Genomic DNA, 228,762 nt, shown 5'->3' on the forward strand with positions numbered 1-228,762 from the left:
CCGGCCGGCTCAAGGCGGACGAGACGACGGGCACGAGCGGGATCAAGGACCTGAAGGGTCTGCCGGACCGCCAGGTCATGCTGATCAACAGCGCCCAGCAGGCGCACCTCCTCGGCCGTCAGGTCCTCGGCGGGTACCTGGAGCTGACCGCTCCGGCGCCCGGCGACGGCCGCCCCGAGATGATCGCGGCCCCGGACGACGACTCCATCGGCCCCCACATGGCGTACGCCGTCCAGTGGTGGCTCTTCGCCGCCGGGGTCCCGGTCGGCTGGGTCGTCCTCGCGCGCCGCGAGAAGCGCGACCTCGACCAGGCCGCAAGGGACCGCGGGGCCGCGGAGCAGCCGGAGCCCGCGACCGCCTGACGGCACCGTTGTCTGCCTGTTCACACCGGTTTCGCTGCTTAGCGGAGCCCAGGTCCGGGAAGACGCCAGAGCGTGACTCCACGTATCGAGGACTATGCCGTCATCGGCGATCTCCAGACGGCCGCCCTGGTGGGCAGGAACGGTTCTGTCGACTGGCTGTGCCTGCCCCGCTTCGACTCGGGTGCCTGCTTCGCCGCACTGCTCGGCGACGAGGACAACGGCCACTGGCGGATCGCCCCGCAGGGCGCCGACAGCGGCGAGACCTGCACCCGGCGCGCCTACGTGGACGACTCCCTGGTCCTGGAGACCTACTGGGAGACCAGGACCGGGACCGTCAAGGTCATCGACTTCATGCCCCAGCGCGACAAGGCGCCCGACGTGATGCGCATCGTCGAAGGCGTCAGCGGCAGCGTCGACATGAGCTCCGTCCTGCGCCTGCGGTTCGACTTCGGCTCGGTGGTGCCGTGGATGCGGCGCTCGCACGGCCACCGGGTCGCCGTGGCCGGTCCCGACTCGGTCTGGCTGCGCAGCGAGCCGCCGGTCAAGACCTGGGGGCAGCAGTTCAGCACCTGCTCGTCCTTCACCGTCTCCGAGGGCGAGTCCGTGGCGTTCGTCCTGACGTGGCACCCCTCGCACTCCCCCCGCCCCAAGCTGATCGACCCTCACAAGGCCCTGAGGCACACCCTCACGGACTGGGCGAAGTGGTCGGACCGGTGCACGTACGAGGGCCCGCACCGCAAGGCGGTGCTCCGCTCGCTGATCACCCTCAAGGCCCTCACCTACGCGCCGACCGGCGGGATCGTGGCGGCCCTCACCACCTCGCTGCCCGAGGAGATCGGCGGCGTACGCAACTGGGACTACCGCTTCTGCTGGCTGCGGGACTCCACCCTCACCCTCGGCGCCATGATCGCGTGCGGATACGTGGAGGAGGCGGCGGCCTGGCGGGACTGGCTGCTGCGCGCCGTCGCGGGCGACCCGGCGGACCTGCAGATCATGTACGGGCTCTCGGGCGAACGCAGGCTCCCGGAGACGGAGCTGCCCTGGCTGGCCGGCTACGAGGGCTCGCTGCCGGTCCGCGCGGGCAACGCGGCCGTGCGGCAGAGGCAGCTCGACGTCTACGGCGAGGTCATCGACTCGCTGCGGGTGGCCCGCGAGGCGGGGCTCGACGACAAGTCGCACGCCTGGAACCTGCAGCTCAGCCTGCTGGGCTTCCTGGAGTCCACCTGGCGCGAGCCGGACGAGGGCCTGTGGGAGGTCCGCGGACAGCGCCGCCACTTCGTGCACTCCAAGGTGATGGCGTGGGTCGCGGCAGACCGCGCGGTGCGCACCCTGGAGGAGAACCCGGAACTGCCCGGCGACGCCGACCGCTGGCGCGCGATGCGGGACGCCGTGCACGCGGAGGTCTGCGAGAAGGGCTACGACCCCGTGCGCAACACCTTCACGCAGTCCTACGGCTCCCAGGAGCTGGACGCCGCGACGCTGCTCATCGTGCGCGCGGGCTTCCTGCCACCCGAGGACCCGCGGGTGACCGGGACGGTCGACGCGGTGCGCGACGAGCTCGCCCACGACGGCCTGATCCGCCGCTACAGCACCCGGGGCGCCTCCGTGGACGGACTTCCGGGCGACGAGGGGGCGTTCCTCGCCTGCTCGTTCTGGCTGGTCGACGCCCTGGTCAGGACGGGCCGCCGGGAGGAGGGCGAGGCCCTCTTCGAGCGGCTGCTCGAACTGCGCAACGACGTGGGGCTGCTGGCCGAGGAGTACGACCCGGTGGCGGGACGGCAGCTCGGCAACTACCCGCAGGCCTTCAGCCACATCGGCCTGGTGAACAGTGCGGTCGACCTCGCGCGTGACGACGCGGCAGGATAGGGCCATGGATCTTGGACTGAAGGACCGCGTCTACATCGTCACCGGCGCGACACGCGGGCTGGGCAACGCCACCGCACAGGCGCTGGCCGCCGACGGCGCGAAGGTCGTCCTCTCCGGCCGGGAGGAGAAGAGCGTCGCCGAGGCCGCCGCCGCACTGGGCCCCGACGCGGTCGGGGTGGTCGCGGACAACGCCGAACCGGACGCGGCACGGCGCCTGGTGGACACCGCGAAGGAACGCTTCGGCAGGCTGGACGGCATACTCATCAGCGTCGGCGGACCCGCGCCCGGCTTCGTCGCCGACAACACGGACGACCAGTGGCAGACCGCCTTCGAGGCCGTCTTCCTCGGTGCCGTACGCCTGGCGCGCACCGCGGCCGAGGCACTCGGCGAGGGCGGCGTCATCGGCTTCGTCCTGTCGGGATCGGTGCACGAGCCGATCGCCGGCCTGACCATCTCGAACGGGCTGCGCCCCGGCCTCGCCGGATTCGCCAAGTCCCTGGCCGACGAGCTCGGTCCGCGCGGCATCCGGGTCGTCGGTGTGCTGCCGTCCCGGATCGACACGGACCGGGTGCGCGAGCTCGACGCCCTGTCGGGCGACGCGGAGGCCGCCCGCACGGCCAACGAGGCGCGCATCCCGCTGCGCCGCTACGGCACCCCGGAGGAGTTCGGGAGGACCGCGGCCTTCCTGCTCTCACCCGCCGCCTCCTACCTGACGGGCATCATGGTCCCGGTCGACGGCGGCGCCCGGCACGGCTTCTGACGCGGGCCGCGCGGGCCCGGCACCCGCCGTACCCGCGCGGCGGCGGGTCAGTTGACCCGCTCCGCACGGTGCTTGACGGCCTTGAGCCGGACCTCGGCCGGAAGCTCGCCGAGGCCGGCCGAGGCCCGGGCGTGGGCGAGGGCCCCCTCGGAGACGTCCCGCAGCGTCGGCCCGGGGGCCGCATGCGGCTCCAGCAGCAGCCGGAGCCGGGCCCGCGGGGCGGTCCGCCGGCCGGTCAGCGTCACCTTGGCGTCGGACACTCCGTCCAGCGAGGCCGCCTCGCCGCCCAGGACGCCTTCCAGCGCTCTGCCGCGCAGCAGCGCGCCCTCGCCGTCGCCGCTGTCCACGAGGATCTCGGCGAGGCGTCCGCGGCGCAGCTGGGCCAGCAGCCACCACAGGGCGAGGAGCACCAGGACGGCGAGGACCGCGATCACGGTCGGCCACCACCACCCCTCGTCCCGCCACCGGTAGCGGTCCCCCCGGCTCAGCAGTACGTCGTTCCTGCCGTCGTACGGCCACCAGGACGGCAGCGAGAGGCCGAGCCCCGCGACGAGGACACCCCCGCCGACGACGACGAGGACGAGTCCGGCCAGGCCGGTCAGGACGCGGTTGGTCTTTCCGATCACGCGCTTCACCCCTTCTTCGCGGGCCGGCGGACACGGACGGACAGACCGGGCTCGCGGGACAGGCCGAGGTCATGGACGGCCCGGCCCAGGACGGTGTCCAGGTCGGCCCTGACGTCGTCGAGTTCGCGGAAGTGCGACAGCGCCCGCACGGTCGCCTTGCGGCGCTTCATCCTCACCCGCACGGACTGGACACCCGACACCTCCACGGCCCGGTCCCGCAGCACCAGGGCGGCGGCCTTCCGGTCGAGCCCGGCCCGCACCCCCTCGTGCTCGCGGCGCATCGGCAGCAGGCCGCGCAGACCGGGGGTGAGGGCCAGGAGGAGCAGCCAGAGCCCCAGGGCGGCCGCGAGTGCGGAGCCCGCCAGCACCCATACGTCGTCGAGATGACGGCTCGCCAGGTCGTCGGCCACCGTGCGCCGCCACTGCATGGCCGGATGGCCGGCCCGTACGGCCGCGATGTCGTAGAGCAGGATTCCGGCGCCTCCGAGGACGACCAGCGCCACGAGGACGGCGGGTACCCTGCGCTGGGCCCAGAAGCGGCCCGCCCGGCCGCCCTGCCGTCCGGATCCGGCGGCGGGTTCGTAGGACGAGCCGGAGGAGGACTGGTCCATGGCGATGACGCCGCCGTCCCTCCCCTGCTCGACCGTGGGCAGGCGCTGCGTGCTGTTCTCCGGGTCCTGGGGCTCGCTCATCGGGTACTCCCCTCCGGTGCGGTGCCCGCTCCCTGCAGGTGCAGCCGCTCGACCTGCACCGCCACCTCGGGCACCTCCATTCCCGCCAGTGCTCGTACCCGCTCGGCCACCCGCCGACGCACCGCGCCGCACTGACGGCCGATGTCGCACGGGTAACCGAGGTCGAGGCTCACGCGTACCCGGGCGGTGTCGCGGTGCACCGTGACGGTCGCGCGCGGCGCGGCGGCACCCGTGGGCCGTACGTCGACGGCCTCCTTCGCCGCCTGCGCGGCGATCTTCGCGACGACCCGGTCGGCGATCCGGGTCTCTCCCCGCCCGGCGGCGGCGACCCGGCCCGTCACCGCCGTCACCGTCGCCGGTCGCCGCGATCGCGACTCCGGAAGAAGTCGCCGGGTTCCAGGTCGCCGTCCGCGAAGCGACCGGCGATGAAGCCGATCGCGCCGAGGGCGGCCACCAGCAGGAATGCCCCGAACCCGCCGAAGTACCCGGCGAATCCGAGAGCCATGCCGGCCAGGAGGCCGGCCACAGCCATGCTCATCGTGTGCTCCTCAACTGCCGCGCGGGAGGTCTACTGGAGTCGTGGCTCGGGCTCGTCCTCGTCCTCCTCGTCCGGCAGCTTGACGTCGCTGACGGCGATGTTGACCTCGACGACCTCCAGACCGGTCATGCGCTCGACCGCCGCGATGACGTTCTCCCGCACCTCGCGGGCCACGTCGCTGATCGACACGCCGTAGTCGACGACGATCTCCAGGTCGAGCGCGGTCTGGGACTCCCCGACCTCGGCCTTCACGCCTCGGGTGACCGACTTGCCGCCGCCGGGGACGCGGTCGCGCATGGCGCCGAACGTGCGGGAGAGGCCGCTGCCCATCGCGTGGACGCCGACCACGTCCCGCGCCGCGAGTCCGGCGATCTTCTCGACCACACCGTCGGCGATCGTGGTGCGGCCCCGGGTGGCCGGGGCCCCTCCGCCGCGCTTGGCGAACTGGCTCTGCCCTCCCTCGTCCCCGCCGGACGTGCTGCCGGGGCTGTCGGGCCGGTTCCGCTGTGGGGTCTCGGTCATCGCCGCTCTTCCCTTCGGGACGGGGGGTGAACTTCCGTGGCCCACAGTAAGTGCGCTTACTCCGTCCCGCGCCGTGGATGGGGCAGGGTGGAGCAATGACAACGGCTGACAGCCCCCGAAGGGCCGAAGGATGGACCGCCGCGGTACGCCAGCGGCTCGGCCTGGGCCGGTTGCTCCCTCTGGGCGGGCCCGCCGACGGCTCGTGGATCGCCGAGCGCGCCGCGGCGGCGGTGCTCCGGGACGCCTCGTCCGGTTCGGGAGCGGTCCTGGGGGTGCTCAGGATCGACTCCGCCGACGCGGACGCCCCGCCCGGCCCGGCCCCGGTGCCCGGTCCGCCCGGCGCGCTGCCGCACGGCCCGCTGCGGATCGAGGCCGGGTTCTCCGCCACCGCCGGACGACCGCTCACCGCCACGGCGGACACGTTGCGCGAGGCGCTGCTGTCGGCCGCCGCCCGGCGCCTCGGGCTCGCCGTCGACGAGGTGGACCTGCGGGTGACCGATCTGCTGGAGGAGGAGCCGGGGCCGGCGGCCGTGCCCCCCGTCGATCTGCACGCGGCAGAGCCGGAGGGGGCCGCGGGGAAGGCCGCGGCCGGGGTCCCCGGGGTCGTCGCGCTGACGCGGGTCCTGGGCTCCCCGGTACAGACCGGCTCCGGGCACGTCCGCGTGGAGCTGGCGACGGCGGGTGAACACCGGGCGCTGGACGTGGCCCGGGAGGTGCGCGGCGCGGTGGCCGCGGCTGTCGAGGGCGGACCGACCGTGTCCGTACTGGTCACCGCGGTCGTCGAGGAGAAGTGAGCGTGTCCCGGCCCGGGCGGTCCGCCCTCGGCCGGGACACGCCACCGGTTCAGTCCGAGAGGCCGGCGAGGTCGCGCAGCCTGCGGCCCTGGGCGGCGCGTTCGGCGACGCGCTGCTCCTCGTAGGTCCGCGTGACGGCGCCGCTCAGCAGCGCCTTGGTCTCGACGACCGCGTCGCGCGGCGCTCCGAGCAGTGCCGCGGCGAGCTCATGGGCGGCGGCCTCGAGCTGGTCGGCCGGCACCACGAGGTTCGCGAGGCCGATGCGCTCGGCCTCCGCGGCGTGGACGAAGCGCCCCGTCGCGCAGATCTCGAGCGCGCGGGCGTATCCCACGAGGTGTACCAGGGGGTGCGAGCCCGCGAGGTCGGGAACGAGTCCCAGGCTGGTCTCGCGCATGGCGAACTGCACGTCCTCGGCGACGATCCGCAGATCGCAGGCGAGGGCGAGCTGGAAGCCGGCACCGATGGAGTGCCCCTGCACGGCCGCGATCGACACGACGTCGTTGCGGCGCCACCAGGTGAACGCCTCCTGGTACTCGGCGATGGTCGCGTCGAGTACCGCCTCCGGGCCCCGCGCCATGTCGAGGAAGGACGGCTCACCGTCGAAGCCCTCGGGCGTGAACGCCTGCCGGTCGAGGCCCGCGGAGAAGGACTTGCCCTCGCCGCGGAGCACCACGACCCGCACATTGCCGGGGAGCGCTCGTCCGGCCTCTGTCAACGCCCGCCACAGAGCGGGAGACTGAGCGTTGCGCTTGGCCGGGTTGGTGAGCGTCACGGTGGCAACCGCGTCATCGACGGTGAGCCGTACGCCGTCCTTGTCGAACACAGGGTCGAGCGAGGTCATGGAGGCCTCCGGATCGGGTGCAGTCAGCACTTACTGGCAAGTAACTGAACAGTAACCACCCGGGCCGGCCTGGTGGCCGGCCGGGTGGTCACCCGATGTTCCGGTGGGCTCCGGGGCGGGCGCGACCCACCCCGAACGCCGCGGCCCGTCAGGCCGAAGCGGCCTTCTTGCCCCGTGTCGCTCCGCCGCGTCCCCGCAGCGTCACGCCGGACTCGCTGAGCATCCGGTGGACGAACCCGTAGGAGCGGCCGGTTTCCTCGGCCAGCGCCCTGATGCTCGCACCGGAGTCGTACTTCTTCTTCAGGTCTGCCGCGAGCTTGTCACGCGCGGCGCCGGTTACCCGGCTGCCCTTCTTCAGAGTCTCGGCCACCCGTGCCTCCTCAAGGAAGTGCGCTCTGGACTTCTCATGATCACCCCTCCCGGGCTTCCTGGCCACCCATTCGGCAAGGTCCGTGCGCGGGATTACGCGCCCGGGAGCGCGTGATCACAAGCGGATTTCGACATTCCAGAGGGGTTCGCACTCGGCCGCGACCGGGAATCCCGGAAACGGGCAGGTCAGGGCCGCACAGGGTGAATGGCCGAAAATCAGTGCGCCCGGCAGCTATCTACCGGGCGCCGCGCCGGGGTATGAGACGCGCTCACCCAGATGATGGATCACCGATGGGCCGAATGATCGATACGCGGGGGATCACCGGGCGCCGAGGGGGATCCGGCGTCGTTCGGAGTGGTCAGGCGAGGGCGACCAGGTCCCGGTAGTCGGCGCCCCAGAGGTCCTCGACACCGTCGGGCAGCAGGATGATCCGCTCCGGCTGGAGCGCCTCGACCGCGCCCTCGTCGTGGGTGACGAGGACGACGGCGCCCTTGTAGGTGCGCAGGGCCCCGAGGATCTCCTCGCGGCTGGCCGGGTCGAGGTTGTTCGTGGGCTCGTCGAGCAGCAGCACGTTGGCGGACGAGACGACCAGCGTCGCCAGGGCGAGCCGGGTCTTCTCGCCGCCGGAGAGCACGCCGGCGGGCTTGTCGACGTCGTCACCCGAGAACAGGAACGAACCGAGGGTCTTGCGGACCGCGACGAGGTCGAGGTCGGGCGCGGCTGACCGCATGTTCTCCAGGACGGTGCGCTCCGGGTCGAGGGTCTCGTGCTCCTGCGCGTAGTAGCCGAGCTTGAGGCCGTGCCCCTGGATGATCTCGCCGGTGTCGGGCGCCTCGGCGCCGCCGAGGAGCCGGAGCAGGGTGGTCTTCCCCGCACCGTTGAGGCCGAGGATGACGACCCGGGAGCCCTTGTCGATGGCGAGGTCCACATCGGTGAAGATCTCGAGCGACCCGTAGGACTTGGACAGGCCCTCCGCCATCAGCGGGGTCTTGCCGCAGGGCGAGGGGTCGGGGAAGCGCAGCTTGGCGACCTTGTCCGAGACCCGGACGGCCTCCAGACCGGAGAGCAGGCGGTCGGCGCGCTTGGCCATGTTCTGCGCGGCGACGGTCTTGGTCGCCTTCGCGCGCATCTTGTCGGCCTGTGCGTTGAGGGTCGCGGCCTTCTTCTCGGCGTTCTGGCGCTCGCGCTTGCGGCGCTTCTCGTCGGCCTCGCGCTGCTGCTGGTAGAGCTTCCAGCCCATGTTGTAGATGTCGATCTGGGCGCGGTTGGCGTCCAGGTAGAACACCTTGTTGACCACCGTCTCGACGAGCTCGACGTCGTGGGAGATCACGATGAAGCCGCCGCGGTAGGTCTTGAGGTAGTCGCGCAGCCAGACGATCGAGTCGGCGTCCAGGTGGTTGGTGGGCTCGTCGAGGAGCAGGGTGTCGGCGTCCGAGAAGAGGATGCGGGCGAGCTCGACACGGCGGCGCTGACCGCCGGACAGGGTGTGCAGGGGCTGGCCGAGCACCCGGTCGGGCAGGCTGAGCGCGGCGGCGATGGTGGCGGCCTCGGCCTCGGCGGCGTATCCGCCCTTGGTGAGGAACTCCGTCTCCAGGCGCTCGTACCGCTTCATGGCCTTCTCGCGGGTGGCGCCCTTGCCGTTGGCCATCCGCTCCTCGTTCTCCCGCATCTTGCGGAGGATCTCGTCGAGCCCGCGGGCCGAGAGGATGCGGTCGCGGGCCAGGACGTCGAGGTCGCCGGTGCGGGGGTCCTGCGGGAGGTAGCCGACCTCGCCGCCCCTGGTGATGGTGCCGCCGGCCGGTGTCCCCTCCCCCGCCAGGCACTTGGTCAGGGTGGTCTTGCCCGCACCGTTGCGGCCGACGAGGCCGATGCGGTCGCCCTTGGCGATGCGGAAGGAGGCGGACTCGATGAGGATGCGGGCGCCGGCGCGCAGCTCGATGCCGGAGGCGGTGATCACGGAAATACTCCAGGGCGGTATGGACGGCGGAGGGACAGCGGGCTCACGACTCGACGCCGTCTAATGCACATGGAGAATTGCCATGGAACTCAGTCTACTGGCGGTGCCGGCCTGCTCCTCCGCATGCTCCCGGCCCCGCACGGCTCCGCGACCACGGCCACCACGTGCAGGAGCGGCCGGGCACGACGGGCAGGGCGCAGGACGCAGGACGGCGGCGGGGCGCCGGCAGCGACGCCGTGAAGGTGGAGCTGCGGGCCGGCCGCTGCGCCGGGGTCCGGGCGAACCACGCGACGAGCGCGCCTACCGGGTCGGGGCGGCCCCGGACCACGGAGCCGACCGGGGCGGACGTCCGGGACGGCCCGGACGCGGCCTCGGCGGTCGGGGACGACCGGATCCAGGACAGGTTCCGGGGCGGCGTGGACCCGGAGTCCTGGACGCACGGGTCGTCGGCCCGGCGGCGGCAGTGGATCACCACCGGTTTCCGCACCGGGGACCCGGGCCGGTGCGACACCTTCGGCCGCGCTGCGGCCCGCCGGCGTCCGGTTGTCGGTCCCGGATGGAAGACTGAGACGCAGATCACACCGGAACGGTGCGGGCGAGCAGGAGGAGGGCGAGCGCCATGGCACGCACGGACGGCGTCCCCACGGTTTATCCGACGATTCTCTACGACGACGCGAAGGCCGCGATCGAGGTGCTCACCAGGGCGCTGGGATTCACGGCGGAGGCGGTGTACGAGGGCGAGGACGGCAGCGTGGTCCACGCCGAGCTGTCCTGCGGCAACGGCAGGGTGATGCTCGGTTCCAAGGGACGGGAGGGCGTCTTCGCCTCGGCGCTGGCGGGCGCCGGCCCCGCCGGGGTGTACGTCGTGCTGGACGAGGTCGACGAACACCACGCGCGGGCGGTGGAGCACGGCGTGGAGATCCTGATGCCGCCCACCGACCAGGACTACGGCTCGCGGGACTACATGGCCCGGGACCCGGAGGGCAACGTCTGGAGCTTCGGCACCTACGCCCCGGGGCAGGCCGGCTGACCGCCCCGGGGTCCGGGGTCCGCCGTCACGCCCCGCCGGTGTGCACCTGGAACGCCGCGCGGCGCACGGCCTTGGCGAGGGCGGGGTCCGGATGGGCGGCCGCCAGGGCGACCAGCACCTGGACGGTGCGCGGGTGCCCCACGGCCCGCACCTCGTCGAGCAGCGCCGGGACCGTGCCCTGCACGGCGGAGTCGAGGTGGCGGACGAGCAGCCCCGTCTCGCCGTGGTCGGCCACGGCGGCGGCGGTGTCGACCCAGAGCCAGGTGGCCTCCTCGCGGCTCAGGACGTCCTGGGCGTCGTCGGGGTCGCAGCCCTCGTACTCGGCGAGCCACAGCAGCGCGTAGGGGCGCAGCGGCGCCTCGGTGACGACGGAGCGCACGACGGGCTCGGCCGGGGCTCCCACGACGCGCAGCGCCTCGAAGGCGAGACCGCGCAGCAGGGCGTCCTCGCCCCGGGCGACGGCCAGGAGTTCGGTGACGGCGCTGCCGACCGTCCGCGCGGCGAGCCAGGCCCTGTATTCGGCGCGGGCAGGTCCCGGGGTGAGCCGCGCGCAGCCGAGCAGCATGTCGGCGGCGGACTGTTCGATGTTGCCGGCCGGGCTCTGGGCGGCGACGCAGATCTGCTCCAGCTTGACCCAGACCGCCCAGTTGCCCAGGGGGGTCAGGGTCGCGTGTCCGGCGCCGAGGGTGAGGGCGCCGACGGAGGCGAGCCCTTCCAGGGCCCAGTCGAGCAGCAGCGCGTTCAGTTCGGTCGGGCTCCCGTCGGCGGGAGCGGGCTGCTCCGGCGGGCCGGACGGCACCTCGCACCGTTCGTCGTGGAGTTCGGCGACGCGCTGGCCCAGCAGGTCGAGGAGCGCGGGCACGGTGACGGGGCCGGCCGAGAGCTGGAGGAGCGAGAGCACCTGGGGCACGGCCTCGACGGCCTCCGCGACGGCGGTGGCCTCGATGCCGTCCGGCGAGGCGTGGACGAGCGACCAGGCGTCGAAGAGCGCGACCCAGCCGCGGAGCACGGCGGAGTCGTCGCGGTCCCACGCCCGCAGCCGCCAGCCGGGGCGCGCGGTGTCGCCGTGGAGCTCGATGAGTCCGGCGAGCCTGGCGCGGTCCCAGCCGGCCCGCACGTGGTCCGGGGAGAGCTCCAGAGCGGCCGAGGCCCGTTCGAGGTCGCCCGCGGCGAGCGGGGCGGCTCCGGGGCCGGCGCCGCCGGCCGCCCACAGGGCGATCCGTACGGCGTCGGCGAGCACGGCTCGGGCCTGCCGCGCCAGTTCCGCCGGGGGCGGCGTGCCCTCGGGTGGGCGGGGGGCCGGCCTGGTGCGCCGGGTCGTCACGGCCTTGCGGGCGGTGGCCTGGGGTCGCGGGCGGACAAGTCGCAGCCTGGAGTCGCGCGGGGTACGGGACGTCACGGGGAGCAGTCTTGCCTCTGACGGGCCGAAAGCCCAAACGGAAGCCGCACGACCGGGGTTCGGGGCGCCTTGTGACGGGGTCACCAACCGGGCCGTTCCGGCCCATCAGCTCACATCAGGGGCGTGAGGAAGCGCCGGAGCGCCTCCTCGTAACCGTCCGGGTCCGCGTTCCACATCGCCGCATGCGGAGCCTGCGCCACGGAGTGCAGGGTCACCAGGTCGGGGCGTCGGGCGGCGAGCTCCCGCGACGGGCCCCAGGGGGCGAGGGTGTCGTCGGGGCCGTGGAACACGAGGGTGGGGCAGTGCAGGGCGGAGGGGACCGAGGTCTCCAGCAGCGGGGCTCCGCGGAGCCCGGTCTGGCCCTGGGCCGCCCGGACGGCGAGCGGCAGCAGCGCGGCCGGGACGCCCCGGGCGGTCGCGAGGGCGCGCAGGGTGGTCCGCCAGTCCAGCACCGGGGAGTCGAGGACGAGCCCGCCGATGCGGTCGCGGAGGGCCGAGTCGACGGCCGCGTGCAGGGCCATCGAGGCGCCCGAGGACCAGCCGTGCAGGATGACGCTCTCGGCGCCGTAGCGCACGGCGTAGCGGATGGCCGCGTCGAGGTCGCGCCACTCGGACTCGCCGAGGTGCGCGAGGCCGTCGGGTGAGCGCGGGGCTCCGGGGTCGCCCCGGTAGGCGAGGTCGAGCACGGGGAGTTGCTGGGCCTGGAGGAAGTCCAGCACGTTCAGCGGGTGCTCCCGCGTGGTGCCGAGGCCGTGGACGGTGATGACCCAGGTGTCGCGGGCACCGGGGACGAACCAGGCCGGCAGGGCGCCGAGCTCTCCGGGGACCTCGACCTCCTTGTAGGCGAGGCCCAGGGCGGCGAGCGGGTCGCCGCGGTGGATCTCGGGGGTGAGGCGGACCCGGGCGCCCGGTTTGAGGCTGCCGAGGTTCACCCGTTCGAGCCGCCGTACGACGGTGTCCGCCGAGCCGTCGGCCGGCCGGCCGACGACCGGGCCCACGACGGCGTGGACGTCGCGTGCGGTCAGGCCGTAGACGCCGGGGCGCAGCGCCGCGAAGGACCGGGTCAGTGTCACCTGCCCCGCGGCCGTGGCGTGCACGGTCATACGGCGGTCGGCGGGGAACGGACGCGGCTGCGACGGGGCCCCGAGGGCGGTGTCGCTCGCGTACCGGCCGGCGGCGACCGCTGCCGCGCCGACTCCGAGGATCGTGGTGGCGGCCGCTGCCGCTGCTGTTGCCGGGCGCACGGCTTCAGTGTCCCGGCCCGGCGGGCGGGCTGCCAGTGGGCGGCGTCCGTACGGTGCTCGGTCCGGGTCAGCCCTGCTGGCCGTATCCCTCCAGGGCGGTGCGCACGTCGTCCAGCTGGGCGGGGGTGAGCAGGCTCGGGTTCCGGCCGGGAACGGAGCTCGCGGTGAGCCAGAGCCTGCACATCCATTCGAGCTGGGCGGTGCGGTCGTAAGCCTGGTCCAGGGTGTCCCCGTACGTCACGGTCCCGTGGTTGCGGAGCAGGCAGCCCGTGCGGCCGCGCAGGGCGTCGAGCATGTGGCCGGCCAGTTCCGGCGTGCCGTAGCGCGCGTACGGGGCGGTGCGGACCGGCCCGCCGAGCATGGCCGCGGCGTAGTGGGCCAGGGGCACCTCGTCGACGAGCGTGGAGACGGCGGTCGCGTGCACGGCGTGGGTGTGGACGACGGCGGCCGCGGAGGTCTCGCGGTACACGGCGAGGTGCAGGGGGAGTTCGCTGGTCGGGACGAGGTCCCCCAGCACCTGGCGCCCCGCGAGGTCGACCCCGACCGTGTCCCCCGGTCCCAGCCGGTCGTAGGGCACCCCGCTGGGGGTGACCAGCACGAGGTCGCCGACCCGGGCCGAGACGTTGCCCGAGGTGCCGACGACCAGCCCTTCGGCGGCCGTCCTGCGCGCCGTCGCGACGAGGCTCTCCCACGCCTGTCCGATCGTGTCCCGGTGCCCGTCGTCCATGCGCAGATCCTAGGGCCGCCACGGCGCGCGTGACCGATGTCTCCTCTTCGGGCAAATAGGGTGTTACGGGACCCTCCGGGCCGACCGGAGGCCATGCGCCGCACCGGCCGCGACCGTCCGCCCCACCCCGTCCGCATACAAGCGGAACCGCCACGAACGTTTGGGGTCACCATGCCGCCCTGCCCAGTTCACCTTCCGTTCACCAAGGTTGCTTACGTTCCACGTGCCAATGACGTCGAACGATTGCCTGGGTAAATGGAACACATCACGCTGCTGCTCGCGATTGTGATCGTGACAGCTCTCGTGTTCGATTTCACGAACGGTTTCCACGACACCGCCAACGCGATGGCCACGACCATCTCGACCGGCGCCCTCAAGCCCAAGACAGCGGTGGCCATGTCCGCCGTTCTCAATCTCGTCGGCGCGTTCCTCTCGGTGGAGGTCGCCAAGACCATCTCCGGCGGGATCGTCAGCGAGGACGGCCTCAGAACCGAGGTCATCTTCGCCGCGCTCGTCGGCGCGATCCTGTGGAATCTGCTGACCTGGCTGGTCGGCCTGCCCTCCAGTTCCTCCCACGCACTCTTCGGCGGCCTCATCGGCGCCGCGGTGACGTCGGCCGGCTGGTCCTCGATCAACGGCGGAACCGTCGTCACGAAGGTCCTGCTGCCCGCGGTCGCCGCGCCGCTCGTCGCCGGTATCGCCGCACTGCTGGCGACGAAGCTGACGTACCGCCTCAACCGGAAGATCACCGACGAGGCGCAGCTGAAGTCGACCGCCAAGGGCTACCGCGCCGGGCAGATCGCCTCCGCCGGTCTGGTCTCGCTCGCCCACGGCACCAACGACGCGCAGAAGACCATGGGCATCATCACCCTGGCCCTGGTCACCGGCGGCGTCCTCGCCCCCGGTTCCAACCCCCCGGTCTGGGTCATCACCGCGGCCGGCGTCGCCATCGCCCTCGGCACCTACCTCGGCGGCTGGCGCATCATCCGCACCATGGGCAGCGGACTCACCCAGCTCCGTCCGCCCCAGGGCTTCGCCGCCCAGACCAGCGCCGCCACGGTCATCCTGGCCTCCTCGCACCTCGGGTTCTCCCTCTCCACCACGCAGTCCGTCTCCGGTGCGGTCATGGGCGCCGGGCTCGGACGCAAGGGGGGCGTGGTCCGCTGGTCCACCGCCACCCGGATGTTCGTCGCCTGGGGCCTGACCCTGCCGGCCGCCGGTCTCGTCGGCGCGGGCGCCGAGCTGCTGACCAAGCAGGGCTCCTGGGGAGTCGCCGTGACGGCCGCCCTGCTGGTCGCGGGCTCCGGCGCGATCTGGATGCTCTCGCGGCGCAAGCCGGTCGACCACACCAACGTCAACGCGGCCGACGGGGCCGCCGAGGAGCCCGCCGGTGTCGTCACGACGGCCATCGCGGCCGTCACCCCGCCGCCCGCGGGTGTGCCCGTCCCGGAACTCAAGACCACCATCCCCGCCCCGGACACCCAGGCCGACCCGGCCCGGCCGGCCACGGTGTAAGGACGCATCCGCATGAAAATCGACTGGGCGGCTCTCGCCTCCGTCTTCGGGATCAGCCTCGTGGTCACCGTCGCGCTCGTCGGCCTCTTCACCCTCGGCATCACCGGCCTGGCCAAGCAGGTGCGGACGGGCCAGGGCGGCGCCGGTTCCCACGCCCTGGCGCGCACCGGCGCCTACGCCTGCTTCGCCGTGTGCGCGGCGGCGGTCGCGTACGGGATCTACCTGATCGTCGCCTGACCCCCTCGGGCACCCCTCCGGGCCGGACACACCGTGCGTGTGTCCGGCCCGGTGTGCGTCCGGCCACACCGAAGCCTCGCAGGTCAACGGCAGGTTGACGGGCCTTCACGGGGCGTGGTGGACTGCCGGAGCCATTTACGGCGACAGGAGAGGAAGCCGGTGCGAATCCGGCGCGGTCCCGCCACTGTCACCGGGGAGCAGTCCTCCACACGGAAGTCACGGCCCGCCACCGCGGGCTGGAAGGCCGGAGGACCCGCGGATCCGGAAGCCAGGAGACTCTCGTCGCCGGTCACGTCGAACCAGGGCGCGGACCCTGAGTGAGGACATCTGCCATGCCCGGCCGCCGTGCGTCCCTGCCCGCACCACCCGTGACGACGTCCCTGCGAGGCGCGACGGACCTCTGATCCGTGCGAGCCGACCGCATCTTCGCGTACGGCGCCGCCGCCGGTCTGATCGGCGACCTGCTGCTCGGTGACCCCCGGCGCGGCCACCCCGTCGCCGCCTTCGGGCGGGCCGCCGCGGGCGCCGAGAGCCGCCTGTGGCACGACCACCGGGGCTGGGGCGCCCTGCACACGCTCGTCTGCGCGGGCGGGGCCACGGCCGCCGCCGGGCTGGCGGCCCGCGCCGTGCGGAACCGTCCCACGGCCGCCGTGGCACTGACCGCCGCCGCCACCTGGGCCGTCGTCGGGGGCACGTCGCTGGGCCGCGAGGCCCGGGCCATCGGCGGTGCCCTGGAGGCCGGGGACGTCGAGCTCGCCAGGGAGCGGCTGCCGCACCTGTGCGGGCGCGACCCGCAGGCGCTCGACGGGCCGCGGATCGCCCGGGCCGTCGTCGAGTCCGTCGCCGAGAACACCTCCGACGCCGTCGTGGGCGCCCTGGTGTGGGGCGCGCTCGGCGGGGTGCCGGGACTGGTCGGCTTCCGGGCCGTGAACACCCTCGACGCGATGGTGGGGCACAAGTCGCCCCGCTACGGGCGCTACGGCTGGGCGTCGGCCCGGCTCGACGACCTCGCGGGCTGGCCCGGGGCCCGGCTCACCGCCGCGCTCGCCGTGGCCGCGGGCGGCCGTCCCCGCCAGGCCGTCCGCGCCTGGCGCTCGGACGCCGGGAAGCACCCGAGCCCCAACGCGGGCCCGGTGGAGGCCGCGTTCGCGGGGGCGCTCGGCGTTCGTCTGGGCGGGACCCTGGCCTACGGCGGGCGGGTCGAGCACCGGCCGGTGCTCAACGGGGAGGCGGGCCGGGACGTGCGGGTCGCCGACATCGAACGCGCGGTGCGGCTGTCGCGCCGGGTGAGTGTGCTGGCCCTCGGCGTCTGTGCGGCGGGGCGGCTGGCCTGGGGACGGAGGGGCAGATGAGCGGCGGACTGCTGGTGGCCGGGACCACCTCGGACGCGGGCAAGAGCGTCGTCACGGCCGGGATCTGCCGGTGGCTGGTGCGCCGGGGGGTGAAGGTCGCGCCGTTCAAGGCGCAGAACATGTCGCTGAACTCCTTCGTCACCCGGGAGGGGGCGGAGATCGGCCGTGCCCAGGCGATGCAGGCGCAGGCCGCCCGGGTGGAGCCGTCGGCCCTGATGAACCCGGTGCTGCTGAAACCGGGCGGCGACCGTTCCAGCCAGGTGGTCCTGATGGGCCGGCCGGTCGGCGAGATGAGCGCCCGCGGCTACCACGGCGGTCGGCAGGAAGCCCTGCTGGGCACCGTCGTGGACTGCCTGGAGCAGCTGCGGAGCTCGTACGACGCCGTGATCTGCGAGGGGGCGGGCAGCCCCGCCGAGATCAACCTGCGGCGCACGGACATCGTCAACATGGGCATCGCGCGGGCCGCGCGCTTTCCGGTGGTGGTGGTCGGGGACATCGACCGGGGTGGTGTGTTCGCCTCGTTCTTCGGTACGACGGCGCTCCTGAGCGCCGAGGACCAGTCGCTGGTCGCCGGTTACCTCGTGAACAAGTTCCGCGGTGACGTGTCGCTGCTGGAGCCCGGTCTCGACATGCTGCACGGGCTCACGGGGCGGCGGACCTTCGGCGTGCTGCCGTACGCCCACGGGCTGGGCATCGACGAGGAGGACGGGCTGCGGGTCTCGATGCGCGGCACCGTGCGCGAGTCGGTCGTGGCGCCGCCGCACGGTGAGGACGTGCTGCGGGTGGCGGTGTGCGCCGTACCGCTGATGTCGAACTTCACCGACGTGGACGCGCTCGCGGCCGAGCCCGGTGTGGTCGTGCGGTTCGTGGACCGCGCGGAGGAGCTCGCCGACGCGGACCTCGTGATCGTGCCCGGCACACGGGGCACCGTGAAGGCGCTGGCGTGGCTGCGGGAGCGCGGACTGGCGGACGCGTTGCTGCGACGGGCCGCCGAGGGGCGGCCCGTGCTGGGGATCTGCGGCGGGTTCCAGGTGCTGGGCGAGCGCATCGAGGACGACGTGGAGTCGCGGGCCGGCGTGGTGGACGGGCTCGGGCTGCTGCCGGTGCGGGTCCGCTTCGGCCGGGAGAAGGTGCTGGGCAGGCCGTCCGGGTCGGCGCTGGGCGAGCCCGTGGAGGGGTACGAGATCCATCACGGGGTCGCCGACGTGCGCGGCGGCGAGCCCTTCCTGGACGGCTGCCGGGTGGGGTCGGTGTGGGGGACGCACTGGCACGGCTCGCTGGAGAGCGACGCCTTCCGGCGCGCGTTCCTGGGTGAGGTCGCCCGGGCGGCCGGGCGGCGGTTCACCGCGGCCCCGGACACGAGTTTCGCGGCGCTGCGGGAGGAGCAGCTCGACCGGCTGGGGGATCTGATCGAGGAGCACGCGGACACGGACGCCCTGTGGCGGCTGATCGAGGAGGGGGCACCGGCCGGGCTGCCCTTCGTGCCGCCGGGAGCGCCCGCGCCGGTGCCCGCCCGCACCCCGGCGACCGGGCCGGACGTCCGCGAGGGCGCACCGGCCGTGCCGGAAGCAACGACCGAAGTACACGCGACCGAGGAGGCCCTGTGAGTACGCCGTACCCCTTCACCGCCATCGTCGGGCAGGACGATCTACGGATCGGGCTGCTGCTCAACGCCGTGAGTCCCGCCGTGGGCGGGGTGCTCGTCCGGGGTGAGAAGGGCACCGCGAAGTCGACGGCCGTGCGCGCGCTCGCCGCGCTCATGCCCGAGGTCCCGGTGGTCGCCGGGTGCCGGTTCTCGTGCGACCCGGGGGCGCCCGACCCGGCGTGTCCCGACGGCCCGCACGGCGCGGAGGCCGGTGCGGCGCGTGCGGCGCGGACCGTGGAGCTGCCCGTCGGCGCGTCGGAGGACCGCCTCGTCGGGGCGCTCGACATCGAACGGGCCCTGTCCGAGGGCGTGAAGGCCTTCGAGCCGGGCCTGCTCGCCGACGCGCACCGCGGGATCCTGTACGTGGACGAGGTCAACCTCCTCCACGACCACCTGGTGGACCTGCTGCTCGACGCGGCGGCCATGGGCGCCTCGTACGTCGAGCGCGAGGGCGTGTCCGTGCGGCACGCGGCGCGCTTCCTGCTGGTCGGCACGATGAACCCCGAGGAGGGCGAACTCCGGCCGCAGCTCCTCGACCGCTTCGGGCTCACCGTCGAGGTGGCCGCGTCCCGCGAGACGGACGTGCGCGTCGAGGTCGTGCGCAGGCGGCTGGCGTACGACGACGACCCGGCGGGCTTCGCCGAGCGGTGGGCCGGCGAGGAGAACGCCCTGCGGGAGCGGATCGTCGCCGCGCGCGCCCTGCTTCCCCGGGTGGTGCTCGGGGACGGCGCACTGCGTCAGATCGCGGCGACGTGCGCGGCGTTCGAGGTGGACGGGATGCGCGCCGACATCGTCATGGCCCGTACGGCGACCGCGCTGGCGGCGTGGGCCGGCCGCGAGGAGGTCGTGGCCGACGACGTGCGTCAGGCCGCGCTGCTGGCGCTCCCCCACCGGCGGCGGCGCAATCCGTTCGACGCGCCGGGACTGGACGAGGACAAGCTGGACGACGCCCTCGAGGACGCGAAGGACGACCGGGGCGGGAGCGACGACGAGCCGGACCCGGACGGTCCCGGCGGCGGGGTGCCTCCGCAGGGCGGCGGTCCCGACGGCTCCGGCCCGGACGACGGGGGCGCCGACCGCGGCTCCGACCCCTCCGACGCGCCCGGCCCGGAGCAGGCGGGGAGCGGCGACGCGCCCGCGCCCGCGCCCGCCGGCGGTGCCGGGGAGCAGCGGCCGGTGCGGTCGGGCGAGCCGTTCCGCACGAAGATGCTGAGCGTTCCCGGACTGGGCGAGGGCGCGGCCGGGCGGCGTTCCCGGGCGCGCACCGAGCACGGGCGGACCACGGGGTCGCGACGGCCCGAAGGCGCGCTGACGAAACTGCACCTGGCGGCGACCGTGCAGGCGGCCGCCCCGCACCAGCGGGCGCGGGGCCGCTCGGGGCGCGGTCTCGTCGTACGGCGGGACGATCTGCGGCAGGCGACGCGGGAGGGCCGGGAGGGCAATCTCGTCCTCTTCGTCGTGGACGCCTCCGGATCGATGGCGGCCCGGCAGCGGATGGGCGCCGTGAAGGGCGCGGTGATGTCGCTGCTGCTGGACGCCTACCAGCGCCGGGACAAGGTCGGCCTGGTCACCTTCCGGGGCAGGGACGCCGAGGTGGCGCTGCCGCCGACCTCGTCGGTGGACGCGGCGGCCGCGCGGCTGGAGTCGCTGCCGACCGGCGGGCGCACCCCGCTGGCCGCCGGTCTGCTCAAGGCGCACGACGTGCTGCGGGTGGAGCGGCTGCGCGACCCGTCGCGGCGGCCGCTGCTCGTCGTGGTCACGGACGGCCGGGCGACCGGCGGCGTCGACCCGCTGGGACTGGCGGCGCGGGCCGGAAGACTGCACGCCTCCGAGGGCACCGCGTCGGTCGTCGTGGACTGCGAGTCGGGGTTCGTGCGCCTCGGTCTCGCCGCACAGCTCGCCCGGGATCTGGGAGGCAGCGCGGTCACGCTCGACGAGCTGCGGGCCGACTCGATCGCCGGGCTGGTCAAGGACATCACTGCTGCCGGGAGGGCCGCGTAATGCCACAGGGACAGCCGGTATCGGTACCGGACGACGGACTGACGACTCGTCAGCGGCGCAACCGCCCGCTGCTGTTCGTCCACACGGGCGTCGGCAAGGGCAAGTCGACCGCCGCCTTCGGGCTGGCGCTGCGGGCGTGGAACCAGGGCTGGCCGATCGGGGTGTTCCAGTTCGTGAAGTCGGCGAAGTGGAAGGTCGGCGAGGAGAACGCGCTGAAGGTGCTCGGGGCGAGCGGCGAGGGCGGCAGCGTCGACTGGCACAAGATGGGCGAGGGCTGGTCGTGGGTCCAGCGGGACAATCAGCTGGACAACGAGGAGAAGGCCCGCGAGGGCTGGGAGCAGGTCAAGCGCGACCTGGCCGCCGAGACGTACAAGCTGTACGTGCTCGACGAGTTCGCCTACCCGATGCACTGGGGCTGGATCGACACCGACGAGGTCGTCGAGGTGATGCGCGACCGTCCGGGGACGCAGCACGTGGTCATCACCGGGCGCAACGCCCCGCAGAAGCTGATCGAGGCCGCCGACCTGGTGACCGACATGTCGAAGGTCAAGCACCCGATGGACGCCGGCCAGAAGGGCCAGAGAGGCATCGAGTGGTGAGTGTTCCTCGTCTGGTCATAGCCGCGCCCGCTTCGGGCAGCGGCAAGACCACGGTCGCCACGGGCCTGATGGCCGCCTTCGCGGAGCGCGGTCTCGCCGTGTCCCCGCACAAGGTGGGGCCCGACTACATCGATCCCGGCTACCACGCGCTGGCGACCGGCCGCCCGGGGCGCAACCTCGACGCCTACATGTGCGGACCGGATCTGATCGGCCCGCTGTTCGCCCACGGGGCGAGCGGCTGCGACCTGGCCGTGGTCGAAGGCGTGATGGGGCTGTACGACGGGGCGTCCGGGCAGGGCGAGCTGGCCTCGACCGCCCAGGTGTCCAAACTCCTGCGGGCACCCGTCGTCCTGGTCGTCGACGCGTCCTCGCAGTCCCGCTCCGTCGCCGCCCTGGTCCACGGTTTCGCCTCCTGGGACCCGGAGGTGCGGATCGGCGGGGTGATCCTCAACAAGGTGGCGTCCGACCGTCACGAGGCGCTGCTGCGCGAGGCGCTCGACGAGTCGGGGCTGCCGGTGCTCGGAGTACTGCGGCGGGCTCCGCAGGTGGCGACGCCGTCCCGCCACCTGGGGCTCGTCCCGGTGGCCGAGCGCCGGACCGACGCGCTCGACGCCGTACGGGCGATGGGCGAGCGGGTGCGCGAGGGCTGCGACCTGGACGCCCTGATGGCGCTGGCCCGTACGGCGCCCGCGCTGCCCGGCGGGGCGTGGGAGCCCGAACGGCATCCGGTGCCGCCCGTCCGGCCCGTGGTGGCCGTCGCGGGCGGGGCGGCGTTCACGTTCGCCTACGCGGAGCACGCCGAACTGCTCGATGCCGCCGGTGCCGACGTCGTCGTCTTCGATCCCCTGCACGACGAGAAGCTGCCCGCGGGCACGGCGGGGCTGGTCGTCGGGGGCGGCTTCCCCGAGATGTACGCACCGGAGCTGTCGGCCAACGAGCCGCTGCGCCGGGCGGTCACCGCGCTCGCCGCGTCCGGCGCCCCCGTGGCCGCCGAGTGCGCGGGCCTGCTCTATCTCGCCCGGGAACTGGACGGGCGCCCGATGTGCGGGGTGCTGGACGCCTCGGCCCGGATGTCCGAGCGGCTCACGCTCGGCTACCGGCAGGCGGTCGCGGTGTCCGACAGCGTGCTGGCCGCAGCCGGAACCCGGATGCGGGGCCACGAGTTCCACCGGACGGTGTTGGAGCCCGGGTCCGGGGAGACCCCGGCCTGGGGGCTGCTCCAGCCGGAGCGGCGCGTCGAGGGCTTCGTGCAGGGCGGCGTGCACGCGAGCTACCTCCACACGCACTGGGCGGCGGAGCCCGCCGTGGCCCGGCGTTTCGTGGAGCGGTGCGGGGGGTGAGCCCGGCGCGGTCACGCCAGGGAGCGGTGCGGGGGGTGAGCCCCGCGCGGTCACGCCGGGGAGCGGTCGTGGCTGCGCGGCGGCGGGCGGGGTCACTCCGCGATGCCGACCACCAGCCAGATGAAGCCCACTCCCGCCACGGTGCACAGCAGCGTGGAGCGCGCCGGGTGGTCGTGGTGCGCCTCGGGAAGGATCTCGGCCGCGGCGAGGTAGAGGAGCACTCCGCCGAAGAAGCCGAGATAACAGCCGAGCAGTTCCGCCGGAAGGGTGAACAGCAAGGTGGTCGCGGCCCCCAGGATCGGGGCCGCGGCGTCCGCGAACAGCATCACGAGGGCCTTGCGGCGGGCGTTCCCGTAGAGGCTGGTGATCGTGTACGTGTTGAATCCGTCGGCGAAGTCGTGGGTGATGACCGCGAGTGCGACGGCCGCCCCGATCCCCCCGCCGATCTGGAAGGCGGCGCCGAGCGCGATGCCGTCCATCAGGCTGTGGCCCACCAGCGCGGCGGCCGCCGTGAGGCCCACCTGCGGCACGCGATGCTCGCTCGCCCCGTGTGCCGCCTGGCGTACGGCCAGGGACCGCTCGACCACATGGGCCGTCAGGAAGCCGCCCACGAAGAGCAGGAGCGCGGCGGGGACCCCGAAGACGTGCTCCCCCGCGGCCTCGATCGCCTCGGGCAGCAGATCGAGTCCCACGACGCCCAGCATCAGCCCGCCCGCGAATCCGAGCACGAGGTGCCGGCGGTCGCTGACGCGCTGCGCGACCCAGCCGCCCACCAGGGTCATGAGGAACGCGCCGAGCGCGACGAATACCGCCATGGGCCCTTGCTAGCGGATCGACCCCGCCCTCCGCACCTCAGGCTGCCCTCACCCGTGTCTCCCGGGAAGGACACCCTCCGATGACCCGGTCCGCGCTCGTCGTGGGTGTCGGTGCCCGCAGGGGCGCTCCCGCGGACGAGGTGATCGGGCTGATCCGCCGGACGCTGGAGGCGGCCGGTCTCGCGGCCGAGGACGTGGTCGAGCTGGCGACGCTGGACTCCAGAGCCGCCGACGCGGGCATCGCCGGAGCGGCGGCGCGGCTGGGGGTGCCGCTGCGGTCGTACACGGCCCGTGAGCTGGCCGCGGTCGTGGTGCCCAACCCCTCGGCCGTACCGCGCTCCGCCGTGGCCACCGCGTCGGTCGCCGAGGCCGCGGCCCTCATGACGGCCGGTGAACTGCTCGTCCCGAAGCGGAAGTCGGCGTCGGTGACCTGTGCGGTGGCCCGCCGGAACCCGATGTCCGGAACCCGGGCATCGACGAATGGCGCCCGGCCGTCCACCATGGCTGCCATGCTCCCCCCCACGAAGCACGTCGAGAACACCGGGCCCGACCTGAGGCACCACGGTGACGCGGAGATACGCGGCCTGGATCTGACCGACCTGGCCGTGAACGTACGGACCGGCACGCCCCCCGACTGGCTGCGCGAACGCATCGCCGCGTCGCTGGGCGATCTGGCCGCCTATCCGGACGGGCGGCAGGCCCGTGCGGCGGTCGCCGCGCGCCACGGTCTGCCCGAGGAGCGGGTCCTGCTCACCGCGGGGGCCGCCGAGGCGTTCGTGCTGATCGCCCGGGCCCTGCCGGCCCGCCGGCCGGTCGTGGTGCACCCGCAGTTCACGGAGCCCGAGGCGGCCCTGCGCGCGGCGGGTCACGAGGTGGGGCGGGTGCTGCTGCGCCCGGAGGACGGCTTCCGGCTCGATCCGGCGGACGTGCCCGAGGAAGCGGACCTGGTGGTGATCGGCAATCCGACGAACCCGACCTCCGTGCTCCATCCCGCCGCCGTGCTCGAGGAACTGGCGCGGCCCGGGCGGACGCTGGTGGTCGACGAGGCGTTCATGGACGTCGTGCCGGGTGAGCGGGAGGCCCTGTGCGCGCGTCAGGACGTCCCCGGCCTCGTCGTGCTGCGAAGCCTCACCAAGACGTGGGGCCTGGCGGGTCTGCGGATCGGTTACGTGCTGGCGGATCCCGCGACGACGGCGCTGCTGCAGGAGGCCCAGCCGCTGTGGCCGGTCTCCTCGCCGGCGCTGGCCGCCGCGGAGGCGTGCATGGACCCGCGCGCCCTGGTCGAGGCGGCGGACGCGGCGGACCGGATCACGGTGGACCGGGCGCATCTGCTGGCCGGGCTGGCGGAGTTCGGCGAGGTGACGGTCGTGGAACCGGCCGCCGGGCCCTTCGTGCTGCTGCGGCTGGAGCGCGCGGACGAGGTGCGTGAGCTGCTGCGCTCGCGGGGCTTCGCCGCGCGGCGCGGGGACACGTTCCCCGGACTGGGCAGCGAGTGGCTGCGCCTCGCCGTACGCGACCGCGTGACGACCAACCGGTTCCTTCAGGCCCTCGACCTGGCCCTGCAGGGCCTGCCGCGAAGAGCCGCGGGCTGACGGCCGCCCCGCGGGAGAGAGCGGTGTTCCGTCACGCGGACACCGCTCTCCCCCGGGGACCGGTCAGCCCTGGGTACGCCTGCGCGCGATCACGGTGGCACCGGCCCCGACGGCCAGCAGGACGGCGGCACCGCCCGCGATGTACGGAGTCGAGGAACTGGAGCCGGTCTCCGCGAGGTCGCCGGTGCCGCCCGCCCGGGCCGGGCCGGTGCCGGTCTGCGGCTTCACGTCGACCGGGTCCGCCTTGCCGCCCGTGCCGTTCCCTCCCGTGCCACCGGTGTCACCCGCGCCCTCCGTGTCACCCGAGCCGCCGTCGCCGCCCGTGGAGCCGCCCGTCGAGCCGCTCGTGGAGCCGCTGGTCGAGCCATCCGTCGATCCGCCCGTCGAACCGGCGGTGCCGCCGGATCCTCCGTCCTCACCCCCGTCGCCTCCGCCGTTCCCCGAGCCTCCGTCCTCGGAACCTCCGTTGCCGGAACCCCCGTTGTGCTGTCCCCCGTTGTGCTGTCCCCCGCCGTGCGACCCGCCGCCCCTGGGCGTCTCGCACGTCGCCTCGGCGAGCGTGACCTCCCCCTCGACCTCGGCGACGTTCAGCTTCATCGGGTTCACCGAGACCCGCAGGCTCAGCGCGGTCGCGGCCGCCGTCCGGGAGGTGGTCGTGGTCTTCGACAGGTCGAGCGTCACCTTGCCGACCCCCGGCACCGCGACCTCCGTGGTGCCTCCCGAGGTGAGCCGGATCCGCTTGCCGAGCACGGAGACGTGCCCGAGGACGTTGGACTCCGCGACCGGCTTCCCGCCCGCCTTGCAGGTCGCCTCCGAGGTGACCTTCTCGACCTCGATCAGCGACAGCAGCGGCAGCCCGGGCAGATGGACACGGGCCTTGGCGATGTTCGCGGACCCCTGGGCCCCGCGCCGGTCCACCGTGGCGTCCGCCGTGGCCACGTCCGCCTTCAGCAGGTGGATGGGGCGGCCCCTCTCCGCACCGTCGAGCTCCACGCTGAGCGCCGTCCTCCCGGCGCTCGCCGGTGCGTGCACCTCGTTGAGGGAGGTCCGCAGCGGTACGTGGACCTTGTTCACGAGCGAGACGTCCAGCCCGGCGCGCAGCACGACCGCGCTCGCCTTTCCGTGGCCGCCTCCCGGTGTGGCCGGGGCGGTCGCGGTGGCTGCGTGCGCGGGGACGGCGACGAGCAGGGCGACGGGAGCCGCGGCGACGGCCAGGGCGGCCAGGCGGAAGGTGTTGCTGTTCAAGATGGTGGAACCCCCACATGAGACATGGAGCCGCCGGCGCCGTCCAATGGGGGACATCGCGGGCACCGGTGGCCTCGACTCCGTGAATCTTTACGCACGGAGAGTGAACTGGCGGATACCTAAAGCCCGTTCACTCCAAAGGGGGGTTTCCGCGTGCGCATTCGAATCCAGCGGCACAGAAGTTCCCTGCCGTCACCCTTCCGACGGCCCGGGCGGCCCGCCACCCCACCCGCGGACCACGAGAAACAGGTGACTCAACGAGCAGCGGGACCGGGGGTCACTGCTGGTCAACACGGCGCCCCGCTCGGGGTCAACGCGCGTCAGCCCGTCACCCTGCCATTGAGCACCACCCGGCGGGGGGCCGCCAGCACCCGCACGTCCTGCCTCGGATCCTCGTCGTACAGCACCAGGTCGGCGGGGGCGCCCTCCTCCAGCACCGGGCGCCCGAGCCACCGCCGTGCGCCCCACGCCGTGGCGGACAGGGCGTCCACGGGCGGGATGCCGGCCTTCACCAGCTCGGCGATCTCGTCCGCGATCAGCCCGTGGGCCAGCGAGCCGCCGGCGTCCGTACCCGCGAACACCGGGATGCCCGCGTCGTACGCCGCGCGCACGGTCTCGTAGCGGTTCGCGTGGAGCCGGCGCATGTGCGCGGACCAGCGCGGGAACTTGGCCTCACCGCCTGCCGCGAGATCCGGGAACGTGGCGATGTTGACCAGCGTGGGGACGATCGCCACACCCCGCTCGGCGAAGAGCGGCACGGTGTCCTCGGTCAGCCCGGTCGCGTGCTCGATGCAGTCGATGCCGGCCTCCACCAGATCGCGCAGGGCCGCCTCGGCGAAGCAGTGCGCGGTGACCCTGGCACCGAGCCGGTGCGCTTCGGCGATCGCGGCCTCGACCTCCCCGCGGGGCCAGCACGCCGTCAGGTCCCCGGCGTCCCGGTCGATCCAGTCGCCCACGAGTTTCACCCAGCCGTCGCCGCGCCGCGCCTCCCGGGCGACGTAGGCGACCAGATCGCCCGGCTCGATCTCGTGGGCGAAGTTGCGGATGTAGCGGCGGGTCCTGGCGATGTGCCGGCCCGCCCGGATGATCTTCGGGAGGTCCTCGCGCTCGTCCACCCACCGGGTGTCGGAGGGCGACCCCGCGTCCCGGATGAGCAGCGTGCCGGCCTCCCGGTCGGTGAGGGCCTGCTTCTCGCTGGTCGCCGCGTCGACCGGCCCCTGGTGGTCGAGGCCGACGTGGCAGTGCGCGTCGACCAGTCCGGGAAGCGCCCACCCGGTGAGGGTCACGGCGTCGTCCGCGCCGGGCGGCCGCTCGTAGGTGACGCGCCCGTCGACGGCCCAGAGCCCGTCCCTCACCTCGTCGGGCCCGACGAGCACCCGCCCCTCGATCCGCAGCACCGGCGCCACCTCGTGATCACTCATGCACAGCACTGTACGAGGCGGTCCCGACGGGGCCCGGGGAGGTGCTGGGTACCCTCGACGCAGGCGCCCACCGCGCACCGGCCGACCCGAAGAGAGCACCACCGTGACGCACCCGTTCCTCGACCTCGCCCCGCTCACCGCCTCACGTTTCGCGGAGATCGAGCGGCGGGTGGCCGGCCTCCTCGACACCGAGCAGGACGTCGTCATCATGCAGGGCGAGGCACTGCTGCCCCTCGAGGGCTGCATCCGGGGCGGCGCCCGTCCCGGCTCGACCGCGCTGAACGTCGTCACGGGTCCGTACGGCCAGACCTTCGGCAACTGGCTGCGCGACTGCGGGGCCGAGGTCGTCGACCTCGCGGTCCCCTTCCACTCCGCGGTCACCGCGGAGCAGGTCGAGCGGGCGCTGGCAGAGCACCCGGAGATCGACTTCGTGTCGCTGGTGCACGCCGAGGCGGCGACCGGGAACACCAATCCGGTCGCCGAGATCGGTGAGGCCGTCCGCGCGCACGGCGCGCTGTTCATGCTGGACGCCGTCGCGTCGGTCGGCGCCGAGCCGCTGCTGCCGGACGCCTGGGGCGTGGACCTGTGCGTCATCGGCGCGCAGAAGGCGATGGGCGGGCCGGCCGGCGTCTCCGCCGTGTCCGTGAGCGCTCGGGCCTGGGAGCGGATGGCCGCGAACCCGCGGGCTCCGCGTCAGTCCTACCTCTCGCTGCTCGACTGGAAGGCGCGCTGGATCGACGGCGGCCGCACGGCGCTGCCGCACGCCCCCGCGCAGCTGGAGATGCTCGCGCTGGAGGCCTGTCTGGAGCGGATCGAGGCGGAGGGTCTGGACACCGTGACCGCCCGGCACGCCTCCGCGGCGGCGGCGACCCGCGCGGGCGCCACGGCGCTCGGCGGCGGGCTGGAGCCCTACGTCCATGACGCCCGGGACGCGGCGCCGGTGGCCACGACCCTGCGCACCCCGGCGGGGGTGGACGCCTCGGCGCTGGTCGCCCGGGCCCTGGCGGCCGACCCGTCGCTGCCTCTGATCGCGGGCGGCGGGGCCCTGGCCAAGGAGATGGTCCGGGTCAATCACTACGGCGCGGAGGCGACCCGCGACGCGGTGGTGTCCTCGCTGGCCGCCCTGGGCGACGCGCTGGCGGACGCGGGCCGGAAGACCGACCTGGATGCTGCCCGCGAAGCCGTGAAGGAAACCTGGCCCGGCGAATGAATTGCACCGGGTCACCCGTTCGGCCCAATTGACCCAGATGAAAGGGGAGCTGCTTTTTCCGGAGCAGCTCCCCGCATTCGTCTTCCCGCTCCTCGCATTCCTAAACGCGGGAGTTCGTACAGGGTGGAACCATGCGATCCGGCCGCGTGTCATGGGGGTTACAACGATGTGACCGACCCCACACCAGTTCCGTTATGACCGATAAATTTAGGACAAATGCATTCAAATTTTCACCCAATCCACGGCGGTCCGCGCCTGGGTGATAACACAGCCTCCCTGCTGACCCAACCCCTTCCGGCGATGCAATTTTGATTTTTGCTGGGTAAATTCAATTCGCATGACCGCCGCACCAGCAGATTTTGCCCGTGCCCGAAGCGAATTCCTCAGAATCGACACCCCACGAGTGGAGGACGGAGCCGCGATCTGGCGCATCGCCCGCGACTCCGAGGTTCTCGACCTGAACTCCTCGTACAGCTACCTGCTGTGGTGCCGTGACTTCGCGGCGACCTCCGTGGTCGCCCGCGACGAGAACGGCGACCCGATCGCCTTCGTGACCGGGTACATCCGTCCCGACCGCCCCGAGACGCTCGTCGTCTGGCAGGTGGCCGTCGACAGCGCCCACCGCGGCAAGGGACTGGCGGCGACGCTGCTGGACGCGCTGACCGCCCGGGTGGCCTCCGAGCAGGGTCTCGCCTCGGTCGAGACGACCATCACGCCGGACAACGCCGCCTCCGACCGGCTGTTCACCTCCTTCGCCCAGCGGCACGACGTGCCCGTGGAGCACGAGGTGCTCTTCGACGGCACGCTGTTCCCCGAGGGAACGCACCTGCCGGAAGTGCTGTACCGCATCGGCCCCTTCTAGGGCGTCCGTACGCCCCTCCGCGCCCCGCCCGGGCGCGGCTTCCCGGGGCATGCCCGACCCGCCGCCCGTCACAACCCCCCTCGAGCAGGAGATCCGCTGTGACCATCACCCCGCCCGCACTGAGTGTCTTCGAGAGCCTTGAGTCGGAAGTACGCAGTTACTGCCGCAGCTGGCCCGCGGTCTTCGACCGCGCGCAGGGCGCCCGGCTCACGGACGAGGACGGCCACTCCTACCTGGACTTCTTCGCCGGTGCAGGATCGCTCAACTACGGCCACAACAACCCGGTGCTGAAACGCGCGCTGATCGACTACATCGAGCGCGACGGCATCACCCACGGCCTGGACATGGCGACGACGGCCAAACGGGCCTTCCTGGAGACGTTCGAGAACGTCATCCTGCGCCCCCGCGACCTGCCCTACAAGGTGATGTTCCCCGGCCCGACCGGCACGAACGCCGTCGAGTCGGCGCTGAAGCTCGCCCGCAAGGTCAAGGGCCGCGAGTCCGTCGTGTCCTTCACCAACGCCTTCCACGGCATGTCGCTCGGTTCGCTCGCCGTGACCGGCAACGCCTTCAAGCGCGCCGGGGCCGGCATCCCGCTGGTCCACGGCACCCCGATGCCGTTCGACAACTACTTCGACGGCCAGGTGCCCGACTTCCTCTGGTTCGAGCGTCTTCTGGAGGACCAGGGTTCCGGGCTGAACAAGCCCGCCGCCGTGATCGTGGAGACCGTGCAGGGCGAGGGCGGCATCAACGTCGCCCGCGCCGAGTGGCTCCGCGCGCTCCAGGACCTCTGCCACCGCCAGGACATGCTCCTGATCGTCGACGACATCCAGATGGGCTGCGGCCGGACCGGCGGCTTCTTCTCCTTCGAGGAGGCCGGCATCGTCCCGGACATCGTCACGCTCTCGAAGTCGATCAGCGGCTACGGCCTTCCCATGTCGCTCTGCCTCTTCAAGGGCGAGCTGGACATCTGGGAGCCGGGCGAGCACAACGGCACGTTCCGCGGCAACAACCCGGCCTTCGTCACCGCCGCCGCCACGCTCGACGCCTACTGGGCCGACGGGCAGATGGAGAAGCAGACCCTGGCCCGTGGCCAGCAGGTGGAGCAGACGCTGCTCGCCATCTGCGGCGAGGACGAGACCGCGCAGTTCCGCGGCCGCGGCCTGGTCTGGGGCCTGGAGTTCACCGACCCCGCGCGTGCCTCCGCCGTATGCGGCCGCGCGTTCGAGCTGGGCCTGCTGCTGGAGACGTCCGGCCCGCAGTCCGAGGTCGTGAAGCTGCTGCCGCCGCTCACCATCACCCCCGAGGAGCTGGACGAGGGCCTGCGCACACTGGCCCGGTCCGTCCGTGAGACCGCCTGAGCGGGGTACACGCCCCAGCGGAAGGCACCCACTGAGCAGGACAGAAGAGAAAGGCACCATCCCACCGTGATCGTCCGATCTTTCAGCGACATCGAGAACACCGACCGGCACATCAAGTCCGCCTCCGGCACCTGGGAGAGCAAGCGCATCGTGCTCGCCAAGGAGAAGGTCGGCTTCTCGCTGCACGAGACCGTGCTGTACGCCGGCACGGAGACGTCGATGTGGTACGCGAACCACATCGAGGCCGTTCTGTGCACCGAGGGCGAGGCCGAGCTCACCAACGAGGAGACCGGCGAGACGCACTGGATCTCCCCCGGGACGATGTACCTGCTGGACGGACACGAGCGCCACACGCTGCGGCCCAAGACCGACTTCCGCTGCGTGTGCGTCTTCAACCCGCCCGTCACGGGACGGGAGGACCACGACGAGAACGGTGTATACCCGCTGCTGACAGAGGAGGGCTGAACCATGACCACCGACGTACGCACCGACCTGTACCCCTCGCGGGGCGCCGCCGAGATGACCACTCCCCGCCAGGACCCGGTCATCTGGTCCGCGCCGGGCGCGCCGGGGCCCGTCTCCGCCAAGGACCTCCAGGGCTTCGAGGAGAACGGGTTCCTCACCGTCGACCAGATCGTCACCCCCGGAGAACTGGGCGTCTACCAGGCGGAGCTGGAGCGTCTCATCTCCGACCCGGCGGTCCGCGCCGACGAGCGCTCGATCATCGAGCCGAAGTCGCAGAGCGTGCGGTCGGTGTTCGAGGTGCACAAGCTCAGCGAGGTCTTCGCGAAGCTCGTCAGTGATGAGCGCGTGGTGGGCCGGGCCCGTCAGATCCTCGGTTCCGACGTGTACGTCCACCAGTCGCGGATCAACGTCAAGCCGGGCTTCGGGGCGTCGGGCTTCTACTGGCACTCGGACTTCGAGACCTGGCACGCCGAGGACGGCCTGCCGAACATGCGGACCGTGTCCGTCTCGATCGCGCTGACCGAGAACTTCGACACCAACGGCGGGCTGATGATCATGCCCGGCTCCCACAAGTCGTTCGTCGGCTGTGCGGGCGAGACGCCGAAGGACAACTACAAGAAGTCCCTGCAGATGCAGGACGCCGGTATCCCGTCCGACGAATCGCTGACGAAGCTGGCCGACCGGCACGGCATCAAGCTCTTCACGGGCAAGGCCGGTTCGGCGACCTGGTTCGACTGCAACTGCATGCACGGTTCGGGGGACAACATCACCCCGTACGCCCGCAGCAACGTCTTCATCGTGTTCAACAGCGTGGAGAACACCGCGCAGGAGCCGTTCGCGGCTCCGATCCGCCGGCCCGAGTTCATCGGGGCGCGCGACTTCACCCCGGTGAGGTAGACGGCAGGACGCTCCGGAGGGGCGGGACGCACCGTATGCGTCCCGCCCCTCCGCCGTGCGTCCCGCCCCGACGGCGCCCGCCGGCCCTCCGGGTCGCGGCGCGTTCAACTCGCTGGACCGGGGCGCCCGGTGCCGGAGAGGGTGGGCCCATGACCTCACTCGTACAGCACATCACCGTCGACTGTGCCGACGCCTACAAGCTCGCCGGTTTCTGGGCCACGGTGCTCGGTTCCTCCGTGTCCGACGACGACGAGCCCGGAGACCCCGAGGCGCTCGTCGAGACGCCGGGGGCCGCACTGCTGTTCATCACGGTGCCCGAGCCGAAGAGCACGAAGAACCGCGTCCACCTCGATCTGCGCCCCGAGGGCCGGACCCGCGACGAGGAGGTCGAACGGCTTCTGGCGCTGGGGGCCACGCTCGTGGGCGACCATCGCAGGCCCGACGGCAGGGGCTGGGCGACACTGGCCGACCCGGAGGGCAACGAGTTCTGTGTGGAGCTCGGTGCGCCGGAACGCGCCGCGCTGACGGGAGCCCGGCCGCCGGTCACCGCCGACGACGTGACGCTGGCGGTGCGGCTGGCGGCCGACACCCTCGCTCTGTCCCCCGCGGACGACTGGCGCGTTCCGGCGGGAACGCTGGAGTGGGACTGCTGGGAGACCGTGGAGCATCTGAGCGACGACCTGTTCGCGTACGCCGTCCAACTGGGCGGGCGCACGCCTCCGCAGGACCGCGAAGTGCCCTACCGCTACGGGTCCGTGCGCGACGGCGGTCCCAGGAACTCGGTGTTCGCGAACCCGGAGGCGGGCACCGCCGGGCTGCTCGCGACGCTGGAGGCGAGCGGCGCGCTGCTCAGCGCGATGGTGCGGACGACCCCGTCCGACGTGCGCTCCCACCACGTGTTCGGGCTCTCCGACCCGGAGGGCTTCGCCGCGATGGGCGTCGTCGAGACGCTGGTGCACACCCACGACGTCGCCGCAGGTCTGTCGCTCGCCTGGTCCCCGCCCCTGGACCTCTGCGACCGGGTGCTCGCCCGGCTCTTCCCCGACGCCCCGGACGACGGGGACCGGTGGGCCGTGCTGCTCTGGTCCACCGGCCGCGCCGACCTGCCGGGCCGCGACCGTGTCACCTCGTGGAGGTGGCACGGCGCACCCCTGTAGCAGTCGGCGTCGGCGGGGGCGGGGGAACCCGCCCGGCGGACCGTCTCAGTCGACCCGCCGGGCCAGCACCTGGCCCGGCCAGGTGCCGGACAGGAAGGTGTCGGTGGGCTCGAAGCCGTTGCGTTCGTAGTAAGCGACCAGCCCGCCTCCGCCGCCCGCCCAGCAGTCGACGCGCAGCAGGCCGACACCGGCCCGCCGGGCCTCCTCCACGGCGTGGGCCAGCAGGGCCGCCCCGATGCCCAGACCCGCGTGCCGCCGGTCGGTGACCAGGAGGCGTACGTACCGCTCGGGCTCCCCGGCGGCCGCGATGGGCATCTGCGGGCTCGGTCCGGAGTCCAGCACCAGGGCTCCGGCGGGTACGCCGTCCAGTTCGGCGACGTACGGCTGGTTCAGGGTGGTGTAGCGCTCGACGCGCTCGGTGCCGCCGGGAATCCGCGAGTACGGGGTCGTGCCCCACTGCTCGGTGTTGCCGCGGGCGTTCATCCAGGCCACGGCGGAGTCGAGCATGTCCAGGATGGCCGGCGCGTCCGCCGGGCCGCCCGGCCTGATCCGTATGCCGTCCGTCGTACCTCGCGTCGCGCCCCGCGTCGTGTCGTCGTCCACGGCGGCAGTCTGCCACGGGGTCTTTACGGCTATCCCGGCCGGCCGGTCCCGCGCCGCACGACCGTGGGGACGGCCCCCACCGCACCGCCGTGGGGACGGCCCGGCACGCGGGCCGTCCCGCCGCGCCCCGAGGGCTTCCCCCCGGGGCGGCTCCCGTCAGACCGTGTGCAGCGCGGGGTAGTCGGTGTAGCCCTTGGCGTCGCCCCCGAAGAACGTGGACGGGTCGGGGGTGTTGAAGGGCCCGCCGGACCGCAGCCTGGCCGGCAGGTCCGGGTTGGCGAGGAACAGGGCGCCGTACGAGATGAGATCGGCGACCCCGTCGTCGATCACCGTGTGGTGCCCGGGTCCGGTCGGTCCGCCGGAGAACACGTTGATGACGAGCGTGCCGGTGTAGCGCTTGCGCAGCGTGAGTGTCAGTTCGCGGATGTCGATCTGCTCCAGCAGGTGGAGATAGGCGAGTCCGAGCGGTTCGAGTTCGGCGACGAGCGCGGTGTAGAGGGCGTCGGGCTCGGGCTCCTCGATGCCGTTGTAGGGGTTTCCCGGGGAGATGCGCAGCGCGGTGCGCCCGGCCCCGATCTCGGCGGCGACCGCCTTGACGACCTCGACGGCGAAACGCAGGCGTGCCTCCTCGGACCCGCCCCACTCGTCGGTGCGCAGGTTCGTGTTGGGAGCCAGGAACTGGTGGATCAGGTAGCCGTTGGCGCCGTGCAGCTCCACCCCGTCGAAGCCCGCCTCGATGGCGTTGCGCGAGGCGGTGACGAAGTCGCCGATGGTGGCGCGGATCTCGGCGCCGGTCAGCTCGTGCGGCTCCACGAAGTCCTTCGGGCCGTGCTGCGTGTGAAGCTGACCGGGCGCGGTCACCGGGGAGGGGCCGACGGGCGTCAGCCCGTCCGGCAGCAGTACGGGGTGTCCGATACGGCCCGCGTGCATGATCTGGGCGAAGATCCGGCCGCCCGCGGCGTGCACGGAGTCGGTCACCTTGCGCCACGAGGCGACCTGCTCGGCGCTGTGCAGGCCGGGGGTCGCCGGGTAGCCCTGGCCCACCGCGGAGGGCTGGATGCCCTCGGTGATGAGGAGGCCCGCGGAGGCCCGCTGGGTGTAGTAGTCGGTGGTGAGGTCGGTCGCCGTGCCGCCCGCACCGGCCCTGCTCCGGGTCATCGGGGCGAGCGCGATCCGGTTGGACAGCTGGATGCCGGACAGGTCGACGGGGTCGAAGACGGTGGTCATGGAAGCCTCCGGGGAATTTATATGGTCGGCCAAGTAATCGACCGTGCGCCACTGTAGCCGATTGATTGGCCGACCAAGGTAAAGTTCACGCAGATGCCACAGGACCGGCATGGAGCCGGTGGCGGCACCCTCAGGAGGAGTCCCGATGACGGCCGAACGCACAGCCCCCGCCGACCCCGCGTGTACCGCCGGGCTGCCGGGCGCGGCCCACGGCGGCCCGGTCAGCCACGCGGTCTCGCGCATCGCCCGGCTGCACCGGATGACGGCGGGCAGGCTGCTCAGGGGGCTCGGCCTCTACCCGGGGCAGGAGTTCGTGATGATGCACCTGTGGGACCACGGCGCGGTCCGCCAGTCCGAGCTGATCAAAGCCGTGGATCTCGACCCGTCGACCGTCACGAAGATGCTCCAGCGCCTGGAACAGGCGGGGCACGTGCGCCGCCGCCCCGACCCGGACGACCGGCGGGCCGTGCTGGTAGAGGCGACGGACGAGAGCTGCGGGCTGCACGACGCGGTGCGCGACGCCTGGTCGGACCTGGAGGACCACACCCTCGCCGGGCTCGGCACGGGCGAGCGCGACGAGCTGATCAGGCTGCTCGCCAAGGTGGAGGCGAACCTCTGCAAGGACGGCGGGGACTGCCGGACTCCGTGACTCCGCCCCGGCTCAGCCGGTGAGCACGTCCAGCGCGCGGTCGACGTCGGCCTCCGTGTTGTAGAGGTGGAACGAGGCCCGCAGATTCCCCGCCCGGGCGGAGATCATGACCCCCGCCGCGGCGAGCTCGGGTTCACGGTGCCCCAGGCCCGGCACCGCCACGACCGCGGAGTCGCCGGGCACCGCCTCGTGTCCGATCGACGCCAGCCCTTCGCGGAACCGCGCGGCGAGCCCGGTCGCACGGGCGTACAGCGCGTCCGGCCCGATCTCGTGCAGGAGGCCCAGCGACTGCTCGGCCCCGTGGTACGCGAAGAACGCCACCGCCGCGTCGAAACGCCGTGCGTCGACGGCGAGCCGCCCGACCGGCCCGTACGTGCTGTTCCAGCGGTCCTCGGCCGCGACCCAGCCCGCGTAGAGCGACGGGAGGGCGGGCTGCGCCTCCTCGGTCACGGTCAGGAACGACGTGCCCCGGGGGCACAGCAGGTACTTGAAGCCGCCGGTGACGGTGTAGTCGTACGCCGCCGCGTCCAGCGGCAGCCAGCCCGCCGACTGGCTCGCGTCGAGGAGCGTCCGGGCCCCGTGCGCGGCGGCAGCGGCGCGGACCGCGTCCAGATCGGCGATCCGGCCGTCGGCCGACTGGACGGACGAGAAGGCGACGAGCGCGGTCCCGGGGCGCACCGCTTCGGCCAGCTCCTCCAGCGGGACGTAGCGCATCTTCAGGTCGCCGCGCACCGCGAACGGGCTGACGACGGAGCTGAACTCCCCTTCCGGCGCCAGGACTTCCGCACCCGAGGGCAGCGAGGCCGCGACGATCCCCACGTGGGCTGCGACGGAACCGCCGACGGCGACCCGGTCCGGGCCGACACCGGCAAGCCGGGCGAACCCGGACCTGGCCGCGTCCACGGCCTCGAAACTGCCCGCACCGGCCGGCCGGCCGGCCGCGTTGTCCTCGGCCAGCGCCAGGACGGCCGCGACGGTCCGGCGCGGCAGGATGCCGCAGCTGGAGGTGTTGAGATAGGTGGTCTCGGGGGCGAACTCTGCGGCTGTGACCTGGTCGATCGCGGGAGTCTCCATGCCTCCAGCCTGACCGCCGCCCAATCCGGCGTCAATCACGTCGGGTTGAGCGGCGGTTCCGGGGAGTGCTCACACCTGGGCGCCGCTACCGGGGACCTCGCAGGCACCGTCCGTGTCGCAGACGACGCCGTCCTCACCGAGCGGGACGAGGGCGCTGACCTCGCGGTCCTTCCACGCCTGCTCCAGCGCCTGCGCGAAGACCTCGGACGGCTGGCCGCCGGAGATCCCGTAGCGGCGGTCGAGCACGAAGAAGGGCACGGCGTTGGCGCCGAACTCGGCCGCCTCACGCTCGTCCGCGCGCACGTCGTCGGCATACGCCTCGGGGTCGGCCAGCACGGCACGCACCTCCTCGGCGTCCAGACCCGCCTCGACACCGAGGTCGGCCAGCACCGAGTCGTCGAAGACCGAGCGCTCCTCGGCGAAGTTCGCCCGGTAGGCGAGGCTCAGCAGCTCGTCCTGGCGCCCCCGCGCCTTGGCGAAGTGCAGCAGCCGGTGGATGTCGAAGGTGTTGCCGTGGTCACGGCCCTCGGTGCGGTAGCCGAGCCCTTCGGCCTGCGCGTTGGCGGCGACGTTGGCCTCCATGCCCCGGGCCTCCTCGGGGGTGCGCCCGTACTTCTGGGCCAGCATGTCGATCACCTGCTCGGTGTCGCCCTTGGCTCGGCCGGGGTCGAGCTCGAAGGAACGGTGCACCACCTCGACCTCGTCGCGGTGGGCGAACCCGGCCAGGCCCTTCTCGAAGCGGGCCTTGCCGATGTAGCACCACGGGCAGGCTATGTCGCTCCAGATCTCGACGCGCATGACTCTTCTACTCTCCAGCTCTGCTGTGACCGCTGCGGAGGCCGCCTCCGCCGCCGGTCCAACGTCTGCCCCGGCCCGCTGATTCCCCGGCACGGCCGGGTGACCTGCGCGGCCTCGCGGCAACCGGCGCGACGCCCCCCGGTGCGGCACCGCAATCAGGACGGATTCCGGCCTGATCGCCTCCTACGCTCCCGCCATGACTCCAGAGACCAAGGGCATCCTCCAGGCACTGCGCGAGGCACGGCGGCTCCTGCTCATCACCGTGCTGGACGCCACCGACGCCCAGCTCACCGAGCGGTCCACGGTGAGCGGGCTGACGCTGGGCGGCATCCTGAACCACCTCACCCGGGCCGAACTGGTCTGGACGCACATCCTCACCGGGGCGCCCGGTACCCCGGACGGCATGTGGGACACGGGGCAGTACCAGGCGCCGGCAGGCGCCACGGCCACCGCTCTGCGCAAGGCCTACGAGCAGGCGGCGGGCGCCACCGACGAGGCGGCCGTGCGAACGGCCCCGGACCAGGAGGTCCCGCTGCCGGAGACGCCCTGGGAACCCGGTGTCGTACGCCACTGGCCGGTGCGGAGGGTGCTGTTGCACCTCCTCCAGGAGACGGCCCAGCACACCGGCCACGCGGACATCGTCCGGGAGGCGATCGACGGCGCGAACAGCACGGCACGGCGATAGGCGGGGCGGTCAGACGGGCGCGGGCGGGCGCACGGCCTACGGGACGATCTCGCCCCACACGGTCTTCCCGGACGGTGGGAAGGGCCGCACGCCCCAGTCCGCCGTCAGAGCGTCCACCACCACCAGCCCGAGGCCATCCTCCGAACGGACGGGCAGGCACTCCCCGCGCGGATCGGTGACCTCGACCCTGAGTCCCCCTCCCGGCAGCCGCACGAGCGCGAGCCGGAAGCCACGCCCCTCCAGGCGCCCGTGCCGTACGGCGTTGGACGCCAGCTCCGCGACCACGAGGGCAGCGGCGCGGGTGGCATCGCCGTCACGGAACCACCCCCAGGCAACGAGCTGTTCCACCGTCAGCAGACGCCCGAGCCGGGCACCTCGCCGGGTGGCGCTGAGCAACTGCGTGAACTGCGGGGCCTGAACCACTGTCCGGTGCATACCGGGGTGTACGGATTCACTCTTCACACCACTCAGCGTGGCCCCCGTGACCGTACGCTTACCAGGGGTGATCGCGGTAAGGTGACGAGCGTGTACCGGTACCCACGGCGACGGGTACCGGTGGTACCGGTGGTTCTGGAGAGCACGGTTCGCGACGACGGACCGGACGAGGCGGCGTCGGACCTGTTCCGGGTCGTCGGCCGCCAGCTCCGGCTGCTCAGGGAGCGGGCGGACCTCACCCAGCGGGAACTGGGCGAGCGGCTCGAATACAGCGAGGACCTGATCCGCTCCCTGGAGCGGGGCCGGCGCACGGCGCAGCCGGAGTTCCTGGACGCGGCGGACGAGTTGCTCGGAGCGGGCGGACTGCTGCGCGCGGCCAAGGAGGACGTCACCCGGGCGAAGGCACGGGCGCGGGTGAAGCATCCGGCGTGGTTCCGGGACTACGCGCGCCTGGAGGCGGACGCGGTGGAGGTCAGTTTCTTCAGCACGCTGACCTACCCCGGCCTCCTCCAGACGGAGGAGTACGCGCGCACCACGTTCATGTCACGCCAGCCCTTGCTGGACGAGGCGACGATCGAACAGCGCGTGAGCGCGCGGATGGCTCGCCAGGAAACGCTGACCGGGTGGCCTTCGCCGATGGTCAGCGCGGTCATCGACGAATCCGTACTGCGCAGGTCGGTCGGCGGGCGCAAGGTACGCACCGGTCAGCTCGAACACATGCGGCACCTCGCCACTCTTCGCAGCACGACGATCCAGGTGCTGCCCATGGGCTGCGAGGACCATCCCGCCCTGGAGGGGCCGTTCGTCCTGCTCACACCGAAGGGAGGGCAGCAGCTCGCCTATCTGGAGGTGCAGAGCGCGAACAGACTGGTCACCGACACGGAGGAGGTACGTATTCTGGCCGCACGGTACGGGAGTATTCGCGCCCAGGCCCTGAGCCCCGGCGAATCCCTGGCGCTGATCGAAGAGTTGGCGGGAGAGAGATGAACGGCGAACCCGAGACGACCACCGATCCTGTCTGGTCCAGGAGCAGTTACAGCGCCGGCGACGGAGGCGAGTGCGCCGAGGTCGCCGCCACCCCGCACGCCGTCCTCGTCCGTGACTCCAAGGACGTCACCCGCCCCCACCTGACCGTCTCCCCCGCCCGCTGGGCGCAGTTCGTGCGGTACGCGGCCCGCTGACGAGGCGGCGCTGAGCGGCGGCCTGGGCCGGTGACTGCTGTTCAGCCTCCGTCGAAGGGGCTGATCGCGGTCCGTCGCCAGACTGCTCCGGAAACGTTCAAGTCGCTGCGGCCCGGGCCCGTGGACCGGCATCATGACGCCATGCCGGTGAACGAAGCCACCAAGGCGGAGAGGCATCAGGGCTGGCGCGGCCGACAGGACCTGCTGCGCGTAGACCAGGCGCCGGCACGAGGTGTCCAACGACCGCACTGAAAGCGGCGGCGTGGAGGGGTGTGGCAGCACACCCATCCTGCCCCTGACCTGTGCCACAGGTGTCCCTCCTGTTTGTTGCGCATGCCGGACCGCAGGGAAGGACGGAGCGATCGTGTCGAACAGAGGTGACGGCTCCCCCGCCATAAGCCTGACCAAGGTCATGGAACGCGCGCCTGATCTGGTGAGCTTGTACAAGGCCGCGGGCGGGAGTGTCCGCGCGCATGGGCTCGAAGGTGTGCGGGCCGCGGTCTATCTGGTGCTGGACCGCTCAGGGTCCATGCGGCCCTACTACACGGACGGCACCATGCAGCATCTGGCCGAACAGGTGCTGTCCCTTTCGGCGCATCTCGATGATGACGGCATCGTCCCGGTCGTGTTCTTCTCCACCGATGTCGACGGTTCGACCGACCTGACGCTAGGACGGCACCAGGGCCGGATCGACAAACTCCACGCGAACCTCGGCCATATGGGACGGACGAACTACCACTGGGCGATGGACGAGGTAATCGACCACTACACGGCATCGGGCAGCGAAGCCCCGGCGCTGGTCATTTTCCAGACCGACGGCGGGCCCACCAGCAAGCTCGCTGCCGAACGTTACATCTGCAAAGCAGCCAGGCTCCCCCTGTTCTGGCAATTCATCGGATTTGGCGATCCCCGCGACAACGAATTCGCGTTCCTGCGCAAACTCGACACCCTCGCAGTCCCAACTCACCGCGTTGTCGATAATGCAGGGTTCTTCCATGCCGGTCGCTCTCCATACGCTGTCAACAACGACGAGCTCTACAACCAGCTCCTACAGGAATTCCCTCAGTGGCTCACAGCTGCCAGAACCGCCGGTGTCCTGGCATGATCGCGCCCAGCGCCAGGGGGCCAACCGATCTGGCAGGTCAGGGGCGGTCTCGCGGTTGACGCCCCGGATGTCCCCCTGATCGCGCCCGCCGCCGCAAGCTCCACCCGCGACCACACGGTGGAGTCGCTCTGCGGACCGCGCCGTCCCGACGGCCAAGGCCCGATCCAGTCGGCACGACATCGGCACGGACCGCTATCTGGCAGTTCGCCGTGTCCCCGGCGTCTCTCCCTCACCAGGGCCTAATCCACCTCGATGCCGTACTCCTGGACCAGCTCTTCCAGGCCGCCTCGGTATCCTTTGCCGCCCGTGACGAACTCCCAGTCGCCGTTGGAACGGCGCCGGAAGGACCCGAGGACGAGGGCGGTCTCGTGTACGCGGCCATCCGATACTTCCAGTTGGTCGAGTGAAGTCCCCTCGGAGTCGAGCAGCCGAATGCCGGCATCGGCGAATCCGCTCAGGTCGGCGGCGGGGTTGACTTCTGGATCAACGGCGGCGATCACAACGAGCCGGTCTGCTTGCGTCGGCAGGGCGTCAAAGGTGACCTGGATGGCGGCTCTGTCCGGTGCGACCGGGGTGAGCATGCGAACCGTGCCGTCCGGTGTCCGTGGATTGTTGAAGAAGACGAAGTGGTCGTCGCTGAGAACGCGGTTGCCGTGGCAGATGAGCGCGCACACGTCCAGCGCGACATCGCCCGACCAGTACATGCCCAACATGTTGTGGTCGGTGGTGGTGCTGGTCTCGCTGTCCGGCGCGGTCCGCTGAGCCGGCACGTTGCGCTCGCCGTTGCCCAGTCGCCCCCGTAGCCCATGACGGTGCAGCAGATCGACGAGTTCGGTGCCCGCCACCAGTTCAAGCGGCTTGCCGTTCGCGAAGGTGTGCGCACCGGGACCGAAGCCCGACGTCGTGACCAGGACCCCCTTGTTGGCGCCGGCGTCCTGGACTGTCCCGTACAGGTCCCGGACCGCTGTGGGTGGCACGGTGTTGCGGTAGCGCTTGACCTGTACAACGATCTTGCCTCCGCGGATCGGAGTCGGGTCCAGGGCATCGACGTCCACACCCCCGTCGTTCGAGCGCTGTGTGGTCACAGCCTGCATGCCCATGGCTCGGAACAAGTCAGCGACCAGCCCTTCGAAGGCGATGGGATCCATTTCATACAGATCCGGGTCTTCACCGCCCCCGTGGGTGACCACGCCGTTGCCTACGTCCTCAGGCACACGACCGGGCCGTACCACCGCGTACTGATCGGGGCGCGATGACAGCTGCCCTCGCAACGCGTCCACCAGACAGCTGACGGCGTTCACCTGGTCCAGGTGCAGTTCGGCGAAGCTCGAGCGCGAGGCCATGACAGTGCCGAGGAACATCGGTGCCCGCCTGCCGGTCGTCGGATCGTGATCGTCCACGAACCCGTTCAGAGCAACCGATTCCAACGCTCCGAACTCGTCGGCTTCGAAGAGGTCGCGCAGGACGAGCAGAAGACATTGCGCGAGCACATCCCGATAGAGGGCACGACGCTGCGCGACCGGCCGGGGAGATTCCTTCTCCTGATCGGCGTTGATCATGTATCGCACCGACTTGGCTTCCGGGACGATGTCGTACCGCGGCAACTCCCAGTTCAGTACCAACTGCCGCGCTCCGGCGTCGTAGGCAGCCGATACCTGGCGCGGCAGGTCTTCAGGCCATCCGGTCGACGCGTAGAGAGCAGCGGAGAAGTACTCCACCGCGGCCTCCTCGTCACCGTTACGGAGGCCCGTCGTCATCTCCGCGATTCCGGCATTGTGCCGACGGATCTCCGCCAGTTGTGCGTCCGCCCACTGTCGATACTGACGCTGGTAGGAATCCAACTGCTGCTGGCACTGGGCCTCAGCGGACTGCGCGGCCTGCCAGTCGCGCTCGAACCGCGACCGGGCCTCCGCCTGAGCCTGGGCACGCCGTGTGGCGGTCCATCCGCCCTGCGGCTGATACTGGTTCGGATCCGGCATGGGCACGGGGTTGCCGAGCTGTCCTGGGGAGAAGGCTTCGACCTGCTCCGCCCGGACCAACAGGCCGGCTCTGAACGCGGGTGCTCGACACCCCGCCGCCAACAGGCCCTGCAACGCGACGACCTTCGCATCCAGTTCCTGCGTACGCCGCCGAGCCTCTGCCTCACGCTGCTCCCGGTACGCAGCCTTCTGCTCACGGTAGCTTCGTGCGGCGTCTCGGTGGAGGGCTCGCTGTTGCCTCTCCTGATCCTGTTGGTATCTGGCTTGCGCTGCATGCTGACGCTGCTGCTGACGCTGCACTTCAGCCCAGACACCGACCAAACCATTGGAGCGACGACTCATCCCCAGGCCTCCCCACCAGCTCTCGGCGTGCATGCACCACCAAGCCCTGGCCCCTAACCAGCAGTGACGAGAAGACTTTACTGCGCAACCAACAGCCAGGTCATCGCCATGCCGCGATTGGCTCACGCCTACTGAGACAACGTGACCGGGACAGGGCTGGGAGACCCGGGTGCCGAAGATGACCGAGGAGCGACCCACTTCGCGCTCGTCGTGCCTGGAGTACCGCCATGCCCCAGCGTGCCTCTGATGCGTCGTCGTGGCCGAGCGGCCTACGGGACTTCGCCGAGTACTGCGCCGCGCGGCCTGTGTGCCCGAGCCTGCGGCCCGCCACGTTCCGAACGTGGCTTCCGGCTTCGCTTCGGGGCTTGCGGGGCCTTCAGGGCCTTCAGGGCCTTCGGCGAGGCGTCCGTGTCCCCAGCGGGCGCCGTCGCGGACGAGGGCGACAAGCTGGGCTGCGGAGACCGCGCCAGCGGGCCTGGGCGGATTCGGCGAGATTGGACACCATCGCCGGGGCCGCGGCCGGCCCGGGTCCCGAAGCCCCCGCGGACTCCGGGACCCGGCCGCACGCCGTACCGCGGGTCAGCTGCCGTCGCGCTGACCGGCCGGGCCGGTGGGCCGGTAGGCGATCCGGTCGAACGACACCGCGCAGCCGTCGCCCGTGGGCGACTGGGCGAGGAAGCCGATGCGTGCCGTGGCCCGCTCCTGCTCGGTACCCAGGGTGAAGACGCGGACGAAGGTCCAGTGTTCGCCGTCGTCGGAGGCGTGGAACGCGAACGAGCCGCCGGTGCGGCTGAGCCGCAGCCAGTGCGTGTCCCCGTCCACGAAGGCGGAGTTGACGTCGTCGGACTGGCCGCGGGTGACCACGGTGCAGACCGTGGGGCGCTCCGGCGAGAGTTCGAGGCAGAGCTTCGCCCACTCGCGCTCGCCGACGTGGAGGTAGAGCACGCCCGCGTCGAACGCCGCGGCGAAGCCGACGCGCACCCGCGCGATGAGCTGGAAGTCGCCCTCCGGTACCGCGCCCAGGAGGCGCGGCGCGTCGGATGCGGATTCCAGGGTCCCGCCGCCCGGCGGGACGAAACGGTCCTGCTTCGGGCCCGCGGTGCCGTTCAGCACGCCGTTCTCGTACGTCCAGCCGCCGTCGGGGCCGTAGGGCTCCAGGCCGAAGGGCAGTTCGGGGATCTCGATGACCGTCATGCGCTCCGCCCGTCCACCCGGCGGGGCAGGCCCAGCGGGTTGTCCTCCCGCAGCTCCGGCGGCAGCAGGGCCTCGGGCGTCGACTGGTAGCTGACCGGGCGCAGCCAGCGCTCGATCGCGGTGGCGCCGACCGAGGTGGAGGTGGAGGTGGTGGCCGGGTAGGGGCCGCCGTGGTGCTGGGCGGGGGCGACAGCGACGCCGGTCGGCCAGCCGTTGACCAGGACGCGCCCGGCCAGCGGGGTGAGCTCGGCCAGCAGTCCGGCGGCGCTTTCGTCGGTCTCCTCCGTGGCGATGTGGAGGGTGGCCGTGAGGTTGCCGGGGAGACGGGAGAGCACGGTGGTGATCTCCTCGGCCGAGTCGTAGCGCGCGACGACGGTGACCGGGCCGAAGCACTCCTCCAGCAGGGCGTCGTGCGGGCCCTCCTGGGCGAGCCGCTGCGCCGGGACGGTGAGGAAGCCCGGGGAGACGGTGTGTTCGCCGCCCGCGCCTGGGGTGACCGGGGCTTCGACGTCCGGGAGGGCGGCCCGCTCGGCCACACCCTGGACGAAGGCGTCGCGCATCCGGTGGTCGAGCATGACTCCGGCGCCGGTGCCGCTGACGGCCTCGGTCAGGGACTTGAGCAGCTGGTCGCCCGCAGCGCCGGAGGGCGCGAACACGAAGCCGGGCTTGGTGCAGAACTGTCCGACGCCCATGGTCATGGAGCCGCCGAGCCCGGCGCCGATCTGCTCCGCGCGTTCGGCGGCGGCGGCCTCGGTGACGACGACGGGGTTGAGGGAGCCGAGTTCCCCGTGGAAGGGGATCGGCGCGGGCCGGGCGGCTGCCGCGTCGAAGAGGGCCCGGCCGCCGCGGATGGAGCCGGTGAAGCCGGCGGCCGAGACGAGCGGGTGCCTGACGAGCTCGACGCCCGCGTCGAAGCCGTGCACCACGGTCAGGACGTCCTCGGGCAGACCGTGCCGCGCCGCCGCCCGGCGCAGGATCGAGGCGCAGAGTTCGGAGGTCGCCGGGTGGTCGGGGTGCGCCTTGACGACGACCGGGCAGCCCGCGGCGAGTGCGCTCGCGGTGTCGCCGCCGGGGACGGAGAAGGCGAGCGGGAAGTTGCTGGCCGCGTAGACGGCGACGACGCCGAGCGGGATCTTGTAGCGGCGCAGGTCCGGCCAGGGCGGGGTCCTGCTGCCGTCCTCGTGGTCGATGTGGATGTCGAGGAAGGCGCCTTCGTCGACGACCTCCGCGAAGGCGCGCAGCTGGGCTGCGGTGCGGGCGAGTTCGCCGGTGAGCCGGGCCGGGCCGAGTGCGGTCTCCGCGTCGGCGGCCTCGACGACGTGCTCCTGGGCCTCCGTGAGGAGGTCCGCGGCGGTGCGCAGGAAGGCGGCGCGCACGGTGCGGTCGGCCAGCGCGCCGCGCACGGCGTGCGCCGCCCGGACGGCACGGTCGACCTCCTCCGCTGTAGCCTCCACCGCGACCTGCTCACGCGGGTTCCCCGTACGGGGGTCGACGCTCCAGACTGGTGCTGCTGCCACCGTGTTTCCTTCCGGTCCACTGCCATACGAGGGAAGTTGTTCGGTATTCTGAACAGCGTTCCTCATCGTGAATACACGGGAACTCTATTTCCGGGTCTTCGGTGTTGGCAAGAAGTCGCGGGGTCGCACGAGCGGGGCCGTACAGGACGGCTGGAAGGGGCATGAGGCATGTCGGTTGCCGAGTCTGGTGGAGCACAGGTCAAGTCCGCGGTTCGGACGGTGGAGCTCCTCGAATACTTCGCAGGGCGCCCCGGTATGCATTCGCTGGCCGCCGTGCAGGAGGCCGTGGGCTATCCCAAGTCCAGCCTCTACATGCTCCTGCGCACGCTGGTGGAGCTCGGCTGGGTGGAGACCGACGCGACGGGCACGCGGTACGGCATCGGCGTGCGCGCCCTGCTCGTGGGGACCTCGTACATCGACGGTGACGAGGTCGTCGCCGCGGCCCGCCCCACCCTGGACCGGCTCTCCGACGACACCACGGAGACGATCCACCTGGCCCGGCTGGACGGCACGAACGTGGTCTACCTCGCCACCCGGCAGTCCCAGCACTACCTGCGCCCCTTCACCCGCGTCGGCCGCCGACTGCCCGCCCACTCCACCTCGCTGGGCAAGGCGCTGCTGGCCACCCACAGCGACGAGCAGGTCCGCAAGATGCTCCCGGAGACGCTGCCGGCCCTGACCGAGAACACCCTCACCGACCGCGAGAAGCTGATCGAGGAACTGCACGCGGTCCGCGAGCAGGGCTACGCGGTGGACCGCGAGGAGAACACCCTGGGGCTGCGCTGCTTCGGCGTCGCGATCCCCTACCGCACCCCCGCGCGCGACGCGATCAGCTGTTCGGTGCCGGTCGCCCGGCTCACCCCCGCACACGAGCAGATGGTCAAGGACGCCCTGTTCGACGCCCGTGACCGGCTCACCCTTGCGACCCGGAGGCTTTGAGGACATGGATGTCACCCTGCGCGAGGTACGGGACGGCGACCTGCCCCTGTTCTTCGAGTTCACCAGCGACCCGGAGGCGGTCCGGATGGCCGCCTTCACCAGTGCCGACCCGTCGGACCGGGCGATGTTCAACGCCCACTGGCAGCGCATCCGGTCCGCCGACACGGTGACCATACGCACCGTGCTCGCCGACGGAGCCGTGGTGGGCAGCGTGGGCGTGTACGGGCCGCCGGACGAGCGCGAGGTCACCTTCTGGATCGACCGGGCGCACTGGGGTCGCGGGCTGGCGACCGCCGCGCTGCGGGCGCTGCTCGATGCCGTACCGGAGCGTCCGCTGCACGCGCGGGCCGCGGCCGACAACGCGGGTTCCCTGCGGGTCCTGCAGAAGTGCGGGTTCGTCGTGACCGGTACGGACCAGGGGTACGCCGAGGCCAGGGGCGAGGACACCGACGAGGCGGTCCTGCGGCTCGACGCCTGAGCTGGGGCGCCTGCGGGCCCTGGGACCGGAACGTGAAAAACCGGTGAGAAGGGACACGAACGGGAACGGCTCCGACGGTCCCGTTCGTCCCTCACCGGGATGAACAAGACGATCAGGCGCGCTTCGGTCTTCTGCCTGCTCATGGTTCTCGCACTGCTCGTGCGGGCGACCTGGGTACAGGGGTACGAGGCCAAGGCGCTCGCAGACGACGACCACAACCGGCGGAACACGATCGCGCAGTACGCGCAGCCGCTCGGGGACATCATCGTGGCCGGCTCCCCGGTCACCGGTTCGAAGGAGACCAGCGGCGACGACCTCCGCTACAAGCGCACCTACGACGGCGGCGGGCTGTACGCGTCGGTCACCGGCTACAGCTCGCAGGCGTACGGCGCGACGCAGCTGGAGGGCATCTACAGCCATGTGCTCGACGGCACCGACGACCGGCTCAAGAACCCCACCGACCTGATCACCGGGAAGCAGACGTCCCCGGGCGACGTGCTGACCACCATCGACCCGGACGTGCAGAAGGCCGCCGCGAAGGCGCTGGGCGACGACCGGGGCGCGGCCGTCGCGATGGACCCGGAGTCCGGCCGGATCCTCGGGATGGTCTCCTCGCCGTCGTACGACCCCTCCGACATCAGCGGCACGTCGGACGGCGACGCCTGGCAGAAGCTGCTGGACGACAAGGACAAGCCCCTGGTCAACCGGGCACTGCGGCAACCGCTGGCCCCCGGCTCGACGTTCAAGCTGGTGGTGGCCTCGGCGGCACTGGAGAACGGCCTGTACGACTCCGTGGACCAGCCGACGGACAGCCCGAACCCCTACACCCTGCCGGGCACGTCCACGGTCCTGAGGAACGAGAGCGCCTCGGCCCCCTGCGAGAACGCCACGCTGCGGACGGCTCTGCAGTACTCCTGCAACAACGTCTTCGCGAAGGCGGCGGCCGACCTCGGCCAGGACAAGGTGAAGGCGATGGCGGACGCCTTCGGCTTCGACACCGAGAAGCTGGACGTGCCGGTGCGGGCGGCGCGGAGTGTGTACCCGACCGGCATGGACAAGGCGCAGACGGCGCTGACCGGCATCGGTCAGTTCGAGGTGACCGCGACCCCGATGCAGATGGCGATGGTCTCGGCGGCCCTCGCCAACGGCGGCGAGCTGGCCGCCCCGCACATGGTCTCCAAGGTCACGGACTCGGACGGCTCCACCCTGGAGGACTTCCCGGACGGCGACACCGAGCGGGTCGTGAAGGCCTCGACGGCCGAGCAGCTCCGCAGCGCCATGGTCACCGTCGTGGAGAAGGGCACCGGCACCAACGCCCGCATCCCCGGCGCCGAGGTGGGCGGCAAGACCGGAACCGCGCAGAACGGCGTGGACAACAGCAACACCCCGTACGCCTGGTTCACCTCCTACGCGAAGGACCGTTCCACCGGCAGGCAGGTCGCCGTGGCGGTGGTCGTCGAGGACTCCGGCTCGGCCCGCTCGGAGGTCAGCGGCAACGGCCTGGCCGCGCCGATCGCGCAGAAGATGATGAAGGCCGCCCTGAAGGACTGACCCGGGCCCCTCCCCCCGCCGGCCGCCGGACGGCCGGCGGGAGGGGCGCCTACTTCACGCCGAGCAGCTGCTCGACGGGGTCGATGGCGAAGTAGACGACGAACATCGCCGACGCTCCCCACAGCAGCCAGTGGACCTTCGCGGCCTTGCCGACGACCGCCTGGATCACGACGTACGCGAGGAAGCCGGCCCCGATGCCGTTGGTGATCGAGTAGGTGAAGGGCATCACGGCGATGGTGAGGAAGGCCGGGACGGCGATCTCGTACCTCTCCCAGTCGATGTGCCGCACCTGGGCCATCAGCAGGAAGCCGACGGCGATCAGCGCGGGAGCCGCCGCCTGGGCGGGGACGACCGTGACCAGCGGGGTGAGGAACAGGGCCAGGGCGAAGAGACCGCCCGTGACCAGGGACGCGAAGCCGGTGCGGGCGCCCTCGCCGACGCCGGCGGTCGACTCGACGTAGGACGTGCTGGAGGAGGCGGACGCCGCCCCGCCCGCGACGGCCGCCGCGCCGTCGATGAGCAGGACCCGGCCGAGGTGGGGGACCTTGCCGTCCTCGTCGAGGAGTCCGGCCTCGCTGGAGACGCCGACGACCGTGCCCATGGTGTCGAAGAAGTCGCTGAGCAGCAGGGTGAAGACGAGCAGCACGATCGTGACGGCCCCGACCTGTTCGAACGCCCCGAAGAGGCTGAACGAGCCGAGCAGCCCGAAGTCCGGTGCGGCCACCAGGTCACCGGGGACGGCGGGCACGGTCAGGCCCCAGGCGGTGGGTGCGATGTCGGCGAACTCGTTGATGAGGACGGCCACGACGGTCATCGCGACGATGCTGATGAGGATCGCGCCCTTCACCCCGCGGGCCAGCAGCGCGACGGTCAGCAGCACCCCGAGACAGAAGACGAGGACGGGCCAGCCGGAGAGCTGTCCGGTGAGGCCGAGCTGGACCGGCACGGAGCCCGTCTCGCCGGGGATGCGGGTGGCGAACCCGGCGTCGACGAAACCGATGAAGGCGACGAACAGTCCGATGCCGACGCTGATGGCGTGCTTGAGCGCCGGCGGGATGGCCTCCATGACCGCCTCGCGCAGCCCGGTGACCACGAGGACGCAGATCAGCAGGCCCTCCAGGACGATCAGGCCCATCGCGTCGGGCCAGCTCATCAGCGGCGCGAGCTGGAAGGCCACGACGGCGTTGAGCCCGAGGCCGGCGGCGAGGGCGAGCGGAAGGTTGCCGGCGAGCCCCATGACGATCGTCATCACGGCGGCCACCAGGGCGGTGGCGGTGACGAGTTGGGGCCCGGAGAGGTGGTTGCCGAACTTGTCCTCGGCCGACCCGAGGATGATCGGATTGAGCACGAGGATGTAGGCCATCGTGAAGAAGGTCGCGAAGCCGCCACGTATCTCGCGCCCGAAGCTCGAACCCCGGGCGCTGACGGAGAAGTAGCGGTCGACGGCGTTCCGCTTCTCCCCGCCCGGCTGGGCCGCGGCGGGCGGCGGCTCCGGTGCGGGGTCACTCGCGTGCACCGTGGATTCGGCTCTGTCCGGCATGGTTCTCCTCGTGGTGTGACGGTCCCGACGGGTAGCTGGATTGTTCACCTGTCGCGGGGGGGTTCAGGTTTTCGCCGTGTTACGCCTTACTGGGAGCCGCACCCGCGACGCGGCGCCTTTGGGGTGCGTGCCGGTACGGCTCCCACCCCGCGTGCTGGTACGGCTCCCGCCCCGGGTGCCGGTACGGCTCCCGCCCCGCAGACGGGCCCGGGACCGTACACAGCCCGTTTCGAGCGCCCCAGGCTCCCGTACAGGAAGAGGTGACCCCTGTGAGTACGGTCGCCGACGATGCGGCTTCCGCCGCGTTCCAGGCGTTCTTCGAGGCGCACTATGCCGAACTCACGCGCTTCGCACACCTGTTGACCGGTGAGGCCGACACCGCGGACGACCTGGCCGCCGACGCCCTGACGGCGCTCTGGCAGCGCTGGGACCGTGTCGCGGGCGCCGAGCATCCGGTGGCCTATGCCAGAGGGGTCGTCGCCAACCTGGCCCGCTCCCGCATCCGCGGCGCGGTGCGGGAACGGCGGCGGATCGCCCTGTTCTGGGCCCCGCGCGGGGCGGGTGGCTGCCCTGCCGCGGACGGGCCCGACGTCCCGGCCGTCGTGGACGTGCGGGAGGCGCTGCGCCGGCTGCCGTTCCGGAAGCGGGCGTGCGTGGTCCTGCGCCACGCCTTCGACCTGTCCGAACGGGACACCTCGCTCGTCCTCGGTGTCTCGCTCGGCACGGTCAAGAGCCAGACCTCCAGGGGTGCGGCGGAACTCCAGCGCCTGCTCGGCGGTGAGTTCGCGGCGGCAGCGGGGCGGGACTGAAGGGTCGGCTACCCGGCGCGGAGCCAGGTGTCCAGCCATGCGTGGACCGCGTGCTGCATGGCCCGGGTGAAGGTGTGACCGGTGTCCGGCCACACCGTGGTGGTGAGCCGGTCGCCCGCCCCCTGGGACTCCCAGACCGTGCGCAGCTTCGCGTACGCCGCGGCCACCCCGGCGGCCGGGAACAGGGCGTCCAGGGCGCCGGAGTGGAAGAGCGCGGGCTTGGGGGCGGCGAGTGAGGCGACGTCCGGGATGTCGAGGTGCCGGTGCAGACCGGGGTGGAGCATGAAGTACGCCGACTGCCCGCGCAGCGTGTTGTTCCCCGGGACCATCATGTCCTTGAGCCCCGTCATCCAGCAGACCGCCGCCGCCGCTCTCACCCCGTCGGACAGGGCGGACAGCTGCCAGGCCCGGTAGGCGCCCATGGAGAAGCCCAGGGCGCCGACCCGGCGTTCGTCCACCTCCGGGAGCGAGGCGAGGAAGGCGGCGGCACGCATGTCCTCGTGGGCGGTGAGCCCGGCGAGGGAGGTCCCCAGCTGGAACAGGTTGGCCGCCAGCGCCTGCTGGTCCTCGTGGGCGAGCGGGCCCCTGTCGCCCCAGCCGAGGGTGTCCACGGCGAGCACGGCGTAGCCCCGGGCGGCCAGGTCGTCGCCGATGAACCTGCCGTCGTAGTACCGCTCCACCCAGGCGTTGGCCCGGGCCAGGCGCTCCGGGCGGGAGCGCGGCCGCACGGTCTTCTCCCGGCCGATCGCGAACTCCGCCCCGTGGTCGTGCAGGAGCAGCACGGCCGGGAAGGGCCCCGCCCCGTGCGGCACCAACAGCGAGCCGCGGGCCCGTGCGTGGCGGCTGAGGGCGAACTCCACGGTACGCCCGGTGTACGAGCGGGCGGAGTACGCGTCGTACGTCACCGGGTCGAACGGGGTGGTTCCCGGGCCGGGCGGCTCCAGCAGCGCCTCCCCTGCCCTGGCGCGGGCCGCCGCGCGCCAGGCGGCGAAGTCGTCGGTCCCCGCCCTCTCCCAGGACAGGGGGAAGGTCAGTTCGTCCTTGAGCCGCCCGTGGAAGGCGGGGAGCACCCGGTGGGCGATTCCGGGGATCACGCGGTCAGGGGCTGGGGTCTGCCGGGCACGGCTGAGCTCCTCGCGTCGGGGTGCGGGCCGGAGCGGCGCCTTCCGGGGTGGTGGAAGGGTGCGGTGCCGCTCCGGCCGGCCGGGGTGGCGTCAGCGGCCCAGGGGCTTGCCGGCTCCCGCGCCGAGGCCCACCAGCACGGGGACGACGAGCGGGTGGTCGGTCCTCGTGCGGAGCGTCGGCGTCCAGCCGGCACCCTCGGTGAGCTGCTCGGCGGGCACGCCCGCGTTGTGCACGGCGATCAGGTCGGTGCGGCGGCCGTTGACGTAGTTGTCGCCCGCGGTCAGCGAGGACTCGGACCACTTCTTGAGGATCGTCGCCTTGTCCAGACCGGCGGGCACGGTGAAGGCGTTGTGTTCCGCGACGAGCTTCGACTCCGCGCCGATGCCGTAGGAGTAGCCGTAGGCGGCGCCCCTGCTCACGACGAAGTGGTTGTTGTACGAGTCGACCCGGCCGAACCGGACGCGGGGCGCGCGCTCCTTCACGTCCTTGAAGAGGTTGTGGTGCAGGGTGACGCGGAGCCTGCCCCGGTCGGTGGCCCCGGCACCGTCGCTGTTGCCGATGAGCATGGTCTTGTCGTGGTCCTTGAGGACGTTCCAGGACACGGTGACCAGGTCGGCGCCGCGCACGATGTCGAAGAGTCCGTCGTGCTGCTGGAAGACCTGCCCGAAGTAGTGGGGCTGGCCGGCGTCGGGGCGGTCGCCGTCGCCGAAGGTGTTGTGGTCCACCCAGACGTGGCGCGAGCCGTACACGACGAGGTTGTCGTACTCGCTGTTCCAGGCGCCGTGGTCCCCGTCGGTGGGATCCCACTGGGGGAAGCAGTCGTAGGTGTCCTCGAAGGTGATGTTGCGGATGATCACGTTGGAGACGTTCTTCACCTGGAGACTGGCTCCGACGATCGTGGCGCCCCTGCCGACGCCGACGAGCGTGGTGTTGGAGGGGACCTCGACGTCGACCGCGGCGGCCTGCAGCTTCGCGGAGGCGGCTCGGGCGTCCTCCAGCGGGCCCGCCGGGACCTCGTCGGTGCCCCACACCGCGGGGTCGTAGGCGGCGAGGTACTTCTCCAGGGTGTAGCCGTCCTGCTGGTAGGCCTCGCAGCCGATCGGGGTGCCGTCGGCGTCGGAGTTGCCGTGGACGGTGCCGGCGATCCTGACGATCTTGGGCGCGTCCCCGGCGTCCTCGAAGGCGGCGACGAGCTCCGCCCGGTCGGTCACGGTGTAGACGTGTTCGGGGGTGGCCTGCGAGCCGCCCGTCGTGGAGCCCTCGGCGGCGGCCCAGCCGTCGCCGGCGGGGAGGACGGCTCGCTCGATTCCCTTGTGGGAGTCGGCCTGGGCGGGGACGGTGACGGCGAGGGCGAGCGACGCGGCGCCCATCGCGACGGCGATGGCTCGGACGTGTCTCCTGCGTGCGGGCATGGCGGATCCTTCACTGTCGTAGGGGGAGGAGGAACGCGCGGAAAGGGGACCGGCGGAGGCGGGTGGCCCGGGCCGGCGCCGGTCCCCCGGTCGCCGGGGTGCCGGGCGGAGGGGCCGTGGCTCAGCCTTCGCCCCGCTCCTTCCACTCCTTCTGGGCGGCGTTCAGCTCGTCGGCCATCGTGTCCAGGAACGCCTTGGCCGTGATCTTGCCGAGGAGCAGCTTCTGGAACTCCGGCTCGTTGTCGGCCTTGCTGATGTTGTTCCAGTCCGGGAGGTAGTAGGGCAGGTCGACGATGGTGGTGGAACCGTCGGTGAGGGCCTTCGCGGCGAGCGCCGTCGGTTCGGCCTCGGAGATCCACGGGTCCTTCGCCGCGTCGGTGTTGGCGGGGATGGCGCCGGCGGACTCGTTCCACGTGCTGTTCGCCTCGTGCGACGCGGCGAACTCGATGAACTTCCAGGCCGCGTTCTTGTTCTTGCCCGACCGGAACAGGCCGAGCCCGTCGACGGGGTTGGACACCTGGACGCGCTTGCCGCCGTCCCCGACGGGTGCGGGTATCCCGGCGAACTTGCCCTCGCCGAGCGCCTTCAGGTGGTCCTGGTAGGAGCCGAGGTTGTGGCTGAGCATGCCGATGGTGCCGGTGTCCCACTGCGCGACCATCTTGGTGAAGTCGTTGTTGACGTCGGCCGAGGGTGTGGTCCTCTTGAACAGCGCGGCGTACTTCTCCAGGGCGGCGATGTTCTTCGGGTCGTTCAGGGTGGTGGTGTCGCCGTCCCAGAAGTCCGTGATGCCGGTCTGCCCGTAGATCGCGTCCAGGGCCTGGGCGATGGAGCCCGCGCCGCCGCGGATGGTGTAGCCGAACTTGTTGTTCTTCGCGTCGGTGAGCTTGTCGGCGGCCTCGTAGAACCTGGGCCAGGTGGTGGGCGCCTCCAGACCCGCCTGTTCGAAGAGGTCGGTGCGGTACCACAGGGCGCCGTTGTTCGCGGAGGTCGGCACGGAGTACAGGTCGTCGCCCCGCCCGGCCGCGTTCCTGACGCTCTCGGTCATCCCCTCGACGAGCTTGCCCTTCAGCGGTGACTTCTCCAGCCGGTCGCCGATCGGCTCCAGGGCGTCCTGCGAAACGATGTTGGCGAGGTAGGCGGTGCTGACGCCGCCCACGTCGGGCAGCCCGCCGCCGGCGATGGCCGTGTCGTACTTCGACTGGACGTCGGCGATCGGGATGGGGACGTACTTCACCTCGATGTCCGGGTTCTTCTTCTCGAACTCCTTGATGATCTCGGTCCAGACGGCGGTACGGGGACCGCCGTTGTTGTCCCAGAAGGTGATCTCACCCTTTCCGCTGCCCTCCGTGCCCGAGTTGCTTCCGTCGTCGCCGCAGCCGGTGGCCGCGAGGGCGAGCACCGCCGTGAGGGAGACCGCGGTCGCGGTACGCCCCCGGAGCGTCTTCGAGATGGTCATGTCGGCTCTTCTCTCTCGGATCTCTCGGAATGTGTGCCGGTGCGTGGGGGGATACCGGTAGCACGTGCGGTACGGCGCGGCACGGGGCTGTCCGCCCGGCGCCGCGTCCCGGTCGCGGCCCCCGTCACGTCGGTCGCCGGATCCGGTGGGCGGGGGGATGGGCGGCCGCGCCTCCCCGTGCGGCGGGCAGGGGACGGAGGCCGGCGGCGTCGAAGGCCGCGAACGGTGGTCTCGCTCCGGTGCGCTCGGTACGGAGATGCGTCATTGCGGCTCCTCTACGGCGGTGCGGGTCAGAAGGTGCGAGGTCTTCCGGTGGTGTGAGGCCCTCCGGTGGTACGCGGGCCCCCGGTGGTGCGGAACGTGGTGAAGCCGGCCGTTCCCGACGGCCCCGTGCCGGCCGGTGCCGTGGCGAAGAGGCCCAGCAGCGCGCCGACCCATCGCCAGGGCGTGGCGGCGAAGACCTGGCCGGACGGCCGGAATCCGGCCCCGTCGCCGGTGTCGGCGGCGAAGCGGCAGCGCGCGCCCCGGGACACCTCGATGCGGACCTGGACCGAGCCGCCGGGTGCGGGGCGGGGGTGCTCGGCGTCCCGTTCGTGCTCGGCGACGGATTCGGCGTAGCGGTGCACGAGCCGCGCCGTCCCGTCGGGCCCCGCCTCCAGGCCGATCCAGGAGAAGGCGTCGCCGAGCACGGCGAGTCCGGCCTTGGCGCCCGGCTCGCGGGTGTTCAGGGTGATGCCCGTCGTGACGGTGAACTCCTCGGCGGGCAGGCGCTGCACCAGGACGTTGGGCAGGGCCCGCAGGTCGTGCGCGTAGGCGGTGCGTACGCAGCTGAGGCGCAGCCCGTCACCGGAATGGCCGACGGTCCAGCCGGGGCGGGGGTTGGCGGTCCACTGCCACTGGCGGCCGTACCGCCCGCCGGGGAAGTCGTCGCCGGAGGCCGGGGCGTCGACGGCCTGCTCGGGCGCCTCGGGCTTGGGGTGGGTGTGCACGGGTTCGCCGTCGCGGCCGATGACCGGCCACCCGTCCCGGTCCCAGCGCATCGGCTGGAGGTGGACGACGCGGCCGTACGCGCCGCGGGACTGGAAGTGCAGGAACCAGTCCTCGCCCGCGGCGGTCCTCACCCAGCCTCCCTGGTGCGGCCCGTTGATCCCGGTGCCGCCCTGCGCGAGGACGACCCGTTCCTCGTACGGGCCGGTGAACGAGCGGCTGCGGAAGGCGCCCTGCCAGCCGGTCTCCACTCCCCCGGCGGGCGCCAGGATCCAGAAGTGACCGTCGTGGCGGTAGAGCTTGGGGCCCTCCAGGGTGAACCAGCCCGGGATCGTGTCGGCGTCGACGAGGGTGGTGCCCTCGTCGAGGAGTTCGCGTCCGTCGGGGCTCATCCGGTGCCCGGTGAGCCGGTTCTTGACGCCGGAGCGGGACTTGGCCCAGGCGTGGACGAGATAGGCCTCGCCGGTCTCCTCGTCCCACAGGGGGCAGGCGTCGATGAGGCCCTTGCCCGCCTTGATGACGTGCGGGGTGGTCCACGGGCCCCGGACGTGTTCGGCGTTGATCTGCTGGATGCCGTGGTCGGGATCTCCCCAGAAGATCCAGAAGCGGCCGGCGTGGTGGCGCAGCGCGGGTGCCCACACCCCGCGGTCGTGACGGGGCACCGCGAAGTCGGCCTCGGGTTCGAGCCGTTCCAGGGCGTGCCCGACGAGGCTCCAGTTGACCAGGTCGCGGGAGTGGAGCAGGGGCAGCCCGGGGACGCGGCCGAAGCTGGACGCCGTGAGGTAGAAGTCGTCCCCGACGCGCACGACGTCGGGGTCGGACCAGTCGGCGTTCAGGACCGGGTTGCGGTAGGTGCCGTCCCCGAGGTCCGCCGTCCAGGGTCTGCTCATGCCGTCGTCGCCGCCTTGCGTACGAGGGCGGCCGCGGCGTCCCGGTCGAGACGGCCGTCGGCGACGACGGTGACGACCCGGCGTACGACGGTGGCCCCGGCGGCGACGGGGAGGCGGCGGTGGGCGGCGAGGGAGGAGCCGACCCCGGGGTACTGGGCGGTCCGCACGAACCACGGGTCGCGCCGGGTCTCCTCGGTCACGCCCGCGAAGACGAGCGTCCAGCCGTCCCCCGCGAGGGCCAGCCAGTCGGCGGTGCTGCCGTGCACGGCCTCCTCGCCGTCGAGCGTTCCGCTGAACACGGCGGGTGGCTCGGCCTCCTTGGGGGCGCGCCAGAAGAATCCGCCGTATCCGGCGCCGGGGCGGCCGTTGGTCGCGGGGCTGCCGAGGGAGAGGCCGGTGCCGCTCCGGTTGGTGAGCGAGAAGGAGAGGTCGAGCGCCCAGGCGGTGGCGGAGAGTGCGCTCACGGAGACCGTGCGGTGCTCGCGCAGGAGTTCGGCGCCGTCGGCCTCCCAGCCGAGTTCCTGCACGAAGCCGTCCGGGTCGCGCAGCTTCCACCCGAGGTGGCGCTGCACCCCGTGGTTGTCGAGCTCGGTGGGCCCCCGGTCCCGGACGAAGGTGCGCCCGCCCCAGAAGTTGTACCCGGCCACGTCGGGGACGGCGACGGAGGCGCCCAGGTGGTGGAGGTGGTCGGCCGGGCGCACCTCGGTGACGGGGGTTCCGGCGAGGGTGGTGACGGGGTGGAGGTACGGGCGGCTTTCCGGTCCGGGCCCGTAGCCGTAGCCGTAGCGGCCGACGGTGCGTCCGGCGCAGTGCAGCAGTGTGGTGGTCATGGGGTGCTCACCTGACCGGTCCGCGCCCAGGGGGCGCCTAGTTCGGAGAAGAGGGCGAGGGTGTCGGCGGCGGTGGCGACCGCCTGGTCGACGCCGTGCACGACGCGCCGTACGCCGTCGCCGGTCCCGGAGGGTTCGGCGCGCCAGGCGTCGGAGGGCAGGGCGGCCGGCTCGGGCGCGGTGCGCACCGCCTCGAGGACCCGCATGAACGCGCCGGCGCGCTCGGGCGGCACGAGGAGCGGGGTGTCCCGGGCCAGGTGGTCGACGAGGTTCTCCAGGAGGTCGGTCCGGCCGTGCACGGCCTCCTCGGGGCCGTGTCCGGCGCGCTGTACGAGGACCCGGTCCTGCTTGTACCAGAAGGTGATGCGGCCCCGGTCGCCGTGGACGATGACGTACGGTTCCCCGGCCTCCTCGGCGCACAGGGTCACCGCGACGGTCACCGGCAGCCCTTCGGCCGTGGTGACGCGGACGCAGCTGGTGTCGTCGGACTCGATGTCGTGGGCCCGGAACAACTCGGTCTCGATGGAGGCCACGTCCTCGGCGGCACCCGCGCCCGCGAGTTCGAGCGCGGTGGCGACGGCGTGCGCGAGCGGGTTGGTGAGGGCCCCGTCGACGACATCGGTGCCGCCCATCCTGCGCCGTCCGGCCCAGGGAGCTCGCCGGAAGTAGGCGTCGTCGCGCACCCAGGCGCCGGCCGCGCCGATGCCGCGGACGGTGCCGATCGCCCCGGACCGTACGAGCTCCTTGACGGCGGGCACGGCGTGCGAGCCGAGGGACTGGAAGCCGACCTGGCAGGCGATGCCGGCCTCGCGCACGCCGTCGGTCATGCGCGCGTGGTCGGCCCAGGTCGCGGCGGGCGGCTTCTCCAGGAGGAGGTGGACGCCCCGGCCGGCCGCGGTCAGGGCCAGTGCGATGTGGGTGGGGATGGGGGTGCAGATGACGGCGGCGGCGGCCCCGGTGGAGTCGAGGAGCGCTGCGAAGTCGGAGGACTGCTCGGGCATCTCGCCCGCGAACGCGTCGAGTTCGGCGTCGGTGAGCGGGCTCAGTTCGCAGATCCCGGCCAGCCTGACCAGGCCCTGGTGCTGGAGCCTGCGGATGTTGGCGAGGTGCCGGCGGCCGTGGCCACGGGCTCCGGCCAGGACCACGGAGAGCGGTGTCGTCGTGCTCATCGTGCGCCCTCCCTGCTCCGGTACGGCTTCGAGGTCATGTGCGTCATCCCTTCACGGCGCCGGCGCTGAATCCGGTGATGAGCCACTTCTGGATGAAGGCGAAGACGATCACCACGGGCACCGCCGCGATGACACCGCCCGCGGCCAGCGCGCCCAGGTCGACGCTGTCGGCACCGATCAGGGTGTTGAGGCCGACCGGGATCGTCTGCTTGTCCTGCTCGCTGAGGAACATCAGGGCGAACAGGAAGTGGTTCCAGCTGTGGACGAAGGCGAACGAGCCGACGGCGATGAGCCCGGGGCGCAGCAGCGGCAGGACGACCGCGCGGAACGCCTTGAAGCGGGAGCAGCCGTCCACCCAGGCGGCCTCCTCCAGGGAGACCGGCACGTTCTTGATGAACCCGCTGATCAGGATGATCGAGAGGGGGAGCTGGAAGACGGTCTCCGCGATGACGACGCTGCCGAGGGAGTTGATCATCCGGAGGTTCTTGAAGATCTCGAAGAGCGGCACGAGCATCAGGGCGCCCGGGATGAACTGCGAGCAGAGCAGGGCCAGCATGAAGGCGCCCTTGATCCTGAAGTCGAACCGCGCCAGGGCGTAGCCGCCGGCCAGGGCGACGAGGGTCGTGGCGATCAGGGTCGCGACCCCGACGATCATGCTGTTCTGGAAGAAGACGGCGAAGCTGCGCTCGTTCCAGACCTTGGAGAAGTGGTCCCCCGTCATCGGCCAGGGCACCAGCGAGGTGGAGCCGGCGGGCCGTACGGCGAAGAGGAGCATCCAGTAGAACGGGACGAGCGTGAAGAGCAGGTAGACAACGAGCGGCAGGTAGATCTGCCAGCGCGGTACGTCGTCGAAGGCGCGCTCGCGCCGGGTGCGGCGGTTCGACGCGGGCGGCGGGGCGTCGTCCCCGGTGGCCGGTCCGGGGGTGCGGGTGCGGTTCTTCTCCGCGAGTGCGGCGGTCACTTGTGGTCGCCTCCGAACTTGCTCAGGCGCAGGTAGACGATCGAGCAGAAGAGGAGGATCACGAAGGCGACGGTGGTCAGCGCGGAGGCGTATCCGAAGTCGTGGCCCTCGATGCCGGTGTTGGCGACGTAGAGCGGCAGGGTGGTGGTCTCGCCGGCGGGTCCGCCGCCCGTGAGCGTGTAGAGGAGGTCGACGTTGTTGAACTCCCACACGCCGCGCAGCAGGGTGGCGAGGATGATCGCGTCGCGCAGGTGGGGAAGCGTGATGTGGAGGAACTGCCGCAGCCGGCCCGCGCCGTCGACGGACGCCGCCTCGTACAGCTCCTTGGAGACGGACTGCAGGTCGGCGAGGATGAGGATGGCGAAGAAGGGCACCCCGCGCCAGAGTTCGGAGACGGTGGCCGCCCAGAAGACGGTGCCGGTGTCGGAGAGCACGGAGGTGCCGTACTCGCCTATCCCGGCGTCCGCGAGGTAGCGGCTGAAGCCCGTCGAGGAGTTGTAGAGCAGGATCCAGATGGTGCTGGTCAGAACGCCGGACACGGCCCAGGGCGAGAAGACCATGGCGCGGGAGATGCCGCGGCCGACGAAGCTCTGGTTGACGATCAGGGCGAGCGCGAGGCCGAGGGCGAGTTGCAGGGTGACCTGGGTGACGACCCACTGGGCGCTGAAGCCGAGCGCCGGCCAGAACTGGTCGTCCTCGGTGAGGATGCGGGTGAAGTTGTCGAAGCCGGCGAAGCCGTTCCGCCACGGTTTGGTGACGTTGTAGTTCTGCAGGCTGTAGTAGAAGACGCTGATCACCGGGTAGGCGATGAAGCCCAGCATGAGCAGGCCGGCGGGCGCGATCAGCAGGTACGGAAGGCGGCGCGGGCTCACCGGGCGGCGCCTGGGCCCCTTCGCCCTGGGGGGCGGTGTGGCCACGGCTGCGGATGGGGCCATGACGCGTCTCCGATCTGTGGGAAGTGCTGGATGTGCCGTGCGTTCGGTGCATGGTGCAAGCGCTTGCCGCATGGCGTTCGGTATCCCGGACGAGCGCGGTGCGCGGAGTACTCTGCGGACGGTTCAGCCGGCGTACGGGTCGGGCACGTCTCCCGGCCGGGCCAGGAACGCGAAGTCGCAGCCGGTGTCGGCCTGGGTGATCTGGTCCTGGTACAGCGCCCCGTAACCGCGGCCGTAGCGGGCGGGCGGTTCGGTCCACTCGGACCTGCGTCGTGCCAGTTCCCCGTCGGAGACGTCGAGGTGGAGCAGCCGCGCGTCGACGTCCAGGGTGATGAGGTCACCGGTGCGGACCAGGGCGAGCGGCCCGCCGACGAAGGACTCGGGCGCGATGTGCAGGACACAGGCCCCGTAGCTGGTGCCGCTCATGCGGGCGTCGGAGAGCCGCACCATGTCCCGCACCCCCTGCTTCAGCAGGTAGTCCGGGATCGGCAGCATGCCGTACTCGGGCATGCCGGGGCCGCCCTTCGGTCCGGCGTTGCGGAGCACCAGCACGTGGTCCGGGGTGAGGGCCAGGGCCGGGTCGTTGATGGTGCGCTGCATCTCGCGGTAGTCGTCGAAGACGACCGCGGGTCCGGTGTGGCGCAGCAGGTGCGGTTCGGCGGCGATGTGCTTGATGACGGCGCCGTCCGGGCAGAGGTTGCCGCGCAGGACGGCGACTCCCCCCTCCTCGGCCAGCGGGTTGTCGCGCTCGCGGATGACGTCGGCGTCGTGCACCAGCGCCCCGGCCAGCTGCTCGCGCAGGGTGGCGTGCGTGACGGTCGGCCGGTCCAGGTGGAGCACGTCGGTGAGCCTGGCCAGGAATCCGGGCAGGCCCCCGGCGAAGTGGAAGTCCTCCATGAGGTACTTCCCGCCGGGACGGAGGTTCGCGAGGACGGGGACGGTACGGGCGATGCGGTCGAAGTCGTCCAGGGTGAGCTTCACCCCGGAGCGGCCGGCCATCGCGATCAGGTGGATGACGGCGTTGGTGGAGCCGCCGAGTGCCAGGACGGTGGCGACGGCGTCCTCGTAGGCGTCCGCGGTCAGGATCTTCGACAACGTGAGCTGCTGCCACACCAGTTCGACGATCCGGAGGCCGGAGCGTGCGGCCATGCGGTCGTGACCGGAGTCCACGGCCGGGATGGACGAGGCACCCGGCACCGTGACGCCGAGCGCCTCGGCGGCGGCCGTCAGGGTCGAGGCGGTGCCCATCGTCATGCAGTGGCCGGGCGACCGGGCGAGCCCGCTCTCCAGTTCGGCCATCTCGCAGTCGCCGATGAGCCCGGCCCGCTTGTCGTCCCAGTACTTCCACATGTCCGTGCCGGAGCCGAGGACCTCGTTGCGCCAGTGGCCCGGCAGCATCGGGCCCGCGGGCACGAACACGGTCGGCAGGTCGACGGACGCGGCGCCCATGAGCAGCGCCGGGGTGGACTTGTCGCAGCCGCCCAGCAGCACGGCCCCGTCGACGGGGTAGGAACGCAGCAGCTCCTCGGTCTCCATCGCCAGCATGTTGCGGTAGAGCATCGGGGTCGGCTTCTGGAAGGTCTCGGAGAGCGTGGAGACCGGGAACTCCAGGGGGAATCCGCCCGCCTGCCAGACGCCCCGCTTCACCGCCTGGGCGCGCTCGCGCAGGTGCACGTGGCAGGGGTTGATGTCGGACCAGGTGTTCAGGATCGCGATGACCGGCTTGCCCAGGTGCTCCTCGGGGAGGTAACCGAGCTGCCGGGTGCGGGCGCGGTGGCTGAACGAGCGCAGCCCGTCCGTGCCGTACCACTGGTGGCTGCGCAGCTCCTCGGGGGCGATCCGGCCGCCCGGCACGCCGGTGCCGGTCATATCGCCCACCCGGCGACCAGGCCGGCGACCTCGGCGCGCCGGTCTTCGGGCAGGACCCTGCTGGGGGCGCGGACGTCGCGGCGGCAGAGTCCGAGGGACGCCAGGGCCTCCTTGACGACGGTCACGTTGTCGGCGGACTGCCGGTCGGCGCGCAGGTCCTCGAAGCGGCGGATCCGCTCCCAGACCTTCATGGCCGCGAGGTAGTCGCCCGCGCGCAGTGCCTCCAGCATCGCCAGCGAGACGCCGGGCGCGACGTTGACGAGCCCGGAGGTGAACCCGGCCGCGCCGGTGGCGAAGTAGGAGGGCGCGTACAGCTCCGCGAGCCCGGCGATCCAGACGAACCGTTCCAGGCCGGCGTCGCGCGCGAAGGCCCCGAACCGGGCCGCGTCGGGGACGGCGTACTTGACGCCGATGACGTTGGGGCAGCTGTCGGCGAGCTCGGCGAGCCGTTCACCCGCGAGGAGCGGGTTGCGGATGTAGGGCACGACCCCGAGTTCCGGTACGGCCTCGGCGACGGCCCGGTGGTAGTCGACCCAGCCGTCCTGCGAGACGTACGGGTGGACCGGCTGGTGCACCATCACCATCTCCGCCCCGGTGTCCCGGGCGTGCCGGGCGGCGGCGACCGCCGTGGGCACGTCGTGGCCGACGCCCACCAGGACGGTGGCGCGGCCGGCGGTCTCCTCGGCGGTGAGCTCGGTGACGGTGCGCCGCTCGTCGGGGGTGAGCGCGTAGAACTCACCGGTGTTGCCGTTCGGGGTGACGATGCGGACGCCGCCGTCGAGGAGCCGTCGCAGCAGCGCGCGGTGCGCCGCGACGTCGATGGTCCCGTCCTCGGCGAACGGGGTCACCGGGATCGCCACGACGTCTGCGAGGGCCGCCTTCATCGGGGAGAAGTCCATGCGGACCGGCCTTTCGTCGAGGTGCTGGGGTGTCTCGTCCGGCTGGTGGTTCACGCCACGTCGCCCCCGTCCTCGTCGTCGGGGAAGGCGCGGCGGACGAACGAGGCGATGTGGTCGTGCAGCGCGCCGGCCGCGGCCTGCGCGTCGTCGGCGAGGGCGAGCCGGAGGATCTCCCGGTGCTCGGCCGCCTCCCGCTCCCAGGTCGGGATGGCCGACCAGGCCACGGTCGACACCAGGGCGGCCTGGTCGCGGATCTCGTCGAGCATGCGGCCGAGCAGCGGATTGCCGCAGGGCAGGTACAGGGCCCGGTGGAAGTCCCGGTTGGCCAGGGACCTGTCGGCCTTGTCGATCGCCGAGTCGGCGCGCTCCAGCGCCTCCTGGGCGGCGTCCAGCGACGCCTTGCGGCTGATGGTGCGGCGCAGCGCCTCGGGCTCCAGCAGCAGGCGTACGTCGTAGACCTCACGGGCCATGGCCGCGTCCACGAGCCGCACGGTGGCACCCTTGTACTGGCTCATGACGACGAGCCCGGTGCCCGCGAGCGTCTTGAGGGCCTCGCGCACGGGAGTCTTCGACACCCCGAACCGGGCGGCGAGTTCGGTCTCCACGAGCGCCTGTCCTGGGCTCAGCTGCGCGGTGAGGATCGCGTGCTTGATCGCCTCGAGCACGTACTGGGTCCTGGACGGAATCGGGGCGGGCGCAAAGGTCATGGGCAAGGAGCTCTCACATCTCGCGTATCGCGTCTCATATATGACGTACGAAGTACGACGCGATGAAGCTAGAGCGGTGGGAATGTTTCGTCAACGCTTCTGACAGAAGAAGTTGCGCGAGGACCTGTGCGGGCGGGTTCCCGGATCTCCCGGGCCGCCCGGAGAACGGCACGGCGCAGGACCCGGCCGCTCGCCGGGTCCTGCGCCTGGGGTGGGTGTGCCGGAAGGGGATCAGCTGCCGCGGATCACCGACAGGGCTCCGGTCACGGCCGCGAGGTCCGGGCCGGAGGCCAGGCCCGCGTGGTAGAGGCGCAGTTCGGTCGCGCCGAGCGAGGCCGCGTGGGCGGCGTCGGCGGCCAGCGTGCCGGGGCTGCCGCCCATGCCCGTGACCACGTTGAAGTTCGCCGCCAGCACACCGGACAGCCCCTTGAAGGGCCCGAGACCCGCTTCGCGGACCACGTCCGCACCGGTGCAGGGCAGCACGACACCGTCCGCCGTGGACAGGAGGTGCGAGGGTTCCACGCCGACGTTGGCGCCGGTGCGGTGGGGCGCGGGGTCGGCGTGCAGCAGCACCTGGAAGCCGGGGCCGGCGGCAGCGCTCCGCACCGCCCGGACGGCGGTCTCCTGGAGGCTGCGGGCGACCTGGCCGCGCCACCGGAGCGTGGCGTCCGCGAGGGCGGGACCGAGCAGTTCCCCGACCGCCGCCCAGCCGGACCCGCCGGAGCCCGCGCCGGCCCAGACGGGTTCCATGGCCCGTCGCACGGCGGCGCGCAGCTCGTCGGCGTCCGCCCCGGCGGAGCCGTATCCGGTCCGGCAGTCGTCGCAGAAGCAGAGGGACATCAGGTACTGCGCGGCGTCCCCGAGGCCCACTCCGGCGGTCTTGTCGTGGGCGTGCAGGTGCGCGAAGCCGTACCAGCCGCAGGACTCGAGCTCGGTGCCCGACGTGCCGGGGCGGACGGCGGCCTCGGCCGCCAGCTCGACCAGGTAGTCGCGGACGGCGGGCCGGGCGATGCAGGGGGCCCAGGGGTACCGGTCCCCGTAGGCGTTGACGACGGACGTGCCGGGGTGCTCGGCCCCCAGCCGCGAGTTGTGGGCGAGGACCACCCAGGAGTGCACCCGCAGCCCCGCGTCGGCCAGGGCTTCGGCCGCCTCGGCGTACGGGTCCTCCCCCGGCACCCAGGTCTGCGGGTACGGGCGCAGTGCGCGTCCCGCCCAGCGCGCCGCGTCGGGCGGGTAGAGCACCGCCGCGTGTCCGGCCGTGACGATCCTCCGGCCGGGGTGCCGGGGCGTCAGGGCCCGGGTGGAGTGGTAGGCGGAGGCGAGTGTCACCTGCTCGATCCCGAGCGCGGCGAGCCGGCCGGCCGCACCCGGGTCCCCGACGACGTCCCAGGGGTACACGAAGGCGGAGGTCCTCACCTCGCCTCCCGCGCGGAGTACTTCTCCAGCAGGGCACGGCCGTTCGCGATGATCACGCCCAGCTCCTCGACGTGCGCGGCCGGAGGCTCGGTCAGCGGGGTGCGCACGGGGCCGACGTCCAGGCCCTCCAGCCGGACCCCGGCCTTCACGAGGGAGACCGCGTAACCGTGGCCCTTGCCGCGCAGTTCGACCAGCGGCCGGTAGAAGTGGTCGAGCAGCGCGCCGGCCAGGTCGTCGTCCCCGGACTCCAGTGCCCGGTAGAAGGCGAGCGCGATGTCGGGGGCGAAGGCGAAGACGGCGGAGGAGTAGAGGGTGACGCCGATGCCCCGGTAGGCGGGTCCGGTCAGCTCGGCGGTGGGCAGGCCGTTGAAGTACAGGAAGTCCTCGCCCGGCAGTCCCGTGCGTACGGCGCTGACGATGCGCTGCATGAGGTCGAGGTCGCCGTACCCGTCCTTGAGGCCGATGATCCCGGGGGTCGCGGCCAGGGCGACGACGGTCTCCGGGGTGAAGACCGCGTTGTCCCGCTGGTAGACGATCGTCTCCAGGGATGTGGCTGCCGCGAGCGCGGTGTAGTGCGCCAGCAACCCCTCCTGGCCGGCGACGACGAGGTAGGGGGGCATGGCGAGGAGCCCGTCGGCGCCGGCCTCCTCGGCGAGGCGCGCGTACCGGGCCGCGAGCGCCGTTCCGTAGCCGGCTCCCGCGACCACGGGCACCCGCCCGGCGGTCTCCTCCACGGCCGCCGCGACGACGAGCCGGAACTCCTCGGGGTCCAGCGCGTGGAACTCGCCCGTGCCGCAGCAGGCGAAGACGGCCGCCGCACCCGCGTCGACACCCTTGCGGACGTGGGCGCGGAACACGTCGAGGTCGACGGAGCCGTCCGGCGCGTACGCGGTGACGGGGAAGAAGAGCGGCCCGGCGGCGTCGGTGAGCCGGGCGGCGAGGGGGGCTGAGGTCACGGGCGCTCCCTGAGCAGATTCAGGCGTGCACAATTATGATCGATGTCCATATTTCTGAACGCTGCCACGCTAAGGCAGTCGCGCGGGGCGGGTCAAGACGAGAACACCCAACCCCGGGGCGGAGCAGCGGAGTCGGCGCGACACTTGACGTGATCGGCCGGAACTTCCTAGCGTGTCCACGCATGTGAATGCCGTCCATGGACCGGACACTTCGCGCGGTCGCACTCGTGTCCGCACACCACGGCGTGCCCCGCTCCCCGTACGCCCGGCGGCACAGGTCCGCGCCCCGTCCGCCCGCGCGCAACCGCGCCCGCACCGAGGAGAAGCCCGTATGCCCGCTCCCCGCACCGTCCTGCTCACCGGCGCCGCCGGCGGCCTCGGCACCCTGATGCGCGGGCTCCTCCCCGCGTACGGCTACGACCTCCGGCTCTTCGACCTCGTGCCGATCGAGGGCGAACCCGGCGCCGTCACCGCCGGTCTCGGCGACAGGGACGCGCTCCGGGAGGCCGTGCGGGGCGTCGACGCGGTCATCCATCTGGCGGGCATCTCCCTCGAGGCGTCGTTCGACAGGATTCTGCACGCGAACATCGAGGGGACCTACAACCTCTACGAGGCGGCGCGCGAGGAGGGCGTCCGGCGCATCGTGTTCGCCTCGTCCAACCACGCGATCGGGTACACCCCGCGCCCCGCCCCCGGTGATCCGCTGATCCCCGTCGGGACCCCGCGCCGCCCCGACACGTTCTACGGCCTCTCGAAGTCCTTCGGCGAGGACCTCGCCCAGTTCTACTGGGACAAGCACGGCGTGGAGACCGTGTCGGTGCGCATCGGTTCCTGCTTCATGGAACCGACCTCGGTGCGGATGCTGTCGGTGTGGATGAGCCCGGGCGACGGGGCACGCCTCTTCCACGCCGCCCTGACCGCCGAGGACGTGGGGCACACCGTGGTCTACGGCTCGTCGGCCAACACCCGCCTCTGGTGGGACCTGTCGACGGCCCGCGCCCTCGGCTACGACCCGCAGGACGACTCCGAGCAGTACGCCGCCGGCCTCGTCGCCGAGCACGGCGAGCTGGATGAGGAGAACCCCGAGCACGCCCGCGTCGGCGGCCACTTCGTGACGAATCCTCCGCTCTGGCCCCACTGAGCCGCGTTCCCGGTGGGTGCGGCGAGAGCGCCGGGCCACGCCGCACCTCCGGACGCGCGGGCGTACAACCCGATCAAGGTCTCGGCAGTCTGTTCCGGTGCCAGTTGTCAGGCACCGAAAGGAACTCCTCCCTGTGAGACCTCGTTACCCGCTTCACGCCGTCGGCGTGGCGGGCCTCGTCTGTGCTGTCACGAGCGCGCTGCTCAGCACTGCGACCCCGGCCGCGGCGGCGGCCGTCACCTGCACCTCGCCCGTCTGGAAGGCACAGTTCTACTCCAACACCACGTTCAAGGGCACCCCGAAGCTGACGTCATGCGACAGCACGATCAGCGAGAACTACGGCACGGGCGACCCGGCGGGCGTGACCCTGCCCCGCGACAACTTCGCCGTGCGCTGGAGCGTCAGCCGCGACTTCGGTTCGGGCGGCCCGTTCACGTTCTCGGCCGCGGCGCAGGACGGCGTCCGCGTGTACGTCGACAACGTCCGCAGGATCGATCTGTGGAAGAACGTCTCCAGCACCCGGAGCAGGACGGTGAACCTCACCATCCCCTCCGGCAGCCACACCCTGCGCGTCGACTTCGTCGCCTGGACCGGGTCCGCGAACGTCAAGTTCTCCTACACGCCCCGCACCACGGCCGCCGTCGACAAGGTCCGGCCCCTCGCACCCGCCAAGGTGACCGGCAGGCTCGACAACGCCACCGCCAAGGCCGTGGTGTCCTGGGCGCGCAACAAGGAGATGGACCTCGCCGACTACCGCGTGTACCGGCGTACGGCGGGCAGCACGGCGTGGGCCTATATCGGACGGACCGCCGGTACCACGTTCGCCCATCTGCCCGGCGACCCCCGCCTCACCTACTACTACGAGGTACGGGCGTACGACAAGGCCGGTAACGCCTCTTCGGGCAGCGCCGACGTGCCGGTGACCGGCATCGCCGTGGCCCCGCCGGCGGAACTGGCCGCGCAGGGACTGGACTCCGGCAACAAGCTGAGCTGGCGTGCGGTGCCGGGCGCGGTGAAGTACTCGGTCGAGCGGCGGGCCACGGACGGCAGCATCGTCTTCCTCGGCGCGACGAACGCCACCGGTTACACCGACAGCGCGGCCCCGCGGTCCGAGCTTCGGACGTACCTGGTGAGGTCCATCGACGGAGCCGGCCGGTACTCCGGCTACGCCGCGGCGGAAGCCTCCCGTCCCGTGGCGGCGCCGCACGAGGTGACGGCCCGGGCCGACGCCAACCGGGCGGCGCTGACCTGGAAGATCGACCCGGCGACGGACGGCGACCACTACGGGTTCCACGTCTACCGCTCCACCTCCCTGCCGGTGGACACCTCCGGCGAGCCGGTGCGGTGCGACTACCGCTCCACCAGGCTGCCCGACGGCCGGAAGCAGTACAGCTGCACCGACAGCACCACAGCCTCCAGGACCACGTACCACTACGTGGTGAAGGGCTACGACAACGGCGGGAAGGAGTCGGTCGCCTCCGACACGGCGACCGTCACCACGCTCGTGTCCGACCGGGACGAGACCCCGCCGACTGCCGTCGCGGGCTTCGTCGCCGAAGCGAGGGACTACGGGATCGTGCTCGACTGGAAGGCCAACACCGAGCCCGACCTCGCCAAGTACGCCGTCTACATCGGGCGGGTCCTGCGCGACGAGGACAGCGGCGAGGCCGTGTGCAGCGGCTCGCTGTACACCTATGTGGACAAGTCGACCACGCACTACGTGCACCCGGCGGCTCCCGACGGTGCGGAGCGCTGCTTCTGGCTCGACGCCGTGGACACCAGCGGCAACTCCCACTGGCAGTGGACCAGGGAGGCAGAAGCCAGGATCGTGGTCATGCCCGACCTGACCCCGACCGTCCCCACCCCTCCGGGCTCGCCCGTGCACCTGAGTGCGGGGACGGGCGCGCAGGGAGCGGTGACCCTCGCGTGGAACGCGGTCGAGGGCGCGACGGGCTACCGCGTGTACCGCTGGGACCGGGTCGCAGGGCAGTACGCGCCGCTGACCGGTGACGACCCGTACGCCTCCACGTCGTACACCGACACGACGGCGTCGCCCGGCACGACCCACTTCTACTGGGTGAAGGCCGTCCTTCCGGACGGCACCGAGACCGGCCCCGGCGCGGTCTCGGTCGCGCTGCCGCCGACGGCGGGCTGACGGTCCGAGGTGTTCCAGGGCGGGGCGGGGGGGCGACAGGTTCTCCGCCCCGCCCGTCCGACGCGGGCCGGCAGGGGCGCCACCGGGGCTCGTAAAACGACGCGACGGGCCGTGGCCCGGGCGGGCACCATACGGCCATGCCGAAACCTTCCGGATTCCAGTACGAGCAGCACGGTGACGCGAGCGTCACCATCACCCACCACGGACGCCCGGCGGGCACCCTGCGGGACGGGCGGGCGCAGAAGTTCCTGGCCGAAGTGGCCTCGGGGGACGCCCAACTGGTCATGGCGCGCTGGACGGGCGCGTACAAGCACGGCAACGAACGCACCGCCCGCAACCACCCGCGCAACCGTGCCCGCGGCGGCCGCTGAGCCGTACGGAGCAAACGGCCGAAGGTAAGGGAACGGCAAAGCCGGGTCGTTCGTTACCTCGGTCATGACCGCAATGACCCCCGGCTCGAACATCCCTCTCTCCGCCGTCCGCGTGGCGGTGGACGTCGCCGCCCCCGCGCGGCTCGACGTCTCGGGCCTGCTGCTCACCGCCGACGGCAAGGTGCGCTCCGACGACGACTTCATCTTCTACAACCAGCCCTCGGGCCCCGGTGTGACCTACCGCTCCGGCGGGGGTTCGGCACCGGACGCGATCGTGGTGGACACCACGGCGGTCCCCCCGGGCATCGAGAAGATCGTCGTGACGGCGAGCCCCGACGCGGCGGGCCAGACCTTCCGGGGCGTGGAGCCCACGGCCACCGTGCGCAACGCCGACGACGGCAGTGTGATCGCGACCTTCACCCCGCCGCAGCTGGGCGACGAGACGGCGCTGGTGGTCATCGAGGTCTACCTGCGCAACGGCGCCTGGAAGGCCCGCGCGGTCGGCCAGGGGTACGCGAACGGCCTGGCCGGCATCGCCACGGACTTCGGCGTCACGGTGGAGGAGCCCGCGGCCGCGGCGCCGCCCGCCCCGGTGGCGGCGCCCCCGGCACCGCCGACGGCCGCCCCCCTGGACCCCCGGATCGCTCCCCCGGTACCCCCGGCGCCGTCCGCGCCGCCCGCGCCCGCGGCCTCCGGCAGGATCAACCTGGACAAGGGCCGGATCAGCCTCCAGAAGAACCAGACGGTGTCCCTGGTCAAGGGCGGGAAGCCGCTGCTGTCGCAGGTCAAGATGGGCCTCGGCTGGGAGCCCGCGTTCCGCGGCAAGGACATCGACCTCGACGCCTCGGTGATCGCCTTCGGCCCCGACCGCAAGCACCTGGACAGCTGCTACTTCGGCAAGCTCTCCATCCTGAACGGCGCGATCAAGCACTCCGGCGACAACCTCACGGGCGAGGGCGCGGGGGACGACGAGGTGATCGTCGTGGACCTCGGCCGGATCCCCGCCGATGCGACCGGCCTGGTCTTCACGGTCAACTCGTTCACCGGGCAGAAGTTCAGCGAGGTCGCGAAGGCCTACTGCAGGCTGATCGACGCGGCCACCGACGAGGAGCTGGTCCGCTTCGACCTGACCGGCGCGGAGCCGCAGACCGGCGTGATGATGGCCAAGCTGATCAAGCAGTTCTCCGGTGAGTGGGAGATGACCGCCATGGGCGAGTTCGTGAAGTCGCGGACCGTCCGGGGCATGGTCAAGCCGGCGGCCAAGGCCCTCTGACCCGTCGGCGCCGCGGACGGCGCCCGGGTGCCCCGGAAACGGCTTCCGGGGCACCCGACGGGTTTCCCCTCAGGTGCCCCGGATCCGGAGAGTCTCCGGTCGGACGCGTTGCGTGCTCGTCCTCCTCCTCAGAGCTTGGTCAGCTTGGAGTACGGGCTCAGGATCCTCCCCTGTCGCCCCGAGAAGTCGATGAGCACTGCGTCGTTGTCGCCCTCGACAGCGAGGACTCGTCCGAGTCCGAACTGGTCGTGCGACACCCTGTCGCCCACATCGAAGCATTCGACCGGTGGGGCCGCCTGGGCCGGGCGGTTGAAGGGACTGGAAGGCAGGTGACGCCGGGAACCGGCTGACTGTTTCATTACGGTCGAGTATGCGCCCTGTAAGCTCCCGACGCCATGCCCGACCGCTCCGGAGCGTTCAGTAGTGCCGGATTCGTAATCAGCGGTTCCGGGCCGGACCCCGGTCCTGGCGGCCTGCCGTGGGGGGAGCGCGCGGAACGCCGCACCGCAATGCCCCCCGAAGGTGTGGCTGCTCACGCCCGCCGCCGGGCCGCCCCGGCCACCTCGCGGCCTGCGGACGCACCGGCGCACGGGTCCCGCCCCTGAGGCTCCGGATGAACTCGAACGGCCGGTCGCACCGCCACCCGCCCGGCCCCGTCGCGCGGCCCCTCCCCCGCCGGTCCGACCGGTCCGGCTGGTCCGGCTGGTCCGCCCGGTCCGTGCAGCCGGCCGGCCCGTCCGGCCTGCCGACCCGCCGACCGACCGGCCGGGAAGGGAACACCTGCCCGGCGCGCGGGGAGCCCCCTCACGCGCCGCACACGACCGGGAGCGTGTCAGTGCTTGCCGGGCTGCCGCTTCCACGGCCCGGTGATCGCCAGCATGATGCCGGGCGTCTGGATGTTGGCGAACAGCGTCTTTCCGTCCGGCGAGAAGGTGACCCCGGTGAACTCGCTGTACGACGGCTCCTCCGCCGTGCCGGCGTTCAGCTCGTTGCGCGCGATCGGGTAGGTGCGGCCGCTCTCGGTCGCGCCGAAGAGGTGCTGGACGCCCTCCCCGTCCTCGGCGATGACGAGACCGCCGTAGGGCGACACCGTGATGTTGTCCGGACCGTCGAGTGCGCCGTCCTTCGACGGGTCCGCGTTCACGCCGAGGAGGACCTTCAGGGTCAGCGTGCGGCGCTTGGGATCGTAGAACCAGACCTGGCCGTCATGCGCGACCGGGCTCTCGCCGCGGGCGAAGGAGGAGACGAGGTAGGCGCCGCCGTCGCCCCACCACATGCCCTCCAGCTTGCGGGCACGGGTGACCTGGCCCTCCGCGAACTGCTTGCGCACGGAGACGGTCTTCGCGTCACGGTCCGGTACGTCGACCCAGTCCACGCCGTACACCGTGCCGGTCTTCGTGGCGCGGGACAGGTCGTCGACGAACGTGCCGTTCTTGTCGAAGCAGCGGGTCGCCTGCAGGACACCCGCGTCGTCGGCGAGGGTGCGCAGCTTGCCGCGGCCGTGCGTGAAGCCGCGCGGCGGCACCCAGCGGTAGAGCAGTCCGTTGGGGCCCGACGCGTCCTCGGTGAGGTAGGCGTGCCCGAGCTTGGGGTCGATGACGACGGCCTCGTGGGCGTATCGGCCGAAGGCCTTGACGGGACGCGGGTCCCGGTTGGCCCGCTTGTCGTACGGGTCGACCTCGAAGACGTATCCGTGGTCCTTGAGCAGGCCGTTCTTCCCGGCCTTGTCCTCGGTCTCCTCGCAGGTCAGCCAGGTGCCCCACGGCGTGCTGCCTCCGGCGCAGTTGGTCGACGTGCCCGCGATGCCGACCCACTCGGCGGTGCGGCCGTCACGGCGCGTCTCCACGACCGTGCAGCCGCCGGCGGCGACCGGGTCGTAGACGAGGCCCTCGGTGAGCGGCACGGGGTGTTCCCAGCCGGCCCGGGTGCCGCTCAGCTCGTGGTTGTTGACCAGCAGGGTGACACCGCGGGCACCTTCGAAGGCGGCGGTGCCGTCGTGGTTGGAGGGGGTCGTCTCACCCGTCTCCAGCTTCGTGACACCGCTGTGGGTGACGACGCGGTACGAGAATCCGGCGGGCAGCGCGAGGATGCCCTTCGGGTCGGGGAGCAGCGGGCCGTAACCGAGCTTCCCGCCGTGGCCGTGACCGTCGTGATCGTGATCGTGACCGCCGTGCCCGTGGCCGTGGCCGTCATGACCGTGGCGCGCGTCCTCGGCCGCCAGGGCGCCGGGAGCCGTGGCCAGCGCGCCCACTGCCCCGGTCAGGGCGATACCGGCGCCGGTCAGAGCGGACTGTCTGGTGAATTCCCTGCGGGTGAACGACATCGACGACTCCTGTTGCACGACCGGGTGAGCTGGCGCGTACACGCTCCACCCGTCGCACCAACAGGAGTTGAACAACGCACGACGCCGGGCGGACCTGTACACCAAGGCGAACGGCCATTGCGCACAAACCGGTTGGACCCGCCCGGCCCGAACTCGACCCGGACGATCAGCCCTTGCCGCGCGAACGGGCCTTGAAGGCCGCCTTACGGGCGTCCTTCGCGCTCTTGCGGTCGCGGTGCAGCCGCCCCATCGCCTCCAGTACCTCGGCGGTGGCGGGGTGGTCCACCCGCCACGCCTCGTCGAAGAACCCGCTGTGCTGGCCGGAGAGACCCTCGACGAGTTCCTGGAGCTCGTCCATGTCGCCCTCGGCGTCCAGCTGCGCGGCGATCGTGTCCACGGCGAGCCAGAAGATCATCGATTCCGGGGGCGCGGGCACGTCGGCCGCTCCGCGTTCCGCGAGCCAGACCCGCGCGAGCCCGCCGAGTTCGGGGTCGTCGAGCACCGCCCGGACGGCGGGCTCCGCCTCGGCCCCGGCGAGGGCGAGCGCCTGCTGGCAGTGCAGCCTGCGCAGCGGGGCGCGCCGGTCGGCGCCGCGTGCCGCGTCGAGGAGTTCGGCCGCGGCGGCCTGCGCCCCGTCGGCTCCGCGCCCACCGAGCCAGAGGCCGATCTCGGTGCGCGCGGCGTCCTCGGGGTAGTGGGCGATGCCGTCGAGGAGCGCGTCGGCACCCTTGTCCGCGAGGTCGCCGACCGCCGGGGCGTCCACTCCGGCCTCCAGCATCCGCTCGCGGATGCCGTAGAGGCCGAGCGGAGTCAGCTTCACCATGCCGTAGCGGGTGACGTCCTCGTCGTCGACGGGCGGCGACGCCTCCTCCCCCTCCTCGGTCAGCAGCGTCTCGTCCACCGGCACGTACTCGACGATCCCGACGGGTTCCAGGACCCGGAACTGGTCGTCCAGCCGCATCATGGCCTCGGACACCTGCTCCAGGACGTCGTCGGTGGGCTCGTCCATGTCGTCGGGCACCACCACGGAGGCGGCGAGGGCGGGCAGCGGTACGGGGGCGTCGGCGGGCCCCGCCTCCGAGAGGGTCAGCAGGTAGAGGTTGCCGAGCACCCCGTCGAGGAGGTCGGCCTCGGCCTCCGGGTCCCAGTCGAGGGCGTCGAAGTCGACGCTGCCGTCCTCACCGATGAGGTCCGCGAAGTCGTCGAAGGCCGGGGCGGTGGCGTCCGCGTGGACGGCGTCCAGGGCGTCGAGCCAGATCGCGAGGACGTCCTGCGGGGATCCGGAGGTCAGCAGGGCCAGGTTCTCTCCGGCGGTGACCGTGCCCTGCGCCGTCCCGTCCTCCTCCTCGTCCTGCGGGTCCTCCACGTCCACGAGTCCCGTGTCGACGGCGAGGCGCCACGCCTCGCTGGCGTAGGCGGCGCCGTCCTCGTCGGCGGTGAGACCGAGGTGCTCGGCCGCCTCGGGCAGCTGCGCGTCGACGAGTTCGCCGCCCGCGCCCACGCGGGTCGCGGGTCCCGCCCAGCGGGCGAGCCGGACGGCGCGGACGAGCAGCGGAGCGGCCAGCGCGTCCCGTGCCAGCTCGGCCTCGGTGTGCAGCCGCACCGGCGGCAGGGAGGGGCGCTCTGCGGACATCTTGGGGGTTCTCCTCGGGGCGTGCGCGGGCTGTGTGCGGGGCGGAGTCCCGGGCGATCGGGTCCGGGCCGCGGCCCCAGCGTAGACGCATTTCGTCCCGTGCCGCCCGGATGTGCGGAGGGGCCTCCTCGTCACCGGGCGGTGCCGTCCGACCGCGATTCGTGACGCCCTGCGGGCCCGGGCGGGCCGGCGCCCGCCACCACCACGGGTGTGCGACGCCCTCCGCCCCCACCGCGCGGTCCCGAGAGGGCCGGTACGCCCCGTGCGGTCCGGCTGCCGCACGGTCGAGAACCCCGTCGCCTCGCGGCCCGCCTCGGACGGGAGGGCGCCGCGCCGGCTCCGCTTCCTCCGCTTCGGCGGCGGTACGGCCGTCAGCCGGTGCTCTCCCTCCGCCAGGCGGTGGTGTTCAACTCGTCCATCAGGCGCACGTCGTGGCCCTCCAGCCGGTGGACCCGCGCGCCGGTGTCCGGGGCGGCGGAGAGTTCCAGGGCGTCCGCCTCGATGAGGTCGCCGCCCTCCTTGGTGGAGACCCAGGCCAGGGTGGACCGGACGCTGCCGCCGGGCCGCAGCGTGATCTCCTCGGGCCCCTCGTCGTCGCCGAACATCGAGCCGCCCGGGTTCACGGGGACGGGAAGCCGCTCGCCGTGCCCGTCCAGGACGCGGACGGACGGATAGCCGTGGACGCGGTAGGGCCGGTCGCCGCAGTTGGTGAGGGTGAGGACCACGGCGCGGTGGAACATCGCCGTCTCGACCGGCCCCATGTCCACGACCGCGCCGGAGGCGGGACAGCCCGCCACCGGCGCCCCGGGACCCGGCCGATCCTGTGCGGGCACATCCGCCGAGGCCGCGGGGCCCGGCGCCTCCGAGGTCCGGTGCGACGCTGCGGCGGGGCTCCGTACCGCAGCCGGCTCTCCCTCGCCGGCCGGGACGAGGAACCCGGCGCAGCCGGACAGTGCCGTCGCGGCAGCCGTGAGCAGGACAGCCGAGATCGTGTTCCTCACGCCCATGACCGCGTCCCCCCTGGAACGGTTCTCCGGTGTCCTGTGACACCTGACCTGGCCCGTTTCCCATCGAAGCCGGACCCTGACCGTTGGTGCCGCGGGGGTTCAGTCGAGGATCGTGTACGAACGGTCAACGGGGGCAACCAATGCCTGTAGACGGGCGCCTGCGGACGGACCGGCGCCACCGGTCCGGCTCTGAGTCACTTCGAAGGGCTCGAAGCCGAGACCGCTGACCCGCATCACGACCTCGTAGGTGTGCCCTTCATCCGACGCTGTGAGGGTAGAGGTGAGGACCTCGGCGGTCGCTCGGACGCCGATGGCTTCGAGGCGTCGGGTTCCCGCGCGGTTGCGGCTGGCCAGACGCCACAGCGCGACACCCCCGGGAACGCTTGCAGCTGTGGCGAGCGTTCCGACGAGCAGAACGATCCAGTGACGATCCAGAAGCAGCACCGCGACAGCGAGTACGGCCGGCCCGCAGGGGACGACCAGAGCCGCCACCCCCTTCATGAGCACCGCACCGACACCACCGAGGGTCGAGACCTGCACAGGTTGGGCCCGGCTGCTGGTGACCATCCCCGTAAGTTAGCCTCGTTGTCCGGGTCGTGGCCACAGGGCGGGAGCTTGAGGGCCGACAGCTCGATCCGGGCCCTTCGAGGACAGCCCGGTACGGCCCGTCGCCCGGCCCCCGTGTCTTCCGAGTGCTCCAGCATCGCTGACAATCCGTCCAGGTCCGATGTCGGCAGACAGGCGCCACCACATTCGATCCTGCCGGACGCGCCGTCCCGCTCCCGGACCGTTCAGCGCTCCTTGGCCGTCACCCCAAGCAGAACTAAGTGGACCCGTAGGGAGCGTGCGCCGAGACTGCGGAGATGACATCCCACACGGCAGGACCTTTCGGCCGCACCCTCTGCGCCATGATCACGCCGTTCACCGACGCCGGTGGCCTGGACCTGGACGCCGCCCGCCGTCACGCCTCCGGCCTGGTCGCGGACGGCTGCGACGGACTCGTCCTCAGCGGCACCACAGGCGAGTCCCCGACCACGACGGACGAGGAGAAGGGGGCGCTGCTGCGGGCGGTCCGGGAGGCGGTCGGCGCGTCCGTCCCGCTGGTGGCGGGGGTCGGCGGTCCTGACACCCGGCACGTGGTGCGTCTGGCCCGGGAGGCCGAGGCGGCGGGAGCGGACGGGCTGCTCGTGGTGACCCCGTACTACAGCCGGCCCCCTCAGGAGGCGGTCGAGGCGTACTTCCTCAGGGTCGCGGAGTCCACCGGCCTGCCGTTGATGCTGTACGACATCCCCGGCCGCACCGGCACGAGGATCGAACCGGCGACCCTGCTGCGCCTGGCGGAACACCCGCGCGTCGTGGCGGTCAAGGACTGTTCCTACGACCTGCTCGCGGCGACGAAGCTCATGGCGCGGACCTCACTGGCGTACTACTCGGGCTGCGAGGAGCTGAACCTCCCGCTCTACGCCCTGGGCGGCGCCGGCTACGTCAGTACGGTCGCCAACGTGGCGCCGCGCCAGTTGCGGGCCGTCCTGGACGCGTTCGACGCCGGTGACACGGCGGAGGCCGCCCGCCTCAACGGGCTCACCATCGCCCTGGTCGAGGCGATGATGGCCTCCGGCCTGCCGGGCGCGGTCACGGCGAAGGCGCTGCTGGACGCCGGGCCGGTCCGGGAACCGCTGCAGCCCGCCGGTCGCGGGGCGACGGACGGGCTGCGCGGGGTCCACGGCGAACTGGTGGCAGCTTCCGCCTAGTTGTGACTGTGCAGCACGTCGTTGAGCCCGCCCCACACCGCGTTGTTCGGGCGGGCCTCGACGGCGCCGGACACCGAGTTGCGGCGGAAGAGGATGTTCGAGGCGCCGGAGAGCTCGCGGGCCTTGACGACCTGTCCGTCCGGCATCGTGACCCGGGTCCCGGCCGTGACGTAGAGCCCGGCCTCGACGACGCACTCGTCGCCGAGCGCGATCCCGACTCCGGCCTCCGCGCCGATGAGGCAGCGCTGCCCGATGACGATGCGCTCCTTGCCGCCGCCGGAGAGCGTGCCCATGGTGGACGCGCCGCCGCCGATGTCGGAGCCGTCGCCGACGACGACGCCCGCGGAGATGCGGCCCTCGACCATGGAGGTGCCGAGGGTGCCCGCGTTGAAGTTGACGAAGCCCTCGTGCATCACGGTCGTCCCGGCGGCCAGGTGCGCCCCGAGGCGCACCCGGTCGGCGTCGGCGATCCGCACGCCCTTGGGGGCGACGTAGTCCGTCATCCGGGGGAACTTGTCGACCGAGGTGACCTGGAGGTGCAGGCCCTCCGCCCGGGCGTTGAGGCGGACCTTCTCCAGGTCGTCGACGGCGACCGGGCCCAGCGAGGTCCAGGCGACGTTGGCGAGGAAGCCGAAGATGCCGTCGAGGTTCTGCCCGTGGGGCTGCACGAGGCGGTGCGAGAGCAGGTGCAGCCGCAGGTAGGTGTCGTGGGCGTCGAGCGGCTTGTCGTCGAGCGAGGAGATGACCGTGGACACGGCGACGATCTCCACCCCGCGGCGGGCGTCCACCCCGATGGCCTTGGCCGCCCCCTCGCCGAGGCGGTTCACCGCCTCCTCGGGGCTCAGCCGCTGCGTGCCGGCCGGCCCGGGCTCGGCGGTGAGCTCGGGTGCGGGGAACCAGGTGTCGAGGACGGTGCCGTCACCGGCGATGGTGGCGAGGCCGGCGGCGACGGCGCCGGTGGTGCGGGCGGAGCCCTGGGAAGTCGTGTCGGTCATGACCGAAACCTAGCCGCCCGGGGCCCGCGCGGGCGAACCGGTCCCATCGTCCGGGAGGGTTCACGCAGACGGCGCGCGGCCAGTACGGCGACGCCCGCGCCGCACCCGAGAGCCGCGCACAGGGGCCAGAGCAGGGCGGGCGAGGCGGTGTACAGCGCGCCGCCGAGGGGCGGTGCGAGGACCTGCCCGCTGATGGAGGCCCCGGCGTAGAGGCTCTGGAAGCGGCCCTGGGCCCGGTCGGGTGCCTGGTCGGCGACGTAGGCCGTGGCCGTCGTCTTGTAGAGGACCTCGCCCATCGTCAGGGACACCATCATCGTCACGGCGGACGGCGCTCCCGCCCCGGGTATCAGCAGCGCGTACCCGAGCCCCACGAGCAGGAGGCCGGTGCCGACGACGGTGAGGGGTGCCCGCCGGCGCAACAGGTGGGCGGCGGGGAGTTCGAGGCAGAGGATGACGCCTCCGTTGACGGCGATCAGCCATCCGTACAACTGGGTGCTGTGCCCGTGGTCGGCGAGGAAGACGGGGAGCGTGGAGTACTGCTGGCGGTAGACGAGGTCGACGCAGACGATCGCGGCGAGCAGTACGAGCACCGCGGGGCGGGCCCGGAGTTCGCTCCACAGCCCGGGGGCCCGCGGGCCGTGCGCCGGGTGCGCGTGCTCGGTCCCCCGCGCGGGCAGGACGGCTGCGGCGTAGGCCGCGAAGAGCAGGGTGCCCAGACCGTCGGCCAGGAACAGCCAGTCGTAGGAGTACCGGCCGGCGACCAGGGCGCCGATCGGCGGTCCGACGACGAAGCCGCCGTTGGACGCGAACCGGGTGAGGGCGAAGCTCTGGCGGCGGGCGCCGGCCGGGACGGAGACCGCGACGAGTGCCGCGTTCGCCGCGCGGACGACCCCGGAGGCGTACTGCGCGAGGGGCAGCACCGCGTAGAGGGCCGGGAGGGGCAGCGCGGGGAGGACGACGAGTGCGGCGCCGCTCACGCAGGCTCCGGTCAGGAGCATCCGCCGGTGGCCGTACCGGTCGCCGAACCAGCCGCCGGTGAAGTTCCCCGCGACCAGGCCGACTCCGCCGACCCCGCTGATCACCCCCGCCTCGGCGACGGACAGCCCCCGCGGCCCGGTGAGGTAGACGAAGAGATAGACGAAGGTGAAGCTGACGAGGGCGTTGAGGAAGACGCCGAACGCAAGGAGCCGTACGGTCCCCGGTACGTCGCGCAGCATGCCCATCCCGTGCCCCCCGGCAGCGAGTTCCTTTTGGGAACGGACTATGGCAGTGTCACTCCCCGCAGGTCAACCGAGAAGAAGGGCGGACTCCCGTGCCGCAGCGCACCAGCCTGACCGACGCCGACTGCGCGATCGCCCAGGCGCTCGACGTCGTGGGCGACTGGTGGACCCTGCTGATCGTGCGCGACGCCGCGCGCGGCGTGCACCGCTTCGACGCGCTCCAGCGGGAACTGGGCGTGTCACGCAAGGTGCTGACCGAGCGGCTGCGCCTGCTGACGGATGCCGGCGTGTTGTCCCGGCAGCCCTACCAGGACCGCCCGGTCCGCCATGAATACCGGCTGACCCCGCGCGGTCGCGCCCTGCTGCCGGTGCTGATCGCACTCCAGGACTGGGGCGACGCCTGGGTGCTGGGCGAGGGGGAGACGATGGCGACGGCCGAGCAGGACTCCGGCGAGGCGGCGCGCGTGCGGGCTCTGGTGGGCACCCGGCTGCCCGCGCTCGAACTGCTCGACGACCGGGGCGCGTCGCGCGATCCCGTCGCCGCCACCCCGTACACCGTCCTGTACTGCTTTCCGAGCGCGTACGCCCGGCGGGACGCCTATCCCCCGGGGTGGGGCGGGATTCCGGGGGCGAGCGGCTGCACCCTGGAGTCGTGCACCTACCGCGACCAGCTGGCCGACTTCACCGCGGCGGGGGCGACGGTGCACGGCGTGTCCACCCAGCGCCCCGACGAGCAGCGGGCGTTCGCGGAGAAGGAGGGGCTGCGTTTCCCGCTGCTCTCCGACGCCGGGATGGAGCTGACGGCGGCGTTGCGGCTCCCGACGTTCCGCGTGGCGGGCGTGAGCCGTCTGAAGCGGCTGACGCTGGTCGTGGACCGGGACCGCACCGTCGTCGAGGCGCTCTACCCGATCACCGACATCGAACAGAGCGTGCGGACCGCGCTGGAGGCGGTACGGCGGGGCTCCGCCTGAGCGCCGCTCAGCGGCCGGGCGCCCCGGCGGCGACCCGCGACAGCATCTCCCTGGTGTACGCCGCGTCGAAGTCGCCCCCGGTGAGCAGGACCTGGAGGCTGATGCCGTCGAGCAGGGCGACGAGCGCCCGCGCGGTGGCGTCGTCGGTGCGCCGGGCGACGACCTCGGCGAGTCCGTCGGCCCACTCCGCGGCGACCGGCCGCAGTGCGGGCCGGCGCAGGGCGGCGAGGTAGAGCTCGTACTCCAGCTCCATCGGTCCGCGCCCGCCCGCGAACCACTCCTCCAGCAGCCGTGTCAGCTCGTCGGCGAGCGGGACCTCCGGGTCGCGGAGGTACGCGCTCTCGCGCACGGTCCGGGCGAAGTTCTCGTTGCACCGGCGCAGGGCCGCCACCAGCAGCTCGTCGAGCGAGGCGAAGTGATAGGTCGTCGAGCCCAGCGGCACGTCGGCCTCGGCCGCGACCGTGCGGTGGCTGAGCCCCGCGATGCCGCGGGCCGCGACGACGCGGATGGCTGCCTCGATGATGCGCTCGCGCCGCTCGGGGTCGTACCGGCGGGCCATCAGTGCGCCCCTCCGAGATTGAGGACCACGACCCCCGCGATCACCAGCGCGATGCCCGCCAGTTTGAGGAGGCTCGCGGACTCGCCCATCCAGAGGATGCCGATGAGGGCGATCACCGCGGTGCCCGTGCCCGCCCAGATGGCATAGGCGGTGCCGATGGACAGGGTCTTGAGCGTCTGGGCGAGCAGGGCGAAGGCCAGCACGTATCCCACGACCGTCACGAGCGAGGGCCAGAGGCGGGTGAAGCCCTCGCTGTACTTCATGGCCGTCGTCCCGGCCACCTCCGCCGCGATGGCCGCGGCCAGCAGTCCGTATCCCATGCGTACCAGCGTACACAACGTTGCGTACGGCCGTACGCAACTCCCGCACACCCCTGCGGTGACCGGCTGGGACGGGTTTCCCCGACACCCCGGGACGCTACGGTGTCCGCACCGGTACGACCGGATGATGATCGGACCACGACAACACAACGGAGTAGCAGTGGCGCAGGACGCAGGGTGGGGCGGCGGCGCATACGGGGGCGCACCGTACGGCGGAAGTCCGTACGGGGGACCTCCGGGATGGGGCGGCTGGGTGCCGCCACCGAAGCCGGGGGTGATACCGCTCGCCCCTCTGAAGCTGGGGGACGTCCTGAACGGGGCGTTCTCGACGATGGGCAGGTACTGGAAGCAACTGTTCGGCATGGCGGGCGCGTTGTACGGGGGCGCGGCGCTGGTGATGGCGGCGGCGGTGGCGGTGGCCTACTCGGCCGTCTCGAACCACGTCGACGAACTGGTCTCGCTCGGCTACGGGGAGGACCCCGCGTCGGCGGACGTCGTGCCGCTGCTGATCGCGGGCGGTGTCCTGGTGCTGCTGGGCATCGTGGTCATGTCGGTGGTCTCGGGTCTGATGTACGCGGCGGTGCCCGCTGTGCTCCAGGAGGCGGTCCTCGGCCGCCCCGTCGTGTTCGCGACGGTGTGGCGCCGGGCCTGGGCCCACGTCGCACCGGTGATCGGCGCGCTGGTGCTCACGGCCCTGATCGTGATCGTGCCGATGGTGCTGATCGCGGTCGCCTTCATCGGGGTGATCATCAGCCTGGTCGCCATGGACGGCGGCGGCAGCGGCGGGTCCGCCACGGCTATCACGCTGGGCGTCATCGGCGCCCTGGCGACCGGTCCGGTGGCCACCTGGCTCTGGATAAAGTTCTGTCTGGCGCCCGCGGTCGTGGTCTTCGAGGGGCAGCGTCCCGTCGCCGCGCTGCGCCGCTCCTCCCAGCTGGTCCACGGTGACTGGTGGCGGATCTTCGGCATCACACTCCTGGCCGCCCTGATGGCGTCCGCGGCCGGCTACATGATCCAGATGCCGTTCTCCGTCCTGGGCGTCTTCCCCGGCATGATCGGCACCGCGTCGCTGGACGACGACCCGAGCGCGACGGCGGTGATCATCGCTGTGAGCGGCTACCTGGTCGCGACGCTGCTCGGCCAACTGGTCAGCCAGATCATCTCGACGACGTTCCCGCAGTTGGTGACCGGCCTGCTGTACGTCGACCGGCGCATGCGGACGGAGGACCTCGGCCCGGTCCTCGCCCAGGCCGCCGGAGCCCAGGCCGCCGGAGCCCGAGCAACCGGAGCCACGCCGCCGCCGCCCCCACCCCACGCGGGCGACGCCCCGCCGCCCCCGCCCCACCCGGGTGGCGCCCCGCAGGAGTGACCTGCCGCCCGAGGCCCCGCCCCGCGTCCGTCGCGGGGCGCGGCCTCGGGCGGTCAGTCCAGCAGCGTCTTCTTCGGCCGGAGCACGCAGAACTCGTTGCCCTCGGGATCCGCCAGCACCACCCACGTGACGTCGTCGCCCTGACCGACGTCCAGCCGCCGGGCTCCGAGCGCGATGATGCGCTCGACCTCGGTGGCCAGGTCGTCGGGGGAAAGGTCGATGTGCAGCCGGTTCTTGACGGTCTTCCCCTCGGGCACGGGGACGAAGCACATACCGGGCAGAGCCGTCTCGTCGGCCCCGATGACGATCTCGCCCTCGTCCTCGAAGAGGATCCGCCAGTCCAGCACCCCGCACCAGAAGCGGGCGAGGGACGGCAGGTCGTGGGTGTCGACGGTGAGTTGGTACAAGCGAACGGCCATGCCCGCCAGTCTGCTGGGGGTTCCCCCGGCTCGCAAGAGATGGGGGCGGGCACGGCCGCTGTCCTGCAACACCGCGCGAGCGGGATCAGCCGGTCAGTTCCCCACGCCGAACCAGGTGGCGCGGGACTTCTTCCACTCGGCGTGGTCCAGGTCCTTGGCCTCCGTGCCGTCCCCGTACAGGTCCGCGGCGCCCGCGTCCGTGATCACCTGCGCCCGCGCACCCGCGACCGTCAGGTCCGGCACCGAGACGACGGCCTCCCAGCCGCCCGGGTCGGTGGTGGGCAGCGCCGCCCGCCGGACCGGTGCGTGGCCCGCGACGCCGTCCCAGCTGTAGAGGGCGTACGGGTCGGAGTTGTCGTCCGCCTCCCAGGAGCCGGCCACGATCAGGTACTGGTCGGCGGCGTTCTTCCGGATGTCGCGGATGGTCAGTCCGCCGAGGTCCAGCTCGATCGGCGTGCCGAAGACGGCCTTCGCGCCGCTCCCGGTCACCTTGTCGAAGTTGGTCACGGGCACGATCAGGGCCTTGCCGCCGGACTTCGGCGGGACGAGCGGTGCGCGGAAGCCGATGTACGCCGTGGTCGTCGACCCGGGCGCGAACTCCAGCCCCTCCACGTTGAATCCGTCGATCTGCTTCGGCGCCTCGCCATCCTCGGTGCCCGCCGCGAAGCCGAACCGGTCGCCGTTGGCCTCGTCCCAGGCCACGAGGTCGTCGCGCAGCTTCTTGTACGACCGGCCGACCGTCAGCTGCGTCGAGGCGCCGGAGCCGGTGACCGTGGTGGTGAAGACGGTGTTGCGGTCGGCCTTGTACTCGCCGTCCTTGTTGTTGCCGAGCGAGCCGGTCCAGTAGACGGTGTTGCCGACCCGGGCCGCGCCCTCGATGTCGATCTCCTTGCTCACCCCGAGCTTCGACGCGACGTCCCAGGTCCGCACGGGCGCGCCGGACGCCGCGAGGTCGTACAGGCGCAGGGTGTTGGACTCGTCGTCGGCCACCACCGCGTACCCGCCGCCGACGTCGACGGCCGCCGAGGCGTCGGACGAGCCCGTGAGGTAGCGGGTGTCGGCGGAGTTCTGCACGGCGGCCGACGCGGCGTAGTGGAGCACCTTGGTGGCCGTCTTGCCGCCGAGACCGGTGACCTTGACGGTGAGGTCCGTGTACCCCCGGGCGCGCGGGGCGACGGAGACCTGGCGGGTGGCGCCGGTGCCCGCGACCGTCACGTCGGCGGTCCCCGCGACGGAGGACCGGGAGCTCGCCGAGGCGGCCACGGTGAGCGCGCCGGCGTCGGCGCCGCTCTGCGCGACGGTCACGGTGACCACGGGGTCGCCCGTCGCGCCCACGGCACCGGACAGGTAGGAGGACGCGAGGGTGATCGTCGGGGTGCCGTAACTCGCGGCGTGCGCGGGCACGTTGCCACCCAGTGCGGCGAGTGCGAGGGCCCCGGCCGCGGCGAGGGCCGCCCGGCGGTTCTGGAAGGGAAGCTGATGCAGCACTGCGTGCCTCTCGTCGGCGTGGTGTCGACGAGCAGGCTCGGGCTCCGGTACGAACGGCGTGCACACGTCATGCGTACGGGGCACGAACAACGCACGACGGCCCCCGGCATCATGCCGGGGGCCGTCCGTGACGTCGTGGATCAGACGTTGAAGCCGAGCGCGCGAAGCTGCTCGCGGCCGTCGTCGGTGATCTTGTCCGGTCCCCACGGCGGCATCCAGACCCAGTTGATCCGCAGCTCGTTGACGATGCCGTCCGTCGCGGACTTCGCCTGGTCCTCGATGACGTCGGTCAGCGGGCAGGCCGCCGACGTCAGCGTCATGTCGAGCGTGGCGATGTTGGCGTCGTCGATGTGGATGCCGTAGATCAGGCCCAGGTTGACGACGTCGATCCCCAGCTCGGGGTCGACCACGTCGTACAGGGCCTCGCGGACCTCCTCCTCGGAGGCCGGCTTGGTGGTGAGAGTCTCGTTGTCGCTCATGCCGTCTTCCCTTCGGACAGCGCCTGCGCCGTCGCGTCCTTCCACGCCATCCAGCTCAGCAGCGCGCACTTGACCCGGGCCGGGTACTTGGAGACACCGGCGAACGCGACGGCGTCCTCCAGCACCTCCTCCATCGCGTCGTCCGGCTCCAGCTGACCCTTGGACTGCATCAGTTCCAGGAAGGTCTCCTGGATCCTCCGCGCGTCGCCGAGCTCCTTGCCCACGAGCAGCTCGTTGAGCACGGAGGCGCTGGCCTGGCTGATGGAGCAGCCCTGACCCTCGTAACTGACGTCGGCGATGGTCTCGCCGTCGTACTTCACGCGAAGCGTGATCTCGTCGCCGCACGTCGGGTTGACGTGGTGCACCTCGGCGTCGCCGTCCCGCAGGCCACGCCCGTGGGGGTGCTTGTAGTGGTCCAGGATCACTTCCTGGTACATGGAATCAAGCTTCACCAGTCAACCCTCAGCCGCTCTGCCATCTAACCGAAAAAGTTCCGCACGTGCTCGAGTCCGTCCACCAGGGCGTCGACCTCGGCGGGCGTGGAGTACAGATAGAACGACGCTCGCGTCGTCGCAGGAATTCCGTACCGCAGGCAGACCGGGCGGGCGCAGTGGTGTCCGACCCGGACGGCGATGCCCTGCTCGTCGAGCACCTGCCCCACGTCGTGGGGATGGATGTCTCCGAGCGTGAAGGAGATCGTCGCGCCCCGGTCCTCGGCCGTCGACGGTCCGATGATCCGGAGGTCCGGGACCTCCAGGAGACGCCGGACCGCGTACTCGGTGATCGCCTGCTCGTGGCGGTGGATGTTCTCCATGCCGATCGAGGTGAGGTAGTCCACGGCCGCGCCGAGGCCGACGGCCTGCGCGATCGGGGGCGTGCCCGCCTCGAACTTGTGCGGAGCCGGCGCGTACGTCGACGAGTGCATCGACACGGTCTCGATCATCTCGCCGCCGCCGAGGAACGGCGGCAGGTCCTCGAGGAGCTCCTGCCGTCCCCACAGGACGCCGATGCCGGTCGGACCGACCATCTTGTGACCGGTGAAGGCCACGAAGTCGGCCTGCAGCGCCTGCACGTCGAGCACCATGTGCGGGGCCGCCTGCGAGGCGTCGATGCAGACCAGCGCGCCGACCTGCTGGGCACGCCGGATGATCCTCTCGACCGGGTTGACCGTACCCATGATGTTGGAGACCAGCGTGAAGGAGACGATCTTCGTCTTCTCCGTGATGATCTCGTCGATGTTCGACAGGTCGAGCCGGCCGTTGTCCGTGATGCCGAACCACTTGAGCTTCGCGCCGGTGCGCTGCGAGAGCAGCTGCCACGGCACGATGTTGGAGTGGTGCTCCATCTCGGTGGTGACGATCTCGGTGTCGCTGTCGACCCGGTAGGGCTCATCCGCCCAGCCGAGCATGTTGGCGACGAGGTTCAGCGACTCCGAGGCGTTCTTGGTGAAGATCACCTCGTTGCGGCTGGGTGCGTTGATGAAGGCCGCGACCTTGTCACGAGCACCCTCGTACAGCGCGGTGGCCTCCTCCGCGATGGTGTACACACCGCGGTGGACGTTGGCGTTGTGCCGCTCGTAGTACTCGCTGAGAGCGTCGAGGACCTGGCGCGGCTTCTGCGAGGTCGCCGCGCTGTCCAGGTACACGATCTTCTTGCCGTCGTGGACCGTGCGGTCCAGGATCGGGAAGTCCTTGCGGATCGCCTCGGTGTCGAGGAGGCCGGAGAGCCCCTGTCGGGCGTCAGTCACGCGGAAGCGCCACCCTTCACATATGCCTCGTAGCCCTCGTTCTCCAGCTTGTCGGCGAGCTCGGCGCCACCGGACTCGGCGATGCGGCCGTTGGCGAAGACGTGCACGAAGTCGGGCTTGATGTAGCGGAGGATCCGCGTGTAGTGCGTGATCAGCAGCGTGCCGACCTCGCCACGCTCGCGCACCCGGTTGACGCCCTCGGAGACGACACGCAGGGCGTCGACGTCGAGGCCGGAGTCGGTCTCGTCGAGGATGGCGATCTTCGGCTTGAGGAGCTCCAGCTGAAGGATCTCGTGGCGCTTCTTCTCACCGCCGGAGAAGCCCTCGTTGACGTTGCGCTCGGCGAAGGACGGGTCCATCTGGAGCTCGGCCATCGTCTCCTTGACCTCCTTGACCCACGTCCGCAGCTTGGGGGCCTCGCCGCGGACGGCGGTGGCGGAGGTGCGCAGGAAGTTGGAGACCGAGACCCCGGGGATCTCGACCGGGTACTGCATGGCGAGGAACAGGCCGGCGCGGGCCCGCTCGTCCACGGACATCTCCAGGACGTCCTCGCCGTCCAGGGTCACCGTGCCACTCGTGATCGTGTACTTGGGGTGACCCGCGAGCGAGTAGGCGAGGGTGGACTTGCCGGACCCGTTCGGGCCCATGATGGCGTGCGTCTCGCCCTGCTTCACGGTCAGGTCGACGCCCTTGAGGATCTCCTTCGTGGCGTTGTCGGCCTCGACGGAGACGTGCAGGTCGCGGATTTCAAGCGTTGCCATGGGTGACTCAGGACTCCTGGGTGACGGAGACGAGCACATCGTCCCCTTCGATCTTGACGGGGTATACGGGGACGGGGCGCGTCGCGGGAAGACCGGACGGCTTGCCGGTGCGGAGGTCGAAGCTCGATCCGTGCAGCCAGCACTCGATCGCGCAGTCCTCCACCTCGCCCTCGGACAGCGAGACGTTCGCGTGCGAGCAGATGTCGTTGATCGCGAACACCTCGCCCTCGGTCCGGACGACGGAGACCGGCGTGCCGTCGAGCTCCACCCGCTTGGGGGTGTCGTCCTCCAGCTCGCTCAGCGCACACACTTTGACGAAGGCCATGTCAGACCGACGCCTTCAGCTCGGCCTCGATCTTGTCGAGGAGCCGCTCCTCGACGTCGGGGAGACCGATCTGCTGGACCAGCTCGGCGAAGAAGCCGCGCACGACGAGCCGGCGGGCCTCCTCGGCCGGGATGCCCCGGGACTGCAGGTAGAACAGCTGCTCGTCGTCGAAGCGGCCGGTCGCCGAGGCGTGGCCGGCACCGACGATCTCGCCGGTCTCGATCTCCAGATTCGGCACGGAGTCGACCCGGGCACCGTCGGTCAGAACCAGGTTGCGGTTCATCTCGTAGGTGTCGGTGCCCTCTGCGGCCGCCTGGATGAGCACGTCACCGATCCACACCGCGTGTGCGCCGTCGCCCTGCAGAGCGCCCTTGTAGGCGACGTTGGACTTGCAGTGCGGGGCGTTGTGGTCGACGAGGAGGCGGTGCTCCTGGTGCTGGCCCTTGTCGGTGAAGTACAGCCCGAACAGTTCGGCCTCGCCGCCGGGGGCCGCGTAGGCGATCCGGGGGTGCAGGCGGACCAGGTCGCCGCCGAAGGTGACGACGATCGACTTGAAGGAGGCGTCGCGGCCGACCAGCGTGTTGTGCTGGGCGACGTGGACGGCCTTCTCGTCCCAATCCTGGACGGAGACGACGGTCAGCTTCGCCCCGTCGCCCAGGATGTAGTCGACGTTGGCCGCGAGCACGGCGTCACCGGTGTGGTCGATGACGACGACGGCCTCGGCGAAGGCACCCAGCTCGATGACCTGGTGGCCGTAGGCCACACCGCCCTCGCCGTGCACGGCGATCCGGATCGGCTCGCTGAGCACGGCCTCCTTGGCGACGGTGACGACCGAGGCGTGCTGGAAGGACGAGTACGCCTGGGCGGCGACCCGGTCCACCGGGATTCCGGCCCTGCCGAGCCGCTCGTCGTCGCGGCCGACGGTCTCGACCGTGACGCCGGAGGGCGCCTCGATGACGACCTTGACGCCGTCACCGGTGGCGACGGCGGTGCCGTCGTGCAGTCCGCGCAGCCGGTCCAGCGGCGTGAAGCGCCATTCCTCCTCGCGGCCGTGCGGGACGGGGAAGTCCGCGACGTCGAAGGACGGAGGGGCGCTCATGCGCGTGGCGACGGTGGACTCGGCCGCCACCGCGATGGACCCGGCGGTGGTGGAGCCCGCCGGAATGTTCTGAGCCTCAGCCATGGCTGTCGTAGTGCTCGCTTTCTCAGTCAAGAACTCTCGGGGACGGACGGCGGACGGCGGAGCCGTCCTAGCCGACCGAGCCCTCCATCTGCAGCTCGATCAGCCGGTTGAGCTCGAGGGCGTACTCCATCGGCAGCTCCTTGGCGATCGGCTCGACGAAGCCGCGCACGATCATGGCCATGGCCTCGAACTCGGTCATGCCTCGGCTCATGAGGTAGAAGAGCTGGTCCTCGGAGACCTTGGAGACCGTCGCCTCGTGCCCCATCGACACGTCGTCCTCGCGGACGTCGACGTAGGGGTAGGTGTCGGAGCGGGAGATGGTGTCCACGAGCAGCGCGTCGCACAGCACGTTGGACTTGGCGCCGGGCGCGCCCTCGCCGATCTCGATCAGACCGCGGTAGGAGGTACGGCCGCCGCCTCGCGCCACCGACTTGGAGACGATGTTGGAGGAGGTGTTCGGCGCCATGTGCACCATCTTCGCGCCGGCGTCCTGGTGCTGGCCCTCGCCCGCGAAGGCGATGGACAGGGTCTCACCCTTGGCGTGCTCGCCCATCAGGTAGACGGCCGGGTACTTCATGGTGACCTTGGAGCCGATGTTGCCGTCGACCCACTCCATGGTCGCGCCCTCGTACGCCACGGCGCGCTTGGTGACCAGGTTGTAGACGTTGTTCGACCAGTTCTGGATGGTCGTGTAGCGGCAGCGGCCGCCCTTCTTCACGATGATCTCGACGACCGCGGAGTGCAGCGAGTCGGAGGAGTAGATCGGCGCGGTGCAGCCCTCGACGTAGTGGACGTAGGCGTCCTCGTCGACGATGATCAGCGTCCGCTCGAACTGGCCCATGTTCTCCGTGTTGATACGGAAGTAGGCCTGGAGCGGGATCTCGACGTGCACGCCCTTCGGCACGTAGATGAAGGAGCCGCCGGACCACACGGCGGAGTTCAGCGAGGCGAACTTGTTGTCACCGACGGGGATGACGGTGCCGAAGTACTCCTTGAAGAGCTCCGGGTGCTCCTTGAGCGCGGTGTCGGTGTCCATGAAGATGACACCCTGCGCCTCGAGCTCCTCGTTGATCTGGTGGTAGACCACCTCGGACTCGTACTGCGCGGCGACACCGGCGACCAGGCGCTGCTTCTCCGCCTCGGGGATGCCGAGCTTGTCGTACGTGTTCTTGATGTCCTCGGGCAGGTCCTCCCAGGACTCCGCCTGCTTCTCCGTGGACCGCACGAAGTACTTGATGTTGTCGAAGTCGATCCCCGACAGGTCCGAGCCCCAGTTCGGCATGGGCTTCTTGCCGAACAGCTTCAGGCCCTTGAGCCGGAGGTTGAGCATCCACTCCGGCTCGTTCTTCTTCTCCGAGATGTCGCGGACGACAGCTTCGGACAGGCCGCGCTTCGCCGCCGCGCCTGCCGCGTCGGAGTCGGCCCAGCCGAATTCGTACGTGCCCAGGCCATCGAGCTCAGGGTGGGCAGTCTCCGTGGGGAGCGTCATGCGGGGTTCCTCCCGGCCGTGCTTGCAGATGCTGAATGGGTGGTCTGTGAAGTCTGTGATGCTGTGGGGCTGCTGCGCGGAACGAACGTCGTGCACACCCCGTCGCCGTGGGCGAGGGTGGCGAGGCGCTGTACGTGGGTCCCGAGCAGGCTGGAGAAGAATTCCGTCTCCGCCTCGCACAGCTGCGGGAACTGCTCGGCGACGTGCGCGACCGGGCAGTGGTGCTGGCACAACTGCTCGCCCTGCTGGGGCCCCGGCGCGCTGCGCGCCGTAGCAGCGTACCCGTCGGCCGACAACGCCTTGGCCAGGGCCTCGGTGCGCGATTCGGGGGCGGCGGCCTCGACGACGGCGCGGTACGTCTCGTACTGGGCGGCCATCCTGGCGCGGGCGAAGGCGACGAGCGCCTCGTCCCCGGCGGTGTCGGCGATCCAGCGGAGCGCGTCGGCGGCGAGCTTGTCGTACGACTGGTCGAAGGCGTCCCGGCCGCAGTCGGTGAGGGCGAAGACCTTGGCCGGACGGCCGCGGGTCCGCGTCCCGTACACCCGCTGCTCGCGGGCCTCGACCACGTCGTCGTTCACGAGGGCGTCGAGGTGCCTGCGCACGGCGGCCTGGGTGAGCCCGACGCGCTTGGCCAGGTCGGCGACCGTGGACGGGCCGTGGTCCAGGATGGAGCGCGCGACCCGGTTGCGCGTCGAGCGCTCACCGGTCGCGAGTTCCTCCTGAGGAGCCTCGCCAACGTATTTCACAACGCCATTGTTGCGTAATTCCTCCGGGCGTGACAACCCACTCCCCGGCCGGGGGCGGTGCCCTTCATCACTTAGGCGTACCTAAGTTGACCTGCGGAAACAGCTGATCACCGCAGCTCCGCGCAGGTGGGGGCGCTCCCGGCCGGCCGGCCGCGCCGCGGTCCGGAACGTCCGGGAGGTCCGGCGGAACCCGGCGCGCCGGACGCCCGGACGGCCCGCCTAGACTTGCCCGCCATGAGCAGCGAGTCCGTCGTACAGGCCAGGGGCCTCGTCAAGCGGTACGGCACGAAGACGGCGGTGGACGGCCTCGACCTGGAGATCGCGGCGGGCACGGTGACCGCGGTCCTCGGCCCCAACGGCGCCGGCAAGACCACCACCATCGAGACCTGCGAGGGTTACCGGCGGCCCGACGCGGGGACCGTGCGGGTCCTCGGCCTCGACCCCGTCGCCGACGCGGCCGCGCTCCGCCCCCGCATCGGGGTGATGCTGCAGTCCGGCGGCATCTACCCGGGAGCGCGCGCCGACGAGATGCTCCGCCACACGGCCAGGCTCCACGCCCACCCGCTGGACGTCGACGCGCTCGTCGAACGCCTCGGGCTCGGCGGCTGCGGCCGTACCGTCTACCGGCGGCTCTCCGGCGGGCAGCAGCAGCGCCTCGCCCTCGCGATGGCCGTGGTCGGCCGCCCCGAGCTGGTCTTCCTGGACGAGCCGACGGCGGGCCTCGACCCGCAGGCCCGGCGCTCCACCTGGGACCTGGTCCGGGAGCTGCGGGCCGACGGGGTGTCCGTCGTCCTGACCACGCACTTCATGGACGAGGCCGAGACGCTCGCCGACGATGTCGCCGTCATCGACGCCGGACGGGTCATCGCCCAGGGCAGCCCCGAGCAGCTGTGCCGCGGCGGCGCCGAGAACACCCTGCGCTTCACCGGCCGGCCGGGCCTGGACCTCGCCTCGCTGCTGAAGGCGCTGCCCGACGGCAGCGAGGCGGCGGAGCTCACGGCCGGCGCCTACCGCATCACCGGGACGATCGATCCCGAGCTGCTGGCGACCGTCACCACGTGGTGCGCCCAGAACGGCGTGATGCCGGACGGCATCGCGGTGGAGCGGCACACCCTCGAGGACGTCTTCCTCGAACTGACCGGCAAGGAGCTGCGCGCATGAGCGCCGGTACGTACACCCCGCGCCCCGGCGGCGCACCGCTGCCGCGCATGATCGCCGCGCAGGCGGCCCTGGAGACGCGGATGCTCCTGCGCAACGGTGAGCAGCTGCTGCTCACCGTGGTCATCCCCGCGCTGCTGCTCGTCCTGTTCAGCACGGTCGACGTCGTCGACACCGGTGCGGGCGAGCCGGTCGACTTCCTCGCCCCCGGCGTCCTCGCGCTCGCCGTGATGTCCACGGCCTTCACGGGCCAGGCGATCGCGACCGGTTTCGAGCGGCGCTACGGGGTGCTCAAGCGGCTGGGCGTGTCGCCGCTCCCCCGCTGGGGCCTGATGACGGCGAAGACGCTCTCGGTATTGGTCACGGAGGTCCTTCAGGTCGTCCTGCTGACGGTCATCGCCTTCGCGCTGGGCTGGTCGCCCCAGGGCAGCCCGTTCGCCGTGGTGCTGCTCCTGCTGCTGGGCACCGTGGCCTTCTCCGGGCTGGGCCTGCTGATGGCGGGGACGCTGAAGGCGGAGGCCACGCTGGCCGCCGCCAACCTGGTCTTCCTGCTGCTCCTGGTCGGCGGCGGGGTCGTCGTGCCGCTGGAGAGGTTCCCGGACGCGGCGCAGTCGGTGCTCGGGCTGCTGCCGATCTCGGCGCTCTCCGGCGGCCTCAGGGACGTCCTGCTGGACGGCGCGTCGATGCCCTGGGGCGACGCTGCGGTCCTGGCCGTGTGGGCGGTGCTGGGGCTGGGAGCCGCGGCGCGGTTCTTCCGCTGGGAGTGAGCCCGGCGCCACGGAGATGTCCGGGCCCGCCCGGGAATGCCCACCCCTCGTGAAAACATGCACAAGCCGTTCCCTACGATGGTGCGCGTGGAAACCCCCCTCTCCTTCATCGCCAAGCGCTGGACGCCGTCGGTGAGGACGGCCAGACGCGCCGCGCTCGCCGCGGTGGTGATGAGCGTCTTCATCATCATCACGGGCGGCGCGGTCCGGCTGACCGGTTCCGGCCTGGGCTGCGACACCTGGCCCAAGTGCACCGACGACAGCCTCTTCGCCACTCCCGAACAGGGCCTGCACGGCGCCATCGAGTTCGGCAACCGGATGCTGACCTACGTCCTGTGTGCCGCCGTCGGATGGGCGATCATCGCCGCACGCTCCGTGAAGCCCCGGCGGCGGGGTCTCACCCGGCTGGCCTGGTCGCAGTTCTGGCTGGTGATGGGCAACGCCGTCATCGGCGGGATCACGGTCTGGGCGGGTCTGAACCCCTGGTCGGTGGCGGGGCACTTCCTGCTCGCCAACTGCCTGCTCACGGTCACCGTCATCACGTGGGTCCGGATGGGTGAGGGCGACACGGCTCCGCGCCCGCGCGCCCCGCTCCCGGTGCGCCGGCTGGCCTGGGCCGTCGTCGCCGTGACGGTCGTCCTGATCGCGCTGGGCACCACCGTGACCGGTTCCGGCAAGCACGCGGGGGACAGCAGCGACGTGCCGCGCATGCCGTGGGACTGGAGCGACGCCGCACACGTGCACGCCGTCGCGGCCTGGGTGGTCTGCCTCCTGGCCGTCGCGATGTGGTTCGCCCTGCGCGTCGTGGACGCCCCCGCGGACACCCGCGCCCGCGCCCGCGACCTGCTGATCGTGCTGCTCGCACAGGGCGGGATCGGCTACGTGCAGTACTTCAACGACGTGCCCGAGGTCCTGGTCGGCCTCCACATGCTCGGCTCGTCCCTCATGTGGATCGCCGTGCTGCGCCTGCTGCTGTCGCTGCGCGAGCGTCCCGCCGCCGGGCCGGGCGTCCCCGCGCCTGCGACGGGAGACCTGCCGGAGCCCGCCGCCGCGCACTGACCGGCCGCTCCCCCACCGCACGGCGAAGGCCCCCGTCCGCTCTCACGCGGACGGGGGCCTTCGCGTACCGGCGGGAAGCCGGCCGGGCACTCAGCCCTTGCTGTTCGACGGTCCGCCGACCTGGATCCCGGCCATCCGGGACCACTCGTACGGGCCGGTGCGGACCTTCGCGGCGAAGTCGCCGTCGAAGTCCTCGTGCACCGTGATGCCGGCCTTCCGCGTGGCGCTCTCGGCCACCGCGTAGGAGGGGGCGACCAGGTCGCCCCAGCCGCCGTCCTCGCCGACGAGCACGATGCGGGTGCCCGCCTGGCCGAGGTGGGCGAGCTGCCCCTCGGCGCCGCCATGCGCCCGGGCGAAGGCGCCGATCTGCTTCGCGAGCCTGGCCGCCCTGCGCTCCGCGCGGGCCGCCCGCCTGCTGTCGTCCGACCGGGTACCGGTCTCTGCCGTCTCTGCCGTCTCTGCCATGGACAGGATGCTACCGACGGGTAGACGAACGGACGACGGGCGGGGGGCGTGGCTTCGGCCACGTCCCCCGCCCGTCGGCGGAGTGCTGTGCGCGGTTACCGCAGGAAGGGGTCCACGGCCACGGCGACGAAGAGGAGCGAGACGTAGGTGATGGACCAGTGGAACAGCCGCATCTCCTTGAGCTTGGCGCCCGTCACCCCGGACTTGGCCCGGTTCTGCAGGCCGTGCGCCTCCCAGAGCCAGAAGCCGCCGGTCAGTACCGCCACCAGGGTGTAGAACCAGCCCGTGTAGCCCAGCGGGGTGAGGAGCAGCGAGACCGCGACCATCACCCAGCTGTAGACGACGATCTGCCGGGCCACCACCCGGTTGGACGCGATGACCGGAAGCATCGGGACGCCGACCCGGGCGTAGTCGTCCTTGACCTTCATCGACAGCGGCCAGTAGTGCGGCGGCGTCCAGAAGAAGATGACCGCGAAAAGGATGACGGCGGCCCACGACAGTGAATTCGTCACGGCGGACCAGCCGATGAGTACCGGCATGCAGCCGGCGATTCCGCCCCAGACGATGTTCTGCGAGGTACGGCGCTTCAGCAGCATCGTGTAGACGACGACATAGAACAGGAGTGCGCCCAGCGCGAGGGCGGCGGAGAGCCAGTTGACGAGCAGTCCGAACCAGACCGTGGAAATCACCCCGAGGGAGATTCCGAAGACGAGGCACTCCCGGGGACTCACCATGCCGGTGACCAGCGGACGCTGCGACGTACGGTCCATCAGCGCGTCGATGTCGCGGTCGATATACATGTTGAGCGCATTGGCACCGCCCGCGGAGAGATATCCGCCGATGGTGGTCGTCACCACGAGCCAAAGATCGGGCACGCCCTGAGCGGCGAGGAACATCACCGGAACGGTGGTGATGAGCAGCAGCTCGATGATGCGCGGCTTGGTAAGAGCCACAAATGCCTTGACGCGGGCCCCGAACGGGCGATGGCCCACTGGGCTCGGAGTCAAGGCGACCCCTGCGGGTCGGGACTCGACGGCCGTCACGCACACCCCTGACAGAGAAATCCCAGCAAGCTCCGGGCACGGGGACCCGGGAATGACTTGCGCGAACCAGTCCACTGTAGACGTTGGGCATACGCCGCTCTTCGCGGGGGTGGGGTCGTGTTGGGGTGGCGCAGAAGTGAACGACGGCGCTCATACGGGAGGCGAACTCCGCAGGTCGGCCGCACCGTGGAAAGGGCAGAAGTAGCCCCTTGCGTCAGGGGTAGGCTCGACAATGCCCGGTGCGGTAACCAGCCACCGGTTCCGGTGCGGTAACGAGTCACCGGTTTACGAACAGTGGAGAGGAGCCCTGACTCAGGGTGAGCACCAAGCCGACCACCACAGACCTCCAGTGGACCGAATTGGACCAGCGGGCCGTGGACACCGCGCGTGTCCTCGCAGCGGACGCCGTACAGAAAGTCGGAAACGGCCACCCGGGTACGGCGATGAGCCTCGCTCCAGCCGCGTACACCCTCTTCCAGAAGGTGATGCGCCACGACCCGGCGGACGCCGACTGGACCGGCCGCGACCGCTTCGTGCTGTCGGCGGGCCACTCCAGCCTGACGCTGTACACCCAGCTGTACCTGGCAGGCTACGGCCTCGAACTGGACGACCTCAAGGCCTTCCGCACCTGGGGTTCCAAGACCCCCGGCCACCCGGAGTACGGCCACACCACGGGCGTCGAGACGACGACCGGCCCGCTGGGCCAGGGTGTCGCCAACGCCGTGGGCATGGCGATGGCCTCGCGCTACGAGCGCGGCCTCTTCGACCCGCAGGCGGCTCCCGGCACCTCGCCGTTCGACCACATGGTCTGGGTGATCGCCGGTGACGGCTGCCTCCAGGAGGGCATCTCGGCCGAGGCGTCCTCGCTGGCCGGCCACCAGAAGCTCGGCAACCTGGTGCTGCTGTGGGACGACAACCACATCTCGATCGAGGGCGACACGGAGACCGCTGTCTCCGAGGACACCCTGAAGCGCTACGAGGCCTACGGCTGGCACGTCCAGCGTGTCGACCAGCTCCCCAGCGGCGACCTGGACCCCGAGGGTCTGTACCGCGCGCTGCAGGCCGCCAAGGCCGAGACGGAGCGGCCCTCCTTCATCGCGGCCCGCTCGATCATCGCCTGGCCCGCCCCGAACGCCCAGAACACCGAGGCCGCACACGGCTCGGCGCTCGGCGACGACGAGATCGCGGCCACCAAGCGCGTGCTCGGCTTCGACCCGGAGAAGACCTTCGAGGTCTCCGACGAGGTCATCGCGCACACCCGTGAGGCACTGGACCGCGGCCGCGAGGCCAAGGCCGAGTGGGAGAAGGGCTTCGCCGCCTGGCGCACCGCCAACCCGGAGCGCGCGGCCGACTTCGACCGCGTCGCCGCGGGCGAGCTGCCCGCCGGCTGGGAGGACGAGCTCCCCGTCTTCGAGGCCGGACACGCGGTCGCGACCCGCGCCGCCTCCGGCAAGGTCCTGCAGGCGCTCGGCGGGGTCATCCCCGAGCTCTGGGGCGGCTCGGCCGACCTGGCCGGCTCGAACAACACCACGATCGACAAGACGTCGTCGTTCCTCCCGGCGGGCAACCCGCTGCCCGAGGCCGACCCGTACGGCCGCACGATCCACTTCGGCATCCGCGAGCACTCCATGGCCGCGGCCATGAACGGCATCGCGCTGCACGGCAACACCCGCGTCTACGGCGGCACCTTCCTGGTGTTCTCCGACTACATGCGCAACGCCGTGCGCCTGTCCGCGCTGATGCACCTGCCGGTGACGTACGTGTGGACGCACGACTCGATCGGGCTCGGCGAGGACGGCCCGACGCACCAGCCGGTCGAGCACCTGGCTTCGCTGCGCGCCATCCCCGGCCTGAACGTCGTGCGCCCGGGTGACGCCAACGAGACCGCGATCGCCTGGCGCGAGATCCTGCGCCGCTGGACGAAGGAGTTCGGCAAGGGCGCCCCGCACGGTCTGGCGCTGACCCGTCAGGGCGTGCCGACCTACCCGGCGAACGAGAACGCGGCCAAGGGCGGCTACGTGCTCTTCGACGCCGAGGGCGGCGAGGCGCAGGCCGTTCTGATCGCCACGGGCTCCGAGGTCCAGCTGGCCGTCGAGGCCCGCGACGAGCTCCAGGCCGCCGGTGTCCCGACCCGTGTGGTCTCGATGCCGTGTGTCGAGTGGTTCGAGGAGCAGGACCAGGCGTACAAGGACAGCGTGCTGCCGCCGTCCGTGAAGGCCCGGGTCGCCGTCGAGGCGGGCATCGGACTCACCTGGTACCGGTACGTGGGCGACGCGGGCCGGATCGTCTCGCTGGAGCACTTCGGCGCGTCGGCCGACGCCAAGGTCCTCTTCCGCGAGTTCGGCTTCACCGCGGCGCATGTTGCCGAGGCCGCCCGGGAATCTCTGGCCGCCGCCGCGCGCTGATGCGGACATACGACAAGTAGGAGATGTATTTCTCATGACAGACGCACTCAAGCGCCTCTCCGACGAGGGCGTGGCGATCTGGCTGGACGACCTGTCCCGCAAGCGGATCACGTCCGGCAACCTGGCCGAGCTGATCGACCAGAGCCACGTCGTGGGTGTCACGACCAACCCGTCGATCTTCCAGAAGGCCATCTCCTCGGGTGACGGTTACGAGCAGCAGCTCACCGACCTCGCCGCCCGCAAGGTGACGGTCGAGGAAGCCATCCGCATGATCACCACGGCGGACGTGCGCGACGCGGCGGACATCCTCCGTCCCGTCTTCGACGCGACCGACGGCCAGGACGGCCGGGTCTCCATCGAGGTGGACCCCCGTCTGGCGCACAACACCCTGGCCACGGTCGCCGAGGCCAAGCAGCTGGCCTGGCTGGTGGACCGGCCGAACACCCTCATCAAGATCCCGGCGACCAAGGCCGGCCTGCCGGCGATCACCGAGACCATCGGGCGGGGCATCAGCGTCAACGTGACGCTGATCTTCTCGCTGGAGCGCTACCGCGAGGTCATGGACGCCTACCTGGCGGGTCTGGAGAAGGCGAAGGCCGCGGGCCTTGACCTCTCCAAGATCCACTCGGTGGCGTCCTTCTTCGTGTCCCGCGTGGACACCGAGATCGACAAGCGGCTGGACGCCGTGGGCAGCGACGAGGCGAAGGCCGCGAAGGGCAAGTCCGCCCTGGCCAACGCCCGTCTGGCCTACGAGGCGTACGAGGAGGTCTTCGGCGGCGACCGCTGGGCCCCCCTCGACAAGGCGCACGCCAACAAGCAGCGTCCGCTGTGGGCCTCCACCGGTGTGAAGGACCCGTCCCTCAAGGACACCCTGTACGTCGACGACCTCGTCGCCCCGAACACGGTCAACACCATGCCGGAGGCCACGCTGAACGCGGTCGCCGACCATGGCGAGATCACCGGCAACACCGTCGCCGGCGCCTACGACCAGGCACGCGCGGACCTCGACGCCATCAAGAACCTCGGAGTGAGCTACGACGACGTCGTGCAGCTGCTCGAGGACGAGGGCGTCGAGAAGTTCGAGGCGGCCTGGAACGACCTGCTCAAGTCGACCGAGGCGGAACTCCAGCGCCTCGCTCCTTCGAAGGGCTGACCACCTTGTCTGGTGTTCCCGGAGCCAACCCGCTCCGTGACGCCCAGGACCGACGGCTCCCGCGCATCGCGGGGCCGTCGGGTCTGGTGATTTTCGGCGTCACGGGCGATTTGTCCCGTAAAAAGCTGATGCCTGCTGTCTACGACCTGGCCAATCGCGGCCTGCTGCCACCGGGCTTCTCGCTCATCGGCTTCGCGCGCCGCGACTGGGAGGACGAGGACTTCGCCCAGGTCGTGCACGACGCGGTCAAGGAGCATTCCCGCACCCCGTTCCGCGAGGAGGTCTGGCAGCAGCTCAGCCAGGGCATGCGGTTCGTGCAGGGCACGTTCGACGACGACGCCGCGTTCGAGACGCTGAAGTCCACGATCGAGGACCTCGACAAGGCGCAGGGAACGGGCGGCAACTTCGCCTTCTACCTGTCCGTACCGCCGAAGTTCTTCCCCAAGGTCGTCCAGCAGCTCAAGAAGCACGGGCTGGCCGACCAGAAGGAGGGCTCCTGGCGGCGGGCCGTCATCGAGAAGCCGTTCGGTCACGACCTGGCGAGCGCCCAGGACCTCAACCAGCTCGTGCACGACGTGTTCCCGCCGAACGAGGTCTTCCGCATCGACCACTACCTCGGCAAGGAGACGGTCCAGAACATCCTGGCGCTGCGCTTCGCCAACACGATGTGGGAGCCGATCTGGAACAGGTCCTACGTCGACCACGTCCAGATCACGATGGCCGAGGACATCGGCATCGGCGGCCGCGCCGGTTACTACGACGGCATCGGCGCCGCCCGTGACGTCATCCAGAACCACCTGCTCCAGCTGCTGGCGCTGACGGCGATGGAGGAGCCCGGCTCCTTCCACCCCAAGGCCCTGGTCGCCGAGAAGCTCAAGGTGCTCACGGCTGTGGAGCTGCCGGAGGACCTCGGCAAGCACACGGTGCGCGGTCAGTACGCGCACGCGTGGCAGGGCGGCGAGGAAGCGCTCGGCTATCTGGAGGAGGACGGCATCGACCCCAAGTCGAAGACCGACACCTTCGCCGCGATCAAGCTGACGATCAACAACCGCCGCTGGGCGGGCGTGCCGTTCTACCTCCGTACCGGAAAGCGGCTCGGCCGCCGGGTCACGGAGATCGCGGTCGTCTTCAAGCGGGCGCCGTACCTGCCCTTCGAGTCCGGCGCGACGGAGGAGCTGGGCGGCAACGCCCTGGTCATCCGGGTGCAGCCGGACGAGGGTGTGACCGTGCGCTTCGGCTCGAAGGTGCCCGGCACCTCCATGGAGGTCCGGGACGTCACCATGGACTTCGCCTACGGCGAGTCGTTCACGGAGTCCAGCCCGGAGGCGTACGAGCGGCTCATCCTCGATGTCCTGCTCGGTGACGCCAACCTCTTCCCGCGCCACCAGGAGGTCGAGCTCTCCTGGAACATCCTCGACCCGATCGAGGAGTACTGGGACAAGCACGGCAAGCCCGCCCAGTACCCGGCCGGCACATGGGGCCCGGCCGAGGCGGACGAGATGCTCGCACGCGACGGACGGAGCTGGCGCCGGCCATGAAGATCGATCTCACGGAAACCACGTCCAGCAAGATCAACCAGGCGCTGGTGTCGGCCCGCCGTTCCATCGGCAGCCCGGCCGTCGGCATGGTGCTCACCCTGGTCATCGTCACCGACGAGGAGAACGCCTACGACGCGCTCAAGTCGGCGGCGGACTCCGCGCGCGAGCACCCCTCGCGGATCATCGTGGTGATCAAGCGGGTCAGCCGTTCGCCGCGTGCCCGGCGCGACGCGCGCCTCGACGCGGAGATCCGGGTCGGTTCCGACTCGGGCTCCGGCGAGACCGTCGTCCTGCGTCTGCACGGCGAGCTGGCGAACCACGCCCAGTCGGTCGTCCTGCCCCTCCTGCTGCCGGACGCCCCGGTCGTCGTGTGGTGGCCCGAGGACGCTCCCGCGCACCCGGCGAAGGACCCGCTCGGCGCTCTCGCCCAGCGGCGCATCACCGACACCTACTCGGCCGAGCACCCGCTCGACGAGCTGTCGGTGCGCGCGGCGACGTACCAGCCCGGCGACACCGACCTGGCCTGGACCCGCATCACACCGTGGCGTTCCATGCTGGCCGCCGCGCTCGACCAGCTGCCCGCCAAGGTCGTCTCGGCCACGGTCGAGGGCGAGTCGGACAACCCGAGCTGCGAACTGCTGGCCATGTGGCTGGCGGACCGGCTCGGCGTCCCGGTGGAGCGCACCCTGTCCGGCGGTCCCGGTCTGACGGCCGTCCGGATGGAGACCGAGAGCGGCGTCATCGTCCTGGACCGGGCCGACGGCTCGCTCGCCACGCTGTGCATGGTGGGTCAGCCGGACCGTGCCGTGGCCCTTAAGCGGCGGGAGACGGCGGAACTCCTCGCGGAGGAGCTGCGGCGTCTGGACCCGGACAACATCTACGAGTCCGCGGTCAAGTTCGGCGTGGAGCGCCTCGGCGGTCCCACCGAGCCCTCGTCCGTCGGGTCCGGCAGCAAGCAGGCCGCCCCGACCGGTGCCGCGGCGCCCGCCGCGAAGAAGGCGGCGGCCAAGAAGGCGGCGTCGAAGTGAGTACACCGCAGCTCGTCGTGCACCGCGACAAGGAGCTGATGGCCCAGGCCGCGGCGGCCAGGCTGATCACGAGGATCGTGGACGCCCAGGCCGCCCGCGGCTACGCCTCGGTGGTGCTGACCGGCGGGCGCAACGGGAACGGCCTGCTGGCCGCGCTCGCCGAATCCCCCGCGCGGGACGCGATCGACTGGTCGCGGCTCGACCTGTGGTGGGGCGACGAGCGCTTCCTGCCCGAGGGCGACCCGGAGCGCAACGTCACGCAGGCCCGTGAGGCCCTGCTGGACAAGGTGGAGCTGGACCCCGCGCGGGTCCACGCGATGCCCGCCTCCGACGGGCCGTACGGCGGCGACGCCGACGCGGCAGCCGCCGGGTACGCCGCGGAGCTGGCAGCGGCGGCGGGACCGGAGGACCACGGGCCCGTGCCGACGTTCGACGTGCTGATGCTGGGCGTCGGTCCGGACACGCACGTCGCGTCGCTGTTCCCGGAGCTGCCGGCGGTGCGGGAGACCGAGCGCACCGTCGTCGGTGTGCACGGCGCTCCCAAGCCCCCGCCCACCCGCGTCACGCTCACGCTGCCCGCCATCCGTGCGGCACGCGAGGTGTGGCTGCTGGCCGCGGGTGAGGACAAGGCGGAGGCGGCGGAGATCGCGCTGTCCGGTGCCGGAGAGATCCAGGCCCCGGCGGCCGGGGCGTACGGCCGTGGCCGCACGCTGTGGCTGCTGGACGCCGCGGCGGCCTCGCGGCTGCCGCGGGCGCTGTACCCGCCGGCTTCGGCGTAGCACGAGTCACGGCAGAGGCCCGGCCCGCTCCTGGGAGCGGGCCGGGCCTCTGCCGTGGACGGGCCCCGCATCGATCCTGGACCTCAACACCGCTTCCGGCGAAGCGCGTTCGCCAGGCGGAGTGGCCGGCGGAACCTGCCCACGGCCTTGTGGTCGAGTGCACTCCAGCTCCTAGACTGACGAGCCCGACCAGCCAGCGACGGAGCACACGCATGCGCTATCGAGTACTCGGCAGGACCGGCATCGAGGTCAGTACCCACTGCCTCGGCACGATGATGTTCGGCCGCATCGGCAACCCCGACCACGAGGACGCCGCGCGCGTCATCAACACCGCGCTGGACGCCGGTGTCAACTTCGTGGACACCGCGGACATGTACTCGGCCGGGGAGAGCGAGCAGATCGTCGGCAAGGCCCTCAAGGGCAGGCGTGACGACGTCGTGCTGGCGACGAAGGTGCACTTCCCGCTGGGTGAGGGACGCAACCGCAGCGGCAACTCGCGCCGCTGGATCCTCAAGGCCGTCGAGGACAGCCTCCGGCGCCTGGACACGGACTGGATCGACCTCTACCAGGTGCACCGCCCCGACCACACCACCGACATCGAGGAGACGCTGTCCGTCCTGGGTGACCTGGTGACGGCGGGCACGATCCGTGCGTTCGGCTGCTCCACGTTCCCCGCCGAGGACCTCGTCGAGGCCCACCACGTGGCCGAGCGGCGGGGCCTGATGCGTCTGCGCACGGAACAGCCGCCGTACTCGGTCCTCGCGCGCGGCGTCGAACGCTCCGTGCTGCCCACCGCCCGGCGCCTGGGCATGGGGGTGCTGACCTGGTCACCACTGGCGTCTGGATACATGTCCGGCGCCTACCGCGAGGGCAGGACCGTGGATCTCACCACCGGCCGCGCGCGGCACACGCCGCACCGCTTCGACCCGGCCCTTCCGGGAAACGCGGAGAAGCTCGCAGCCGTCGAACAACTCGCCCTGCTCGCCGAGGAGTCCGGCCGCACCCTGCCGGAGCTGGCGGTGGCCTTCCCGTTGGTGCACCCCGCCGTCACGTCGGTGATCATCGGGCCGCGCACCATGGACCAGCTCACCTCGCTGCTCAAGGGGGCCGACCTGGTCCTCGACGACGCGGTCCTCGACCGCATCGACGAGATCGTGGCGCCGGGCACCGACCTCTACCGCGCCGACGGCGTCTGGCAGCCCCCGTCGCTCACCGAGCAGGCCGAGCGCAGGCGGCCTGCCGGGGAGCGGGCAGCGGCCGACTGAGCCCGCCGGCCCTGTCCCCGTCACCCGCGGGACGCGTCCACCCGCCGCGGACCGTCGCGCCGGAGCGAAGACCTCGGGCCCGGATGCCGTCCGGGCACGAGGTCTTCGTGTCCCTGCGCTCGCGACGTCCCCCGGGCAGCAGCCGGAGATTCCGGCCACCGCCCGGGGAGCACCCGGCGGCTCAGCGGCCCCGCAGCGAGCGGTAGACCGACACGAGCGCCGCCGTGGAGCTGTCCAGCTGCTCCCCGCCGGTGCCCTCGGTCAGCACGGGCTCGATCTTCTTGGCGAGTACCTTGCCGAGCTCGACACCCCACTGGTCGAAGGAGTCGATGTTCCACACGGCACCCTGGACGAACACCTTGTGCTCGTAGAGCGCGATCAGCTGGCCGAGCACCGAGGGGGTGAGCTTCTCGGCGAGGATGGTGGTCGTCGGGTGGTTGCCGCGGAACGTCTTGTGCGGCACCAGCTCCTCGGGCACACCCTCCTCGCGGACCTCCTCGGGCGTCTTGCCGAAGGCGAGCGCCTGAGTCTGGGCGAAGAAGTTCGCCATCAGCAGGTCGTGCTGGGCGATCAGCCCGGGCAGCAGGTCCTGGACCGGCGACGCGAAGCCGATGAAGTCCGCCGGAATGACCTTCGTGCCCTGGTGGATCAGCTGGTAGTAGGCGTGCTGGCCGTTGGTTCCGGGGGTACCCCAGACCACCGGACCGGTCTGCCACTCGACCGGATCGCCGTCCCGGTCCACGGACTTGCCGTTGGACTCCATGTCCAGCTGCTGCAGGTACGCGGTGAACTTGGACAGGTAGTGGCTGTACGGCAGGACCGCGTGCGCCTGGGCGTCGAAGAACTGGCCGTACCAGACGCCCAGGAGCCCCAGCAGCAGCGGTACGTTCTCCTCGGCCGGCGCCGTGCGGAAGTGCTCGTCGACGAGATGGAAGCCGTCCAGCATCTCGCGGAACCGCTCGGGACCGATGGCGATCATCAGCGAGAGGCCGATCGCGGAGTCGTAGGAGTAGCGTCCGCCGACCCAGTCCCAGAACTCGAACATGTTGGCCGTGTCGATACCGAAGTCCGTGACCTTGTCCGCGTTGGTGGACAGCGCCACGAAGTGCTTGGCGACGGCCTCCTGACCCGCCTTCAGCCCGGTGAGCAGCCAGTCCCGCGCCGAGGTGGCGTTGGTGATGGTCTCGATCGTGGTGAAGGTCTTGGACGCGACGATGAACAGCGTCTCCGCCGGGTCGAGGTCGTGGACGGCCTCGTGGAGGTCGGCGCCGTCGACGTTCGACACGAAGCGGACGGTCAGCGAGCGGTCCGTGAAGGAGCGCAGCACCTCGTAGGCCATGGCCGGACCGAGGTCGGAGCCCCCGATGCCGATGTTGACGATGTTCTTGACGGGCTTGCCGGTGTGACCGGTCCATTCGCCGGCCCTGACCCGGTCGGCGAACTCCGCCATCCTGTCCAGCACGGCGTGCACGGCCGGCACGACGTTCTCGCCGTCGACCTCGATCACGGCGCCGCGCGGGGCGCGGAGCGCGGTGTGCAGGACCGCGCGGTCCTCGGTGGTGTTGATCTTCTCGCCGCGGAACATGGCGTCCCGGAGCCCGGCCACTCCCGTGGCGGTCGCGAGGTCACGCAGCAGACGCAGCGTCTCCTCGTTCACCAGGTGCTTGGAGTAGTCGATGTGCAGGTCGCCGACCCGCAGGGTGTACGCCGTCCCGCGGTCCGGCGCCTGCGCGAAGAGTTGGCGCAGATGTGTGTCGCCGAACTCCTCACGGTGCTTGCCGAGCGCCACCCATTCGGGCAGCTGGTTGAGCTTGGTCCGGCTCTTTGCGTTCATCCCTGAATTCGCCCACTTCTTCTCGTGCCTGCAACCTTCCCCGCTGCACGTCCAACCTAATTGATCAGGCGGTTATGCCCGGGCAGCGGCAGGCTGGAGGGCGGCACAAGCACTCCGGCCGGGCACCCAGGGGGTGACCGGCCGGTGGACAACTTCTAGATCTCGCCGCGGAGTTTCGCGAGGGCTTCGGCGAGGATGGCCTCGCCGTCCGCGTCGCTGCGCCGTTCCCGCACGTACGCCAGGTGCGTCTTGTACGGCTCGGTGCGCGGCGGAGCCGGCGGGCTGTCCCGGTCCTGTCCGGCCGGGAAGCCGCAGCGCGGGCAGTCCCAGGTCTCCGGTACCTGCGCGTCATGGGCGAAGCTCGGCTGCGTCTCGTGCCCGTTCGAGCACCAGAAGGAGATGCGGAGACGCGGCGCGGACTCGCCTCGCTCGGCCTCCCCCATCGGCCCCGCTCCGACCCGGCTTCCCCGGATCGCGTTGCCACTTGCCACGGTCGTAACTCCCTGCGTGATGGTGCTCGAAGATGCCCCAGTCTACGTAAGGCCCAACGCGCGTCCAGTGAAAGGAGTTACACCCTCACCGGGAATCGCGGACGACGGGTCAGCTGTCCAGTTTGATCAGCAGCGCCAGGACGACGATGCACGCGAACCAGGACAGACCGACCACCACGGTGATGCGGTCGAGGTTGCGCTCGGCGACCGACGAGCCACCGACGGAGGACTGCATTCCGCCACCGAACATGTCGGAGAGGCCGCCACCCTTGCCCTTGTGCATCAGCACCAGCAGCATCAGCAGCAGGCTGAAGACGATCAGGGCGATCTCGAACGCCAAAATCACGGCTGGTCCCTACTTTCCGGAATTCCATGGTCTGCATGTACGAACAGCGGGGGCCGGGGGTATACCCCCCTCGGCCCCCGCAAGGGTACGACGGATCCGCTCCACCGCATACTCACAGGTGGCGGAAGCGGACGATCCTACTGGTCGCGGAAGCGCACGATCTTGACGAACTCGTCGGCGTCGAGCGCGGCACCGCCGATGAGGGCGCCGTCCACGTCGGGCTGCGCCATGATGGCCGCGACGTTCCCGGACTTCACCGAGCCGCCGTACTGGATACGGACGGCGTCGGCCAGCTCCTGCGAGTAGAGCTCGGCGAGCCGGCCGCGGATCGCTCCGCAGACCTCCTGGGCGTCCTCGGGGGTGGCGACCTCGCCGGTCCCGATGGCCCAGACCGGCTCGTAGGCGATCACGATGGACTCGGCCTGCTCGGCCGGGATGCCCTCGAGAGCGCCGTCGAGCTGGGCCAGCGTGTAGGAGACCTGGTCACCGGCCTTGCGGACGTCCAGGCCCTCGCCGACGCAGAGGATCGGGGTCAGGCCGTGCTTGTAGGCCGCCTTCACCTTGGCGTTGCAGACCTCGTCGCTCTCGCCGTGGTACTGGCGGCGCTCGCTGTGCCCGACGGCCACGAACGTGCACTTCAGCTTGGCGAGCATGGAGCCGGAGATCTCACCGGTGTAGGCGCCGGAGTCGTGCGCCGAGAGGTCCTGGGCGCCGTACTTGATCTTCAGCTTGTCGCCGTCGATCAGCGTCTGCACCGAACGCAGGTCGGTGAAGGGCGGCAGGACGGCGACCTCGACCGCGTCGTAGTCCTTGTCGGCCAGGGCGAAGGCGAGCTTCTGGACGTGCGCGATGGCCTCGAGGTGGTTGAGGTTCATCTTCCAGTTGCCCGCCATGAGCGGGGTACGGCCTTGTGCGGAAGCAGTCATCGAGGGTCAGTCCTCCAGTGCGGCGAGGCCGGGAAGCGTCTTGCCCTCGAGGTATTCGAGGCTGGCACCGCCACCGGTCGAGATGTGTCCGAATGCGTTGTCGTCGAAGCCCAGGATGCGCACGGCGGCGGCGGAGTCCCCTCCGCCGACGACGCTGAAGGCCGGGGAGTCGACGAGCGCCTGGGCGAGGGCACGGGTGCCCTGGGCGTAGTCGGGGTGTTCGAAGACGCCCATGGGGCCGTTCCAGAAGACGGTGGCCGCGTCGGCGAGCTTCGACGCGTACAGCTCGCGGGTCTCGGGCCCGATGTCCAGGCCCTCCTGGTCGGCCGGGATGGCGTCGGCGGCGACCGTGGTGGGGTTCGCCGGGGCCTTGGTCTTGAGGTCCGGGAACTCGCGGGCGACCAGGACGTCGACGGGGAGCACGAACTCCACGCCGAGCTCCTCGGCCCGCTTGAGGTACCCCTGGACGGCCGGGACCTGGTCCTCCTGGAGCAGCGAGATGCCCACCTCGTAGCCCTTGGCCTTGAGGAAGGTGTACGCCATGCCGCCGCCGATGAGGATGTGGTCGGCCTTCTCCAGCAGGTGGTCGATGACCCCGAGCTTGTCGGAGACCTTGGCACCGCCGAGGACCACGGCGTACGGGCGCGCGACGTCCTCGGTGAGCTTCTTCAGGACGCCGACCTCGGTGGCGATCAGGCCGCCGGCCGCGTGGGGCAGGCGGGCCGGGAGGTCGTAGACCGAGGCGTGCTTGCGGTGGACGGCGCCGAAGCCGTCGCCGACGTAGACGTCGGCGAGTTCGGCCAGCTGGTCCGCGAAGGCGCCGCGCTCGGCGTCGTCCTTGGAGGTCTCACCGGCGTTGAAGCGAAGGTTCTCGATGACGGCGACCTGGCCGTCGGCGAGACCGGCGACCGTGGAGCGGGCGGACTCCCCCACGGTGTCGGTCGCGAAGGCGACGTCGGTCCCGAGCAGCTCACCCAGGCGCGCGGCGGCGGGCGCCAGCGAGAAGGCGGGGTCCGGGGCACCCTTGGGGCGGCCGAGGTGCGAGGCGACGACGACGCGTGCGCCGGCTTCGGCGAGCCGGGCGACCGTCGGCCGGACGGCGCGGATGCGGCCGTCGTCGGTGATCGTGGTGCCGTCCAGCGGCACGTTGAGGTCGGCGCGGACGAATACCCGCTTGCCGGCGACCCCTTCGTCGAGAAGTTCGTCGATCGTCTTCATCTGTTAGCGGTACTCCTTGGAAGGACGGATGAGTACGCAAGGGGCTCGGACGGCGCCACGTCGCGCCGTCCGAGCCCCTTGCTCACATCGAGATGCCTGCCGATCCGAGGATCAGAGCTGGCCGCCGACGAAGACGGTCAGGTCGACGAGGCGGTTGGAGTAACCCCACTCGTTGTCGTACCAGCCGAGGATCTTAACCGAGTTGCCCTCCTGGACCATCGTCAGGGAGGAGTCGAAGGTGCAGGACGACGGGTCACCGACGATGTCCGAGGACACGATCGGGTCCTCGGTGTAGGTCAGGAAGCCCTTGAGGTCGCCGTCGTCGGACGCCTTCTTGAACGCGGCGTTGACCTCGTCCTTGGTGACCTCGCGCTGCAGGGTGACGACGAGGTCGGTGGCGGAACCGGTCGGGACCGGGACGCGCATCGCGATGCCGTCGAGCTTGCCCTTGAGCTGCGGGAGGACCAGGGCGGTCGCCTTGGCGGCGCCCGTCGTGGTCGGGATGATGTTCTCGGCGGCGGCGCGGGCGCGGCGCAGGTCCGAGTGCGGGAAGTCCAGGATGCGCTGGTCGTTCGTGTACGCGTGGACCGTCGTCATCAGACCCTTGACGATGCCGAAGTTCTCGTCGAGGACCTTGGCCATCGGCGCCACACAGTTGGTGGTGCAGGAGGCGTTGGAGATGACGTGGTGGTTGGCCGCGTCGTACTTGTCCTGGTTGACGCCCATCACGATGGTGATGTCCTCGTCCTTGGCCGGAGCCGAGATGAGGACCTTCTTGGCGCCACCGGCGATGTGCTTCTCGGCGTCGGCCTTCTTGGTGAAGATGCCGGTCGACTCGATGACGATGTCGACGCCCAGCTGACCCCAGGGGATGTCGGCCGGGTTGCGCTCGGAGAGCACCTTGATGGTGTGGCCGTCGACGGTGATGGTGTCGGCGGTGTGGCTGACCTCTGCCTTGAGCCGACCCAGGATGGTGTCGTACTTCAGCAGGTGGGCAGTGGTCGCGGTGTCACCCAGGTCGTTGACAGCCACGATCTCGATGTCCGCACCCTGCTCCAGCAGCGCGCGGAAGTAGTTACGACCGATGCGGCCAAAGCCGTTGATGCCTACGCGGATCGTCACGAACCGATCTCCTCGTTAGGAACGCCGGTTTCGATGCCGGCGAGTTTTATTAGGGATGTCCCCGACCGCCTACGACCCTACCTCTCCCGGGGCCCGGGAGTGACATCGAGTGGAGGGGCACGGAGAGGGAGTTACCTACTCTTCGGTAGGAGCCGCCACCTCCGGTTTCGGGCGGGCCCAGGCGGGGAACCCGACACCCCCGGCGATCACCAAGCGTCAACGCCCGCCCCCGGCAGCCCCCTTGCCGCGCCGGGTCGGGCGCGAGGCCCGTCGGCGCACCGTCACCGGCAGTCACGAGACCGGGACGGGCCCGGGCCGCGCCCGTGCGGCCAGGCATTCGGCGATGCCGCTCCCGGGGGCCTTTTTTGCGCCGTAAGAGGATTCGGCCGGGGCCCGCGGTGCGCTCAATTGTGCGGCCGGGCTCTCAACGGATGAATATCCCGTCGGTACATGCTTTCGGCGTGCACCGACAACGATGATGTGCGTCTTATCCGCTCATTCTCGCGGAGCCGCGCTCAATCGATGAGCACTGGACTTCCGGCCAATTCCGCTCGGCGCTTTACGGGCTCGGTGGCGGACCGGCGGGCAGGGATTCCCGCCGGATTACGTGGGGTCCTGCCGCGATCGGCAGCGCCCGGCGCCCGTGGGGCCCCGGGCGCCGGTCCCGGCGACGCGACCCGGCGGAGAGGCACCGGGAGAGCGCGGGCGGCCCGGCGGCCCGGCGCGGTCACCGGCGGCCGCCCCGGCATCCGGGTCGCGCGCGTACGGAGACGGTGAGGGCGGCGGCCGGAACCCCGGCCGCCGCCCTCACACTCCCGTGCCGCCCTCACCGTCCCGTGCCGCCCTCACCGGGGCGGACCGTGCCGTCGCCCGCCGCTCCCGGGGCGGGCGTGGTGCCACCGTCCTCAGCCCACGAGGCCGTCGGCCATCTCCTCGCTGAGCGTCGCCTCGGTGCCGGGGATCCCGATGTCCTGGGCCCGCTTGTCCGCCATCGCGAGCAGACGCCGGATCCGGCCCGCCACCGCGTCCTTGGTCAGCGGCGGGTCGGCGAGCGCGCCCAGCTCCTCCAGGGATGCCTGCTTGTGCTCCATGCGCAGCCTTCCGGCCGCCGCCAGGTGCTCCGGGACCTCCTCGCCCAGGATCTCCAGCGCGCGTCCCACCCGGGCCCCCGCGGCCACCGCCGCACGGGCGGAGCGGCGCAGGTTGGCGTCGTCGAAGTTGGCGAGACGGTTGGCCGTGGCGCGGACCTCGCGCCGCATGCGGCGCTCCTCCCACGCCAGCACCGACTCGTGGGCACCGAGACGTGTCAGCAGCGCGCCGATCGCGTCACCGTCACGGACGACGACACGGTCGACACCGCGCACCTCCCGGGCCTTGGCCGCGATGGAGAGCCTGCGGGCGGCCCCGACGAGGGCCAGTGCGGCCTCCGGGCCGGGGCAGGTCACCTCGAGCGAGGAGGAACGGCCGGGCTCCGTGAGCGAGCCGTGGGCGAGGAACGCGCCGCGCCAGGCCGCCTCGGCGTCGCAGGTGGCCCCCGAGACCACCTGCGGCGGGAGGCCGCGGATCGGACGGCCCCGGCCGTCCACCAGGCCGGTCTGGCGGGCCAGCTGGTCGCCGCCCGCCACCACCCGCACCACGTAGCGCGAGCCGCGGCGCAGTCCGCCGGGCGCCATCACGATGAGCTCCGAGCTGTGCCCGAAGATCTCCAGGATGTCCCGCTTGAGCCGACGGGCGGCCATCGCCGTGTCCAGCTCGGCCTCGATCACGATCCGGCCGCTCACCAGGTGGAGCCCGCCCGCGAACCGGAGAATCGCCGAGACCTCTGCCTTTCTGCAGCAGGTCCGGGTCACGGGAAGCCGAGAGATTTCGTCCTTCACCGCTGGCGTCATCGCCATGGGCCGATCCTTCCATGCATCCGAAAAATACGGTCGTACGCGGCGGCCAACAGCTCCGGATCGTGAATCGGAACGCCGTCGGGTGAGGCCACGGGGGCCAGCTCGACCGCGGCTCCGATCCGCTGGGCGGCGTCGGCGAGGGACTCGCGGTCGGGCACGGCGGCCTCGTCGGCCAGCACCACGTCCATGGCGAGTTTAGGGGCGTGTCGTCCCAAAACCTCCAAATGACGCTGCGGTGAGAAGCCATCTGTTTCACCGGGCTGCGGGGCGAGGTTCAGCGAGAGGACCTTACGCGCCCTCGTGGTCACCAGCGCGTCGAGCAGTTCCGGCACCAGGAGGTGCGGGATCACGGAGGAGAACCAGGACCCCGGCCCCAGCACCACCCAGTCCGCGTCGAGGACGGCGGCCACCGCCTCGGGGACCGCGGGCGGGTCGGCGGGGACCACGTGGACGGACTGCACCTCGCCGGGCGTCAGCGCCACCGTCGCCTGACCGCGCACGGTGGATACGTCGTCGGGGCGCTCGGTGTCGTGTCCCCGTACGAGCGCCTGGAGCTCCAGGGGGACGGCGGACATCGGCAGCACCCTGCCGTGCGCCCCGAGCAGCTTGCCGACGAGGTCGAGCGCCTGGACAGGGTCGCCCAGCTGCTCCCACAGGGCGACGATGAGCAGATTGCCCACCGCGTGCTCGTGCAGGTCGCCCTTGGACTCGAAGCGGTGCTGGATGACCTGGGACCACGTACGGCCCCACTCGTCGTCGCCGCAGAGCGCCGCGAGCGCCTTGCGCAGGTCACCTGGCGGCAGCACGCCGAGCTCCTCCCGGAGCCGGCCGCTGGAGCCGCCGTCGTCGGCGACCGTGACGACGGCCGTGAGATCACCGGTGATCCGGCGCAGTGCCGTGAGGGACGCCGACAGCCCCATGCCCCCGCCGAGGGCGACGACCTTGGGCTGCGCGCCCCGTTTGCGGCCGGAGAGGGCGGCCGTGGCCCTGCTCAGACGCCGCTGGCGCAGCTGGCGACCGGTCATTCGCGCCCCATGTCCCGGTGGACGAGCACGGTCTCGATGCCTTCGGTGGACAGGCGGGCGGCCAGCTTCTCCGACATCGCCACGGAGCGGTGCTTGCCGCCCGTGCAGCCGACGGCGATGGTCACGTAACGCTTGCCCTCGCGGCGGTAGCCGGCCGCGATGAGCTGCAGGAGCTCGGTGTACTGGTTGAGGAACTCCTTGGCGCCGGGCTGGTCGAAGACGTAGTCGGACACCTCCTCGTTGAGCCCGGTGAACGGGCGCAGTTCCGGCACCCAGTGCGGATTCGGCAGGAAGCGGCAGTCGACGACGAGGTCGGCGTCGACGGGCAGGCCGTACTTGAAGCCGAAGGACATCACCGTGGCGCGGAGCTCCGGCTCCTCCTCGCCGGCGAACTGGGCGTCCATCTTGGCGCGCAGCTCGTGGACGTTGAGGCTGGAGGTGTCGATGACGAGGTCGGCGTCGCCGCGCAGCTCGCGCAGCAGGTCCCGCTCGGCCGCGATGCCGTCGACGATGCGCCCGTCACCCTGCAGGGGGTGGGGGCGGCGGACAGATTCGAACCTGCGCACGAGGGCGTCGTCGGAGGACTCCAGAAAGACGATCCGCCGGGTGACGCTCTTGGCGGCCAGGTCCGCGAGGGACTCCCGGAGGTTGTCGAAGAAGCGGCGTCCCCGTACGTCGACGACGACCGCGATGCGCGCGACGTTGCCCTGGGAGCGGGCGCCGAGCTCCACCATGGTGGGAATCAGCGCGGGCGGCAGGTTGTCGACGACGAACCAGCCGAGGTCCTCCAGGCACTTGGCGGCGGTGCTGCGCCCGGCGCCCGACATGCCGGAGATGATGACCAGCTCGGGGATGGCGGGCGTGGTGGCCTCGGCCGTCTCCTTGGTGCTTCCGCTTCCCGTACTCACGTGTACCGCTCCGTCTGCTCGGTCGCCCTCGTCCTGGCGTTCATGCGCGTGCTCGGTCATGTCGTGCTGCCCCCGTCGTCCTCTTCAATGATCTCTCCTGTGGCGGTGTTCACGGCGGGTGCGGCCGGGGCCGCCGCGGCAAGGGCGGCGGCCACCGATTCCGCCGTCCTGCGCCCTATCCCCGGGACCTCGCAGATCTCGTCGATTGTTGCCTGCCGGAGCCGCTTCACGGAGCCGAAGTGCTTGATCAGGGCCTGCTTGCGGGTCTCGCCGAGCCCCTGGACGTCGTCGAGCGGGCTGGTGCGGATGCGCTTGGCCCGCTTGGCCCGCTGGTAGGTGATGGCGAAGCGGTGGGCCTCGTCCCGGATGCGCTGGAGGAGGTAGAGGCCCTCGCTGGAGCGGGGCAGCACCACGGGGTCGTCGTCGTCCGGCAGCCAGACCTCCTCCAGGCGCTTGGCGAGACCGCACACGGCGATGTCGTCGATGCCCAGCTCGTCCAGAGCCCGCTTCGCGGCGGCGACCTGGGGCTGTCCGCCGTCGACGACGACGAGCTGCGGCGGGTACGCGAAGCGCTTGGGCCGGCCGTCGTCCTCCCGGGGCTCGTCCCGCTGCGCGGTGGCCGCTGCGTCCACGACCGCCGGGTCCGTGCCTGCCGGGCTCGTGCCCGCGGGGCCCGTCCCTGCCGGATCCGTCGTGGCGGAGTCCGTCGCGGCGGGGTCCGTGGCGGCGGGGTCCGTGGCGGGGACGGCCGGGGCCTGCCCGGGAGCCGGTACGGGCCCGGTGGGCGCGGGGGTCTCCTCCCACTCCCCCGTCCGCTCCTTCTCCTGGAGGTACCGCTTGAAGCGGCGTCCGATGACCTCGTGCATCGACCGGACGTCGTCCTGTCCCTCGAAGCCCTTGATCTGGAAGCGGCGGTACTCGCTCTTGCGCGCGAGGCCGTCCTCGAAGACGACCATGGACGCGACGACGTCGTCACCCTGCAGGTGGGAGATGTCGAAGCACTCGACGCGCAGCGGCGCGGTGTCGAGGCCGAGGGCCTCGGCGATCTCCTCCAGGGCGCGGGAGCGGGTCGTGAGGTCGGAGGCGCGCTTGGTCTTGTGCAGCCCCAGTGCCTGCTGCGCGTTGCGCTGGACCGTGACCATCAGGTCCTTCTTGTCGCCCCGCTGCGGGATGCGGAGACTGACCAGGGAGCCGCGCCGGTCCGCGAGCCACTGGGACACGGCGTCGGGGTCCTCCGGGAGTGCCGGTACCAGCACCTCCTTGGGAACGGAGTCACCGGACTCCTCGCCGTACAGCTGCTGCAGCGCGTGTTCGACGAGGCCGGAGGTGTCGACCGCCTCGACCTTGTCGGTGACCCAGCCCCGCTGCCCCCGGACCCGGCCGCCCCGGACGTGGAAGATCTGGACCGCCGCTTCGAGTTCGTCCTCGGCGACGGCGATCAGGTCCGCGTCGGTGGCGTCGGCCAGGACCACGGCGCTCTTCTCCATGGCCCGCTTGAGCGCCCCCGCGTCGTCGCGCAGCCGGGCCGCCCGCTCGTACTCCATGTCCTCGGCCGCCTGCATCATGTCCTTCTCCAGGCGCCGGATGTACGTCCCGGTGCGGCCCGTCATGAAGTCGCAGAATTCCTCGGCCAGTTCCCGGTGTTCGTCGGGGGTGACGCGGCCGACGCACGGTGCGGAGCACTTGCCGATGTACCCGAGGAGACAGGGCCGGCCCGTGCGCTCGGCGTTCTTGAACACGCCCGCGGAACACGTCCGCACCGGGAAGACCCGGAGCATCAGGTCGACGGTCTCGCGGATCGCCCAGGCGTGCCCGTACGGTCCGAAGTAGCGCACGCCCTTCTTCTTGGCACCGCGCATGACCTGGACGCGCGGGAACTCCTCGTTGAGCGTGACGGCGAGGTAGGGATAGCTCTTGTCGTCCCGGTACTTGACGTTGAACCGCGGGTCGAACTCCTTGATCCAGCTGTACTCCAGCTGCAGGGCCTCGACCTCGGTGGAGACCACGGTCCACTCGACGGACGCGGCCGTGGTGACCATCGTGCGGGTACGCGGGTGCAGGCCGGCCAGGTCCTGGAAGTAGTTGGCCAGGCGCTGGCGCAGGTTCTTGGCCTTGCCGACGTAGATCACCCGGCGGTGGTCGTCACGGAACTTGTAGACCCCCGGGGAGTCGGGGATCTGTCCCGGCTTGGGGCGGTAGCTGGAGGGGTCTGCCATGTCTCACACCCTACTTGCGGCCGGTGACACAGCGGCATTTCCGTGACACCGGTGACCGGTGACACGCACGCCGGGGCGGCCGGTCCCCCTGCCGGGCATCAGGGGGCGCCGTGAGGGGCGGTGCGCGCGGTGGGGGCCGCAGGACGCGGCGGCTTCCGTCAGGCGTCGGGGCCGGCGACGAGCCGCCCGCCCTCGACCTTCACCGGGACCGCGGGCAGCGGCACGGTGGCGGGGCCCCGCACGGCCTTGCCGGTGGTGACGTCGAAGCGACTGCCGTGGCAGGGGCAGTTGCCCACGTTGTCCTCTACCTTGTCCAGCAGGCAGCCCGCGTGGGTGCACTGCGCGCTGAACGCCTTGTACTGGCCGGCGGCGGGGCAACTCACGACGACCCGCTGTTCCCGGTAGAGCTTCGATCCGCCGACCGGCACCTCGTCCGGGGCGCCGAGTTCGACGGGGGCGGTGGGCGTCGGCGTCTGCGCGTGGCCCAGCTTCGACTCGGTCGAGCAGGCGGCCACTCCCAGCCCTGCGGCGCCGGCGAGCGCGGCGCCCTTCAGCACGGTACGGCGGGCGGCGGGCAGGCCGGACATGCGGTCTCCAGGGGTCGTGGGGGCGGAGGGCCGCCGTATGCGTTCAGGGGTACCGGGTGCCACGGACACGGGGCGCGCCCGAAGGTATGACGACAGACCCGACGATACCGGCGGAGAACGACGGCCCTCCCACCGGCCCCGCCGGCCGCCGGACGCGGCACGGCCCCCGGCACCGGGGGCGGCCCCTCGGCGCCGGGGGCCGCCCCCGTGCGGGTGGTGTCAGGCCTTCCGCGCGCGGGTGGCCTTCTTCGCGGCCGGCTTGTCGCCCGCCGTCTTCGCGGTCGCCCTCGCCGTCGCCGTCCGGCGGGCGGTCGCCGTCTTCGCGGCCACCGCCGTCTTCGCGGCGGCCTTGCCGGCCGGCCTGCGGGCGGCCGGCACCGTGGCATCGGCGACCCGGTCCGCACCGAGGACGTCCTGGAGGAACTTCCCGGTGTGGCTGGCGGGCACCGAGGCGACGTGCTCGGGGGTGCCCTCCGCGATCACGAGGCCACCGCCGCTGCCGCCCTCGGGGCCCATGTCGACGACCCAGTCGGCGGTCTTGATCACGTCGAGGTTGTGCTCGATGACGATCACCGTGTTGCCCTTGTCGACCAGGCCCGACAGCACCGAGATGAGCTTGCTGATGTCCTCGAAGTGCAGACCGGTCGTCGGCTCGTCCAGGACGTAGACCGTGCGGCCGGTGGAGCGCTTCTGCAGCTCGCTCGCCAGCTTCACGCGCTGCGCCTCGCCGCCGGAGAGGGTCGGCGCGGACTGGCCGAGCCTGACGTAGCCGAGGCCGACCTCGTTGAGCGTGCGGAGGTGGCGGGCGATCGTCGGGACGGCCTCGAAGAACTCCAGGCCCTCCTCGATGGGCATGTCCAGCACCTCGGCGATGGACTTGCCCTTGTAGTGGACCTCCAGGGTCTCCCGGTTGTAGCGCGCACCGTGGCAGACCTCGCACGGGACGTACACGTCGGGGAGGAAGTTCATCTCGATCTTGATCGTGCCGTCACCGGAGCAGTTCTCGCACCGGCCGCCCTTGACGTTGAAGGAGAAGCGGCCCGGCAGGTAGCCGCGCACCTTCGCCTCCATGGTCTCGGCGAACAGCCTGCGGACGTGGTCGAACACACCGGTGTACGTCGCCGGGTTGGACCGGGGCGTGCGGCCGATGGGCGACTGGTCGACGTGCACGACCTTGTCGACGAGGTCGTCGCCGTCGACCCGGGTGTGCCGCCCGGGGACCGACTTGGCGCCGTTGAGCTCGCGTGCCAGGTGGGTGTAGAGGATGTCGTTGACCAGGGTCGACTTGCCCGAACCCGATACGCCCGTGACGGCCGTGAGCACGCCGAGCGGGAAGGAGACGTCGATGTCCTGGAGGTTGTTCTCGCGGGCGCCGTGCACCGTGAGCAGGCGCTTGGGGTCGACGGGGCGCCGGACGTCCGGCATCTCGATGGTCCGCCGGCCCGAGAGGTACTGCCCGGTGATCGACTCCTTGTTGGCGAGGAGTTCCTTGAGCGACCCCGAGTGGACGACCTTGCCCCCGTGCTCGCCGGCGCCGGGGCCGATGTCGACGACCCAGTCCGCGACCTTGATCGTGTCCTCGTCGTGCTCGACGACGATGAGCGTGTTGCCCATGTCACGGAGCCGGACCAGGGTCTCGATGAGCCGGTGGTTGTCGCGCTGGTGCAGCCCGATGGACGGCTCGTCCAGGACGTAGAGCACGCCGACGAGACCGGAGCCGATCTGGGTGGCGAGCCGGATGCGCTGGGCCTCGCCGCCGGACAGGGTGCCCGCGGCGCGGTTCAGCGAGAGGTAGTCGAGGCCGACGTCCACGAGGAACCGCAGCCGCTCGTTGACCTCCTTGAGCACCCGCTCGGCGATCTTCTTGTCGCGGGCGTTCAGCTTGAGGCGGCCGAGGAACTCGGCGCACTCGCTGATCGACATCGCGGCGACCTCGGCGATGGACCTCTCCATCACCGTGACGGCGAGCACCAGGGGCTTGAGCCGGGTGCCCTCGCACGTCGGGCAGGCCACCTCGCGCATGTAGCCCTCGAGCCGCTCCCTGCTGGAGTCGCTCTCGGCCTCGGAGTGACGCCGCTTGACGTACTGGACGGCGCCTTCGAAGCGGGGGGTGGTGTAGGCGCGCTCGCGGCCGTACCTGTTGCGGTAGCGCACCTCGGTCTGGATCTTGTGGCCGTGGAGCAGGGCCTTCTTGGCGCGCTGCGGCAGTCCGGCCCACGGGATGTCCGTACGGAAGCCGAGGGCCTCCGCCAGCGCGTCGATCTGGCGCCCGAAGTACTCCTTGGTGTGGCCGTGCGACCAGGGGTGGATCGCACCCTCGTCCAGGGACTTGTCCTCGTCCGGGACGATCAGCTCCGGGTCCACCTCCATCCGCGTGCCGATGCCCGTGCAGTCGGGGCAGGCGCCGAAGGGCGAGTTGAAGGAGAAGGAGCGGGGCTCCAGCTCCTCGAAGGAGAGGTCGTCGTACGGGCAGTAGAGGTGCTCGGAGTACATCCGCTCACGCTCGGGGTCGTCCTGCTCAAGGTCGACGAAGTCGAGGACGACCATGCCGCCCGAGAGGCCCAGCGCGGTCTCGACGGAGTCGGTCAGCCGGCGCTTGGCGCTGTCCTTCACCGTGAGGCGGTCGATGACCACCTCGATGGTGTGCTTCTCCTGCTTCTTGAGCGTGGGCGGCTCGGACAGCTGGATCGTCTCGCCGTCCACCCGGGCCCTGCTGTAGCCCTTGGTCTGGAGGTCGGCGAAGAGGTCGACGAACTCGCCCTTGCGCTCGCGCACCAGCGGGGAGAGGACCTGGAAGCGGCTGCCCTCGGGCAGGTCCAGCACCTTGTCCACGATGGCCTGCGGCGACTGGCGCGAGATCGGCCGGTGGCACTCGGGGCAGTGCGGCTTGCCGATCCTGGCGAAGAGCAGCCGGAGGTAGTCGTACACCTCCGTGATCGTGCCGACCGTCGAGCGCGGGTTGCGCGAGGTCGACTTCTGGTCGATGGAGACGGCGGGCGAGAGGCCTTCGATGAAGTCCACGTCCGGCTTGTCCATCTGGCCGAGGAACTGGCGGGCGTACGAGGAGAGGGACTCCACGTAGCGCCGCTGCCCCTCGGCGAAGATCGTGTCGAACGCGAGGGAGGACTTGCCCGATCCGGAGAGCCCGGTGAAGACGATGAGGGAGTCACGGGGCAGATCGAGCGAGACGTTCTTCAGGTTGTGCTCGCGCGCGCCACGGACGATGAGACGGTCGGCCACGCCGGTCCGCACCTTTCTGGAGAGAAGCGGGGGAACTGAGCCCCCGTCCCAGGGTATGGGGGGCGCCACAGCGATGTATGAAGCTTTCGACTCCGAGCGTATAGCACGCACATTCGATTTACGGACGACCGCAGACACCTTCACCCGAACGAGTGTCGGAGGCTACGCTCGGCGCATGATCGATCATGCGCGTGACCTGGAAGCTGTACGTGAAGCGACCGATCGGCTGCTCAGTGCCACGGGCGGGACGGACGACGCGTTCCTGGCCGGAGCCTCACGTCTGCCGGGCTGGAGCCGCGGCCATGTTCTCGCCCATGTGTCACGTAACGCCGACGCCCTCGTAAATGTTCTCCGGGGGCGTCCGATGTACGCGAACAGCGAAACCCGGGACGCGGACATCGAGCGGGACGGGCCGCGCCCGATCGAGGAGCAGCTCGCCGATCTGCGCGACAGCGGGGCCGCCTTCCTGGCCGCCGCCGCGGCGCCGGCCGACTGGTCGCGCACGGTCGCCCTGCGCAACGGCGTGACGGACTCCGCCTCCCGGATCCCCTTCCGCCGGTGGGTGGAGGTCGAACTGCACCACGTGGACCTCGGGGCGGGCTACGAGCTGGAGGACCTGCCGGAGGAGTTCGTGGTCAGGGAGAACGACTTCCTCGCGGAGCGGTTCGCCGGACACCCCGGTGTCGTCCCCACCACGGCGGTCACCGAGGACGGCCGGATCTGGACCACCGGGGGCGGCGCCGACGGCCCCGCGGTCACGGTCAGGGGCAGCGCCACGGACATCCTCGGCTGGCTCTGCGGACGCCGCGACGGCTCCGCACTCACCGCCGAAGGCGGGAGCCTCCCCGCACTGCCTCCGCTATAGGCTGCGTCACATGACGTACAGCGGAGCGGTGAGGGTCGGCGGACCCGCGGACGTGCACGAACTGACGGATCTCATGATCTCGAAGGTCGCCGTCGGGCCGATGAACAACAACGCGTATCTGCTGCGCTGCCGGAACACGGGTGAGCAGCTCCTGATCGACGCCGCCGCGGAGGCCGGGATCCTGCTGCGCCTGATCGGCGGGGACGGCATCGCGTCCGTCGTGACGACGCACCGGCACGGCGACCACTGGCAGGCACTGGCCGACGTGGTGGCCGCGACCGGAGCGCGCACGTACGCCGGGAGGTACGACGCCGAGGGGATCCCCGTCCCGACCGACGAGCCGGTCGAGGACGGCGGCACGATCCGGGTCGGCACCGTCTCGCTGACCGCCAGGCACCTGACGGGCCACACCCCGGGTTCCATCGCCCTGGTCTACGACGACCCCCACGGCGCCCCGCACCTGTTCACCGGGGACTGCCTCTTCCCCGGCGGGGTCGGCAACACGCACCAGGACCCCGAGGCGTTCGCGAGCCTGCTCCACGACGTGGAGACCAAACTCTTCGACCGGCTGCCCGACGAGACATGGGTCTACCCGGGGCACGGCCACGACACCACGCTCGGCGACGAGCGCCCGCACCTGCCGGAGTGGCGCGAGCGCGGCTGGTGACGCGACGGGAACGCCGGACGGCCGGGCACCCCCAGGGGGCCCGGCCGTCGGCTTGTCCGCCCGGCGCTACTTCCGCGCGCCGACGTTCTCGTTGCCGTCCTCCGTGACGTCCTCCTCGGCCGCCGTCTTCTTCCTGGTGGCGATCAGGCTGGTGATCGTGGTGACCACCAGGACGCCGCAGATGACGGTGAGGGAGAACGGGATGGAGATCTCGGGGACGTGCACCCCGGACTCGTGCAGTGCGTGCAGCACCAGCTTGACCCCGATGAATCCGAGGATCACCGACAGGCCGTAGCTGAGGTGGACCAGCTTCTTCAGCAGGCCGCCGATGAGGAAGTACAGCTGCCGCAGACCCATCAGGGCGAAGGCGTTGGCCGTGAACACGATGTACGGGTCCTGGGTCAGGCCGAAGATCGCGGGGATGGAGTCGAGCGCGAAGAGCACATCGGTGGTGCCGATGGCGAGCATGACCACCATGAGCGGGGTCATGACGCGCTTGCCGTTGTTCCGGATGAAGAGCTTGGTGCCGTGGTACTTGTCGGCGACGCCGAAGCGGTGCTCGATCGACTTGAGGAGGCGGTTCTCCTCGAACTCCTCGTCCTCCTCGTCGGCCCGCGCCTCCTGGATCAGCTTCCAGGCGGTGTAGATCAGGAACGCGCCGAAGATGTAGAAGATCCACGAGAAGTTGGCGATGACCGCGGCACCGGCGGCGATGAAGATCGCGCGCAGGACCAGGGCGATCAGCACACCGACGAGCAGTACCCGCTGCTGCAGGTGGGAGGGCACCGAGAACTTCGCCATGATCAGGACGAAGACGAAGAGGTTGTCGACGCTGAGCGACTTCTCGGTGATGAAGCCGGCGAAGAACTCGCCCGAGGCCTGGCTCTCGCCGAAGACCAGCAGGCCGAGCCCGAAGAGTGCGGCGAGCGCGATCCAGACGACGGTCCAGATTCCGGCTTCCTTGGTCGACACGTCATGGGGCTTGCGCCCGATGAAGAAGTCGACGGCGATGAGGGCACTCAGACCGAGGATGGTCAGTACCCAGAGAGTCCATGAAACGTCCACTGCGCCTCCGGCAGTTCGCTACGGCTATAGATCAGCGTCGTCGCTGCCGGAGGTCTCTTCCACCCGGGAGCGCAGGCTGCGCGCCGGGCCGACGCCCCGGGACCGGTCACAGTCCGTACTGACGGGAACGTCGCGATCGGGAGTACTCCCCTCCGCACCAAGAACAGTACATGAAGCACCAAGAAACGGTAAAGTCCTCACCAAGCCATGATCAAAGCACCTGGTCAGGGGCGAGGTGGGCGCGAGCCCGTGGGGGCTTCGGCCCTCAGTGGCGGCCGTCTCGCCGGGCCGCCGCCACCCGCGCGAGGACCTGTTCCAGGACGCGGCTGCCCCCAGGGATCCGAAGGGGCTCGTACGTCCACGCGTGCCCCACCCAGGGGTCGGCGAGGTGGTCGTCGGCCACGGGGGTGACGCGCAGCAGGGAGCGCCACAGGGGGTCGAGCACCGGGCCGTAGGCGCGGGCGTCCTCCCGGTCGGCCACCATCATCAGGTGCACGCCCACCGAGGGGCCCTCGTCCGCGAGATAGCGCAGCTGGGTGACGGCGCGGTCGTCGAAACCGTGCGGGAAGTCGTGGACCATCAGCAGCTGCTCGCCGGGGTCCAGGTCCGGTGGCAGCGAGGCGGCGGCGCCGGCCCGGACCGCCATCTGCACCAGGTCCACGCGCCGGGTGAGCCGCGCCAGCACCGAGGACACGCCCGCGGCGCCCGCGGCCGGCGGCCCGTCGAGGGCGCCCGAGGCGACCAGGGGTGCGAGGGCACCGGCCCCGGAGCCCGCCGGGTCGATGACGTGGACGGAGAACTCGTGGGCGGGATAGACGGCGAGGAGCCGTACCGCGAGGGCGACCGCGGTCTCCATCGCGAGCCGGCGCAACTGGTCACCGCCGGTGGCGGCGGCGGCCTCGGAGGCGGTGCGCCCGCTGTCGACCCAGATGCCCCGCTCCAGCGGCAGCCTCACGAGCAACGGGATGCGCAGGCCGGCCCGCTCGGGGAGGTGGAGGTCACCGATGCGCAGCGCCATCGGGATCTCCATGGGAACGCGGTAGCCGTGCCAGACCGGGTTGTCCCAGCCCGCGTACGCGGCGGGCAGGGCCGGCTCGACGACGTCGGACTCCGCGGCCAGCTGGGCCAGGTCACGGTCGAGCGCCTCCCGCGCCCGGGCCGTCAGCTCCTCCCGCTTGGCCATGGCCTCCGCCCGCGCCCGGTCCCCCGTCCCCCCTATGCGGCTGCGCGGGTCGGAGAGCGTCCTTTCGAGCTCCTGGTCCATGCGGGACTCGGCGAAGTCGACGGCGCTGCGGTGGGCGGCGACCGCGCGGGCGAGGTCCTCGAACATGCCCCAGATCTGGTTGTAGAGCCGCTCGTCCATGGACCAGCCCGTGGCGTCGCCCGCGACGGGCCGCGCGGGCTGTCCCGGCGCGGCCGGGGACGCCGCCGGCGGGGGCGGGGGCGGGGCGGAGGTCTGGCGGCGCGGGTGCGCGTAGTCGATGGGTCCGCCGGCGGCGTCGGCGCCCTGCGGGGCCGTGCGTTCGCCCGGCGGGGCGGGGGACGGGCCGGGCACCGGGGCGGCGGGCAGGGTGTCACCCGCGGTCGGCACAGGGCCCGCGGGGTGGCGGACCCGCTCACCCTCCGGGGTACGCGGCGGGGGCGCCACGGAGCGCGCGAGCCCGGAGGCCACCGCCTCCTGGATGGCGGCGGCCAGCTCCGCCGCCTCGGGAAGGCCCTGGTCGGCGAGCATCCCGGCGAGCCCCGCGGCGTACCCCTGGCCTACGGCACGCACCTTCCAGACGCCCTGGCGGCGGTAGAGCTCGACGGCGGTCACCGCCGACTCGGTGTCCAGTCCCGTCAGGGTGTACGTGGCGATCTCCGTGCCGTCGAGTCCCGTGACCGCGACGAACGGGGCGGCGACGGCGCCGAACCGGCCGGGCCGTCCGGCCCCGAGGGGCAGCGCGAGGAGGACGGTGACGCGGTGCGCCGCGTCGGGCAGGGCGTCGAGGTCGACGGCGAGGCGGTGATCGGCCGCCGCCTGCCGGGAGACCTCCAGCCCGGGAAGCCGGTGCGAGCTGGGATGGGCGATCCACTCGACGCCGCGCACCGTGCCCCGCTCGTCCCCGAGGGTGGCCCCGGCGATGACGGGCGTGCCCGCCGACACCCTGATCTCCAGACGTGTCCGGGGCAGGACGTGGTTCTGCCCCCGGACCAGCTCGGCCGTCATTGCCCTGTCCCCTCGACGTTCGATGTGGAGCCCTGCCATGGGCGCAGCTCCCGGCGGCCGTCGCCTCCGGGAGCTGCTCGTACGGATACCGCGGACCGGGTGCGGGCCCCGTGGCTCTACAGGTGCGGCAGGATCGCCGGCATCAGGTCCTGGAAGGTCCGGCCGTTGGCGGGGTTTCCGAGGGCGGTCATCTGCCATCCGGCGCCGGAGCGGTGCACCTTCGCCATGATCTGCGCCGTGTACTGGCCCCCGCCGTCGAGCGTGTAGCGGGCGAGCTCCTGGCCGTTGGTCTCGTCGACGATGCGGCAGAAGGCGTTCTGTACCTCCTGGAACGTCTGGCCGGTGAAGGAGTTCACCGTGAAGACGATCTGGTCGATGTGGACCGGGACCCGCTGGAGGTCCACGAGGATGGCCTCGTCGTCGCCGCCCGAACCCGCGCCGCCGACCAGGTTGTCGCCGGTGTGCTTGACCGAGCCGTCGTCGCTGACGAGGTGGCGGAAGAACACGACGTCCACGGGCTGCTTGTCGGCGAAGAGCACCGCCGAGGCGTCCAGGTCGATCTCCCGGGTGCGCGAACCGAACAGCCCGCGGCGCGGGGCCGCCTGCCAGCCGAGCCCCATCCGTACCGCGGTCAGGGTCCCCCCGTCGCTCTTCTGCAGGCTGATGGCCTGGCCCTTGGTCATGTTGACCGTCACGCGCTGTCCCCTCTCCGCTTGCCCCGCAACCATCGGTGTGCGGCGTCCCCGCACCCTAGCCAGTCCGCCGCGGCGAGAAGCAGTGGCGGACCGTTTTTGTGTCGGTCCTGCAACACTGCGTGCCCCACCGGTCAGGCCAGCCCCGCCTCCCTCATCTGGCGCAGCTCCTTCTTCAGCTCCCCCACCTCGTCCCGCAGCCGGGCGGCCACCTCGAACTGCAGGTCGGCGGCGGCCGCCCGCATCCGGTCCGTCATCTCCTCGATGATCCCGGCGAGCTCGGCCGCGGGGCGGTCGGTGACCGCCACGGCCCCCTTCTTCGCCTTGCCCCCCGCGGCGGCCTTGCCGCCGAGCGACGGGACGGGCGCCTTGGTGTCCTTCGCCTGCCGGTAGCCGGTGCCGAGCAGCTGCTCGGTGTCGACCTCCTCGCGGGCGATGGACGCGACGATGTCGTTGATCTTCTTGCGGAGCGGCTGCGGGTCCACACCGCGCTCGGTGTTGTAGGCGATCTGCTTCTCGCGGCGCCGGTTGGTCTCGTCGATCGCCTGCGCCATCGCGGGGGTGATCTTGTCGGCGTACATGTGGACCTGCCCCGAGACGTTACGGGCGGCGCGGCCGATGGTCTGGATCAGCGAGGTGCCCGAGCGCAGGAAGCCCTGCTTGTCGGCGTCGAGGATGGCGACGAGCGACACCTCCGGCAGGTCGAGACCCTCGCGCAGGAGGTTGATGCCGACCAGGACGTCGTACTCCCCGGAGCGCAGCTCACGCAGCAGCTCGATGCGGCGCAGGGTGTCCACGTCGCTGTGGAGGTAGCGGACCTGGATGCCGAGTTCGAGGAAGTAGTCGGTGAGGTCCTCGGACATCTTCTTCGTGAGGGTGGTGACCAGGACCCTCTCGTCCTTCTCGGTCCGCTTGCGGATCTCGTGGACCAGGTCGTCGATCTGGCCCTCGGTGGGCTTGACCACGACCTCCGGGTCCACGAGCCCGGTGGGCCGGATGATCTGCTCGACGAACCCGTCGCCGCGGGAGAGCTCGTACTTCCCGGGGGTCGCGGAGAGGTACACCGTCTGGTTGATCCGGCCGAGGAACTCCTCCCACTTCAGCGGGCGGTTGTCCAGGGCCGAGGGCAGCCGGAAACCGTGGTCGACGAGGGTCCGCTTGCGGGAGGCGTCGCCCTCGTACATCGCCCCGATCTGGGGCACGGTCACGTGCGACTCGTCCAGGACGAGGAGGAAGTCCTCGGGGAAGTAGTCGAGGAGCGTGTTGGGGGCCGTGCCCGGGAGGCGGCCGTCGAAGTGCATCGAGTAGTTCTCGACGCCGGAGCAGGTGCCGATCTGGCGGAGCATCTCGATGTCGTACGTGGTGCGCATGCGCAGCCGCTGGGCCTCCAGCATCTTGCCCTGCTTCTCCAGCTCGGCGAGGCGCTGCTCCAGCTCCTGCTCGATGCCGGTGACGGCCTTCTCCATGCGCTCGGGGCCCGCGACGTAGTGGCTGGCGGGGAACACGTGGAGCGACCGGTCCTCGCTGATGACCTCGCCGGTCAGCGGGTGGAGGGTCGACAGCGCCTCGATCTCGTCGCCGAACATCTCGATGCGGACGGCGAGCTCCTCGTACACCGGGAAGATCTCGATGGTGTCGCCGCGGACCCGGAAGGTGCCGCGGGTGAACGCGAGGTCGTTGCGGGTGTACTGGATCTCGACGAAGCGGCGCAGCAGCGCGTCGCGGTCGACCTCGTCCCCGACCTTGAGCTGGACCATCCGGTCCACGTACTCCTGCGGGGTGCCGAGGCCGTAGATGCAGGACACGGAGGCGACGACGACGACGTCGCGCCGGGTGAGCAGCGAGTTGGTGGCGGAGTGCCGCAGCCGCTCGACCTCCTCGTTGATCGAGGAGTCCTTCTCGATGTAGGTGTCCGACTGCGGGACGTACGCCTCGGGCTGGTAGTAGTCGTAGTACGAGACGAAGTACTCCACCGCGTTGTTCGGGAGGAGCTCGCGGAACTCGTTGGCCAGCTGGGCGGCGAGCGTCTTGTTCGGTGCCATGACCAGGGTGGGACGCTGCAGCTTCTCGATCATCCAGGCGGTCGTGGCCGACTTGCCCGTACCCGTCGCGCCGAGGAGGACCACGTCCTTCTCGCCCGCGCGTACGCGCCGGTCCAGCTCCGCGATCGCCGTGGGCTGGTCACCGCTGGGCTGGTAGGGACTGACGACCTCGAAAGGCGCCACGGAACGTTCGATCTTCGAGACTGGCCGCATGCAACCACGGTACGGCCACCCACTGACAACGGCGGCGGATCAGCGCTCGCGCGACTGCCGGTGCCCCCTGCGCGAGGCGGTCTCGTAGGGGCGCGGGGGCCGGCGCTGGACAGGGATCGAGGTCATGGGGCCGCCGTGCCGGAGCGCCTGCCCGGACGGCCGCGCGGCCTCGTCGGGGCCACCGGTCACCACGAGGGGGTCGATCATCACGACGACGGCCGCCAGCAGCAGGAAGCAGCCGGGCCCGACCATCATCGGCAGGAGCAGCGAGGTCGGCGCCTCCCCGGGCGGCACCGCCGCGGCGCCGGGGTGCAGGTGGACGACGAGCGCCGCCATGCCGGTGTAGTGCATGCCGCTCACGGCCACGCCCATGACCACGCTGGCGCCGAGGCTGGGGAGGAAGCCGTGGATGGAGACCGCCGCCCACAGCGCCGCTGTAGCGGCGACCACGGCGATGACGACGGAGAGCGAGACGGTGAGGGTGTCGTAGGCGAACTCGCCGTCGAAGTTCATTCCGGCCATGCCCAGGTAGTGCATCGAGGCGACGCCCAGGCCGGTGATGGTGCCGCCGGTGACCAGCGCCATGCGCGTGGCGCCCCGGTAGCCGACGAGGAAGATGCCGATGCCGACCATCAGGATCGCGACGGCGAGGCTCGCGTAGGTCAGGGGCCGGTCGTAGGTGACCGGGGCCTCCCGGACGGTGAAGCCCAGCATCGCTATGAAGTGCATCGTCCAGATGCCCGAGCCGATGGAGGTCGCGCCGAGGGCCAGCCAGCCGGCCCTGGAGACACCGCGCGTGCGCAGGGACCGGGTGGTGCAGCGCAGACCGAGGGCCGCGCCCAGGCACGCCATGACGAACGCCGTCAGCGGCGTCACTAGGCCGTAGGTGAATCCGTCAACTGTGCCCTGCATGCGTGTACGCCCTTCGCGGTGGCCCGGGTTCGGGGGTGACCCTAAAGGGCAAGGCCCGGCAAGCAAACATAAGAACGGCATTTTATCCGGCCCCGGAGGCGCTCCGGTTCCGGTCCCGACAATCCGTTCACATCATGACCACCCCCGTTCCGCCGCCCCCGGAGGGTGGCCGGTGCTCCGGGCGTGCCTGCCTCCCGTCGCGGTGACTGCGCTCGCCGCGTACGGCACGACCGCCGAAACCGCCCCTGGAGATCGGGAACCCGCCGCCCGCCCCCTCCGGACACGGGACGCGCGGGGTCTCCCCCCGGTCCCGGGTGACCGGGGGCTCCCGCCGCCCGGGGGACGGGCGGCGGGAGCCCCGGTGCAGAGAGTGTGAAGGCTGCCGCCGGACACCGCCGCCGGGGTCCGGGACGCGCCGGGGGCCACCGGCGCCGGCACGGACGGGCACCGGTGCGGACGGCGGGTATCGGCACGGACGGGCACCGGTACGGACGGCGCCCCATGGACCACCCGGCCGTGGAGGCGACCCGGTGACGCCCCCGGCCGTTCGGGACGCCACCGCCGATCGCACGTCCCGGGGCGTTGTCGGTGGCGGGCCGTACGGTTGCCCCATGGAGAGCAGCGAGGAGACGGGGACCGGCGGACAGGTCGTGGAGTGGTGCGTCGTGCCGAGCGCCATCGGCCCCCTGCTGCTCGCCGCCACCCCTGCGGGGCTGGTGACCGTGGCCTTCCACGCCCGCCCGGCCGTGCGGGACAGGGCACTCGCGCAGCTGCGGACACGGCTGGCCGCGGAGCCCGTCCGGGCGCCGGACTCGGCGCTGCTGGCCGAGCCGGTGCGCCAGCTCGACGCGTACTTCTCCGGGGACCTCCGGGAGTTCTCCCTCCCGCTGGACTGGTCGCTGGCCTCCGGCTTCCACCGTGAGGTGCTCCGCGAGCTGGCCTCCGAGGTGCCGTACGGCGCGGTCGTGGGGTACGGCGAGCTGGCCGCCCGGGTCGGCCGGCCCGACGGGGCACAGGCCGTGGGCGCGGCCATGGGGTCCAACCCGCTGCCCGTGGTGGTGCCCTGCCACCGGGTGGTGGAGAGCGACGGGGGCCTCGGCGGGTTCGGCGGAGGGCTGGAGACGAAGCGGCAGCTGCTGGCCCTGGAGGGTGTGCTCCCGCAACCGCTGTTCTGATCCCGGCCCGGCGCTCCCGGTCGTACGGCGCCGGGCGGACCCTGCGCCGGGGCCGCGCCTCCCGCGTGCGGTACGACCGGTCGACGCGGCCGCGGCCACGGCACCCGGTTCTTCCCGTGCGGCGTGACCGACGCCGTGGCCGCGGCACCCGCCCCCTCCCCTTGGGCCGGTGTCGGACACGGGTGCGAGCTGGCACACTGCGGCGGTGACGACAGCTTCCTCCCCCTCGCGGATCACCGCCGCCGATCTGCCCGCGCTGCAGCGCCGGACCTCCGCCGTGCTGATCGGCAGCCAGATACTCGGCGGCCTCGGCGTCGCCGTCGGGATCGCCCTCGCCCCGGTGCTGGCGGCCGAGGTGAGCGGGTCCGAGGCGCTGTCTGGGCTCGCGCCCACCGCGTCCGTGACGGGCACGGCGCTCCTGTCGCTGCCCCTGGCCGCGCTGATGGCGTCACGGGGCAGGCGTCCGGGGCTCGTCCTCGCCTATCTGGTCGGATCGGCCGGAGCCCTCCTGGTCGTGACCGCCACCGTGCTGGGCAGTTTCCCGCTGCTGTTGCTCGGTATGGCCGGTTTCGGGGCCGGCTCGTCGGCCAATCTCCAGGCCCGGTTCGCGGCCGTCGACCTCGCGGAGCCGGACCGGCGCGGCCGCGCGATCGCCACCGTCATCTGGGCCACCACGATCGGTTCGGTGCTGGGTCCCAACATCGCCGCCCCGGCGAGCCACGTCTTCAGGAACACCTTCGTGCCCGAGACGGCGGGTCCCTTCGCGTGGGCGTCGGGCATCTTCCTGATCACCGGCGTCCTGGTCGCCGTACTGCTGCGTCCGGACCCGCTGCTGACCGCCCGGGCGCTCGCTCCCCAGGACACGGCGACCGCCGCGAACCGTTCGCTGCGGGCGGGCGTCGCGGCGGTGCGCGCCTCCCCGATGGCGAGGCTGGCCCTGGTGACCGTCGCGGTGTCCCACACCGCGATGGTCTCCATCATGGTCATGACCCCGGTGCACCTCGGACACCACGGGGCGGACATCCAGCTCATCGGTCTGGTGATCAGCGGGCACATCGCGGGGATGTACGCCTTCTCCCCCGTCATGGGCCGGCTCGCCGACCGCGTCGGACGCCTCGCCGTGATCGGGCTCGCCGCCGGGCTGCTGTGCTGCGCGGCGCTGCTGGCCGGCACCTCGGGCGGCGGTCACGCCCGGACGGCCGCGGGTCTGTTCGTCCTGGGCCTCGGCTGGTCCGCGGGGCTGGTCGCCGGTTCGGCGCTGCTCACGGACTCCGTACCGCAGGCCGCGAGGGCGGCGGTGCAGGGCCTCTCGGACCTCACGATGAACACGGCGGCCGGCGTGGGCGGCGCCCTGGCCGGAGTGATCGTCTCCCGGCTGGGATACGGCTGGCTCAACGCGGCCGCCGCCTGCCTCCTCCTGCCGATGGCGGCGCTGGCGCTGCGCAGGTCGCTCGCGCGGCCGGAACCGGACTCCGCGAAGGCCTGATCCCCGGGCGGGATGCGGCCGACCCGGCCGTGCGGGTTTGCGGCCGTGCCCCCCGCGACAGGGATGGGGCATGCCTCTGAACCCATCGTCATCGACGACGTCGGACCATCAGAAGACCGGCCCCTACGCCCCGTTGTTCTCCGCCGAGGTGCGCGAAGCCCTCGGCGCGGGGGCACCCGTCGTCGCGCTGGAGTCGACGATCATCGCGCACGGCCTGCCGCGCCCCCGCAATCTCCGGGTCGCGGAGGAACTGGAGGAGGCCGTGCGCGAGGCGGGAGCCGTGCCGGCCACGATCGCCGTGCTGGACGGACGGGCGCACGTGGGCCTGACCGCACCCCAGTTGGAGCGGATCGCCGTCGACCCGGACGTGCGCAAGCTGGGTCACCGCGATCTCGCTCCCGCGCTGGCCCTGGGCGCGAGCGGGGCGACCACCGTGTCGGCGACGGCCTTCCTCGCGGCCGGGGCCGGCCTGCGCGTCTTCGCGACCGGCGGGCTCGGCGGTGTGCACCGGGAGTGGACGCAGACCCAGGACGAGTCCGCCGACCTCCGCCTCCTCGCCCGGACCGGCATCACGGTGGTGTGCGCGGGCGTGAAGTCGATCCTGGACGTGCCCGCCACCCTTCAGCGCCTGGAGACCCTGGGCGTGGCCGTGCTCGGTTACGGCACGGAACACTTCCCCGGGTTCTATCTGAGCAGTTCCGGCGAGCCGGTCGACTGGACGGTGCGCACGCCGCAGGAGGTGGCGGAGGTGATGCGGGCCCGGGAGGAGCTGGGCGGCGCGCGGGCGTCCCTGATCGTCGCCAATCCGGTGCCCGAGAAGGAGCAGCTGGATCCGGAACTGCACGACCGGGTGCTCGCCCGTGCCCTGGACGCCTGCCGGGGCAAGAGCGTCACGGGGCAGGCCGTCACCCCGTTCCTCCTGGAGTACCTGATGCGGGAGACCGGCGGCGCCTCCCTGGAGGCCAACCTCGCGGCCGTACGCGGGAATGTGCGCCTCGCCGCGCGGATCGCCGTCGCGGCGGCACGGTGAACGGCGGCTCCGCGAACGCCGCTTCGGCGAGCGGCGGCGCGGTGGACGCCGGTGCGCTGCTCGTCGTCGGGGAGGTGGTGACCGATGTGGTCGTCCGGCACTCCTCGGCGCCGGTCCACGGCACGGACACGTCCGCACGGATCACCACGCTGCCCGGTGGCGCGGGTGCCAACGTGGCCTGCTGGGCGGCGCGTTCGGGGTGCGGGACCGTCCGCCTGCTGGCCCGTGCCGGGGCCGGGTCGGCGTCCTGGCACGGGGAGGTGCTGCGGAGTGCCGGCGTGTGCCCGCTGCTGGCCGTGGACGAGGAGGTGCCGACCGGCACGGTGGTGGCCCTCGTCGACCCCTCGGCGGAGCGCACCTTCCTCACCGACAGCGGCGCGGTTCTGCGTCTGTGCCCCGACGACTGGTCCCCGGCGTTGCTCGACGGTGTCGCCCGTCTTCACGTGTCGGGTTATCTCCTGTTCGGGGAACCCAGCCGGACGACGGCCCTGCTGGCCCTGCGCGAGGCACGGCTGCGGGGCGTGCCGGCGAGCGTGGACCCGGCGTCGGCCGGTTTCCTGGCGGGGTTCGGCGCGGGGGCGTTCCTCGACCTGGTCGCCGGAGTGGACCTGCTGCTCCCCAACGCGGACGAGGCCCGCGAGCTGACCGGGCTGCCCGATCCGGCGGACGCGGCCGCCAAACTGAGCCGTCACGTCGGCCGGGTCGCCGTCACACTCGGGGACCGGGGTGTCGTCCTGGCGTCGGGCGGCGCGGTCACCGCCCGTGTGCCCGCGGCGGCCGGAGCGGTGCCGGTGGACTCGACGGGGGCGGGCGACGCGTTCACCGGGGGTTTCCTCGCGGCCCTCGTCGCCGGGGCGGACGAGGTCTCGGCAGCGGGAGCGGGCTGCCGGGCGGGGGCGGAGGCGGTCGCCACGGTGGGCGGGCGTCCGGGTCCGCTCCCGCCCTCGTAGTCACCCGCCGAGACCGGTCCACGCCGGGTGCCGGGGGTCGTCGGCGCGTACGACCACATCCGCCCGGGAGGCCGGTGCGACCTCGTCGTCGTACCGCGCGAAGGCCGGCAGCGTCCACCGCTCGTCCTGGGCGGTGCGCCGCCGGAGCGCCCCCGGGGTGAGGCTCAGGTGGATGCCGAGGTCGAAGGGGAACCACTGGCCGAGGAGCAGCGGGCCGTGCAGGACGAGCACCCCGCCCGCGGGCAGTTCGACGTACGGGCTGCGGGTCGCCCGGTCCGTGACGGGGTCCCAGAGGTCGGGCAGCACACGTCCGCTGCCGCCCGCGTCCGTCGGCCGGAACACCTCGCGCCACAGCGCACCGGTGTCGAACCAGCCGTCGGCGTAGCTGTCGGGGTCGTGTTTGCCGTACTCGTAGCGCAGGCTGGCGGGCCGCAGGAAGCCGCCGGTGGAGACGGTGAGGACGGGGCGTCCGAGGGCGCGCAGCGCCTCGGCCAGGCGCCCGGCGGGTTCGTCCGGGCGGGCCGCCGGTGCGCCGTCGACGCCGATCCGCAGCCAGGGCCCGCCGTCGGCCGGTTCGAGTCCGTCGGCGTGGGCCGCGAGCGTGACGGCCAGCTTGTCCCAGGTGATGGCTTCGTATCGCACGTATGCATCATCGCTCCCGGCGCGTCGTGATGCGCGGGGGTCCCGCGTGGCCCGTGGCCGGTGCCGGTTCAGCCGGCGGACTCGCCCCGGGCGGGAGGACAGTCCACCGCGTCCGCGTCGTCGGAGAGCGCGCTGCCCGCGGGGAGCAGGTAGGTCACCCACAGCACGACGGGCTCCGTCCCGAGGTTGCGTCCGATGTGCCGGTGGCGGGTGCCCGACGGCTCGATGAAGGACGTCCCCGCGGGCGTCACCTCGACCGAGCAGTCGTCGAGCGTCCTGGTCAGCGTCCCGGACTTGACGACGGCGATCAACTGCCCGCTGTGGGTGTGCCAGCCGGTGGACCCGCCGGGCGCCACGGTGATCTCCCTGAAGGTCACGTCGGTGCGGCCCTTCGGGGTCTTCACCTTGAGCTTGCCCTCCGACGTGCCGACGGCGACGACCGTGGCACTCACCCCGCTGCCCGGTGTGGCGACCGCGGCCGCGGGCAGCAGTCCCAGCACGCCGACACCCGCGCCGACGAGCAGGGCCCTGCGCCACGCCCGCCGCCTGCTCGCACCGCTCCCGTTCCTCGCACCGACCGTCCCGCCGAATCCCATGAACGACTCCTCAGCATCCGTGCCCGATGAACGCCCACACGGTACCCGCGAGTTGGGCTCAGGGCGTCAGGCGCGCTGCGGTCGGCCGGCGCGGATCCCGTCGGCGAGGGGACCGTCGCCGAGCACCTGAGCGTCGCCGTCCCGCACCGCCTCGGCGAGCGTGCGGTCGCCGCGCCCGATGGCCAGGGCCACTTCGGTGGTGAGGACGAGACGGGCGTCCGGCTGCCCGGCCGGACCGTAGCCGTACGCCTGGCCACCGGCTGCCCGGTCACCGGTGCGGATGTGGAACTCGCCTTCCTCCAGCTTGACTTCGACGACCCCTTCGTGAGCGAGGCCGTCCAGGGCGCGCAGCAGGGGCAGCGCGAACCAGTGCGCCCTGACCGCGTCCGTGGGCCGGCGTTCGGCGAGGGCGGGCGCCCCCCAGTGGGCGAGCGCCGTGAGGACGGGGAGCAGCCCGCGGCCGTGTTCGGTCAGTTCGTAGACCGCCGCCGCCGCGGGAGGCGGAAGCCTGCGGCGCACGGCGAGACCGCCCTGCTCCATGTCCTTCAGCCGGGAGGCCAGCACGTCCGTGCTGACGCCGGGCAGATCGGCGTGCAGGTCGGTGTACCGGCGCGGTCCCGCCAGCAGTTCACGGACGATCAGCAGCGTCCACCGGTCGCCGACGGAGTCGAGGGCGCGCGCGGCGGCGCAGTACTGGTCGTAACTCCGGCGGCGGGCCGGGCGTGCGGGCTGTTGCTGACGAGGCATGAGACGCAGTCTAGACATGTTGTTGGACTTTCCAAGCCCGAGCTTGGTAAAACCAAGTATCGCAATCCAGGGTTGGGGAGGCACCGCATGGAGTTCCGGCAGTCCAGCAAGCTCGACGAGGTCTGTTACGAGATCCGGGGTCCGGTCATCGAGCAGGCGAACGCCCTCGAGGAAGCGGGCCACAGCGTCCTGCGGCTCAACACGGGCAATCCGGCGCTCTTCGGGTTCGAGGCGCCGGAGGAAATCGTCCAGGACATGATCCGGATGCTCCCCCAGGCGCACGGCTACACCGATTCGCGCGGCATCCTGTCCGCGCGCCGCGCCGTGGCCCAGCGTTACCAGGCGATGGGACTCGCCGAGGTCGACGTGGACGACGTCTTCCTCGGCAACGGGGTGTCCGAGCTGATCTCCATGGCGGTGCAGGCGCTGCTGGAGGACGGCGACGAGATCCTGATCCCCAGCCCCGACTACCCGCTCTGGACCGCGGTCACCACACTGGCGGGCGGCCGGGCCGTCCACTACACCTGCGACGAGGGGGCGGACTGGAACCCCGACCTCGCCGACATGGCGTCCAAGATCACCGACCGCACCCGGGCCCTGGTGATCATCAACCCGAACAACCCCACGGGTGCCGTCTACTCCCGCGAGGTCCTCGACGGGATGCTCGACCTCGCCCGCAGGCACGGCCTGATGGTCTTCGCCGACGAGATCTACGACCAGATCCTCTACGACGACGCCGAGCACCACAGCGTGGCGGTCCTGGCACCGGACCTGTTCTGCCTCACCTTCAGCGGGCTGTCCAAGACCTACCGCGTCGCCGGGTTCCGCTCGGGCTGGATGGTCGTGTCCGGGCCTCAGCAGCACGCCCGCAGCTACCTGGAGGGGCTCACCACACTCGCCTCCATGCGCCTGTGCCCCAACGCCCCCGCGCAGTACGCGATCCAGGCAGCGCTCGGCGGCCGGCAGACCATCCGCGAACTCGTCGCCCCGGGCGGCAGGCTCCACGAACAGCGCAACCGGGCGTGGGAGCGTCTGAACGAGATCCCCGGGGTGTCGTGCGTGAAGCCGAAGGGCGCGCTGTACGCGTTCCCGCGTATCGACCCGAAGGTGCACCCGATCGTCGACGACGAGCGCTTCGTCCTCGATCTGCTGCTGCGTGAGAAGATCCAGGTGGTGCAGGGCACCGGTTTCAACTGGCCCCGCCCGGACCACTTCCGCATCCTCACCCTGCCGCACGCCGACGACCTGGACGCGGCGATCAGCCGCATCGGCCGCTTCCTGAACGGATACCGCCAGTGACGACCTGCCGGACCTGTGGCGTACCCGTCCTCACGCAGTTCGCCTCGCCGGATCTGGTGGGCGCGATCGTCGAGGGCGGCCTCGACCCCGCGGAGGACCCCCGCTGGGTGGAGTCGGGCGCCTCGTCGCCCGCCGAGTACGCGCGCTGGTCCGGCCATCTGTGCGGCATGACGTGTCTGCGCATGGCCCTGGGCCCGGCCTCGCCGGACCTGTTCACCCTGCGGGACGGAGCGGTGAAGTACGACGCCTACACCGAGGACGGCGACGGCGTGATCAAGGGCCTGGTCTACGCCCCCTTCGCCCGGTACGCGTCCGAGGTGCACGGCCTCGACGCGGTCGTCCACCGCGACCTGTCCCCCGCCGGGCTGCTCGGACTGCTGGACGAGGGCCGGAGCGTCATGGCCTCGGTGCACTACGGCATCAGGCATCCGCGGACGCCGGCCCCCGGGCGCGGCGGCCACCTCGTGCTGGTCACCGCCCGAGCGGCGGACGGCGACGGCGTGCACTTCCACAACCCGTCGGGCACGACGGCGGGGACGCGTGACGCGACCCTGCCGCTGCCGGTCTTCGAACGGTTCTTCGCGGGCCGCGGAGTGTCCCTGCCCGGGGACGGAGTGGGCATCTGACGCCAGGGGCCCTCCCCTGGGACCGCCGCCGCCGGGGACGCCGCCGCCGGACCGCCGTTCAGGGGCGCAGCGCGGTGAGGGCGGCGACCGGGTCGGGGTCCGGGGTTCCGCGGGGCCACCAGTCGTCCTCTCCGGGGTCGGACTCGTAGCCGTACCAGCGGCTGTCGTGTCCGAAGCGCAGCTGGAGGGTGCCCGCCGCGTTGGTCAGGTGGTTGCGCCGGGGCTGGAAGCGCGGGAAGTCGGCTGCCGCGAGGGCAGGTCTGGCCCGGTCGAACGGGCCGGCCGGCGGGTCCCAGGGGGTTTCCAGCACGGCGAGCCCCTCGGCTCCGCCCTGCCGCCAGGCGGCGACCGCGCGGGCCAGGTCGGTGGTGCTGCGGCCGGTGGCGAAGGCCAGCTCGCGGTAGAGCGCCCTGGTCGTGGCGGTGAGTCCGGCGGTGGGCCTGGACGCGGCGATCCGCACGGCGTCCTGCCACATGCCGAAGCCGGCCAGCGGATCCTGTCCGGTGGTCAGGAGTGCGTGGGCTCGGGCGGCGGCGTCCGAGGCCAGGTGCTCGAGGCCGAGCGGGTCGCGGGCGCCGGGCAGCTCCGGGAAGGCCGGCGGCTCCCCGGGGTACGGCGGGACGGGCAGCGGCGCGGGAAGCGGCGGCAGGAAGCGCTCGGCCAGGGCCTCACCGGCGGGGACCGAGGGCATCGCGGCGGCTTCGGGACGCTCGCGGGCCGAGTGCTCGGCGTTGCGGCGGCCGAGCTCCTCGAGGAGTTCGCGCTCGCCCCGGCCGCGCATCAGCAGCAGGACGAACGGATCGCTGTCGAGCAGCCGCGCCGTCTGATAGCAGAGCGCCGCCACGTGTTTGCAGGGCCGTCCCCGGTCCGGACACGAGCAGTCCGGGTCCAGGTCACCGGCGGTGGGCAGCAGCCTGATGCCGATCCCTTCGGCCGTGTCCACCAGGGAGTGCGGCATCTCCTTGTCGAGCAGAGCGGACAGGTGCCCGGGCCTGGCCGCGACGGCGTCGAGGAACGTGTCCCAGTCGGCCGCCGAGAACGTACGCAGGTGGAGTTCGGCACGGTAGGGGCGGGGGCGGCTGCCGTGGACGTAGGCGATGACCCTGCCCGGGGTGACGGTGACCGCCGCGACGTGACCGCCGTCGGCGTACGTACGGCCGCGGGCGAGCCGGGCCCCGTCCATCGACAGGGACTCCAGGGCGTCGACCCAGGCGCGGCCCCACCAGCTGTCCGCGAAGGGCCCGTCGGCGGTCGTGGCGCGGGCGGGCACCGCCTCGAAGGTGCGCCGCAGATCGTCGGGGCCCGGCCGCGCCGCCGGTCCGGCGCCGGGGCTCACGTCGTCCGCCTCAGCGACACGAGGTCGGCGAGGTCGCGGTCGCTGAGCTCGGTCAGGGCCGCCTCACCCGAGCCGAGCACCGCGTCGGCCAGGGCCCGCTTGGACTCCAGGAGCTCGGCGATCCGGTCCTCGACCGTGCCCTCGGCGATGAGCCGGTGCACCTGCACGGGCTGCGTCTGTCCGATGCGGTAGGCGCGGTCGGTGGCCTGCTCCTCGACCGCCGGGTTCCACCACCGGTCGTAGTGGATGACATGGGCGGCCCTGGTGAGGTTCAGTCCGGTGCCCGCGGCCTTGAGGGAGAGCAGGAAGACGGGGACCTCCGCGGACTGGAAGCGGTCCACCATCAGCTCTCTTTCGGGCACCGGTGTGCCGCCGTGCAGCAGCTGGGAGGGGATCGCGCGGGAGGCGAGGTGGGCGGAGAGGAGCCGCGCCATCGACACGTACTGGGTGAAGATCAGGACGGAGCCGCCCTCGGAGAGGATCGTGTCGAGCAGCTCGTCGAGCAGGGCGAGTTTGCCCGAGCGCCCGGCGAGCCGCGTGGGCTCCTCCTTCAGGTACTGCGCGGGGTGGTTGCAGATCTGCTTGAGCGAGCCCAGCAGCTTCATGATCAGCCCGCGCCTGGCGATGCCCTCCGACTGCTCGATGAACGCCATCGTCTCGCGGACCGCCGCCTCGTAGAGCGTGGCCTGCTCCCGGGTGAGGAAGACGGGGTGGTCGGTCTCGGTCTTCGGCGGCAGCTCGGGGGCGATACCGGGATCGGACTTCTTGCGGCGCAGCAGGAAGGGGCGGACCAGCCGGGAGAGCCGCTCGACCGCTTCCTCGTTGCCCAGGCCGGCGGCCGTGCCGGTGTTCTCCACGATCCGGGCGTGCCGCGAGCGGAAGGCCTTGAGCGGACCGAGCAGACCGGGGGTGGTCCAGTCGAGCAGGGCCCAGAGTTCGGAGAGGTTGTTCTCGACGGGGGTGCCCGTCAGGGCGACGCGGGCGGGGGCGGGGATGGTGCGCAGCGCCCTGGCCGTCGACGAGTGCGGGTTCTTCACGTGCTGCGCCTCATCGGCGACGACCAGCCCCCACGTGTGGCCGGCCAGCTGCTCGGCGCTCGACCGCATCGTGCCGTAGGTCGTCAGCACGAAGCCGCCGTCGGAGCCGCCGAAGGTGCGGTCGGCGCCGTGGAAGCGGCGGACGGGCACACCGGGCGCGAAGCGGTTGATCTCGCGGTGCCAGTTCCCGAGGAGGGAGGCCGGGCAGACCACCAGGGTGGGGGCGGTGTGCGCCCGGTGCAGGTGCAGCGCGATGACCGTGATCGTCTTGCCGAGGCCCATGTCGTCGGCGAGGCAGCCGCCGAGCCCGAGGGACGTCATCCGGTCCAGCCAGGCGAGGCCGCGCAGCTGGTAGTCGCGGAGGGTGGCGTCGAGGCCGGGAGGGGCCGGGAGGGTGGCGTCCTCGTCGAGGATGCGTTCGCGCAGCGCGGCGAGCGCCCCGGCCGGTACCGCTTCGACCTGCTCGCCGTCGACCTCGGCGCTGCCGGTCAGGGCGACGGCGAGGGCGTCGACGGGATCGAGGAGCCCGAGCTCCCGCTTGCGTGCCTTGCGGACGAGCGCGGGGTCCACGACGACCCACTGGTCCCGCAGCCGCACCACGGGCCGGTGCGCCTCGGCCAGGGTGTCCATCTCCGCCTCGGTGAGCGGGTCGTCCCCCAGGGAGAGCTGCCAGTCGAAGGCGAAGAGCTGCTCGGCGTCGAAGAAGGAGGTGCCGTCGGTGGCGGAGCCCGGCGCGGGCCGGACCACGGCGGCCGCGGTGAGCGAGCGGGCGAGCTCCCGGGGCCAGTGGAGCGCGATTCCCGCATCGGCGAGGCGCGCTCCGGCGGGGCCGATCAGTTCGTGGAGCTCGTCCTCGGTGACGGCGAGCACGTCGGGCACGGGCTGGTCGAGCAGCCGCTCCAGGGGTGGCCAGACGCGCGCGGCGCGGCGCAGCGCGAGCACGGCGTCGATCCTCGCCCTCGGTCCGAACGGCTCGCCCGCCGCGCCGCTCCACAGCGCGGCGGCGTCCGTGACGTACGTCGGATCGGCCAGGCTGTGGACCTGGGTGATGGCCGCGGCGGCGTGCCGTGCGGCGTGCGCGCCCTCCCGCGCCGTGTCGGGGGCGTCGTCGGCCGTGTCGAAGAGGTCGTACGACGACAGGTCCAGCCGGAGCGAGATCCGCACCCCCGCGTCGAGTCCGGAGGCCACCTCGACGGCCCATGCGCGGGCGTCCGGCAGGTGCTGCGCCGCGCGGGCGGCGAACGGGGCGCCCATGGCGTGGGCGGCGGCCGGTGTGCGGGGCAGGGTGTCGGCGACGGCGTCCAGGAACGCGCCGAGCAGTGCGCGGGGTTCGGGGACGCGCAGGGGTGCGCCCGGCACCGGGACGGCGTGGCCTTCGGGCGGCATCGAGGCGGCGACGGCCCTCAGGTGCGCGATGTCCTCGGCATCGCGCGGCCCGGCCCGCCACGCGTCGTGATCCTCGGCGGTCAGCCCCGGCAGGAGTCTGCCGCGCGCCACGAGGGTGAGCGCGTGCAGCGCCGCGGCCCCCCAGGCGCGGGTCGCGGGGTGGGCCGCGGCCCGGTGCCGGGCACGGGCGAGCAGCGGGACCGCTTCCGCGACGGGGAGTTCCACGGCCGCCACCGTGCGGGTGCGTGCGCCGCCCGCGCCGTCGGGGACGGCGACCGTGAGTTCGGTGACCGTGTACGGGGTCCCGCCCGGGCCCGGCTCACCGAAGAGGCTCATCGGACCGGCCGACCCCTCGGGGTCCCAGAACAGGATCCGGCCGTCCCTGGGGAGGGTGTCCGGGACGAACACGGCGGCGCACCGCAGCAGCCGGTCGGTGGTCTCGTCGTACGCCTGCCGCGCCACGTGCACCACCCCTCTCCTGCCTCGGTCCGGCCGCGATTGCCCTGTTCGGACGAGTCTAGGCGGGGGGTGTGACAGCGTTCCGCCCCGGCCGTGGCACCGCGGACGGGGCGGGCGGATTCAGTGGCGGACGAAGGGCAGCGCACCGGACTCCCGCTCGGCCGCGGGCTCCGGCTGTTCCGGAGGGCCGGGATCCGGAGGGCCGTCCGCTTCCGGCGGGGTCCCGCCGGAAGCCGGGGCGGCGGCGGAGGGGTCCGGCGCGGCCGGGCCGGGCGCGGGCCCGGCGGGCGCGGCGTCCGCGGCCCCGTCCCCGGATGCCTGGGGCCGGTCCTGCTGGGCGCGCTCCAGGAAGCGGAGCAGTTCCACGGGGAAGGGCAGCACCAGCGTGGAGTTCTTCTCCGCGGCGACCGCGACCACGGTCTGCAGCAGACGGAGCTGAAGAGCCGCGGGCTGGGTCGACATCTGCTGGGCCGCCTGGGCGAGCTTCTTCGACGCCTGCAGCTCCGCGTCGGCGTTGATGACCCGCGCGCGCCGTTCACGGTCGGCCTCGGCCTGCCGGGCCATGGAACGCTTCATCGTCTCCGGCAGGGAGACGTCCTTGATCTCGACCCGGTCGATCTGTACGCCCCAGCCCACGGCCGGGCTGTCGATCATGAGTTCCAGTCCCTGGTTCAGCTTCTCGCGGTCGGACAGCAGGTCGTCCAGGTCGCTCTTGCCGATGATCGACCGCAGGGACGTCTGCGCCATCTGGGAGACCGCGAACCGGTAGTCCTCCACCTGGACGACCGCGCTCGCCGCGTCGACCACCTTGAAGTAGATGACGGCGTCCACCCGCACGGTGACGTTGTCCCGCGTGATGCCGTCCTGCGCGGGCACGGGCATCGTCACGATCTGCATGTTGACCTTGCGCATCCGGTCCACGCCCGGAACGATCATGGTCAGCCCCGGGGGGCGCACCGCGTCGTGGAGCCGCCCGAGGCGGAGCACCACACCCCGTTCGTACTGCTTGACGACCCGGGCCGCGGACATCGCGTACACCGCGCACACCGCGAGGACCGCCACCACCGCGATCACGAGTACCTGGACCATCACGGCCCCCTGCGTCCGGGAGCGCGTCGCGGCACCTCCGCCGGGGAAGCGCTGCCGCGCTCTGCCATCTCGGCTCTATTACCACGATATGCCCGATACGCACATCCTCGAACCTCTGTCCGGGTGCCTCCGGCCCCGGCCGGACGCGCACCGGATGCCGACGCCGGGCGGACCGGGCAGGGTGGCCAGCGCCAGCACGTCTCCGTGACGTACCGATGAGCCGGACGAGCAGATGAGGACCCGCCCATGTCCCTCAGCGCGACCCCCACCGTTCTCCGCCGACGTACCCGCATCGCGGTCGGCGCGGCTGTCCTCACCCTCGCCGTCACGGGCTGCTCCGGTCTCGGGCGTACCGCGGTCGGACCGGTCACCTACGTCACGGAGGGGGACGAGGTCGTCAGCGTGCACAGCCCGTCGGTGAAGGGCTGCCACAAGCTCGCCCCCGGCGGTGCCAGCAAGGTCGACAACCGGACGCTGATCGACATGGTCCTGTACCCCACGCGCGACTGCTCGGGCCGGGGGACCGCCTACGTGGCGACGACCTTCACCGACACCAACACCCCGCGCGCCCTGTGGCGCAGCTACCGCTTCATCCACTGACCGGCACCGGCCTCCCGCCCGCGCAGGAGAGCGAACAGGTCCGCGGTGCGCTCCCGCCGGTCACGGGCGATGAACACGGCCAGGACGACGAGCAGGGCCGGCATGACCGCGTTCGGCGGATCGAGCAGGGTCAGCTGCACGACGGCCGCCCCGGCCAGCAGTCCGGCGAGGGCGATCGCGGCCACGCCGGCCAGCAGCGGGACCAGCAGGGCCACCGCCCCGGCGAGTTCCAGGGCGCCGATCGTGTACATCGCCCCGCTGCCCCAGCCCATCCTGTCGAAGGACGCGACGGCGGACTCGTGGGCGACGAGCTTGGCCACCGCGCTGAAGCCGAGGAACAGCGCGAGGGCGTAGCGCGCCCCGGTCAGGGCGGCGGCGGCCACCCGGCGGCGCGGCGCGGTGGCACGGGTGTCTCCCGGGGTGGGAGCGGCGGTTGCGGACATGGCGGTCTCCTCGGAGGGTCGCGTGGACGGAGTGCGCCGACGAGGGGCGCGGCTCCCACCGCGGGGCCTCACCGGCGCTTACGGGGAGGTAGACCGCTCCGGCCCCCGGAACTCATCGCCCCACGCGCCCCCGGTCCGGCGCTCCCGGCGCGCAGCCGGCCGTCCCTGGTCGCCGGCCGCCGTGCGGCGCGCCCCGGTGTCCGTTCCGGGGCCCCTCAGCGCTCGTCCGGTCTGGCGAGCACCCAGACACCGTCCGGGGTGAGACAGCGGTCGACCACCAGGCCGGCCTCCCCCAGACACTCCTCGAACCGCTCCTCGGACAGCTGCCGCGACCGGAAGGTCTGGGTCCAGTGCGCGTCCTCGAAGACGTACTCCGCGCGTACCTCGTCCACGCTGTCGCCCACGGGTTCCGCGGAGAGGATCCGGATGACACACCCCGCCGCGGCGTCCTCACGCTCCCGGGGCAGGCCGGTGCGGTAGTCCGCGCCCTCCCGCTGCACGAGCACGGACCCGCCGTCCTTCACGTACCTACGGCAGGTCCGCAACAGCCCTTCCCGGACGCGGTGTTCGCTGCTGTGCACCAGGAAGGATCCGAGCACGACCGCGTCGAAGCGCTCCTGACCGAGGTCCAGCGACTCGATGGCGCTCAGCACCGTGCGGGCGCCCCGGACCCGTTCCAGCATCTGCGGCGACTCGTCGACCGCGGTCACCTCGTACCCGAGCGCGACCAGAGGATGCGTCACCCGGCCCGCCCCGCAGCCGAGTTCGAGGACGCTCGCGCCGGGCGGCACGACCGATCCGATGACCTCCGGCTCCGCGCCGGCGGACAGGCGGGCGTACAGCTCGACCGCGCAGCCGTCCGGGGTGATCGCGCCGGGCCCCGTCCCCGTGTGTCCCTGACGTGTCAGTCGTCCACTCATGCATGGGGAACGACCCGGCGGTACACGGCGTTCCCCCCTCAGCACTCCGGGTAGCGGCCCTCCGGCCACGCCACCGGGGAATCGAACTCCATGCACAGGTCGTCGGCGAGCTCCGCGATGACGGACCTGCCCTCGGTCGCCGCGAGCCACGACGCCGGCAGCCGCGCCTCCCCGTGGAGCGCGCCCAGCAGGTTGCCGCAGACGGCGCCCGTGGAGTCGCTGTCGCCCGAGTGGTTGACCGAGAGCAGCAGTGCCTCGGCCACCTCGTCGGCCCCGGGGAGCACCAGCACGCAGTACACGGCGATGGCCAGGGCCTCCTCGGCCACCCAGCCCGCGCCCAGGGTCTCGACCCGCTCGGCCGTCGGCCGGCCGCGCGCCGCCAGGACGACCGCGGCCCGCAGCGCGGCGGTCGTCTCCTCGTGGCCCGGATGGCGGCCCAGCAGCTCCAGTGCGCGCAGCACCGCGCCCTGCGGTGAGTCGCCCTCCAGCAGACAGGTGACGACGGCCGCGAGCGCACCCGCCGAGTAGGCCCCGGTGGGGTGCCCGTGGGTGATCAGCGCACACCTCACGGCCAGGCCGAACCCGGTCGCGGCGTCCCCGCCCAGCAGGCCGAACGGCGCCGACCGCATCACGGTGCCGCAGCCCTTGGAGTGCGGATTGACCGGACCGGGGAGCACCGGCGGTGTCTCGGGACCGGGTGTGTGGCCGGACGCCAGACCGGTCAGGCACGCGTTGCCGGGGGCACGGCGCGCGTACAGCCAGGGCTGCTGCCTCAGCCACCCGGTCCGCACGCGGTTCGCCCCGCCGCGCGCCGGGGGTGACGGGTGGTTCTGGGTGTCCAGCCAGCGCGCGTAGGCGTCGCGGACGAACGGGGCCTCGTCGACCGCGGCACCCGTGGCGGCGGCCCGGACGTGGGCCCTGATCAGGCCCTCGACCGTGAAGAGGGACATCTGGGTGTCGTCCGTGACGCGCCCGGCGACGCCGTCCTCGTCGGGGACGAGGCCGCGTACACCCTGCTCGCCGTGCGCTCGGCGGATCCCGTCGAGCGAGAGGAATTCGACGGGGTTGCCCAGTGCGTCCCCCACCGCACCGCCCAGGAGCGCGCCCCGGACCCTGGACCGCCTGACGGCGCCGTCACCCCACGCCGCCGCGCCACCCGCCCCGCGTTCCCGCCCCGCCGTCGTCTTCACAGCCCGCTCCCCGTCGTCGTCGGCCCGTCGTCACGTTTCCCCGCGCCGCTCCGTGGGGTCATGCTGGAGGGGAGGCGATGGCGATGCGTACCGGAAGTGAACCGTCCACTGCGCGCAGCCCCCTGCGGATGCGGCTCTGGCTGAGTCTATGGGGCATGCTCTGGGCCGCGTTCGGCCTGGCGGCCTTCCTGGTCGTCGACCGGGCCGGCTGGGCGACCGCCTGCGGTGTGCTGCTGGTGGTCACGGTCACGGACTTCTGCCTCGTGGTCCGCCACATGCGGCAGGGCGCGCGCTTCCAGCCCGGCAGGGACGTCCCCGCGTACGTCCCCGACCCGGTCGGCCGGAGCCGTCACCGCCGAGGGGACCCGCCACGGCGGGTGGGAACCGGCGGCGGGGACGAGCGGTCGTGAAGGGTGGCCGCCGCGTCACGCGCCACGGCCGGCGGCGAGGGACGAAACCGCGTCCACTCGTGGCCCGCCGGGCACTTCCGTGATCAGGCCGGACGCCCGGTCACCGTGGTACGCCGCCGGGCGGGTGCGGTCAGGCCCTGTCGTCGAAGCGCGCGGCCTCGAGGTACTCCGGCTTCGGGTCGAGCGCGGCGGCCAGCCGGAAGTGGCGCTTGGCCTGCTCCGGGCGGCCCGCCCGCTGGAAGGTCCGGGCCAGGGCGAAGTGCGCGAAGGCGTTGTCGGGCTCGCGCTCCAGGACCAGCTCGAATTCGAGTTCGGCCGGACGCAGCTGCGCGGCGGCGAAGAAGGCCCGGGCGCGCAACAGCCTGGCCGCCGTGTTCTCCGGGTGGGCGGCGATCACGGAGTCGAGCAGCTTCACCGCGCCCCGGGGGTCCCGGGCGGCGAGCAACTGCTCCGCCGCACGGAAGTCGATGACATGTGTTTCCGGGTTGCTCTCGGGCACGGTCCTATCCTTCCCCTCGGGTTCCGCTTCTCAACATCCGGTCGTGGGCCGGTATTCCGCGCGGCCGCGGGCTCAGATGGCGGCGGCCTTCTCCGTCAGCTGCGCCCACAGCGCGCGCACCTGCGGTTCCAGGCCGTCGAGCGGACCGTCGTTGTCGACGACGAGGTCGGCGACGGCCAGCCGCTGCTCGCGGGTGGCCTGGGCGGTCATCCTGGCCCGGGCGTCGGACTCCGTCATGCTGCGCAGCGTGACGAGGCGGTGGAGCTGCGTCTCGGGGCTCGCGTCCACGACCACGACGAGGTCGTAGAGCGGGGCGAGTCCGTTCTCCGTGAGCAGCGGGACGTCGTGGACGACGACGGCGCCGTCCGCCGCGGCCCGCTCCAGCTCGGCGGACCGGGCCCCGACCAGCGGGTGCACGATGCCGTTGAGGGTGGCCAGGCGCTCGGGGTCGGAGAACACGATCGAGCCGAGCGCGGGACGGTCGAGCGAGCCGTCGGGCCTGAGGATGTCCGGCCCGAAGGCCTCGACGACGGCTGTGAGCCCCGGGGTGCCGGGTTCGACGACCTCGCGCGCGATCCGGTCGGCGTCGATCACCACCGCTCCCAGGTGTGCGAGCAGCCGTGACACTTCGCTCTTGCCGGCGCCGATCCCGCCGGTCAGGCCCACTTTCAGCATGCGCCGAGCATAGGGGCTGTCCTCCGGCGCCCGGGCGGGACACCCCCTGATCTCCGGGGCGGGGAGCAGGAGGGGGGACGCCGGTGGCGCCGTCCCGTCACCGGGAGCCGGGAGCGGCTCGGCGGGCGGAACCCGCCGTCGGCCGGCCGCCGGAGCTCAGGAGTCGCCCTCCCGTTCGGCGAGGAAGCGCTCGAACTCGAGGCCGATCTCGTCCGCCGACGGAAGGTCGACCGGCTCCGCGACCAGGTTGCCGCGGCTCTCGGAGCCCGCCACGGCGTCGTACTGGTGCTCCAGGCCCTCGACCAGCGAGACGAGTTCCTCGTCCCCCTGCCCGATCTGCCGCTCGATCTCGGTCTGCGTGCGGTGCGCCTCGGTGCGCAGCGTGTGCGCGATGCTCGGCAGCACCAGGCCGGTCGCGGCCGTGATCGCCTCCAGGACGGTCAGCGCGGCGTCGGGGTAGGCGGACCGGGCGACGTAGTGCGGGACGTGGGCCGCCACGCCGAGGACGTCGTGCCCGGCCTCCATCAGCCGGTACTCGACGAGTGCCTCGGCCGAGCCGGGGACCTGCGCCTCGTCGAACGGGCTGCGGTGCCCGGGCATCAGGTCGGTGCGGTTGCCGTGCGGGGTGACACCGACCGGACGGGTGTGCGGGACGCCCATCGGGATGCCGTGGAAGTTGACGGCGAGGCGCACTCCGAGCCGCTCGACGATCTGCTCCACCGCGGCGGCGAACCTCTCCCACTCCACGTCTGGCTCGGGCCCGGACAGCAGCAGGAAGGGGGCGCCGGTGGCGTCCTGCACGACCCGGACGTCCAGGGTGGGCGCCTCGAACGCGGTCCACCTGTCGCGCTTGAACGTGAGCAGCGGGCGGCGCGCCCGGTAGTCGACGAGCCGGTCGTGATCGAAGCGGGCCACGACCTGGTGCGGCAGTGTGTCGAGCAGGCCGTCGACGATCTGCTCGCCGGTCTCACCCGCGTCGATGTATCCGTCGAAGTGGTAGAGCATGACCAGACCGGCCGACTCCTGGGCGAGCGCCATGTCGACGACGGCCAGGCCCTTCGGCTCCCATTCGTACAAACTCTGCGGTTCAGGCACGGTTACCGCTCCTCCTCGTGTTCCCCGACAAGAACACCCCGCCTGGCCACGGCATTCCCGCCCGGGCCGCTTTCACACGCGGTGGTGCGAGGCCGGGGGCGTACGGCACCGCAGCGGCGGGCCGTACGGAGGAGGGGCCCGGGCCCACGGGGCGCGGGCGCGGCCGGACGGGGCACCGGCGAAGTCGCCCCGGCAGCAGACGTGTTGAGCGCAGCGGCGGCGGTCCGACGCCGGAACTGGGGGGTCCGCCGGTGGAGTTGTGCCACCGCGTCATGCCCCTCAGGGACGCCGGGGGCCGAGGACGCAGAACTCGTTGCCTTCGGGGTCCGCCAGCACGACCCACGGCTGCTCGCCCTGGCCGATGTCGACACGCTTTGCGCCGTGCGCCACCAGCCGCGCCACCTCGGCGGCCTGGTCGTCGGGCCGGAAGTCCAGGTGCAGCCTGCTCTTGGTCTTCCCGGCCTCGTCGAGCCGCACGAAGTCCAGCCCCGGCATCCGGTCGGGTTCCGGGCGGATCTCGAACTCGTCGTCGGAGGCGTGGACGACCACCCAGCCGAGCGCGTCGGCCCACCACTGCCCCAGGCCCGCCGGGTCGGCGGAGTGCACGATCACCTGTTCCCATTTCAAGGTCATCCGCGCACCCTAGCCCTGCCGTGGCCCCGGAGGACAGGCGTTTTCGGCCGCCCGGTCACGCACCCGCCCCCCCGGGGGGTGGGGCCGCACCCGGTCTTGCTCGTGTCGCGCCCCCTGCCCGCGGGGTTCCTGACGCGAATGCCTGCGGGGTTCCGGACACGAGTGAGGCCCGCCCCCCCGAAGGGGACGGGCCTCACCTACAGCTCTACAGCTACCGCAGCCGATGAGCGGTCGGGGTCAGAGCGTCAGCTCTGGCCGCCGGCCAGCTTCTCGCGCAGGGCGGCCAGGGCCTCGTCCGACGCCAGGGCGCCGGAGTTGTCCGCGGACTCCGAGGAGTACGAGCCGCCGCCACCGCTGCCGCCGGAGGCAGCCGGGGCAGCGCCGGCCGGGGCGGCAGCACCCTCGGCAGCAGCGGCCTCGTCGGCCTCGCGGGACTTGATGACCTGGGCCTGGTGCTGCTCGAAGCGCTGCTGCGCCTCGGCGTACTGCGTCTCCCAGACCTCACGCTGCGACTCGAAGCCCTCGAGCCAGTCGTTGGTCTCGGGGTCGAAGCCCTCGGGGTAGATGTAGTTGCCCTGGTCGTCGTAGGACGCGGCCATGCCGTACAGGGTCGGGTCGAACTCGACCGACGCCGGGTCGCCACCGAAGGCCTCGTTGGCCTGCTTCAGCGAGAGGCTGATGCGACGGCGCTCGAGGTCGATGTCGATGACCTTGACGAAGATCTCGTCGTTGACCTGGACGACCTGCTCCGGGATCTCCACGTGGCGCTCGGCCAGCTCGGAGATGTGGACCAGGCCCTCGATGCCCTCGTCGACGCGCACGAACGCACCGAACGGAACGAGCTTGGTGACCTTACCGGGAACGACCTGCCCGATCTGGTGCGTACGGGCGAACTGCTGCCACGGGTCTTCCTGCGTCGCCTTGAGCGACAGCGAGACGCGCTCGCGGTCCATGTCGACGTCGAGGACCTCGACGGTGACCTCCTGGCCGACCTCGACGACCTCGGAGGGGTGGTCGATGTGCTTCCAGGACAGCTCGGAGACGTGCACGAGACCGTCGACGCCACCCAGGTCCACGAAGGCACCGAAGTTGACGATCGAGGAGACGACGCCGGAGCGGACCTGACCCTTCTGGAGGGTCGTGAGGAACGTCTGGCGGACCTCGGACTGGGTCTGCTCGAGCCAGGCACGGCGGGACAGGACCACGTTGTTGCGGTTCTTGTCCAGCTCGATGATCTTGGCCTCGAGCTCCTTGCCCACGTAGGGCTGGAGGTCGCGGACGCGACGCATCTCGACGAGCGACGCCGGGAGGAAGCCACGGAGGCCGATGTCGAGGATGAGACCACCCTTGACGACCTCGATGACGGTACCGGTGACGATGCCGTCTTCTTCCTTGATCTTCTCGATGGTGCCCCAGGCACGCTCGTACTGAGCGCGCTTCTTCGAGAGGATCAGGCGGCCTTCCTTGTCCTCCTTCTGGAGAACCAGGGCCTCGATCTCGTCGCCGACCTTGACGACCTCGTTCGGGTCGACGTCGTGCTTGATCGAGAGCTCGCGGCTCGGGATGACGCCTTCGGTCTTGTAACCGATGTCGAGGAGGACCTCGTCCCGGTCAACCTTGACGATGACGCCGTCAACGATGTCGCCGTCGTTGAAGTACTTGATCGTCTCGTCGATCGCCGCGAGGAACGCGTCCGCGTCGCCGATGTCGTTGACCGCAACCTGCGGAGTGGTGGCGGTGGTCTCGGTGCTGCTCGTCATGTGGGAAAGGGCTCCGGTACGGACAGTGAGTCGTAGGTACTGCTACGCCGAAAGCCCGTATCGCCTCTGCAGAAGCCGGACAGCCGGGAAAGCACCTGTCCGCTTCCGGAAAGGCGCCTCGACAACCGAGGGGACATGCAACAGACGCGAGCGCGGCCTGCTAGGTCTGAGGCGCGCAGGCTCGCAGCGCAACTTGTAGCATACGGGGGTGGCCGGACAGGGTCAATGCGCGAAGGCGCACACCCGGGGCGGAACGCCCCAATCCCGGCACAACTCACGTTCACCGAGGCCACATCGGCCACGGCGCGGTCTCGTGCGCACACGGACGTACTCACCCGTACGGCCCGTGGAGCCACCGCGCGCAGCGGGTGAAGGCAAACTACAACGACGGGCACGATGAGCCAAGACATGCAGGCGTCCGAACCCGAAGCGACCCGCCGGGACGCCGGTGACGCGGAGAGCAGCCGTGCGAACCGCGGCTGGTGGGACCGCAACGCGGACGAGTACCAGAGCGACCACGGGGCCTTCCTCGGCGACGACCGGTTCGTCTGGGGCCCGGAGGGGCTCGACGAGGCCGGGGCCGGGCTCCTGGGGCCCGCGTCGGCCCTGAAGGGGCTCGACGTCCTGGAGATCGGCGCCGGCGCCGCCCAGTGCTCCCGCTGGCTCGCCGCCCAGGGCGCCCGGCCGGTGGCCCTGGATCTCTCCCACCGGCAGCTCCAGCACGCCCTGCGCATCGGTGGCGGCGTCCCCCTGGTCGAGGCCGACGCGGGGCGGCTCCCCTTCCGGGACGGCGCCTTCGACCTGGCCTGCTCCGCCTACGGCGCGGTGCCGTTCGTCGCCGATCCCGTGCAGGTGTTCCGCGAGGTGCACCGGGTGCTGAGGCCCGGCGGGCGCTGGGTCTTCTCCGTCACCCACCCCATCCGCTGGGCGTTCCCCGACGAACCGGGGCCCGAGGGCCTCTCCGTCGCAGCCTCCTACTTCGACCGGGTGCCGTACGTCGAGCAGGACGAGGCGGGTGACGCCGTGTACGTGGAGCACCACAGGACGCTCGGCGACCGGGTGCGGGACGTCGTCGCCGGCGGGTTCCGCCTGATCGACCTGGTGGAGCCGGAGTGGCCCGCCTGGAACGACCAGGAGTGGGGTGGCTGGTCCCCGCTGCGCGGCAACCTCATCCCCGGGACCGCGATCTTCGTCTGCGAGCGGGACGGCCGCGACGGCGCATAGGCACCGGCCGCGCCCCTCACCGGGGCGGCGTACGAGACTGGGGGCGTGATCCGTACCGACGCCCTGGACCTGCTGCCCGTCCGCACCGCCGTGCCCGCCCTGGAGCGGGCCCTCGACGAGCGCGGGGCCGCGGTGCTCTGCGCCCCGCCCGGGACCGGCAAGACGACCCTCGTGCCCCTGGTGCTCGCCGGCCTGACCGGGGGCGGGCCCGCGCGCCGTGTGCTCGTCGCGGAACCGCGCCGGATCGCCGCCCGGGCGGCGGCGCGGCGGATGGCGTGGCTGCTCGGCGAGCAGCCCGGCGGCCGGGTCGGGTTCACCGTGCGCGGGGAGCGGGTGGTGGGGCCCGGGACCGTGGTGGAGGTCGTGACCACGGGCGTGCTGCTCCAGCGCCTGCAGCGCGACCAGGAGCTCCCCGGCACCGATGTGGTGATCGTCGACGAGTGCCACGAACGCCACCTGGACGCGGACACGGCCGCGGCCTTCCTCCTCGACGTACGCGAGACGATCCGGCCCGAGCTGCGGCTGGTCGCGGCGTCGGCGACCACGGACGCGCAGGGCTGGGCACGGCTGCTGGGCGACGCCCCGGTCGTCGAGGCCAGGGGCGTGTCCCACCCGGTGGAGGTGGTGTGGGCGCCGCCGGCCGCGCCGGTCCGGCCGCCGCACGGGATGCGGGTCGACCCGGCCCTGCTGACGCATGTGGCCGGCGTGGTGCGCCGGGCCCTCGCCGAGCGGGAGGGCGACGTGCTGTGCTTCCTGCCCGGCGTCGGGGAGATCGGCCGCGTCGCGGGGATGCTCGCCGGGGCGGGGGCCGAGATCCTCCAGGTCCACGGCCGCGCGCCGGCGGCGGTGCAGGACGCCGTGCTCGCCGGGCCTTCGGGCGGCCGGCGGGTGGTGCTGGCCACCTCCGTCGCCGAGTCGTCCCTGACGGTGCCCGGTGTGCGGGTCGTCGTGGACTCGGGGCTGGCCAGGGAGCCGCGCACCGACCACGCGCGGGGGCTCGGCTCGCTGACGACCGTACGCGCGTCGCGGGCGGCCGGACGCCAGCGGGCGGGCCGCGCGGGACGTGAGGCGCCGGGCGCGGTGTACCGCTGCTGGGACGCCGCGGAGGACGGGAGGCTGGCCGCCTACCCCTCCCCCGAGATCAAGGTGGCCGACCTGGCGGCTTTCGCCCTCCAGGCCGCGTGCTGGGGCGACCCGGACGCCTCCGGGCTCGCGCTCCTGGACGCCCCGCCCGCCGGGGCGATGGGCGCGGCGCGCGAGGTGCTGGGTGCGGTCGGCGCGGTGGACGCCGCGGGACGGGCGACGGACCGGGGCGTGCGGATGTCCCGGCTCGGCCTGCATCCCCGGCTGGCCCGCGCGCTCCTGGACGGTGCGCGGGAGGTGGGCGGGCGGCGCGCGGCGGAGGTCGTGGCCCTGCTGAGCGAGGAGCCGCCGCGCGAGTACGGCGACGACCTGGCGCACGCGTTGCGCACGGCACGGCGGGGCGGGGACGGCTACGCCGCGCGGTGGCGGCAGGAGGTGCGGCGGCTGTCGCGGTCCGCCGGCCACGGGGCGGAGCGCGGGGCTGACGGGGGCGCCGGTACGGACGACGCCGCGGTGGGTCTGGTCGCGGCCCTGGCGTTCCCGGAACGCGTGGCGCGCGCACGGGGCGAGGGCGCATTCCTGATGGCGTCGGGAACGGGCGCCGGACTCGGGGACGGCTCACGGCTGCGCAGCGCCCCGTGGCTCGCCGTCGCGGTCGCCGACCGGCCGGCCCACGCGGCGTCCGCGCGGGTAAGGCTGGCGGCGGTGATCGACGAGGACACGGCCCGTCTCGCGGCCGGGCACCTGCGGTTCTCCGGCGAGGAGGTCCGCTGGACGGACGGCGACGTCGTGGCGCGGTCCGTGGAGCGCCTCGGCGCGGTCGAGCTGTCGGTGCGGCCCCTGCGCCGGCCCGCTCCGGAGCTGGTGCGCGGGGCGCTGCTGGAGGGACTGCGCCGGGAGGGGCCCGGGCTCCTGCGGTGGAGCAGGGACGGCGAACAGCTGCGGCTGCGGCTCGCGTTCCTGCACCGGGTGCTCGGCACACCCTGGCCCGACGTGTCCGACGAGGCGCTGTTCGAGCACGCCGGCGAGTGGCTGGAGCCGGAACTGTCACGGGCCGGGCGTCGCGCCGACCTGGGACGGATCGACGCGGGACAGGCGCTGCGCAGGCTCCTGCCGTGGTCGACCGGGGACGCCGCCCGGCTCGACGAACTCGCCCCGGAGCGGATCGAGGTGCCGAGCGGCTCCCGGATCCGCCTCGACTACGCCGGCGAGCAGCCCGTGCTCGCGGTGAAGCTCCAGGAGCTGTTCGGGCTGCGGGAGACGCCCCGGGTCGCCGGGGTGCCCCTGCTGGTCCACCTCCTGTCACCGGCCGGCCGGCCCGCGGCGGTGACGGCGGACCTGGCGTCGTTCTGGCGGGAGGGGTACCGGAGCGTGCGGGCGGAGCTGCGGGGCCGCTATCCGAAGCACCCGTGGCCGGAGGACCCGACGACGACGGAGGCGACCCGCTTCACGTCGGCGCGGCTGCGCCGGGAGTAGACGTACGGGGCCGCGCGCGCCGTGGGGCTCCGGCGGTCCGGTCTTCCGCACCGCCTCGGGCATCCGGGGGCGGGCGACGGTCCCGGGGCCTGAACTCGGGTGCACGGTCCGGGGGTCGGCCCTTCCGGTACACCTTGGGGACGCACGGGTGCGCACGCGGACGCGCGGGTGCACAGGCGAACCGGCGGGCCGGCGGTGAAGCCGTCGGGCTCGCGGTGAAGCCGTCGGCGGCGCGTCGCCGGACCGGGCCGATGCCCGCCCGGCGACCGTGCCGTCGGACCGGAAGAGCCCGGAGTGCGGCCTGAGCGGATGTTCGGGCGCGGGGACATCGCACCCCCGGGCCCGCACCGGGCGACGGTTGATGGGCGCCCTGCCGCGGGGCCGGGCGCCCGGTGTCCTCGCGGGTCAGGCCTCGGGGGCGGCCTCGACCTTCAGCTCGATGACCAGCACGACGCCGTTCGCCGTGGTGAGCCGCAGCTTGTAGGTGCCCGCGGCGTCGTCGGCGTAGATCTCCGGGAGTTCCAGGAGCCCGTCGGCGCCGGTGGTCAGGTCCAGGGTGCGCACGGCCTTGCCGTCCGCGTCCTTGAAGTGCGGGCCCTTGTCGTTCTCCGCGGGCGTCTCCGCGTCGGTGATCATCGTGGCGGTGACGGCGGTGTCCGCGAGCCCCTGACCCCGGTAGGTCGCCCGCACCTGGACCCGGTCGGCGAACGCGGCGCCGGGGGCTGCCGTGAGCACCTTGTCGTCGGTCCGCGCGAGGGCGTCCGCCTGTCGCGCGGCGACGCTCGCCGCGTACGTGAGGGTGCGCGGCTTGACGGTGCCGGCGACGGCCGTCACCTTGAACTCGCCGGTCTTCTCACCCGCCGTCAGGATCGGGGCGGTGACGGTGCCGTCGCTTCTGGTGCTCGCCGTGACCATGGTCCTGCCGCCGGCGAAGCGGGCGTCGGTGTCACCGACGACGGTGAACGTGACCTTCGCACCGGCCAGCGGGGCGCCGAGGGTGTTCCTCGCCCGGACCTTGACGCGCTGGGCGAACGCGTCGCCGGCGGTGGCCTTGAGCGGTGCGGTGCCCGCGTTCTCCAGGCTGCCGAGGGTCGCCGGCGCGGGCGGGGTCGTCGGCGGGGTGGTCGGCGGCTTCGTGGGAGGGGGCGGCGTGGGGTCGGTGACCGGGGGCTTGCCGCCGCCCTGCGCCGGCGGCTTCGGGCCGCTGCTCGGCGGAGGTGTGCTGCCGCCGCCGCCCTGCCCGGACGGGGACGTGACCGGCGGGGTCGTGGTGCTGCCGCTCGTGCCCACCGGGAGGACGCCGGTGCCGTCGGGGACCTCGTGGGTGCCGCGGTTGTAGAAGTCGAACCAGGACCGCACCGTGCGCAGGTACTCCTGCGAGTGGTTGTAGCTCAGCACCGCCCGGTCGAGGTCCTGGGCGAGCGACAGGTCGCGGGTGCCGGCGCAGAGGTAGCGCCCGGCGGCCAGCGCCGCGTCGTAGATGTTGTTGGGGTCCTTGCGGCCGTCGCCGTTGCCGTCCTGGCCCCAGGTCTCCCAGGTGGACGGGATGAACTGCATCGGGCCGACCGCGCGGTCGTGGGTCGAGTCCCCGTCGTACGCGCCGCCGTCGGTGTCCTTGATCAGTGCGAAGCCCTGGCCGTTGAGGGCCGGGCCGAGGATCGGGGAGAGGGTCGTACCGTTCGCGTCGACCTTGCCGCCCCGTGCCTGTCCCGACTCGACCTTCCCGATGGCCGCGAGGAGCTGCCAGGGGAGCCGGCACGCGGCGTCGGTGCCCGCGAGACCCTGCTCGGCCTTCTTGTAGGCCGCCAGGATCGAGGCGGGTATCCCGGATTCGGCACTGCCGGTCACCGGAAGGTTCGACGAAGCGCCGGGCCTGTCCGGAGTGACGAGCGGCGGAAGGTCCGTGTGGTACGGGGAGTTGCCGGTGGCCGCGCTGTCCCCGGCGGGTGCCGCACCGGCCGCCGCCTGGTCGCCGGCGGTGCCGGGATGCGGTGCCGCGGGTGCCTGTGAAGCCGACAGGGCTGCCACGGCTGCCGCCGCCACCGCGGTGGTGGTGGCCCCCCTGCGCAGTCTGCGGCCGAATTGCGCTGCCATAGGTGTCGGTCCCTCCCCGTCGACGGCTGCCCGCGCTCCCCAGCGCGAGGACTCAGGCGACCCTACGACAACTCCCGGCGCCCGGACACCGGCCCCCGCCCGGTTCTCACTGTTTCTTCAGCTTCGCGTCGCCAAGTCGTCGCCTGGCGCCGGGGGGATGACGCGGGCTCACCCGCATACTTGCCGCCATGCCGTTCACACTCAGCCATGCCGCCGCGGTTCTCCCGGGCGTCCGCCGGTCCGGGAGGGCCCGTGGCCCGCTGGTCGCCTCCGCACTCGTCGCGGGCTCGTTCGCACCGGACGTGACCTACTACGCGGACAGCGTCGTCCCCGGGGCGATGGAGTTCGGTGAGGTGACACACGCGGCGTGGGGGGTGTTCGGCGTCGACGTCCTCATCACCGGCGCCCTGGTCGCCCTGTGGCTGCTGGTGCGTGAACCGCTTCTCGCCCTGCTGCCCGGGGCGGCGCAGGGCCGCGTCCACGGCTTCGTGCGGGGGCGGCGGTGGGAGCCGGGCGCCCCGCTCCTGCCCCTGGCGGTGTGGTTCGCCGTGTCCGCCGTCATCGGCTCGGGCACCCACGTCGTGTGGGACGCCTTCACCCATCACGACCGGTGGGGAACGGAACTGATCCCCGTCCTCGGCCGGAGCGTCGGCGGCTTCCCCGTGTTCCAGATCGTCCAGTACGGCAGTTCGGCGCTCGCCGCGGCGGCTCTCGCTTTCTTCGTGTCCACGGGACTGCGGGCCGCCGGACCCGCGCCCCGCCCGGAGTCGGTGCCCGTCCTCAGCGGGACCGAACGCCTGGGAGCCTGCTCGTTCCTCGCGCTGTGCGTCCTGCTGGGAACCGCCCACCGGTGCGCCCGCTGGTTCGCCTGGTCCGGGCGGATCGACACCCCCCTGGACATCATTCCGACGGCCTGCTTCGGGGCCGGGGCGGGCCTCGCGGCCGGTCTGGTCCTCTACGGGGCGTGGATGCGGCTGCGGAGGGGGCAGGCAGGTCCTGGCCGGCCGGAGGGGCCCGGTGCGGAGACCGCACGGACCTCTCCGGCCGGCCGGGACGCCGGCTGAGACGTCAGTGCGCGGCGGTCTCCCAGTCCGTGCCGACGCCGACCGACACGTCCAGCGGCGCACGGAGTTCGACCGCCGTGGACATCTCACGGCGCAGGATCTCCTCGACCTGCTCGCGCTCACCCTTCGCGATCTCCAGGACGATCTCGTCGTGGACCTGGAGCAGCATCCGCGACGTCAGCCCCGCCTGGGTCAGCGCCTGGTCCACGTTGAGCATCGCGACCTTCACGATGTCGGCCGCCGTGCCCTGGATGGGTGCGTTGAGCGCCATCCGCTCGGCCGTCTCGCGCCGCTGCCGGTTGTCGCTGTTGAGGTCCGGGAGATACCGGCGGCGGCCGAAGACCGTCTCGGTGTAGCCGGTCGACCTGGCCTCCTCGACGACCCGGCGGAGGTAGTCGCGCACCCCGCCGAACCGCTGGAAGTACGTGTCCATGAGCCCGCGCGCCTCGCCGGCCTCGATGTTCAGCTGCTGGGAGAGGCCGAACGCGGAGAGCCCGTAGGCCAGCCCGTACGACATCGCCTTGATCTTGCGGCGCATCTCGGCGTCGACGGCCGTCTTCTCCACGCCGAACACCTGCGAGGCGACCGTCGTGTGCAGGTCCTCGCCCGAGTTGAACGCCTCGATCAGCCCGGCGTCCTCGGAGAGGTGGGCCATGACCCGGAGTTCGATCTGGCTGTAGTCGGCCGTCATCAGCGTCTCGAAGCCCTCGCCGACGACGAAGCCCCGGCGGATCGCCCGGCCCTCGTCCGTCCGCACCGGGATGTTCTGCAGATTGGGGTCGGTCGAGGAGAGCCGGCCGGTCGCCGCGACCGTCTGGTTGAACGTGGTGTGGATACGGCCGTCGGCGCCGATCGTCTTGATCAGGCCCTCGACCGTGACCCGGAGCTTCGCCTGCTCCCGGTGGCGCAGCATGAGGACCGGCAGCTCGTGCTCGGTCTGCGCGGCCAGCCAGGCGAGCGCGTCGGCGTCGGTCGTGTACCCCGTCTTCGTCTTCTTCGTCTTCGGCAGGGCCAGTTCACCGAAGAGGACTTCCTGGAGCTGCTTGGGCGAGCCGAGGTTGAACTCCCGGCCCACCGAGGCGTGCGCCTCCTTCACCGCCTGCTGCACCGCACCGGCGAACTGCTGCTCCATGCCCTCCAGATGGGCGCGGTCCGCGGCGATGCCGTGCCGCTCGAGACGGGCCAGCATGATCGACGTGGGCAGTTCCATGTCGTGCAGCAGCTCGGTGGCCCCGACCTCCCGCAGCCGGGTGGTGAAGGCATCGCCGAGGTCCAGCACGGCCCGTGCCTGCGCCATCAGGGCGTCGGCCTCGGCGCGGTCGTCCGCCCCGAAGGCGAGCTGCCCGTCGGCCGAAGCGGCCGGCGCCAGCTCACGGCCGAGGTACTCGACGGTCAGCGCGTCCAGGGCGAAGGAACGACGGCCCGGCTTGACGAGGTAGGCGGCGAGCGCGGTGTCCATCGTGATGCCGTCCAGCCGCCAGCCCTGCTCGGGGAAGACCCGCAGGGCGTTCTTGGCGTTGTGCATGACCTTCGGCCGCCGCGGGTCGGCGACCCAGGCGGCGAACGCCTGCTCGTCGGCCTCCACGAGGGTGGCCGGGTCCAGCCAGGCCGCCGACCCGTCGGCGGCGGCGAGCGCGATCTCCGTGACCGTGCCGACACCCAGCGACCAGGTGTCCACCGTCATCACACCGAGGGGCTGCCCGCCGTGGGCCTCCAGCCACGGAGCGACCTCACCGGGACCCAGCACCGCACCGTCCAGGTCGATGCCGGCGGCCGGCTCCGGCGGCGCCGCCTCCTCCGCACCGGGGTCGACGGCCAGGAGCCGCTCACGCAGGCTCGGGTTGCGGATCTCCAGGACGTCCAGCACACCGGTGACCGCCGTGCGGTCGTACGGGGCGCGCTCCAGCTCGGCGGGGACCTTCGGCAGCTCCACGTCGCGGACCATCTCGGTCAGCACACGGTTCATCTTCACCGCGTCCAGGTGGTCGCGGAAGTTCTGGCCGGCCTTGCCCTTGACCTCGTCGGCCCGCTCGACCAGCTCCGCGAACGAACCGAACTGGTTGATCCACTTCGCCGCCGTCTTCTCACCCACACCCGGAATGCCCGGAAGGTTGTCCGAGGGGTCACCGCGCAGCGCCGCGAAGTCCGGGTACTGGGCGGGCGTCAGGCCGTACTTCTCCTCGACCTTCTCCGGGGTGAAACGCGTCAGCTCGGAGACGCCCTTCGTCGGGTACAGCACGGTCACGTTGTCCGTGATCAGCTGGAAGGAGTCCCGGTCCCCCGTGACGATCAGGACCTCGAAGCCCGCCGCCTCGGCCTGCGTGGCCAGCGTCGCGATGACGTCGTCCGCCTCGAAGCCGTCCACCGCGAACCGGTCCGCGCGCATCGCGTCCAGCAGCTCGCCGATCAGCTCGACCTGCCCCTTGAACTCGTCCGGGGTCTTGGAACGGTTCGCCTTGTACTCGGGGAACTCCTGCGCACGCCAGGTCTTGCGGGACACGTCGAACGCCACCGCGAAGTGCGTGGGCGCCTCGTCGCGCAGCGTGTTCGCCAGCATCGACATGAAGCCGTACACGGCATTCGTCGGCTGCCCCGTCGCCGTCGTGAAATTCTCCGCGGGCAGGGCGAAGAACGCCCGGTACGCCAGGGAGTGCCCGTCCATGAGGAGCAGGCGCGGTCGGTTGTCTGCCGTCTTCTTCGATGCCGTCTCAGCCACGCCCCCGATCCTGCCACGTACCACCGACAATCCGGACCGGCCGCCGCTCGTCCCCCGCTCGGGCGCCGCTCGGCCCCGCCCTCGCACGCACCCGCCGGACCCGCCGGCCGGCCCCCTTCCCGCCGGACGCCCCGGCCCCCGCCCATGACAGGATCGACGAACAGTGGAAGCGCGGGAGGACGTGCCGGGACACACCTGGGCGAACCAGCTCCCGCAAGCGCTCGAAGGGGAGCACCATGGCCACCAAGCCCCCGACCGGTGACCCGGTCCAGGACGCGCCGCGGGTCGAAGGGGCCCAGCACGCCGCCGCCGGACTGCCCGCCGTCGCCCACACCCTGCGCATCGCGCAGCAGCAGATGGGCGTGCGCCGCACCGCGCAGACCCTCCTCAAGGTCAACCAGAAGGACGGCTTCGACTGCCCCGGCTGCGCCTGGCCCGAAGGCGACAAGCGGCACACCGCCGAGTTCTGCGAGAACGGTGCCAAGGCCGTCGCCGAGGAGGCGACCCTGCGCCGCGTGACCCCCGACTTCTTCGCGGCCCACCCCGTCGCCGACCTCGCGACCCGCAGCGGCTACTGGCTCGGCCAGCAGGGCCGCATCACCCAGCCCGTGTACCTGCCCGGGGGCGCCGACCGCTACGAGGCCGTGACCTGGGAACGCGCCTTCGCGATCATCGCCGAGGAACTCACCGCGCTCGCCTCCCCCGACGAGGCCCTCTTCTACACCTCCGGCCGCACCAGCAACGAGGCCGCGTTCCTCCTGCAGCTCTTCGCCCGCGAGTACGGCACCAACAACCTGCCCGACTGCTCCAACATGTGCCACGAGTCGTCCGGCTCGGCCCTCACCGAGACGATCGGCGTCGGCAAGGGCAGCGTCAGCCTCGAAGACCTCCACCGGGCCGACCTGATCATCGTCGCCGGCCAGAACCCCGGCACCAACCACCCCCGGATGCTGTCCGCCCTGGAACAGGCCAAGGCCTCCGGAGCGAAGATCATCTCGGTGAACCCGCTGCCCGAGGCCGGCCTCGAACGGTTCAAGAACCCGCAGACCGCCCGCGGCATGATCAAGGGCGCCGACCTCACCGACCTCTTCCTGCAGATACGCATCGGCGGCGACCAGGCACTCTTCCGCCTCCTGAACAAGATGATCATCGAGGCGGACGGGGCCGTCGACACCGCGTTCGTCGACGCGCACACCCACGGCTACGAGGACTTCGCCGAAGCCGCCCGCACGGCGGACTGGGACGAGACCCTCGCAGCCACCGGCCTCGACCGCGAGACCATCGAGCAGGCACTCGCCATGGTGCTGGCGTCCGAACGCACCGTCGTCTGCTGGGCCATGGGCCTCACCCAGCACAAGCACTCCGTGCCCACCATCCGCGAAGTGGTCAACTTCCTCCTCCTGCGCGGCAACATCGGCAGGCCCGGCGCGGGCGTCTGCCCCGTGCGCGGCCACTCCAACGTCCAGGGCGACCGCACCATGGGCATCTTCGAACGCCCCGCCCCCGCCTTCCTCGACGCCCTCGACCGCGAGTTCGGCATCACCTCGCCGCGCCACCACGGCTACGACGTCGTACGGTCCATCCAGGCGCTCCGCGACGGCGACGCCAAGGTCTTCTTCGCCATGGGCGGCAACTTCGTCGCAGCCACCCCCGACACCACCGTCACCGAGGCAGCGATGCGCCGCGCCCGCCTCACCGTCCACGTCTCGACCAAACTCAACCGCTCCCACGCGGTCACCGGCACCCGCGCCCTGATCCTGCCCACCCTCGGCCGCACCGACAAGGACGTGCAGGCCGGCGGGAAGCAGTTCGTCACCGTCGAGGACTCCATGGGCATGGTCCACTCCTCACGCGGCAACCTCACCCCCGCGAGCCCCCACCTGCTCTCCGAACCCGCGATCGTCGCCCGCCTCGCCCGCGCCGTCCTCGGCCCCGCCTCCACCACACCCTGGGAGGACTTCGAGAAGGACTACGGGACGATCCGCGACCGCATCTCCCGCGTCGTGCCCGGATTCGAGGACTTCAACGCCCGCGTCGCACGGCCCGGCGGATTCACCCTCCCCCACGCACCCCGCGACGAACGCCGCTTCCCCACCGCCACCGGCAAGGCCAACTTCACCGCGGCCCCCGTCGAGTACCCCGAACTCCCCGAGGGCAGGCTGCTGCTCCAGACCCTGCGCTCCCACGACCAGTACAACACCACGATCTACGGCCTCGACGACCGCTACCGCGGCATCAAGGGCGGCCGCCGCATCGTCATGGTCAACCCCGAGGACGCCCGCGCCCTCGGCCTCGCCGACGGCTCCTACACCGACCTCGTCAGCGAGTGGAAGGACGGCGTCGAGCGCCGCGCCCCCGGCTTCCGCGTCGTCCACTACCCCACCGCACGGGGCTGCGCCGCCGCCTACTACCCGGAGACGAACGTCCTCGTCCCCCTCGACGCGACCGCGGACACCAGCAACACCCCCGCCAGCAAGTCGGTCGTCGTCCGGTTCGAGACCGCCTGAGGGCCCCGGGGACCCCAGGCGGGCCCCCGGACACCCACAGCCCTAAGCGCACGCTCAGCGGTCTGATAAGAACGGTGCACACAGCAACGGACGAGCACACGATCGGAGCCGACCCCATGGGCGAGCACACCGCACCCACGTTCCCCCAGGAGATCATCGACGAGTACGCGGCACTCGGCGTCGACCTCCCCGCCCTCTTCTCCGCCGGACACCTCGGCGAGCGCATGGGCGTCAGGATCGTCGAGGCGTCCGCCGAGCGCGTCGTGGGCACCATGCCCGTCGAAGGCAACACCCAGCCCTACGGACTCCTCCACGGCGGCGCGTCGGCCGTCCTCGCCGAGACCCTCGGCTCGGTCGGCACCATGCTCCACGGCGGCGCCGCCAAGATCGCCGTCGGCGTCGACCTGAACTGCACCCACCACCGCGGCGCCCGCAGCGGCCTCGTCACCGGAGTCGCCACCCCCGTCCACCGCGGCCGCACGACCGCGACGTACGAGATCGTCATCACCGACGAGCACGACAAGCGCGTCTGCACCGCCCGCCTCACCTGCCTGCTCCGCGACGCGCCGCGCCCCGACGCGGGCTGACCGACCCCGCCCAACACCCCCTGCCCGGCCGGAAAACACACCGTATTCCGGACCGGGCAGACCCATATCCGAAGCAAAACACCGAAGTTGGCGGACACGCACGGTCAACACCCCTGACCGCCCATGTCGTTCCATGAGCCACTTCACCGACCACACCGCCCCACAGGGTCTTCAAACACCTCCCACGGATGTAACACTCCGTAACATGTGTGCAATACACGAAAAACCTCACGCACCGCGCGCGCACCCGCCGCACCGACACCACCCGCGCCCCATGCGCCCCATTCGCGTGACAGCACCAAGATCGCCCCAAGCCCCTTAGCAGAGCTGCGCGTTCTCACGATGCGGTCACTTCACCGCACACCGGAAAGCGGTACATGTCCACACAGTGACCACCAAGCCTTCCCCACGGCATAACAAGACAGTCACATCATCAGCGGACCCGTCCCGCACCCCCTCACCTGCCCTTAGAGTCACGGCCAGTCACCGCGCCGCCGGGCGCGTCTGCTGCACGGCCCTGTATCGGCCAATACGGCCCGGCGATCGTTACGGCACCTCATGCCGAGGAGGCCGCGCCAGGGAAAGGACCTTTCGTGCGACACCGTTCTTTGATCATCCTCACAGCAGTGCTCACCACCGGTGCCCTCACACTCACCGCCTGCGGATCGCGCGACGACAGCGGCAAGGGCGACAAGGGTGGCGACAGCAAGACCACCGTCGTCATCGGCGTCGACGCCCCGCTGACCGGATCCCTCTCCGCCCTCGGCCAGGGCATCAAGAACTCCGTGGACCTCGCGGCCAAGACCGCGAACAAGAACAACGAGGTCCCCGGCATCGAGTTCAAGATCGAAGCCCTCGACGACCAGGCCGTCCCCGCCTCCGGACAGGCCAACGCCACCAAGCTCGTCGGCAACAAGAACGTCATCGGCGCCGTCGGCCCCCTGAACTCCGGCGTCGCCCAGTCCATGCAGGGTGTCTTCGAGAAGGCCGACATGGCCCAGGTCTCCCCCGCCAACACCAACCCCGCCCTCAGCCAGGGCGACAACTGGGGCAAGGGCGACTCCAAGCGCGTCTTCAAGACGTACTTCCGCACCTGCGCCACCGACGTCGTCCAGGGCAAGTTCGCCGCCCAGTACCTGTACAACGACGCCAAGAAGAAGAAGGTCTACGTCGTCGACGACAAGCAGACCTACGGCGCCGGCCTCGCCGCCATCTTCTCCGCGGAATTCGAGCGCCTCGGCGGCAAGGTCGTCGGCACCGACCACGTCACGGTCAAGGAGACCGACTTCTCCAGCACCGCCGACAAGGTCAAGACCTCCGGCGCCGACTCCGTCTACTACGGCGGCCAGTACCCCGAGGGCGGCCTGCTCTCCGACCAGATCAAGAAGACCGGCGCCAAGATCCCCACCATGGGCGGCGACGGCATCTACGACCCCGCCTTCATCAGCGCCTCCGGTGAGGCCAACGACGGCGACTTCGCCACCTCCGTCGGCTACCCCGTCGAGGCCCTCCCGACGGCCAAGCAGTTCATCGCCGACTACAACGCCGGCGGCTACAAGGACCCGTTCGCAGCCTACGGCGGCTACTCCTACGACGCCGGATGGGCCATCATCCAGGCCGTCAAGGCCGTCGTCGCCGACAACGACGGCAAGCTCCCCGAGGACGCCCGCGCCAAGGTCACCGAGGCCATGGCCAAGGTCTCCTTCGACGGCGTGACCGGCAAGGTCTCCTTCGACGAGTTCGGTGACACCACCAACAAGCAGCTCACCGTCTACGAGGTCCAGAAGGGCGCCTGGAAGGACGTCAAGAGCGCCACGTTCGAGGACTGACCGACCAGCACCACCCCCAGCACACGCTCCTGACCGCGCGAGGGCGCAAACAGCGCCCTCGCGCGGTGTCATATCCGACAAGCTCATCGGAGGCACTGCGGTGAACGAACTGCCGCAACAGCTGGCGAACGGCCTCGCACTCGGCGCGCTCTATGGCCTCATAGCCATCGGGTACACCATGGTGTACGGCATCGTCCAGCTCATCAATTTCGCCCACGGCGAGATCTTCATGATCGGGGGCTTCGGCGCCCTCACCACCTACCTCGCGCTCCCCAGCGGAACCTCGCTCATGGTGGTCATACCCCTCATGATCATCGGAGGCGCCATCGCCTCCGTCGCCGTGGCGACGGCCGCGGAACGCTTCGCCTACCGCCCCCTGCGCGGCGCACCACGGCTGGCACCCCTCATCACCGCGATCGGCCTCTCGATCGTCCTCCAGCAGCTTGTCTGGGGCTTCTACCCCGACGCGAAGAAGCCGCGCAGCTTCCCCGAGTTCAAGGGCGAGTCGTTCAAGATCTTCGACAACCTCTACCTCCAGCGCGCCGACGCCTTCATCCTCGTCCTCGCCCCCCTGTGCATGCTCGCCCTCGGCATGTTCGTCGCCAAGAGCCGCAGCGGCCGCGCCATGCAAGCCACCGCACAGGACCCCGACACGGCCAAGCTCATGGGCATCAACACCGACCGCATCATCGTGATGGCCTTCGCCATCGGTGCCGCGTTCGCCGCCGTCGCAGCCGTCGCCTACGGACTCGACAAGGGCCAGATCAACTTCGAGATGGGCTTCCTCCTCGGACTCAAGGCCTTCACCGCCGCCGTCCTCGGAGGCATCGGCAACATCTACGGCGCCATGGTCGGCGGAGTCGTCCTCGGCCTCGCCGAAGCCCTCTCCATCGCCTACATCGAAGAGATCCCCGGCATGCAGCAGCTCGGCGGCGGCGCCTGGGCCAACGTCTGGGCATTCGTACTTCTCATCGTCGTCCTCCTCGTCAGGCCACAAGGCCTGCTCGGCGAGCGCGTCGCGGATCGGGCGTGAGAACCATGACAACCGACACCACCACCACCGCCGCCGTCCCCACCCCCGCCGACACCGGCTCCCGGACCACCGGCCTGCGCCGCCTCACCGCCCTCGGCGGCATCGCGACCATCGCCGCCACCTTCATGTCCTGGACCTACACCGACGAGTTCCCCGGCGACCTCACCGTCTACGGCTACCCCGGCGGCCTCCAGGTCCTCACCCTCGTCGCAGGCGCCCTCGTACTCCTGTACGCCCTCGCCTCCCTCGACATCCGAGGCCTCCGCTGGCTCGCCCCCACCGGCACCACCAAGGCCCTCCAGTTCCTCGCCATCGGCGCCTTCGCCACCACCTGGTTCACCGTCATCGCCATCGCGGTCGAACTCGGCGGAGTCGTCAACCTGGAACCCGGCGGCTACGTCGCCGCAGCCGCCTCCGCCATCCCCCTCGTCGCCTTCCTGCTCCCCGACGACACCCACAAGGCATCCCGCCCCAAGGAACTCCCCTCCTGGGCCGAGATCCTCATCATCGTCGCGGCCTTCGCGACCGGCCTCTTCGTCGTCACCTACGGCATCGACACCGAATACGCCGAACTCTTCACCGGCTACATGATCACCGCAGGCTTCGCCGTCGGCGCCCTGGCCAAGTCCGGCATCATGGCCCGGCTCTCCGCCCTCACCACCAAATACCGCTCCATCGCCGTAGCCGCCGCGTTCGTCTCCGCCGCCGCGTTCCCCTTCACCCAGAGCACCGACCAGTACACCCTCATCGCGGTCAACATCCTCATCTTCGCGACCGTCGCACTCGGGCTCAACATCGTCGTCGGCCTCGCCGGACTCCTCGACCTCGGATACGTCGCCTTCCTCGGCGTCGGCGCCTACACCGCCGCCCTCGTCTCAGGCACCACCGCATCCGCCTTCGACGTCCACTTCCCCTTCTGGGCCGCCGTCCTCACCGGAGCCGCCGTCTCCCTGATCTTCGGCGTCGTCATCGGAGCACCCACACTCCGACTGCGCGGCGACTACCTCGCCATCGTCACCCTCGGCTTCGGCGAGATCTTCCGCATCACCGTCGGCAACCTCGACGGCGTCTCCGGACCTCAGATCACCAACGGCCCCAACGGCGTACCCAACATCCCCGACCTCGTCTTCTTCGGATACGACTTCGGCGAATCCCACACGATCCTGGGAATCGAACTCGGCGGATACGCCAACTACTACCTGCTCATGCTGCTCGCGATGATCCTCGTGGTCCTCGTCTTCAGCCGCGCCGGCAGCTCCCGCATCGGCCGCGCCTGGGTCGCCATCCGCGAGGACGAGACCGCCGCCACCGCCATGGGCATCAACGGCTTCCGCGTCAAACTCATCGCCTTCGCCCTCGGCGCCACCCTCGCCGGCCTCGCCGGCACCGTCCAGGCCCACGTACAGAGCACCGTCGTCCCGGAGATGTACGTCTTCGCCGGCCCCGTACCGCCCAACTCCGCCTTCCTCCTCGCCGCGGTCATCCTCGGCGGCATGGGAACCATCAGCGGACCCCTGATCGGCGCGACCCTCCTCTACATGATCCCCGCCAAGCTGCAGTTCCTCCAGGACTACCAGCTCCTCGGCTTCGGCCTCGCACTCATCCTGCTGATGCGCTTCCGCCCCGAAGGCCTCATCGCCAACCGGCGCGCCCAGCTCGAATACCACGAGACCGGCCAACTCGACACACCCGAGGGCACACTGCCCGACTCCGGCGTCGGCACCGTGAAGGCGGGGGCGTGAACACCATGACGACCACCACCGAAACGACCACCACCCAGACCACCACGACACCCGTGCTCGACGCCTCCGGCGTCACCATGCGCTTCGGCGGACTCACCGCCGTACGCGACGTCGACCTCAAGGTCAACGCAGGCGAGATCGTCGGACTCATCGGCCCCAACGGCGCCGGCAAGACCACCTTCTTCAACTGCCTCACCGGCCTCTACGTCCCCACCGAAGGCACGGTCCGCTACAAGGGCACCGTCCTGCCACCCAAGCCCCACCTCGTCACCCAGGCAGGAATCGCCCGCACCTTCCAGAACATCCGGCTCTTCGCCAACATGACCGTCCTGGAAAACGTCCTCGTCGGACGCCACACCAGGACCAAGGAAGGCCTCTGGTCCGCCCTCCTGCGCGGCCCCGGCTTCAAGAGGGCCGAAGCCGCGTCCCACGCACGCGCCATGGAACTCCTCGAGTTCATCGGCCTCCAGGACAAGGCCGACCACCTCGCACGCAACCTCCCCTACGGAGACCAGCGCAAGCTGGAGATCGCGCGCGCACTCGCCAGCGACCCCGGCCTCCTCCTCCTGGACGAGCCCACCGCCGGCATGAACCCCCAGGAAACCCGCGTCACCGAAGAACTCATCTTCGCCATCCGCGACATGGGCATCGCCGTACTCGTCATCGAGCACGACATGCGCTTCATCTTCAACCTCTGCGACCGCGTCGCCTGCCTCGTCCAGGGCGAAAAACTCGTCGAAGGCACACCCGCCGTCGTCCAGGGCGACGAACGCGTCATCGCCGCCTACCTCGGCACCCCCTTCGAAGGGGACACCACCGACACCGCCGAGAACGCAGCCACACCCGCGGAAACACCGGACACCACCGCAACCGAAGCCCCCGCGGCCGACGACGCGGAGCGCACCACCAGCACAGAAGGGGAAACCCAGTGACCGCACTGCTCGAGGTCGAAGACCTCAGGGTCGCCTACGGCAAGATCGAAGCCGTCAAGGGAATCTCCTTCACCGTCGAAGCCGGCCAGGTCGTCACCCTCATCGGCACCAACGGCGCCGGCAAGACCACCACCCTGCGCACCCTCTCCGGCCTCCTCAAGCCCTCCGGCGGCCGGATCCTCTTCGACGGCAAACCCCTCGCCGGCATCCCCGCCCACAAGATCGTGGCACTCGGCCTCGCCCACTCCCCCGAAGGCCGCCACATCTTCCCCCGCCTCACCATCGCCGAGAACCTCCAGCTCGGCGCCTTCCTGCGCACCGACAAAGCAGGCATCGAGAAGGACATCCAGCGCGCCTACGACCTCTTCCCCATCCTCGGGGAACGCCGCAAGCAGGCCGCCGGAACCCTCTCGGGCGGCGAACAGCAGATGCTCGCCATGGGACGCGCCCTCATGTCCCAGCCCAAACTGCTCATGCTCGACGAGCCCTCCATGGGACTCTCCCCGATCATGATGCAGAAGATCATGGAGACCATCGTCGAACTCAAGGCGTCCGGCACCACGATCCTGCTCGTCGAACAGAACGCCCAGGCCGCCCTCTCCCTCGCGGACCAGGGCCACGTCATGGAGGTCGGCAAGGTCGTCCTCTCCGGCACCGGCGCCGACCTCCTCCACGACGAGTCGGTCCGCAAGGCCTACCTCGGCGAGGACTGAGCACCCGCCCACACGAAAGGGCCCGCCCACGGAAGAACATCCGGGGCGGGCCCTTTCGTGCAGGCGGCCGACGACCTACTCGGCCGACTTCTTCTTCTCCTCGGCATCCTCGATCAGCGCCTCCGCCAGCTGCTGCATCGACATCCGGCGGTCCATCGACGTCTTCTGGATCCAGCGGAACGCGGCAGGCTCCGACAGCCCGTAATCCGTCTGCAGAATGCTCTTCGCCCGGTCCACCAGCTTCCGCGTCTCCAGCCGCTGCGAGAGATCCGCGATCTCACCCTCCAGCGCCTTCAGCTCCGCGAACCGCGACACCGCCATCTCGATCGCCGGCACCACATCGCTCTTGCTGAACGGCTTCACCAGATACGCCATCGCCCCGGCGTCCCGGGCCCGCTCCACCAGATCCCGCTGCGAGAACGCCGTCAGCATCAGAACCGGGGCGATCGACTCCTCGGCGATCTTCTCCGCGGCCGAGATCCCGTCCAGCACCGGCATCTTCACGTCCAGGATCACGAGATCCGGGCGGTGCTCCCGGGCCAGCTCGACGGCCTGCTGACCGTCCCCGGCCTCACCGACGACCGAGTAGCCCTCCTCCTCCAGCATCTCCTTGAGGTCCAGGCGGATGAGCGCCTCGTCCTCGGCGATGACGACGCGGGTCGTCAGCGGCGGGACGTGCGACTTGTCGTCGTCGGCGGCGTCTACGGGCTGGGGCGACTCGGGGGTGGTCACGGGGCTCCTTGGTATGGGGCGTACTGCTGCGAAGCAGCCTACCTACCCGCCGCCGCCAGCAGTCACCAGGTACACTTCTGTCCGGCTACCTGGCCGGGTTGGCGCAATTGGCTGACGCGGAGGTCTCAAACACCTCTGCCCGAAAGGGCATGTGGGTTCGAATCCCATACCCGGCACTTCAGGCGATGCGGATGCTCACGTTCTCGTGAACATCCGCATTCTGCTACTCGCTGCCTCGGAACGTCACGCACAGTGTTGACATGATCTTCCATGGCACGGAAGTGCGTCAAAATGCCCTCGCCCTTCTAAATACCGGCGTCGGGAACGCGGAAGTCGCGCGTCGCCTGCAAGTACCTCGCGGCACGGTCTCGTACTGGCTACATATAGACCGCTCCAAGCGAAACGCCTGTCCGGGCGCACATAACCCCACCTGTCATCGATGCGACGGTGTCATGCTCCCTGCGTCTGACTACGTCTACCTCTTGGGCCTCTACCTGGGCGATGGCCACATCAGCCAGTACTCGCAGCACCGAGTGCCGAACCTCATGATCACCCTGGACGACTCCTGGCCCGGCATCCAAGCCGAAGCGGAAAGGTCAATGCGCATAGTTTTCCCCGACAACGCCACATGTCGCGTGCGCAAGACCGGCTGCCACAACATCAAGGTCTACTCGAAGCACCTGCCCTGCCTTTTTCCGCAACACGGGCCGGGCCGGAAACACGAGCGGAAGATCGAACTGGAAGCGTGGCAACAAGAACTCGTCGACGCGAACCCCTGGGCCCTCGTCCGTGGACTCGTTCACTCCGACGGTTGCAGGATCACCAACTGGACGACCCGGATGGTAGGCGGAACCCGCAAGCGGTACGAATACCCGAGGTACTGGTTCACCAATGTCTCGGACGACATCCGCCGCCTGTACACCGACACCCTGGACAAGCTCGGCGTCGAGTGGACGCACTGCACCCGCGCGGGCAAGGAGTACAACATCTCCGTAGCCCGACGGGCGTCCGTGGCTCTCATGGACGCTCACGTCGGGCCGAAGTACTGACGACCGTTACTTCGGGCTGTCGTCCTCGCCGATGTGGTGCACCCGTACCAGGTTCGTCGAGCCCGCGACTCCGGGCGGCGAGCCGGCGGTGATGACCACGATGTCGCCCTTCTTGCAGCGCCCGATCCGCAGCAGCTCCTCGTCGACCTGCGCCACCATCGCGTCCGTCGAGTCCACGTGCGGCCCGAGGAAGGTCTCGACGCCCCACGTCAGATTCAGCTGCGCACGGGTGGCCTGGTCCGGGGTGAAGGCCAGGAGCGGGATCGGGGAGCGGTAGCGGGAGAGGCGTTTGACCGTGTCGCCGCTCTGGGTGAAGGCCACGAGGAACTTGGCGCCGAGGAAGTCGCCCATCTCGGCGGCGGCGCGGGCGACGGCGCCGCCCTGGGTGCGGGGCTTGTTGCGGTCGGTGAGGGGCGGGAGGCCCTTGGCGAGGATGTCCTCCTCGGCGGCCTCGACGATGCGGGCCATGGTGCGGACCGTCTCGACGGGGTACTTGCCGACGCTGGTCTCACCGGAGAGCATCACCGCGTCCGTACCGTCGATGACGGCGTTGGCGACGTCGGAGGCCTCGGCGCGGGTGGGGCGGGAGTTGTCGATCATCGAGTCGAGCATCTGGGTGGCGACGATGACCGGCTTGGCGTTGCGCTTGGCGAGCTTGATGGCGCGCTTCTGGACGATGGGGACCTGTTCCAGGGGCATTTCGACGCCGAGGTCGCCGCGGGCGACCATGATGCCGTCGAAGGCGGCGACGATGTCGTCGATGTTGTCGACGGCCTGGGGCTTTTCGACCTTGGCGATGACGGGGAGGCGGCGTTCCTCCTCGTCCATGATGCGGTGGACGTCGTCGATGTCGCGTCCGGTGCGTACGAAGGAGAGGGCGATGACGTCGGCGCCGGTGCGGAGGGCCCAGCGGAGGTCGTCGATGTCCTTTTCGCTGAGTGCGGGGACGGAGACGGCGACGCCGGGGAGGTTGAGTCCCTTGTGGTCGGAGACCATGCCGCCTTCGATGACGGTGGTGTGGACGCGGGGTCCGTCGACGTCGGTGACTTCGAGGGTGACGCGTCCGTCGTCGATGAGGATGCGTTCGCCGGTGGTGACGTCGGTGGCGAGTCCGTCGTAGGTGGTGCCGCAGGCGTGGCGGTCGCCTTCCATGGGTTCGACGGTGATGGTGAAGGTGTCGCCGCGTTCAAGGAGTACGGGGCCTTCGGCGAAGCGGCCGAGGCGGATCTTCGGGCCTTGAAGGTCGGCGAGGATTCCTACGCTGCGGCCGGTTTCTTCGGAGGCTTTGCGTACGTGGTTGTAGCGCTCTTCGTGTTCGGCGTAGGTGCCGTGGCTGAGGTTGAGGCGGGCGATGTCCATTCCCGCTTCGACGAGTGCCTTGATCTGCTCGTATGAGTCGGTGGCGGGTCCCAGGGTACAAACGATTTTTGCTCGTCGCATGGTTCGAGCCTAGACCTTACCTATGGGTAGGTATTTGTCTCTGCATGACTGTCCAACAGCCTTTGCGTGAAGGGTTATTGACAACTGTTGAATTGTGCGGCGGCGCGCTCCGATGAGCGTGCGCGGGGGTGGCGCGGGGTGGTGGGCCGGGGTGGTGGGTGGCCTGGTCATCAGATCGAAACCTGTGGGGGGTGTTGCGGGTGGTGGCGGCTGGGCCAGAATCTACGCGCGTTGTTCGCACGAACGAGGAGTCAAGGATGCCGTTGAACCGTAGGACGTTTCTGGGCCGGTCGGCTGTGGCCGGCGCCGGTGTGGCGCTTGCCGGTGGGGTCGGTGCGGGGTCCGCGGAGGCCGTGGGGCCGAAGGGGCACGGTCATGGGCGTCCGCCGAAGCGGTACTCGTTCACGGTGATGGGGACGACGGATCTGCATGGGAACGTCTTCAACTGGGATTACTTCACGGACAAGGAGTTCGACGACAAGGCGCACAACGACGTCGGTCTGGCGAAGATCTCGACGTTGGTGAACCGGATCCGTGAGGAGCGGGGTCGTGGCAACACGTTGCTGATCGACGCGGGCGACACGATCCAGGGCACGCAGTTGTCGTACTACTACGCGAAGGTCGATCCGATCACGGCGCGGCGTGGTCCGGTGCATCCGATGGCGCAGGCGATGAACAAGATCGGTTATGACGCTGCCGCGCTCGGTAACCACGAGTTCAACTACGGCATTCCGGTGCTGCGCAAGTTCGAGGAGCAGTGTGACTTTCCGCTGCTCGGTGCGAACGCGCTGGATGCGAAGACGCTGCGGCCGGCGTTCGCCCCGTATGTGATCAAGCGGGTGCGTACGCCGCACGGGCGCGATGTGCGGGTGGCGGTGCTGGGGTTGACGAATCCGGGTATCGCGATCTGGGACAAGGCGAATGTGGGCGGGAAGATGGTGTTCCCGGGTCTTGAGGAGCAGGCGGCGAAGTGGGTGCCGAGGCTTCGTTCGATGGGCGCGGATGTGGTGATCGTTTCTGCGCACTCGGGTTCGTCGGGCACTTCGTCGTACGGGGATCAGCTGCCGTACGTCGAGAACGCCGCGGGTCTGGTGGCGGAGCAGGTGCCGGGGATCGACGCGATTCTGGTGGGTCACGCGCATTCGGAGATTCCCGAGTACTTCGTGACGAACAAGGAGACGGGGAAGCAGGTCGTCCTCTCGGAGCCGCTGAAGTGGGGCCAGCGGCTGACGCTGTTCGACTTCGACCTGGTGTGGGAGAAGGGCCGCTGGGTGGTCGAGAAGGTGGGCGCTTCGGTGCTGAACTCGAACACGGTGCCCGAGGACCCGCGGATCGCGTCGATGCTCGGGGACGAGCACAAGAAGGTCGTGGCGTATGTGAACCAGGTGATCGGTACGTCGGTGGCGGCGATGTCGACGGTGGACGCGCCGTGGAAGGACGAGCCGGTCATCGATCTGATCAACCTGGTGCAGGCGGAGACGGTGAAGGCGGCGCTGGCGGGTGGGGAGTACGCGGCGTTGCCGGTGCTGTCGCAGGCTGCCTGTTTCTCGCGTACGGCGGCGATTCCCGCGGGTGAGGTGACGATCAAGGATGCCGCGGGGCTGTATCCGTTCGAGAACACGTTGGAGGCGCGGCTTCTGACGGGTGCGCAGTTGAAGGACTATCTGGAGTTCTCGGCGAAGTACTACGTGCAGACGGCTGCGGGGGCGCCGGTGGATACGTCGAAGCTGACGAACGCGGAGAGCATTCCGGACTACAACTATGACGTGGTGTCGGGGGTGTCGTACGACATCGACATCGCGAAGCCGGCCGGTTCGCGGATCGTGGGGTTGTCGTTCGAGGGGGCGCCGGTGGATCCGGCGGCGCAGTTCGTGTTCGCGGTGAACAACTATCGGGCGAGCGGCGGGGGCAACTTCCCGCATGTTCCGGGTGCGAAGCAGTTGTGGGCGAATTCGGACGAGATCCGGAACACGATCATCGGTTGGGTGAAGGCGAAGGGTTCGGTGGATCCGGCGGAGTTCGCTTCGGTGGACTGGCGTCTGACGCGTGAGGGTGTGCCGGTGTTCTAGTTCCGGTCGTATCGCTCGTCCTCGGGCCCCCGGCGGTTCGCCGGCGGGGGCCCGGTGCGTTCCGGGCCGCGCTCGGGGCTCCGGGGATTGGGCGGGGATTCCGGCTTTCCGTGCTCGCCGCCCGTCGAGGTCTCTCGGGCGTCACCGATGCGCCGGGGCGCTTCTTGTACGGATCTCGCCACGTGGGGCTGCTGTGGTCCGCCCGCCCCTTCCGTGGTCAGGCTGCGGGAGGGGCGGGCGGGGCGCGTCAGATGGTGACGCAGATGCCGTCTTCGATGACGCGGCCGTCGCGTTCCAGGGCGCCGCAGACGAGGCTGGCGTTGGCCTGCTCGTAGCCCACGGCCCAGCGGTGGCTGGCGGCCGCGACTCGTCCGGAGCGGAATTCTCCCCAGTAGGCGCGCAGGGTGCCGGAGTTTCCGTCCCTGGTCTGGACGGTGATGTCCTGGACGAACCTGTTGTGGTGGGCGGTCATGACGCAGATGTACTGGCCGCACTGGCTGTGGACTGCGGCGTTGGCGGGGGCGGCGGCGATCAGGGACAGGGTGCCGGCTGCGAGCAGGGTCGCGAGCTTCCTCATGTTGATCATGCTTGCTCAACGATCATGCGGCGCATCCGTGACGGGCTCGTGATGGATCTTCGCCGGCCCGGACCGGGGTGTGGGTGGGTGCTCGCTGTTTCCCCTGTCGTTGTTCCGGTGTCAGTGGCCTTGGGCGAGGGGGGTGAGGGTGGGGTTCTGGCCGGGGATCGCGGGGGCGGTGCGGGGGGTGAGGCCGAAGGTGGTGAAGGCGGTGCGTTGTGGCAGGGGGTAGGGGGTGGTGCCGGTGAGGTTGTTGAGGATGGTGGCGCTGCGCCAGGCGGCGAGTCCGAGGTCGGGGGCGCCGACTCCGTGGGTGTGGCGTTCGGCGTTCTGTACGTAGATGTTGCCGGTGAGGGCGGGGTCGAGGTCGAGGCGGAAGTCGGTGTGGATGCGGGGGCGTCCTTGGGTGTCGCGGCGGATGTGGGGGGCGATGCCGGTGAGGAGGGTGTCCAGGGGGCGTTCGCGGTAGCCGGTGGCGAGGACGACGGCGTCGGTGGTGAGGCGGCTTCGGGTGGCCTGCTGGGTGTGTTCGAGGTGGAGCTCGATGCGGTTTCCGCTGCCGGAGATGCGGCCCGCGGTGCGGACGCCGACCCCGGGGGTGAGGGTGGCGTCGGGCCAGCCGCCGTGGAGGGTGCGCCGGTAGAGCTCGTGGTGGATGGCGGCGATGGTGTCGGTGTCGATGCCCTTGTGGAGTTGCCACTGCTGGGGGACGAGGCTGTCGCGTACGTGCTCGGGGAGTGCGTGGAAGTAGTGGGTGTAGTCGGGGGTGAAGTGTTCGAGGCCGAGTTTCGAGTACTCCATGGGCGCGAAGGCCTGGGTCCGGGCGAGCCAGTGGATTCTTTCGACGCCCTGGGGACGGGCGCGGAGGAGGTCGAGGAAGATCTCGGCGCCCGACTGGCCGGAGCCGATGACGGTGATGTGCCCGGCTTCGAGGAGTTGTTCGCGGTGGTGGAGGTAGTCGGCGGAGTGGATGACGGGGACGCCGGGGGCTTCGGCGAGGGGCCGGAGGGGTTCGGGGATGAAGGGGGCGGTGCCGACGCCGAGGGCGATGTGGCGGGTGTGGGTGTGGCCGGGGGTGCGGGTTTCGCCGTCGGGGCCGAGGTGGGTGTAGTCGACTTCGTAGTGGGCCCGGTCGGTGTTCCAGCGGATGGAGTCGACCTGGTGGTTGAAGTGGATGGTGGGGAGTTGTTCGCTGACCCATCGGCAGTAGGCGTCGTATTCGGCGCGGTGGATGTGGAACTGCTCGGCGAAGTAGAAGGGGTAGAGGCGGTCGCGGGTGCGGAGGTAGTTGAGGAAGGTCCAGGGGCTGGTGGGGTCGGCGAGGGTGGTGAGGTCGGCGAGGAAGGGGACTTGGAGGGTGGCGCCGTCGATGAGGAGGCCGGGGTGCCAGTGGAAGGCGGGGCGTTGTTCGTAGAAGGCGGTGGTGAGCGGCCGGTCCGCGGTGGTGGGGATGCCGTGGGCGAGGGCGGCGAGGGAGAGGTTGAAGGGGCCCAGGCCGATGCCGATGAGGTCGTGGGGCCGGTCGCCTGCGGGGGTGGTCCGGTCGGTCATCGGGGTGTGCTGCCTTCCTTGGTGGCGCCGGTGTGGGCGTGGGTGACGTGGTCGAGGAGGCGTTGGAGGTCGGTGGGGGTGGTGTGGGGGTTGAGGAGGGTGGCTTTGAGCCAGAGGCCGTTGTGGGTGCGGGCGCGGCCGAGTACGGCGTGGCCTTGGTCGAGGAGGGTGCGGCGGATGGTGGCGACGGTGGTGTCGTCGGTGTGGGTGGGGCGGAAGAGGACGGTGCTGATGGTGGGGCGGTCGTAGAGGTCGAATGCGGGGTGTCGGTGGATGAGGTCGGCGAGGTGGTGGGCGGAGGCGATGGTGCGGTCGATGAGGTCGGCGAGTCCGTCGCGGCCGAGTGCTTGGAGGGTGACGGCGATCTTCAGGGCGTCGGGGCGGCGTGTGGTGCGCAGGGAGCGGCCGAGGAGGTCGGGGATGCCGGCTTCGGTGTCGTCGTCGGCGTTGAGGTAGGGGGCGTGGTGGTGCAGGGGGTGGAGGTCGTGGTGGTGGGGAACGGCGAGGATGCCGGCCGATGCGGGCTGCCAGCCGAGTTTGTGCAGGTCGAGGGTGACGCTGTGGGCACGGTGGAGGCTCTTGAGGGTGTGGCGGTGGGTGGGGCTGAAGAGGAGGGGACCGCCGTAGGCGGCGTCGATGTGGAGTTCGGCGCCGTGGGTGGTGGTGAGGTCGGCGATGTCGGTGAGGGGGTCGATCTGGCCGGTGTCGGTGGTGCCTGCGGTGGCGGTGACGAGGAGGGGGCCTTGGAGGCGGGTGAGGGCGTTGTGGAGGGTGAGGGGGTCGATGGTGCCGGTGGGGGTGGGGAGGATGACGGGTTCGGGGAGGCCGAGGAGCCAGGCGGCGCGGGTGATGCTGTGGTGGGCGTTGGCGCCGCAGATGGCGCGGACGGGGCCGTGGCGTTCGCGGGCGAGCAGGAGGGCCAGTTGGTTGGCTTCGGTGCCGCCGGTGGTGATGAGGGCGTCGGGGTGGGGGGTGTGGGGGTAGATCTCGGTGGCGAGTGCGGTGGTGAGGGCGGTTTCGAGGGCGGAGGCGGCGGGTGCCTGGTCCCAGGAGTCCATGGAGGGGTTGAGGGCGGAGGCCGCGAGGTCGGCCGCCGCGGCGAGTGCGAGGGGTGGGGTGTGGAGGTGGGCGGCACAGTGGGGGTGTGCGGGGTCGGCGGCGCCTTCCGCGAGTGCGGTGACGAGGGTGCGCAGGGCGTGGTGGGCGCCGGTTCCGTGGTCGGGGATGACGGGGCCGGTGGTGCGGTGGAGGTGTTGGGTGACGTGGTCGGGGCCGCCGGCGGGGAGGGGGCCGTCGCGGCGGGCGGCGCCTTCGTGGAGTGCGTCGAGGACGGTGTCGAGGAGGGGGCGCAGGTGGGTGGGGCCGGCGGTGCCTCCGGCGAGGGGTGGGGTGGGCATGGGTGGTGTGGTCCTTCGGGTGCGCGGGGCGGTGGTGTCAGCCTGTCCGGTGTGCGGAGGGGGCGGCCGAAGAGCCCAACGATCTGAACCCGAAAGGGGTACTGCTGTCCGGTGTGGGCGAGGTGGGGGGTGTGGTGCTGGTAGAGGAGTTCGCTGTTCGCATGACTGTGCCCGGCCCCTCGGGTGAGGGGCCGGGCACAGTTGTACCGGGGGTGCCGTGTGCGGCCGCCGCCGTGGATCAGTGGGTCAGTGGGTCAGTGGGCGTTGCGTACGGCGAGTGCGCGGCGGAGGTCGTCGAGCTGGTCGGTGAGTTTGCGGCGGAGTGCGGGGGTGAGTGCGGGGTCGTTCAGGGCGTCGGTGCCGATGCGGAGGCTGTGGGGGTCGACGGCGTGGACGGGGAAGGCGTGGCGTCCGGCGGCTTCGGCGATGGCGGGGCCGCGGCGGGTGGCGAGTGCGGTGGCGTCGGGGTAGTAGCGGGCGATGTAGTCATGGGTGAGTTCGTGCTGTTCGGGCTGCCAGAAGCCTTGGGCGGTGGCGGTGAAGAGGTAGTTGGACAGGGTGTCGTCGGTGAACATGGCGTGCCAGGCGGCGGCTTTGGCTTCGGGGGTGGGCAGGGCGGCGCGGCAGCGGGCGGCGCCTTCCTGGCCGGTGGCGCTGGGGTCGGTGTCGAGTTCGCGGGCGATGGCGGTCTCGTCGGTGGCGCCGAGGACGGCGAGGCGGGTGAGGATGCGCCAGCGGAGTTCGGGGTCGAGTTCGGGTCCGCCGGGGACGGTGCCTTCGGTGAGCCAGTCCTGGATGGTGTCGGGCTGGGTGGCGGCGTCGATGAAGTGGCGTACGGCGGTGAGGCGGAGGCCGGGGTTCGGGGTGCCGGGGCGGGGGGTGTCGTGGCCGTTTTCCCAGTCCTTGGGGGTGAGGCCTTCGGTGCGGCGCAGGAGGTCGCGGCAGAGGGAGGTGAGGGTGGTGAGGGCGGTGTGGCGGTCTTCGGGTGGGAGGTAGCGGCCGGCGATGTGGGTGGAGGCGAATTCGAGTACGCCGTGGACGAGAGCGAGGTCGGTTTCGTAGGGGAGGTGGGTGCGGGCGGCGGTGAGGTGGACGGTGGGGTGGAGTTCGCCGTCGCGGACCATGTCGCGGGCGGTGTTCCAGATGAGGGCGCGGGTGAGGGCGTCGGGGATGCCGGAGAGGTAGGTGAGGGCGGTGTTCCAGGAGTGGGTGTCGAGGCGGATCTTGGCGTAGGTGAGGTCGTTGTCGTTGAGGACGACGAGGTCGGGGCGGGTGCCGGGCTGGGGGGTGGGGGTGTCGTGCGTGGGGATGTCGAGTTCGAAGCGGTCGCGGAGGATGAGCTGTTCGGAGCCGGTCTGGGTGTCGAGGCTGTGGTCGTAGGTGCCGACGGCGATGCGGTGGGGGCGGTTGCCGGCGTGGTCGACCGTGAGGTTCCAGCTGTGGCCGGTGTTGTCGACGTGAGCGGTGAGGGTGTCGGCGCCGGTGGTGCGGAGCCAGGCGGCGGCCCAGGTGTGGACGTCGCGGTCGGTGGCGGTGGCGAGGTTGTCGATGAAGTCGGCGAGGGTGGCGTTGGCGAACTTGTGCCGGGCGAAGTGGGCGTTGATCCCGGCGAGGAAGTCCTTCTCGCCGAGCCAGGCGACGAGTTGGCGTAGGGCCGAGGCGCCCTTGGCGTAGGAGATGCCGTCGAAGTTGAGGAGGGCGGAGGCGGTGTCGGGGACGGCTTCGGGGTCGGGGGCGACGGGGTGGGTGCTGGGGCGCTGGTCGGCGTCGTAGCCCCAGCCCTTGCGGGAGACGCCGAAGTCGGTCCAGGTGTCGGTGAAGCGGGTGGCTTCGGTGAGCGTCTGGTAGCCCATGTATTCGGCGAAGGACTCGTTGAGCCAGATGTCGTCCCACCAGGTGAGGGTGACGAGGTCGCCGAACCACATGTGGGCCATCTCGTGGGCGATGGTGGTGGCGCGGGACTGGCGTTCGGTGTCGGTGACGGCGGAGCGGTAGATGTACTCGTCGCGGAAGGTGACGAGTCCGGGGTTCTCCATGGCGCCGGCGTTGAATTCGGGGACGAACGCCTGGTCGTAGGAGTCGAAGGGGTAGGGCTCGTCGAACTTCTCGTGGAAGCGGTCGTAGCAGTCGCGGGTGATGCCGAGGATCTCGTCGGCGTCGGCGTCGAGGTGGGGGGCGAGGGAGCGGCGGCAGTGGATGCCGAAGGGGATGCCGGCGTGGGTGGTGGTGACCGAGTGCCAGGGGCCGGCGGCGACGGCGACGAGGTAGGTGGAGATGGGTGGGGTGGGGGCGATGGTCCAGTGGCCTTCGGTGTCCTGGGTGGTGGTGCCGTTGCCGAGGACGGTCCAGGCGGGGGGTGCGGTGACGGTGATGTCGAAGACGGATTTGAGGTCGGGCTGGTCGAACGCGGCGAAGACCCGCTGGACGTCGTCGAGGAAGAGCTGGGTGTAGACGTAGGTCTCGCCGTCGGCGGGGTCGGTGAAGCGGTGCATGCCTTCGCCGGTGCGGGAGTAGCGCATGGTGGCGTCGACGGTGAGTTCGTGGGGGCCGGGGGTGAGGCGGTCCAGGGGGTAGCGGTTGCCGTCGAGGCGTTCGGGGTCCAGTGGTTGTCCGTCGAGGCTGAGTGAGCGCAGTGTCTCCGGCTTGATCTCCAGGAAGGTGTCTCCGGCGGTGCGGGCGGTGAACCGGATGACGGTACGGGAGCCGAAGGTCTCCTCGCCGGTGGTGAGGTCGAGGTCGACGGTGTACCGGTCTACGTCGAGGAGCTGGGCGCGGGTCTGCGCTTCGTTGCGCGTCAGTACGGACATGTGGCCCATGCTGCCGTACGGCTGCCGGGCTGTGCAGTGGGGTTCTCGCAGGGCTGACGGGTGGGGCGGGGCCGTGGGGCCTGCGAGGGTGTGGCGCGGGTGGCTCGCGGTGCGGCGCCGCGTTCCGGCGGGTGGGGGCGGGGGGCCGTCGTGGGTCCGGCGGGGCGCCCGCGAGGGGTGGTGCGGGCGCCGGCCGGGGTCAGTCCTCGGTGCCGGTGGATTCCTCGGCGATGCGCTCGTGGTGGCGGATGACCTCGGCGACGATGAAGTTCAGGAGTTTCTCGGCGAAGGCGGGGTCGAGCCGGGCGCTTTCGGCGAGCTGCCTGAGCCGGGTGATCTGGCGGGCTTCGCGGGCGGGGTCCGCGGGCGGCAGGTGGTGCTGGGCTTTGAGGTGGCCGACCTGCTGGGTGGCTTTGAAGCGCTCGGCGAGCATGTGGACGACTGCGGCGTCGATGTTGTCGATGCTCTCGCGCAGCCGGTTCAGTTCGGCGGTGACGTGCGCGTCGGTGTTGCTCGTGGTCATGGTCGACGAGCTTAGACGTAACGGTGGGTGGGTGGCCGGGGGTGGTGCCGGTGGGCGGTGGTCGGTGGCGGGGATGGACCGGGGGCCGGGGGGCGGCGATGCTGTGGGCCGGTACGGATCACTGACACAGGGGTGTATGCGCGATGACCGACTTCGCTGTGGTGGGCGACGAATTCCTTCTCGACGGGGAGCCCGTGCGGCTGCTGTCGGGGGCTCTGCACTACTTCCGGGTGCATGAGGAGCAGTGGGAGCACCGGTTGTCGATGCTGCGGGCGATGGGCCTGAACTGTGTGGAGACGTACGTGCCGTGGAATCTGCATGAGCCGCGGCCGGGGGCTCTGCGTGATGTGGGGGCGCTGGGGCGGTTTCTGGACGCGGTGGGGCGGGCGGGGCTGCTGGCGATCGTGCGGCCGGGTCCGTACATCTGCGCCGAGTGGGAGAACGGGGGGCTGCCCGCGTGGGTGACGGGCCGGTTCGGCCGGCGGGTGCGGACGCGGGACGCGGAGTACGGGGCGGAGGTGGAGCGCTGGTTCGGGGAGTTGCTGCCTCAGGTGGTGCGGCGGCAGGTGGGCCGGGGCGGCCCGGTGGTCATGGTGCAGGTGGAGAACGAGTACGGGAGTTACGGCTCGGACGGGGTTCATCTGGAGTGGCTGGCGGACCTTCTGCGGCGTTCGGGGGTGACGGTTCCGTTGTTCACGTCGGACGGGCCCGAGGATCACATGCTGACCGGGGGTTCGGTGCCGGGTGTCCTGGCGACGGCGAATTTCGGTTCGGGGGCGCGGGAGGCGTTCGGGGTGGTGCGTCGTCATCGGCCGGCGGGGCCGTTGATGTGCATGGAGTTCTGGTGCGGCTGGTTCGTGCACTGGGGTGCGGAGCCGGTGGTGCGGGACGCGGCGGAGACGGCTGGGGCGCTGCGGGAGATCCTGGAGTGCGGGGCGTCGGTGAATGTGTACATGGCGCAAGGGGGGACGAATTTCGCGGGGTGGGCGGGGGCGAACCGGGCGGGTGAGCTCCATGACGGGGCGTTGTCGGCGACGGTGACGTCGTACGACTACGACGCGCCGGTCGATGAGTACGGGCGGGCGACCGAGAAGTTCTGGCGGATGCGGGAGGTGCTGGCCGGGTACGCGGACGGTCCGCTGCCGGGGCTGCCGCCGGAGCCGGTGGGGTTGCGGGAGCCGGTGCGGGTGGCGTTGACGGGGGGTGCGCCGCTGGCGGGGGTGCTGGAGGTGCTGGGCGATCCGGAGACGGCGGAGTCGGGGGTGGCGCCGACGTTCGAGGAGCTGGGGGTGGACCGCGGTCTGGTGCGGTACCGGGTGGCGGTGCCGGGGCCGCGGCAGCCGTATCCGCTGGGGGTGACGGGGCTGCGGGACCGGGCGGTGGTGTACGTGGACGGGGTGCGGGCGGGGGTGCTCACGGAGGAGGACCACACGCTGGAGGAGCCGGTCGCGGGTCCCGCCGGGGTGGAGCTGTGGGTGGAGTCGCTGGGGCGGGTCAACTACGGGCCGCGGCTGGGTGAGCCGAAGGGCGTCACGGGCGGTGTGCTGCACGAGCGGCAGTTCCTGCACGGGATACGGGCGCGGGCGCTGCGGCTGGACGCGTTCGACGAGCCGGGGGCGGTGGGGCGGGTGCCGTTCGGGGCGCCCGGGGAGGTGGGGCCTACGGGGCTGTTCCGCGGGTCGTTCGATCTGGCGGACGCGGCGGGTACGGATCACGCGGGGATGGAACTGCCGGGCTGGACGCGTGGGTTCGTCTGGGTGAACGGTTTCTGCCTGGGCCGGTACTGGTCGGTGGGGCCCCACCGGCCGTTGTACGTGCCGGGGCCGGTGCTGCGTGAGGGTGCGAACGAGGTGTGGGTGCTGGAACTGGAGGGGGCGGGGGACCTGTTCGTGGAGCTGGGTCCGGGGGCGCCCGTCGGACAGGGCGCCCCCGGGGGCGTTGCTTCGGGGTGAGCGGTGTCAGAGGGTCGCGGCGGCGGAGGCGATGGCCGAGGCGAAGGTGGACACCTGGGTGTACACGCCGGGGTAGTCGGGCCGGGCGCAGCCCTGGCCCCAGCTGACGATGCCGACCTGGATCCATGCTCCGGCGTTGTCCTTGCGGAACATGGGGCCGCCGGAGTCGCCCTGGCAGGTGTCGACGCCGCCGGTGCCGACGTATCCGGCGCAGATCTCCTCGCTGGCCACGAGGTCGTTGCCGTAGGCCTGGCGGCAGGTGGCGTCGGAGACGTAGGGGACGGTCGCCTTGAGGAGGTAGCGCTGCTGGCCGCCGCCCTCGGTGGCGGCGCCCCATCCGGCGATGGTGAAGGTGCCGGTGTCGTAGGCGGTGGTGGTGGCGATCTTCAGGGTGGGCTGGTTGATGGGCTGGGCGAGCTTGATGAGTGCCCAGTCCTTGCCGGTGCCGTTGTAGCCGGGTGCCTGGAGGACCTTGGTGGAGCGGACCTTGACGGCGGCGGAGGACTGGAGGTCGACGACGCCGCCGGTGGCGGTGATGGAGGTGTTGTTGCCTGATCCGCTGACGCAGTGGGCGGCGGTGAGGACGACGTCCTGCCGGTAGAGGGCGCCGCCGCAGCCCATGGAGAGGCGGACCATGAAGGGGAACTCGCCCTGGGCGGCGCGGGTTCCGCCGACGACGGGCGCGGGGGCGGCGGTGGAGGCGGAGGGCTGGAGGCTGAGGGCGGCGAGGGCCACCGCGGCTATGACGGAGCATCTCTTGAGGGTGCGCAGAAGCTGCTTCACGGGCTGGCCTGCTTTCGTGTGGGGTCCGGTGGGGGGATGCTGCTGCAGGCGTGCGGGCGTGCGGGTGCTGGTCAGGGGGGCACCACCGCGTCATTTTCGGCATGCTCCCGACAAGAACGCTCCGATTATCGGGAAGCGGTCTCCGCTGCCACAAGGCAGGGTTTCCGGCCAAGATCGGCCCCGGACCCCGGACTCGGACCCCGGACTCGGATGACGGACTCGGATGACGGACCGGACCGGACCGCGGACAACGGACCGCGCACCGGCCTCCCCCCGCGGACCGGCCTTCCCGCGGCCCGCTCCCCCACGGCCCCTCCCCCACGGACCGGCCTACAGTGAAAGTCCGCTGGGAGTGTCGTGGAAGAGGGGGCCGGACGTGAGTGACGGCAGGGTCGGCGACGGCGGGGTCGTCCATGGCTTCCCGCACCTGGACGCGGTCCGGTCCGCGATCACCGCGCTCTACCGGCGCGTCTCCCCCGAGGGCGTGCACGCCTACGCCACGAGCCTCGCCCCGGCGGACGCGGCCTTCTCCGACGTGGACGATCTGCACCTGGGCGCCCAGCGGGTGGCCGCCGCCCTCGTGGGACATCTGCGTCTGCCGCAGGCCCGCGTGGTCGTCGGCTTCCGGCGGATGGAGCACGCGGCGAGTGTCGAACTCACGGCGGGTCCGGAGTACTTCATCGAGCTCAACGACCGTTTCCGCACGCACCGCAGGGACATCGGGGCGGCCCTCGCGCACGAGATCACCCACGTGCTGCTGCACCGGCTCGGCCTGGAGCTGCCCGGTACCCGCGACAACGAGATCCTCACCGACACGGTGACGGCGTACCTCGGCGCGGGGTGGCTGCTGCTGGACGCGTTCCGCCAGGACGCGGTGTCCAGCCAGAAGCTCGGCTATCTGACACCGGAGGAGTTCGGGTACGTGCTCGCCAAGCGGGCTGAGGTCTTCGGCGAGGACCCCTCGGTCTGGTTCACCAGCCCTCAGGCGTACACGGCGTACGCCGAGGGGCGGGCGCAGGCGCTGCGGGACCTGCGGCGGCCGCCGCTGACGGCCGCCGGGTGGGCGGGCAGGCGCCGCTACGCCAAGGACCGCCGTGACGCCGGAGCCGGCGCGGGCTCCGTCCGGAACCCGGCCGTGCCGTACGCCTTCGAGCGCGGGGCACAGGGGCTGCGGGTGTCGTTCCCCTGCCCCGTCTGCCACCAGCGGGTCCGTGTCCCGGTGCGGGGCAGGACGCGGGCCAGGTGCGGGCTGTGCCGGACGGTCCTGGAGTGCGACACCTGACCGGAGGGCTCCGGTCCGGACGGTCGTAGGGTCGGGGTATGACGAACGGTCCGCACGAGGCTGCGACACGCCTCTTCGACGCGCTGTACGACGGTGACGACGCCGTCGTGCGGGCGCTGCGCGCGGGCGCGTCCGCCGAGTCGCGCGACGAGGAGGGGACGACGGCGCTGTACCTGGCGTGTGTGCAGGACCTGCCCGGCACGGTGCGGATGCTGCTGGCCGCCGGAGCCGATCCCGACCGGGCCAGCGGGCCCGAGGACGGCGACCTGCCGCTGTGCGGGGCGGTGTGCGGCGGTCACACGGAGGTCGCGGGGGCGCTGCTGGCCGCCGGGGCGGATCCGGATCTGCGCGAGGGGTTCGGTTTCACCGCACTGCACTGGGCGTGCGAGCTGGGCCTGGCGGAGGTCGCGGGTGTCCTCCTCGCGCACGGGGCCGATCCCGATCTGCCGGGCCCGCACGGTGAGCCGCCGCTGGTGGTCGCGGCCCGGCGGGGGTCCTCCCGCACGGTCCGCACCCTGCTCGGGCACGGTGCGGGCGCGCTGTCCCCCGCCCTGGACGAGGCGCGGCGCGCCCTGGGTCTGGACGTGGAGCGCGAACTGCGCGGGGCGCTGCGTGCTCTGTACGGCGACGAGGGCCACGAGACGGTGGTGAGCCGCGCACCGGTGGACGGCGGGGTGACGGTCTCCGTCGAACTGCGGCGGGACGGCGAGGCGTTCGCCGGCCAGGAGCGGCAGACGGGCCACGGGGCGGTCGCGACGCTCCTGGAGGAACGGCTGGGGCTGCGGGCGTCGTTCGGTGAGCTCGCCGGGCGCGCGCTGCGGGACCGGGACCCGGATCTGGACAACTGGCTGGTGGCCGTGGGCGCGTTGTGGCTGCGGGGCGACGAGGAGACGTTCCGGGCGGCGGTCGCGTGGACGGCGCAGGACGATCCGCTGCGGCAGGTGTTCGGTGTGGACGTCCTGGCGCGGCTCGGATTCGGCACCGGCGGGAAGCCGTTCGCCGACCGGGCGGTCCCGCTGCTGCGGGAGGTGGCCCGGACGGGTGCCCCGGGGCCTGCGGGCGCGGCGCGGCGCGCGCTCGCCGGGTACGGGGAGACGTCCGGGGAGTGAGGCCCCCGGGCTTCGCAGCAGGGAACGGGATCGCGTCGCATCCCGTCGGTACGGGCACCCGCGGGCGGGCGGGGACATGCAAGAGGCCCCGCCCGCCCGGGAGTCGGAAGACTCCCCGGGCGGGCGGGGCCCCGCTGGACGCGGCCCGGCCCAGGCCGGTCGCCGCGTCCTCGGATCAGGCGGCCCGGCGGCCGCGCCCGGGCGCGCTGCCACGCCCGGTTCCGGCCGACCGGCCTGCGCCGGCGCCCCGGGAGGAGCCGCCTGCGGACCCGGCTCCGCCACGGGCCGCACCCGCGCCGCCGCGGGCTCCGGCTCCGCCGCGGGCGGCGCCGCCGCCCTGCGCGGCCCCCGAGGCCGTGCCCGTGCCCGTGCCCGAGCCGCCGCGGCGGCCACGGCCCCGGCTGCCCGAGCGGAAGGACCCGCCGCCGGCGGCACCGGCGCCCTGGCCCCCGCGGGCGCGCGGCTTGGGCTGCGTCGGCTGCGGCACCTCGATGACGACGGCCACGCCGGAGGGCTCACGCGCGCCCGTGATGCGGCTGAGTTCCTCGTCGCTGGACTTGATCCGGGTGGTCCGGGGCGCGATGCCCGCGTCCGACATCAGCCGGGTCATGTCGCGCTTCTCCTCGGGCAGCACGAGCGTGACGACGCTGCCGGACTCCCCGGCGCGCGCCGTGCGCCCGCCGCGGTGGAGGTAGTCCTTGTGGTCGGTCGGCGGGTCCACGTTGACAACGAGGTCGAGGTCGTCGATGTGGATGCCGCGGGCCGCGACGTTCGTGGCGACGAGGGCGGTGACCTCGCCGGTCTTGAACTGGTCCAGGGTGCGGTTGCGCTGCGGCTGGGAGCGTCCGCCGTGCAGGGCGGCGGCACGGACACCGCTGGCGAGGAGCCGCTTGGCGAAGCGGTCGGCCCCGCGCTTGGTGTCGACGAACATGATCACCCGGCCCTCGCGGGCGGCAATCCGGGTGGCGACGGCCTTCTTGTCGGTCTCGTCCGCCACGTGCAGCACGTGGTGCTCCATGGTGGTGACGGCACCGGCGGACGGGTCGACGGAGTGCACGACCGGGTCGGTGAGGAACATCTTGACCAGCCGGTCGATGTTCTTGTCGAGGGTCGCGGAGAACAGCATCCGCTGGCCGTCCGGCTCGACCTGCTTGAGGAGCGCGACGACCTGGGGCATGAAGCCCATGTCGGCCATCTGGTCCGCCTCGTCGAGGACGGTGATGGAGACCGCGTCGAGCCGGCAGTCGCCGCGCTCGATGAGGTCCTTCAGCCGGCCGGGGGTGGCGACGAGCACCTCCGCGCCGCGGCGCAGCGCGCCGGACTGGCGGCTGATCGACATGCCGCCGACGACCGTCGCGACGCGCAGGTTCACGGCGGTGGCGTACGGGGTGAGCGCGTCGGTGACCTGCTGGGCGAGCTCACGGGTGGGGACGAGCACGAGCGCCAGCGGGGCGTGCGGCTCGGAGCGGCGTCCGGCGGTGCGGGCGAGCAGGGCCAGCCCGAAGGCCAGGGTCTTGCCGGAGCCGGTTCGGCCGCGGCCGAGGATGTCCCGGCCGGCGAGCGAGTTCGGCAGGGTGGCGCCCTGGATGGGGAAGGGGTCGGTCACGCCCTGCGCCGCGAGGGTCTTGAGCAGCGCGGCGGGCATGTCGAGGGCGTCGAACGACTCGACGCCGGGGAGCGCCGGGGTGAGGGTCTGCGGCAGGGCGAACTCGCCGCCCTGGGGCGGAGCGGGCCTGCGGCGCGCGGGAGCCCTGCCGGCGCCGCGGGTGTTCGCCTGCGGCCGGTCGGCGCCGCGTCCCTTTATCGGGCGGTTGCGGGCCGGTCGGTCCTGGCGTTCGGAGCGGGTCATACGGAATTGCCCTCCTGGGGGATTCCTGGGTTCACTGCCGACTCCTGCGAACTGCTCGGTCTGTGCGCCCCAGGATGCATGCACAGAGCAGGTGTCCCGTGGCGGAGCCGACGGGGACGGGGACGAGTCGGAAACAGCACAAACCGGGGCCCGCACCTCACGGTGCGGGCCCCGGCTGCGAGGTACGCGTCGCGGCAATTAGGCCGGGACGATGTTCTCCGCCTGCGGGCCCTTCTGGCCCTGCGTGACGTCGAAGGAGACCTTCTGGCCCTCCTGGAGCTCACGGAAGCCCGAGGTGGCGATGTTGGAGTAGTGGGCGAAGACGTCGGCGCCGCCGCCGTCCTGCTCGATGAAGCCGAAGCCCTTTTCCGAGTTGAACCACTTCACGGTTCCAGTAGCCATGTCATTCTCCTAAAAGAGGTGCAGTGCCGAGAATCCGCACTTTACGAATTCCAAGTCGCCGCATTGAGCCCCACCCGGAGAAAGCCGGAAAACAATAAAGCGCCTGAGGAGGGTTCCCGTCAGGCGCACATAAAGTTCATGGGTACCAAAACTGCAACTCGGCAACCGTAGCACGATCCGTCGGCGGACGGCAGGGCCCTCCGTACCGGCGTGGCGCGGGCCCCGCGGACCAGGGCCGTGGGGCGGTGCCGTGCGGGGAGGATTCCGGACGTGGGCGCGGGCGCTTGACCCTGCCGTCTCCCGGGTGTCCCTGTCCGTCGCGGTGCGTGCGGCCCGGATTCCGCCGGCGCGGCCCGGGCTTCGGAGCGGGGGCGGGGTCCACCCGAGGCGGCGCGGGGTTCACCTGAAAGCCGTACGGGTGGCGCGGCCGGGGCGCTCCGCGGAGGCGGCGCATTTCCGGGGGGTCTTGCTCCGTCCGGGTGAGCGGGGGGACTGTGCGAGGCGCCCCCCGGGGCGCGGCGCCGGATGCGGGGGCCTTTCGGCGGGCGCTCCCCGTCACCGCTCCCCCGTCGCCGGGGCGGGGTGCTCAGTCCTCGCGGACGGGGCTCGCGTCGGCGCCTCTTCGCAGGGTGCGCAGGGGGTGGCCTGGGCGCCAGACCTGGATGACGATGTCGTCGCCGTCGAGCCCGGTGCGCACCACCTCGGTGGGTTCGGCGCGGAAGAGGAGGAAGGGTTGTGGCGGTGTGACCTCCTCGACGAAGCGGGCCAGGACTGCGGGGTCGGTGACCTCCACGGCCGTTCCGGAGACGCGGACGTCCCCGTCGGCCATCTCGGCGTCGGGGCCCGGGTTCGCCTGGATGGCGAAGCGGGGGTCGCGGCGCAGGTCGAGTGCCTTGCGGGAGTTCGGCATCATGCCGAGCCACAGGGTGTCCATCCGGAACTCGACCTCGAGGCCGGTGACCCTGGGTGAGCCGTCCTTGCGCAGGGTGGACAGGACGTGGTGCTTGTACCGCTGGAACCGTTTCTGCACGGTGTCGGCGAAGGCGGGCTGCGCCGCGCGGAAGTCCTGCCAGGTGGTCGGGGTGCTCGGTGTCATGGGACCCATCGAACCCTGTGAACACGACATCCTCTGTCGGGTTTTTCCGCGCGTCACCGGATCGGCCGCCGCGTCCGCCCGCCGGGCGGGTCCGCCGCGCGACGCGGGCTGCCTGCCGGCGTGACGGGCCCGGCTACCGCCGCTCATCCCGTGCTTCTCCAGCGACGCACGGTCGTTCTCGTACGGCGCGGCGATCGCCGGTGCCCGCACCCGCACCGTGCGCAGACTGATGGCCGGGCCCGCGACGGGGCCTGTGCCGGGCATGGCGGTCTCCGATCCGGCTGGGGCAACAGCCCTTGTGGTCCTGGGGGTTACGGGCGTCTATGCCGCCCCGGCACCCGAGTGCGCCGCTGGTCACCGGGGTTCGCTATCTTGAGCGCCGCCGCCCCGGCGGCCCCTTCTGCCCGTACACCAGTGAAGGAGCCGGCCATGGAGGCCGCCGCCACCGCGTGTTACCGCCACCCGTCGTTCGAGACGTATGTGCGCTGCACGCGCTGCGACCGCTACATCTGCCCGGACTGCATGCGCGAGGCGGCCGTCGGCCACCACTGCGTGGAGTGCGTGAAGGAGGGGCAGCGCTCGGTCCGCCGGGCACGGTCGGTGTTCGGCGGCGAGGTCCCGGCGGCCGAGGCACCGGTCGTCACGTACGTCCTGATCGTGCTGAACGTCCTCGCGTACGTCGTCGAAGTGGTCCGGCCCGCGACGGTCGAGCGGTTCGGGATGCTCGGCGCGGTGCTGGTCGGTCCGGACGGCGGGCGTTACTACTACACGGGCGGGACCTCGCCGGGTCTGGAGCTGACGGGTGTGGCGGGCGGGGAGTGGTACCGGCTCCTGACGGGTGCGTTCCTGCACCTGCCACCGGACGCCTCGTTCGGGGTGATGCACCTCGTCTTCAACATGCTGGCCCTGTGGAACATCGGCAGGGTCGTGGAGGGGCAGCTCGGCCGCGTCCGGTACACGGCGCTGTACCTGCTGTCCGCGCTGGGCGGTTCGGTGCTGGTGTACCTGATCTCGCCGGACACCATGGCGGTCGGCGCCTCGGGGGCGGTCTTCGGACTCGCGGCGTCGTTCTACGTCATCAGCCGGCGCCTGGGCCGGGACATGCGTCCGGTCAACCAGTTCATGGCGGGCTTTTTGATCTGGATGGTGGTGTCGGCGCTGTTCACCTCGTGGGAGGGGCACCTCGGCGGGCTGCTGACCGGTGGTCTCGTGACGTACGGGCTCGCCTACGCGCCGGCGAGGCTGCGGACCTCCGGGGTGCAGCTGGCGGGCGGGGTGGCCCTGGTGGCGCTGCTCGCCGTGGTGGTGGCGGTGCGGACGGCCGCGCTGACGGGCGCGGCCTGACCGCCCGGGATCACTCCGGCCCGGGGCGGTGCCGGTCACAGCGGTTCGCCGACGGGCAGCCGCCTCACCTCCGGCAGGTGGGGGTCGAGCTCACCGGGTGTGAAGCGGGTCATGCCCACGACGTGCCAGAACTCCCCCGCGGCGTCCCCGTCGTACTTGTAGCCGCCGGACGGCGTGAGGGTGGCCCAGCCGCCCGGCAGCCCGATGAGGGTCGCCCTCGGGAGGGGCTCCGAGCCGTCGGCGGGGAGGGTCCACAGGCGTACGGTGCCGTCCTCGCCCGCGGCGGCGAGGGTGCCGCCGTCCGGGCTGAAGGCGAGGGCGAGGATCCGCCCGGCGTGGCCGGTGAGTCCGGCCAGGCGGGTCCCGGTCTCCGCGTGCCAGAGTCCGACGACGCGGTCGTCGCCCGCGGTGGCGACGAGTGGTGCGGTGGGGTGGGCGGCGGCGGTCCAGAGCTTGCCCCGGTGTCCGGTGAGCCGGTGTGCGGCGACGCCGTCGCGCCACAGGACCGCGACGCCGTCCCAGCCCGCGGTGACCAGCCAGGATCCGTCGTGGCCGAAGGCGGCTCCGTACACCCGGTCGGTGTGGGCCCGCAGGTCGGCGAGGAGGTCCCCCGACCAGGGGTCCCAGAGGCGGACGGCGCCGTCGTCGCAGCCGGTGGCGAGGAGGGGGTCCGGTCCGGCCGCGAAGGCGATGGACCTGACGCGGCCCCGATGTTCGGTCAGGGTGGCGACGGGGGCGCCGGTCGAGCGGTACCAGAGCCGGACGGTGTCGTCGTCGTTCGCCGTCGCGATCAGCCGGCCGTCGGCGCTGAACGCGCCGGCCCAGATGTGTTCGGTCTCGGCGTCGATGTCCCGCAGGTGGCCGCCGTCGGGGAGGGACCGCAGGTGGATGTCGCCGTCGTTGCCCGCGGCGGCCAGTACGTCCTCGGCCGGGCTGAAGAAGGCGGAGACGAGCCGGTTGCCCCGGCCGGTGATCTCCTCGGTGCGGCGTCCCGTCGCCGTCTCCCACAGGCGGACGATCCCGTCGTTGCCCGCCGCGGCGAGCAGGGTTCCGTCGGCGCTGAAGGAGAGTCCGGTGACCCGGCGTCCGTGGCCGCGCAGGATGCGCCGGCCCTGGCCGGTGTCGGCGTCCCAGATCTGGGCGCCTCCGTCGTTGCCGACGGTGAGGAGCTGGTGGTCGCTGGGGCGGAAGGCGCACGCCCAGGCGGAGCCCCGGTGGGCGGTGGGCTGACGGTCGTGGAGGGTGACGGTGCGGCCGCGGCGCGCGTCGCCGGTGATCCTCCACAGCCTGACCTTGCCGTCGCTGTCGCAGGAGGTGAGGAGTTGCCCGGTGGGGTGGAAGAGGACCTGGTAGACGGCGCCGGTGCCGCGTTCCAGGGCGCCTGCGGGTGTGCCGACGACGGGGTCCCAGAGGCGGACCTGCCCCTCGGTGCCGCCGGTGGCCAGGAGGTTGCCGTCGGGGTGGAAGTCGAGGGCGTAGACGCGTCCGCTGTGCCCGGTGAAGGTGTGCAGGAGTCCGAAGCCGGCGGTGTCCCATATGCGCACGGTGCCGCCGTCGGCGCCTCCCTGGTCGGCGGTGGCCAGGAGGGAGCCGTCGGGGCTGAACCGGGCGCGGTAGACGGAGCCGTGGTGCCCGGTGAGTTCGCCGGCGCAGGTGCCGTCGGAGAGGTCCCAGCGGCGGACCCTGCCGGACGCGTCGCCGGTGATCAGCGTGTGCCCGCCGGGGCCGAACACGGCGGTGTAGACGGGCGCGGTGTGGCCGGGGAGCCGGTGCAGCGCCTCGCCGGTGCCGACGGACCAGACGGTGACGAGTCCGTCCTTGTCGCCGGTGGCGAGGAGCGTGCCCGCGGTGTCGAGGACCAGGGGCCAGACGCCCTCCGGGTGGACGTCGAGACGGTGGCGGCAAGCCCCTGACACCGGGTCCCACAGGCGGACGGTGCCGTCCGAGCTGCCGGTCGCGATGGTGTCGGCGGCGATCTTCACGGCGTACACGCGTCCGGAGTGGCCCTGGAGGGTGCGCAGGGCCTGGCCGGTGCCGGCGCCGCAGATGAGGACGCCGCCGTCCTCGCTGCCGACGGCGAGGAGTTCGCCGTCGGGGCTGTAGGCGATGGGTTCGGGGAGGCGGCTGGTGCGCATGTCGAAGCCGTAGGGGACGCCCACGGAGGAGGGGCGGTGTCCGGCTTCGACGGCCATGCCCGGTGCCATGGCGGCGGCCGCGAGTTCGGGGGCGGTGCGTACGGCGTCGTCGAGGACGGGGGCGATGAGTGCGGCGCGGTGCCAGCGGCTGCCGGTGAGCTGTGCGCCCCGGAGGTCGGCGGCCGTGAGTCTGCCGCCGGTCAGGTCGGCCCCGGTCAGGTCGGCCCCGGTGAGGTCGGCGTGGTCGAGGCGCGCTCCGGCGAGGACGGCGTCCCGGAGGATCGCGCCGGTGAGGTCGGTCCCGGTGAGCTGGGCGTCGGTCAGGTCGGCGCCGGTGAGGTCGGCACCGGAGAAGTCGCGGTGGGAGAGGTTCTCGCCGGCGAGCCGGGCCCCGCGCAGGTCGACGCCGGCGGGGACGCGGAGCCGGTCGCCGATGCGCAGGGCGTTGGCCCGGGCGGTCTCGCCCGAGGGCGGCCCCTGGGGGTCGAGGGTGTCGTGCACCCAGCGGGCGCAGCGCTCGTGGTCGGCGAGGTCGCAGAAGAACTCGACGGCGAGCCGGCTGAGGGTGCGGGTGGTCAGGAGGCCGTCGTCGCCCCGGTCGAGGCGGTGGGCCGCTTCGCGGGCGACGAGCCATTCGAGTACGGAGCCGTGGATGAACTGGAAGACGCCGTCGTCGCTGCGCACGAGGAGGCTTCCGGCGCCGACGGCCTGGGCGCGTTCGGCGGTGGAGAGTTCGGGGGCGGTGAGGGAGGGGCCGGTGAGGCCGCTGAGTGTGCCGGCCACGGTCTCGGTGAGTTCGTCCAGGCGCAGCGCGGTGCGTCCCGATTCCCACAGGCGCAGGGCGAGGGCGGTGACGGAGGACCAGAGGGCGTCGGCGCCGAGTCCGGGTGCGGCGCCGGGTCCGCCCTGGCCGCGCTGTTCCTCGTGGCCGATCCAGGAGGTGAAGACATCCTCGTAGAGGCGGGCGGGGCTGAGGGCGCGGCCGGCTCCGGCGACGGCGTGCAGCCGGTCCTGGCCGAGTACGGCGGCGAAGGACAGGAGGCGGGGGTTGCGGCACAGGGTGAGCAGGTCGGGGATGTCTCGCAGGAGCTGGAAGCGTTGTCCGGCGAGGCGTTCGTCGCCGTAGAGACGTTCGAGGTAGGTGCGGATCTGGTCGGGGGTGAAGCCTTCGACGGAGAGGATCCGGCGTTGCGGGAGCAGGCCGACGCGTTCGCCGAGGGCGGTGAGGATCTGGTCGTGGGACTTGAAGTGCTGGGTGCGGCTGCTGACGACGATCTTGGCGCGGTCGACGGCGGCGTCGAGGAGGACCTGGAGGTGGTCGGCCGCGCGGTCGTAGCTGACGCGGTTGACGAGTTCGTCGAATCCGTCGAAGAGGAGGACGACCCGGCCCTCGGCGAGCATGTAGCGCAGGGCGCGCAGGTCGATGACGTCGACGTCGTGGGCGGCGAGGTGGGCGGCGACGAGTCCTTCGAGGGTGTGGGCCCGGTCGAGGGTGTTGAGGGGGATGAGCAGCGGGATGAGGTGGGGCAGCTGCTCGGGGATGCGCCGGGCGAGTTCGCGCAGGGCGAAGGTCTTGCCGTGGCCGAAGTCCCCGAGGAGCAGGAGGAAGCGTCCGTGGTCGCTGTCCAGGAGGTCGATGAGGTCCTCGACGAGGCCGGTGTGCTCGCCGCCGCCGGTGCGGTCGGCGTCGCGGTAGCGCTGGGTGAGGTAGCGGGCGGGCGGGTAGAGCTCGCTGCTCTCCAGGCGCGCGGTCTGGGCGGTGACGTAACCGCGCAGGTCGAGCAGGCCCTGGAACTCGATGAAGCTGCGGAGCCTGATCCGGATGCCGCCGGATGCCGCGTGGGCGCGCAGGGCGGGGCCGGGTGCTTGTCCGGCGTATACGACGACGGCGTCGGCTCCGGTGCCCATGGCGTGGGCCTGGGCGGCGAACCGGTCGAGTTCGGCCTCGGTGGGCAGGTCGGGGTGGATGGCGATGCGCTGCTGGCGCACCACTCCGTCCTCCTGCCAGGTGGCCATGATCTGGGCCATGTCGCCGGAGCCGTGGCGGGGGATGTCGCGGAGGCCGACGCCTTCGCGGCGGGCCCGGCAGATCTCCTTGACGCGGGCGGTGAGGGAGTCGTCGGGTGTGTCGGCTGGGAGTGGCCGGTCGAAGTCGGGTGCGGTGGGGGCTGCGGTCCGGGCGGGGAAGGCGCGGCCGGTGCGGCGCCAGGGTCCGGTGGTGATCGGTGAGGGTGTGGCTCCTGGGGTGCGGTCGTCCCAGCGGGTGACTCCGTCGGCGGCGATCCGCAGCAGTTGGAAGCGTGCGGGTGCGGCGGAGCCGAACACGGGCAGCCGGCTCGCTCCGGCGTCCGCTTCGGTGTGGGTGGGTTCGCCGCCGGTGGTGCGGGGGCCGCCGGTGGGGCCGTGGAGCAGGAGGTTGAGCCGGGGGCCGGTGAGCCGGGTGAGGACGTCGGCGTCGCGCAGGGGGCCGGGGCCTCCGGCGGTGTCGGCCCGGTGGCGGGCGTCGGTGAGCGGGTGGCGCAGGGCGCCGATCCGCAGCCAGCCCTCGTCCTCGTAGGCGCGCAGGGCCTCGGCGAACCAGGCGACCTGGTCGCGGCCGACGGAGCCGTACTGGTCGTCGGGGCGGTGGCTGAAGGCCATGGTCGAGTTGAAGCCGGCGATGACGGTGCTGAGTTCGGGGACGGGGAACAGGGTCCAGGGCTGATCGCTGTCGAAGACGGTGTCGAGGCCCTGGTAGAGGCTGCGGAAGAGGCGGGTGTAGTGGCGCCATTTCGGCCAGTAGGGGGCCTGGGGGGCGACCTCGTCGGCTTCGCAGGTGTGGAAGTAGCCGCGGCAGGCGGCCTGGTTGACGTCCTGTGCGCCGGGTACGACGACGACGCGCTGCGGGGGGAGTTCCAGCTGGGAGCGCAGTGCGGTGAGGAAGCCCAGTGCCTGGTCGCATTCGCGGGGGCTGCCGGAGGAGGTGAGGTCGCCGGTGACGACGAGCAGGTCGGGGGCGGGTGCTCCGGCGTCCCGGAGTTCGACGATGTCGCCGCGGAGCTGGCGTGCGAGGGTCTCGGGTTCGCGGCCGCGTCCGAAGTCGGGGCCGGCGAGGTGGAGCACGGTGACGGTGTCGCGGCCGGGTGCGGCGGTGGCGACGGGCGGGTATCCGGGGGCGCGGACGGGCCTGCGCCGTCCGGTCCAGCCGGGTCCGCGGCCGGGGTCGCGGTCCGGGCCCGGCGGGTAGGCGTCGGGGCGTACGGGCCGGCCGGGGGCGGGCGGGGTGCCGGGGTAGCCGGGGCGCCGTGAGGGTCTGGCGTGTCCGTCCAGGGCCTGTTCGACGCGGGTCAGGAGCAGGGAGCGCGCGGTGTCGGCGGTGTCGACGCCGACGAGGTCCACGTAGGTGAGGGTGGCGAGGAGGCCCTCGATGGGCATGTCGTCGACGCGTACGGTGAGCAGCCGCCGCTCCGGTGCCTCGGGGGCGGCGCGCAGGGCGGCCTGCCATTCCATGCGGCCGTAGATGGAGCGTTCGTAGTGCCGGGAGAGGACGGCGATGACGGCGGCGGACTCGCTGACCCCGCGGTCCATGTAGTCGATGAAGTTGGTGCCGGGGACGAAGTCCCACGCCTGGACGACGGTGCGGTAGCCGGCTTCCTCGAGGGTCCACGCCATCCAGGCCGCCCAGGGTTCGTCGGCGGGCGAATAGCTGATGAAGAAATCGAACTCGCTTGCTCCTGCGTTGAGTTCACCGTCTGACACCATCGTCCCATGGTAAGAGATTTCTCATGGGGGCGACTGTGGTCCGGCCGGTCCGGGCACGGTGGGCCGAAAGGCGTCGTACGGCGGCTGCATCCGCTCGACTGGCTCGCGGGCGGTCTGCTGGCGCTGGGGCTGCTCGCGGTGGTGACCGGGCTGCTGCCCACCGGTCCTGCGGAGGACCAGCTGCGGCGGGTCGGTCCGCTGGTGGTGTTCCTCGGCACCGTGATCGTGATGGCCGAACTGACGGGCCGGGCGCAGGTCTTCGACGTGGTGGCCTCCTGGGTGGCGCGGACGGGGCGTGGCCGCTACGCGCTGCTCTTCGGGCTGTGCGTGCTGTTCGCCTCGCTCACCACGATCACGCTGAACCTGGACACGACGGCGGTGCTGCTCACCCCGGTCATGCTGGCGATGGCGACCCGGGTGGGGATCGCGGCGGTCCCGCTGGCGATGACGACGGTGTGGCTCGCGAACACGGCGAGTCTGCTGCTGCCGGTGTCGAACCTGACGAATCTCCTGGCGGCGGACCGGGTGGCGCTGTCGCCGTCCGGTCTGGCCGCGGTGATGTGGCTGCCGCAGCTCGCGGCGATCGGTGTGACGGCGGCCTGCCTGTGGGCGTTCTACTGGCGGCGCGGGCGGCGGGGGCAGGACCGCTACACCCCGCCGGAGCCGCCGGTGGCCGAGGACCCCGTGCTGCTGAGGATCTGCGCGGTGGCCTGCGCGGGGTTCCTGCTGGCGATCCTGGTCGCCGACGTGCCGCTGTGGTCGGCGTCGCTGACCGCGATGCTGGTCGTGGTGGTGGCGTTCGCCGTGCGCCGCAGGGCGGAACTGAGCCTGTCGCTGGTGCCGTGGCGGCTGCTGGTCCTGGTGCCGGGGATGTTCCTGGTCGTGGAGACGGTCAACGCGCACGGTCTGCACGAACTGCTGGAGTGGGTCCTCGGCACGGACAACGGTTTCGCGGGGATGCTGCGTTCGGCCGCCGTCGGGGCGGGGATGTCCAACGTCCTGAACAACCTGCCGGCCTATGTGGCGGGCGAGGCCGTCGTCCCCGCGGGGAACCACGAGCAGCTGCTGGCCCTGCTCATCGGTGTCAACGTGGGCCCGGTCATCACGCCGTGGGCCTCCCTGGCGACGCTGCTCTGGTTCGAGCGGTGCCGCTTCCACGGCACGCGGATCGGCATGGGCCGCTTCCTGTGGACGGGTCTGGTCCTGTCGGTGACGGGGACGTCCGCCGCGGTCTGCGCGCTGGCGCTGGTCAGCTGACCCGGGGGCGGCCGGGGTCGCGGACGCCCACCGCGGCCACCTGGGCGAGCAGGTAGTCCAGGGTGTCGGCGCGGGCGGCGACGAAGCTGCGGTCCTCACCCGGGCCTTCGAATCCGGGCCTGAACACCCCGCCGCCCAGGGTCCGCAGGAGGACCCCGGACTCGGCCGCGAGGAGCGCCCCGGCGGGCAGGTCGAGTCCTTCGGCCCGGTAACCCACGAAGCCGTCGATGGTGCCCCTGGCCAGCATGCTCCAGCCGAGCAGCGGCGCCCACAGCTGCAGCACGCGGCGGCAGCCGAGTTCGAGGTGCTGGCGCAGGGCGGCGGCCCGGGTGTTCCGGCGGCCCACGGCGTGTCCCTGGGTCCACGCGATGACCGGTCCGGGGGCGGGGAGTCTGCCGTCGGGCCCGGTCAGCGGGCCGGTGTCGGTGTGCGCCCCGTGGCCGGACACGGCGTGCCAGGTACGGCCGGTGAGCGGTTCGTGGACGACTCCGAGCACGGGTGCGCCGGCCACGCACAGGGCGATGCCGACGACGCAGGCGGGCAGCCCGACCGCCACGTTGTTCGTGCCGTCGAGCGGGTCGACGAGCCAGGTGCGGTGGCCGGGCCCGTCCAGCATCCCGGCCTCCTCGGACAGGATGCTGTCGTACGGGAAGTGGCGCCGCAGGCGGGCGAGGACGATCTCCTCGGCGGCCAGGTCGAGCGCGGTGACCACGTCGCCCGAGGCGTCCTTGGTGCGCACCGCGAGGGGGGCGCCGAAGCGTTCCCGGAGCATGTGTCCGGCGGCCTCGGCCGCGGCGACGGCGACGGCGCGCTCCTCGGCGTACGGACCGGCGCCGCCGGGCAGTGCGGTGGCGGAAGCGGGGTCAGGCGCTGATGTGCTCATCGATCCTCCTGAGGGCGGTGCGGGCCGCCGCCACCGTGTGTTCCTCGTCGTACAGTCCGCGTGTCATGGTGCGCGGTGGCCCGTCCAGGGGCCCGAGCGAGAGGTCGGTCCCGCCGGGCACGGTCCGCCCGAGCACGAGGGTGGCGGCGGGGGTGCGGCCGTCGGTGCAGGTGGCGTGGAACTCGCCCGCGGGCAGGGTGTACGTCTCGCCGGGGCCGTTGACGCGCTCGCGGCCCGGCTCGCCGCGGACGAGAGTGGCGGTGGGGACTATCTCGTCCACTCCCCCGGGCCCGCTGCGCACTTCGAACACGCGGTGCGTGGGGTCGCCGGCGGACGGGGTGACCAGGACCGGGACGTTGGTGACGCTTCCGTACAGGACGTGGCTGCGCAGTTCCCAGCTGTGCGCGTGCCAGGGTTCGGCGTCGTGGGCGGTGGCGTGGTCCGGGTCGAAGAGGTGGACGCACACGCCGCGCGGCCCCTCGCGCAGCAGGGGCAGGCAGAGGAAGCCCAGGGGGTGGCGCACGGCACGCAGGGCCCGGGCCCCGGTGGCGACCTCGGTGAGGGCGCCGACCGCGGGCCGGCGGGGGTCGGGGTGTCCGGGTCCGCCTCCGGTCAGGGCCAGTTCGAGCTCGTCGTAGTCCATGGGATCGCGCCCTCCGGCGCCTCACCTCCGGTAGGGGTCCTCCGCGTGCAGGGCCTTGACGATGATCTCCCCGATGTCGCTGTCGGTGAACGTCCGGGGCAGGGCGAGGTCCAGGGCCTCGAACAGCGCCCTGGTCTCGTCGACGGTGGGTTCCTCGCCCAGGGGCACGCCCACGCGGACGGGGACCGGGACCGCCTGTGCGCGGCTCTGGTGGAGTTCGGTGACGTAGTAGTCGTAGAGGGGCTGTTCGCGCTCGACCAGGAGGTTGACCCGTGAGGTGTCGTCCTGGGTGATGATCAGGCAGGACTCGGACAGGTCGAAGCGCAGGGTCGGGACGGTGGAGGAGAGGTGCACCGTGATGTCCATCGTGGTGAGCCTGTCCTGGTACCAGCAGGCGGCGAGGACCGTCGCGTAGGACTCCTTGCGCACCCGGTCGGTCGTCCAGTGGCCGGCGTGCCCGGTGCTGGTGCGGGTGGCGAACATCTGGCGGAAGCGGGCGTAGGCCTGGCAGGCGCGCTCGTCGGCCGGGTTGATGATGTCGATCTTCATGGTGAGCTGGGAGCGCTGCTCCCGCGCCGCGGCGACGCACTGGGGCAGGGTGACGGCCCGCAGGTAGGTGCCTGTGCCGCCCTTGAAGTACCAGAGGTGGGTGCGGCGGCGGGCGACGCGCAGGGCTTCGGCGACCTCGTTGCCGGCGAGGGAGCGGACCATGGTGAGGTCTTCGAGGGCGCGGCGTGTGCCGGCCATGGCCTCCTCGATCGTGGCGGGCTGGCGCACGCGTTCCACGATCGAGCCGAGCGCCAGGGCGCCGAGGACCACGAGCGTGGCGCCCGACGCGACGTCGCTGCTGATGACGTCGCCGAAGATGTCGAGGAATCCGATGGTGAGCGCCACACCGGCGGCGATCACCACGTCGATGTTCTTGAGGATCCAGGCGACGGACCGCTCCAGGCGCCGTCCGCGCACCGCCATGTGACTCCGCCTCCCCCGTGGACTCCTCCGATCGTAGGAGAACGGGGCGGCCCGCCGCCAGGGGGTACGGAGGGGCTCACGGGGGCGGCCGGGGCGCCCGCGCCGTGCGGGGACGGCCGTGCGGGGTCGGGGCGGCGGGGCGCCGGGTGCCCCCGGACGCGCCACGGCGCCCACCGGTCCGGTCGGGGACTGGGCGGGCGCCGCGTTCAGTTCCGTACGCCGTTGTACGGGACGTCTGGTGTGCCGTGGTCAGACCGTCAGGGAACGGTCCGTCGGGCGGATCGGGGCGTGCAGCGCGCTCGTCCCGGTCAGGAAGCGGTCCACTCCGCGTGCCGCGGAGCGGCCCTCCGCGATGGCCCACACGATGAGGGACTGGCCGCGGCCGGCGTCACCGGCGACGTAGACGCCGCCGACGTTGGTCGCGTAGTCGTCGTCGCGGGCGACGTTGCCGCGCTCGTCGAGTTCGAGGCCGAACTGCTGCACGAGGCCGTTGGCCTGGTCCGTGCCGGTGAAGCCCATGGCCAGGGTGACGAGCTGGGCCGGGATGACGCGCTCGGTGCCGGCCTTCTGCTCCAGCTTGCCGTCCTTGAACTCAACCTCGATCAGGTGGAGGGCCTGGACGTTGCCGTCCTCGTCGCCCTCGAAGTGGGTGGTGGAGACGGAGTAGACCCGCTCACCGCCCTCCTCGTGCGCGGAGGTGACCTTGTAGAGCATCGGGAAGGTCGGCCAGGGCTGGTTGGCGTTCCGCTCCTCGCCGGGCCGGGGCATGATCTCCAGCTGGGTGACGGAGGCCGCGCCCTGCCGGTGGGCGGTGCCGACGCAGTCGGCGCCGGTGTCGCCACCGCCGATGACGACGACGTGCTTGCCCTCGGCGGTGATCGGGGAGACCGTCAGGTCACCCTCCTGCACCTTGTTGGCCAGCGGGAGGTACTCCATCGCGAAGTGCACGCCGTTCAGCTCACGGCCCGGGACGGGCAGGTCGCGGGAGACGGTGGCACCGGCGGCGATGACGACCGCGTCGTAGCGGCGGCGGAGCTTGGCGGCGTCGATGTCCTTGCCGATCTCCACCTCCGTGCGGAACTTGGTGCCCTCCGCGCGCATCTGCTCGATGCGGCGGTTGATGTGCGACTTCTCCATCTTGAACTCGGGGATGCCGTAGCGGAGGAGTCCCCCGATGCGGTCCGCGCGCTCGAAGACGGCGACCGTGTGACCGGCCCGGGTCAGCTGCTGGGCGGCGGCGAGACCCGCCGGTCCGGAGCCGATGACGGCGACGGTCTTGCCGGAGAGGCGCTCGGGCGGCTGCGGGGTGACGTCGCCGCTGTCCCACGCCTTGTCGATGATGGAGACCTCGACGTTCTTGATGGTGACGGCCGGCTGGTTGATGCCGAGGACGCACGCCGACTCGCACGGGGCGGGGCACAGGCGCCCCGTGAACTCCGGGAAGTTGTTCGTGGCGTGCAGGCGCTCGGACGCCGCCGACCAGTCCTCGCGGTAGGCGTAGTCGTTCCACTCGGGGATGAGGTTTCCGAGGGGACAGCCGTTGTGGCAGAACGGGATGCCGCAGTCCATGCAGCGGCCGGCCTGCTTGCTGATGATCGGGAGCAGCGAGCCCGGAACGTAGACCTCGTTCCAGTCCTTGACGCGCTCGCCGACGGGGCGGGTCTGGGCGACCTCGCGTCCGGTGGTCAGGAAGCCCTTGGGGTCAGCCATTGGTCGCCGCCTCCATCATCTTCTCGGTGGTCTCCTGCTCGGAGAGACCGGCGAGCTCAGCGGCGTCCTTGGCGGCGAGCACTGCCTTGTAGGTGGACGGGATGATCTTGCTGAAGCGGGTGACCGCGGTGTCCCAGTCGGCCAGCAGCTTCTCGGCGACCGTGGACCCGGTCTCCTCCTGGTGGCGGCGCACGACGTCGTGCAGCCACTGCCTGTCGGTGTCGTCCAGCGTCTCGACGGCGCCGACGTTGCCGGTGTTGACGTTGTCGAGGTCGAGGTCGATGACGTACGCGATGCCGCCGGACATGCCGGCCGCGAAGTTGCGTCCGGTCTCGCCGAGGACGACGGCGTGTCCGCCGGTCATGTACTCGCAGCCGTGGTCGCCCACGCCCTCCGAGACGACCGTGGCACCGGAGTTGCGGACGCAGAAGCGCTCGCCGGTCCGGCCGCGGAGGAAGAGTTCGCCGCCGGTCGCGCCGTAGCCGATGGTGTTGCCGGCGATGGTGGAGTACTCGGCGAGGTGGTCGGCGCCGCGGTCCGGGCGGACGATGACGCGGCCGCCGGAGAGGCCCTTGCCGACGTAGTCGTTGGCGTCGCCCTCCAGCCGCAGCGTCACACCGCGCGGCACGAACGCGCCGAAGGACTGCCCCGCGGACCCGGTGAAGGTGATGTCGATGGTGTCCTCGGGCAGGCCCGCACCGCCGAACTTCCGGGTCACCTCGTGGCCGAGCATGGTGCCGACGGTCCGGTTGATGTTGCGGATCGCGATCTGCGCGCGGACGGGCTGGGCCGCCTCGGCGCTGTCGGCACCGAGGGCGTCGGCGGCGAGCTTGATGAGCTCGTTGTCGAGCGCCTTGGCCAGGCCGTGGTCCTGCTCGGCGATCTGGTGGCGCACCGCGCCCTCGGGGAGCTCGGGCACGTGGAAGAGGGGCGCGAGGTCGAGGCCCTGGGCCTTCCAGTGCGTGACGGCCCGCTCGGTGTCGAGGAGTTCGGCGTGGCCGACGGCCTCCTCGATCGTGCGGAAGCCGAGCTCGGCGAGGATCTCGCGGACCTCTTCGGCGATGAACTCGAAGAAGTTGACGATGTACTCGGCCTTGCCGGAGAACCGCTCGCGCAGGACGGGGTTCTGGGTGGCGATGCCGACCGGGCACGTGTCGAGGTGGCAGACGCGCATCATGACGCAGCCGGAGACGACGAGCGGCGCGGTCGCGAAACCGAACTCCTCGGCGCCCAGCAGCGCGGCGATGACGACGTCGCGGCCGGTCTTGAGCTGGCCGTCGGTCTGCACGACGATGCGGTCGCGCAGGCCGTTGAGCAGCAGGGTCTGCTGGGTCTCGGCGAGGCCGAGCTCCCAGGGGCCGCCCGCGTGCTTGAGGGAGGTGAGGGGCGAGGCGCCCGTACCGCCGTCGTGGCCGGAGATGAGGACGACGTCCGCGTGGGCCTTGGAGACACCGGCCGCGACCGTGCCGACACCGACCTCGGAGACCAGCTTCACGTGGATGCGGGCCGCCGGGTTGGCGTTCTTCAGGTCGTGGATCAGCTGGGCCAGATCCTCGATGGAGTAGATGTCGTGGTGCGGCGGGGGCGAGATCAGGCCGACACCCGGGGTGGAGTGCCGGGTCTTGGCGACCCACGGGTAGACCTTGTGGCCGGGCAGCTGGCCGCCCTCGCCGGGCTTGGCGCCCTGCGCCATCTTGATCTGGATGTCGTCCGCGTTGACCAGGTACTCGCTGGTCACACCGAAGCGGCCGGAGGCGACCTGCTTGATGGACGAGCGGCGGGCCGGGTCGTACAGGCGCTCGGCGTCCTCGCCGCCCTCGCCGGTGTTGGACTTGCCGCCCAGCTGGTTCATGGCGATCGCGAGGGTCTCGTGCGCCTCCTGCGAGATGGAGCCGTACGACATGGCGCCGGTGGAGAAGCGCTTGACGATCTCGGAGGCGGACTCGACCTGGTCGATGGAGATCGGCTCGCGGCCGCTCTTGAACCCGAACAGGCCGCGCAGCGTCATGAGGCGCTCGGACTGCTCGTTGACCCGGCCGGTGTACTTCTTGAAGATGTCGTACCGGCGGTTGCGGGTGGCGTGCTGGAGGCGGAAGACCGTGTCCGGGTCGAAGAGGTGCGGCTCGCCCTCACGGCGCCACTGGTACTCGCCGCCGATCTCCAGCGCGCGGTGCGAGGCGGAGATGCCGGAGGCGGGGTACGCCTTGGCGTGCCGGGCGGCGACCTCCTTGGCGACGACGTCGAGTCCGGCGCCGCCGATCTTGGTGGCGGTGCCGTTGAAGTACTGGGCGACGAACGCCTCGTCCAGGCCGACGGCCTCGAAGACCTGCGCGCCGCGGTAGGAGGCGACGGTCGAGATGCCCATCTTGGACATGACCTTCAGGACGCCCTTGCCGAGCGCGTAGATCAGGTTGCGGATGGCCAGCTCGGGCTCGATGCCCTCGATGAACGTGCCGGCGCGGACGAGGTCCTCGACGGACTCCATCGCGAGGTACGGGTTGACGGCCGCGGCGCCGTAGCCGATGAGCAGCGCGACGTGGTGGACCTCGCGGACGTCACCGGCCTCGACCAGCAGCCCGACCTGGGTGCGCTGCTTGGTGCGGATGAGGTGGTGGTGGACGGCGGAGGTGAGGAGCAGCGACGGGATCGGCGCGTGCTCGGCGTCGGAGTGCCGGTCGGACAGGACGATGATGCGGGCACCGTCCTCCATGGCGGCGTCGACCTCGGCGCAGATCTGCTCGATCCGGGCGGCCAGGGCCTCGCCGCCGCCGCTGACGCGGTAGAGGCCGGCCAGGGTGGCCGCCTTCATTCCCGGCATGTCGCCGTCGGCGTTGATGTGTATCAGCTTGGCGAGCTCGTCGTTGTCGATCACCGGGAACGGCAGCGTGACGCTGCGGCACGTGGCGGCGGTCGGCTCCAGGATGTTGCCCTGGGGGCCCAACGAGGAGCGCAGTGAGGTCACGAGCTCCTCGCGGATGGCGTCCAGCGGGGGGTTGGTGACCTGGGCGAAGAGCTGGGTGAAGTAGTCGAAGAGCAGCCGGGGGCGCTCGGACAGCGCGGCGATCGGCGAGTCGGTGCCCATGGAGCCGAGGGGTTCGCCGGCGGTGCGGGCCATCGGGGCGAGGAGGACGCGAAGCTCTTCCTCGGTGTAGCCGAAGGTCTGCTGGCGGCGGGTGACCGAGGCGTGGGTGTGGACGATGTGTTCGCGCTCGGGGAGGTCCTCGAGCTCGATCTCGCCGGTTTCCAGCCACTCCTCGTACGGGTGCTCGGCGGCCAGGGACGCCTTGATCTCGTCGTCCTCGATGATGCGGTGCTCGGCGGTGTCGACGAGGAACATCCGGCCGGGCTGGAGGCGGCCCTTGCGGACGACCTTGGCCGGGTCGATGTCCAGGACGCCGACCTCGGAGGACAGGACGACGAGCCCGTCGTCGGTGACCCAGTAGCGGCCGGGGCGCAGACCGTTGCGGTCGAGGACCGCGCCGACCTGGGTGCCGTCGGTGAAGGTGACGCAGGCGGGTCCGTCCCAGGGCTCCATCATCGTGGAGTGGTACTGGTAGAACGCGCGGCGGGCCGGGGTCATGGAGGCGTGGTTCTCCCACGCCTCGGGGACCATCATCAGCACCGAGTGGGGCAGCGAGCGGCCGCCGAGGTGGAGCAGCTCCAGGACCTCGTCGAAGGAGGCCGAGTCGGAGGCGTCGGGGGTGCAGACGGGGAAGATCCGGTCGAGCTGTGCCTCGCCGAAGAGGCCGGAGGCCAGCTGGGACTCGCGGGCCTTCATCCAGTTGCGGTTGCCCTTGACCGTGTTGATCTCGCCGTTGTGCGCGACGAAGCGGTAGGGGTGGGCGAGCGGCCAGCTCGGGAAGGTGTTGGTGGAGAAGCGGGAGTGGACCAGCGCGACCGCGGTGGCGAAGCGGCGGTCGGAGAGGTCCGGGAAGAACGGCTCCAGCTGACCGGTGGTGAGCATGCCCTTGTAGACGATCGTGCGTGCGGAGAGCGAGGGGAAGTACACCCCGGCCTCACGCTCGGCGCGCTTGCGCAGCACGAAGGCCTTGCGGTCCAGGGCGATGCCGGTGCTCGTGCGGTCGGCGACGAACAGCTGGCGGAATTCCGGCATGACGGCGCGGGCGCCGTTGCCGAGGATGTCCGGCGTGACCGGGACCTGGCGCCAGCCGAGGACGTCGAGGCCCTCTTCGGCCGCGATCTTCTCGATCTGCTGGACGGCGTCGGTGGAGTCGTCGGCCGGCAGGAAGGCGATGCCGACGGCGTACGAGCCGGCCTCGGGGAGGTCGAAACCGGCCTCTTCGCGGAGGAAGGCGTCCGGGACCTGGAGGAGGATGCCGGCGCCGTCGCCCGAGTCGGGCTCGGATCCTGTGGCGCCGCGGTGTTCGAGGTTGCGCAGTACGGTCAGCGCCTGCTCGACCAGCTCATGGCTGGCCACACCGGTCAGAGTGGCCACGAACCCGACGCCGCAGGCGTCGTGCTCGTTACGGGGGTCGTACATCCCCTGCTGGGCGGGGCGACCGTCCATGGGCGACCAGGCGTGGATGCGCATCGGCACTCCCGTCGTCGTCGTGGCATGTGCTGTGCCGAGGGACGACGTTGGCCCTCTGCGAAATTTCGTGCAGGTTACATGATGGAACGCTTCTCAAAAAGCGGATAGGACGTTCCAGCATGCGGACACCGCGAAGGTGCGGTGCCGGTGGGTCACGAGGGGACGGATCATGGTGGATCACTGTCCTGGGAGACCGCAGAGAGCGAGCGTCGTTGCCCGCGATGTCTACGGCTCTTGCCCGCCGGTCATGGAATCGAAACCGCCGGGTAACGGCTACTTATGTGTAGCACTGCATAGCGTCTCACCTTACGGGCCGCTCACCCGTAGGCCCAGTGACGTGCGCCAAGACGTACGTCACACCTGTGCAACGCCGCAGGACGCGCGCAAAGTCCCGCACCTCGGGGCGGGAACGCCCGCGGGCGGCGGCGGGACCGGGGCGCGTCCGCCCGCCGGAGCGTCCCGGTCCGGCGGGAGCGGCGTCAGCCCGCGGCTACGCCGAACAGGGTGCCCAGCCCGTACGTGAGCGCGGCGGCCGCCCCGCCGAGCAGGAGCTGGCGCAGGCCGCTGAACCACCAGCTGCGGGCGGTCACCCTGGCCACCACCGCCCCGCAGCCGAACAGGCCGACGAGGGCGAGCAGCACGGCGGGCCACAGCTGCGTGGCGCCGAGGAGGAAGGGCAGCACCGGGAGCAGCGCGCCCAGGGCGAAGGCGCCGAAGGACGACACGGCGGCGACCAGCGGGGAGGGCAGGTCCCCCGGGTCGATGCCCAGCTCCTCGCGGGCGTGGATCTCCAGGGCCTGCTCGGGGTCCCTGGACAGCTGCCGGGCGACCTCGCGGGCGAGCAGGGGCTCGACGCCCCGGGACTCGTACAGGGAGGCGAGCTCCTCCATCTCGTCGGCGGGGTGCCTGCGCAGCTCCCGGCGCTCGACGGCGAGCTCCGCCTCGACGAGTTCGCGCTGCGAGGCGACGGAGGTGTACTCCCCCGCGGCCATCGAGAAGGCACCGGCGGCCAGTCCCGCGAGGCCCGTGATCACGATGGTCTGGTGGGAGACCGCACCGCCGGCGACACCCGTCATCAGCGCGAGGTTGGAGACCAGGCCGTCCATGGCCCCGAAGACCGCGGGACGCAGCCAGCCGCCGTTGACGTCACGGTGGGTGTGGTTGTCCCGGTGTGCCTCGTGCAGTACGGCGTCGGTCTCGATGATGGACACAGCTCTCCCCTTTTCCGGGAGCGGGCCCCGAACGTCTCACTCCGCTCCGCATACTCGAAAGTACGCACGAAAAAGGCCTCCCGCCAGCAAGGAAGGCCGAACTTACCTGCTCCGGGAGCGTCACCCGGGCGGCCGATTTATCCGCGGTGAACGCCTCTCTTCCGCCCCCGCGTGGAATCCCCTCCTATCCGGGTCCATCCGTATCCGGGTCCATCCGGTTCGTCCGGTGGCTCCGGTGCGGGTGACGGGTGCGTGTGACGGATGCGAGCGAAGGGGCGAGACGATGGAGCTGACGGCGGACGGCCCGACGGCGGGCAGGGGCGACCGGGCGCGGGGGGCGCTGCTGGGGCTCGCGGTCGGTGACGCGCTCGGCGCCCCGGCGGAGAACCTGCGGCCGTCCGAGATCCGTCGGCGCTGGGGCCGCATCGAGGGCTTCGTCAGCGACGACCCGGCCGGCACCGACGACACCGAGTACGCGATCTTCTCCGGGCTGCTGCTGGCCCGGCACGGCTCCGCGCTGACCGTCTCGCACGTCGAGCGGGCGTGGCACCACTGGATCGCCGATCTGGACGAGGGCCCCTTCCGGGGCGCGGGATTCAGCGAGCGCGGCACGCTGGAGAACCTCCGCAGGGGGCTCGCCGCGCCGATCTCGGCGCAGCACCGGCACGCCTGGAGCGACGGTCTCGCCATGCGGGCGGCGCCCTTCGGGGTCTTCGCGGCGGGGCGGCCGGCGGAGGCCGCCCGCCTGGTGGCGGTGGACGGCCGGGTCAGCCATGACGGCGAGGGCATCTACGGCGGCCAGGCGGTCGCGGCCGGGGTGGCGGCCGCCATGGTCGGGGCCGGCCTCGCGTCGGTGATCGCCGCCGCGCTCTCCGTCGTGCCGATGGACTCCTGGACCGCCCGTTCGCTGCGCCGCGCGGTCACCGCCGCGCAGCGCCCGTATCCGGACCGGCTGACCGGGGAGCGGGCCGTGCGCTCCGCCGTGGTGATCGGCGGATACCCGTGGACGGATCTGGCGCCGGAGGCGGTGGGACTCGCCTTCGGGGCGTTCACGGCGGCGCGCGGCGACTTCCGCGAGGCGGTGCTCATGGCCGTGAACATGGGCCGGGACGCCGACACGACGGCGGCCGTCGCGGGGGCGCTGGCCGGGGCGCTGCAGGGGGCGTCGGCGATCCCCCGCGCGTGGGCGTCGGCGATCGGGCCGGTCCGGGGCAGTTGCCTGCCGTCGATGCGGGGCTACCACGTGCTGGACATCGCGGAGCTGCTGACGCCGGACGACGCCGAGGACGCCCCGGGGGGCCGGGGGGCACCGCCCGCCCCGGACCGGGAGCACGCCTTCACCGCACCGCCCGGCGGGCCCTCTCCGCTTCCGGCCGTCTCCGGGGCCCGTACCCGGCGGGCCGGCCGGTGACCGCCGGGTACCGGCCCGCGCCCGGGAGCGCGTCCCCCGCCGCCGGCGAACCGGCGGCCCCGCACGTCGCCATCCGCATCACCGCCGAACCCGCCGCCGGCCCGGCCCCGGACACCGCCGGCCGGCGGGCGAGGATCGAGGGCCTGCTGCTCGGCCTGGCGGCCGGGGACGCGGCCGGCTGGCCCGCGGCGCGGCACCGGGCCGCGCGCATGCCGGAGTGGACCCGGCGCCTCACGCGGGAACTGGACACCTTCGCGGAGCAGAACGCGACCACGACGCTCCCCGTCCCCATCGCCCTCAACCAGCCGCCCGAGCCACTGCGGCTCGGGCCGTCCGACGACGCCGAGTGGGCCGCGTTCGCGGCCCGGACCGTGCTGGCCGCGGCGGCCGACCACGCGCCCGGCCTCTCCCCCGGCAGGCGGATGCGGGACGCGATCGACCGGTCGTGGAACGCGCTGGCCGCGAAGGTGGCCGCCGCGAGCGCCCGCGCGCCCGAGGTCGAGGCCGCCGTGCTCCCGCTGCGGGCCCGGATCTCGGTGCGGGCCGGGCTGGGCAATCTGGCCGCCGGGCTGCGGCCGCCCGCCACCGGCCACGACAACCCGCACTACTTCGACGACGCCGCCTGCGTACGGGCCGCGGTGCTCGCGACCGTGCATCCCGGCGACCCGTCGGCGGCGGCGGACCTCGCCGAGTTCGACGCCCGCTACACCCAGGACGGTGACGGGGTGCACGGCGCGCGGGCGGTCGCCGCCGCGATCGCCGTGGCGCTCGCGGGGGCGGACGTCGACGCGGTGGTCGACGCGGCGCTCGAACAGCTGCCCGACGGCACGGAGATCGCCCGCAACGCCGTCCACGCCGTGCGGCTGGCCCGGGAGTTCGCCGGTGAGGCGGCGGGGGCCTTCGCGCTCGTCCCGGTGCTGGAGCATCAGATCGTGGACCACGTCTACAGCTACGGGATCGCCGCCGCCGAGACCGTGCCGGTCGCCCTGGCCCTGACGGCCGCGGCGCGGGGTGAGATCGCGCAGGCCGTCCCGGCGGCGGCCTGCCTGTCCCGGGTCGCGGATTCGGCGCCCGCCCTCGCGGGGGCGCTGACCGGCGCGCTGGGCGGGATCGGCGCGGTGCCGGCGGGCTGGCGGGAGGCCTGCCGCACGCTCGCCGGGTGCGCCCTTCCGCGCCTGGCCGGGACCGATCTGATCGAACTCGCCGGGCTGCTGGCAGCCACGGAACCGGTCACCCCGGGTGGACAATTCCGGCATGGCACACAAAACGACACAAGCGACCTTGGCCGTCACGGCCCTCACCCTGGATGAGCGCATCACCGGAGCCCTCGTCGGCGCGGCCGTCGGCGACGCCCTCGGCGGCCCCGTCGAGGGCTGGACTCCCGAGCAGATCGCCGAGCGTCACGGCGGCCGGGTGAGCGGTGTCGTCGGCCCCTGGTACGGCGACGACTGGCGCACCGCACGACCCATCGCCCCGTACCACAAGGGCGACGGGCACGTCACCGACGACACCCTGATGACCCATGCGCTGGTGCGGGTGTACGAGACGGTCCGCGGCCACCTCGACGCGTACGCCGTCGCCGACCACCTCGTGCCGGACCTGATGTCGCGGCCCCGCTGGATCCCCGAACTGGAGGCGGAAGCCCTCCCGCTGCAGCGGATCTTCCTCGCCGAGAAGTGGATCGTCACACGGCTGCACTACGGCCACGCCGACCCCCGCGAGGCCGGTTCGGGCAACATCGTCAACTGCGGGGCGGCGATGTACATGGCGCCGGTCGGCCTGGTGAACGCCGCCCACCCGGAGGCCGCGTACGCGGAGGCGCTCGACGTCGCGGGAGCCCACCAGTCCTCGTACGGGCGGGAGGCCGCCGGGGTCCTGGCCGCCGCCGTCGCGGCCGCCTGCGCCCCGGGCGCCACGCCGGAGTCGGTCGTCGAGGCGGCGCTGGCGCTCGCCAAGGACGGCACCCGCTCGGCGATCGAGGCCGTGTGCGAAGCCGCCGCCGGACACACGGACTTCGAGTCGGCGCTGGCCCCGCTGCGCGCCGCCGTCGCACCGTTCGACACGGTGGGCCCGCACTACCGCGACCCCTCCCTCGGGGCCCGCAGGCCCTCCCGGCTGCACTCCATCGAGGAGCTGCCGGTCGCGCTCGGCATGCTGCTCGTCGGCGGGGGCGACTACCGCCGCACGGTGCTGGGGTCGGTCAACTACGGCCGCGACTGCGACTCGATCGCCACGATGAGCGGCGCCCTGGCGGGGGCGCTCCACGGCGAGCAGGGCATTCCCGTCGACTGGGTGAAGACGGTCTCCGAGGCCAGCCGCCTCGATCTGCACGCTCCCGCCCGTGCCCTCGCGGAGGTCGCCCGCGAGGTCTTCGCACGGGACACCGCACGGCGCCGGGCCCACGAGGCGGCGTTCGCCGTGCTGGCGGGCGGCGACCGGTGAGCGTGCGCCTGACCTGGGTCCAGCCCGAGGACCTGGTGGGCCACGAGCTGCGCCAGGCCGCGCAGGACGGCCGGGACGCCGGGGACATCGCGAAGAGGTGGTACGCGGCGGGCGGGTCCCCGGCCCCCGAGCGGGCGGGTGCCTCCGCACCGCACGCGCCCCCCGGACTGCGCCCGCTCGCCGGGGAACTCCTGGACGAACTCGCCCGGCTGGACTGCCCGTCGGCCCGGGACGAGCCGACGGAGCTGTCGGCGATCAGGGACGCGTGCCCCCGCTGGCCGGCCCTCCGGGCGGGCACGGTGGACCCGGGACCCGACCGCCTCCACGCCGCCTGGCTGGGCCGGGCCGCCGGCTGTCTGCTCGGGAAGCCCGTGGAGAAGCTCCCGCTGGAGGGCATCCGGGCCATCGGCCGCGCCACCGGGAACTGGCCGCTCGCCACCTGGTTCACCGCCCGGGGGCTGCCCGCCGGCCTCGCCGCCGCGTACCCGTGGAACCGGCGTTCCGCGCCCACCTCCCTCGCCGAGAACATCGACGGCATGCCGGAGGACGACGACCTCAACTTCCCCCTGCTGGCCCTGCTGTTGGTCCAGCGCCACGGCCCGGGCTTCACCACGGACGACGTCGCCCGCCTCTGGCTCGCCGAGCTGCCCGCCGGACGCGTCTTCACCGCCGAACGCGTCGCCTACCGCAACCTCCTCGACGGCGTCGAGCCACCGGACACCGCACGCCACCGCAACCCCTTCCGGGAGTGGATCGGCGCCCAGATCCGGGCGGACGTGCACGGCTGGACGCACCCCGGCGACCCGGCCGCGGCCGCCGGGCAGGCACACCGGGACGCGGTGCTGACGCACACCGCGAACGGGGTCTACGGCGCGATGTTCACCGCCGCCGCGCTCGCCGAGGCGGCGGGCGGCGAGACGGACGTGCACGGCTGCCTCGCGGCGGGACTCCGCGTGGTCCCGCCGCGTTCCCGCTACGCCGCGGCCGTCCGGCTCGGTATCGGCGCGGCCCGCGAGGAGCAGGACTTCGACGCGGTCGTGGACCGCCTGCACGCCGCGTTCGACGCCACGCACCACTGGGTGCACGTCCTGCCCAACGCGGCACTGCTCGCCGCCGCCCTCACACACGCGGACGGCGACTTCACCGGTTCCGTCTGCCGCGCGGTGTCCGGCGGCTGGGACACCGACTCGAACGGCGCGACCGCCGGATCGCTCGCGGGCCTGCTCGCCGGCCGCCCCGACGCACTGCCCGACCGGTGGACCGCACCGCTCAAGAACAGGCTCACCACATCCGTCGCCGGCTTCGGCTCCATCGGCTTCGACACCCTCGCGGAACTGACCTACCAGGAGGTACGCCGCCCATGACAGCGATCGCGGTGCTCGGCAGCACCAACATGGACCTCGTCGCCTACGTCGCCCGGGCGCCCGTGCCCGGGGAGACCGTCACCGGACGCGAGTTCCGGACCGTACCCGGCGGCAAGGGCGCCAACCAGGCCGTCGCGGCGGCCCGCGCGGGAGGTGACGTCGTGATGATGGGCGCGGTCGGCACGGACGAGTACGGCTCGCGGCTGCGGACGAATCTGGAACACGCGGGTGTGGACACCGACCTCCTGCACACCGCCGCGGGCCCCAGCGGCACCGCCCACATCGTCGTCGACGACGAGGGGGCCAACTCGATCGTGGTCGTCCCCGGCGCGAACGCCACCGTGATCACGCTGGGCGCGGGCGAGGAGGCCGCCATCGCCGCAGCCGGCCTGCTGCTCCTCCAGCTGGAACTCCCGCTCGCCGTGGTGACCGAGGCGGCGCGTACGGCGAGGGCACGGGGCGTGCACACGATCCTCACACCGTCGCCCGTACAGCCGCTGCCGCCCGAACTCCTCGACGCTGTCGACCTGTTGGTCCCCAACGAGCACGAGGCCGAAGCGCTCACCGGGTACGCGGACCCGCACGCGGCGGCGCAGATCCTGCTCCGGCAGGTCCCGGAGGTCGTGATCACGCTCGGCCGCAAGGGCTGTCTGTACGCGGCCCGCGGCGGCGAACCCGTACTGCTCCCGGCGCCCGAGGTCACCGCCGTCGACACGACGGGCGCCGGGGACACCTTCGTCGGCACGCTGGCCGTGGCCCTCGGCGAGGGCAGGTCCGTGCCCGAGGCGCTGGCCTGGGCGTCCTCGGCCGCGGCACTGTGCGTACAGCGGGCGGGCGCCTCGACGTCGATGCCGTTCCGCAGCGAGATCGATGCCGTATGACCGGCCCCGGAACGACTCCGCCGCTCACCGGCCTGCGGGTCCTGGACCTCGCCACGCTCTTCGCCGGGCCTCTCGCGGCCACGATGCTCGGGGACTTCGGGGCCGAGGTCATCAAGGTCGAGCACCCCCGCAAGCCCGACCCCTCTCGCGGCCACGGGCCCTCGAAGGACGGCATCGGGCTCTGGTGGAAGCTGCTCGGCCGCAACAAGCGCACGCTGACCCTGGACCTGTCCAGCCCCGGTGGCCGGGACGTCCTGCTGCGGCTGGCGGCGGACACCGACGTGATCATCGAGAACTTCCGCCCCGGGACGCTGGAGCGCTGGGGACTCGGCTGGGAGGAGCTGAGCGCCGTCAACCCGCGCCTGGTCCTCACCCGGGTCACCGGATTCGGCCAGACGGGCCCCCACGCGCACCGGCCCGGTTTCGGCACGCTCGCCGAGGCGATGAGCGGCTTCGCCGCCGTCACCGGCGAACCGGACGGTCCGCCCACCCTGCCGCCGTTCGGGCTCGCCGACTCGATCGCCGCGCTCGCCACGGCGTACGCGGTGATGACGGCGCTGGCCGGACGCGACCGCACCGGCGGCGGACAGGTGGTGGACATGGCGATCATCGAGCCGATCCTCACCGTGCTGGGCCCGCAGCCGCTCTGGTACGACCAGCTCGGCTACGTCCAGCCGCGCACCGGCAACCGCTCCCGCAACAACGCCCCGCGCAACACCTACCGCACCTCCGACGGGCACTGGGTCGCCGTCTCGACGTCCGCCCAGTCCGTCGCGGAACGCGTCATGCGCCTGGTGGGACGCCCCGAGCTGATCGACGAACCGTGGTTCGGTGCCGGCAGCTCCCGCGCCGAACACGCCGACGAACTCGACGAGGCCGTGGGGCACTGGATCGCCCGGCGCACCCGGGAGGAGGCCGTGGACGCGTTCGAGAAGGCCGAGGCCGCCATCGCGCCGATCCAGGACGTACGGGACGTGATGGAGGACCCGCAGTACCGGGCACTGGGCTCGATCGTCGAGGTCGACGACCCGGAGCTGGGGCCGCTGCGGATGCAGAACGTGCTGTTCCGGCTGTCGGAGACCCCCGGGGCGATCCGCTGGGCGGGCCGGCCGCACGGGGCGGACACGGAGGAGATCCTGACGGCGCTCGGGCTCTCCGCGCCGAGGATCGCCGAACTCCGGGAGGAGGGTGCGCTGTGAACGGGGCGGCGGTGGCACTGACCTGGCTGTACGTCCCCGGGGACAAGCCCGCCGTGGTCCGCAAGGCCCTCGGTTCGGGCGCGGACGTGGTCATCGTCGACCTGGAGGACGCCGTCGCGCCCGACCGCAAGGAGTACGCCCGGTCGGCGACGGCGGAGCTGCTCTCCGACCCTCCGGCGCCCGGCCCGTCGGTGGCCCCGGTCCACGTCCGGGTCCACGGCGAGGGGGACGTCAAGGCCCTGGCGCGGCTGCCCGGGCTGTCGGGGATGCGCCTTCCCAAGATCACCCATGCGGCGTCGGTGCACCACGTGGCGGCCCTGGCCCCGGGGGTCCCGCTGTATCCGCTGCTGGAGTCGGCGCTGGCCATCGAGCACGCGTACTCGATCGCCGGGGCCCATCACGACGTGCGGGGGATCGCGCTGGGCGAGGCGGACCTGCGGGCGGATCTGGGGGTGCGGGACGACGCCGGACTCGACTGGTCGCGCGGTCGTGTCGTGATCGCGGCACGGGCGGCCGGTCTGGCCCCGCCCGTCATGTCGGTGTTCCCCGACGTCCGGGACCTGTCCGGGCTGCGGTCGTCCTGCGCCCACGGGCGGGGCCTCGGCCTGCTGGGCCGGGCGGCGATCCATCCGCGGCAGCTTCCGGTCATCGAGCGGGCGTTCCGCCCGACATCGCGTGAGGTCGAGGCCGCGGAGCAGGTCGTGGAGGCGTCCCGCACCCAGGAGGGCGCCCAGGCCCTGCCGGACGGGAGGTTCGTGGACGCCGCGGTGGTGGCGAGCGCGCAGCGCACGCTCGCCCTCGCCCGGCGCCGCTGAGACGCCGGGCGGGGCGGACCCGCCGGGGCACGTCCCCGGGGCGGCGTCGTCCAGCCGCCCGGCGTCACGGACGGCCGGGGGTGACATGAAGGGGCCGTCCGGCCCCTGCGGGTCGGACGGCCCCTTCACACGTCGCCGGTGTCAGCTCCGGTCGGCCTTCTGCGGGGCGGCTCCGTCGCCCTCCGGCTCCTGCGCACCGTCGGCGGAGGCGTCCGGGGCGTCCTCGGACGGTGTGTTCTCCTGCGAGGCGGAGTCGTCCGAGGAGGCGTCCTTCGGGGCGGTGCCCTCGGCGGGGACGTCGTCCGGGGAGGCGTCGTCCGAGGACGCCTCGCCGGGTCCGGTCTTCGCGCCGTCCTTCGTCAGGTCGGGCTCGACGATCTCCTCGCGGCCCGGGCGCACCCTCAGGGAGATCACGATGTACGTGACCGCCAGCGCGAACACGATGATCGCGGTCCACACGTTGAGCCGGAGGCCCAGCACGTGGTGCGCCTCGTCGACGCGCAGGTACTCGATCCACCCGCGGCCCACGCAGTACGCCGCGACGTAGAGCGCGAACGCCCGGCCGTGGCCCAGCTTGAAGCGGCGGTCGGCCCAGATCACCAGGAGTGCGACACCGATGCACCACAGGGACTCGTAGAGGAACGTCGGGTGGTAGGTGCCCTCGACCCGGTTCGTGCCCTCGCTGATCTTGAGCGCCCACGGCAGGTCCGTCGGCTTGCCGTAGAGCTCCTGGTTGAACCAGTTGCCCCAGCGGCCGATCGCCTGGGCGAAGGCGATCCCGGGCGCCAGCGCGTCGGCCCACGCCGGGAGCGGGATGCCGCGGCGGCGGCAGCCGATCCAGGCGCCGACCGCGCCGAGCGCGATCGCGCCCCAGATGCCCAGGCCGCCCTCCCAGATCTTGAAGGCGTCCACCCAGTCCTCACCGTCGCTGAAGTACAGCTGGTAGTCGGTGATGACGTGGTAGAGCCTGCCGCCGACGAGGCCGAAGGGCACGGCCCAGACGGCGATGTCGGCCACGGTGCCGGCTTTGCCGCCCCTGGCGATCCAGCGCTTGTTGCCGAACCAGACGGCGACGAAGACACCGATGATGATGCAGAACGCGTAGCCGCGGAGCGGGATCGGGCCGAGCTCGATCACCCCGGTCGACGGGCTGGGAATGAAGGCAGAGTTCATGACGGGGTCGACGCTACCCTGCCGGACGGGACGTACGGCAAGCCGTCGGACAACTTCTGGGTAACGAGGCCCGGCGGGACACGCCCTCCGCCGGGCCGGAACAGCACCTCAGGGACGGCGCTCAGGACGACGAGGGCGTCGCCCCGACCGTGCCGGGCTTCTTGCCCTTGTTGGCCTCGGCCACCCACTTCTTGATGTTGGCGTCGGAGATCTGCTCGTTCCCCTTCTTCGGGAAGATCGACTCGCCGTTGAGGAGCGCCGTCGGCGTGCCCTCGAAGCCGCCCTCGGTGAACGCCTTGTTCGACTTCTCGACCCAGCTGTCGTGGGTGCCGTCCTCCACACAGCTGCGGAAGGCGGGCGTGTCGAGGCCCTTCACCGAACCGGCCAGCTCGATCAGCCTGCTGTTCTTGGCGAAGGCGTCGTCGGTCTCCGCCGGCTGGTTGCGGTAGAGGACGTCGTGGTACGCGGCGAACTTGCCGGCGTCCTGCGCGCAGGCGGCCGCGTTGGCCGCGCGCAGGGAGCCGCTGCCGCCGAGGTTGCCGTCGATGATCGTGGCCAGGTGGTACTGCACCTTGAGCTGTCCGCTCTCCGCCAGCTCGGTGATGGTGCCGCGGAAGGCGTTCTCGAACTGGGCGCAGACCGGGCAGCGGAAGTCCTCCCAGATCGTGAGCGTGGACGGGGCGTCGTCGGCTCCGACCTGGAGGGCCAGCCCGTCCTCCCCCATCGCCCCGGACGGGGTGACGGCGGGCCCCGCCTCGGAGTCCTGGTCGTCCTTGCCCGCGTTGGCGGCGATCAGGCCGATCACGGCGGCCAGCGCCAGCACCCCCACCACCGCCGTGGAGACGATCAGCGTGCGGCGGCGGCGCTCCCGCGCCCGGTCCTGCTCGCGCTGCTGGACGAGCCGGTCGCGCGCGGTCCTGTTTCGGTCTTGGTTCTCGCTCACACCGCGCAAACGAACCGGGGAGGCACGTCAGCGCCTCCCCGGTCCCAGGTCCACCCATACGGATGACGGGCGATGTCAGCGCTTTCGAACGCCTTCGGCCAGTTCGGCCGCCAGCGCCCGTACCGCTTCGAGGCCCGCGGCCTCGTCGGGTGCGTCGAGCATCCGCTTCACGAAGGCCGAGCCGACGATCACCCCGTCGGCGAAGGCCGCGACCTGCTGCGCGTGCTCGGCCGTGGACACGCCGATGCCGACGCAGACCGGTAGGGAGCTGGTGGCGCGGGTGCGCCGCACCAGGTCCTGGGCCTGCTCGCCGACGGATTCACGGGTGCCGGTGACGCCCATCAGCGAGGCGGCGTACACGAAGCCGGAGCCGGCGGCCGTGATGGTCGCGAGGCGCGCGTCCTTGCTGCTCGGCGCGACGACGAACACGGTGGCGAGGTCGTGTTTGTCGGCGTGCTCGCGCCACAGCGCGGACTCCTGGACCGGGAGGTCGGGCAGGATGCACCCGGCGCCGCCCGCGTCGGCCAGTTCGGCGGTGAAGCGCTCCACGCCGTACCGGTCGATCGGGTTCCAGTACGTCATCACGAGGATCGGTGCGCCCGTCGCCTCGTGGGTCTCGCGGACCGTGCGCATGATGTCGGCGATCTTGACGCCACCGCGCAGGGCGATGTCGTCGGCGGTCTGGATGACCGGGCCGTCGAGCACCGGGTCGCTGTGCGGGAGGCCCACCTCGATGATGTCGGCGCCGCCGGAGACGGCGGCCTTCACGGCCTCGATGCCGCCGTCGACGGTCGGGAACCCGCCGGGCAGGTAGGCGATCAGGGCCGCCCGGTCCTCGGACTCGGCCTGGGCCAGTTTCGCTTCGAGGAGCTCTCGGTTGCCGCTCACTTGGTGACCTCCACCTCTCCGTCGGCCACGTCGGCCTCGACGACCGCGTCGGCGCCGTCGTACAGGCCGAAGTAGCGCGCGGCCGTGTCCATGTCCTTGTCGCCGCGGCCGGACAGGTTGATCAGGATCAGTCCGTCCTCACCGAGCTCGCGCCCGACCTCCAGGGCACCGGCCAGCGCGTGCGCGCTCTCGATGGCCGGGATGATCCCCTCGGTGCGGGACAGCAGGCGCAGCGCCTGCATGGCGGCGTCGTCGGTGACCGCGCGGTACTCGCCGCGGCCGACGTCCTTGAGGTAGGCGTGCTCGGGTCCGATGCCCGGGTAGTCGAGGCCGGCCGAGATCGAGTAGGGCTCGGTGATCTGGCCCTCCTCGTCCTGGAGGACGTACGACCGTGAGCCGTGCAGGATGCCCGGCTCGCCCGCGGTCAGGGTCGCCGCGTGCTCGCCGGTCTCCACGCCGTGCCCGGCGGGTTCGCAGCCGATCAGCCGGACCTCGGAGTCCGGGATGAAGGCGTGGAAGAGGCCGATGGCGTTGGACCCGCCGCCGACGCACGCGACCGCGGCGTCGGGCAGCCGGCCCGCGCGCTCCAGGATCTGGCGCCGGGCCTCGACGCCGATGACCCGGTGGAAGTCGCGGACCATCGCCGGGAAGGGGTGCGGCCCGGCGACCGTGCCGAAGAGGTAGTGGGTGCGGTCCACGTTGGCGACCCAGTCGCGGAACGCCTCGTTGATGGCGTCCTTCAGGGTCCGGGAGCCGGACTTCACGGCCACGACCTCGGCGCCGAGCATCCGCATGCGCGCCACGTTCAGCGCCTGCCGCTCGGTGTCGATCTCGCCCATGTAGATGGTGCACTCGAGGCCGAAGAGCGCGCAGGCGGTCGCGGTGGCGACCCCGTGCTGACCGGCCCCGGTCTCCGCGATGATGCGCGTCTTGCCCATGCGCTTGGTGAGGAGCGCCTGGCCCAGCACGTTGTTGATCTTGTGCGAACCGGTGTGGTTGAGGTCCTCGCGCTTGAGGAAGACGCGGGCTCCCCCGGCGTGCTCGGCGAAGCGCGTGACCTCGGTCAGTGCGCTGGGCCGGCCGGTGTAGTCGGCCATGAGCGCGTTGAGCTCGGCGGCGAAGGCCGGGTCGGCCTTGGCCTTGTCGTACTCGACGGCGACCTCGTCCACGGCGGCGACCAGCGCCTCCGGGATGAACTTGCCACCGAACGCGCCGAAATACCCCTCGGCGCTGGGGATCAGACCCTCGGGGTCCGGAATGAAGAAGTCGGACGACATGCGACGTGCTCCTCGACTTGCGACGGGTGGGTTCACCGTATGCGCCGTGGGCGAGGCGCCCCGCAGGCCGGTGGACGGCCGGCGGGGTGTGTCGTGCGGATCCCGCGCGGGGCGGGGATACGACGGCCGGGGCTCGCTACTGCGCGGACCCCGTGCGCCATCGCATGCCGTTGACCTGTCCGGGCTCGTCCCCGATGACGTACCGCACGCGCCGTCCGTGCACCCGCCGGGCGGGGGCGCGGCAGCCACGCGGCCGGCAGCCGCGCGCCAGCGGCGCGTGCGGGTCCCGGGTGCTCGCCCCGGCGGGGCGCAGGCCCGGCCGGACGCGGGCGGCGGGACGGTCGGCGGGCACGGGTCGGGTCAGCTCCGCCCGTGCCGCAGGGCGGGGTGCGCTCCGGCGGCGACCAGGTCGGCGACGGCCGCCCGCGGGTCGCGGCCGGTGACCAGGGACTCGCCGACGAGCACCGCGTCCGCGCCGGAGTTGGCGTAGGCGATGAGGTCGTGCGGGCCGCGGACACCGGACTCGGCGACCTTGACGATGTGGTCGGGGATCTCCGGGGCGACGCGCTCGAAGGTGGAGCGGTCGACCTTGAGGTCCTTCAGGTTGCGGGCGTTGACGCCGATGATCTTCGCCCCGGCGTCCACGGCACGCTCCGCCTCCTCCTCGTCGTGCGCCTCGACGAGCGGCGTCAGGCCGATCGACTCGGCGCGCTCGATGAGCGAGACGAGGGCCTCCTGGTCCAGGGCGGCGACGATCAGCAGGGCGAGGTCGGCGCCGTAGGCCCGCGCCTCCCACAGCTGGTACGAGGTGACGATGAAGTCCTTGCGCAGGACCGGGATGTCGACCTTGGCCCGGACCGCCTCCAGGTCGGCGAGCGAACCGCCGAAGCGGCGCTGCTCGGTGAGGACCGAGATGACGGACGCGCCGCCGGCCTCGTAGTCCGCGGCGAGCGCGGCCGGGTCGGCGATGGCGGCAAGGGCTCCCTTGGAGGGGCTGGAGCGCTTGACCTCGCAGATGACGGTCACGCCCTCGCCGCGCAGGGCGGCGACTCCGTCCTTGGCCCGGGGAGCGCGCGCGGCGCGTTCCTTGAGCTCGTCGAGGCTGACGCGCGCCTGCCGCTCCGCGAGGTCCGCGCGGACGCCGTCGATGATCTCGTCGAGCACACTCACGCGAGCGGCCCCCTTCCGAAGCGGTGATGAGGAACAGGATCAGCCATGTCGATGGTATCCGCAGGAGGCCGCAGAGCCCGCATCCGGCGGCCGTGCGTCCCACCGACTGGGCACTCAGGGGGCCAGTGCCGCACCGAACGGAAGGTTGCGGATCACGGTGAAGACCAGCAGCAGCGCGCCGGCGCCCCACCACCAGGCCGGCGCCACGGACGGCCGCGGGGGCAGGCCCCGGCTCACGCGGACGGTCCAGGTCAGCCAGACCACGGCGAACACGGCGTAACCGACGACGGCCAGGGCGTTGGAGCCCAGGGCGGCCGGGATGTCCCCGTGGGCGAACGCGTGGGCGCTGCGGAGGCCGCCGCACCCGGGGCAGAACACCCCGGTGAACCGCAGGAGGGGGCAGACCGGGTAGTGGCCCGGTTCGTTGGGGTCGACGGCCGCGACGTAGCCGAAGGCGGCGACGACGGCGGCCATGACCCCGACGGGGGCGGCCAGCCGCCGCGGCCGGGAGGCCGGGGCGGGAGCGTGCGGCAGGCCCGGTCCGGGCGCCCGGGGTACGGGGGCCGGGTCGGGGGCGGCGGAAGAGGCTGAGGCGTCCACGCGGTGATTCTCCCCGCAGACGCGGAGAGACGCAGCCCGGTCCGGGCCGCGTCTCTCCGTGTCGTGTCCGTCCCCCGGGACGTCGCTCGAGGGGTGTCCAGTGATCCGTGGCCCGCCAGGGGCGACGGGACGGCCCTCAGGCCGTGATCTGGGCCCGCGCGGCACGGTCCCGGGCGGCGGCCATCTCGGCCGACTCCTTCGGCATGCCGAGACCGGCGGTCTTCATCGCGAGACCGACGATCCCGCCGAGGGCCACGACCCCGATGCCGGCCCAGAAGCCGACCGGCTCGGCCGCCACCATGAAGACGCCTGCGATGCAGAAGCCGATGAAGCAGATGATGGCACCTGTCCAGGCGGCCGGGGTGTGTCCGTGGCTGCTGCCCGCCATGAGTTGCTCCTTGTTGATGTCGCTCTGAGGATGACGCTGTCGAAAAAGCTCTCCGCCATTGTCCCGTACGCGCGGAGTGACGTGAGGCTCGGGGGTCACGCCTCGCGCGTCGGGTCCTCGCCGCGGTCCAGGGCCTTCCACAGTTCCTCGGGACGGTCGGGGTCCGGGGCGGTGCGGGGGGCCTTGCGGGGGCGGGGGGTGCCGTCGCGCTCGTACCGCCCGGACATGGCCGGCCAGCCGCGGCCGAAGCGCAGGGCGAGCAGTCCGGCGAGGAGGATCAGCAGTCCGCCGGCCGCGGTGACGTAGGGCCAGGCGGTGTGGCTGAGCGCTTCGACCGTGGCCGCGGTGTCGCCGGTCGTCTGCGCGGCCTGCTCGTCCAGGGCTGCGCTGTCCGAAGCGCCCGCCCAGGCGCTCAGCCCGGCGCCGAGGCCGCTGAGCGCGAGCAGGCCGGCGACGAGGATCCTGCTGCCGCCGCGTACGGCGAAGACCGCGACCAGGGCGGCCAGACCGACGACCGCGAGGGCGGCGGGGAGGCCGGTGACGTCCTGGCCGTCGGCGCTGAGCGGCAGGATGCCGCCGCCGACGGCTGCCTGGCCCTCGGCCCAGGTCTGCCCGGAGGCGAGGAGGACGACGGTCGCGCCGGCGGCCCCGAGGAGCAGGCCGGCGCCGAGGCTCCGGCGGCTTCCCGCGCTGTCGGGCGCGGAGGCGGCTCGGGGACGGGGCTGGGGTACGGGGACGGCACTCACGGACTCCACTATCCCCTACCGGCTCAGTGGGCCCGGAGGCGGTTGGCCGTATGGACCGCCCGCAGGACCGCGGCGGCCTTGTTGCGGCACTCCGTGTCCTCGGCGACGGGATCGGAGTCGGCGACGATGCCCGCTCCGGCCTGCACGTAGGCGGTGCCGTCACGGAGCAGGGCGGTCCTGATGGCGATCGCGGTGTCGGAGTCCCCGGCGAAGTCGAGATATCCGACACATCCGCCGTAGAGGCCGCGGCGGCTCGGTTCCAGCTCCTCGATGATCTGCAGGGCGCGCGGCTTGGGGGCGCCGGAGAGGGTGCCGGCGGGGAAGCACGCGGTGAGCACGTCGAACGCGGTGCGGTCCTCGGCCACGCGCCCGGTGACGGTGGAGACGATGTGCATCACGTGCGAGTAGCGCTCGACCGACATGAAGTCGACGACCTCGACGCTGCCGGGTGCGCAGACCCGGCCCAGGTCGTTGCGGCCGAGGTCGACGAGCATCAGGTGCTCGGCGCGCTCCTTCGGGTCGGCGAGGAGTTCGTCGGCGAGGGCCTGGTCCTCGTGCGGGGTGGCGCCGCGGTGCCGGGTCCCGGCGATGGGGTGCACCATGGCCCGGCCGTCCTCGACCTTGACGAGCGCTTCGGGGCTGGAGCCGACGACGTCGAAGCCGTCGAAGCGGAAGAGGTACATGTACGGCGACGGGTTGGTCGCCCGCAGGACCCGGTAGACGTCCAGCGCGCTCGCGGTGCACGGGGTCTCGAAGCGCTGCGAGGGGACGACCTGGAAGGCCTCGCCCGCCCGGATGCGCTCCTTGATGTCGGCGACGGCGTCCTGGAACGCCTGGCCGCCCCAGAGCGCGGTGTACGGGGGGAGTTCCGAGGGCGGGAGGGCGGCGGGGGCGTTCTCCACGGGCCGCGACAGGTCCCGCTCCATGGCGTCGAGCCGGGCGACGGCGTCGGCGTACGCCTCGTCGACCCCGGTGTCCAGGTCGTTGTGGTTGATCGCGTTGGCGATCAGCAGCACCGTGCCGTTCACGTGGTCGAGGACGGCGAGGTCCGAGGTGAGCAGCATCGTGAGCTCGGGCAGCTTCAGGTCGTCGCCGCCGTGCTCGGTGATCCGCTCCAGCCGGCGTACGACGTCGTAGCCGAGGTAGCCGACCATGCCGCCGGTGAACGGCGGCAGGCCGTCGTCGACCAGGTCACGCGGGGTGTGCAGGGTCTCGATCGTGGCTCTCAGGGTCTCCAGCGGGTCGCCGTCGACGGGGACGCCGACGGGCGGCGTGCCGACCCAGCGGGCCCGTCCGTCGACGGCGGTCAGGGCGGCGGCGCTGCGTACCCCGATGAAGGAGTACCGGGACCAGGTGCGGCCGTTCTCCGCGGATTCGAGGAGGAACGTGCCGGTGCGCTCGGCCGCGAGCTTGCGGTACAGCCCGACCGGGGTGTCGCCGTCCGCCAGGAGCCGGCGGCTCACCGGGATGACGCGCCGGTCGACGGCGAGCTTGCGGAAGGTCTCAAGATCCATGGCGGCTGACCTTACCGGGGCCCGGTGAGCGGGAGGACGTCCTCGTCGAAGCAGGTGCGGGCGCCGGTGTGGCAGGCGGCGCCCGTCTGGTCGACCTTGACCAGCACGGTGTCGGCGTCGCAGTCGAGGGCGACGGATTTCACCCGTTGGACGTGGCCGGACGTGTCGCCCTTGACCCAGTACTCCTGGCGGCTGCGGGACCAGTAGGTGCAGCGGCCGGTGGTCAGGGTCCGGTGCAGGGCCTCGTCGTCCATCCAGCCGAGCATGAGCACCTCGCCGGTGTCGTACTGCTGTGCGATGGCCGGGACCAGGCCGTCGGGACCCCGCTTGAGGCGGGCGGCGACTGCCGGATCGAGGCTGCTTGCGGGTACGGGGCCGGGCGCGCTGGTCATGCGCCCCATTGTGCCGCGCCGGAGCGGGTGCCCGGCCGTGCGTCCACTGGGCGGACCCCGTGCGGCGGCCGTACGCTGGCGGGCATGTCGACCCATGCGAAGCGTGAACGTCTTCTGCTCGCCGACCTGTTGGAGGCGGCGGGCCCGGAGGCCCTGACCCTGTGCAACGGCTGGAAGACCCGGGACCTGGCCGCCCACGTCGTGGTGCGCGAACGCCGGGCGGACGCGGCGGGCGGAATCCTGCTCGGCGCCCTGAAGAACCGGCTGGAGCGGGTGCAGGCCGAGTTCGCCGCCAAGCCGTACGAGGAGCTGATCCAGCTCATCCGTACGGGGCCGCCGCGGATGTCGCCCTTCGGGCTGAAGCAGCTGGACGAGGCGGCCAACACGGTGGAGTTCTACATCCACGCGGAGGACGTGCGCCGGGCCCAGCCCGACTGGTCGCAGCGGGAACTGGACCCCGTCTTCGCCGACGTCCTGTGGTCGCGCACCGAGAAGACCGCCCGGATGATGGGCCGCCGGGCTCCGGTGGGCCTGGTGCTGCGGCGCCCGGACGGCCAGACGGTGGTGGCCCACAAGGGCACCCCGGTGGTGACGGTCACCGGGGAGCCGGGCGAGCTGCTGCTGTTCGCCGCGGGGCGCCAGGACGCCGCGCGGGTGGAGCTGGACGGGGACAAGGACGCCCTGGCCCGGCTGCACACGGCGGAGCTGGGCCTCTAGCCCGCGCGACCGGACGGCCACGGCCGCCCCGTCCGGCCCCACGGGCACGGCCGGGGCGGCGCGCGGGCGCCGCCGCCCGTCCGCTCAGGCCCCGCCGCGGGCCCGGGCGGGTGGCCGGCGGGTGCGGTGGCGGTGCCGGGCCTCGTCGTCGGCGGCGTCCTGGCCGCGGCCGCTGCCCAGCAGCCCGAGGAGGAAGCCCGCGGGGACGGTGACCAGGCCCGGGGTCTGGAGCGGGAACACGTCGAAGTCCCACTCCGGGAACAGCGCGACGGGCGTGCCGGAGAACGCCGGTGACAGGACCATCAGGACCACGATCAGGGGAAGCGTCCCGTACACGGTCCACCGCACCCCGCGCGCGTCGAAGCGCGGGCGGAACAGGGCGTACAGCAGGACGGGCGGCAGGATCGAGGCCGCCGCCGCGAACGACAGGGACAACAGCACCTGGGGGTTCCGGTCGTGGGTGTACGCCGACAGGAGCACGGCGAGCGCCCCGATGGCGGCGACGGCCCAGCGGGCCATCCGGATCTCCCGCCCCGAGGCCGTACCCTCGCCCTGCGCTCCCCGGCGGGCCGTGAAGTCGCGGGCCACGGACGACGCCGCCGCCAGGGTGATGCCGGCCACCGCGGCCAGGGTGGTCGCGAACGCGGCACAGGCGACGAGCGCGAACAGCGGACT

198 protein-coding genes, 1 tRNA gene, 1 pseudogene and 1 riboswitch (2 of these 201 running past the window's edge) are annotated in these 228,762 nt (G+C 72.0%); of the genes and pseudogenes, 81 read left to right on the forward strand and 119 right to left on the reverse strand.

The window, feature by feature from the left end; all coding sequences use genetic code 11:
• From OHT61_RS07360 to OHT61_RS07370, 3 genes are all read left to right on the forward strand, one after another.
• Window positions 1–362 carry the 3' end of an SURF1 family cytochrome oxidase biogenesis protein gene (locus OHT61_RS07360; protein ID WP_329036115.1) on the forward strand. It extends 433 nt beyond the left edge of the window, so only the last 362 of its 795 coding nucleotides appear in the window; its start codon lies off the left edge, out of view; the stop codon is at window positions 360–362.
• A gap of 72 nt (window positions 363–434) precedes the next feature.
• Entirely contained in the window at window positions 435–2,228 is a 1,794-nt protein-coding gene (locus OHT61_RS07365) for a glycoside hydrolase family 15 protein (RefSeq protein ID WP_329036116.1), read from the forward strand.
• A gap of 4 nt (window positions 2,229–2,232) precedes the next feature.
• The gene (locus OHT61_RS07370; RefSeq protein ID WP_329036118.1) at window positions 2,233–2,988 is read left to right on the forward strand and encodes an SDR family oxidoreductase; all 756 of its coding nucleotides are present in this window, start codon (window positions 2,233–2,235) and stop codon (window positions 2,986–2,988) included.
• Between the two features lie 47 nt (window positions 2,989–3,035).
• Here OHT61_RS07370 and amaP read toward each other — a convergent pair whose 3' ends face one another.
• Genes amaP through OHT61_RS07395 form a run of 5 tightly spaced genes read right to left on the reverse strand, consistent with a single transcriptional unit; the run spans window position 3,036 to window position 5,366 of the window.
• Entirely contained in the window at window positions 3,036–3,614 is a 579-nt protein-coding gene (gene amaP / locus OHT61_RS07375) for an alkaline shock response membrane anchor protein AmaP (RefSeq protein ID WP_329036119.1), read from the reverse strand.
• Window positions 3,615–3,619: 5 nt separating this feature from the next.
• Entirely contained in the window at window positions 3,620–4,306 is a 687-nt protein-coding gene (locus OHT61_RS07380; RefSeq protein WP_329036121.1) for a DUF6286 domain-containing protein, read from the reverse strand.
• Window positions 4,303–4,656 carry a hypothetical protein gene (locus tag OHT61_RS07385; protein WP_329036123.1) on the reverse strand — a complete coding sequence of 118 codons (354 nt, stop codon included), beginning with the start codon at window positions 4,654–4,656 and terminating at the stop codon, window positions 4,303–4,305. The genes OHT61_RS07380 and OHT61_RS07385 overlap by 4 nt, the downstream gene beginning before the upstream one ends.
• Window positions 4,653–4,844 carry a hypothetical protein gene (locus OHT61_RS07390; protein WP_329036125.1) on the reverse strand — a complete coding sequence of 64 codons (192 nt, stop codon included), beginning with the start codon at window positions 4,842–4,844 and terminating at the stop codon, window positions 4,653–4,655. The genes OHT61_RS07385 and OHT61_RS07390 overlap by 4 nt, the downstream gene beginning before the upstream one ends.
• Before the next feature lie 30 nt (window positions 4,845–4,874).
• Window positions 4,875–5,366 carry an Asp23/Gls24 family envelope stress response protein gene (locus tag OHT61_RS07395; RefSeq protein WP_329036126.1) on the reverse strand — a complete coding sequence of 164 codons (492 nt, stop codon included), beginning with the start codon at window positions 5,364–5,366 and terminating at the stop codon, window positions 4,875–4,877.
• Between the two features lie 95 nt (window positions 5,367–5,461).
• Between OHT61_RS07395 and OHT61_RS07400 the strand changes: the two genes are divergently transcribed.
• Window positions 5,462–6,160, forward strand: a complete 699-nt coding sequence (locus OHT61_RS07400) for a hypothetical protein (protein ID WP_329036127.1) — start codon at window positions 5,462–5,464, stop codon at window positions 6,158–6,160.
• A 49-nt stretch (window positions 6,161–6,209) separates the two neighbouring features.
• Here OHT61_RS07400 and OHT61_RS07405 read toward each other — a convergent pair whose 3' ends face one another.
• From OHT61_RS07405 to OHT61_RS07415, 3 genes are all read right to left on the reverse strand, one after another.
• Window positions 6,210–7,001, reverse strand: coding sequence for an enoyl-CoA hydratase/isomerase family protein (locus OHT61_RS07405; protein ID WP_329036129.1), 792 nt, complete (start codon window positions 6,999–7,001; stop codon window positions 6,210–6,212).
• Window positions 7,002–7,149: 148 nt separating this feature from the next.
• Window positions 7,150–7,371, reverse strand: a complete 222-nt coding sequence (locus tag OHT61_RS07410; protein ID WP_006123601.1) for a helix-turn-helix domain-containing protein — start codon at window positions 7,369–7,371, stop codon at window positions 7,150–7,152.
• Window positions 7,372–7,729: 358 nt separating this feature from the next.
• Complete coding sequence (locus OHT61_RS07415; protein WP_329036131.1) at window positions 7,730–9,328, reverse strand: ABC-F family ATP-binding cassette domain-containing protein; 1,599 nt, start codon at window positions 9,326–9,328, stop codon at window positions 7,730–7,732.
• Between the two features lie 152 nt (window positions 9,329–9,480).
• On the opposite strand from OHT61_RS07415, the pseudogene OHT61_RS07420 reads away from it, so the two are divergent.
• Both OHT61_RS07420 and OHT61_RS07425 read left to right on the forward strand, forming a co-directional pair.
• Window positions 9,481–9,843: pseudogene (locus OHT61_RS07420) on the forward strand (neutral zinc metallopeptidase); the annotation flags it as partial.
• A 104-nt stretch (window positions 9,844–9,947) separates the two neighbouring features.
• Window positions 9,948–10,358, forward strand: a complete 411-nt coding sequence (locus tag OHT61_RS07425; RefSeq protein ID WP_329036133.1) for a VOC family protein — start codon at window positions 9,948–9,950, stop codon at window positions 10,356–10,358.
• 25 nt (window positions 10,359–10,383) lie between these two features.
• On the opposite strand, the gene OHT61_RS07430 is transcribed toward OHT61_RS07425, so the two are convergent.
• The 3 genes from OHT61_RS07430 to OHT61_RS07440 all read right to left on the reverse strand — a co-directional run bounded on the left by OHT61_RS07430 (window position 10,384) and on the right by OHT61_RS07440 (window position 13,728).
• Complete coding sequence (locus tag OHT61_RS07430) at window positions 10,384–11,682, reverse strand: hypothetical protein (protein ID WP_329043137.1); 1,299 nt, start codon at window positions 11,680–11,682, stop codon at window positions 10,384–10,386.
• 185 nt (window positions 11,683–11,867) lie between these two features.
• Window positions 11,868–13,001 (reverse strand): alpha/beta hydrolase, encoded by a 1,134-nt coding sequence (locus tag OHT61_RS07435; protein WP_329036135.1) that lies wholly within the window; start codon window positions 12,999–13,001, stop codon window positions 11,868–11,870.
• A gap of 67 nt (window positions 13,002–13,068) precedes the next feature.
• On the reverse strand, window positions 13,069–13,728 hold the full coding sequence (locus OHT61_RS07440; protein ID WP_329036137.1) for a class II aldolase/adducin family protein: 660 nt from the start codon (window positions 13,726–13,728) through the stop codon (window positions 13,069–13,071).
• Window positions 13,729–13,983: 255 nt separating this feature from the next.
• Between OHT61_RS07440 and OHT61_RS07445 the strand changes: the two genes are divergently transcribed.
• From OHT61_RS07445 to OHT61_RS07475, 7 genes are all read left to right on the forward strand, one after another.
• Window positions 13,984–15,243 (forward strand): inorganic phosphate transporter, encoded by a 1,260-nt coding sequence (locus OHT61_RS07445; RefSeq protein ID WP_329036139.1) that lies wholly within the window; start codon window positions 13,984–13,986, stop codon window positions 15,241–15,243.
• 12 nt (window positions 15,244–15,255) lie between these two features.
• On the forward strand, window positions 15,256–15,480 hold the full coding sequence (locus OHT61_RS07450) for a hypothetical protein (RefSeq protein ID WP_329036141.1): 225 nt from the start codon (window positions 15,256–15,258) through the stop codon (window positions 15,478–15,480).
• A 150-nt stretch (window positions 15,481–15,630) separates the two neighbouring features.
• Window positions 15,631–15,758, forward strand: a riboswitch (cobalamin riboswitch).
• Window positions 15,759–15,887: 129 nt separating this feature from the next.
• Entirely contained in the window at window positions 15,888–16,832 is a 945-nt protein-coding gene (locus tag OHT61_RS07455) for a cobalamin biosynthesis protein (protein WP_329036144.1), read from the forward strand.
• Window positions 16,829–18,439, forward strand: coding sequence for a cobyric acid synthase (locus OHT61_RS07460; protein ID WP_329036147.1), 1,611 nt, complete (start codon window positions 16,829–16,831; stop codon window positions 18,437–18,439). Before OHT61_RS07455 ends, OHT61_RS07460 begins: the two co-directional genes overlap by 4 nt.
• Entirely contained in the window at window positions 18,436–20,478 is a 2,043-nt protein-coding gene (locus OHT61_RS07465) for a putative cobaltochelatase (RefSeq protein ID WP_329036149.1), read from the forward strand. Before OHT61_RS07460 ends, OHT61_RS07465 begins: the two co-directional genes overlap by 4 nt.
• Complete coding sequence (gene cobO, locus OHT61_RS07470) at window positions 20,478–21,077, forward strand: cob(I)yrinic acid a,c-diamide adenosyltransferase (protein ID WP_329036150.1); 600 nt, start codon at window positions 20,478–20,480, stop codon at window positions 21,075–21,077. The genes OHT61_RS07465 and cobO overlap by 1 nt, the downstream gene beginning before the upstream one ends.
• On the forward strand, window positions 21,071–22,417 hold the full coding sequence (locus tag OHT61_RS07475; RefSeq protein WP_329036152.1) for a cobyrinate a,c-diamide synthase: 1,347 nt from the start codon (window positions 21,071–21,073) through the stop codon (window positions 22,415–22,417). The genes cobO and OHT61_RS07475 overlap by 7 nt, the downstream gene beginning before the upstream one ends.
• 92 nt (window positions 22,418–22,509) lie before the next feature.
• On the opposite strand, the gene OHT61_RS07480 is transcribed toward OHT61_RS07475, so the two are convergent.
• On the reverse strand, window positions 22,510–23,232 hold the full coding sequence (locus OHT61_RS07480) for a ZIP family metal transporter (protein ID WP_329036154.1): 723 nt from the start codon (window positions 23,230–23,232) through the stop codon (window positions 22,510–22,512).
• Window positions 23,233–23,312: 80 nt separating this feature from the next.
• Between OHT61_RS07480 and cobC the strand changes: the two genes are divergently transcribed.
• Window positions 23,313–24,824, forward strand: a complete 1,512-nt coding sequence (cobC, locus tag OHT61_RS07485) for an Rv2231c family pyridoxal phosphate-dependent protein CobC (protein WP_329036156.1) — start codon at window positions 23,313–23,315, stop codon at window positions 24,822–24,824.
• Window positions 24,825–24,887: 63 nt separating this feature from the next.
• Here the strand turns inward: cobC and OHT61_RS07490 are convergent, their stop codons facing one another.
• Complete coding sequence (locus OHT61_RS07490; RefSeq protein WP_329036158.1) at window positions 24,888–26,069, reverse strand: SCO1860 family LAETG-anchored protein; 1,182 nt, start codon at window positions 26,067–26,069, stop codon at window positions 24,888–24,890.
• Between the two features lie 320 nt (window positions 26,070–26,389).
• Complete coding sequence (locus tag OHT61_RS07495; RefSeq protein WP_329036160.1) at window positions 26,390–27,490, reverse strand: amidohydrolase family protein; 1,101 nt, start codon at window positions 27,488–27,490, stop codon at window positions 26,390–26,392.
• Between the two features lie 103 nt (window positions 27,491–27,593).
• Between OHT61_RS07495 and OHT61_RS07500 the strand changes: the two genes are divergently transcribed.
• From OHT61_RS07500 to OHT61_RS07525, 6 genes are all read left to right on the forward strand, one after another.
• On the forward strand, window positions 27,594–28,700 hold the full coding sequence (locus tag OHT61_RS07500; RefSeq protein ID WP_329036161.1) for a pyridoxal-phosphate-dependent aminotransferase family protein: 1,107 nt from the start codon (window positions 27,594–27,596) through the stop codon (window positions 28,698–28,700).
• A 337-nt stretch (window positions 28,701–29,037) separates the two neighbouring features.
• Entirely contained in the window at window positions 29,038–29,562 is a 525-nt protein-coding gene (gene ectA, locus OHT61_RS07505) for a diaminobutyrate acetyltransferase (protein WP_329036162.1), read from the forward strand.
• A gap of 98 nt (window positions 29,563–29,660) precedes the next feature.
• Window positions 29,661–30,923: a diaminobutyrate--2-oxoglutarate transaminase gene (ectB, locus tag OHT61_RS07510; protein ID WP_329036164.1), complete on the forward strand. Its 1,263-nt coding sequence runs from the start codon at window positions 29,661–29,663 to the stop codon at window positions 30,921–30,923.
• A 66-nt stretch (window positions 30,924–30,989) separates the two neighbouring features.
• Window positions 30,990–31,388: an ectoine synthase gene (locus tag OHT61_RS07515; protein ID WP_329036165.1), complete on the forward strand. Its 399-nt coding sequence runs from the start codon at window positions 30,990–30,992 to the stop codon at window positions 31,386–31,388.
• A gap of 3 nt (window positions 31,389–31,391) precedes the next feature.
• Window positions 31,392–32,285, forward strand: coding sequence for an ectoine hydroxylase (gene thpD, locus OHT61_RS07520; protein ID WP_329036167.1), 894 nt, complete (start codon window positions 31,392–31,394; stop codon window positions 32,283–32,285).
• Window positions 32,286–32,434: 149 nt separating this feature from the next.
• A complete protein-coding gene (locus OHT61_RS07525) occupies window positions 32,435–33,442 on the forward strand; it encodes a VOC family protein (RefSeq protein WP_329036170.1) in 1,008 nt (335 codons plus the stop codon).
• 45 nt (window positions 33,443–33,487) lie between these two features.
• Here the strand turns inward: OHT61_RS07525 and OHT61_RS07530 are convergent, their stop codons facing one another.
• Together OHT61_RS07530 and OHT61_RS07535 are read right to left on the reverse strand one after the other, a co-directional pair.
• Window positions 33,488–33,949 (reverse strand): GNAT family N-acetyltransferase, encoded by a 462-nt coding sequence (locus OHT61_RS07530; protein ID WP_329043138.1) that lies wholly within the window; start codon window positions 33,947–33,949, stop codon window positions 33,488–33,490.
• A 252-nt stretch (window positions 33,950–34,201) separates the two neighbouring features.
• Window positions 34,202–35,272, reverse strand: coding sequence for an alkene reductase (locus OHT61_RS07535; protein ID WP_329036172.1), 1,071 nt, complete (start codon window positions 35,270–35,272; stop codon window positions 34,202–34,204).
• Window positions 35,273–35,417: 145 nt separating this feature from the next.
• Here OHT61_RS07535 and OHT61_RS07540 point away from each other — a divergent pair, with 145 nt between their 5' ends.
• Window positions 35,418–35,921: a MarR family winged helix-turn-helix transcriptional regulator gene (locus tag OHT61_RS07540; protein ID WP_329036174.1), complete on the forward strand. Its 504-nt coding sequence runs from the start codon at window positions 35,418–35,420 to the stop codon at window positions 35,919–35,921.
• Between the two features lie 12 nt (window positions 35,922–35,933).
• Here OHT61_RS07540 and OHT61_RS07545 read toward each other — a convergent pair whose 3' ends face one another.
• Together OHT61_RS07545 and OHT61_RS07550 are read right to left on the reverse strand one after the other, a co-directional pair.
• A complete protein-coding gene (locus OHT61_RS07545) occupies window positions 35,934–36,995 on the reverse strand; it encodes an aminotransferase class V-fold PLP-dependent enzyme (RefSeq protein WP_329036176.1) in 1,062 nt (353 codons plus the stop codon).
• Between the two features lie 69 nt (window positions 36,996–37,064).
• Window positions 37,065–37,793, reverse strand: coding sequence for a DsbA family oxidoreductase (locus OHT61_RS07550; RefSeq protein WP_329036178.1), 729 nt, complete (start codon window positions 37,791–37,793; stop codon window positions 37,065–37,067).
• 196 nt (window positions 37,794–37,989) lie between these two features.
• On the opposite strand from OHT61_RS07550, the gene OHT61_RS07555 reads away from it, so the two are divergent.
• Window positions 37,990–38,478: a mycothiol transferase gene (locus OHT61_RS07555; protein ID WP_329036179.1), complete on the forward strand. Its 489-nt coding sequence runs from the start codon at window positions 37,990–37,992 to the stop codon at window positions 38,476–38,478.
• A gap of 36 nt (window positions 38,479–38,514) precedes the next feature.
• Here OHT61_RS07555 and OHT61_RS07560 read toward each other — a convergent pair whose 3' ends face one another.
• A complete protein-coding gene (locus tag OHT61_RS07560) occupies window positions 38,515–38,901 on the reverse strand; it encodes an ATP-binding protein (RefSeq protein ID WP_443049371.1) in 387 nt (128 codons plus the stop codon).
• A 147-nt stretch (window positions 38,902–39,048) separates the two neighbouring features.
• Between OHT61_RS07560 and OHT61_RS07565 the strand changes: the two genes are divergently transcribed.
• The 3 genes from OHT61_RS07565 to OHT61_RS07575 all read left to right on the forward strand — a co-directional run bounded on the left by OHT61_RS07565 (window position 39,049) and on the right by OHT61_RS07575 (window position 41,199).
• Entirely contained in the window at window positions 39,049–39,900 is an 852-nt protein-coding gene (locus OHT61_RS07565; protein ID WP_443049605.1) for a helix-turn-helix domain-containing protein, read from the forward strand.
• Complete coding sequence (locus tag OHT61_RS07570; RefSeq protein WP_329036182.1) at window positions 39,897–40,094, forward strand: DUF397 domain-containing protein; 198 nt, start codon at window positions 39,897–39,899, stop codon at window positions 40,092–40,094. The genes OHT61_RS07565 and OHT61_RS07570 overlap by 4 nt, the downstream gene beginning before the upstream one ends.
• 412 nt (window positions 40,095–40,506) lie before the next feature.
• Window positions 40,507–41,199, forward strand: coding sequence for a vWA domain-containing protein (locus tag OHT61_RS07575; protein WP_329043140.1), 693 nt, complete (start codon window positions 40,507–40,509; stop codon window positions 41,197–41,199).
• A gap of 239 nt (window positions 41,200–41,438) precedes the next feature.
• Here the strand turns inward: OHT61_RS07575 and OHT61_RS07580 are convergent, their stop codons facing one another.
• The 3 genes from OHT61_RS07580 to OHT61_RS07590 all read right to left on the reverse strand — a co-directional run bounded on the left by OHT61_RS07580 (window position 41,439) and on the right by OHT61_RS07590 (window position 46,231).
• Window positions 41,439–43,520, reverse strand: a complete 2,082-nt coding sequence (locus OHT61_RS07580; protein WP_329036183.1) for a restriction endonuclease — start codon at window positions 43,518–43,520, stop codon at window positions 41,439–41,441.
• Between the two features lie 579 nt (window positions 43,521–44,099).
• Window positions 44,100–44,714, reverse strand: coding sequence for a DUF1349 domain-containing protein (locus OHT61_RS07585; protein WP_329036184.1), 615 nt, complete (start codon window positions 44,712–44,714; stop codon window positions 44,100–44,102).
• Window positions 44,711–46,231, reverse strand: a complete 1,521-nt coding sequence (locus tag OHT61_RS07590; protein ID WP_329036186.1) for an aldehyde dehydrogenase (NADP(+)) — start codon at window positions 46,229–46,231, stop codon at window positions 44,711–44,713. The genes OHT61_RS07585 and OHT61_RS07590 overlap by 4 nt, the downstream gene beginning before the upstream one ends.
• Before the next feature lie 168 nt (window positions 46,232–46,399).
• On the opposite strand from OHT61_RS07590, the gene OHT61_RS07595 reads away from it, so the two are divergent.
• The 3 genes from OHT61_RS07595 (at window position 46,400) to OHT61_RS07605 (ending at window position 49,199) form a co-directional block, all read left to right on the forward strand.
• Window positions 46,400–47,170, forward strand: coding sequence for an IclR family transcriptional regulator (locus OHT61_RS07595; protein WP_329036187.1), 771 nt, complete (start codon window positions 46,400–46,402; stop codon window positions 47,168–47,170).
• Between the two features lie 4 nt (window positions 47,171–47,174).
• Window positions 47,175–47,648 carry a GNAT family N-acetyltransferase gene (locus OHT61_RS07600; RefSeq protein ID WP_329036189.1) on the forward strand — a complete coding sequence of 158 codons (474 nt, stop codon included), beginning with the start codon at window positions 47,175–47,177 and terminating at the stop codon, window positions 47,646–47,648.
• 99 nt (window positions 47,649–47,747) lie between these two features.
• A complete protein-coding gene (locus OHT61_RS07605) occupies window positions 47,748–49,199 on the forward strand; it encodes a peptidoglycan D,D-transpeptidase FtsI family protein (RefSeq protein ID WP_329036191.1) in 1,452 nt (483 codons plus the stop codon).
• 49 nt (window positions 49,200–49,248) lie between these two features.
• On the opposite strand, the gene OHT61_RS07610 is transcribed toward OHT61_RS07605, so the two are convergent.
• The gene (locus tag OHT61_RS07610; protein ID WP_329036193.1) at window positions 49,249–50,739 is read right to left on the reverse strand and encodes an NCS2 family permease; all 1,491 of its coding nucleotides are present in this window, start codon (window positions 50,737–50,739) and stop codon (window positions 49,249–49,251) included.
• A 269-nt stretch (window positions 50,740–51,008) separates the two neighbouring features.
• Between OHT61_RS07610 and OHT61_RS07615 the strand changes: the two genes are divergently transcribed.
• Window positions 51,009–51,548 (forward strand): SigE family RNA polymerase sigma factor, encoded by a 540-nt coding sequence (locus OHT61_RS07615; protein WP_329036195.1) that lies wholly within the window; start codon window positions 51,009–51,011, stop codon window positions 51,546–51,548.
• 8 nt (window positions 51,549–51,556) lie between these two features.
• On the opposite strand, the gene OHT61_RS07620 is transcribed toward OHT61_RS07615, so the two are convergent.
• From OHT61_RS07620 to OHT61_RS07680, 13 genes are all read right to left on the reverse strand, one after another.
• Complete coding sequence (locus OHT61_RS07620) at window positions 51,557–52,642, reverse strand: dienelactone hydrolase family protein (protein WP_329036196.1); 1,086 nt, start codon at window positions 52,640–52,642, stop codon at window positions 51,557–51,559.
• Between the two features lie 120 nt (window positions 52,643–52,762).
• Window positions 52,763–54,085, reverse strand: coding sequence for a pectate lyase family protein (locus OHT61_RS07625; protein WP_329036197.1), 1,323 nt, complete (start codon window positions 54,083–54,085; stop codon window positions 52,763–52,765).
• 121 nt (window positions 54,086–54,206) lie between these two features.
• Window positions 54,207–55,541: an ABC transporter substrate-binding protein gene (locus OHT61_RS07630; RefSeq protein ID WP_329036200.1), complete on the reverse strand. Its 1,335-nt coding sequence runs from the start codon at window positions 55,539–55,541 to the stop codon at window positions 54,207–54,209.
• A gap of 290 nt (window positions 55,542–55,831) precedes the next feature.
• The gene (locus OHT61_RS07635; protein ID WP_329036202.1) at window positions 55,832–57,418 is read right to left on the reverse strand and encodes a glycoside hydrolase family 43 protein; all 1,587 of its coding nucleotides are present in this window, start codon (window positions 57,416–57,418) and stop codon (window positions 55,832–55,834) included.
• Entirely contained in the window at window positions 57,415–58,248 is an 834-nt protein-coding gene (locus OHT61_RS07640) for a PmoA family protein (RefSeq protein ID WP_329036204.1), read from the reverse strand. Before OHT61_RS07640 ends, OHT61_RS07635 begins: the two co-directional genes overlap by 4 nt.
• Complete coding sequence (locus OHT61_RS07645) at window positions 58,245–59,417, reverse strand: Gfo/Idh/MocA family protein (RefSeq protein ID WP_329036206.1); 1,173 nt, start codon at window positions 59,415–59,417, stop codon at window positions 58,245–58,247. Before OHT61_RS07645 ends, OHT61_RS07640 begins: the two co-directional genes overlap by 4 nt.
• 43 nt (window positions 59,418–59,460) lie before the next feature.
• Complete coding sequence (locus OHT61_RS07650; RefSeq protein WP_329036207.1) at window positions 59,461–60,378, reverse strand: carbohydrate ABC transporter permease; 918 nt, start codon at window positions 60,376–60,378, stop codon at window positions 59,461–59,463.
• Window positions 60,375–61,313 carry a carbohydrate ABC transporter permease gene (locus OHT61_RS07655; protein ID WP_329036210.1) on the reverse strand — a complete coding sequence of 313 codons (939 nt, stop codon included), beginning with the start codon at window positions 61,311–61,313 and terminating at the stop codon, window positions 60,375–60,377. The genes OHT61_RS07650 and OHT61_RS07655 overlap by 4 nt, the downstream gene beginning before the upstream one ends.
• Before the next feature lie 123 nt (window positions 61,314–61,436).
• On the reverse strand, window positions 61,437–63,182 hold the full coding sequence (gene araD / locus OHT61_RS07660; RefSeq protein ID WP_329036213.1) for an L-arabinonate dehydratase: 1,746 nt from the start codon (window positions 63,180–63,182) through the stop codon (window positions 61,437–61,439).
• Window positions 63,179–64,081, reverse strand: coding sequence for a dihydrodipicolinate synthase family protein (locus OHT61_RS07665; protein ID WP_329043141.1), 903 nt, complete (start codon window positions 64,079–64,081; stop codon window positions 63,179–63,181). The genes araD and OHT61_RS07665 overlap by 4 nt, the downstream gene beginning before the upstream one ends.
• A 50-nt stretch (window positions 64,082–64,131) precedes the next feature.
• Complete coding sequence (locus OHT61_RS07670; protein ID WP_329036215.1) at window positions 64,132–64,788, reverse strand: GntR family transcriptional regulator; 657 nt, start codon at window positions 64,786–64,788, stop codon at window positions 64,132–64,134.
• A 231-nt stretch (window positions 64,789–65,019) separates the two neighbouring features.
• On the reverse strand, window positions 65,020–66,204 hold the full coding sequence (locus tag OHT61_RS07675; RefSeq protein WP_329036217.1) for a hypothetical protein: 1,185 nt from the start codon (window positions 66,202–66,204) through the stop codon (window positions 65,020–65,022).
• Entirely contained in the window at window positions 66,201–67,160 is a 960-nt protein-coding gene (locus OHT61_RS07680) for a 5-dehydro-4-deoxyglucarate dehydratase (RefSeq protein ID WP_329036218.1), read from the reverse strand. Before OHT61_RS07680 ends, OHT61_RS07675 begins: the two co-directional genes overlap by 4 nt.
• A 331-nt stretch (window positions 67,161–67,491) precedes the next feature.
• Here OHT61_RS07680 and OHT61_RS07685 point away from each other — a divergent pair, with 331 nt between their 5' ends.
• The 4 genes from OHT61_RS07685 to OHT61_RS07700 all read left to right on the forward strand — a co-directional run bounded on the left by OHT61_RS07685 (window position 67,492) and on the right by OHT61_RS07700 (window position 72,100).
• Window positions 67,492–68,301, forward strand: a complete 810-nt coding sequence (locus OHT61_RS07685; RefSeq protein ID WP_329036219.1) for an NAD-dependent epimerase/dehydratase family protein — start codon at window positions 67,492–67,494, stop codon at window positions 68,299–68,301.
• A 133-nt stretch (window positions 68,302–68,434) separates the two neighbouring features.
• Window positions 68,435–70,456: a PA14 domain-containing protein gene (locus OHT61_RS07690; RefSeq protein ID WP_329036221.1), complete on the forward strand. Its 2,022-nt coding sequence runs from the start codon at window positions 68,435–68,437 to the stop codon at window positions 70,454–70,456.
• Window positions 70,457–70,593: 137 nt separating this feature from the next.
• A complete protein-coding gene (locus OHT61_RS07695) occupies window positions 70,594–70,827 on the forward strand; it encodes a hypothetical protein (RefSeq protein WP_329036223.1) in 234 nt (77 codons plus the stop codon).
• Window positions 70,828–70,891: 64 nt separating this feature from the next.
• Window positions 70,892–72,100 carry a TerD family protein gene (locus tag OHT61_RS07700; RefSeq protein ID WP_329036225.1) on the forward strand — a complete coding sequence of 403 codons (1,209 nt, stop codon included), beginning with the start codon at window positions 70,892–70,894 and terminating at the stop codon, window positions 72,098–72,100.
• A gap of 128 nt (window positions 72,101–72,228) precedes the next feature.
• Here the strand turns inward: OHT61_RS07700 and OHT61_RS07705 are convergent, their stop codons facing one another.
• From OHT61_RS07705 to OHT61_RS07725, 5 genes are all read right to left on the reverse strand, one after another.
• On the reverse strand, window positions 72,229–72,459 hold the full coding sequence (locus OHT61_RS07705) for a hypothetical protein (protein ID WP_014156926.1): 231 nt from the start codon (window positions 72,457–72,459) through the stop codon (window positions 72,229–72,231).
• Between the two features lie 473 nt (window positions 72,460–72,932).
• Window positions 72,933–74,423: an alkaline phosphatase PhoX gene (locus OHT61_RS07710; RefSeq protein ID WP_329036227.1), complete on the reverse strand. Its 1,491-nt coding sequence runs from the start codon at window positions 74,421–74,423 to the stop codon at window positions 72,933–72,935.
• Between the two features lie 166 nt (window positions 74,424–74,589).
• The gene (locus tag OHT61_RS07715) at window positions 74,590–76,056 is read right to left on the reverse strand and encodes a hypothetical protein (protein WP_329036230.1); all 1,467 of its coding nucleotides are present in this window, start codon (window positions 76,054–76,056) and stop codon (window positions 74,590–74,592) included.
• A gap of 371 nt (window positions 76,057–76,427) precedes the next feature.
• Entirely contained in the window at window positions 76,428–77,063 is a 636-nt protein-coding gene (locus OHT61_RS07720; protein ID WP_329036233.1) for a DUF4232 domain-containing protein, read from the reverse strand.
• Window positions 77,064–77,162: 99 nt separating this feature from the next.
• Window positions 77,163–77,630 carry a hypothetical protein gene (locus tag OHT61_RS07725; RefSeq protein WP_329036235.1) on the reverse strand — a complete coding sequence of 156 codons (468 nt, stop codon included), beginning with the start codon at window positions 77,628–77,630 and terminating at the stop codon, window positions 77,163–77,165.
• A 296-nt stretch (window positions 77,631–77,926) separates the two neighbouring features.
• On the opposite strand from OHT61_RS07725, the gene dapA reads away from it, so the two are divergent.
• On the forward strand, window positions 77,927–78,814 hold the full coding sequence (dapA, locus tag OHT61_RS07730; protein WP_329036237.1) for a 4-hydroxy-tetrahydrodipicolinate synthase: 888 nt from the start codon (window positions 77,927–77,929) through the stop codon (window positions 78,812–78,814).
• Here dapA and dapD read toward each other — a convergent pair.
• Both dapD and OHT61_RS07740 read right to left on the reverse strand, forming a co-directional pair.
• Window positions 78,811–79,809, reverse strand: coding sequence for a 2,3,4,5-tetrahydropyridine-2,6-dicarboxylate N-succinyltransferase (dapD, locus tag OHT61_RS07735; protein ID WP_329036239.1), 999 nt, complete (start codon window positions 79,807–79,809; stop codon window positions 78,811–78,813). The genes dapA and dapD overlap by 4 nt on opposite strands.
• A complete protein-coding gene (locus OHT61_RS07740) occupies window positions 79,806–81,032 on the reverse strand; it encodes an MFS transporter (protein WP_329036241.1) in 1,227 nt (408 codons plus the stop codon). Before OHT61_RS07740 ends, dapD begins: the two co-directional genes overlap by 4 nt.
• Before the next feature lie 89 nt (window positions 81,033–81,121).
• On the opposite strand from OHT61_RS07740, the gene OHT61_RS07745 reads away from it, so the two are divergent.
• Window positions 81,122–82,000, forward strand: coding sequence for a winged helix-turn-helix transcriptional regulator (locus OHT61_RS07745; RefSeq protein WP_329036243.1), 879 nt, complete (start codon window positions 81,122–81,124; stop codon window positions 81,998–82,000).
• 7 nt (window positions 82,001–82,007) lie between these two features.
• Here the strand turns inward: OHT61_RS07745 and OHT61_RS07750 are convergent, their stop codons facing one another.
• Both OHT61_RS07750 and OHT61_RS07755 read right to left on the reverse strand, forming a co-directional pair.
• A complete protein-coding gene (locus OHT61_RS07750) occupies window positions 82,008–82,559 on the reverse strand; it encodes a TetR/AcrR family transcriptional regulator (RefSeq protein WP_329036245.1) in 552 nt (183 codons plus the stop codon).
• Window positions 82,559–82,879 carry a DMT family transporter gene (locus tag OHT61_RS07755; protein ID WP_329036247.1) on the reverse strand — a complete coding sequence of 107 codons (321 nt, stop codon included), beginning with the start codon at window positions 82,877–82,879 and terminating at the stop codon, window positions 82,559–82,561. Before OHT61_RS07755 ends, OHT61_RS07750 begins: the two co-directional genes overlap by 1 nt.
• Window positions 82,880–83,132: 253 nt before the next feature.
• Here OHT61_RS07755 and OHT61_RS07760 point away from each other — a divergent pair, with 253 nt between their 5' ends.
• Window positions 83,133–84,248, forward strand: coding sequence for a hypothetical protein (locus OHT61_RS07760; protein ID WP_329036249.1), 1,116 nt, complete (start codon window positions 83,133–83,135; stop codon window positions 84,246–84,248).
• A gap of 53 nt (window positions 84,249–84,301) precedes the next feature.
• On the opposite strand, the gene OHT61_RS07765 is transcribed toward OHT61_RS07760, so the two are convergent.
• The 10 genes from OHT61_RS07765 to OHT61_RS07810 all read right to left on the reverse strand — a co-directional run bounded on the left by OHT61_RS07765 (window position 84,302) and on the right by OHT61_RS07810 (window position 92,885).
• Window positions 84,302–84,667 carry a VOC family protein gene (locus OHT61_RS07765; RefSeq protein ID WP_329036250.1) on the reverse strand — a complete coding sequence of 122 codons (366 nt, stop codon included), beginning with the start codon at window positions 84,665–84,667 and terminating at the stop codon, window positions 84,302–84,304.
• A gap of 93 nt (window positions 84,668–84,760) precedes the next feature.
• Window positions 84,761–86,155 carry a hypothetical protein gene (locus OHT61_RS07770; protein WP_329036252.1) on the reverse strand — a complete coding sequence of 465 codons (1,395 nt, stop codon included), beginning with the start codon at window positions 86,153–86,155 and terminating at the stop codon, window positions 84,761–84,763.
• Between the two features lie 140 nt (window positions 86,156–86,295).
• Window positions 86,296–86,634: a metal-sulfur cluster assembly factor gene (locus tag OHT61_RS07775; RefSeq protein ID WP_093539690.1), complete on the reverse strand. Its 339-nt coding sequence runs from the start codon at window positions 86,632–86,634 to the stop codon at window positions 86,296–86,298.
• Entirely contained in the window at window positions 86,631–87,086 is a 456-nt protein-coding gene (sufU, locus tag OHT61_RS07780) for a Fe-S cluster assembly sulfur transfer protein SufU (protein WP_329036254.1), read from the reverse strand. The genes OHT61_RS07775 and sufU overlap by 4 nt, the downstream gene beginning before the upstream one ends.
• 26 nt (window positions 87,087–87,112) lie before the next feature.
• On the reverse strand, window positions 87,113–88,381 hold the full coding sequence (locus tag OHT61_RS07785) for a cysteine desulfurase (RefSeq protein WP_329036255.1): 1,269 nt from the start codon (window positions 88,379–88,381) through the stop codon (window positions 87,113–87,115).
• Window positions 88,378–89,142, reverse strand: coding sequence for a Fe-S cluster assembly ATPase SufC (gene sufC, locus OHT61_RS07790; RefSeq protein WP_327119793.1), 765 nt, complete (start codon window positions 89,140–89,142; stop codon window positions 88,378–88,380). Before sufC ends, OHT61_RS07785 begins: the two co-directional genes overlap by 4 nt.
• A gap of 7 nt (window positions 89,143–89,149) precedes the next feature.
• Window positions 89,150–89,467, reverse strand: coding sequence for a bifunctional 3-phenylpropionate/cinnamic acid dioxygenase ferredoxin subunit (locus tag OHT61_RS07795; protein ID WP_097867842.1), 318 nt, complete (start codon window positions 89,465–89,467; stop codon window positions 89,150–89,152).
• A 1-nt stretch (window position 89,468) separates the two neighbouring features.
• The gene (gene sufD, locus OHT61_RS07800; RefSeq protein ID WP_329036260.1) at window positions 89,469–90,650 is read right to left on the reverse strand and encodes a Fe-S cluster assembly protein SufD; all 1,182 of its coding nucleotides are present in this window, start codon (window positions 90,648–90,650) and stop codon (window positions 89,469–89,471) included.
• 67 nt (window positions 90,651–90,717) lie between these two features.
• Window positions 90,718–92,139 carry a Fe-S cluster assembly protein SufB gene (gene sufB, locus OHT61_RS07805; RefSeq protein WP_327119774.1) on the reverse strand — a complete coding sequence of 474 codons (1,422 nt, stop codon included), beginning with the start codon at window positions 92,137–92,139 and terminating at the stop codon, window positions 90,718–90,720.
• Window positions 92,136–92,885, reverse strand: coding sequence for a helix-turn-helix transcriptional regulator (locus tag OHT61_RS07810; RefSeq protein WP_329036262.1), 750 nt, complete (start codon window positions 92,883–92,885; stop codon window positions 92,136–92,138). Before OHT61_RS07810 ends, sufB begins: the two co-directional genes overlap by 4 nt.
• A 234-nt stretch (window positions 92,886–93,119) precedes the next feature.
• On the opposite strand from OHT61_RS07810, the gene OHT61_RS07815 reads away from it, so the two are divergent.
• The 3 genes from OHT61_RS07815 to OHT61_RS07825 all read left to right on the forward strand — a co-directional run bounded on the left by OHT61_RS07815 (window position 93,120) and on the right by OHT61_RS07825 (window position 95,869).
• Window positions 93,120–94,046, forward strand: a complete 927-nt coding sequence (locus tag OHT61_RS07815) for an ABC transporter ATP-binding protein (protein WP_329036263.1) — start codon at window positions 93,120–93,122, stop codon at window positions 94,044–94,046.
• Window positions 94,043–94,810 (forward strand): ABC transporter permease, encoded by a 768-nt coding sequence (locus OHT61_RS07820; protein WP_329036265.1) that lies wholly within the window; start codon window positions 94,043–94,045, stop codon window positions 94,808–94,810. The genes OHT61_RS07815 and OHT61_RS07820 overlap by 4 nt, the downstream gene beginning before the upstream one ends.
• 78 nt (window positions 94,811–94,888) lie before the next feature.
• Window positions 94,889–95,869, forward strand: a complete 981-nt coding sequence (locus tag OHT61_RS07825; RefSeq protein WP_329036267.1) for a COX15/CtaA family protein — start codon at window positions 94,889–94,891, stop codon at window positions 95,867–95,869.
• Between the two features lie 90 nt (window positions 95,870–95,959).
• Here the strand turns inward: OHT61_RS07825 and OHT61_RS07830 are convergent, their stop codons facing one another.
• Complete coding sequence (locus OHT61_RS07830) at window positions 95,960–96,334, reverse strand: hypothetical protein (RefSeq protein WP_329036269.1); 375 nt, start codon at window positions 96,332–96,334, stop codon at window positions 95,960–95,962.
• A 95-nt stretch (window positions 96,335–96,429) separates the two neighbouring features.
• Window positions 96,430–97,383, reverse strand: a complete 954-nt coding sequence (locus OHT61_RS07835; RefSeq protein WP_443049372.1) for a heme o synthase — start codon at window positions 97,381–97,383, stop codon at window positions 96,430–96,432.
• A gap of 311 nt (window positions 97,384–97,694) precedes the next feature.
• Here OHT61_RS07835 and tkt point away from each other — a divergent pair, with 311 nt between their 5' ends.
• The 6 genes from tkt to OHT61_RS07865 all read left to right on the forward strand — a co-directional run bounded on the left by tkt (window position 97,695) and on the right by OHT61_RS07865 (window position 105,545).
• Window positions 97,695–99,782 carry a transketolase gene (gene tkt / locus OHT61_RS07840; RefSeq protein WP_329036272.1) on the forward strand — a complete coding sequence of 696 codons (2,088 nt, stop codon included), beginning with the start codon at window positions 97,695–97,697 and terminating at the stop codon, window positions 99,780–99,782.
• A 34-nt stretch (window positions 99,783–99,816) separates the two neighbouring features.
• Window positions 99,817–100,935: a transaldolase gene (tal, locus tag OHT61_RS07845; RefSeq protein WP_329036273.1), complete on the forward strand. Its 1,119-nt coding sequence runs from the start codon at window positions 99,817–99,819 to the stop codon at window positions 100,933–100,935.
• A 5-nt stretch (window positions 100,936–100,940) separates the two neighbouring features.
• The gene (zwf, locus tag OHT61_RS07850; RefSeq protein ID WP_329036275.1) at window positions 100,941–102,473 is read left to right on the forward strand and encodes a glucose-6-phosphate dehydrogenase; all 1,533 of its coding nucleotides are present in this window, start codon (window positions 100,941–100,943) and stop codon (window positions 102,471–102,473) included.
• Window positions 102,470–103,501, forward strand: coding sequence for a glucose-6-phosphate dehydrogenase assembly protein OpcA (gene opcA / locus OHT61_RS07855; RefSeq protein WP_329036277.1), 1,032 nt, complete (start codon window positions 102,470–102,472; stop codon window positions 103,499–103,501). Before zwf ends, opcA begins: the two co-directional genes overlap by 4 nt.
• Window positions 103,498–104,280 carry a 6-phosphogluconolactonase gene (gene pgl, locus OHT61_RS07860; protein ID WP_329036279.1) on the forward strand — a complete coding sequence of 261 codons (783 nt, stop codon included), beginning with the start codon at window positions 103,498–103,500 and terminating at the stop codon, window positions 104,278–104,280. Before opcA ends, pgl begins: the two co-directional genes overlap by 4 nt.
• Window positions 104,281–104,492: 212 nt before the next feature.
• The gene (locus tag OHT61_RS07865; RefSeq protein WP_329036281.1) at window positions 104,493–105,545 is read left to right on the forward strand and encodes an aldo/keto reductase; all 1,053 of its coding nucleotides are present in this window, start codon (window positions 104,493–104,495) and stop codon (window positions 105,543–105,545) included.
• Between the two features lie 181 nt (window positions 105,546–105,726).
• Here OHT61_RS07865 and pgi read toward each other — a convergent pair whose 3' ends face one another.
• The 12 genes from pgi to uvrA form a co-directional block, all read right to left on the reverse strand.
• Window positions 105,727–107,379 carry a glucose-6-phosphate isomerase gene (pgi, locus tag OHT61_RS07870; protein WP_329036283.1) on the reverse strand — a complete coding sequence of 551 codons (1,653 nt, stop codon included), beginning with the start codon at window positions 107,377–107,379 and terminating at the stop codon, window positions 105,727–105,729.
• A 155-nt stretch (window positions 107,380–107,534) separates the two neighbouring features.
• Window positions 107,535–107,870 (reverse strand): RNA polymerase-binding protein RbpA, encoded by a 336-nt coding sequence (locus OHT61_RS07875; RefSeq protein ID WP_078598194.1) that lies wholly within the window; start codon window positions 107,868–107,870, stop codon window positions 107,535–107,537.
• Between the two features lie 109 nt (window positions 107,871–107,979).
• Entirely contained in the window at window positions 107,980–108,216 is a 237-nt protein-coding gene (gene secG, locus OHT61_RS07880; RefSeq protein ID WP_327119744.1) for a preprotein translocase subunit SecG, read from the reverse strand.
• Between the two features lie 137 nt (window positions 108,217–108,353).
• A complete protein-coding gene (tpiA, locus tag OHT61_RS07885; protein ID WP_329036289.1) occupies window positions 108,354–109,142 on the reverse strand; it encodes a triose-phosphate isomerase in 789 nt (262 codons plus the stop codon).
• A gap of 6 nt (window positions 109,143–109,148) precedes the next feature.
• Entirely contained in the window at window positions 109,149–110,360 is a 1,212-nt protein-coding gene (locus tag OHT61_RS07890; protein WP_329036290.1) for a phosphoglycerate kinase, read from the reverse strand.
• Window positions 110,361–110,471: 111 nt separating this feature from the next.
• Entirely contained in the window at window positions 110,472–111,482 is a 1,011-nt protein-coding gene (gene gap / locus OHT61_RS07895) for a type I glyceraldehyde-3-phosphate dehydrogenase (protein WP_104789935.1), read from the reverse strand.
• 905 nt (window positions 111,483–112,387) lie between these two features.
• On the reverse strand, window positions 112,388–113,377 hold the full coding sequence (whiA, locus tag OHT61_RS07900; protein ID WP_327119736.1) for a DNA-binding protein WhiA: 990 nt from the start codon (window positions 113,375–113,377) through the stop codon (window positions 112,388–112,390).
• A complete protein-coding gene (locus tag OHT61_RS07905) occupies window positions 113,368–114,402 on the reverse strand; it encodes a gluconeogenesis factor YvcK family protein (RefSeq protein WP_329036292.1) in 1,035 nt (344 codons plus the stop codon). The genes whiA and OHT61_RS07905 overlap by 10 nt, the downstream gene beginning before the upstream one ends.
• Window positions 114,399–115,370 carry an RNase adapter RapZ gene (gene rapZ / locus OHT61_RS07910; protein ID WP_329036293.1) on the reverse strand — a complete coding sequence of 324 codons (972 nt, stop codon included), beginning with the start codon at window positions 115,368–115,370 and terminating at the stop codon, window positions 114,399–114,401. The genes OHT61_RS07905 and rapZ overlap by 4 nt, the downstream gene beginning before the upstream one ends.
• On the reverse strand, window positions 115,367–117,526 hold the full coding sequence (gene uvrC, locus OHT61_RS07915; RefSeq protein ID WP_329036294.1) for an excinuclease ABC subunit UvrC: 2,160 nt from the start codon (window positions 117,524–117,526) through the stop codon (window positions 115,367–115,369). The genes rapZ and uvrC overlap by 4 nt, the downstream gene beginning before the upstream one ends.
• A gap of 158 nt (window positions 117,527–117,684) precedes the next feature.
• Window positions 117,685–118,113, reverse strand: coding sequence for a Rieske (2Fe-2S) protein (locus OHT61_RS07920; protein ID WP_329036296.1), 429 nt, complete (start codon window positions 118,111–118,113; stop codon window positions 117,685–117,687).
• 219 nt (window positions 118,114–118,332) lie between these two features.
• Window positions 118,333–121,353 carry an excinuclease ABC subunit UvrA gene (uvrA, locus tag OHT61_RS07925; protein WP_329036297.1) on the reverse strand — a complete coding sequence of 1,007 codons (3,021 nt, stop codon included), beginning with the start codon at window positions 121,351–121,353 and terminating at the stop codon, window positions 118,333–118,335.
• A 175-nt stretch (window positions 121,354–121,528) separates the two neighbouring features.
• On the opposite strand from uvrA, the gene OHT61_RS07930 reads away from it, so the two are divergent.
• The gene (locus OHT61_RS07930; protein ID WP_329036299.1) at window positions 121,529–122,218 is read left to right on the forward strand and encodes a maleylpyruvate isomerase family mycothiol-dependent enzyme; all 690 of its coding nucleotides are present in this window, start codon (window positions 121,529–121,531) and stop codon (window positions 122,216–122,218) included.
• 10 nt (window positions 122,219–122,228) lie between these two features.
• Window positions 122,229–122,885, forward strand: coding sequence for an MBL fold metallo-hydrolase (locus OHT61_RS07935; RefSeq protein WP_329036301.1), 657 nt, complete (start codon window positions 122,229–122,231; stop codon window positions 122,883–122,885).
• A 66-nt stretch (window positions 122,886–122,951) separates the two neighbouring features.
• Here OHT61_RS07935 and OHT61_RS07940 read toward each other — a convergent pair whose 3' ends face one another.
• From OHT61_RS07940 to OHT61_RS07960, 5 genes are all read right to left on the reverse strand, one after another.
• Window positions 122,952–123,950: a TerC family protein gene (locus tag OHT61_RS07940; protein ID WP_329036303.1), complete on the reverse strand. Its 999-nt coding sequence runs from the start codon at window positions 123,948–123,950 to the stop codon at window positions 122,952–122,954.
• Window positions 123,951–124,215: 265 nt separating this feature from the next.
• Window positions 124,216–126,159: a TerD family protein gene (locus OHT61_RS07945; protein WP_329036304.1), complete on the reverse strand. Its 1,944-nt coding sequence runs from the start codon at window positions 126,157–126,159 to the stop codon at window positions 124,216–124,218.
• A 116-nt stretch (window positions 126,160–126,275) separates the two neighbouring features.
• Window positions 126,276–126,854: a TerD family protein gene (locus tag OHT61_RS07950; RefSeq protein ID WP_329036306.1), complete on the reverse strand. Its 579-nt coding sequence runs from the start codon at window positions 126,852–126,854 to the stop codon at window positions 126,276–126,278.
• A 131-nt stretch (window positions 126,855–126,985) separates the two neighbouring features.
• Window positions 126,986–129,106, reverse strand: coding sequence for an excinuclease ABC subunit UvrB (gene uvrB, locus OHT61_RS07955; RefSeq protein WP_329036309.1), 2,121 nt, complete (start codon window positions 129,104–129,106; stop codon window positions 126,986–126,988).
• Window positions 129,107–129,145: 39 nt separating this feature from the next.
• Window positions 129,146–130,018 carry an MHYT domain-containing protein gene (locus OHT61_RS07960; RefSeq protein ID WP_329036310.1) on the reverse strand — a complete coding sequence of 291 codons (873 nt, stop codon included), beginning with the start codon at window positions 130,016–130,018 and terminating at the stop codon, window positions 129,146–129,148.
• Window positions 130,019–130,629: 611 nt separating this feature from the next.
• On the opposite strand from OHT61_RS07960, the gene OHT61_RS07965 reads away from it, so the two are divergent.
• The 4 genes from OHT61_RS07965 to OHT61_RS07980 all read left to right on the forward strand — a co-directional run bounded on the left by OHT61_RS07965 (window position 130,630) and on the right by OHT61_RS07980 (window position 134,659).
• A complete protein-coding gene (locus OHT61_RS07965; RefSeq protein WP_329036311.1) occupies window positions 130,630–131,193 on the forward strand; it encodes a methylated-DNA--[protein]-cysteine S-methyltransferase in 564 nt (187 codons plus the stop codon).
• 205 nt (window positions 131,194–131,398) lie between these two features.
• Window positions 131,399–132,679, forward strand: a complete 1,281-nt coding sequence (locus OHT61_RS07970) for an MFS transporter (protein ID WP_329036313.1) — start codon at window positions 131,399–131,401, stop codon at window positions 132,677–132,679.
• Window positions 132,680–132,749: 70 nt separating this feature from the next.
• Window positions 132,750–133,709, forward strand: coding sequence for a pseudouridine-5'-phosphate glycosidase (locus OHT61_RS07975; protein WP_329036315.1), 960 nt, complete (start codon window positions 132,750–132,752; stop codon window positions 133,707–133,709).
• On the forward strand, window positions 133,706–134,659 hold the full coding sequence (locus OHT61_RS07980) for a carbohydrate kinase family protein (protein WP_329036317.1): 954 nt from the start codon (window positions 133,706–133,708) through the stop codon (window positions 134,657–134,659). The genes OHT61_RS07975 and OHT61_RS07980 overlap by 4 nt, the downstream gene beginning before the upstream one ends.
• Here OHT61_RS07980 and OHT61_RS07985 read toward each other — a convergent pair whose 3' ends face one another.
• The 3 genes from OHT61_RS07985 to OHT61_RS07995 all read right to left on the reverse strand — a co-directional run bounded on the left by OHT61_RS07985 (window position 134,660) and on the right by OHT61_RS07995 (window position 136,644).
• Window positions 134,660–135,301, reverse strand: a complete 642-nt coding sequence (locus tag OHT61_RS07985; RefSeq protein ID WP_329036318.1) for a uridine kinase — start codon at window positions 135,299–135,301, stop codon at window positions 134,660–134,662.
• A gap of 68 nt (window positions 135,302–135,369) precedes the next feature.
• Window positions 135,370–135,897: a cupin domain-containing protein gene (locus OHT61_RS07990; RefSeq protein ID WP_329036319.1), complete on the reverse strand. Its 528-nt coding sequence runs from the start codon at window positions 135,895–135,897 to the stop codon at window positions 135,370–135,372.
• 66 nt (window positions 135,898–135,963) lie between these two features.
• A complete protein-coding gene (locus OHT61_RS07995; RefSeq protein ID WP_329036320.1) occupies window positions 135,964–136,644 on the reverse strand; it encodes a winged helix-turn-helix transcriptional regulator in 681 nt (226 codons plus the stop codon).
• 87 nt (window positions 136,645–136,731) lie between these two features.
• Here OHT61_RS07995 and OHT61_RS08000 point away from each other — a divergent pair, with 87 nt between their 5' ends.
• Both OHT61_RS08000 and OHT61_RS08005 read left to right on the forward strand, forming a co-directional pair.
• Window positions 136,732–137,943, forward strand: a complete 1,212-nt coding sequence (locus OHT61_RS08000) for a pyridoxal phosphate-dependent aminotransferase (RefSeq protein ID WP_329036322.1) — start codon at window positions 136,732–136,734, stop codon at window positions 137,941–137,943.
• On the forward strand, window positions 137,940–138,569 hold the full coding sequence (locus OHT61_RS08005) for a peptidase (RefSeq protein WP_329036323.1): 630 nt from the start codon (window positions 137,940–137,942) through the stop codon (window positions 138,567–138,569). The genes OHT61_RS08000 and OHT61_RS08005 overlap by 4 nt, the downstream gene beginning before the upstream one ends.
• A 58-nt stretch (window positions 138,570–138,627) precedes the next feature.
• Here OHT61_RS08005 and OHT61_RS08010 read toward each other — a convergent pair whose 3' ends face one another.
• The 3 genes from OHT61_RS08010 to OHT61_RS08020 form a co-directional block, all read right to left on the reverse strand.
• Entirely contained in the window at window positions 138,628–139,905 is a 1,278-nt protein-coding gene (locus OHT61_RS08010) for an SWIM zinc finger family protein (RefSeq protein ID WP_329036325.1), read from the reverse strand.
• The gene (locus OHT61_RS08015; protein ID WP_443049375.1) at window positions 139,902–142,796 is read right to left on the reverse strand and encodes an SNF2-related protein; all 2,895 of its coding nucleotides are present in this window, start codon (window positions 142,794–142,796) and stop codon (window positions 139,902–139,904) included. The genes OHT61_RS08010 and OHT61_RS08015 overlap by 4 nt, the downstream gene beginning before the upstream one ends.
• Before the next feature lie 111 nt (window positions 142,797–142,907).
• Window positions 142,908–143,876, reverse strand: a complete 969-nt coding sequence (locus OHT61_RS08020) for a slipin family protein (protein WP_329036327.1) — start codon at window positions 143,874–143,876, stop codon at window positions 142,908–142,910.
• 246 nt (window positions 143,877–144,122) lie between these two features.
• On the opposite strand from OHT61_RS08020, the gene OHT61_RS08025 reads away from it, so the two are divergent.
• Complete coding sequence (locus OHT61_RS08025; protein WP_329036328.1) at window positions 144,123–144,476, forward strand: hypothetical protein; 354 nt, start codon at window positions 144,123–144,125, stop codon at window positions 144,474–144,476.
• Here the strand turns inward: OHT61_RS08025 and OHT61_RS08030 are convergent.
• From OHT61_RS08030 to OHT61_RS08040, 3 genes are all read right to left on the reverse strand, one after another.
• The gene (locus OHT61_RS08030) at window positions 144,458–144,919 is read right to left on the reverse strand and encodes a DoxX family protein (protein ID WP_329036329.1); all 462 of its coding nucleotides are present in this window, start codon (window positions 144,917–144,919) and stop codon (window positions 144,458–144,460) included. The genes OHT61_RS08025 and OHT61_RS08030 overlap by 19 nt on opposite strands.
• Before the next feature lie 215 nt (window positions 144,920–145,134).
• A complete protein-coding gene (locus tag OHT61_RS08035) occupies window positions 145,135–145,839 on the reverse strand; it encodes a class I SAM-dependent methyltransferase (protein WP_329036331.1) in 705 nt (234 codons plus the stop codon).
• Window positions 145,840–145,877: 38 nt separating this feature from the next.
• Complete coding sequence (locus OHT61_RS08040; RefSeq protein ID WP_329036333.1) at window positions 145,878–147,029, reverse strand: ADP-ribosylglycohydrolase family protein; 1,152 nt, start codon at window positions 147,027–147,029, stop codon at window positions 145,878–145,880.
• 128 nt (window positions 147,030–147,157) lie between these two features.
• Here OHT61_RS08040 and OHT61_RS08045 point away from each other — a divergent pair, with 128 nt between their 5' ends.
• Window positions 147,158–147,439 carry a DUF6343 family protein gene (locus OHT61_RS08045; RefSeq protein ID WP_329043144.1) on the forward strand — a complete coding sequence of 94 codons (282 nt, stop codon included), beginning with the start codon at window positions 147,158–147,160 and terminating at the stop codon, window positions 147,437–147,439.
• Window positions 147,440–147,569: 130 nt separating this feature from the next.
• Here OHT61_RS08045 and OHT61_RS08050 read toward each other — a convergent pair whose 3' ends face one another.
• The 5 genes from OHT61_RS08050 to rpsA form a co-directional block, all read right to left on the reverse strand.
• On the reverse strand, window positions 147,570–147,938 hold the full coding sequence (locus OHT61_RS08050; RefSeq protein ID WP_329036334.1) for a tetratricopeptide repeat protein: 369 nt from the start codon (window positions 147,936–147,938) through the stop codon (window positions 147,570–147,572).
• 72 nt (window positions 147,939–148,010) lie between these two features.
• Window positions 148,011–148,613: a dephospho-CoA kinase gene (gene coaE, locus OHT61_RS08055; RefSeq protein ID WP_329036335.1), complete on the reverse strand. Its 603-nt coding sequence runs from the start codon at window positions 148,611–148,613 to the stop codon at window positions 148,011–148,013.
• A 156-nt stretch (window positions 148,614–148,769) separates the two neighbouring features.
• Window positions 148,770–149,708 (reverse strand): PAC2 family protein, encoded by a 939-nt coding sequence (locus OHT61_RS08060; protein ID WP_329036336.1) that lies wholly within the window; start codon window positions 149,706–149,708, stop codon window positions 148,770–148,772.
• Window positions 149,709–149,987: 279 nt separating this feature from the next.
• A complete protein-coding gene (locus OHT61_RS08065; RefSeq protein WP_329036337.1) occupies window positions 149,988–150,341 on the reverse strand; it encodes a VOC family protein in 354 nt (117 codons plus the stop codon).
• A gap of 245 nt (window positions 150,342–150,586) precedes the next feature.
• On the reverse strand, window positions 150,587–152,101 hold the full coding sequence (gene rpsA, locus OHT61_RS08070) for a 30S ribosomal protein S1 (RefSeq protein WP_277334515.1): 1,515 nt from the start codon (window positions 152,099–152,101) through the stop codon (window positions 150,587–150,589).
• A gap of 408 nt (window positions 152,102–152,509) precedes the next feature.
• Between rpsA and OHT61_RS08075 the strand changes: the two genes are divergently transcribed.
• On the forward strand, window positions 152,510–153,325 hold the full coding sequence (locus OHT61_RS08075; protein ID WP_443049606.1) for a class I SAM-dependent methyltransferase: 816 nt from the start codon (window positions 152,510–152,512) through the stop codon (window positions 153,323–153,325).
• Window positions 153,326–153,370: 45 nt separating this feature from the next.
• Window positions 153,371–155,884 (forward strand): ATP-dependent helicase HrpB, encoded by a 2,514-nt coding sequence (hrpB, locus tag OHT61_RS08080; protein ID WP_329036344.1) that lies wholly within the window; start codon window positions 153,371–153,373, stop codon window positions 155,882–155,884.
• A gap of 405 nt (window positions 155,885–156,289) precedes the next feature.
• On the opposite strand, the gene OHT61_RS08085 is transcribed toward hrpB, so the two are convergent.
• On the reverse strand, window positions 156,290–157,978 hold the full coding sequence (locus OHT61_RS08085) for a lytic transglycosylase domain-containing protein (protein ID WP_329036346.1): 1,689 nt from the start codon (window positions 157,976–157,978) through the stop codon (window positions 156,290–156,292).
• 188 nt (window positions 157,979–158,166) lie between these two features.
• Here OHT61_RS08085 and OHT61_RS08090 point away from each other — a divergent pair, with 188 nt between their 5' ends.
• On the forward strand, window positions 158,167–159,042 hold the full coding sequence (locus OHT61_RS08090) for a DUF4184 family protein (RefSeq protein ID WP_329036348.1): 876 nt from the start codon (window positions 158,167–158,169) through the stop codon (window positions 159,040–159,042).
• Window positions 159,043–159,046: 4 nt separating this feature from the next.
• On the opposite strand, the gene polA is transcribed toward OHT61_RS08090, so the two are convergent.
• Window positions 159,047–161,758, reverse strand: coding sequence for a DNA polymerase I (polA, locus tag OHT61_RS08095; protein WP_329036349.1), 2,712 nt, complete (start codon window positions 161,756–161,758; stop codon window positions 159,047–159,049).
• Window positions 161,759–161,994: 236 nt separating this feature from the next.
• Here polA and OHT61_RS08100 point away from each other — a divergent pair, with 236 nt between their 5' ends.
• The 7 genes from OHT61_RS08100 to OHT61_RS08130 all read left to right on the forward strand — a co-directional run bounded on the left by OHT61_RS08100 (window position 161,995) and on the right by OHT61_RS08130 (window position 171,101).
• On the forward strand, window positions 161,995–164,265 hold the full coding sequence (locus OHT61_RS08100) for an FdhF/YdeP family oxidoreductase (RefSeq protein WP_329036350.1): 2,271 nt from the start codon (window positions 161,995–161,997) through the stop codon (window positions 164,263–164,265).
• A 116-nt stretch (window positions 164,266–164,381) separates the two neighbouring features.
• The gene (locus tag OHT61_RS08105; protein ID WP_329043146.1) at window positions 164,382–164,852 is read left to right on the forward strand and encodes a PaaI family thioesterase; all 471 of its coding nucleotides are present in this window, start codon (window positions 164,382–164,384) and stop codon (window positions 164,850–164,852) included.
• 593 nt (window positions 164,853–165,445) lie between these two features.
• The gene (locus OHT61_RS08110; RefSeq protein WP_329036352.1) at window positions 165,446–166,681 is read left to right on the forward strand and encodes a branched-chain amino acid ABC transporter substrate-binding protein; all 1,236 of its coding nucleotides are present in this window, start codon (window positions 165,446–165,448) and stop codon (window positions 166,679–166,681) included.
• Between the two features lie 100 nt (window positions 166,682–166,781).
• Entirely contained in the window at window positions 166,782–167,714 is a 933-nt protein-coding gene (locus OHT61_RS08115; RefSeq protein ID WP_329036354.1) for a branched-chain amino acid ABC transporter permease, read from the forward strand.
• 5 nt (window positions 167,715–167,719) lie between these two features.
• Entirely contained in the window at window positions 167,720–169,456 is a 1,737-nt protein-coding gene (locus tag OHT61_RS08120; protein WP_329043147.1) for a branched-chain amino acid ABC transporter permease, read from the forward strand.
• A gap of 5 nt (window positions 169,457–169,461) precedes the next feature.
• Window positions 169,462–170,388, forward strand: coding sequence for an ABC transporter ATP-binding protein (locus tag OHT61_RS08125; protein ID WP_329043148.1), 927 nt, complete (start codon window positions 169,462–169,464; stop codon window positions 170,386–170,388).
• Window positions 170,385–171,101, forward strand: coding sequence for an ABC transporter ATP-binding protein (locus tag OHT61_RS08130; protein ID WP_329036356.1), 717 nt, complete (start codon window positions 170,385–170,387; stop codon window positions 171,099–171,101). Before OHT61_RS08125 ends, OHT61_RS08130 begins: the two co-directional genes overlap by 4 nt.
• 75 nt (window positions 171,102–171,176) lie before the next feature.
• Here the strand turns inward: OHT61_RS08130 and OHT61_RS08135 are convergent, their stop codons facing one another.
• Complete coding sequence (locus OHT61_RS08135) at window positions 171,177–171,833, reverse strand: ANTAR domain-containing response regulator (RefSeq protein WP_329036359.1); 657 nt, start codon at window positions 171,831–171,833, stop codon at window positions 171,177–171,179.
• 92 nt (window positions 171,834–171,925) lie between these two features.
• Between OHT61_RS08135 and OHT61_RS08140 the strand changes: the two genes are divergently transcribed.
• Window positions 171,926–172,009, forward strand: a tRNA-Leu gene (locus tag OHT61_RS08140).
• Window positions 172,010–172,093: 84 nt separating this feature from the next.
• Window positions 172,094–172,882 carry a helix-turn-helix domain-containing protein gene (locus OHT61_RS08145; RefSeq protein WP_329036361.1) on the forward strand — a complete coding sequence of 263 codons (789 nt, stop codon included), beginning with the start codon at window positions 172,094–172,096 and terminating at the stop codon, window positions 172,880–172,882.
• A gap of 6 nt (window positions 172,883–172,888) precedes the next feature.
• On the opposite strand, the gene pyk is transcribed toward OHT61_RS08145, so the two are convergent.
• On the reverse strand, window positions 172,889–174,322 hold the full coding sequence (pyk, locus tag OHT61_RS08150; RefSeq protein ID WP_329036363.1) for a pyruvate kinase: 1,434 nt from the start codon (window positions 174,320–174,322) through the stop codon (window positions 172,889–172,891).
• Between the two features lie 257 nt (window positions 174,323–174,579).
• Here pyk and OHT61_RS08155 point away from each other — a divergent pair, with 257 nt between their 5' ends.
• Window positions 174,580–176,391, forward strand: coding sequence for a bifunctional metallophosphatase/5'-nucleotidase (locus tag OHT61_RS08155; RefSeq protein ID WP_329036365.1), 1,812 nt, complete (start codon window positions 174,580–174,582; stop codon window positions 176,389–176,391).
• Between the two features lie 247 nt (window positions 176,392–176,638).
• Here OHT61_RS08155 and OHT61_RS08160 read toward each other — a convergent pair whose 3' ends face one another.
• From OHT61_RS08160 to OHT61_RS08180, 5 genes are all read right to left on the reverse strand, one after another.
• Window positions 176,639–176,977: a hypothetical protein gene (locus OHT61_RS08160; protein ID WP_329036367.1), complete on the reverse strand. Its 339-nt coding sequence runs from the start codon at window positions 176,975–176,977 to the stop codon at window positions 176,639–176,641.
• Between the two features lie 111 nt (window positions 176,978–177,088).
• Complete coding sequence (locus OHT61_RS08165) at window positions 177,089–178,519, reverse strand: lysine N(6)-hydroxylase/L-ornithine N(5)-oxygenase family protein (RefSeq protein ID WP_329036369.1); 1,431 nt, start codon at window positions 178,517–178,519, stop codon at window positions 177,089–177,091.
• Window positions 178,516–179,916, reverse strand: a complete 1,401-nt coding sequence (locus tag OHT61_RS08170) for a pyridoxal phosphate-dependent decarboxylase family protein (RefSeq protein ID WP_329036371.1) — start codon at window positions 179,914–179,916, stop codon at window positions 178,516–178,518. Before OHT61_RS08170 ends, OHT61_RS08165 begins: the two co-directional genes overlap by 4 nt.
• Before the next feature lie 254 nt (window positions 179,917–180,170).
• The gene (gene pepN, locus OHT61_RS08175) at window positions 180,171–182,723 is read right to left on the reverse strand and encodes an aminopeptidase N (RefSeq protein WP_329036373.1); all 2,553 of its coding nucleotides are present in this window, start codon (window positions 182,721–182,723) and stop codon (window positions 180,171–180,173) included.
• Window positions 182,724–182,922: 199 nt separating this feature from the next.
• Complete coding sequence (locus OHT61_RS08180) at window positions 182,923–183,246, reverse strand: chorismate mutase (RefSeq protein ID WP_329036375.1); 324 nt, start codon at window positions 183,244–183,246, stop codon at window positions 182,923–182,925.
• Between the two features lie 143 nt (window positions 183,247–183,389).
• On the opposite strand from OHT61_RS08180, the gene OHT61_RS08185 reads away from it, so the two are divergent.
• Window positions 183,390–185,198 (forward strand): glycoside hydrolase family 35 protein, encoded by a 1,809-nt coding sequence (locus OHT61_RS08185; RefSeq protein WP_329036377.1) that lies wholly within the window; start codon window positions 183,390–183,392, stop codon window positions 185,196–185,198.
• A 6-nt stretch (window positions 185,199–185,204) separates the two neighbouring features.
• Here the strand turns inward: OHT61_RS08185 and OHT61_RS08190 are convergent, their stop codons facing one another.
• Window positions 185,205–185,981 (reverse strand): S1 family peptidase, encoded by a 777-nt coding sequence (locus OHT61_RS08190; RefSeq protein WP_329036379.1) that lies wholly within the window; start codon window positions 185,979–185,981, stop codon window positions 185,205–185,207.
• A gap of 376 nt (window positions 185,982–186,357) precedes the next feature.
• On the opposite strand from OHT61_RS08190, the gene OHT61_RS08195 reads away from it, so the two are divergent.
• Complete coding sequence (locus tag OHT61_RS08195; RefSeq protein WP_329036381.1) at window positions 186,358–187,263, forward strand: hypothetical protein; 906 nt, start codon at window positions 186,358–186,360, stop codon at window positions 187,261–187,263.
• 38 nt (window positions 187,264–187,301) lie between these two features.
• The gene (locus tag OHT61_RS08200) at window positions 187,302–188,372 is read left to right on the forward strand and encodes an ankyrin repeat domain-containing protein (protein ID WP_329036383.1); all 1,071 of its coding nucleotides are present in this window, start codon (window positions 187,302–187,304) and stop codon (window positions 188,370–188,372) included.
• Window positions 188,373–188,547: 175 nt separating this feature from the next.
• Here OHT61_RS08200 and OHT61_RS08205 read toward each other — a convergent pair whose 3' ends face one another.
• The 3 genes from OHT61_RS08205 to OHT61_RS08215 all read right to left on the reverse strand — a co-directional run bounded on the left by OHT61_RS08205 (window position 188,548) and on the right by OHT61_RS08215 (window position 191,728).
• Window positions 188,548–190,221: a DEAD/DEAH box helicase gene (locus OHT61_RS08205; RefSeq protein ID WP_329036385.1), complete on the reverse strand. Its 1,674-nt coding sequence runs from the start codon at window positions 190,219–190,221 to the stop codon at window positions 188,548–188,550.
• Window positions 190,222–190,419: 198 nt separating this feature from the next.
• Window positions 190,420–190,623 carry a cold-shock protein gene (locus tag OHT61_RS08210; protein ID WP_003969786.1) on the reverse strand — a complete coding sequence of 68 codons (204 nt, stop codon included), beginning with the start codon at window positions 190,621–190,623 and terminating at the stop codon, window positions 190,420–190,422.
• Between the two features lie 586 nt (window positions 190,624–191,209).
• Window positions 191,210–191,728, reverse strand: a complete 519-nt coding sequence (locus OHT61_RS08215; protein WP_329043150.1) for a pyridoxamine 5'-phosphate oxidase family protein — start codon at window positions 191,726–191,728, stop codon at window positions 191,210–191,212.
• 420 nt (window positions 191,729–192,148) lie between these two features.
• Here OHT61_RS08215 and OHT61_RS08220 point away from each other — a divergent pair, with 420 nt between their 5' ends.
• Window positions 192,149–193,063 carry a rhomboid family intramembrane serine protease gene (locus OHT61_RS08220; RefSeq protein WP_329036386.1) on the forward strand — a complete coding sequence of 305 codons (915 nt, stop codon included), beginning with the start codon at window positions 192,149–192,151 and terminating at the stop codon, window positions 193,061–193,063.
• Between the two features lie 35 nt (window positions 193,064–193,098).
• Here OHT61_RS08220 and OHT61_RS08225 read toward each other — a convergent pair whose 3' ends face one another.
• Window positions 193,099–198,939, reverse strand: coding sequence for a TIR domain-containing protein (locus OHT61_RS08225; RefSeq protein WP_329036388.1), 5,841 nt, complete (start codon window positions 198,937–198,939; stop codon window positions 193,099–193,101).
• Between the two features lie 6 nt (window positions 198,940–198,945).
• Here OHT61_RS08225 and OHT61_RS08230 point away from each other — a divergent pair, with 6 nt between their 5' ends.
• Window positions 198,946–200,196, forward strand: a complete 1,251-nt coding sequence (locus OHT61_RS08230) for an SLC13 family permease (protein ID WP_329036390.1) — start codon at window positions 198,946–198,948, stop codon at window positions 200,194–200,196.
• Here OHT61_RS08230 and OHT61_RS08235 read toward each other — a convergent pair.
• From OHT61_RS08235 to OHT61_RS08260, 6 genes are all read right to left on the reverse strand, one after another.
• A complete protein-coding gene (locus tag OHT61_RS08235) occupies window positions 200,189–201,079 on the reverse strand; it encodes an inositol monophosphatase family protein (RefSeq protein WP_329036392.1) in 891 nt (296 codons plus the stop codon). The two genes, OHT61_RS08230 and OHT61_RS08235, sit on opposite strands and share 8 nt — an antisense overlap.
• Window positions 201,060–201,722: a hypothetical protein gene (locus tag OHT61_RS08240; RefSeq protein ID WP_329036393.1), complete on the reverse strand. Its 663-nt coding sequence runs from the start codon at window positions 201,720–201,722 to the stop codon at window positions 201,060–201,062. Before OHT61_RS08240 ends, OHT61_RS08235 begins: the two co-directional genes overlap by 20 nt.
• Window positions 201,723–201,743: 21 nt before the next feature.
• A complete protein-coding gene (locus OHT61_RS08245; protein WP_329036396.1) occupies window positions 201,744–202,694 on the reverse strand; it encodes a hypothetical protein in 951 nt (316 codons plus the stop codon).
• Between the two features lie 249 nt (window positions 202,695–202,943).
• Window positions 202,944–204,404: a glutamate synthase subunit beta gene (locus OHT61_RS08250; protein WP_329036398.1), complete on the reverse strand. Its 1,461-nt coding sequence runs from the start codon at window positions 204,402–204,404 to the stop codon at window positions 202,944–202,946.
• Window positions 204,397–208,956 carry a glutamate synthase large subunit gene (gltB, locus tag OHT61_RS08255; RefSeq protein ID WP_329036400.1) on the reverse strand — a complete coding sequence of 1,520 codons (4,560 nt, stop codon included), beginning with the start codon at window positions 208,954–208,956 and terminating at the stop codon, window positions 204,397–204,399. Before gltB ends, OHT61_RS08250 begins: the two co-directional genes overlap by 8 nt.
• A gap of 479 nt (window positions 208,957–209,435) precedes the next feature.
• Window positions 209,436–210,167: a VIT1/CCC1 transporter family protein gene (locus tag OHT61_RS08260; protein ID WP_329036402.1), complete on the reverse strand. Its 732-nt coding sequence runs from the start codon at window positions 210,165–210,167 to the stop codon at window positions 209,436–209,438.
• Window positions 210,168–210,450: 283 nt separating this feature from the next.
• Here OHT61_RS08260 and OHT61_RS08265 point away from each other — a divergent pair, with 283 nt between their 5' ends.
• From OHT61_RS08265 to OHT61_RS08295, 7 genes are read left to right on the forward strand one after another with little or no spacing between them, the layout of a single operon-like run.
• On the forward strand, window positions 210,451–211,578 hold the full coding sequence (locus OHT61_RS08265) for an ADP-ribosylglycohydrolase family protein (protein WP_329036404.1): 1,128 nt from the start codon (window positions 210,451–210,453) through the stop codon (window positions 211,576–211,578).
• Window positions 211,575–212,888 carry an ADP-ribosylglycohydrolase family protein gene (locus OHT61_RS08270; RefSeq protein WP_443049376.1) on the forward strand — a complete coding sequence of 438 codons (1,314 nt, stop codon included), beginning with the start codon at window positions 211,575–211,577 and terminating at the stop codon, window positions 212,886–212,888. The genes OHT61_RS08265 and OHT61_RS08270 overlap by 4 nt, the downstream gene beginning before the upstream one ends.
• Entirely contained in the window at window positions 212,833–214,020 is a 1,188-nt protein-coding gene (locus OHT61_RS08275; protein WP_329036406.1) for an ADP-ribosylglycohydrolase family protein, read from the forward strand. The genes OHT61_RS08270 and OHT61_RS08275 overlap by 56 nt, the downstream gene beginning before the upstream one ends.
• Window positions 214,017–215,384, forward strand: coding sequence for an ADP-ribosylglycohydrolase family protein (locus tag OHT61_RS08280; protein WP_329036408.1), 1,368 nt, complete (start codon window positions 214,017–214,019; stop codon window positions 215,382–215,384). Before OHT61_RS08275 ends, OHT61_RS08280 begins: the two co-directional genes overlap by 4 nt.
• The gene (gene rbsK, locus OHT61_RS08285) at window positions 215,381–216,265 is read left to right on the forward strand and encodes a ribokinase (protein ID WP_329036409.1); all 885 of its coding nucleotides are present in this window, start codon (window positions 215,381–215,383) and stop codon (window positions 216,263–216,265) included. The genes OHT61_RS08280 and rbsK overlap by 4 nt, the downstream gene beginning before the upstream one ends.
• Window positions 216,262–217,464: a CaiB/BaiF CoA transferase family protein gene (locus tag OHT61_RS08290; RefSeq protein ID WP_329036410.1), complete on the forward strand. Its 1,203-nt coding sequence runs from the start codon at window positions 216,262–216,264 to the stop codon at window positions 217,462–217,464. The genes rbsK and OHT61_RS08290 overlap by 4 nt, the downstream gene beginning before the upstream one ends.
• Window positions 217,461–218,279, forward strand: a complete 819-nt coding sequence (locus OHT61_RS08295; RefSeq protein WP_329036412.1) for an HpcH/HpaI aldolase/citrate lyase family protein — start codon at window positions 217,461–217,463, stop codon at window positions 218,277–218,279. The genes OHT61_RS08290 and OHT61_RS08295 overlap by 4 nt, the downstream gene beginning before the upstream one ends.
• A 141-nt stretch (window positions 218,280–218,420) precedes the next feature.
• Here the strand turns inward: OHT61_RS08295 and lgt are convergent, their stop codons facing one another.
• The 10 genes from lgt to hisI form a co-directional block, all read right to left on the reverse strand.
• The gene (lgt, locus tag OHT61_RS08300; RefSeq protein ID WP_329036413.1) at window positions 218,421–219,452 is read right to left on the reverse strand and encodes a prolipoprotein diacylglyceryl transferase; all 1,032 of its coding nucleotides are present in this window, start codon (window positions 219,450–219,452) and stop codon (window positions 218,421–218,423) included.
• A 121-nt stretch (window positions 219,453–219,573) separates the two neighbouring features.
• Complete coding sequence (locus OHT61_RS08305; RefSeq protein WP_329036414.1) at window positions 219,574–220,395, reverse strand: DsbA family protein; 822 nt, start codon at window positions 220,393–220,395, stop codon at window positions 219,574–219,576.
• A 75-nt stretch (window positions 220,396–220,470) separates the two neighbouring features.
• Window positions 220,471–221,283, reverse strand: a complete 813-nt coding sequence (gene trpA, locus OHT61_RS08310) for a tryptophan synthase subunit alpha (protein WP_329036415.1) — start codon at window positions 221,281–221,283, stop codon at window positions 220,471–220,473.
• Window positions 221,280–222,560, reverse strand: a complete 1,281-nt coding sequence (gene trpB / locus OHT61_RS08315; RefSeq protein WP_329036416.1) for a tryptophan synthase subunit beta — start codon at window positions 222,558–222,560, stop codon at window positions 221,280–221,282. The genes trpA and trpB overlap by 4 nt, the downstream gene beginning before the upstream one ends.
• 360 nt (window positions 222,561–222,920) lie before the next feature.
• Window positions 222,921–223,730, reverse strand: a complete 810-nt coding sequence (trpC, locus tag OHT61_RS08325; protein WP_329036417.1) for an indole-3-glycerol phosphate synthase TrpC — start codon at window positions 223,728–223,730, stop codon at window positions 222,921–222,923.
• A 114-nt stretch (window positions 223,731–223,844) separates the two neighbouring features.
• Window positions 223,845–224,330, reverse strand: coding sequence for a DUF2752 domain-containing protein (locus OHT61_RS08330; RefSeq protein WP_329036420.1), 486 nt, complete (start codon window positions 224,328–224,330; stop codon window positions 223,845–223,847).
• Window positions 224,331–224,466: 136 nt separating this feature from the next.
• Window positions 224,467–224,718 (reverse strand): HGxxPAAW family protein, encoded by a 252-nt coding sequence (locus tag OHT61_RS08335; protein ID WP_329036422.1) that lies wholly within the window; start codon window positions 224,716–224,718, stop codon window positions 224,467–224,469.
• 95 nt (window positions 224,719–224,813) lie between these two features.
• Window positions 224,814–225,473: a TIGR02234 family membrane protein gene (locus OHT61_RS08340; RefSeq protein WP_329036424.1), complete on the reverse strand. Its 660-nt coding sequence runs from the start codon at window positions 225,471–225,473 to the stop codon at window positions 224,814–224,816.
• Between the two features lie 14 nt (window positions 225,474–225,487).
• Complete coding sequence (locus tag OHT61_RS08345; protein WP_329036426.1) at window positions 225,488–226,978, reverse strand: anthranilate synthase component I; 1,491 nt, start codon at window positions 226,976–226,978, stop codon at window positions 225,488–225,490.
• A gap of 11 nt (window positions 226,979–226,989) precedes the next feature.
• Window positions 226,990–227,370: a phosphoribosyl-AMP cyclohydrolase gene (hisI, locus tag OHT61_RS08350; protein ID WP_327119568.1), complete on the reverse strand. Its 381-nt coding sequence runs from the start codon at window positions 227,368–227,370 to the stop codon at window positions 226,990–226,992.
• A gap of 84 nt (window positions 227,371–227,454) precedes the next feature.
• Here hisI and OHT61_RS08355 point away from each other — a divergent pair, with 84 nt between their 5' ends.
• Window positions 227,455–228,087 (forward strand): TIGR03085 family metal-binding protein, encoded by a 633-nt coding sequence (locus tag OHT61_RS08355; RefSeq protein ID WP_329036428.1) that lies wholly within the window; start codon window positions 227,455–227,457, stop codon window positions 228,085–228,087.
• An 84-nt stretch (window positions 228,088–228,171) separates the two neighbouring features.
• On the opposite strand, the gene OHT61_RS08360 is transcribed toward OHT61_RS08355, so the two are convergent.
• Window positions 228,172–228,762, reverse strand: the end of a protein-coding gene (locus OHT61_RS08360) for a sodium/solute symporter (RefSeq protein WP_329036429.1). Its footprint extends 1,014 nt past the window's final position; only the last 591 of its 1,605 coding nucleotides appear in the window; its start codon lies off the right edge, out of view; its stop codon occupies window positions 228,172–228,174.

Source organism: Streptomyces sp. NBC_00178 (genome assembly GCF_036206005.1).
GTDB lineage: Bacteria > Actinomycetota > Actinomycetes > Streptomycetales > Streptomycetaceae > Streptomyces.

Bases quoted from the DNA above. Each gene is read 5' to 3' on its own strand.
- hisI (WP_327119568.1), bottom strand. From the start codon at position 227,370: ATGACCAGCGCGCCCGGCCCCGTACCCGCAAGCAGCCTCGATCCGGCA.
- OHT61_RS07725 (WP_329036235.1), bottom strand. From the start codon at position 77,630: ATGGTCACCAGCAGCCGGGCCCAACCTGTGCAGGTCTCGACCCTCGGT.
- rbsK (WP_329036409.1), top strand. From the start codon at position 215,381: ATGACAGCGATCGCGGTGCTCGGCAGCACCAACATGGACCTCGTCGCC.
- tpiA (WP_329036289.1), bottom strand. From the start codon at position 109,142: ATGACTGCTTCCGCACAAGGCCGTACCCCGCTCATGGCGGGCAACTGG.
- OHT61_RS08230 (WP_329036390.1), top strand. From the start codon at position 198,946: ATGGTAAGAGATTTCTCATGGGGGCGACTGTGGTCCGGCCGGTCCGGG.
- OHT61_RS07795 (WP_097867842.1), bottom strand. From the start codon at position 89,467: ATGGCCTTCGTCAAAGTGTGTGCGCTGAGCGAGCTGGAGGACGACACC.
- tal (WP_329036273.1), top strand. From the start codon at position 99,817: ATGACAGACGCACTCAAGCGCCTCTCCGACGAGGGCGTGGCGATCTGG.
- OHT61_RS08245 (WP_329036396.1), bottom strand. From the start codon at position 202,694: ATGGCGGTGCGCGGACGGCGCCTGGAGCGGTCCGTCGCCTGGATCCTC.
- OHT61_RS07390 (WP_329036125.1), bottom strand. From the start codon at position 4,844: ATGAGCATGGCTGTGGCCGGCCTCCTGGCCGGCATGGCTCTCGGATTC.
- OHT61_RS07460 (WP_329036147.1), top strand. From the start codon at position 16,829: ATGAGCGGCGGACTGCTGGTGGCCGGGACCACCTCGGACGCGGGCAAG.
- OHT61_RS07395 (WP_329036126.1), bottom strand. From the start codon at position 5,366: ATGACCGAGACCCCACAGCGGAACCGGCCCGACAGCCCCGGCAGCACG.
- OHT61_RS07995 (WP_329036320.1), bottom strand. From the start codon at position 136,644: ATGCCTCGTCAGCAACAGCCCGCACGCCCGGCCCGCCGCCGGAGTTAC.
- OHT61_RS07820 (WP_329036265.1), top strand. From the start codon at position 94,043: ATGAGCGCCGGTACGTACACCCCGCGCCCCGGCGGCGCACCGCTGCCG.
- OHT61_RS08210 (WP_003969786.1), bottom strand. From the start codon at position 190,623: ATGGCTACTGGAACCGTGAAGTGGTTCAACTCGGAAAAGGGCTTCGGC.
- OHT61_RS08345 (WP_329036426.1), bottom strand. From the start codon at position 226,978: ATGGATCTTGAGACCTTCCGCAAGCTCGCCGTCGACCGGCGCGTCATC.
- coaE (WP_329036335.1), bottom strand. From the start codon at position 148,613: ATGCTGAAAGTGGGCCTGACCGGCGGGATCGGCGCCGGCAAGAGCGAA.
- OHT61_RS08100 (WP_329036350.1), top strand. From the start codon at position 161,995: ATGGCCACCAAGCCCCCGACCGGTGACCCGGTCCAGGACGCGCCGCGG.
- OHT61_RS08105 (WP_329043146.1), top strand. From the start codon at position 164,382: ATGGGCGAGCACACCGCACCCACGTTCCCCCAGGAGATCATCGACGAG.
- OHT61_RS08165 (WP_329036369.1), bottom strand. From the start codon at position 178,519: ATGACCGACCGGACCACCCCCGCAGGCGACCGGCCCCACGACCTCATC.
- opcA (WP_329036277.1), top strand. From the start codon at position 102,470: ATGAAGATCGATCTCACGGAAACCACGTCCAGCAAGATCAACCAGGCG.
- OHT61_RS07425 (WP_329036133.1), top strand. From the start codon at position 9,948: ATGGCACGCACGGACGGCGTCCCCACGGTTTATCCGACGATTCTCTAC.
- OHT61_RS07920 (WP_329036296.1), bottom strand. From the start codon at position 118,113: ATGTCCGGCCTGCCCGCCGCCCGCCGTACCGTGCTGAAGGGCGCCGCG.
- OHT61_RS07960 (WP_329036310.1), bottom strand. From the start codon at position 130,018: ATGCAGGGCACAGTTGACGGATTCACCTACGGCCTAGTGACGCCGCTG.
- sufD (WP_329036260.1), bottom strand. From the start codon at position 90,650: ATGGCTGAGGCTCAGAACATTCCGGCGGGCTCCACCACCGCCGGGTCC.
- OHT61_RS07635 (WP_329036202.1), bottom strand. From the start codon at position 57,418: ATGAGCAGACCCTGGACGGCGGACCTCGGGGACGGCACCTACCGCAAC.
- OHT61_RS08355 (WP_329036428.1), top strand. From the start codon at position 227,455: ATGTCGACCCATGCGAAGCGTGAACGTCTTCTGCTCGCCGACCTGTTG.
- OHT61_RS07685 (WP_329036219.1), top strand. From the start codon at position 67,492: ATGCCCGCTCCCCGCACCGTCCTGCTCACCGGCGCCGCCGGCGGCCTC.
- OHT61_RS07700 (WP_329036225.1), top strand. From the start codon at position 70,892: ATGACCGCAATGACCCCCGGCTCGAACATCCCTCTCTCCGCCGTCCGC.
- thpD (WP_329036167.1), top strand. From the start codon at position 31,392: ATGACCACCGACGTACGCACCGACCTGTACCCCTCGCGGGGCGCCGCC.
- OHT61_RS07930 (WP_329036299.1), top strand. From the start codon at position 121,529: ATGATCGATCATGCGCGTGACCTGGAAGCTGTACGTGAAGCGACCGAT.
- dapD (WP_329036239.1), bottom strand. From the start codon at position 79,809: ATGACCGACACGACTTCCCAGGGCTCCGCCCGCACCACCGGCGCCGTC.
- OHT61_RS08235 (WP_329036392.1), bottom strand. From the start codon at position 201,079: ATGAGCACATCAGCGCCTGACCCCGCTTCCGCCACCGCACTGCCCGGC.
- araD (WP_329036213.1), bottom strand. From the start codon at position 63,182: ATGACCGGCACCGGCGTGCCGGGCGGCCGGATCGCCCCCGAGGAGCTG.
- OHT61_RS08125 (WP_329043148.1), top strand. From the start codon at position 169,462: ATGACGACCACCACCGAAACGACCACCACCCAGACCACCACGACACCC.
- OHT61_RS07625 (WP_329036197.1), bottom strand. From the start codon at position 54,085: ATGCCCGCACGCAGGAGACACGTCCGAGCCATCGCCGTCGCGATGGGC.
- OHT61_RS07495 (WP_329036160.1), bottom strand. From the start codon at position 27,490: ATGAGTGATCACGAGGTGGCGCCGGTGCTGCGGATCGAGGGGCGGGTG.
- OHT61_RS08085 (WP_329036346.1), bottom strand. From the start codon at position 157,978: ATGGCAGCGCAATTCGGCCGCAGACTGCGCAGGGGGGCCACCACCACC.
- OHT61_RS07610 (WP_329036193.1), bottom strand. From the start codon at position 50,739: ATGCCGGACAGAGCCGAATCCACGGTGCACGCGAGTGACCCCGCACCG.
- OHT61_RS07380 (WP_329036121.1), bottom strand. From the start codon at position 4,306: ATGAGCGAGCCCCAGGACCCGGAGAACAGCACGCAGCGCCTGCCCACG.
- OHT61_RS08220 (WP_329036386.1), top strand. From the start codon at position 192,149: ATGGAGGCCGCCGCCACCGCGTGTTACCGCCACCCGTCGTTCGAGACG.
- OHT61_RS08000 (WP_329036322.1), top strand. From the start codon at position 136,732: ATGGAGTTCCGGCAGTCCAGCAAGCTCGACGAGGTCTGTTACGAGATC.
- OHT61_RS07705 (WP_014156926.1), bottom strand. From the start codon at position 72,459: ATGAAACAGTCAGCCGGTTCCCGGCGTCACCTGCCTTCCAGTCCCTTC.
- OHT61_RS08205 (WP_329036385.1), bottom strand. From the start codon at position 190,221: ATGACCCGCTCCGAACGCCAGGACCGACCGGCCCGCAACCGCCCGATA.
- cobC (WP_329036156.1), top strand. From the start codon at position 23,313: ATGACCCGGTCCGCGCTCGTCGTGGGTGTCGGTGCCCGCAGGGGCGCT.
- pepN (WP_329036373.1), bottom strand. From the start codon at position 182,723: ATGTCCGTACTGACGCGCAACGAAGCGCAGACCCGCGCCCAGCTCCTC.
- uvrB (WP_329036309.1), bottom strand. From the start codon at position 129,106: ATGCGGCCAGTCTCGAAGATCGAACGTTCCGTGGCGCCTTTCGAGGTC.
- OHT61_RS07975 (WP_329036315.1), top strand. From the start codon at position 132,750: ATGCCTCTGAACCCATCGTCATCGACGACGTCGGACCATCAGAAGACC.
- OHT61_RS08265 (WP_329036404.1), top strand. From the start codon at position 210,451: ATGGAGCTGACGGCGGACGGCCCGACGGCGGGCAGGGGCGACCGGGCG.
- OHT61_RS07555 (WP_329036179.1), top strand. From the start codon at position 37,990: ATGACTCCAGAGACCAAGGGCATCCTCCAGGCACTGCGCGAGGCACGG.
- OHT61_RS08145 (WP_329036361.1), top strand. From the start codon at position 172,094: ATGATCTTCCATGGCACGGAAGTGCGTCAAAATGCCCTCGCCCTTCTA.
- OHT61_RS08275 (WP_329036406.1), top strand. From the start codon at position 212,833: ATGGCACACAAAACGACACAAGCGACCTTGGCCGTCACGGCCCTCACC.
- OHT61_RS07755 (WP_329036247.1), bottom strand. From the start codon at position 82,879: ATGGGATACGGACTGCTGGCCGCGGCCATCGCGGCGGAGGTGGCCGGG.
- OHT61_RS07600 (WP_329036189.1), top strand. From the start codon at position 47,175: ATGGATGTCACCCTGCGCGAGGTACGGGACGGCGACCTGCCCCTGTTC.
- OHT61_RS07540 (WP_329036174.1), top strand. From the start codon at position 35,418: ATGACGGCCGAACGCACAGCCCCCGCCGACCCCGCGTGTACCGCCGGG.
- OHT61_RS08020 (WP_329036327.1), bottom strand. From the start codon at position 143,876: ATGGTCCAGGTACTCGTGATCGCGGTGGTGGCGGTCCTCGCGGTGTGC.
- OHT61_RS07450 (WP_329036141.1), top strand. From the start codon at position 15,256: ATGAAAATCGACTGGGCGGCTCTCGCCTCCGTCTTCGGGATCAGCCTC.
- OHT61_RS07645 (WP_329036206.1), bottom strand. From the start codon at position 59,417: ATGAGCACGACGACACCGCTCTCCGTGGTCCTGGCCGGAGCCCGTGGC.
- OHT61_RS07990 (WP_329036319.1), bottom strand. From the start codon at position 135,897: ATGGGATTCGGCGGGACGGTCGGTGCGAGGAACGGGAGCGGTGCGAGC.
- OHT61_RS07890 (WP_329036290.1), bottom strand. From the start codon at position 110,360: ATGAAGACGATCGACGAACTTCTCGACGAAGGGGTCGCCGGCAAGCGG.
- OHT61_RS07370 (WP_329036118.1), top strand. From the start codon at position 2,233: ATGGATCTTGGACTGAAGGACCGCGTCTACATCGTCACCGGCGCGACA.
- OHT61_RS07695 (WP_329036223.1), top strand. From the start codon at position 70,594: ATGCCGAAACCTTCCGGATTCCAGTACGAGCAGCACGGTGACGCGAGC.
- OHT61_RS07945 (WP_329036304.1), bottom strand. From the start codon at position 126,159: ATGACGGCCGAGCTGGTCCGGGGGCAGAACCACGTCCTGCCCCGGACA.
- OHT61_RS07935 (WP_329036301.1), top strand. From the start codon at position 122,229: ATGACGTACAGCGGAGCGGTGAGGGTCGGCGGACCCGCGGACGTGCAC.
- gltB (WP_329036400.1), bottom strand. From the start codon at position 208,956: ATGCGCATCCACGCCTGGTCGCCCATGGACGGTCGCCCCGCCCAGCAG.
- OHT61_RS08215 (WP_329043150.1), bottom strand. From the start codon at position 191,728: ATGGGTCCCATGACACCGAGCACCCCGACCACCTGGCAGGACTTCCGC.
- OHT61_RS07630 (WP_329036200.1), bottom strand. From the start codon at position 55,541: ATGACCATCTCGAAGACGCTCCGGGGGCGTACCGCGACCGCGGTCTCC.
- rapZ (WP_329036293.1), bottom strand. From the start codon at position 115,370: ATGACCGAGCACGCGCATGAACGCCAGGACGAGGGCGACCGAGCAGAC.
- OHT61_RS07740 (WP_329036241.1), bottom strand. From the start codon at position 81,032: ATGGGCATGCTGCGCGACGTACCGGGGACCGTACGGCTCCTTGCGTTC.
- rpsA (WP_277334515.1), bottom strand. From the start codon at position 152,101: ATGACGAGCAGCACCGAGACCACCGCCACCACTCCGCAGGTTGCGGTC.
- OHT61_RS08120 (WP_329043147.1), top strand. From the start codon at position 167,720: ATGACAACCGACACCACCACCACCGCCGCCGTCCCCACCCCCGCCGAC.
- OHT61_RS08180 (WP_329036375.1), bottom strand. From the start codon at position 183,246: ATGACCACGAGCAACACCGACGCGCACGTCACCGCCGAACTGAACCGG.
- OHT61_RS07815 (WP_329036263.1), top strand. From the start codon at position 93,120: ATGAGCAGCGAGTCCGTCGTACAGGCCAGGGGCCTCGTCAAGCGGTAC.
- OHT61_RS08090 (WP_329036348.1), top strand. From the start codon at position 158,167: ATGCCGTTCACACTCAGCCATGCCGCCGCGGTTCTCCCGGGCGTCCGC.
- OHT61_RS08045 (WP_329043144.1), top strand. From the start codon at position 147,158: ATGCGGCTCTGGCTGAGTCTATGGGGCATGCTCTGGGCCGCGTTCGGC.
- OHT61_RS08065 (WP_329036337.1), bottom strand. From the start codon at position 150,341: ATGACCTTGAAATGGGAACAGGTGATCGTGCACTCCGCCGACCCGGCG.
- OHT61_RS07575 (WP_329043140.1), top strand. From the start codon at position 40,507: ATGGAACGCGCGCCTGATCTGGTGAGCTTGTACAAGGCCGCGGGCGGG.
- cobO (WP_329036150.1), top strand. From the start codon at position 20,478: ATGCCACAGGGACAGCCGGTATCGGTACCGGACGACGGACTGACGACT.
- OHT61_RS07965 (WP_329036311.1), top strand. From the start codon at position 130,630: ATGGAGAGCAGCGAGGAGACGGGGACCGGCGGACAGGTCGTGGAGTGG.
- ectA (WP_329036162.1), top strand. From the start codon at position 29,038: ATGACCGCCGCACCAGCAGATTTTGCCCGTGCCCGAAGCGAATTCCTC.
- OHT61_RS07580 (WP_329036183.1), bottom strand. From the start codon at position 43,520: ATGAGTCGTCGCTCCAATGGTTTGGTCGGTGTCTGGGCTGAAGTGCAG.
- OHT61_RS08225 (WP_329036388.1), bottom strand. From the start codon at position 198,939: ATGGTGTCAGACGGTGAACTCAACGCAGGAGCAAGCGAGTTCGATTTC.
- OHT61_RS07775 (WP_093539690.1), bottom strand. From the start codon at position 86,634: ATGAGCGACAACGAGACTCTCACCACCAAGCCGGCCTCCGAGGAGGAG.
- OHT61_RS07670 (WP_329036215.1), bottom strand. From the start codon at position 64,788: ATGACCTTTGCGCCCGCCCCGATTCCGTCCAGGACCCAGTACGTGCTC.
- OHT61_RS07830 (WP_329036269.1), bottom strand. From the start codon at position 96,334: ATGGCAGAGACGGCAGAGACGGCAGAGACCGGTACCCGGTCGGACGAC.
- OHT61_RS08160 (WP_329036367.1), bottom strand. From the start codon at position 176,977: ATGATCAACATGAGGAAGCTCGCGACCCTGCTCGCAGCCGGCACCCTG.
- OHT61_RS07605 (WP_329036191.1), top strand. From the start codon at position 47,748: ATGAACAAGACGATCAGGCGCGCTTCGGTCTTCTGCCTGCTCATGGTT.
- OHT61_RS08290 (WP_329036410.1), top strand. From the start codon at position 216,262: ATGACCGGCCCCGGAACGACTCCGCCGCTCACCGGCCTGCGGGTCCTG.
- uvrC (WP_329036294.1), bottom strand. From the start codon at position 117,526: ATGGCAGACCCCTCCAGCTACCGCCCCAAGCCGGGACAGATCCCCGAC.
- OHT61_RS08075 (WP_443049606.1), top strand. From the start codon at position 152,510: ATGCAGGCGTCCGAACCCGAAGCGACCCGCCGGGACGCCGGTGACGCG.
- OHT61_RS07405 (WP_329036129.1), bottom strand. From the start codon at position 7,001: ATGACCTCGCTCGACCCTGTGTTCGACAAGGACGGCGTACGGCTCACC.
- OHT61_RS07720 (WP_329036233.1), bottom strand. From the start codon at position 77,063: ATGGGCGTGAGGAACACGATCTCGGCTGTCCTGCTCACGGCTGCCGCG.
- OHT61_RS08025 (WP_329036328.1), top strand. From the start codon at position 144,123: ATGTCCCTCAGCGCGACCCCCACCGTTCTCCGCCGACGTACCCGCATC.
- OHT61_RS08035 (WP_329036331.1), bottom strand. From the start codon at position 145,839: ATGAGTGGACGACTGACACGTCAGGGACACACGGGGACGGGGCCCGGC.
- OHT61_RS07525 (WP_329036170.1), top strand. From the start codon at position 32,435: ATGACCTCACTCGTACAGCACATCACCGTCGACTGTGCCGACGCCTAC.
- OHT61_RS07905 (WP_329036292.1), bottom strand. From the start codon at position 114,402: ATGACCGGTCGCCAGCTGCGCCAGCGGCGTCTGAGCAGGGCCACGGCC.
- OHT61_RS08030 (WP_329036329.1), bottom strand. From the start codon at position 144,919: ATGTCCGCAACCGCCGCTCCCACCCCGGGAGACACCCGTGCCACCGCG.
- pyk (WP_329036363.1), bottom strand. From the start codon at position 174,322: ATGCGACGAGCAAAAATCGTTTGTACCCTGGGACCCGCCACCGACTCA.
- OHT61_RS08185 (WP_329036377.1), top strand. From the start codon at position 183,390: ATGACCGACTTCGCTGTGGTGGGCGACGAATTCCTTCTCGACGGGGAG.
- OHT61_RS07595 (WP_329036187.1), top strand. From the start codon at position 46,400: ATGTCGGTTGCCGAGTCTGGTGGAGCACAGGTCAAGTCCGCGGTTCGG.
- OHT61_RS08155 (WP_329036365.1), top strand. From the start codon at position 174,580: ATGCCGTTGAACCGTAGGACGTTTCTGGGCCGGTCGGCTGTGGCCGGC.
- pgi (WP_329036283.1), bottom strand. From the start codon at position 107,379: ATGAACGCAAAGAGCCGGACCAAGCTCAACCAGCTGCCCGAATGGGTG.
- trpB (WP_329036416.1), bottom strand. From the start codon at position 222,560: ATGTCGTCCGACTTCTTCATTCCGGACCCCGAGGGTCTGATCCCCAGC.
- OHT61_RS07480 (WP_329036154.1), bottom strand. From the start codon at position 23,232: ATGGCGGTATTCGTCGCGCTCGGCGCGTTCCTCATGACCCTGGTGGGC.
- OHT61_RS07530 (WP_329043138.1), bottom strand. From the start codon at position 33,949: ATGCTCGACTCCGCCGTGGCCTGGATGAACGCCCGCGGCAACACCGAG.
- OHT61_RS08200 (WP_329036383.1), top strand. From the start codon at position 187,302: ATGACGAACGGTCCGCACGAGGCTGCGACACGCCTCTTCGACGCGCTG.
- OHT61_RS07825 (WP_329036267.1), top strand. From the start codon at position 94,889: ATGGTGCGCGTGGAAACCCCCCTCTCCTTCATCGCCAAGCGCTGGACG.
- sufC (WP_327119793.1), bottom strand. From the start codon at position 89,142: ATGGCAACGCTTGAAATCCGCGACCTGCACGTCTCCGTCGAGGCCGAC.
- OHT61_RS07400 (WP_329036127.1), top strand. From the start codon at position 5,462: ATGACAACGGCTGACAGCCCCCGAAGGGCCGAAGGATGGACCGCCGCG.
- OHT61_RS07545 (WP_329036176.1), bottom strand. From the start codon at position 36,995: ATGGAGACTCCCGCGATCGACCAGGTCACAGCCGCAGAGTTCGCCCCC.
- OHT61_RS07715 (WP_329036230.1), bottom strand. From the start codon at position 76,056: ATGTCCGCAGAGCGCCCCTCCCTGCCGCCGGTGCGGCTGCACACCGAG.
- dapA (WP_329036237.1), top strand. From the start codon at position 77,927: ATGACATCCCACACGGCAGGACCTTTCGGCCGCACCCTCTGCGCCATG.
- OHT61_RS07570 (WP_329036182.1), top strand. From the start codon at position 39,897: ATGAACGGCGAACCCGAGACGACCACCGATCCTGTCTGGTCCAGGAGC.
- OHT61_RS07665 (WP_329043141.1), bottom strand. From the start codon at position 64,081: ATGGACTTCTCCCCGATGAAGGCGGCCCTCGCAGACGTCGTGGCGATC.
- OHT61_RS07640 (WP_329036204.1), bottom strand. From the start codon at position 58,248: ATGACCACCACACTGCTGCACTGCGCCGGACGCACCGTCGGCCGCTAC.
- OHT61_RS07865 (WP_329036281.1), top strand. From the start codon at position 104,493: ATGCGCTATCGAGTACTCGGCAGGACCGGCATCGAGGTCAGTACCCAC.
- OHT61_RS08250 (WP_329036398.1), bottom strand. From the start codon at position 204,404: ATGGCTGACCCCAAGGGCTTCCTGACCACCGGACGCGAGGTCGCCCAG.
- OHT61_RS08170 (WP_329036371.1), bottom strand. From the start codon at position 179,916: ATGCCCACCCCACCCCTCGCCGGAGGCACCGCCGGCCCCACCCACCTG.
- OHT61_RS08335 (WP_329036422.1), bottom strand. From the start codon at position 224,718: ATGGCGGGCAGCAGCCACGGACACACCCCGGCCGCCTGGACAGGTGCC.
- OHT61_RS07440 (WP_329036137.1), bottom strand. From the start codon at position 13,728: ATGGACGACGGGCACCGGGACACGATCGGACAGGCGTGGGAGAGCCTC.
- sufB (WP_327119774.1), bottom strand. From the start codon at position 92,139: ATGACGCTCCCCACGGAGACTGCCCACCCTGAGCTCGATGGCCTGGGC.
- OHT61_RS07535 (WP_329036172.1), bottom strand. From the start codon at position 35,272: ATGACCACCGTCTTCGACCCCGTCGACCTGTCCGGCATCCAGCTGTCC.
- OHT61_RS07765 (WP_329036250.1), bottom strand. From the start codon at position 84,667: ATGGCCGTTCGCTTGTACCAACTCACCGTCGACACCCACGACCTGCCG.
- OHT61_RS07710 (WP_329036227.1), bottom strand. From the start codon at position 74,423: ATGTCGTTCACCCGCAGGGAATTCACCAGACAGTCCGCTCTGACCGGC.
- OHT61_RS07585 (WP_329036184.1), bottom strand. From the start codon at position 44,714: ATGACGGTCATCGAGATCCCCGAACTGCCCTTCGGCCTGGAGCCCTAC.
- OHT61_RS07445 (WP_329036139.1), top strand. From the start codon at position 13,984: ATGGAACACATCACGCTGCTGCTCGCGATTGTGATCGTGACAGCTCTC.
- lgt (WP_329036413.1), bottom strand. From the start codon at position 219,452: ATGAACTCTGCCTTCATTCCCAGCCCGTCGACCGGGGTGATCGAGCTC.
- whiA (WP_327119736.1), bottom strand. From the start codon at position 113,377: ATGGCGATGACGCCAGCGGTGAAGGACGAAATCTCTCGGCTTCCCGTG.
- OHT61_RS07550 (WP_329036178.1), bottom strand. From the start codon at position 37,793: ATGCGCGTCGAGATCTGGAGCGACATAGCCTGCCCGTGGTGCTACATC.
- OHT61_RS07655 (WP_329036210.1), bottom strand. From the start codon at position 61,313: ATGGCCCCATCCGCAGCCGTGGCCACACCGCCCCCCAGGGCGAAGGGG.
- OHT61_RS08240 (WP_329036393.1), bottom strand. From the start codon at position 201,722: ATGGACTACGACGAGCTCGAACTGGCCCTGACCGGAGGCGGACCCGGA.
- OHT61_RS07750 (WP_329036245.1), bottom strand. From the start codon at position 82,559: ATGGCCCGCCGGTACGACCCCGAGCGGCGCGAGCGCATCATCGAGGCA.